Source organism: Sporanaerobium hydrogeniformans (genome assembly GCF_002735925.1).
GTDB lineage: Bacteria > Bacillota > Clostridia > Lachnospirales > Cellulosilyticaceae > Sporanaerobium > Sporanaerobium hydrogeniformans.
This window is the reverse complement of the sequence record NZ_PEDL01000001.1, coordinates 1-230,686: the sequence shown is the minus strand read 5'-3', so window position 1 is coordinate 230,686 and position 230,686 is coordinate 1. Positions and strand designations below refer to the sequence as shown.

Sequence of the window (230,686 nt, the reverse complement as noted above, 5' to 3'; positions counted from 1 at the left end):
TGCAAATTGTAAATCGAAAGCCCTGTTATATCACTCGGTAAAGTATCTGGTGTAAATTGAATGCGTGTAAAAGAACATGCAATGCTACTTGCTAAAGTATTTGCTAGTGTTGTTTTTCCCACCCCAGGCACGTCTTCTATCAATAAATGTCCTTCTGCTAAGAGTGCTATCAGTACTAGCTTAATAACCTCTCTCTTTCCTACTACTACCTGCTCTATATGATTAATAAGTTTATTAAGTTGTTCTTGACTATTCATAACTTTCCCCCTCTTTTTTTATAAGATTATTATAACAATTCAGAATAATTATGAATAGGCTTAATTTATTTTTTTACATTTTAAAAGCCTCCTTAAAAACTAGAAAATTTAATCTCTAAATTTAAGGAAGCTTAACTTACGAACTGCTTGTTATTCTTCAAAAAGAGCAATACATTTATTTTCATCTAAAAGTAACTCAGCAATATTAATAGCATGATCAGATATACGTTCAATATTACTAATTGTATCAAGAAATACAACACCTGAAAAAGTATCACATACATTCTCTGCCAAACGTTTCATATGTCTTGAACGTAATTTGCTTTCTAATCTATCTACTTCTTCCTCAAGTGGCAAAGCTTTTTTGGCTAATGCATAATCACCTGTAGCATAGGCATCTAATGCCAACTCAAGACATTGAATAGCTTGTTTAGAAATAGTTTGTAATTCTTTTTGGGCTGCATCTGAAAACTTTAAGTCTTTTTCAATCGCACTTTCAGCTAACTCACCAATATTATCTGCATGATCGCCAATTCGCTCAATATCACTTACTGCATGAAAAAGCCCTGTTACAACAAGCTGTTCTGTTTCTGAAAGAGGTGCATTGCTCAGTTTAATTAAATAAGCATTAATGCCATGTTGCAATTCATTAATGACTTTTTCGGTCTCAAAAACCTGATGTGCTTTTTCTTTATCTTTCTCAAATAAAGCAGCCATACTTCTTTTTACATTCGTTTCTGCTAATTTACCCATACGTACTACTTCTTTCGTTGCATTTTCAATAGCAAACGAAGGTGTTTCTAAAATACGTTCATCCAAATGTTGAAGTCCATTTTCCTTTTCCTCCCCACGTCTTCCCTTTACCAAATGCTCTGCCAAATACACTAAACCACCTGCAAAAGGAAAAAGAATAAGCGTATTAAGAATATTAAATACCGTATGAACTATACTGATTTCTGTTACACGAATAGTAGTTCTTCCTATGTTAGGAAGCCAAAAACGAAAAACAATAATGGCTATAATTGCAAAAATAGCAGATCCTATTAAATTAAATAAAAAGTGAATAGATGCAGCTCTTTTAGCATTTATATTTGCTCCAATACTTGATAAAATAGCTGTCACACAAGTTCCTATGTTTTGTCCCAGAATAATATAAATAGCTGAATTCCAAGGTACTAAACCCGCTAAAGCAAGTGCTTGCAAAATTCCTACCGAAGCAGAAGAGCTTTGAATAATGGCTGTTACCACAGTACCTGTTAAAATACCAAGGAAAGGATGAGAACCCAATGTGGTAAATAACGTTTTTACCTCTTCTAAAGTACTCAGTGGTTTAGCAGCCCCGCTCATCATATCAAGTCCTAAAAACAAAGTACCAAAGCCTAATAAAATTTGACCTATACTTTTTGCCCCATCCTTCTTGGCAAACATCAGCCTAACTACACCTATAGCAATGAAAATAGGAGCAAGTACAGAGGGCTTTAGGAATTCTGTCCATTCACCTAGTGAAACAATCCAAGCAGTGATAGTGGTACCAATATTGGCTCCCATAATCACACCTACAGCTTGCATAAGAGACATGAGACCTGCATTAACAAATCCAACCACCATAACGGTTGTAGCAGAAGAGCTTTGGATAAGAGCAGTCACCCCAGCACCTACTAATACACCTAAAAAGCGGTTTGCTGTTAAAATGCCCAATAGATTTTTCATCTTGCTTCCTGCCGCTTTTTGAAGCCCCTCTCCCATAAAATTCATCCCAAATAAGAAAAGGCCAAAGCCTCCTAAAAACTGAAGTCCTATGTCTAACCAATTTATCTCGCTCATGCTCTGCCTCCATAGCTTACTTTAATTACAAATGACTCATTATCTATTAATATCTCACCTTACAAAAGATTTTATAACCTGATTTACTTAAAATGTCTGAAAGGCATTTGGAAATATCCGGAAGTCTTAGCTTTTTATATTTCTTTTCTTTTTTGATTATGAAGTTAAAAAAGGAACCTATAAAAGGGATTAAGTAGCCTTTCTACTTAACCCCTTTTATAGGTTCCCTTATATTACATCATCGTTCCACCACCTAAGACCAGTTCATTATCATAAAAGACAATGGCTTGTCCTGGTGTTACTGCACGTTGTTTTTCATCAAACTCACAAATGACTATCTCGTCACTCTGCATTCTAATGGTACAAGGTGCAGCTTGATGGCTATATCTAATCTTAGCTGTACATCTAAGTTCTCCTTCTAACTTTTCAAAAGGCATAAAGTTTACCTTATTTGCATAGACCGTTGTCGTCATAATATCTTCATTTTGTCCGATAACAACCGTATTATCTTCTGGATTAAGCTGGGTGACAAAGACTGGCTTACCCATAGAAAGTCCTAACCCTTTACGTTGACCAATGGTATAGTGAATAAGACCTTTATGTTTTCCAATCACCGTTCCATCCTTCGTGATAAAGTTACCTTCTGGTGATTTCTTTCCAGTTTCTTCTTCAATAAAACGTGCATAATCGTCATCTGGTACAAAACAGATTTCTTGACTATCTGGCTTACTTGCTACTGCTAAACCAATCTCTTTTGCAATAGCACGTACTTCATCTTTTGTATATTCTCCAAGTGGCATCAACGTATGCTCTAGTTGATATTGCGTCAAATTATAGAGCGCATAAGTTTGATCTTTTGCTAAAGTCTTGGATTGTCTCAAGGTATAACGTCCTGTTTTTTCATTCTGTATCACTCTTGCATAATGACCTGTAGCAATGTAATCTGCACCGATTTGAAGTGCTTTGTGAAGCATAGACTCCCATTTTACATAACGATTACAGGCAATACAAGGATTAGGTGTACGTGCGTTTTGATATTCCTCTAAGAAATAATCAATAACATGCTTTTTAAAGTCATCTCTAAAATTAATTACATAATGAGGAATTTCAAGCTTTTGACAGACACGCCTTGCATCATCTACTGCTGAGAGTCCACAGCACCCACCATCTTTATCTTCAGGTGCATCCTTTTGCCAAATCTGCATAGTAATCCCAATAACCTCATAACCTTGCTGCTTTAAAAGATAGGCTGCTACTGAGCTGTCTACCCCACCAGACATACCCACAACAACTTTCTTCTTTACTGCATTAGGCATTGCAACACCCAGAACCTTCTTCATGGTCATGATCGTGCTCATGTACATCTGCTACTGGTTCTTCTAACCCTTCAATTGTAATATTGTTTTTCTTTGCATAATCCCAAAGTGCTGCATGCAGCGATTCTTCAGCAAGAAGTGAGCAGTGCATTTTAACAGGTGGAAGTCCATCTAAAGCTTCTGCTACTGAGCGATTAGTGATTTTAAGAGCTTCTTCAATAGTTTTTCCAATAACAAGTTCAGTTGCCATAGAGCTTGTAGCTACAGCTGCACCACAACCAAAGGTTTTAAATTTTGCATCTGTAATGATACCCTCATCTATTTTAAGATAGACTTTCATAATATCGCCACATTTGGCATTTCCAACAGTTCCTACACCGCTGGCATCTTCAATTTCACCTACATTTCTAGGATTCATAAAATGATCCATTACTTTTTCACTATACATAAAGTTCACCTCGTCTATTTTTTATCTCTTTTATCGTCTTGTTTTCATAGTTATTTGTTTTTGTTTAAGAAGTCTTCATAAAGTGGCGACATGCTTCGCATTCTCTCTACGATAGAAGGCATTTTTTCAAGCACAAAATCAATTTCTTCTTCTGTATTCATACCACCTAGTGTAAAGCGGATAGAACCATGGGCCTTTTCATGTGGAATACCTAAGGCTAAAAGAACATGAGATGGATCTAATGAACCTGACGTACAGGCCGAACCACTTGATGCTGCTACACCATTCATATCTAATAAAAGGAGTAAAGATTCACCTTCTACAAATTCCACACCTACGTTGACATTATTCGCCAAACGCTGTATGCGATGGCCATTTAAACGCGTATAAGGAATTTTCTCTAATAATCCATCAATTAGCTTATCTCGTAATACAGTAAGTTTTTCTATCTTTGCATCAAAATCCTCATAAGCAAGTTCTATAGCTTTACCTAATCCAACGATACCGGGCACATTTTCTGTTCCTGCACGGCGACCTCTTTCTTGACCTCCACCATGAATAAGGTTAGCTATTTTAAGTCCCCTTCTAATATAGAGAGCACCCACTCCTTTAGGTCCATTGATTTTATGAGCAGATAGAGAAAGTAAATCGATGTTTTGCTCTTTTACATCTATCCTTACTTGCCCCATTGCTTGCACTGCATCTGTATGAAAAATAATATGGTGTGCTTTAGCTATCTTACCAATTTCAGATATAGGATTAATCGTACCAATCTCATTGTTTGCATACATAATACTAATAAGAATTGTATTTTCTTTTATAGCTGCTTCAACTGCCTCTGGTGTAATCATGCCCTTCTCATCTACATCTAGATAGGTTACTTCATACCCTTTTTTTTCTAAATATTCACAGGTATGCAAAATGGCATGATGTTCAATTTTAGAGGTAATAATATGATTACCCTTATCCTTATAGGCTTCAGCAATTCCTTTAAGTGCCCAGTTATCTGCTTCTGAACCTCCGCTAGTAAAAAAGATTTCATTTGCATTTGCACCTAGTGTTTTAGCTACTTGTTCTCGTGCTTCATCTACTGCTTTTTTATTGATTTGAGCAATTTGATAGACACTTGAAGGATTTCCAAAACTCTCCATAAAATAAGGAAGCATTGCATCTAAAACTTCTTTTTTAACAGGCGTCGTTGCAGCATTATCTAAATAAATTTTATTCATATTGCTCACTCCTTAGTGTTTAAATGTAATAAATACTTGATGCATTTTCATTTATTTTTTCATAATCATCCATGAGCTGTTTTAACGTAATATTATCAACAACTTTGTTAATACTGTCTCTAATTTTTTCCCATACAGAACGGGTTACACACTTACCATTTAAAGCGCAGTGTACTGTATTGCTTTCACATGTACAATCTGTAGGTGCTAAAGAGCCTTCTAAAGCTCTTAATATCTCTCCGATGGTAATCTCTTCAGGTGGTTTTGCTAAAAAGTAACCCCCTTGAGCACCTCTTACACTGGAGACAAGTCCATTTTTCTTAAGTAATGCAATAAGCTGTTCTAAGTAATTTTCAGATAATGAAAGTCTCTCGGAAATACTTTTCAGAGAAACATGCTTTTCTTTTGAATAAACCGCTAAATCAACCATTGCTTGTAGGCCATAACGCCCTTTAGTTGATAATTTCATTTGTCCACCTCCAATCCCTAGTTATTTCCTAGGAATTATATTTGTAGCATATCATTCCCCTGTTTTTTTGTCAATATACCCATTTATTCTTTTGTCTTTTATTTTTTCTTAACAACTGCATAAGAGACTATGTCAAAACCTCTACCCTATCTATTTTAGCAAAATTCTTCTTAAAGCTCTTGCTAAAATAGGTAGGGTGACGTCTTTTCATAGTCTCTTATACATATTTTTTATTTGATTTGCATATTCTTTAATATATTTAGGAGTTATATAATTAAATGAGCTTTAGACTTAATAAATAATATATTTAAAAATATACTACCTACTAGTAACTTCTGCTCCTCATTTGGCCCCATTTGAGGAGTAGGACTATCTTTTGATATGAAAAGGATTTATAAATCTGAAGCTCATTATTTTAATCATTTAAATTTTTATTCAAAAAGGGGATACTCTACCATTTTACAACTCTATGCTATATCATATGCATTACCTTAAAAAGTGTGCTATTTATTTTATTAATAGTTTATGCAATAACTCTCCTAAAAGGTTCCTTTTTCTTCATTCTTTTCATTTTTTTTGTTTGTTTTTGACTCTTATTAAATTCTTTAAACGTATTTTTATATTTAGTAAAATATGCTATATTTATAGTAGTATACTTATGTATATCATTATACGTTAGGATGTGAATTAAAATGAGTAATACTTCTTTAAAAGACGTTCTTTATGATAAGTCTTATGTTTGTCCTGTATGTAATCGTAAGTTTACCTCAAAAACCATCAAGCTTGGTAAAAACCAAGTTGTATCTGTAGATTTAGATCTTTATCCTCACTATAGTTTGGTAAATCCTTTACTTTACGATATCTTATTTTGTGAATTTTGTGGGTATGCTGCAACTAGTAAAAACTTTGACACACTTCTTCCTAAGCAAAAGGAATGGATTCGTAACCAGATTTGTTCTAACTATAAATCCCATACCTTTAGTGAGTTCGTAACAACAGAAGAAGCCATTTACAAGCATAAAATGGCCTTGCTTGCCTGTCTTACCAAAAAAGGCAAAGTAGGTGAACAAGCTTATATCGCTCTTCATATTGCTTGGCTTTATAGGGATTTAGAGGATACAGAAAATGAAATAGCTTTTTTAGAAAGGGCCTATGATGGATTTTCCACTGCTCTTTCTACTGAACGTTTTCCTATTTTAGGCTTAGATGAAATTACTACCATGTATATGTTAGCAGCTCTTGCCTATAAATTAGGCAAGCCTATAGAAGCAAAAAAATATCTAGGTTCTGTATTAACAACAGCAGGTATCTCTGAACGCGTCAAAGACCGAGCTCTTGATTTGAAAACTATCTTAAATCAAGAATAACTTAATACTTTAAATAATACTACGCTTACATATGCATTCATTTTTATCTAAAAAGGCTAAGTTCTAAAGGAGTCTGTTCCCTTAGACATCTTAGCCTTTTACTTTTACCATGCTGGGTATTTCATCTCCCATTCTGATGTATCCTCATATCCCTTCCATAAATCCTCTGCTATTAATTGAATCTCTTTATTTAATTCTACTTTATCAATAAAATTAACATCGATGTTTTCTATACCTACATAAGTTCCTAAAATATTACCGGTAAGTGCTCCTATTGTCCCACTATTCCCATCATGATTAATAGCTAATCGTAGTGCTGCCATAAAATCATTTGGATAACTCAGTACACAATAAATTGCCATAGCTAAAGCTTCTTCTGCTAAAAAGCCTTGCCCTAAACTTTGAAGCTTCTCCCTTGTAGGCTGTCCACTTGCAGCTAATTCAAGTGCCTTATTGATAGCTCCTACACATTCTTCACTCTTTTCTTGCCCTTTTAAAATACAAAAAGCCTTATTGATAGCCTCTTCTATTTCTTGTCCTTCAACCAAATAATGAATAACTGTTGCAAGGGTACCACTCGCTAAATAACCTGTTGGATGACTATGGGTAATCGCCGCTATGTTCGCTCCCATGTCAAAAACCTTCTCTTCACCTTCAATAAGGCCAACAGGTGAAATACGCATAATTCCACCACACCCTTTACTATCATTAATTGGCTTCTTAATAGATCCCATAACCCCTCTTCCTAAAGTAGTAATACTTGTTAAACCAGGTTCTCTATAAGCATGTAAGCCTTTTACTTTAATAAGCCAACCATCATAATCTTTAGCATTCCAATGAGGTGTTGCTAACCCTTGAGTATATAACCACCTTAAATAAGCTCTAAATACACCTCTCAAAGTAGTATTTAAATCAAGCGGTTCTTGATTCTTATGTGCCTTTACCTTACTTCTTAAAAGACCTTCTGCTGTAAATAAAGTCATTTGTGTATGGTCAGAAATAAACGCTTGAGGTATACCCTGAGGAATAATTAAATATTCCAACCCTTTTTCACCGTATAAACCTTGTATCATGTCATATTTCATAAAAGCTATAGGTGCTCCTAATGCATCTCCAATAGCCCCTCCCATCAAACATCCGTAAAAATGCTGTACCGTTCTCTTCATCAAACATCCCTCCAGCTGCTACCTATTTTCTACTTATCCTAAGTTTAACAATTAAATCGTTATTTTTCAATAAGTATAAAATAATTATTTGTTTTAGTGCTTTTTTGTAGATATTAGCCAAAACAAAAAGGTACAGAAGCTTAATTCTTATCTTTAGCTTCTATACCTTTTATTTCAATTTACTTATTCCAAGATTAAATCATGAATGGCTGCACCAGGTGCTACCATAGGTAATACCATTTCATCAATACCAATCTGACAGTTTAATACAGCAGGCTTATTACTTTCTAATGCTTCTTTAAATGCCCTACTAAATTCTTCTTGTGATGTAATTGTATAACCAGTCACCCCATAAGCCTGTGCTAGAAGTGCAAAGTCTGGTCCTCTATCTAAGGTGCTTTCTGCATAACGTTTTTCATAAAATTTAGTCTGCCATTGACGTACCATACCTAAAGTCGCATTGTTCATAATAACAATAATAACAGGTATATTATAGTATGCGATAGTAGAAAGTTCATTACAATTCATGCGGAAAGAACCATCACCAGCAATATGTACAACCTGCATTTCCGGTTTGCCAATTTGTGCCCCGATGCTGGCTCCCGTTCCATAACCCATTGTTCCAAGCCCACCTGAACTAATAAAAGTTTTAGGTTTCGTATATTTAAAGAACTGTGCAGCCCACATTTGATGTTGGCCTACTTCTGTTGTAATAATGGCCTCTCCTTGTGTTTGGTCATAAATATTTTCAAGAATAAACTCTGGTCTTAGGGTTTCATCCTTTTGATAATCAAAATGGAATTCTTCCTTCCAAGCTCTTACTTGCTCAATCCATGCATCATGTTCCATCTGAGGAATAAGACTGATAAAAGTGGTTAGAATTTCTCTTACATCTCCTATAACTGAGCTATAAACCTTTACATTCTTTCCTACCTCTGCTGGATCAATATCTACATGTAAAATCTTAGCATGTGGTGCAAATTTAGAAACATCACTTATAACGCGGTCACTAAATCTTGCTCCAAGCGCAATGAGTAAGTCACATTCTGTCGTTGCTAAATTAGAAGCCTTGCTACCATGCATACCTATTAAACCAGTTGCTAAGGGATGGGTTTCTGCAAAACCACCAATCCCCATAAGAGAAGTAGCTACAGGTGCTTGAAGTTTCTCTGCAAACTGTAAAAGCTCCTCATGAGCATCACTACGAATGATGCCTCCTCCACTATAAATAAAAGGCTTTCTGGCATTTTTAAGTAAGCTTACAGCTACTTCTATATCTTGCTGCTTAATACGATGCACTGTACGTCCGATGGGTCTTGGTTTCTCTACTTCATACTCACAGAATTGGGCAGAAATATCCTTTGGGATATCAATAAGTACAGGACCCGGTCTACCTGACTGGGCAATATAAAAAGCTTCACGAATAGTATCCGCTAGTTTCGTTACATCCTTTACAATATAATTGTGTTTTGTAATAGGCATCGTTATCCCGGAAATATCTACTTCTTGAAAACTATCTTTTCCCAATAAAGGTGTAGGCACATTACCAGTAATAGCTACCATCGGCACTGAATCCATATACGCTGTAGCAATACCGGTCACTAAATTAGTTGCCCCAGGACCAGAGGTAGCAATACACACCCCTACTTTACCTGTTGCTCTTGCATAGCCATCTGCTGCATGAGAAGCACCTTGCTCATGGGCAGTTAAGATATGACGTATACGGTCTTTATTTTTATAGAGTGCATCATAAATATTGAGTACTTGGCCTCCAGGGTAACCAAAAACAGTATCTACCCCTTGTTCAACTAAGCATTCTATCAGTATTTGCGATCCATTTATGTTCATGCTTCTCCCCCTTATGATTTAAAGATTGCACCTGTATTAGCAGATGATACAAGTTTTGCATAACGTGCTAAATAACCTTTAGTTACTTTTGGCTCTGGTTTTACCCAGTTCATGCGTCTTTTTGCTAGTGTTTCTTCATCTACTTCCAATTCGATCGTACAGGCATTCATATCAATGCTAATAATATCCCCATCTTCTACAAGTGCAATAAGTCCTCCCTCTGCTGCTTCTGGTGAAACATGCCCAATACAGGCACCTCTTGTAGCCCCTGAAAAACGTCCATCTGTAATAAGTGCTACATCTTTATCAAGTCCCATGCCAGCAAGGCAAGCTGTAGGTTGAAGCATTTCTCGCATACCAGGACCACCTTTTGGCCCTTCATAGCGAATAACGACTACATCACCTTTTTCAATTTTACCACCATCAATAGCTACTATAGCTTCTTCTTCACTATTAAATACTTTTGCTTTTCCTTTGTTCACAAGCATCTCAGGTGCAACAGCTGAACGTTTAACAACACAAGTATCCTCTGCCAGATTTCCTTTAAGAACAGCAATACCTCCTGTTACACTATAGGGATTTTCAATAGGACGGATCACCTCTGGGTTTTTATTCATTACTTTCTCCAGATTTTCAGCAATCGTTTTACCTGTTACAGTCATTAAAGAAGTGTCTAAAAGTTTTTGCTTGGTCAGCTCTTTCATAACAGCTGCTACACCACCTGCAAAGTGAAGGTCTTCCATATGATGATGTCCTGCTGGTGCAAGATGACAGAGGTTAGGTGTCTTAGAGCTAATTTCATTAGCCATATCTAAATTGATATGTACGCCTGCTTCATGTGCAATAGCAGGTAAATGAAGCATCGTATTTGTACTACAGCCAAGTGCCATATCAACAGTTAAAGAGTTATTAAAGGCTTTATCATTTAAGATATCACAAATTTTAATATCTTTAGCAAGCATATCCATAACCGCTATACCTGTATATTTTGCTAAACGAATACGTTCTGCAAAAACAGCTGGTGTTGCACCGTTTCCTGGAAGTGCAATACCTAATACTTCACACATACAGTTCATACTATTTGCTGTATACATCCCTGAACAAGAGCCGCAGCCTGGACATGCATGGTTTTCATACTCCCTAAGCTCTTCTTCAGATATCTTTCCTGCATTATAAGCGCCTACAGCTTCAAAGGTTACTGAAAGATTTGTTTTTTTACCATTCACTGTCCCTGCAAGCATTGGACCGCCACTTACAAGTGTGGTTGGCAAATTCATACGTGCAGCCCCCATGAGCATACCTGGTACGATTTTATCACAGTTAGGTACCAGTACAAGACCATCAAAAGCATGAGCTGTTGCCATACATTCAATGGAATCTGCAATGAGTTCCCTTGTTACAAGTGAATATTTCATTCCCTCATGTCCCATAGCAATACCATCACATACACCAATTGCTGGAATTTCAATAGGTGTTCCTCCTGCCATACGTATGCCTGTTTTTACAGCTTCTGTTACTTTATCTAAGTGGGAATGCCCTGGTACAATCTCACTTTTTGCTGTAACTACTCCTATAAGTGGTTTATCTATTTCTTCATCAATATATCCCATTGCTTTAAACAATGAACGATGGGGTACCCTTGCTGCGCCTAACTTTACACGATCACTCTTCATCTTCTATTCTCCTTTACTCTTTTTTCTTTTTAAAACAAGGAAACTTCTAGTTATTCCAAAAGGCTTCCTACATTAGTAAACAAGGGGAAGTTAGCAAAATGCTATTCCCCTGTTTGATTTTCTATTAAAAAATATCCGTTCCATTGCTATTAGCATACTCTTTAAAAGCTGCAAGTAAAGCTTTGGTAATCGGTCCAGCTACACCCTCTCCAATCACCCTTCCATCTACTGTTGTCACTGGAATAGCCTCAGCTGCTGTACCTGTTAAGAAACACTCATCTGCATTATAGACATTAAAAAGTGTGAACTCTTTCTCTACTATTTCATAGCCTAGCTTCTTTGCAAGTTCTATTATAGTACGTCTTGTGATTCCATCTAAAATACCAATATAGATAGGAGGTGTATAAATGACATTGTCTTTTACGATAAAAATATTATCCCCTGTACATTCTGCTACAATACCATCATGGTTCAGCATAAGAGCTTCCGCTGCTCCTGCACGATTGGCTTCAATTTTAGCTAGGATATTATTTAGATAGTTAAGCGATTTGATTTGTGGATCTACAATGGTTGCTTTATTACGTCTTTGGGTTGCTGTAATAAGCGGCATCCCTTTTGTATACATTTCTTCTGGATAAAGTGTGATGCTTCCAGCTATACAGAAAATAGAAGGCTTAGGACATTTTGTAGGACTTAGACCTAAATCCCCTTTTCCCCTTGTAACAACTAAACGAATATAACCATCCTTACAATCATTTCTTCTACAAGTTTCTAAAAGGGCCTCTGTCATTTCTTTTTTAGAAAGTGGAATATCTAACATAATGGCTTTAGCAGCTTCATATAGTCTGTCAATATGGTCTTCACAGCGGAATATCCGTCCATTATAAGCACGAATCCCTTCAAATACACCATCTCCATAAAGCACACCATGGTCAAAGACAGAAATCTTTGCCTCGTCTTCATTTACATATTCACCGTCTAAATAAATAATACGTTTACCCATGTTCCTTCACCTAACCTGTCACTTTTTGTGTGGCACCTTTCTTGCATTATTTTTATTTTTACTACTTGATTAGCTCTTACTTATTGAATAGCATTTACAATTAGCTCGCCCATTTCTTTTGTTCCTACTTGCTTCATACCAGCACTCATAATGTCACCTGTACGGTAGCCTGCATCTAAAGCACTCATAACCGCTTTTTCAATGGCTACAGCTTCTTTTTCTAAATTCAGTGAATAACGAAGCATCATAGCTGCTGAAAGAATGGTTGCAATGGGATTGGCTTTATTTTGACCTGCAATATCTGGCGCACTACCATGGCTTGGTTCATATAGTCCAAGTGACCCTTCTCCTAGAGAAGCTGATGCAAGCATACCGATAGAACCTGTAATAATACTTGCTTCATCTGATAGAATATCCCCAAAAATATTAGAAGTAACAATCACATCAAACTGTTTAGGGTTAACAACAAGCTGCATCGCTGCGTTATCAACATACATAAAAGAGTATTCTACTTCTGGATAATCTTTAGCTACACGATTAACCACTACTCTCCAAAGCCTAGAAGATTCAAGCACATTGGCCTTATCTACTACACACACTTTTTTGCTACGTTTCATAGCTGCATCAAACCCAACACGTGTGATGCGTTCGATTTCTGCCACTGTGTATTTTTCAAGGTCAGAAGCAAATGTTTTACTATCATCTTCTTCACATACTACTTTTTGTTTTTCTCCAAAATAAATACCACTTGTAAGCTCTCTTACAATAAGAATATCCAAACTATCCCCAATGATTTCTTCCTTTAATGGACTAGCGTGTTTAAGCTGTGGATAAAGCACAGCTGGACGAAGGTTTGCAAACAATTTAAGTGCACCACGAATACCTAAAAGTCCTTTTTCTGGGCGATCTCCATTGGGTAAGTTATCCCATTTAGGACCACCTACTGCACCTAGAAGCACTGCATCTGATTGAAGACAAGCATCGATGGTTTCTTGTGGAAGAGAAGATCCTTTATGATCAATAGCTACTCCACCCATCATTTGCTCATCATATGTAAACGTATGACCGTAAACTTCTCCCACTTTATCTAATACTTTAACAGCTTCTGTAACAATATCAGGTCCAATTCCATCACCTGGAAGTGTGACAATTTTAAAATTCATCCCTTTTATCCTCCTTCATACTTTTGCAAGCCTCTTCATCATGTCTTTTCAAGGCTCTATAAATCCCCTCTTCAATGGCTTTTCTAAGAATAAAACACCCTAATTGTTTTCTTTAATATAATTAACAAGTCCATTAGACTTGATGATTTTTTGCATAAATTCTGGGAAAGGCTGCCCTTGGTAAGTTTCACCCTTTGTCACATTAGTAATAAGACCTGTATCAAAATTTACTTCTACTACATCACCTTTACGAATACCATCTGCTGCTGCTTCACACTCTACGATAGGAAGACCAATATTAATAGCATTACGGTAAAAAATACGTGCAAAGGTTCTTGCAATGACACAAGAGATACCTGCTGCTTTAATCGCAATAGGTGCATGCTCACGAGAAGAGCCACAACCAAAGTTTTTATCCGCTACAATGATATCGCCTTCTTTAACTTCTTTTACAAAGTCTGCATCAATATCTTCCATACAATATTTAGCTAATTCTTTAGGATCTGAAGTATTTAAATAACGTGCAGGTATAATAACGTCTGTATCTACATTATCGCCATAGCGAAATACGGTTCCTTTTGCATTCATAATTCTTATTCCTCCTTAAATTAAAGTGTTTCTGGATTAGTAATATAGCCTGTTAAAGCAGATGCTGCTGCTACAGCAGGACTTGCAAGATAAACTTCTGAATCAACATGTCCCATACGTCCTACGAAGTTACGATTTGTAGTAGAAACAGCTCGCTCTCCTGCTGCTAAAATACCCATATGGCCACCTAAGCAAGGCCCACAAGTTGGTGTGCTAAATACAGCACCTGCTTCTACGATATCTTTAATAATGCCTTCTTCAAGTGCTTGTAAATAAATCTTTTGAGTACCTGGGAAAACAATAACACGGATATCTTGACATACTTTTTTACCTTTAAGGATATCTCTGGCAATACGAAGGTCTTCCATGCGACCATTGGTACAAGAACCAATTACCACTTGATCGATTTTTACTTCTTGCACGCCAATCTCATCGATCGTTTTTGTATTTTCTGGAAGATGTGGGAATGCTACAGTTGGACGGATTTTTGCAAGGTCGATTTCATAAACTGCATCATATTCGGCATCTTCATCAGCTTCATAGACTGTGTAGGGTTTTGTGCTATGCTCTTTTACAAATTCTAAAGTTTTTTCATCTACAGGGAATATTCCGTTTTTAGCCCCTGCTTCAATCGCCATATTCGCCATACAAAGACGTGAGTCCATAGAGAGGTTCTTAATACCTTCACCTACAAATTCCATGGATTTATACAGTGCACCATCTACGCCAATCATGCCAATGATATGAAGAATCACATCTTTACCACTTACATGTTTACTTGGCGTACCCGTTAATACAAACTTAAGCGCTGAAGGCACCTTAAACCATGCTTTACCTGTTGCCATACCAGCTGCCATATCTGTACTACCAATACCTGTTGAAAAAGCACCTAATGCACCATACGTACAAGTATGAGAATCCGCACCAATAACTACATCTCCTGGTACAACTAACCCTTTTTCTGGAATAAGCGCATGTTCAATACCCATTTGACCTACTTCAAAGTAATTTTCAATTTCTTTTTCTTTAGCAAACTCTCTAATAAATTTACATTGTTCAGCTGCTTTAATATCTTTATTAGGTGTAAAGTGATCAGGTACAATAGCTACCTTACTTTTATCAAACACACAGTCACAGCCAATTTTATTAAATTCTTTTACAGCTACTGGTGATGTAATATCATTTCCTAATACTAAATCTAATTTTGCTTCAATTAATTGACCTGCTACTACGCTTTCAAGCCCTGCATGTGCTGCCAATATTTTTTGTGTCATTGTCATTCCCATTTCCCAATTCCTCCTTAAGTTTATATCTACTTGCTTTAAAACACTTGATGAACGTTTTATAAATAGGCTTTAAAACGCTTCTCAATATCCTTTATAAGTTTATACTCAATGGAATCAACCAGTGCAATCCAACTCGCTTCTATAATATCAGTTGAAACCCCTACAGTACTCCAATAATCCTCACCATCTGTGGACTCAATAAGCACACGTACCTTCGCAGCTGTTGCTGACTTGGTATCTAATACTCTTACTTTATAGTCAGTAAGGTGAACGGTCTTTAGCTCAGGATAAAAAACTTCTAGGGCTTTTCTAAGGGCCTTATCTAGGGCATTCACCGGTCCCTCTCCCTCTGCTGCTGTCATCTCTACCTTACCATCTACTCTTACTTTAATAATAGCTGAGGAACTGATTTCTTTTGAATGTGAAGGTTCTTCACCTATTGTTTTAAACTCTTCTAAATCAAAAAAAGGTCTATATTTACCTAATGCCTTGCGAACGAGCAATTCAAAGGTTCCATCTGCTCCTTCAAACTGATAACCTTTATGTTCTAATTCCTTAATACGTGCAATAATTTGACCTGTTACAGCATCATCCTTTGTGATATGAGGTGCAATGCGCTGTACCTTTTCTAAAATGGTACTCCGTCCAGCTACCTCTGACATTAAGAATCTTCTTTCATTTCCTACACTATCTGGTACTACGTGTTCAAAAGAAATAGGTGCCTTTGTTACCCCATCAATATGCATACCTGCTTTATGTGTAAAAGCACTTTTTCCTACATAGGGCATATGCTCTCCTAAGGAAATATTAGCTATTTCTGCAATTCGCCTTGCCGCAAGTGTTAACTTCACCATATTTTCTTCGGGTATACATTGATAGCCTCTTTTTAGTTGTAAATTAGGGATAATCGTTGAGAGATTAGCATTTCCACAACGTTCACCAAAGCCTATAAAGGTACCTTGCACATGAGTTGCACCAGCTAAAACAGCCATTATACTGTTGGCTACACCCATACCTGTATCATTATGAGTATGGATCCCTATTTCACACGATATCTTCTCTTTGACGTCACTCATAATCTCAATGACTTCATCAGGAAATGCCCCTCCATTTGTTTCACAAAGCACAATACAATCTGCACCAGCCTTTTGAGCAGTCTCAAGTGTCTTTAACGCATATGCTTGATTATTCTTGTAGCCATCAAAAAAGTGCTCTGCATCAAAAATCACTTCTTTGCCTTTTGCTTTTAAAAAACGAATTGTTTCATCAATCATACATAAATTTTCTTCAAGTGTTGTTTTTATAATGTCTGTCACATGAAAATCCCATGTTTTCCCAAATATAACAACAACAGGTGTATCTGCTACAAGTAAAGACTGCACATTGCTATCTTCTTCTACTTTTATATTTCGTCGTCTGGTGCTTCCAAAAGCTGCAAGTTTTGCATTTTTTAAAGTCACCTTTTTTACTTCTGTAAAAAATTCTAAGTCCTTAGGATTGGAGCCGGGGTTACCGGCTTCAATATAACCCACCCCAAGCTCATCCAAAGTACTTACAATCTTTAATTTATCTGCAACGGAAAAGGAGATACTTTCTGCTTGTGCGCCGTCCCTAAGAGTAGAATCAAATATAGCGATTTTCTTCACTCCTTATACCTCCCTTTTCTCCTCTTGGTCATAAAGCATATTATTAATTGCTGAAATGTAAGCTAAAATACTTGCTTCAACAATATCCATACTTACACCGTGTCCATTATATATACGACCATTATTGCTAATCTTAACATTTACTTCCCCTTGTGCATCTGTTCCACCTGTTACGGAATTGATGACAAAGTCTTCTAACATAAACTTCTTACCTACCAATTTATCAATGGCTTTATAAGAAGCATCAATTGGTCCATCATAAGAAGATACAACTTCTTCTAAAATATGACCTGTTTTACTAAGTAGGCGCATAGATGAAGTAGTAGTAATGGTATTTCCTGAATTAATAACAAAACGGTCTAATTTATAAGCTTCTGGAATTTGTACTGTTTTGCGGCATACTAATGCCTCAATGTCACGATCAGTAATATCCTTTTTCTTATCAGCTAATACTTTGAATTGTTCAAAAGCTGTAGCTAACGCTTCTGTGTCTAAGTGGTAGCCCATTGCATTTAACTTATCTTCAAAAGCATGCTTACCTGAGTGTTTCCCAAGTACCATTTTATTTTCTGTAAGACCAATTGATTCAGGTGTCATAATTTCATAGGTTTCTTTATTTGCCAACATACCATGTTGATGAATACCTGACTCATGCGCAAAGCATTTTCGCCTACAATAGCTTTATTAGGCTGTACACGTACACCGGTAATACTGCTTAAAAGTTTACTGGCTCTATAGATTTCTTTAGTATGAATCTTGCAATCTAAACCATAGAGATCATGACGTGTATTTAAGTTCATAACGACTTCTTCTAAAGCTGCATTACCTGCTCTTTCACCAATACCATTAATGGTACATTCGATTTGAGTAGCCCCAGCCTTAACTGCTGCTAAAGAGTTAGCAACAGCAAGACCAAGGTCATTATGACAATGTACAGAAATATCTGCCTTATGAATACTAGGTACGTTTTCTTTAATCCCATGAATAAGTTTTGTAAATTCTTCTGGTGAGGTATAGCCTACGGTATCAGGTACATTAATAACTGTTGCCCCAGCTTTAATAACAGCCTCGAAGATTTGATATAAGAAAGCAGGATTGCTTCTGGATGCATCCTCAGCTGAGAATTCTACATCTTCACAAAAGCGTTTTGCATATTTAACCATTTCAATGGCAGTTTCTAAAACTTCCTCCGGGCTTTTTCTAAGCTTATATTGCATATGAATATCAGAGGTTGCAATAAAGGTATGTATTCTAGGATACTTAGCAGCCTTAAGTGCCTCAGCTGCTGCATCAATATCTTTCGTCAGTGCTCTTGCAAGACTCGCTACCTTCACATTTTTAATGGTTTTTGCAATTGATTTTACAGAGGCAAAATCTCCAGGAGATGCGATTGCAAAGCCAGCTTCCATTACATCAACACCGAGTCGCTCTAATTGCAGTGCTACCTCTAGCTTTTCAGCAAGGTTCATGCTACAGCCTGGTGATTGCTCACCATCTCGAAGTGTTGTATCAAAAATCTTAACAAAGTTTGCCATTATTATCCCTCTCCATTTTTTATTATTTATTTTCGCTTGCCCATGACATCATGCTACGAAGCTCTTTACCAACTCTTTCAAGCTCATGGTCTGCTTCTATACGACGTGTGGCATTGAAGTAGGCACGATTAGATTGGTTTTCTAAAATCCAGTTTTTAGCAAATGTACCGTTTTGAATTTCTTTAAGTACTTTTCTCATTTCATTTTTTGTATCTTCTGTGATAATACGTGGTCCTACTGTATAGTCACCATACTCAGCTGTATCAGAGATTGAATATCTCATGTATTCAAATCCCCCTTTGTTAATAAGGTCAACGATAAGCTTCATTTCATGGATACATTCAAAATAAGCACTTTCTGGTTCATAACCAGCTTCAACTAATACTTCGAAACCAGCTTTCATAAGAGCTGTTACACCCCCACAAAGAACAGCTTGCTCTCCGAAAAGGTCTGTTTCTGTTTCATCTTTAAAGGTTGTTTCAAGAACGCCACCTCTAGCACCGCCAATACCTGCTGCATAAGCAAGACCGATATCATGTGCATTACCTGTAGCATCCTGATAAACTGCGATTAAGGATGGTACACCACGTCCTTCTAAGAATTGACTTCTTACTGTATGACCTGGTCCTTTTGGAGCGATCATAACAATGTTTGTATGTTCTGGTGGTACAATTTGTTTGAAGTGAATATTGAAACCATGTGCAAAAGAAAGTGTTTTACCTTCTGTAAGATAAGGTGCAATTTCATTTTTATATACTTCTGCTTGCTTTTCATCTGGTAATAAAATCATGATAAAGTCAGCAGCCTGTGTAGCTTCTGCTACTGTCATCACTTTAAGTCCAGCTTCTTCTGCAATTTTCCATGACTTGCTTCCATTATATAAACCTACAACTACATCAACACCTGAGTCATGTAAGTTAAGGGCATGTGCGTGTCCTTGACTACCGTAACCGATAATCGCTACCGTTTTTCCTTTTAATAAATCTAAGTTACAATCCTTTTGATAATATAATTTTGCCATTTTAAAATCCTCCTTAGAATCTCATCAATAATAGTTTTAATATATGATTAAAATAAAAGTAAATCACTTTTATTTTAATTACTTAAGTTCTGACTCTCCTCTTTGAAGAGCTGTAAGCCCTGTACGAATAATTTCTTTCACCCCATAAGGTTCTAGCATATTCGTTAAAGCTTTAATCTTACCTTGATCTCCAGTAGCCTCTACAATAAGAGATGTTTTAGAAACATCTACAATATGTGCCCTAAAAATATTAGCAATTTCTATAATTTCAGCCCGGCTACGTGTATCAGCCTCTACTTTAATAAGCGCTAGCTCCCTATAAATGGCTGTATGCTCTTTTAATTCTACAATTTTAATCACATCTACCAATTTATTGAGCTGTTTTTTAACCTGTTCTAAAGTGTATTCATCTGCTTCTGTTACAATTGTCATACGCGAAATATCAGAGTGTTCTGTTTCACTTACAGATAAACTATCAATATTATAACCTCTTCGACTAAATAGTCCTGAGACTCTACTTAGTACACCTGAATGGTTTTCTACTAATACAGATAAAACATGCTTTTGCATCCTATCCCTCCTCTTTATAATGTAGATTCTTTATCACTTACGATGAACTCCAAGAAATAAGGTTGATGGCTCTCAAGTGCTTCTTGAATAGCTCCCTCTATTTCTACTGGACTTGTAATTGTTTTTGCTGCAATACCATAAGCCCTCGCAATAGCTGCAAAATCCGGATTACACTTAAGACCTACACCATGTTCTTTTAACTCTGTTCTTCTTTGAAGTTCTCTTACCATACCTAGACCACTATTATTAAATAAAATAATAACAGGTGCTACTCCTTCTTGAATCAGTGTACCTAATTCAAAAAAACTCATTTGAAAGCTTCCATCCCCTAGTATACTCACTACTTGCTTTTCTTTATTGCCAATAGCGGCTCCTATTGCAGAAGGAAGAGAATAACCCATTGTACCAAAACCACCTGAACAAATAAGCTTACGATTACCTTTCATCTCCATATGGCGTACAGTCCAAAATTGATTTTGCCCCACGTCTGCTGCAATAATAGCTTCTTCACCTAACATCTCCGAAAGCTTTCTTACAACTAATTTAGGATTAATATAACCGTTTGCATGTACTTCTTCCTTCTGTTTAACCTTTGCTACTATCTCTTCTTGCCATGTAGCAGTTTCCATCGGTTTTATAAGCGGAAGCATCTCTCTTAATATAGAACCGATGTCTCCTACTAATGGAATAGTAGCCGATGTAATTTTACCGATTTCAGCAGGATCAATATCAATATGAATAATGTTGGCATTATCATTTAAAATACCTGCATTCGCCACTGCACGATCTGCAATACGTGCTCCCATAAAGAGAATAGTATCTGCATTTTTAAGTGCCCAATTAGCATGATTGAAACCATGACTACCTATCATCCCCATATTATAAGATGAACTAGTAGGCAACCCTCCTATACCCATTAATGTATGTACTGCTGGGATGTTGGATTTTGCTACAAATTCTCTAAGTTCTTCTTCTGCGTGGCTAAGCATAACACCTCCACCGACACAGATAAGAGGCTTCTTACTACGTTCTAACAACTTAACAACACGCTTAATCTGACCCATGTGCCCTTCTACCGTTGGCTTGTATCCTCTTATGTTAATTTCTTTGGGATAAATATAGTCAATTTGCTCATCTTGAATATCCATTGGAATATCTATAAGCACTGGCCCAGGTCTACCTGTTTGCGCAATGTAAAAAGCTTCTTTCACAATACGAGGAAAATCCTGTGCCTTTTTAATGAGATAGCTGTGTTTGATAAAAGGTTCTGTTGCACCTGTAATATCTACCTCTTGGAAAACATCTCTTCCTATAAGGCTAGATTTTACTTGTCCTGTAAAAATCACCATCGGAATGGAGTCCATATAAGCTGTTGCAATCCCTGTAATAAGGTTAGTTGCTCCTGGTCCAGAAGTTGCGATACATACGCCTACTTTACCGGTTGTACGTGCATAGCCACTAGCACTATGTACAGCCGCTTGTTCCTGCCTAACAAGCACATGATGAATACTTGAGGTCCTCAAGGATTCATAAATTGCTAAAACAGCTGCTCCAGGATAGCCAAATATAACATCTATATTCTCTTCCACCAAACAACGAACAAATACATCTGATAATTTCATACCTTTCCCTCCTTCTTATTATTTAATATTCATAAAATATAATTTACTCCAAAAAATTATATAAAAAATCCTCATCCCATTAACGGGACGAGGAATATTCCACGCGTTACCACCCATCTTGACCTATAACACTCCTATTATAAGTCCGCTCACTCAGTTCTATCAAACTGTTGCCTGTAACGGGGCCTCCGGAAACTTCTTACTTAGTCTTACCTTTCATAAGCTCTGCTCAAGAGTGATTTGCTTACTGCTTCACTGATAACTTGCACCAACCGTTAACTCTCTGATAGTGATTTTGCAAAAGCCATTCTCTTTCATTGCATTTGTTCAACTATTAATTTATAAGTATTTTAACAATATTAAAGGAAGGTGTCAATAATTTTATCTAATTTTATGTTTAATTTTGCATTATTTTAAAATCTAATTTTAAAAACTCTTAAATCCTTCATTTTAAACTTATGTTAACTTTTTCTTCTTTATTTTTGATGTAATTTAAGTAAATATCCCTCTTTTAAAGACTTCTCGCCTCTTTACTACTCTTTATTCTTACTCTACATAATCTATCACTTTTGTATTTTTTTCTGATAGGAGCTCTTGTATTTTTGAATATTTATTCTATTTATTGCATTTTATTTCTATTTGTTTTGCTACTTAAACAATGCTATTTCTTATTATCTAGAGTTTTTATCTTTAAATCATCTTTTATCTTATAGTATGTCTTACCTAAATTTTTGTATAATTAAGTTTTCATATAATGCTACTTTTATATAGTATATCTCTCTTTTTATTATAAATGAAATATTATTTTCTTATGCAAACTATAACTTTTTGTTATAGCATTTTAGAAACTTCATTTTTAGTTCTTTTATTTTTCTCAAATAAAAAAGCACAAAGTAAACATTATGTCTACTCTGCACTTCTCATTTATTTCTTATTTATTTTTTTCTAGCTGCACGTGTCCTTTCGCCTTCATCTAGAATTTTTTTACGAAGTCGAATGGCATCAGGGGTAATTTCTACTAATTCATCCTCTTCAATAAATTCTAGAGCTTCTTCAAGGCTAAAGATTTTTGGTGGGGATAAACGAATGGCATCATCCGCACCAGAAGAACGCGTATTGGTTTGTTTTTTATTTTTACATGGGTTAACAGTCATATCTTCTTTACGATTATTTTGACCAATAATCATTCCAGGATAAACTTCTACACCTGGTTTAACAAAAAGAGTCCCTCTATCCTCCAATGAGTTAAGAGCATAGCCCATAGTCGTTCCCATCTCTTGTGCAATAAGGGCACCATTCGCACGCCTTGGAAGTTCACCTACATATTCTGTATATCCCTCAATCCTTCTTACCATGGTTGCTTCACCACGAGAATCTGTAATAAGCTCACTTCTAAAGCCAAGAAGCGAACGGGTTGGACAAAGGTATTCAATACGAATATGCCCATTTTCTGGCTCCATGCTTTGTAGCATACCTTTTCTAAGACCAAGCTTGCTAATAACAGAACCTGAATACTCTTCTGGCACAGAAATAATAACACGCTCAACTGGTTCAACTAATTTTCCATTTTCATCTCGGTGCATAATAACCTCTGGTTTAGATACACTGAGTTCATAACCCTCTCTTCTCATGTTTTCTATTAAAACAGATAAGTGAAGTTCTCCACGCCCAGATACACGATATCCATCTGTCGTTTCCATAGGTTCTACTCTTAAACCAACGTTAATTTCTGTTTCTTTTTCAAGGCGCTCTTTAATATGCCTTGTTGTAACATATTTACCACTTTGCCCAGCAAAAGGTGAGCTATTTACAAGGAAGTTCATAGCTAGAGTAGGTTCTTCAATAGTAATAGGAGTCATTGCTTCTACTTTGCCAATTTCTCCTACTGTTTCACCAATTGAAATATCCGCTACACCCGCAATAACAACAATGTCTCCACTTGTTACTTCTGGTACAGCAACTTGTTTAAGACCCTCATATACCATAACCTTAGAAACTTTTGCACTACGTATTTTACCTTCATTATCAGCAATCTCTACTGTTTGACCTTCTTTAATTTTACCTTTGTAAATACGTCCAATTCCAAGACGACCTACAAAGTTATCATACGCAAGGGCACTGATTTGTAGTTGAAGAGGTTCATCATCTTGCTTAGGATACTCACCTACACGTTCAATAATAGTATCAAGAAGTGGCATAATATCTTGTCCTTCTTCTTCAAGATTATATTGCATAATACCCTGTTTACCAATTCCATAAAGAATAGGGAAATCTAATTGTTCATCATTGGCTTGTAGATCTACAAAGAGATCAAAAGTCATATCCACAACTTCTTCTGCTCGGTGATTAGGCTTATCAATCTTGTTAATAACGAGGATAGGCTTAAGTCCTAACTCTAAAGACTTTTGAAGTACAAAACGTGTTTGTGGCATAGGGCCCTCAATGGAGTCCACTAATAAAATAACAGTATCTACTGTACGAATAACACGTTCTACCTCTGAGGAAAAGTCACTATGTCCTGGTGTATCTACAATATTGATTTTGTAATCACCATGCTTAATAGAACAGTTTTTAGAATAAATCGTAATCCCACGTTCTCTCTCTAAATCATTACTATCCATAACGCAGTCAACATGTTCTTCATTTTCGCGAAAAACCCCACTTTGGTTTAAAAATGCATCTACTAATGTAGATTTTCCTGCATCTACGTGAGCAATTACCGCTATATTAATTATTTTCATATCACTCATAGGTTATAAAACCTTCTTTCTTCTGTTAATCACAAGTACTAATTTTATCACGTTTCATCATCTTTCACAACTATAATATTCATAGTATCTACATGGAGTAAATGTTTTAAACATTTAAGTCAAGTAATTAGAGGGCTATTTTTTGTAGGAATGTCTCTATATTTTAAGGGATTTTACTTTCTTATTTATGTTTTTTTACATATATTTTCTAAAAAGTACCTTTCTTTTTTCCAAAATATTTTTATATAAAAATATTTATGCTTGCTGTAGGTTTTTATATTATCTATAATAAAAATAGTTTCATTTTAAATTAGGAGGCCTAGTATGTCTAGCAAAGTACAACTCTCTCATCTACTTAATCCCGAGGTGCTTTATGTGTTTAGTAATGAATTTCCCCAATTACAAAACTCTCATGTCCAATCTAAACCTCATACCCATGAAATGATTGAGTTGTCTATCATTCTAGATGGTACTGCCCATTATCAATTTGATGACCAGGAAATGAACGTTCCCAAAGAAAGCCTTATTGTACTTAACCCTAATGTTTTACACGCAGTTACTTTGCCGGTCCAAGAACATTATAAGGATCTACATATTGGCCTTAATCATCTACTCCTCCCTACAGGTGAATTTAATTACTTTCCTCTTCTAAAAAAATTACCACTTTTTGATTTTAAAGAAAATAAATCTATTTTCTTTGAAACGTGTCATACACTTTTAAAAGAAAATACTTCTAGGAAGCCTGGTTATAAAACGATGCTCCGTCTTCTTGTTACACAGCTTGTTGTCCTTATTTATCGTGAACTTGAAAATACACCAATCATAGAGACTAAAAGTACGCTCTCCTTTGGTTATCCGCAAAAAAGAGAGTTAGCAGAAGCTATGATTCATTATATGAATACTCATTACATGCAAGATATATCTTTAGAAGTCTTTTCAAAAGATATGTATCTTAGTCAAGTTTATCTTTCCAAAATTTTTAAAGAAGAAGTAGGTACTTCCCCTATTAATTATCTCATTCATATTCGTCTTTCTCACGCTAAAGAGCTCCTTGAGAAAACAGACCTGCCTATTCGTATGATTGCAGCACAAGTAGGGTATACAGATATGTATCACTTTAGTAAGCTTTTTAAAAAATATTATGGTTTTCCACCTTCTAAGTGCAGATACTTTTCTAAACACTAAAAGAGGCACTCCCTTTATTTAGGAAGCACCTCTTTTAGTGTTTTTACGTTAACTCTTTATTATTCAGCTGGATTTGGAGCACCAACTGGACAAACACCTGCACATGCACCACATTCGATACATTCATCTGCATCGATTACATATTTGCCATCTCCTTCAGAAATGCAGCTTACTGGACATTCACTTTCACAAGCTCCACAACTGATACATTCATCATTAATAAAATATGCCATTGCTATTCCCTCCATTAAATAATAGATTTGTTTTTTTCATTAATTATGTTTGATTTTTAATACCTCAAACTCAAGTTAATAATACTATTATTGGTACTAGCCTGTCAAGAAGATTAACAGAAGTCTAGTTTTATTTTATAGTAGATTTACTACAATTTTTGCCTCTTTATTTTCTTGCTCTTTTACTAATTTAACTAACACATCTCTTTTTTCACCACTAGGTAGTTTTACATTTCTAAACGTTGCTTCTCCTTTTTTTAGAAGAGCTTTAGCGGCAGTCTTCGTAAGATTTTTCCCATAAGCCTGCAAATCGGGTATTTCTTTCCAAAGCACAAAATGACAGCCCGTCTTATACCCTAAGCAGCCAAAGCCTTTTTTCCCTTCTATAACATCCCCACCACAATAAGGGCACTTTCCTAATCGTTCACGTTCTTCCGATTTTACTTGTGCACTTGAAGTAGCTTTAGAAGCTCTATACGATGCAGGAGCTATTGTGCTTGATGAAGAAAGTTCTAAGCTACGTGCTCTTTGCCCTTTAATATCCTTAATAGCACTGGCTACAAACTGCTTAATGTGTACTAAGAAATCATTTTTTGTTACCTTTCCCTTTTCAATGTCTTGTAAGGTCTTCTCTAATCTTCCTGTATACTCTAAATCCATCAGTTCTTTAACTGGAAGCATTTCAATAATATATTTTCCTTTTGGTGTACATCGTATATTCTTCTTTTGCATCACCGTATAACCTGTAGTGTTTAATTTTTTAAGTGTCTCTGCTCGAGTAGCAGGTGTTCCAATACTAAAGCCACTAAGGATCGCATCCATAAATTCACTTTCTTCTTTTTCATCCTCTGACTTATCCTCTTCATCTCCTGAAGCTTTAAACTGTTTTCCACAGGTTTCCATAGCACGAAGTAGAGTTTTCTCCGTATAAGGTGCAGGCGGTTTAGTTTTCAGTTCTGCAAGCGCTAACTTCTCTATTTCAAACTGCATACCTTCTTCCAGAGATGGTAAAATAACCTCTTTACTTTGTTCTTGCTCGACCTTTTTAAAGCCTAATTCCTTTTGAATCTTTCCTTTAGTTATAAAAACAAAGGGAGTTCCCTCTATAGTCGTCTCAATAGTTGTTTCTTCTATTTTAGCTGGTGGCATAAACTGGGCTAAAAAGCGATTGCGAATTGCATAATAAACCTTTTCCTCTTGAGGAGATAAATTTTTTGGAACAACATAGGTTGGAATAATCGCACTATGACTCTCTACTTTCTTACTATTAAAAACCTTCTTACTCACGCTAAACTGGATTTCATCCTCAAAGGGAAGTCCCTTTTTCAGAGTAAAAAGTACACTTCTTACTTTATCTACTAAACTTTCATCTAATACACTACTAGCTGTCCTTGGATAGGTAATATACTTTTTTTCATAAAGTCCTTGAGCAATACTTAATACCTTATCTGAAGTAAAGCCTTGGTATTTACTGGTTACATACCCCTGCAATGCAGAAAGGTTAAATAAACTCTGAGGGTATTCCGTCTTTTCTATCTTTTCCTTTTTCGTAATACGACCTATTTTACCTTCTATTTTTTGCTTAATCTCTTCTAAGTAAGACTTTTCTTCAAACTTATCTTTTTTATCCTCTGTATAAATTCCTTCATAGTTTAATTCCCCTTTTTCAAAGGTAGCTGCAAGCTTATAATAAGGTTCTTCACGAAAGGCTTCTATTTCTTGATCACGGTCATAAATCAATTTCAAAGTAGGAAGTAGCACACGCCCTACATTTAAAAGCTCCCCTCTTCCACCATATTTCACAGTAGCCACAGAAGTAAGATTAATCCCTATCAGCCAATCTGCTTGTTGTCTACTGATTCCTGCATCTTGAAGTGGTTTCATCTCTCGATTAGGAACAATCTGCTCAATACCCTTTTGTACTTCTTTTTCCGTCCACTCATTGAGAAGTAAACGATAAATAGGTTTTTTTACCTTTAAATAAGCAAAAATAATATCTGCTATAATCTGACCTTCTCGATCATAGTCAGTTGCTGAAATAACAGCTTCCACATCTTGACGATTTATAAGATCTTTAATACATTTTAATTGCTTTTTAGCTCCTAAGTCTGTTGTCTTCTTCGTCTTGTCCTCTTTTACTTTGTATTTAAATTCTTGGGGCATAAAGGGGAAATTTTCCAAGCGCCAGCTTTTCATCTTATCATCATAATCTTTAGCATCATAAAGTTCTAAAAGATGTCCAAATGCCCACGTAATCAGATACTCTTCTCCTTCAAAATAACCATCACACCGTTTCTTTACCTTAAAGGCATCTGCTATATTTTTAGCTACAGAAGGTTTTTCCGCTATTATTACCCTCATTCCTTCATCTCCTATACTAAAGTTACCTATTCTTTCTCTTACGGAATAAAACAGACACAAGGAGTGTATCATTGTGTCTGTTTTATATAAAGTAACATTATTGTTCTACTTTTATTATTTATAACTATTTTTCTTCTGAATCTTGTTCTTCAGTTTGTTCTTTTATTTCTTCTTCTTTTCCTTCTTCAGCATAATTCATAAAATCTTTAATTTTTACATATTCTACTTGTTCTTCTTCTTCATCATAAAGATCATCATCAAAGTCTTCGTAATTATCGTAGTCCTCATCCTCTTCACCCATATCATCGAAGTACTCATAATGTTCTTCTATATCTTTGCAACTTTTTTTAGCTAACCAAATGATGACACCTATAAGTGCTACAATTACGCCAATGGCAATACCTACCCAAACAAACTTACTTGATTTTTCTTTTTTCATCATTTCTCTGACCTCCTCAACTGTTAGTGGGAACTCTTTAAATTTAGTGGTCATAGCTTCTTCTCCTTTAGTTCCATAATTTATTATATCAATATTTTAATTTTATAACAATCACAATAAGTTATTTTCACTTTCCTTTTAGTTTTGCTTCTTTTCCTATAAATTATACAAAAGTCATCCTATCTAAAGTTATAGTTTTCTTTATTATAACTCTATTTATATGAATACCTTATGAATACTTATATTATTTTTAAATTTTACTCGTTTTATATTCTTATATTATATACCAAATTAACTTTTATCTTCAATATACAAAATCCTACTTTTTATTTTATAGGAAGGATTCTCCTACACTTTCTCAAATCCTTCCTTCTTTTTTAATTCGACGCAACTATCAATCTTGTCTATTTCACACATAAATGCTTTAATATTTCATCTAAATCCACTCTATTTCTCCCCAAAAATTATATCTTACATTTTTACTAATCAATCGATTGTAAATTAGATAGCTCACATTGTATATGCACTCTCTCCTATTTATCAGCTTTAAGTCCTCTATTTTACCTCCTCTTTCCTCAATGTCAGCTGTAATTTTTTTTTTCCACCTTTTGAGGTAATAGCATACTTTCCCATATAAAGCCTATTAACATTACTACTAAAATAACAACCTTCATGTTTCATTCCCCCTCTTGCATCTGTAGAAGTGATACTCTCTTAATCCCTACAATTCCCTTATATCCTCTACTTCTTCCCTATTTATCCTCTTTTCTAAAATATTCCACCCCCATAATGATTAAACCGACCCATAAAATAATAGTAGAAAATGCCAACAAAGGCCATATCTCTAATTGCATAAGTGTTGAAAAAAAGCGTCCAGGTGGGGTTTGCCATGTGCCAACTAAGTTGTTAGAAACCATTATAAACACTCCTATATCTCCTAATGTACCAATCAATCCTAAAAAACCTCCAATTACTGCTCTTTTCATATCTTGAATTCCCCCTATTTATTTTTCAACCTTTAAATTATTTTTATTTTACCACCTCACCTATATACTTTCAAATAATTCAAACTTTTAAGTTTTAGTAGCTATTAAACTATCTTGAATACGTATTATATCTCCCCCCTACATTTATTCCTCACCTTCTCTAGTAATGGTATAAGGTAAGCGTCAAAATAGATATAGGATAGATAAATATTGGTGGGGTTGTAGATTGTTGTGTGGAGTAAATGTTGTTTTAAAGAAAAAATAAAACCAACCTAGATGGTTGGCTATTATATTCTAAAACAGTGAACATAAGACATTCTATTTTCTCCTATAATTCTTGAAGTAACTGATCTTTTTTCTTTTCATACTCTTCTACAGTGATTAAATTTTGTTGATATAAATTTTTTAACTTCTCTAGTCTTGATTCTATACTTTCTTCTTGCTTCACAACTTTATCTGTATCTTCAATTTCAATACTATGGGTAGCAATTCCTTTTTCTGAAAAAGCATTTATGCCATTGGTAACTGTTATAATAACTGCTATAATAGCCCAAAAAATACCGAAGGCACCAAATGTAGGAATTACTATAAAAAGTCCAATCCCACAAAAAACAATACCAACAAAAAATCCCATCATAGATTGAGCCTTGCCTGGCTTAACTTTTATTTTCTTTCCCATTCTCATCCCCTCCTTATCTGAGTATACCATACCTTAAAAACTATTTTGATACTTATTTACACCCTCTCATTACTCTGTAAATGGAAACTCTTCTGCATTTTTATCTATAAAATTAACTTTATATCCTTTTCCATTTTTATAAAAAAAACCGTATTCCAATTCAACTTTTACAAAGCACATATTTTCATCATTTTCATCATTATGTGCAAAATACCATGGTTTGAATACTTCAATTAACTTTTCTCTTATCTCTTGATTATCTTTATCTAATGGATGCCCTACATTGAATGCTTTTCCTTTAAAAGAATAAAGGTTATTGCATAACGCAACCTTTGGATTTGCTGTAACTTCCTTTACTTTATTGGTTGTCGCATAAGTAACAATCCAAAACATACTCTTGTGGTAATAAGCATCAACTACTCTAACAGCTGGCATGTCTCCTTTTACTGTAGCTAAAGAAAACGTACAATCTTTACTAAATAGTTCTGTTAATACCTCTATACTCTTCTCATATGCGTTCATTTTTTGTCCTCCCAAACTCTAATTTATCCATTCCTAAAATATAATACCTATTTTAGCTGAATTCACCTAGAACCTCCTATATTGTATTATATTCAGAATATTTTATTATAAGTTTTTATCTATTAAAACATTAAGGTTTAAGTCCCTTCTACATCTACTAAGATTTATTTTGCTTTTATTCCACAAGCTGATTTATCTATTGTCTCTTATTAATTTGCATACATATTCATAATCTTTAATATGAATGTATATATAGTACATATGACTAAAATCTGGATTTACTCCAAAACTAACTCTTCTTCTACCACTTCCACCAAAAGGGCATAGGATCTTATATGTATGTCTAATTTGATGTATTGAAAGTATGTTGCGTATTTCTATAAAATCTACCATCGAATACCCCATGTAAATTTCTTTCCTATTCCAAAATGCTATCATCTGTTTCTTCCCCTATATACTAATATGTATAAATAATACCACTTTTCAAATAACTATTCTATACTTTATCTCTCATATAAGCAAATAGGATTGCAAGTCTTACACTTAAGAAACATACAATATGACGGCCTGTTAAAAAGCCAATATGAGGGCTTTATGAATTATTTATTAAGGAAGAAAAATGGTAACAAAAAAAGACCTAAAGCTAAACTGCTTTAGATCCCTTCTGATAATATTAAAAAATGATATTTGAGTGTAATTTCTTACACCATTTCTACACCATTTATTTTGTAAACTTATATTTTATACACCATTTTACACCAATTTACCAAAATCTGTAACCATTTATCCAATACCCCTAACTGGCTTAACCCTTTCAGTATCAACGCCCCTACTTAATCTCTTCCAAATTATAGGGTGTGACTTGATAAACATAGTAGTTAAGCAGTTAGAAAAGAGTATATACGCATGAGAACGCCAACGTACAAGCGTTCCTTTCTCCATTTCATCATCTACATAATAATTACAAGGCATTTCTATAGGAAGATTTTTCTTAAGATCCCTCGTATATTCCTTGTCTAAGGTGCTAGGGTCATATTCTGCATGGCCTGTAGCAAAAATCTGTCTACCTTCATTGGCTATAACAAGGGCTACTCCTGCTTCCTCCGAATGGAGTAAGAGTTTTAACTGATCACAAGCTAAAATATCCTCCTTATGTACCTCACTATGTCTTGAATGAGGAATATAAACAATATCATCTAGCCCTTGAAGCAGTTTTTCATAATTTATTTTTTGATGCTCAAAAATGCCAAACTTTTTAGTTTCTAAAGAATATTTAGGAATACCATAGTGATAATAAAGTCCTGCTTGTGCTCCCCAGCAAATGTGGAAGGTAGAGGTTACATGGGTTTTAGTCCATTCCATAATCTCAGTTAGCTCTTCCCAATAGTTTACTTTCTCAAATTCCATCTGTTCAACAGGGGCTCCTGTAATAATCATTCCATCAAATTTATCCTCTTTGATTTCCGAAAAGGTTTGATAAAAGTTTTCTAAATACTCCTTTGAAGTGTTTTTGCTGGCATGTGAAATAGGCCTTAAAAGAGTAATATCAATCTGAAGTGGTGTATTACTAAGTAATCTTAAAAGCTGTACCTCTGTCTCCTCTTTAATAGGCATCAGATTAAGTACAGCTATTTTTAATGCCCTTATATCTTGCTTTATCGCTCGATTCTCATCCATTACAAATATATTTTCTTTCTGCAATACCTCAATGGCTGGCAATGCATTTGGCACACGAATTGGCACTTCTACTCCCCCTCTATTTTCTGTCTTCTAATGATCTTTTTGTAAGCTTTCACTAAAGGTTTTTAATTTGGCAACATCTCCTTGTTCCCATAAACTCCAAAACACTTCATAAATTTCGTTCATTTCACTAGGTGACTTTTTGGCACTTAATGCTTGAATATTACTAAAGATATCTGCTACCACATGAGATTCTTGTTGGAAGGACTCTTGACATTTAAGAACCTCCTCACGAATCTCTGCCATTTCTTCATCTAATTTGTAAGCTGCCTCTGCTGCTTTTGTTAAACGGGCTTGAATATGAGCTGGCATATTCTGCTTATATTTATAACGTAATGAATGTTCAATAGTTGCCCAAAAGTTCATAGCCAATGTGCGAATTTGAATTTCTGCAAAAATCATCTTTTCTCCATGCCCTGTTTGAACAGGGTATTTGATAATAATGTGATAACTACGATAACCACTACTTTTTGTGTTTGTGATATAATCTCTTTCCTCTACAATATAAAGATCTTTGCCATCCCGTCCACGAACAAAATCAATAACCTTATAAATATCTTCAACGAACTGACACATGATGCGAATACCCGCAATGTCTTCTATTTTTTCTTCTATATCTTCCAAAGCAATATTTTTCTTTTTTGCCTTTTCTAATATACTTGATATCTTTTTTACACGCCCTGTAACAAATTCGATAGGTGAATATTCATCCATACTAATGAGCCCTGTACGAATGCTTTTGAATTTTACTTTAAGTTCTTCTACTGCCTGAATATAGGGCAGTAATATTTCTTTCCAATTTTTTGTCTCCATTGCTACTCACCTCCATCTAACCTACCTTCAAACCTTATTATATCTAATTTAACCATTCTTCTCAACTTGAAACCTACAATCTCTACTTCTTAGAGAAATATTTTCATATTTTCGAGTGTTCTTACATAAATTGTACTAGTTGTATTGTCCACTTTTTATTGAAAGGAGCACTTATGAAGAAAAAATCACTTATTACAGGTACCCTCATCCTTACCTTCGCAAGTCTCATTACTCGCCTTCTTGGCTTTGTCTTTAGAGTCTATATGTCCAATGTTATGGGAGCTGAAGGTATGGGACTTTATCAATTGCTCTTCCCTATTTATATGCTCCTATGGGCAGCTTCTTCTGCTGGTATTTCTTTGGCTATTTCTAAAATGGTTGCTGAATATACTTCCAAAGGACAACATAGCGATGCCATACGTGTCCTCAAAGTTGCTTTAGCCATTGGCGTTCCTTTTAGTACCCTACTCTCCATACTACTTTATTTCTTTGCTCCTTTTGTCGCCACCTATTTTATTCATGAACCTATTACTGAACTCTCTATACGTATACTGGCAAGCTGTATTCCTTTTATGTGCACTGCTTGTTGCATTCGTGGCTACTTTCAAGGGAGACAAGAAATGTCTATCTCTGCTATTGCTCAGATTGGTGAACAAGCTATGCGTATGTTAGTGATCTATTTCTTTGCTAGCTTTTTCATTCCCAAAGGTCTAAAGTATGCTTGTGCATTAGGCGTCTTAGGTATGTGTGCTGGTGAAGTCTTCTCTTTTATAATGACCATTATCTTCTTTAAGCTGAAGAAATACCAATTAAAATTAAGACCTGCTACTGTTCCCTACCACAGTACCCTCAATAAACTTCTTCTCCTAACTATTCCTATTACAGCTAATCGCTTTCTTACCTCTATCTTACAATCCTTAGAGAATATTCTTATACCTATTCAGCTTCAAAAGTTTGGTTTAAGTTCTCATGCAGCACTTGGTCTTTATGGTGAGTTTAGTGGAATGGCCCTACCTCTACTATTTTTTCCTTCCATGGTAACCATGTCACTCTCTACTGTTCTTGTACCTACTATCTCTGAAGCAGCAGCTATGAAAAATCAATCACAACTGCAACGTACCATGTCTATGGCTATTCAGTTCTCATCCTTGATCGGTGTAGGGGCAACAGCTTTATTCTTTTCTCTATCAAGAGAAATCGCCCTTTCTTGCTACGGTATTGAAGAGGTGGGGCATCTCCTTAAGCTTTTAGCCATCATTTGCCCTTTCTTATACCTTCAAAATATTTTAATGGGTGCCATGAATGGTTTAGGCATGCAAAAACAAACCTTTAAAACCAATATTATTGGATCTCTTATTTGCATTTCTACTATCTTTTTAATCATCCCTAAAAAAGGCATTCTAGGCTTTGTAGTGGCTATGCTCCTACAGTCAGGTACTGTGACAACTCTGCTCTTATGGCATGTTTTAAAGAATATTTCACTTCCTGTAGATGTATACAACTGGATTATGAAGCCCATAGCCTCTGGAATCATTTGTAGCTTATTTACAATTTCTCTCTATAGAAGTTATCTCTCTACTCATTTTTCCTTGCCAATGGGGACAATGATTGCTACCCTGCTCTTAGGCTGCTCTTACCTTCTTTCACTTTTTGCCCTTAAATGTCTTACTCTAAAAGATATCAAAACTATAGTAGGCTCTTAAATAGAGCCTTTTCTTTTTTGAAGAGAACTCTTTAATTCTTTTTCGTAACCTTCGTTTGAAAGCTCGTAGTAGGTTGTTCCTACTAATCTATCAGGTAAATACTGCTGCTCTACATAGTGATGTGGGAAGTTATGAGCATACAAATACCCTTTACCATGTTCTAATTCCTTAGCTCCACTGTAATGTGCATCTCTCAGATGACTAGGCACAACTCCAATGGGTTTATTTCGTACATCACTTATAGCTTGATCAATAGCCATCAAGCTGGCATTACTCTTTGGTGCACAAGCTACATAAAGAGCTGCTTGAGACAAAATAATTCTGCCTTCTGGAAAACCAATACGTTCTACAGCTAACATGGCATTAGTAGCTACCACTAATGCCTGTGGATCAGCATTTCCTACATCCTCACTGGCACAGATTATAATACGTCTTGCAATAAATTTAGGATCCTCTCCCGACTCTATCATACGAGCTAAATAGTGAGCCGTTGCATCTGGATCACTTCCACGCATGCTTTTAATAAAAGCTGAAATGATATCATAATGATTATCCCCATTTTTATCATAGTTCAATACTTTCTTTTGCATACACTCCTGAAGTACTGAACGCGTAATATGGATTATCCCCTCTTCATTTCGGTCTGTTGTCATCATCGCTAGTTCAATAGCATTTAAAGCACTTCTGGCATCTCCAGCTGCATTCATGCTTAAATACTGAATGGCTTCTTCTGTAATCTCACCCTTATAAGCTCCCATTCCTCTTTCCTTATTATAAACAGCTTCCTTCACAATCCGACTAATATCTTGCTCCTTTAAAGGTTTTAATTCAAAGATAAGAGAACGAGAAATTAATGCACGATTTACTTCAAAATAAGGGTTTTCTGTCGTAGCCCCTATCAAAACCAAGGTTCCATCTTCAGTATATGGTAAAAGAGCATCTTGCTGTGCCTTATTAAAGCGATGAATCTCATCAATAAAAATAATGGTCTTCTTACTGGTCATAGAACGCTCTATCTTTGCCTTCTCCACAGCACTTATAATATCTGCTTTCCCTGCACTTGTAGCATTAAGTACAATAAAGTGGGCCTTGGTTGTATTAGCAATTACCTTGGCAATAGTTGTTTTACCCGTTCCTGGAGGGCCATAAAAAATAAGAGACTGCAACTTATCTGCTTTAATTGCACGATAAAGTAGCTTACCTGGTGCAAGAATATGCTCTTGTCCTACAATTTCTTCTAACCGAGTAGGTCGCATACGTGACGCTAAAGGTGATTCAACACTTCCTTTTTTCTCACTCATATAATCAAATAAATCCATCTTCCCACCCCTTCTTTCCTGTATGATCTGTTGTATTTAGTACACTAAAACTCTTATATACCTTCCTCATTGAATGGTGGAATAAAGCTTTCAAGGGCTGTTTCACCTTCCTGGATAAATCCCTTTTCGACACCTAATTCTAAGGCATATTCTATTATAAAGTCATAATGAACTGGATTTAATGGCCGATTAAGCTCCTTATACTTCTCTACATTTTTAAGAGGTGTATACTGGTTCATCAGACTCATATAAAGGCTTGACCCGTAGGTAGTATATAAATAAGTAACAATTTTCTTACTATCAAATAAAAGTCCTGGAAGCAGAAGGTGACGCACAATAACTCCTTTTAACATCAAACCTTCCGCATCAAAACACGGCTTTCCTACTTGATTGAGCATTTCTTCAATAGCTTCCTTAACAAAGCTTACATAATGGGGTGCATGAGAATATTTATTAGCATACTCTGCTTTAAAATATTTAAAGTCTGGTAGATAAATATCAATGAGTCCTCTGAGCATGGATAAGGTTTCTTTCGTCTCATAGCCACTGGTATTGTAGACAATCGGTAGCCTTAACCCCTTATCTTTTGCAAGATAAAGTGCTTCCTTTATTTGAGGTACGTAGTGAGTAGGTGTGACTAAATTAATATTATGTGCTCCCTGCTCCTGTAAATTCAAGAAAATAGTGGCTAATGCCTTATAGTCTACTTCCTTCCCCTTACCTTCTTTACTAATTTCATAATTCTGACAATATACACAGCCCAAGGTGCAATAAGAAAAGAAAACGGCTCCTGACCCACGTTCTCCTGAAAGACAAGGTTCTTCCCAATGATGTAAAGCAGCCCGTGCTAACTTTACTTTATCTCCAGCTCCACAAAATCCTCTCTGTCCTTCTAAGCGATTCACACCACACCCCCTGGGGCAAAGCTTACACGCCTTTAATTCTTCAAACATAGTCTTCTCCTCACTATTTTCCGGAAGAACCTAAGCGGCCAGTACCTCTTTGAGATTGAAACTGTACCAGCTCTTCATAAGGTATCTCATTAATTTGAAGTTTAGGCACTTCCACCATAATACATTGACTAAGGGCTTTTTCATAGGGATAAATAATGGCCTTTCTTAAATCCTCACTCAGGCTTTGTGGCAAAACACTTTCTTTTTTCATTATAATAAGAGGTACTTCATTATGATTCGTTATAGGCATCAGCCACTCCCCTCTATAGCCCGAATCAATCACACCTGAACGCTGTCCAATCCCCTTGGTTCCTGTGGAACCTCTCTCCTTTAAAATAGCTACATAATCTGACGAAAATGCAGAAGCAATTCCTGTAGGTACCATTACCGTAGTATGTGGCTCTAGAACGAGATATTCCTCCTCAAAGCATGCATATATGTCAAAGGCACCATCCTCATCTCGTTTGCTTGGGATAATGGCATTCTCCTTTAATTTCGAAAAATAAATCATTTGTTTGTCCATCTCTATTACTCCTTTATTTCCTTAATCTTCAGTAAACCATCTTGCTTGATCTCTTATTACTATCCTTTTTTATATTGAGAAACTAAAGCTCTTTATTATTAAATACCTTTTCTTCTATCATACTATATTCTTTTTCTATTCATCAAGCAACCATCTAAAAAAGACTCTTTGCACCTATTCTAAATAGTTACAAAGAGTCTTTTTATGTTCCAAGTCCTATTTTGCCTTCATAAAACTTATGGATACCTTGAGCAAAACGAGTATGTGTCCTGATAGAACGTATAAAAAATACAATAAAAAACGTGAGGCACATGGCCCCACGCTGGCAGTTATTACGGTTATAGCACTATTTACTTAGCTAATTAGATTTTTCTGTAAGCACAACTAGGTGAATAACTGAATCTTATTAGCTAGGCAACTTTCCTGGGAGAAAGAATTGCTTTTGGCTCTGCCAACCACCTACTAGTAGTATGTGCAGCATATAAGATTTAATACATTAATTCTTCTTATTGTATTTTAAAAAATGAGAAATTAACAAACATAGAATACCAGGTACTACAAATTCTAAAAATCGCACAATAATAAAGAGATAAAAAGGAGCTGAACCATATTTATATGCAGTATTATACATATAGCCATCATACATACTAAAACTTACAAAGCCTATTATTAATATCCAACCAATAACCTTTAATACTTTCTTGCAAATTATACACAATTTTACATCTCTCCTATACTGTATCCATTTCTATAACTTATTCGTGTTTATGTATCTATTCATAGTATAACACTTTTGGTATGTTATATTTTGTAACTTTGTGCAATTCAAACCTACATTCTATTCTAATAGGAGGTTTTATATACTAAAGTATTTTTATTTACTCCTAGTAAATTACGCTAAAGCATCCAATAATAAAACCACGTAAACTCAATGTTTACGTGGTTTTATTATTACTAACTACATTCTTTCATGGAAGGTTCTACTGATAACATCCAGTTGTTGTTCTCTTGTTAATTTAATAAAGTTTACAGCATAACCAGATACACGAATTGTTAGTTGAGGATATTTTTCTGGGTGATCCATTGCATCTAAAAGTACATCCTTATGGAGTACATTCACGTTGATATGTTGACCTGTTTGTCCAAAGTAGCCATCAAGGATACCTACCATATTACTTATTCTCTCTTCTGATGTGTGACCAAGAGTTGCTGGTACAAGAGAGAAAGTATAAGAAATGCCATCTTGTGCATGTTCAAATGGTAATTTAGCTACTGAAGCACACGCTGCAAGAACACCTTTTGTTTCTCTACCATTCATTGGGTTTGCACCTGGTGAAAAAGGTACACCTGCTTTACGTCCATCTGGAGTTGCTCCTGTCTTCTTACCATATACAACATTAGAGGTAATCGTAAGAACAGATTGTGTATAAAGAGCATTTCTATATGGTGTATGCTTTCTTACTTCGTTCATGAAATCTTCTACTAAATGACACGCAATAGTATCTACACGTTCATCATTATTACCGTACGCTGGATACTCTCCTTCAATTTCAAAGTCTATAGCAATACCTTGTTCATTTCTTACTGGTTTAACTTTAGCATATTTAATGGCTGATAAAGAATCTGTTGCTACTGCAAGTCCTGCAATGCCACATGCCATCGTTCTTAAAATTTCGGTATCATGAAGAGCCATTTCAATTCTTTCATAGGCATATTTATCATGCATAAAATGAATGATGTTAAGTGCATCTGTATACGTTTTGGCTACCCATTCTTTTGTGATTTGATAATTTTTCATCACTTTATCATAATCTAAATACTCATCTGTTAATGGTTCTATACCTGGTACAACTTTAAGCCCTGTTTTTTCATCTACCCCACCATTTATAGCATAAAGTACAGCTTTAGCAAGGTTTGCTCTTGCCCCAAAAAATTGCATTTGCTTACCAATACGCATTGGAGATACGCAACAAGCAATACCGTAATCATCACCAAATTGTGGTCGCATTAAGTCGTCACTTTCATATTGAATAGCAGATGTATCAATGGATACTTTGGCACAGAAATCTTTATAGCCTTGAGGTAATTTTTGACTCCAAAGAACAGTTAAGTTAGGCTCTGGAGCAGGTCCAATATTGTAAAGTGTGTGAAGGTAACGGAAGCTATTTTTCGTTACAAGTGAGGCACTTTCATCTTCAAGCATACCACCAAGTGATTCTGTTACCCATGTTGGATCTCCTGAGAATAGTTCGTTGTATTCTGGCGTTCTAAGGAATCTAATAATGCGCAGTTTCATAATAAAATGATCAACAATTTCTTGTACCTCTTGCTCTGTAATAAGGCCTTCTTGTAAATCCCTTTCTGCATAAATATCAAGGAAAGTACTTGTACGACCAATAGACATCGCTGCACCATCTTGTTCTTTTGTTGCTGCAAGATAAGCAAGGTACAACCATTGCACTGCTTCTTTAAAATTATTAGCTGGTCTTGATAAATCAAAGCCATACATTTCACCTAATTGTTTAAGCTCTTTAAGTGCTTTGATTTGTTCAGAGATTTCTTCAATATCTCTTATTGATTCTGCTGTAAAGTTTATAGAACGAGCTACCTTATCTTTTGTCTTCTCTTCAATTAAACGGTCAATACCATAAAGAGCAACCCTCCTATAGTCACCAATAATACGTCCACGGCCATAAGCATCTGGAAGACCTGTAATAACACCTACTTTTCGTGCTGTGCGAATATCTGCATTGTAAACATCAAATACACCTTCATTATGTGTTTTTCTATATTTTGTATAAATCTCTTTCATGTGTGGATCAATTTCATAATCATAAGATTTAAGCGCATTTTCTACCACACGAATACCACCATTTGGATGACAGCTTCTTACAAGTGGTGCATCAGTCTGAAGACCTACAATTTTTTCTTTATCTTTATTAATATATCCCGCATCATGAGAGGTAATCGTTGCAGGAGTTTTTGTATCTGCAAAGCATCCTCTTTCTCTCTCTTTTTTCATAAGCTCACCAAGTTGTTCCCATAGCGCTAATGTATCAGCTGTTGGACCTTGAAGGAAGCTATCATCACCTGTATATTCTGTATAATTTGTTATAATGAAATCCCTTACGTTAATCTCGTTTTCCCATTTTCCTGGTTTAAAATTTCTCCATTGTTCCATATGTTTGTGTAGATACCTAAAATCTAAACTTAGGCTCTACTCCACCTCCTTTATGTCCGTATAATATCGCATTAGATGTACTAAAAGTTGTATACAGTATACAACTTTGTTTGATGTATTTATTTTATACCTTCCACTTAATTTAGTCAATAGTAATTATTATTTAATAAAAATTAAGTATTAAAAATTATTATTGAATATTAAAATAATTTTTAATATGCATTGTTTTGGTATCATTCATTTAAAACATTTTCCACATAATATATTGACAACTTCTACACTCTCTTATATAGTGGTACTAAACAATACTACTATAAGGTGATTTTATGGATTTTACAACTTGTTTACAAAAGCTCGGCTTCTCTCCTATTGAAGCAACTGTCTTTATCATTCTCTGTAAACACGGGAGTCTTACAGGTTATGAAGTAGCTAAACTTAGCGGTATCTCTCGCTCTAATGTCTATGCCACTCTCTATAGTTTGCAAGAAAAAGGACGTTGTGCTTTATCTGAAGGAGAGCCTACTAAATATGTGGCTCTTTCGAAAGAGGAGTTTTTGCTTTCTATTAAAAGAGAAATGACTTATACATTGGAGCAACTGGAGGTCACTTTCCCTGAAAGTGCAAAGATTTCAGAGCCTTATATAACAGTTAAAGGCTATGAAAATGTCCTTAATAAAATTAAAAATTGTATTTTACTTTGTCAATCTCATCTCTACATTTTAAGTAATACAGATTATGTTAAATTGCTTGAAAAAGAACTTTCAGAAATTGCTTCTACTAAAAAAGTAACGCTTATTTGTGATCAACCTTTGGAGGCTGATTATAACCTGATAACCTATATAAGAAGCAAATCACCTCAAGGTTTTCATATGATTATAGATACGCAATCTGTTATTACCGGTGACTTAAACGCAAAAGATGCCCAGTGTCTCTTTTCTTCCCATCAATCTTTGGTTCGTCTTATGCGTGAATCTTTTGTAACAGAATTAGATATCATTACACTTACCCAACATTAAGGAGGATTTTATGTACACACTCAATGGTTCATTTACCCAGGAAACAAACTTTTATGGCAGTCATGATGTGTTTGAGCTACTAGAGCAGTATGGTAGCCCACTCTATATTTATAATGAAGCCATTTTAAGAAAACGCTGTCAAGAAATGAAACACCTTGTTACCTACCCTAATTTTGTACCTCACTACTCTATTAAGGCAAATACTAATATTCATCTTTTGAAAATCATACGTGAAGAAGGTTTACATGCAGATGTTATGAGTCCAGGGGAAATCTTCTTAGCAAAGCAAAGTGGCTATACAAGTGAAGAACTCTTTTTTATTCCAAACAATGTAACAGCTGAAGATATGCGTTATGCTATCACTGAAAACGTTATTACAAGTATTGACTCTCTAGATCAACTTAAACTTTTTGGTGAGCTTAACAAAGGAGGTAAGGTAGCTATTCGTTTTAATCCAGGAGTAGGTGCTGGGCATCATGAAAAAGTAGTTACAGGCGGTAAGAAAACTAAATTTGGAGTAAACCCAGAGGATATTTCAGAAGTCAAAAAAATCCTTGAAACCTATAACCTTAAATGTGTTGGGATTAATCAACATATTGGCTCGCTCTTTATGGATTATGCACCTTATATAAAGAGCTTAGATTCCATCTTAAATATTGCAAGACAGTTTGAAGACTTAGATTTTGTAGATCTTGGTGGTGGCTTTGGTATTCCTTATCATAAACAAGATGGTGAAGCACGTCTAGATATTAAAGCTCTTGGAGAGGCTCTAGACCCTGTACTTTTTGCTTTTGCAAAAGAGTATGGCAAAGAGATTCAATTCCAAATTGAACCAGGACGTTATATTCCTTGTGAATCTTGCGTTCTGGTCGGCGATGTTACTGCTACTAAAAGTAATGGTGGTGTTAATTATATCGGATGTAACATTGGTTTCAATGCTCTTCAACGTCCTATTATGTATGATTCACATCACGATATCGAAATTTATTCAAAAGAAAAACGTACTTTAGCCGCCGAGCCTTTTACTATTGTAGGTAATATTTGTGAAAGTGGTGATATCCTTGCAAAAGGACGAGTACTTCCTCCAGCTTACAGAGGTGATGCTCTTGCTCTTTTAGATGCAGGTGCTTATGGTTACAGCATGGCTTCTTGCTATAATCAACGTTTTAGACCAGCTGAAATACTCATTACAGAAGCAGATACTGTTCGCCTTATTCGTAAACGTGATACCTTTGAAGATTTAATTCGTAATATGTTGTAAAAAAAAGCTGTTGTAGTAAGAAGATTTTTCAAAAAATCTTCTTACTGCAACAGCTCTTTTTATTTATTCTTTTCCTTTAAATAGTACAAACAATCCTATTGACCAACTTATGAAACACATCAATAATAGGCCCTAAACCCAAGGTACAAATAAGTGTTCCTACTCCTATTTCCCCACCTAATAAAAAAGCAATGATTACACAAATTACATCTAATCCCATCTTAGCCATGCCAAGACTTATACCTTTTTCATTTAATGCTACCACCAAATCATCTGTTGGATTCGTTGGAAAAACAGATATAATATAACAAGCAACTGCAAAGGCAATAACTAGCATTCCTGCAAGCATTAGGAGAAAGGAACTTCTTATAGAAGTCCCTTCTAAATTTAAAAGCATACCTTTCCAAAAGTCTGTAAAAAAACCAAGAAAGAAAGAAGAAAGAAAGGTTTCTATTCTTGGATAACTACGTCTTATAAAAGCTGATAAAAGAAGTACCAATAGTGCCGTACTATAAATAGCTAGAGACGTATTAATATGTAGTTTATCTGCCAATGCAAAGTTAAGTGCATCATATCCACCTGCTCCTAGATGTGCATTAATTGTAAGCACTACACCAAGTGGCATAAATCCTACACCTATTGTATATAAAACTAAGTTTTTAATCCACTCCATAGGAGTCATCTTTTTAAATGTATTAAAATGCATTTTTATTCTCCAACCCATTAATCTATATTAATTACTCCTGTTCCCTCTATTCCAATTTTAATCGCTATCTACGTAGAGGTCAATGTACAATTTTAAATAAATACTGTCATCCGCAGCCTCCTATAATACGTACGGATCAATACCATCTGCTTTAGCACCTTTACAAAAAAAGAAGAAGCTATTGGGGATTAGCTTCTTCTCGTTCCGTTCATATTTTAAAACAGGAAAATAGATATATTATGGGGAGATTTTATAAGCAAAAGACTTGCATCTCTTGCTTAATATAACTATACACTCTATTTTTTAATAAAGTATGAATGACGAGTTAATATTTTATGTAAACTTTTTTATCCTTTCTTGTAGTTGTCTTTTTCTAAGCTGATTTCTAGTAAATAAAAAGCCCTCTAATTCCTTGTTAGATAGGACTTAAACCTTACCTTACAAGAAAATTACAGAGCTCTCATTTCAGATAAACTTTAAATTAAAGAGATTATCTTACAATTTCATTTCCATTTTCGTCAACTTCCACTTCTACTTCTACATATTCGTATTCTACATTTGGATCTTCTTCTTCAGCTTTTTTACCAATTGTCAAGTTAGGAGCTTGTACACCTGCTACAGCTACTTTCTTAACTGGAATACGTACACTTTTGTTAAGACCTAATTCAATGATAAATAAATCATTGATAATGTCTACAACTTTACCATAAATTCCATCTTGTAATAATACTTGATCCCCAATTTTAATAGACTGTTGCATTTGTGCTACTTCTTTTTCTCTTTTCTTTTGTGGGCGGATAACTAAAAACCACATAATCCCAAAGAATACTGCCATGTAGCCTATTGTAATCATTAACCCTGCCCCTCCTGGTGCTGCAAAACCTAATACTGTACTAGCCATTTTTCATTCCTCCATTTTTAATTATTTTTATATCCTTCTAAACGCATTTTTTTATAAGCCGTAAAGCTTCCTTCATCTAATGCATTGCGGATTTCTTTCATTAAATTATTGAAATAGTGAAGATTATGCATAACACATAGTCGCATACCAAGCATTTCCTTTGCTTTTAACAAGTGTCTAATATACGCTCTGCTATATCTTTGACAAGTTGGACAGTGACATTCCTCTGAAAGAGGCTGCATATCCGCTTCATACTTTTGATTAAAAAGGTTCATCTTACCATGATTTGTATACACATGGCCGTGACGTCCATTACGTGCAGGAAGAACACAGTCAAAGAAGTCAATCCCTCTTTCTACAGCTTCTAGTATGTTTTCTGGTGTTCCTACTCCCATCAAATACGTTGGCTTATTTTGAGGTAAATAAGGTACAACAGCTTCTAAAATACGATACATATCTTCATGGGATTCCCCTACTGCTAGTCCACCTACTGCATAACCAGGTAAATCAAATTCACGAATGACTTTTGCATGTTCAATACGAATGTCTTCAAAAATTCCTCCTTGGTTAATACCAAAGAGCATCTGCTGCTTATTAATGGTTTCGTCTAAATTATTTAAGCGATTCATCTCATTTTGACACCGCTTTAACCATCTAGTGGTACGTTCTACAGAGGGGATAATATAATCTCTTTCAGCTAAAGCAGGTGGGCATTCATCAAAAGCCATAGCAATGGTTGATGCAATATTGGACTGAATTTGCATACTTTCTTCTGGTCCCATAAAAATTTTCCTACCATCAATATGAGATGAAAAATAAACTCCCTCTTCTTTAATCTTACGCATAGCTGCCAGTGAAAATACTTGAAAGCCCCCTGAATCTGTAAGAATAGGTTTATTACAAGACATGAACTGGTGCAATCCACCTAATTCTTTAATGAGCCTGTCTCCTGGTCTTACATGAAGGTGATAGGTATTGGCTAACACCACTTGTGTATCTATTCTCTCTAAATCTTCTGTAGATAAGGCGCCTTTAATCGCTGCTACTGTGGCCACATTCATAAATACGGGTGTCTCAATAGTACCATGTGGGGTATGAAAGCGTCCTCTTTTTGCACGTCCTTCTACTTTAAGCAATTCATACATGTATTATCTCCAATCTTTTTCATACTCTCATACAGTTTACAAGAAAACCTACTGTTTTTCAATAATCCATACGATTATTTTAAGCAATTTTGTACATTATTAATCAAAGCATATTGAAGAGTGTAGGGTTGTCTGATAAAATTAAGTTTATTTGTCAATTCACACAAAAGGAGTGTCACTTATGTCTGGCTCATTGTTTGGTAAAAATTTTCGTTTGTCTACATTTGGAGAATCTCACGGTCCTGCATTAGGTGCTATTATAGACGGCTGTCCTTCTAATATATCCCTTTCATTAGAAGATATTATGAAGAATATAAATCGCAGAAAGCCTGGAAATCCACAGGTTGCTACAGCCCGTCTTGAAACGGATCAGGTTGAAATCCTATCTGGTATTTTTGAAGGAAAAACAACAGGAGCACCTATTGCCCTTCTTATTAGAAATATGGACCAAAAATCTCATGATTATTCCACGATTAAAGAGGTTTATCGCCCTTCCCATGCAGATTATACCTTTGATCAAAAATATGGCTTTCGTGATTATAGAGGTGGTGGTCGTTCTTCTGGCAGAGAGACAGCTGCTCGAGTAGCTGGTGGTGCTATAGCCATAGCCTTTCTAAAAGAACTGGGTATTCAAATAACTGCTTATACTCGTTCCATTGGTCCTGTGATGGTTCCTGCTGATGAAATAGATCTTTCTCAAATTCTATTAAATCCAGTAAATATGCCCCATATGCAAAAAGCAGAAGAAGCCCTAGCTTATATTGCTAAAGTAAAAAGCCAACAGGATTCTGTAGGTGGAACTGTTGAATGTATCGTGCACGGTTTGAAGCCAGGCCTTGGTGAACCTGTTTTTGATAAGCTTGATGCACTTTTAGCTTATGCTATTATGGGTATTGGTGGAGTAAAAGCTTTTGAAGTAGGTGTTGGCACTCAGGCTTCTACTTTATTAGGTTCTCAGTATAATGATGCTTTCTACGCTGAAGAAGGCACTGTCCATAAAAAAACCAATCATTCGGGTGGTATATTAGGTGGTATTTCTGATGGTAGTTCTATCTGTATCCGTGCACATTTTAAACCTACACCTTCTATTAGTCAAAAGCAAAAAACCATTACTGCTTCACTCCAAAATACAGTTTTAGAAATCAAAGGTCGTCATGATCCTGTTATCGTTCCACGGGCTGTTGTTGTGGTAGAATCTATGGTAGCCTTAACTCTAGCTGACTTACTTCTTAGTCATCTAGGTTCTAACCTAGAAACTGTAAAAAAACTTTATAAATAAATTTTTAACTCGTAGCAAATTTTCACCTTACTATTTTAAAAAGCTACCTCTTTTTTTATGAGGTAGCTCTTTTTTTATTTGTCTTTTTGATATGAAACATCTCGTGATCTTCTACAATCCGAAAACCAAAAGCTTTACGAAGCCCCTCCATACTTTTTAGTTGATTAATGAAACCGAGACTTTGTGTATCTACCATCCTCTCAATCATTGGAAAAATATCTTCTTTTTGTTCTTTTGTTAACTTACCCTTTAAGCAAAAGGTATTCACCCTTTTAAGTGTTTCTAATACCTGAGTATCACTTATGCGGTTCTTATCTGCTAAAACAAAAGTATACTCTCGTGTACGTTTATTCTGAGGATAGGTTTGACTAAAAAACTCTAAGAAATAATCCTCGGTTTTCTTTTTTTCCTTTTTAAATTTACCAAGCTTTGCTTCAAGCTCTTTTTTTAGAAAAACTAAGGTATTAGCTTTTACCTGCTTACTCATTTTTTGAATATGTTCCTCAATAAAAATATAACTTTCCTGTAACTGATTTTCATCTAGAGCCTGCTTAGAAAATTGTCTTAAGATTTCCATATACTCAAGAAGGTTTTTCTTGGTCGTTAATGGCTGACCATAAACCTCCTTCCAAATAGCTTCTGCGCCTAAATCGCGAAAGTCTTTATCATTTTCTTTAGTTAATTTATTTTCACTCATTCTTTTTCCTTTACTCTCTTCAAATTAGTTAACTCCCTATTACTCTTATTTTAACTGATTTCTTTCTTAACGTCTAGGTCTTCCCTTTCTCTTTGCATTCTCTCTGCTTTACCATAAGTCATTTTATTTGAAAAAAATAGAAAAAAATGTATAATTTATTATTTGTCAAGCATTTTCATGTTTTTTTATTTTTTTTTAGCAATGTACCCAAATATATTTATTTATTTTTTTAATTTTTCCCATTTTTATATAAATGATTACATGGTAAAATGAATTAAAATCATAAAGGGGGGCTTATGCATGCTTTCTATAAAAAAACCCAAAAAATTACTCAAATTTTCTCCTAGTCTTCCGTTTTTAAAAAAGAAAAAAGTCCAGTCTCAACAGCCAATTACTAAGACTAAGAAGAGATTTGTTCCTATTAAACGGCAACTTATTACCATTTGTATACTTTTTGCTATTGTCCCACTTCTCATCATTAATACACTTTCTTCCTCTATTGCAAAAAGTACCTTAAGAGAAACCAGTCAACATTTAACAGAACAAATGCTTCACCAAGCGTCTCTTAACATTACCTCCTTTACCTCACAAGTTGAAAAGAACCTTACGCAATTTATTGTAGTCGACCTTTTACAAAGTAACCTTCTAGCACAATATTTTTCTACGGATACTTTGACTATGGTCAAAGCAGTCTCTAACATTCAGAAACAAATGATTTATTTACAAAGTCTTGATAATACCATAAGCAATGTGGCAATTATTTGTAGTGATAACAAGATGCTGGGCAAAATACCTTCTCTAACCACAGAAGATCTAGCTCTTGCTAGAGAGCTCCAAGTTGGCAATCGTTGTACTTGGAAAAAGGGATTAGGTACAAATGAAAAGGCTTTATTCCTTATTCGAGATATTCAATATGCAGGTAGTACAACGGGTAATACTTGTACTTTTGTAGCTGAAATTAATCAGTCTATTATTACTTCTATATTAGATAGTATTGAACTTTTAGATAATGCCAACCTCACTTTGTTAGATACAGAAAAAAATCTAATTTATAATAGTAATCCTGAAACAACTGCATTTCCTGATGATCTTTGGTCAACTATTTCAACTACAGCTGAATTAACTTCTATTGAGCAAGATAATCTTTTAACTACCTTTACTACCTTAGATAACTCTTGGAAACTAGTTTCGGAAGTACCTGTTGTCTCCTTAACTCAAAGATTAAATTTAGCAAGTCGCCTTATTTGGTTTTTAGTTTTAGTATTGGGTCTTTTAGCTATTTTAGTAGGTTCTCAAGTAGCCAATAGCTTTTCCAAACCTATTATTAATCTTATGCAGCTTATGAAAAAAGCTGAGGAAGGCGATTTAACTGTACATATGTTACCTAAAGGTAATAATGAAGTGACTCAACTTTGTAATAGTTTTAATTATATGATAACCAATATCCGCACCTTATTAGAACAGACACAAGTAGTTATTGCACAAACACTAGAAAATAGTCAATTGCTTACTAATTCTACAAGGCATTCTGTAGATACCTTTAGTCAACTGGCTACTTCTGTGGAAGATATTGCTAAAGGTACAGCTGTTCAAGCAGAGGACGCTCATCTTGGTTCCCTCGCTATGTCTAATCTAGCCCTAAGCATTCAACGTCTCTTAGAAAAAAGTCATCAAATCTATGAAAAGAATCAAGGTGCCAAAGTTCTTATTCAAAAAGCTACACAAAGTATGTCCGCACTTAATACCTCTACAACCTCTTCTACTCAAATTGCCAGTTCCATTGGTACAAGCATTATGGAGCTTAGCCAACTCAATAAAGGGATTGAAAGTATGATGCAATTAGTAGATGGTATTAGTGAACAGACTAATTTGCTTGCTCTTAATGCTAGTATTGAGGCAGCACGTGCTGGAGATGCTGGACGTGGTTTTGCTGTAGTTGCTCAACAAGTCCGTAACCTCTCTGAACAGTCTAAGGAGTCTACTGTTAAAGTGCGTCAAACACTTAATGAAATCGGTCAAAAAAATACCAGTACAACAAAACTCATTGATCGTTCGAATACTATTTTCTCTGACCAAGTCGTAGCAGTAGAAGAAGTGTCTAGTAGTTTTACAAGTATTATTGATACCCTTAAAGTAATGGAAACAGAGCTAAATGAAATTAACAACCAACTTGAAGATATGGAACAACTCAAGGAAGCAACCTTACTTAAAATTGCTAACATCGCTTCTATCACTCAAGAATCTGCTGCTTCTACTGAAGAAGTAAGCGCCTTAAGTGAAGAACAAAAGCATGTGATTGAACAGCTTCTCGCCCTTTCTCATAATTTAACAACAAGCATGACTTCACTTAACGAATCTATTCAAACCTTCAAATTAAAATAATTTTATTAAAAAAGGTGTCACCGATGATGTGACACCCTTTTTATGTGCTCAAAAATTTATAAAACTGGTTTATATTTTTTAGAATAAGAGCATACTTTATAAAGCATTAGTTTCAAGCAACTCCTCAATCAATTGATAAAGATTTTGCTTAAAAGCCTCATTGTTTTCATGTTGCCTCTTTTTAGGTCCTTTTAAATGTCCGCCTTGACGTCTTGCCTCTTTAGCCAGATGTCTCGTCCACAAAAGCTGATCAATATTGTCCTCCGTATAAAGCATGCCATTTTGGTGAATAGGATGCCCTTTTTTTGAAAGAACCATGGCAGCTAAACCATAGTCTTGCGTAACTACAATATCACCTGCTTGCACCTTATTAATGAGTACAAAGTCCACAGCATCTGCCCCCTTAGAAACAACAATGGTTTCTACTCCTTGACGTTCAATGCGATGTGACGTATCACACAAAATACACACTTCTATATTAAATTGTCTTGCCATTTGTAGCGTTAATTCCACAACTGGGCAACCATCTGCATCAATGAGAATCTTCATGCTCTTCTCCCACCTCTCTCGTCATATTATTATAAAAATTATAGCAAAAGCCTATCTTAAAAGCACGTTTTCTTCTCTATTTCTTTAGCATCTTATTTGGCTTAATTTCCTTTAAAGCCCCCCTCAAATTACATACTCGCCCTTGAAAGGATGACTTAATGCTTCGTATTAAACAACCTTCCTTAAAATATAAGGTTTACTTTTATTTTTTATTTTTTTTATCTCTTTATATGCTTTGTATTTTTGGGGTACGTAAGAGTGGCTATACTGTTCCTCATGCAATGAGGCAAGATCTTTTAACTGTTTTATCAAATCAAACTTTTAATGAAGCTGATTACGCACTTATTTATGAACAAACAGGTCTAGCTGCTCCTATTGTTAATGAACTCAAAAAACACTCTGCTTTTGAACAAAAACTTCTCGAGTTTCAAGAAAATTTTTTTAAAAAAGTAAAACTAGCAGATCGCCCTCTTAACTTAGTTACTAAAGAGGATTATTTACTTAATGAAAAGGGCTTAGCCTATGCACACTTTGAAATAGCTCCTTACAAGAACGGGGATATTTTTTTGACTAAGTCTACACATACTTTAGGCTGGCGCCATGGCCATTGTGGATTAGTTGTTGATGAAAAGCGAGGTAAAACTTTAGAAGCTTTTAGCCCTGGAACTATTAGCTCTGAGAATGATGCCAATAGATGGCGTTATTATCCTACTTTCAAAATGCTTCGTGTTATAAATATAACATCTGAGCAAAAACAAGAGGTTGTTAACTATGCCCTCACTCATCTCAATGGTATACCTTATGGTATTTTAGCCAGTAAAGAGCAAGGACAAACACCTCAAAAAACGCACTGTTCCCTTTTGATATGGCAATCCTTCTATTACACATTAGGCATAGACCTAGATAGCAATAAAGGTTACTTTGTTTCCCCAGAAAACATTGCTAAAAGTTCTCTTTTAGAAACCCTACAATTTATTGGTTTTTCTGCCAAAAAGGAGTGGTAACATGAAAACTAAATCTTTTTGGATAGGCAGTCTTTGTTTTCTTATTCTTATAGGAATTTTTGTCTACCTACAGCTCACTAAGCTACCTACCTCTACTGTTTTAGTAAATAATCTCTCTTGTCATGTCCTCAATCAGCTCTCCCTCATTTATAGTGATATTTCGCTTAAGACTACTCGTGCTTTTCAATATAAAGCTAATAAACTCCAACCCATTACTACTCGCTACACAAGTTATGGAGAAGGCTTTTTACCTTGGCATACCCAAAAGTATTATTTAAACAAGGTAAATACTTATCGCCAAAATGAAGGATTAGTTCCTTTTCAGAATTTCTATAATTACTATGAAGACAAGGATATTGTTATTTTATGTTTTATAGGGGGGCTAGAAAATATTTATGTTTTAAACAAACAAACACAAGAACTTTCTCCACTTAATTATATAGCTGAAGATAACTTAGGTACTATGTATGTCTTTCATATTAAGCGCCTTAATGATAGTTATATTCTCTTAGGAGGTGAAGCCAATGCTTATGCTTCTATGATTTATGAAATGGATGCTACCTCTTTAACCATTCGTAATAAAATGTATTTTAAAACTTCTACTTTAGCTATCTCTAAGCAAAATTGTACTTTAACCGCTGAGGGAGATGCCTATTTTGTACAAGAAAAAGGACTTTTGCTATTTTGTCAAAAAAACAAGCAGTTAGATGAAATACCACTCTCTTTTAGCCCTCAATTCGTTTTTAGTCAAGAAAATTCTACTGTAGCTATTGCCTTTACCCGAGATACGTTAAACTATAGCCTCCTAGATAAAGCGCATGAAGTAATAAGAACTGATAAGCTTCCTCTACCTCATCCACACAGTGAGCTCTTACGTGGCTTTCTAAGAAATGATAAACTCTATATCTTATATTATAATAGTTACCACCCTTTTTATAGTAATTATATCTGTATTTATAATCTCCAGACAAATACCTTCGACTACTGTCTTGCTTTAGAAGCTTATAAAAATTTAGCTCTTTTGGATATTTATTAGTCCAAAAGAGCCTTTTTACTATTTAAAGATTACGAAGAGTAAGCTTTACAATAAAATATTGTATAGTATCCTCTCTATTTGTAGCCCAAATAACCACTTCTCCTTGTTCATCATAATGTAGACGCATCCATACTGAAGTCCCATACTCTATTCCTGTTGTATAATTGATTTGAAGCGTGGCAATTTCTTTGTGCTCAAAGATTTCAATAGGCAGCATATCTACAGCCCATCTCACATGTTGTGCATTATTCATGTGCTCATTGACATCAAGCTCTGAATAACGTACTTTACGAAAATCTTCCTTCTCAAAGGTAGTAGGTACTTGAATCTTTTCTAATGTTTCTCCTTTATAAGGAAAATCTAAAATATCTAGTGGCGCAGGTGCTCCTTTTATTTTAACAGGACGATTGGTTTTAGCATCCATCAGTATATAGTCTCCTATAATGTGCCCAATCTTTTCTCCCTTTACATTCGTTAAATCAAAGAGTCTTACTGCAAAAAGTTTATCATGACCACCAGGATAGGTTTCAATGGCTACTTGCTCCTGCCATTTAGGATACTTATCAATAATAAATTTAACACGTGCCACTATCCAAAAGTAAGAAGTCTTTTCTTCATTTTTATAATAACTAAAATTAAGCTTAAGGGCATGATTGGCTGCTACCTGCTGCATATAGTAAATAATACCATTAAGAGTCAGCCTTTCCTTAAAATCTACCTCACCAAACTCTACACGGTGTTCCTCTTTTAAATGTAATTCCATTTTTCCTCTCCCCGTCTTCATTCTTATCTCTTTTTATTAAGTCACTTGACTTAAAGAATCCTTTAGTGGTCTTCTATAGCTCCTCTAGTTTAGACCTCTCGTTTAAAGAAAATGTGGAGATGAGCCCTTAATAAACATAGCATCTCCAAAGCTAAAGAATCGATACTTTTCTCTTACTGCTTCTTCGTAGGCTGCTAGAACATATTCCTTGCTTGCTAAAGCGCTTACTAGCATAATAAGGGTAGATTCAGGTAAGTGGAAGTTAGTAATAAGCCCATCGATACATTTAAAGGTATAACCTGGGTAAATAAAAATATTCGTCCAGCCACTCCCTTCTTGAACATACCCCTTTTCATCTGCATTGGATTCAAGTGTACGCGTACTCGTTGTTCCCACCGCAATAACGCGCCCTCCCCTTTCTTTTGTCTTATTAATAAGCTTTGCATTCTCTTTGGAAATACTATAGTATTCTGAGTGCATTTCATGATTAAGCACATCTTCTGTTTTAACAGGTCTAAAGGTTCCTAGACCTACATGAAGTGTTACATAAGCAATCGTCACACCTTTACTTGTAATTTGATCTAAAAGTTCTTCTGTAAAGTGCAAACCTGCTGTAGGTGCTGCTGCACTCCCCTCATATTTTGCATAAACAGTCTGATAGCGATTTTTATCTTCTAGCTTTTCATGGATATAAGGAGGTAGTGGCATTTCACCTAGCTTATCCAAGACTTCTTCAAAAATTCCTTCATATTCAAATTCTACAATACGATTCCCATCTTCTATAATGTCCTTTACTGTAGCTATAAGTAAACCTTCTCCAAACTCAATTTGTTCTCCGATACGTGCTTTACGCCCTGGCTTAACAAGTACCTCCCAAGTTTTTTCTGTTTTTCTTGTTAAAAGTAAAAGCTCTACCTTCCCACCCGAACCTTTACGTGAACCAAAAAGACGAGCCGGTATAACTTTGGTATTGTTTAAAACTAAGCAATCGCCTTCCTCTAACTCCTCTACAATATCATAAAAATGTTTATGTGTTATATCTCCTGTATTTTTATCAAGTACCATCAGACGTGAGGTAGTACGATCCTTAAGTGGCACTTGAGCAATAAGCTCTTCAGGTAAATCAAAGTAAAAGTCAGATGTTTTCATTTGTATCTCCTATCTCTCTTTTTAAAATCTTTATTACTTTTTAAGTATAATTTTTTTCTTTAGGTTTTAAGTTTGGAAAACCAAAGACAATGGCAAGAATACCACAAAGTCCCATTAAGAGAGGGTAATGTAAGTATCTTAAAATTTCCATTGGCGAAATTCCTCCTAGTCCCGCTGCCACTAAAAGCTGAGCACCATAAGGAATAATGCCTTGAAAACAAGCTGAGAAAATATCTAAAATACTGGCTGATCTCCTAGGATCAATAGCATACTGCTCAGCAATATCTTTCGCTAATGGCCCTGCCATCACGATAGCAATCGTATTATTAGCTGTGCATACATCTACTGCACCTACAAGAGCTGCTATACCAAGTTCTGCCCCCTTTTTACTTTTAATTCGACTAGTAATAAAGTAAAGGACATAGTCGATTCCTCCATTTTCTTTAATAAGTGCCAAGGTTCCACCTATAATAATAGATAAAAGAGCAATCTCTGACATTCCCATTATCCCTGCTGCTACCGCCTCAATACCTTCAAAAACAGTAAAGCTTCCTGTAAAGACACCAATCAGCCCAGCAAAAAGGGTTCCTCCACCTAATAAAACAAACACATTGAGTCCAGCTAGTGCCCCTATTAGAATAGCTACATAAGGCACTACCTTAATAAGTTCATAACTATATTTTTCTGTTTCTATGCTTTCATATTGACCTGTCATGATAATAAGTAGTAATAGAGTTACAACTGCAGCTGGTAAGACAATAAAGAAATTCACTTTAAATTTATCTTTAAGCTCACATCCTTGAGTTCTTACTGCTGTAATGGTCGTATCTGAAATCATTGAAAGATTATCTCCAAACATTCCTCCCCCTACAATTGCTCCAAGTATAAGTGGTAGAGAAATACCTGTCATCTGAGCTATACCTGCCCCAATGGATGCTAATGCTGTAATGGTTCCTACAGAGGTTCCCATAGAAATAGAAATAAAACAAGCAATAAGAAATATTCCACCCACTAAAAGATTAGGAGGTATTAAGGATAAACTAAGGTTAACAGTGGCCTCTACCCCTCCCATAGCCTCTGCTATATTGGAAAAAGCACCTGCCAATAAAAAAATCATACACATTAAAATAATATTGCTATCTCCTGCGCCCTTACAGAATAAATTAATCTTCTCATTTAAACTTTGCTTTCTACCTAATATAAAAGCGCTAGCTGCTGCAATCATAAAAGCTACTAATACGGGCATCTTATAAAAATCACCTGTTACAATACCTGTCCCCACAAATAAAATCAAAAAAACACCTAGTGGCAAGAGTGCCAAAGGATTTCCCTTCTTTATTGCTTTTTGCATCTTCTTTCTCCTTCTTCATTTCTATACCTTTTTAGTTAAATATGTTTTATGTTATCCAACTAAACAGTGTTTGTCAATTTGGATTTAAAGTATTCTCTTTTCTTTTAAAGCAAGCCATCCTTCAAGATGACAAGCTATATCTTCATACACCTGCCCTCTATCCTTTTCATTAAGGATTTCATGGCGATCTTCTGGATATAACTTTAGCACAATTTCTTCTACGCCATGTGCTTTATAGTCTTCATAGACTGCCCTAGGCCCTTTTCCATAGTTACCAACTGGGTCTTTAGCTCCAGAAACAATATACATGGGTAAGTCCTTAGGAAGTTTAGAAATATTATGCTTATCATGTATAAAAAGAATGGTGTTTAATAGCGTTTCTACTCCATTTAATGTAAATAAGAAGCTACAAGAAGGTTCGTTTATATATTTAGCTACAAAGCTCTCCTCTCTTGTAAGCCACTCTTTTCCTCTTTTATCCTTTCCAAAATCTTTATTATATGTTCCAAACATAAGATCTGCAATAAACTGACTACGGTAATGTTCTCCCTTAATGGCTTTAATCATCGTAGTAATAGCTTTTCCTGCTATTAAATTAGCTTTAGACTGCTTACCTGTCCCCATAATGATTACTCCATCTATCTCTTTTCCATAAGTCATCATATAGCGTCTAATCATAAAAGAACCCATACTATGCCCTAATACATAATAAGGCAGACTACTAAACTTCTTTTTCAATAAAGTTGTTAATTTATAAATATCCTCTACTACCATACGACTTCCATCTTTTTGGGTAAAATAACCCCATTCTTCTGGACTATTTACGGATTGTCCATGTCCTAAATGGTCATGTCCTGCTACAATAAATCCTCTTTTTGCTAAATAAGTGGCAAATTCATCATAGCGCCCAATATATTCAATCATCCCATGTGAAATTTGTAAAATCCCCTTTGCCTTAACTTGCCTATCTTGCCATAAAAAAGCATGTAGTAGATGTTTTTCATCCTTAGAAGGAAAGAAAAATTCTTCTCTCGTTACCACGTTATACCTCCATCCCTATTGATTCATTTTAATGGTTTTTATTACTGGCATAGCAATTCCCACTAATAAGCTCCCTTTAAGGAATGTAGACAGGGTAATACTCCACCAGATTCCCTCTATACCTAGGTAACGTATACCTATATAAGCCATGGGTAGCCTTAAAGCAGTAAAAATGATACTTATAGTAGCTGGAATATTAGGTTTACCTAGTCCTGTGAAAAAGCCATTTGCTACCATTTCCATAGCATTAAATAATTGCGAATAGGCAATGACTTTTAAGTAACTTACTGCAATGGTAATGGTATTTCCTTCTTTTACAAATAGCCCAGCTAATTGTTCGGAGAAAAAAATAAATACTAAGCTGCTTACCGCCGCATAAACAATCCCTATGCCCATTGCCATCTGATAGCCCTTATAAAGCCGCTTTCCTTTTCCTGCTCCATAGTTTTGTCCAATAAAACTAGCTACTGCTCCATTCAAGCCCCCTGTCACCATATAGATTATAGACTCCACTTGAATACCTATACGTTGAGCTGCTACTGCATCTGTGCCAAAAGTAGCAATCATCTTAGCTAGTATAATGTTAATTAATGTAAACAAAATGCGCTGAAAGGCAATGGGACTTCCTAGTGTAATGATTTCTTTCATTTTATTGAAATTTACTGGTTTTTTCCAATTAAAGAGTAAAAAATCCTTTCCAATTACTAAGTATAGCCCAAACATAACTCCCTGTGCAATGAGTGTTGCTAATGCAGCACCTACTATTCCTCCCTTCAAACTATAAATAAAGAGAGGATCAAGTCCAATATTTAAAAGCACTCCTGCTGCACTTATTTTAAAAGCGCTCTTACTATTTCCTAAGCTCGTAAATACTCTTAAAAAAACATTGTTAAAGAAAGAGAAAAATAACATAGGTGCACTCCATGCCAAATACTTGTAGGCATCCTGTTCAACCTGCTGGTCATTTAACCCTAAAAAACCAATAAACACTTTCCCTAGTAATAGAAGAATAAAAGCATAACCAATACCTATTATAGCACTTAGTACTATCCCCGAGTGGATGTAGCCTTTAACACCTTTAACATCTGCTTTCCCCATATAATGAGACACCTTGATCCCTGTCCCTATCATAATAAGAGCATTAAGAGCATAGCCTAAATTAATAAAGAAACTAGATGAACCAATGCTTGCGACAGCATTACTTCCTAAATGTCCAATCCAAAGCATATCTACTAAACTATACGTAAACTGCAAAAATGAACTTCCCATAATAGGTAATGCCAGTGCTAATAAAATTTTTATTACTTTACCTTCAGTTAAATCTATTTGTTGCATTTGCTTTTACTTCTCCTCTGATTAAACTTCTAATTTTCCCATTGACCCTCTCTCATTATTTATCTATTTCTTTCTCTGTTATTCTTATCAATATGTGATTACACTATGCTTTATAGATCTATTTGTCAATATCTCCTTAAAGATTTTTAACTTATTCACTTTTTATAGAACATGACTATCTTATTCTTTTACTTCCTATTCTCGTTAAAAAGGTTCTAGAATACAGTAGATTCTAGAACCTTTTTAATAATTTATTTCTAAGCTTTTATTAAAAACTCAACTTATTAATTAGATAATCCTTTCAATTCCTATAATACCCTTTTTGCACCAATAAATGGCTTGCTATTAGAGAAAGCATCACTAATGATAATACCTGTTCTTTCATCACATGCATGTACCATTTGTCCCCCACCTATATAGATGCCTACATGTGAAACACGACCTTTATAACCAAAGAAAAGTAAATCGCCTTTTTGTAGTTCATTTTTACCTACTGCATAACCGTTATTAGCATACTGTGCACTTGAACTTCTACTGATACTTATTCCAAAATGCTTCATCACTTGTTGTGTAAAACCCGAACAGTCTACACCATTTGTCAAACTGTTTCCACCATATACATAAGGATTTCCTACAAACTGTTTGGCATAAGCAACAACCTCTGCACCACTTTTACCACTTGCAGGTGTAATAGTTTGCTTCTGCTGTGTAGTCGTTTTCTTACTTGCTACCTGTGCAGGTAGAGTAACTTGTTCTTGAGTCACTGTTACACGCTTTGCCTCAGCTAATGGCTTTTCTGGCAAATAGGCTAGCAAATCTTGTTTCACATAATCTTTATGTACATAGCCTTCAAAGCCTTCTTGGCGAATGCTATACCAATCTCCTATCTTGTACTGCACACCTGTTTCGTCTCCTGAATAAAACTTGCCAATAATATCTCCCTCATCTGTGGAAGGGTAATCTCTTACATTTAAACCACCTGCTACTTCAACATTAGCTACTACACGATCTATATCTATAAATTCTGATTTCACATAGGCAATAGAATCATCCTTTAAACGCAGTTTAAACCACCCATCTTTTACTTCAATAATTTCTACAGATGTCCCTTCCCCTACTTGTTGAAGAATACGTGAAGAAGTATTGGGTTTTTCTCTAACATTTAAAGTATCTGCTTTCACCTTCCCAAAAGCTTGCCCATAAACGATGTTAGGTAACATCAATGCACTAACCGCTAAAAAGGTGCTTAGAATCATCTTATGTAATCCCATACAATAAATCCTCCTCTTTTGCTCTCAATAGTTTATTTTTATTTTTCTCTCTATTTATTAACTAAATGTTACAAAATTATTATATACTTGATTAACTTTAGTGTCAATCTTTTAATTAAATTAGTGTTAATATGTCGTAAAACATTAAATATTAAATGTTAATACATACTTATAAAGTTACATAAAAATAACTGTCACAAAGTAATGGGATCCTCTTTATGAGAAACATAAAATCTTACTTTGTGCCAGCTATTTTATAGCTTTAAGATAAAATACCTAAAGCTTTATTTTGTTTTTTAATAAAATAAGCAAGTTCATGACGTGAATTGGGAGCTGTCTCATAAACACAAAATTCAGGCTGAATAAGCTCTATAATCTTTTTAGCAATTGGATGATCAAAAGGTTGATGGCCATCTAGTTGTCTAATATGATTTTTTAATATAGTATCCCTTGCATAACCTTGCTTTGCTTCCTGATATTTTTTAAGCATATAGCTATGATCACGCTGCATGTAATATTTGGGAAGTGTTTTATTCAAATGTACTCCCTTTATAGAATCTTTTGTTGTTCCTAATGCTTCTACTACTTTTTTAATGTAAATATAAGCTTGCTCTTCTGTTTTAATCTGTGGATTCGTCAAAATAAGATGAGATACATCTAGTAAAAATCCTTTATTGCGATAGGTTATTTTATCTAAAAAAGAAGCTGTAAGCTTAGGATCCATATAATTAAGTCCTGGCCACCATAAATTCTCAAAGAGAAGCGTAGGACCTTGTTCATCTTCAAAAACAGTATTGATGAGTTCTACTGCCGCCTCCATTACCTCTTCATCCGTATAATCATACTTGAAAGTAAAAGTGTCCTCAATAAGCACATGACTCACATGAAATACCATATACTTAGCTCCTAATGCCTTAGCCCTTTCATATTGAGCCTTATAAGAAGTAACCATCACCTCTTTTTTTTCTCCTCCATAATAAGCTAATAGTGCATCACGGCTTCCCAAAATAGAAGTCACTTTTTCAGTATCGCCTCGCCAAAAATCTAACCACATAGGATAAAAAGAAAGATGTACCCCCTCTACAAGTCCTTGTGGAATGCGGTCTATAGGATACGTAGACGTTAGTCCTAATTCAATACCATCTATCAATTGTTTTTCTATAAAATGCTGGATTTGCTCCCAGTCTTCCTCAAACCACTCTAACTGTTTAGGAGTAGTTGATAAGTGAAATAGTCTCTTCATGAATGCCTTCTTTCTCTCATTTGGGCTATTTAAATTTACAAGTACCAGTTGTTGATGCCTTTTGTGCCAATTCCTTAAAGGTTACTATTTGTTCCTTTGTCAAATTATGCTTAGGCACAAGTTGAGCGCGTATGTCATCTACAAATAAACGAAAATCATTTTTAGTTTCTACAATACTTACAAAGATTGTCCAAGGCATTTCATCTTTTGCCTCTCCTAAATCTAAGGTAATGGCATCCTCTGTAAAAATGTAGGTTACACCATAAGCAAAAGCTGGATTTTGCATTTGAGTTACTGTCACTTTCCACACTCGCCATGGAATAAGTACAAAAATCAAAATAGGTACCATTACATAAAGTATATTCTGAGCAATAAATACATCTAAAGTTACCGTACGATGAAACATTTTATAAAAATAATAAACTAAAATCCCTATCCCTAAAAGACAAATGATTTTATTGGTAAGACTTTTCCATGCTACTGACATATTATAACGTAAAACGTCTTTAACCTTAAATTTTACATCGATAGTTAAACTTTGTTTTTTACTGTTTTCCATACTTTTTCCTCCTCTTGCTGTATCTTTAGTATTATAGCACTGTTTATCTAGAATTACTATGCTGTTCTATTTTCCAAAAAAGAAGGTTTAACTGACTTTTAGTGTCATTTAAACCTTCTTTTTAATTCTCTTATAGTTGTTTTATATATTCTAAAATAAGCTGATCAAGTTTTTGACTTTGCTCAATCACATCATACTGCTTTCCCTTCGGACTTTGCAGCAATTCGTTTAACTCATCTCGTTGCTTTTCTATCTCTTGAAATAACTGATGACGCATAGATTCTCCTCTAGTTGTGTAATCTTTTAGTTTATAGGGTTGTCCCCAAGAGTGCTGCACCAATAATACCAGCATCATTGCCAAGTGTTGCTGCTTTAATTTGCGTCTTAAGTTGAAGTCCACCATACATCTCTTCTTTAACGTATTTGGTAACAGGATCCGTGAGATATTCCTTTTGTGCACTCATTCCTCCACCTAAAACAATCATATTAGGCTCTAGTATATTAATAAGGTTAGTGACACCACAAGCTATATTTCTATAATATGTATCTAATACCTCAAGAGCAAATACATCTCCTCTTTGTGCTGCATCAAATACATTCTTTGCATTAATATGATCCACTTCTTTATCCTTTGCCAAAGCAAGAATTTGTGTTTCTGGATGTACCTTTGCTATGGCTTTTGCTTCACGAATAAGTGCTGTTGCTGAAGCATATTGCTCCCAACATCCTTTTCTGCCACATCCACAAGGTTGACCCCCATCAAATTTAATAACTAAATGTCCAATTTCCCCTGCTCCACAAAAGCTACCTCTGTAGATTTTACCATCTAGTATAATCCCCCCACCTACTCCTGTTCCAAGAGTAACAACTACTACATTTTTCTGCCCTTTTGCTGCACCACTCATTACTTCTCCTAGGGCTGCACAGTTCGCATCATTTTCAACATAAACATCTAAATGAATATATTTTTGAATTTCTGAACGTACATTTACATGATTGAAGTTTAAGTTACTTGAACTCAAAATAATCCCTTCAGTAGGTGAGGCAATGCCGGGACTTCCAATACCGATAGAGTGAATATCCTTTTCACTTAAATTTCTTTTTGCCATAACTTCTTTGCAAAGCATAGCCATATCCTTTAATACTTCTTCTTGTGCTCTTTCCCTTTTAGTAGGTCCACTTATACTTTCAATTATTTGATAGTTTTCATCTACTAGGCCTACTTTTATAGTTGTTCCACCTAAATCCACACCAATATAGTACATCTTGGTCCCCCTTAATTAAAATTATTCTTTTGCAAATTACTCATCACTCTATTGTTCAATGCTTCTGCAGCATTGTAACCCATTTTTTTCTGTCTAAAGTTAATGGCTGCTGTCTCACAAATAATAGCAATATTTCTTCCTGGTCTTACTGGAATAGCATTGGTCACTACTTTTATCCCCAATATATCTGTATACTCATTCGTTAGTCCCAAACGGTCATATTGCTTATTTTGATCCCATAACTCTAGCTTAATAACTAAATCAATATTTTTCATTTCTTTAACAGAACCTACACCAAAAATTTGTTTGATATCTACAATCCCAATACCACGTACTTCGATAAAATGACGAATGACTTCCGGTGCAGAACCTAAAAGTGTGCTAGCTGATACACGTTTAATTTCTACTGCATCATCAGCCACTAAGCGATGACCACGTCTAACAAGCTCAAGGGCTGTCTCACTTTTACCAATACCACTTTCCCCTGTAATAAGGATTCCTTCCCCATAAATATCTACCAGCACTCCATGCATAGAGATGCGTGGTGCTAGCTCTACATGGAGCCAACGATTCGCTTCTGCTAAAAAGCTAGTAGTAGGGAGGTCTGTTTTAAAAATAGGAATTCCATTTTCTTTCGCACACTCTAACATTTCTGGAAAAGCTTCAATTTCTTCACGACAAATGACAATACAAGGTATTTCTTTATAGCTCATAAGACGTCTAATCTTTTGAGCACGTTCTTCTTGGCTTACCTTCTCCAAATAAGTATGCTCTACCTTACCAATGATTTGAAGCCTAGTAGGATCAAAATAATCAAAAAATCCTGCTAATTGCAGAGCTGGACGATTTACATCACATTCCGTAATTTTTCTATTTTTATAGTCAATATCAGGAGTAAGTACTTCTAGTTTAAAATGCTCCTTAATTTGACTGACAGTTACAAAATACACTTTTTTTCCTCCTCATCTCATTTAATCTCTTGTCCTATTATAACACCCCTAAACCTGTTTGAATATTTATTTATGAAAATACCTATAAATACTCTCTGCTACTTGATTAGGTATTCCAGCTTCTTTAATTTCCTCTACTGATGCCTTTTTCAAATTCTCTATACTCTTAAAATGCTTCATAAGAAGTTTTTTACGTTCTTTACCTACTCCCTTAATAGTATCTAAAACAGATTGAACTTGTGCTTTGCTTCGTAAAGTTTTATGGTATTCAATAGAAAATCGGTGAACTTCATCTTGAATGCGCGTAATTAATTTAAAACCTTCTGTTCCTATTGGTAAAAGAACTTCCTCCCCTTTATAAAGTAGTCCCCTTGTTCGGTGTTTCTCATCTTTCACCATGCCACAAACAGGAATGTCTAAACCATATTTGTCTAAAATCTTTTGAGCGCTACTTACTTGCCCCTTTCCTCCATCCATAAAAATAGTATTTGGCATTCTACTGAAACTATTCTCTTTTTCTTCACTTATAAGACGGGCAATACGCCTATCTAATACCTCTTCCATGCTCCCATAATCATTAGGACCAACTACACTTTTTATTTTAAACTTACGATAATCACTTTTCTTAGGCTTGCCCCCTTCAAATACGACCATACCACCTACTGATTCAATTCCTTGAGTATTAGAGATATCATAAGCTTCAATCCGATACGGTATTTCCTTAAGACCTAACGCCTTTTGAATTTCTAAAAGAGCTCCCTTTGTACGCTGTTCATCTTTTTTGATTTGTTCACCAAACTGTCCAAGGGTTAGTTCAGCATTTTTACTTGCTAATTCTAAAAGTCCATGTTTAACGCCCTTTTTTGGTGTCACTAACTGTACCTTAGAGCCCTTTTTGTTACTCAAATATTCTTCTAAAACCTCTAGTTCCTCGGGTATTCTTTCAATGATAACTTCTTTTGGAACAAAGGTAGCATTGGCATAAAATTGTACTACAAAATCTCTAAAAATAGTTTCAATCTTTTCATCTTGTGTGTCTTCTAAATAAAAATGCTCCCTCCCTACTAACTTACCTTGTCGTACAAAATAAACTTGAATAAGTGTGTCTTCTGGGCTTTTGGCAAAAGCTATCACATCTTGATCTAGCATGTTATTCATCGTGACATTCTGTTTCTGCTCAAGTTTTTGTATAGCACTTATTTGATTACGTAATGTAGCTGCACGCTCAAAATTTAATGCTTCAGAAGCAACTTCCATTTCTTTCTTTAAGCGTTTAATAACTTCACCATATTTTCCACTTAAAAAACTGATTATTTCTTGCACCATCTTGCCATAAGCCTCCTCATCTATCTGACTATTGCAAGGTGATAGACACTTGCCAATATGTCCATTTAAACAAGGCCTTTCCTTTCCTATATCTCTCGGCAAACTTCTAGAACAAGTACGTAAGGGCCACGTGCTTTTTATAATGTCTACAAGCTCCCACATAGCTTGAGCATCTGTATAAGGGCCAAAATATTTAGCTCCATCCTTCTTCCTATTTCTTACTACAAGCATCCGTGGGAAACCTTCTTGTACGTTGATTTTAATATAAGGATACTGTTTATCATCCTTTAAAAGAATATTGTATTTAGGCCTATATTTTTTAATTAAGTTACACTCTAATATTAATGCTTCCATTTCAGAACGTGTAACAATGTATTCAAAAGAAGCAATATGTGAAACCATTTTTACGACTTTAATAGAATGGTTTTTAGAATCTTGAAAATATTGGCGAACCCTATTTTTAAGATTAATAGCCTTACCTACATAAATAATGTGCTCCTTATCATTTTTCATTAAATAAACGCCTGGCTTGTCAGGAAGCTTCTTAAGTTCTTCAGCTATATCAAACATATTTTCTCCTTACTTCTTTATTTTATCTATTTATTATACCATAGCTTCTATATTACTATAGCATTTCATTTCTGTTAAAAAATACATCTTTTGGTACTTCTTCATTGAAATGTTATGTTTTTTCTTATATACTGGTATAAACAAATATAAAAATATCTTTTTATACTGAATCAAAATTTTAGGAGGTAGTATTCAATGAAAAAAGCTAAACATCTTAAGCTAGTCTGCTTGACATTAGCTGTTGGCACTTTATTACTGGGAACAACTCTTAATGCTTCAACTGGTACTAAAAATCTAAAAGCTTATTATAACAATATTAAAATTGTTTACAATGGAACAACTAAAACCTTAAGTTCTGATATGGAACCCTTTATTGTAAATGACCGTACCTATGTACCTTTAAGAGGTATTGCTGAAATCTTAGGTGCAGGTGTGGATTTCTCTAACAATACGGTTATTTTAACAAGTAGCAATGTCACTTCAACAGATCTTGCCGCACAAATTGCTGATAAAAACCTACAAATTGTTTCTTTACAGCAACAACTAGCAGCTGCACAAAAAGAACTGGAAAACTATAAAGGCTCTGGTACAAGTGGTACGAATATTGGTACATCTGCTGTTAGCGCAACACTTGACAAGCTTAGAAATACCTATGATGAAGATTATGATGTGGATTGGGAAATAGATTTACGCCTTGTTTCTGGTCGTTTAGAATTAACTGTAGGTTACAATGAACGTTATGACGAAAAAGCTTATAATAGAATTACCGAAGGTAAACTTAAACAATTCATCAAAGACATGTGCTATGATATTGCACAAGCTCACTCTGACATTGAAATCCGTGGAACCATTGAAGAAACTAATAAAGATATAGAAAGGGCAAGCTTTAGATATACTAAATCTGGTAGCTATACCTTTGAGCTTACATCTTATGTTGATTTGGATGATTTAGAGGATAAATTAGAAAGAGCCTATACTGCTATTAATTATATTGGTTTTAATATTCCTATTACGTCTATTGAGCTTTCTGAAAACAGTAGAGGAGATACTCTGACCTTTAAAATAACTACTAACCTTAAACCAAATGGTAATGATTTTGTTAATAGTTGGAATAATCTCTCTGGTGATAGTAAAACCTATTTAAAAGATCGTCTATTTAAAGAAATCGTTAAAGATATCGAATACGATTTTGATAAGTATGATGCTATTGAGGGATATATTTATGACTCTGCAACAAGTACTAAGATTTGCGATTATACATCTAATGGTACCATCTATTTAAATACAAATGTACGCTAAATAAAAAGTCGCCTACTGACCCTAACTCAGTAGGCGACTTTTTATTTGGTTTTGGAACAAATATAAACTTTACCTATGCTAAATAAAACACTATAGTAATTTCTCTAAAAACCGTCCTGTATAAGATTTTTTATTTTTAGCAACTTGTTCCGGCGTTCCTTTAGCTATAATAGTCCCACCTTTATGACCACCCTCTGGTCCTAAATCCACAATATAATCAGCTACTTTAATCACATCTAAGTTATGCTCAATAACAACCACACTATTGCCACCTTCTACTAAACGTTCTAAAATACCAATAAGTTTATGCACATCTGCAAAATGTAAACCGGTGGTTGGTTCATCTAGAATGTACATGGTTTTTCCTGTACTTCTCTTACTCAGCTCCGTTGCTAATTTAACACGCTGTGCTTCTCCACCTGATAAGGTTGTTGAAGGTTGTCCTAATCGAATATAAGATAGTCCTACATCATAAAGTGTCTGAAGCTTACGTGCGATAGAAGGAATATTTTCAAAGAAATGTAAAGCCTCTTCTACCGTCATGCTCAGTACATCTGCAATGGATTTATCTTTGTATTTCACCTCTAGTGTTTCTCGGTTATAACGCTTACCTTTGCATACTTCACAAGGTACATAGACATCTGGCAAAAAGTGCATCTCTATTTTAATAACGCCATCCCCTTGACAAGCTTCACATCTCCCACCTTTTACATTAAAGCTAAAACGGCCTTTTTGATACCCCTTCATCTTAGCTTCCTGTGTCTGGGAGAACAAATCACGAATAGGATCAAATAACCCCGTATAAGTGGCAGGATTAGAACGTGGTGTACGTCCTATAGGTGATTGATCGATATTAATAACCTTATCTAGGTTCTCAATTCCTAAAATCTCTTCATGGTCACCAGGCTTTAACTTGGCTCCGTTTAAATCTCGTGCCAAACGTTTGAGAAGAATCTCATTAATCAGCGTACTTTTCCCTGAACCTGATACACCTGTAATACAAGTTAACGTACCTAGAGGTAATTCCAATTTGACATTTTTTAAATTATTTTCCTTAGCTCCAATAACTTTTAAAAAATTGCCATTTCCTTTACGCCTTCTCTCAGGTATTTGGATTTTCTTACGCCCACTTAAATAAGCACCTGTCTCAGAAGCTTCACATGCCGTAATGGTTTCAATGGGACCTGATGCAATGATTTCTCCACCATGTTCTCCAGCCCCTGGCCCAATATCCACAATCCAATCAGCTGCATGCATGGTCTCTTCGTCATGCTCTACTACAATAAGGGTATTTCCTAAATCTCTTAACTTGATAAGCGTTTCAATCAAACGATCATTATCTCTTTGATGTAGGCCAATACTTGGTTCATCCAAAATGTAAAGTACACCTACTAAACCTGAACCAATTTGAGTGGCTAGACGAATACGTTGTGCCTCCCCTCCTGAAAGTGTTCCTGAGGAACGTGAAAGAGTCAGATAATCTAAACCAACATCTACTAAAAAACCCAATCGGGCATGAATTTCTTTTAATATTAATTCCCCGATTTGCTGTTGCCTTTCTGTGAGCTCTATATGATCAAAAAAATCTTTTAAGTCTCCAATAGCTAATCTGGTAATAGTGTCAATATTCTTATCTCCTACTGTAACCGCTAAGGCTTCTGGCTTTAAACGTGCCCCCTTACAGCTACTACAAGGGATGCTTGTCATATAGCTTTCATATTCTTCCTTCATGCTTTGTGAATTGGTTTCTTTGTAACGCCTTTGTGTATTGGCTAATACACCTTCAAAGGCATAATCATAATTTCTTGTTCCATATTCTCCTTCAAAAGTAAACTGAATGGTCTCATGGCCTGTTCCATAAAGAATAATATGTTGTATTTTGGGTGGTAAATCTTTAAAGGGAGTATCTAAATCAAAACAATATCTTTGCATTAATCCTTGAAATAAAGCATAGGCAAAACTATCTTGATTTCCTATAGACCCCCATCCAATAACAGCAATGGCCCCTTGTCTTAAAGTTAAATTGGGATTAGGGATAACTAGCTCAGGGTCTAGTTCTAATTTTTCTCCTAAGCCTGTGCAAGCCGGACAAGCTCCATGTGGGTTATTAAAAGAAAAAAGGCGAGGTTCTATTTCATCAATACTGATATTACAGTCTGAACAAGCAAAATTTTGGCTAAAGTGTAGCTCTTCCCCCCCAACAACATCGACGAGTAATAAACCACCTGTTAGCTTCATAACTGTCTCAATGGAATCCGTTAGACGTTTTTCAATTCCTTCTTTTATCACAATACGGTCCACTAAAATTTCAATAGTATGCTTTTTGTTTTTATCTAATACAATTTCTTCTTCAGTTAAATCATAGATTTCACCATCAATACGTGCTCTAATATACCCTTGTTTTTTAGCATGCTCAAGTACTTTTTCATGAAGTCCCTTTCTTCCTCTTACAATAGGTGCTAAAAGTTGTAACTTAGTACGGGGCTCTAGTGCCATCAGTATGTCTACTATTTGATCTATGGTCTGTTTTTTAATTTCCTTACCACACTTAGGACAATGTGGAATCCCTATCCTTGCATAAAGAAGTCTTAGATAATCATAAATTTCTGTCACTGTTCCTACAGTAGAACGTGGATTTTTACTAGTCGTCTTTTGATCAATAGAAATTGCAGGTGATAAGCCAGAAATGCTCTCCACATCTGGTTTATCCATCTGCCCTAAAAACTGTCTCGCATAAGAAGAAAGTGATTCTACATAACGACGCTGTCCTTCTGCATAAATTGTATCAAATGCCAAGGAGGATTTTCCTGAACCACTTAGGCCTGTAAAAACAATAAATTGGTCTCTTTCTAATTCTAAATCAATATTTTTAAGATTATGTTCCTTAGCTCCTTTTATCACAATTTTATTTTTCATATATTCCCCTTCTTAAAATCTACAAATTTTTTATTTATTATAACATGTTTTTTCACTATTTCAAACACATGTTCGATTTTTCCTCGTTTTTTTTATAAATTATTTGTTTAAGCTATTTGTTAAATTTCTAAACACTTTATTTCATTTATGTGTATTAATTCAAAAAAAGCAATAAGAAACTTACCTTAACACAGTAAGGCCGCATTCTCATTGCTCATTATAAAATTTCTAGTTCACTTGCTATTAATTCAGCTTCTGTATGAGCCTCCATAAACTGCAATACCTTATCTAATGTATGATTCAGTTCTCTAGGAGAATTGGACACAAGAGCGATACCTATAACAATCCATTGATGCCTGTCCATATTCTCTACTTCATGAATGGATACGTTAAAAGTATTTCTCGTTTTACTTATTAAGCTCTGCACAATCATTCTTTTCTCTTTAAGAGAATGTACCCAGCTGGCTCTAAAAGTTATTTTTAATGTTCCTATAAACATACGCTCTCCTCAAGGCGATTTGAAAATGTCTAAAAATCAACCTGTCTTTTGGAAAATAATCTAATTCTCGTATAGTTTTCCCCTTCATCAACCCATTTTATACCCTTGATCTCTTTTACTTCTCTTTCACTTGTTAGTTATTCGCAATAAAATTACGAATACGCTCTAAAATCATTGAAAGAGCTACTGAATTAAAACCACCTTCTGGGATAATAACATCTGCCCTCTTTTTACTCGGATCTACAAATTGTTCATGCATAGGTTTTACTGTTCCTAAATATTGCTTAATAACTGAATCCATATCACGTCCTCGATCTTTTACATCTCTTAATAAACGTCTGATAATACGCACATCTGCATCTGTATCTACAAACACTTTAATATCCATTAAATCACAAAGCTCTTGATTTTCAAAAATAAGAATCCCTTCTACTACAATCACCTTAGTAGGCTCTACTTTTATCTTTTCTGCTAAACGTGTATGTTCCACAAAGGAATAGATAGGATGCCAAATACTTTCCCCTTCTTTAAGCTTTCGAATATGATCAATCAGTAAATCTGTATCAAATGCATTGGGATGATCATAGTTAAGCTTCACCCTTTCTTCAAACATTAAATGGGCATTTGATTTATAATAATAATCATGAGAGAGTACTACAACTTGATCTTCAAAGGTTTCTTTAATTTTTTGCGTCAATGTTGTTTTACCGGAGCCTGTTCCTCCAGCTATACCAATTATAATTGTATTATCCATCTATTTACCACCTTATTCATTTTTATATTTCATTTAAACTAGGCATTTCATACCGCCCCTTTTATTTAAAATAACACCTATTTATCTTTAATAGAATAGCATAGCTTCATCACTTTATCTATACTTTTAATCCTAAAACTAACTGGAAGCTATCACCTATTCAATTTGTTTATAGATTTTACAAATTACCTTATCAAATCGAAAAATCTATTGTATAATACTTGCTAGTAAACAGCGTCCTTGGAGTTGGTGTTTTTTAAATGTCTTTAGATAAAAATGTAAAGAGGTGAAAGGAGAAAATTTAAATGATTAAAATAGTTACAGATAGTACCTGTTATCTGCCTCAGGAATATAGCGATACCTATGATATTCGGATTGTTTCCCTTAATGTGGTTTTAAATGGTAAATCTTATCGTGAACTTGACTTAAGTAATGACACTTTTTATGAAGAAATGGGAAAATCCACAGAGCTCCCTACTTCCTCCCAGCCTTCTCCAGAAGAAATGTTAACTACCTTTGAATCTATTGTTTCTCAAGGTGATAGCATTTTAGGTATTTTCCTTTCTTCTCAAATGAGTGGGACTTATACAAGTGCTCAACTTATTAAAAACATCATTCTTGAGAAATACCCTCAAGCTACAATCGAACTTTTTGATTCTACTTCTAATTGTATGCAAATGGGTTATATGGTTTTAGAGGCAGCTCGTTTTGCAAAGGCAGGCCATTCCCTTCAAGAAGTCATAGCACATACAACTGCTATACGTGAGCATAGCAGGTTTTTATTTACCCCGCATGTTCTTGATTATCTTAGAAAAGGTGGTCGTATTGGAGGGGCTTCTGCTCTTTTAGGTACTCTTCTCCAAATCAAGCCTATCCTAACTGTAGAAAAAGGTAAAACTACTGTTTTTACAAAAGTACGTACTAAAAAGAAAGCTATCGACACCATTATTCAGCAGTTTTTAATGGATATCCAATCTGCTCAATTAGGCGAAGTCATTGTCCATCATATTAATTGTCCTGAGGAAGGACAACTTTTAGCAGCAGAACTTGAGAAACATATTCACTTAAAGGTAAAAATCCAATCCATCGGACCTGTTATTGGACTCCATGTCGGACCTGGTAGTATTGGTCTAGCTTACTATACTTTATAAATTGCCATCTTTTTTCATAAAAGTCATAGGTGGGTCTATAATGACCCACCTATGACTTTTTACAAGTTTTTTTAAAAAATTATTTTAATCTTTTTGTAAAGTATTTCACCTATAACTTGTAACAATTTTTATATTATATTATAATATTATATAATGGTACAAATCATAACCATTTATCTTCATTCATTACACTTTCATGAGGTATATATATGTGGAAATTTGTTTCTTTATGTATATTGGTACTTGGACTCATTGGATTTAATTCTCTTTTGTTTTTTATTAATCGTATTCTTCATAAAAAGAATTATCGCTTAGCAACCAAAATTTATTATATTGTTCCTAGTATTGGTATGTTTTTATCTGGCTTATTAGCTGGCAAATGGATTATATCCTATTTATTATAGGCTTTGATAATTAAAATTTTATATGAGAGAGGTATGGTACAGTGAAACTCATGTCTGTATTAGAAAAGTACAATTTAGTTGAAAAAACGGATAACGAGGTGCTTCCAGAAGACATTACAACCGCACCTATATCAGTAGCCACAGAGGAACAACCGGCACCTACTATGCCCTCACCTCTTCCAGAACCAGAAGAGAAAGTTGTTGTTCAAGCTCCTAGGTATACTGCCAACCTAAGCTTAGAAGAAATTTATAGTCACTATCATTTATCTGCTGCATCTTCTACAGATACTATTTTTATGCTTGAAGGACTTCTTGCAGCCCTCCCTGAAAGTTTAACGGAAGAAGTACTTAAAGATACTGTTAAAAATATTATTACAGTCTCTCATTTAAATCTTGAAGGACTTTTAAAAGATGGAGAAGAAAGACTTCAAGCTCTTCATGCACTTATAAAAGATTATACCGCTTATACAAGAGAAGAGATCGCTACTTATCGTGAGCAAATTGCAGAACTCACAGCTTCTATTAACCAACTTCAAGAAAAAATCAAAGGAAAAGAGCTCCTTCTTAAAGGACAGGATACAATTATTCAAGAGGAAACTGCTCGTATTGAAAAAATTGTGAGTTTCTTTAAAAAATAATGAAAGTTTATGAGGTATTGCATGCTAAAATCTATTTCTATTAAACGTACCTTAACCCTTTTATTTTTACAAGCTTCCCTTTACTTCTTAGCATTATTCTTAACTGTTATACAGGAAGTAAGTCCCATTGTCAAAGAATGGGACTCTTTAATTTATAACCATGTTTTTGTAGAGGATTTAGACTTGTCTGGTAAAACCCTAGATGAAGCTAGGAGCTCTCTTCAAAAAAATTATATGGAACTTATACAAAATAAAGTAATTTTTGTTCATGCTGGTCCTAAAACTTATACCTTATCTCTTGATCAGGTTTTAAAAGGAAATAATCTTGAAGCTATTATTAAAGAAGCTCTCTACTTAGGAAAAGAGGATTCTCTTCTTTTGAAATATCAATATATTAAACATGGTTTCCCTAAAAAGTATACTTTAAGTCTTGAATATGATGAGAAAATTATCAAAAGATTTGTACATCAGATAGCTTCCTCTCTTAATAGTGAAGTTAAGAATGCACAAATCATTCAAAAAGGAAGAGGAAAACTTGAAGTTATTCCTAGTCAAGCTGCATACTCCCTAGATGAACCCAAGCTTATTTCTCTTATTCAAACAGCTTTATCACAGAAAATAACCGAAAACATTGCAATTACAGCTCCTATAACAGAGGTTCAGCCTCAGTACACAACAGAATATATGGCTGCCTCTACTACTAAAATTGCTTCTTTTTCTACTAGTTTTCCACATACACCCGATGGACGTACAGAAAATATTCGTTTGAGTGCGGAAGCTATTAATGGTACTCTACTTATGCCAGGAGATGTGTTTAGTTTTAACGAAACAGTAGGAGAAACCACTCTTGAGAAAGGTTATAAGATGGCTCCTGTTATCTCAAACGGCACTATAACTCAAGGTTTGGGTGGTGGTATTTGTCAAGTTTCTAGTACACTTTATAATGCTATTCTTCGAACAGGCCTTTGCTCATTAGAGCGTAGACCACATTCTAAAATATCTACTTATGTACCTATTGGTTTAGATGCCACAGTAAGTTATGGAACTATTGACTACAAGTTTAAAAATACTTTTAATTACCCTCTCTACATAGAAGCTTATACAGATGCCTCACAGATTTATATCACTGTCTACTCACATTCTTCCTTGTCAGGAAAAGATTACCGTATAGAAAATGATGTTTATCAACTTTTACCTTCCCCAGTTACCTATCGTTACGATTCCAGTCTTTCTCCTACTGACAGAATTTTAGTTCAAAAAGGTACAATAGGCTACAAGGCAAAATCTTATCGAAAGCTTTATACAAATAACCAATTAGTAAGCACCGAGGAAATCGCTGACGATATCTATCGTCCTTCTCCTACTATTTACCGAACAGGCTTCCCTAAATAATAAGCGCCTCTCTAAATATAACATAAAAATTCGTTATATTTAAAGGGGCGCTTTGCTTTATATCTTATATCATTTTAACGCATTACAAAAATTTTCTTCAACTCCATTAGCGTATCTCGAAGTTCAGCTGCTTTTTCAAACTGTAAATCCATAGCAGCCTTCTTCATTTCCTTTTCAAGCTTCTTGATGGTCTTTTCTAATTCTTCTTGTGACATAGACTCAGGATCTTTTTCTTTAAAGAGGTTATTTCCTTCCTCTACTTTCTTCGTTGCCACAATCACATCACGAATTTTCTTTTTAATGGTTTGAGGTACAATGCCATGTTCTTTATTATACTCACTTTGAATTTTACGTCTTCTAATTGTTTCTGAAATAGCTGCCTCCATTGAACGCGTTACAGTATCTGCATACATAATAACACGTCCCTTTACATTACGCGCAGCACGTCCTATTGTCTGAATAAGGGAAGTTTCTGAACGTAAGAATCCCTCCTTATCAGCATCTAGTATGGCAATAAGGGATACCTCTGGAATATCAAGTCCTTCTCTTAACAGATTTATCCCTATTAAAACATCAAACACACCTAATCGTAAGTCCCTTACAATTTCTATTCGTTCTAAAGTATCGATATCTGAATGAAGATATTTTACTTTAATGCCCATCTCCTTAAGATAATCTGTTAAATCTTCTGACATACGCTTTGTAAGGGTCGTTACAAGAACTTTATCTCCACTTGTTACCTGTTTATTAATCTCTCCTAATAAATCATCTATCTGTCCCTTTACAGGTCTTACCTCAATAGTAGGGTCTAAAAGTCCGGTTGGGCGAATAAGTTGTTCTGCAATCACCAAAGAATGCTCTAGTTCAAACTGAGCAGGGGTAGCTGATACAAACAGGAGCTGATGAATCTTACTCTCAAATTCTTCAAAACGTAAAGGTCTATTATCAAGAGCTGAAGGTAATCTAAATCCATAGTCAACTAGTACAGTCTTTCTCGCTCTATCTCCATTATACATAGCTTTTATTTGAGGAATGGTCATGTGAGACTCATCAATAATCATTAAAAAATCTTCTGGGAAATAATCTAGCAAAGTAAAAGGCGTACTGCCTTCCTCTCTTCCTGACAAATGCCTTGAATAGTTTTCTACACCTGAGCAATATCCCATTTCTCTTAGCATTTCTATATCAAAGTTGGTACGTTGTGTAATACGTTGCATTTCTAAAAGTTTATCTTCTTCTTTAAGTTCCTGCACACGGTCTTTTAACTCTTCTTCAATACGTGCAATGGCTTCTTGCATCTTTTCATTAGAAATAGCATAAAAAGAAGCTGGAAAGATAACAACATGCTCCCTGTAACCAAGAACCGCCCCTGTTAAAGCATCAATCTCAGCAATACGGTCAATTTCATCACCAAAGAATTCAATACGGATAGCCTTCTCCGACATATTAGCAGGAATAATCTCTACAGTATCTCCCCTTACCCGAAAAGTAGCTCTGGCAAAGTCCATGTCATTTCGTGTGTACTGGATATGAATGAGCCTTCTTAAAACATCATCACGATCCATTTCCATACCTGTACGAAGAGAAAGCACTTGATTTGCATAATCAATAGGATCCCCTAAACCATAGATACAGGAAACACTCGCTACGATAATAACATCTTTACGCTCACATAAGGAAGCTGTTGCTGAGTGACGTAGCTTATCAATCTCTTCATTGACACTAGAATCTTTTTCGATATACGTATCACTATGAGGTACATAAGCTTCTGGCTGATAATAATCATAATAAGATACAAAATACTCTACTGCATTATCTGGAAAAAATTCTTTAAATTCACTATAGAGCTGAGCTGCTAACGTTTTATTGTGGGCAATAATCAAAGTTGGTTTTTGCAGCTTTTGAATAATATTTGCCATGGTAAAAGTTTTTCCTGAACCTGTTACTCCTAGTAATGTCTGAAAACGATGTCCTTCTTTTAAACTGGCTGTTAACTCTTCAATAGCTTGAGGTTGGTCTCCCGTAGGTACGAATTCTGAAATCAGTTTAAATGTACTCATCTATCATTCCTCCTTTTTCTTAGTAGGATGTATCTTTATGCTTCATCTACTTTTAGATATTTGTTTTTATTGTTTTTCATCTAACTAGCTTACCTTTTTGTACATACCATAAAGAGGTAGTTCTATTTTAACATATACTACCTCTTGTGTTTAGATTTTTTAAATTCTTAATGCCATTTAATCAAAAGTAGTTATTAAAAAAGTGCTACAGCACACCTTTAGGTATGACATAGCACCTTTTTTGATTATGGGCAACTTTATTAAGTGAATATGTCTTATCGCATGTGAAAGCTTGAACAAGAGGTATACTCTGCAGAACTAGCTCCACAGCCACACACATTAATATCTCTCGCATTACAATAGAAGTTTTCATTATGTGTACAGTTTTGAGCGCTACATTTAATTTGTACCTCCGCTTGTGGATTTATATCTATACAAGCATTACTCATACTCCCTGTACACTCACAAAAGGTACTACAGCAGGTTTCACTTGCATTTTGAGCTGAACGTCCTTTCACAGCAATTTGTCCAAGTTCACAACAGTTTTGTCCATTGTGTACACAATTATCTACATCACATCTTAATAACGGCATATACTTTCTCCTTTATATTCTCTAGGATTTTACACTTATTATGACAAAAATAGAAAAAAATATACCTTTTATTTACCTAGTAGTACTAGGCCTAAAATAATACCCAAAATAGTTGCTACTGTTGTCATTCGCCCATTCCAGCTTTTACGTGATTCAGGCAAAAGCTCTTCACATACAATATAGAGAATGACTCCTGTTGCGATACCTAATGCCAATACTACAAAAGATTCACTTGAGTGACTTAATACATGTCCTAAAATAACACCTATTCCCATAATACTTCCTAAAATAAAGGGAATAAAAAAGATCTTCTTTAAGTTAACTTGAGCTGCCTTAAAAGGAATAGCAACAGCAATACCTTCTGGAATACTATGAAGTGCTAAAATAATAATAAACTGCTTAACTGCATCCGTTCCTGTTGCTGCTAATGCCCCTAAAGCAAATCCTTCCGGAATATTATGTATGGCAATACCTATAACAAGTACAAGAGCTGTGCTTAATTTCCCTCCCTTGTTTCCCACTCTTTCTTCTAAATAAGGCATCATTTCATCTAGTAGCAATCCTATTAGTATTCCTATTATTGTACCTAATAAAACTAAATCCATACGATTTTTAGAAAGTGCTTCTGGAAGTACATCAAAACAGATAATGGCAATCATAAGTCCTGATGTGCCTCCAAATAACATACCAATACTCCGCTTATGTGTTACCTTAAAAAGATAAAACACAATAATTCCTACAAGAAGACCTAGACCTTCTGCTATACACCCCATTAATCCAACTATTTGTATACTCATCCTAATGCCCCCTCTTTATATAGATAGTTATTCCTTTTTTTGAGAAGCTCCTATAAGTGATACATAAATCCCCATTATTACAACACCGAATAAAGTTTCTAACATAACAAATACTCTTACCACGCTATCATTAGGGGTAATATCACCTAATCCTAAAGTAGAAATAATAACTGCACTAAAGTACAAAAAATCTTCTAACGGATAGTAGACATAGCTTTCTAGCCCTTCTTTAATTTCCTCAGCTTCCCTATCAAGTAACGTATGAGAGTCTCTTAGCACACTCGTTAAATAGTGTGTAGGACGTAATCGTTCATTGTGATAGTTAATAATATATTCCTCAGGTGTATAAATAAGTATTAGGGTTTTATCTGGCTTAAGTGTTTTATAATAAGCATAGTATCTACTATCATCTAGCATGTAGGTGCAGCGTTCTTCATCAAAAAAGGCTAATTTATAAAGTGCTATCTTAACAACAACATATTCTTTCCCTAAATATTTCTTCCATTTAATTTCATAGTTAGTATCTTGAATAGCTTTACTGTTTAAAATATAATTTTTAATAACACCTTGTGGTAAAAAGTGGGTATAACCTTGCTCGACAAGGCGTTGTTCGTAAAATCGCCCCCAACTTTCCCCTATTTGTTCCTCTGTAAAATAAATAATATTCTCTTGTAGGGCTAGACTTAAAAAACTTTTTTCTTGTCCTCCTTCTTTTACTATATTATTCATATAAAATGCCAACTCTGACGAATACGCTTTCTCTTGCATCATCCCTCTAATAACTGCATCACGCTTACCCGTATCTGTAAATGTATAATATTCCCCTTGTGCCTGCTGTGCCAAATAAAAATACAAACACCCAAACCATAACCAAGCAAATAGATAAACACCTAAAATAAGCTTTTTCTTGTTTTTTTCTAGCCACCCTTTATATTCTCTAAGACGCATTATACAAAATCCCATATAAACAAGTGATGGTACTAATACCAATACAAATAAACTTTCATAAGGTCCTAATGTCTCTCCTTGCCGTATATTTTGTTGGAGGAAAGCATTTAACTTGGAAGCCCCCCATGTACCAGCTAAGCCCACTAATAGCAATAGACCTTCTATCATTCGCTCTCTCCAACCTAATTTTTTTCCACCTCTTATACAACCATTTATCTTTTGATAAAATCGTTCCTTACTATATTCACGACATAAGAGAAGTAACATGCTATATTTTATAATAACTAACAATCGACTATAAGGTCCTGGGCTAAAACTTAAAAAATATTCCACACCTATACACATACCTAAAACAAGACTACATAACGGCTCCATCTTTTCCTACTCCCTAATATCTTCTCTTTACTATTTTATGGACAGGAACCTTCTTTCAGAACTCTCTAAAGTATCAACTATTCTCAAGTACACATAAAAAGGTAGCTAAAACCTAGGTTTTAGCTACTTTTTTATGTGTACTTGAAGTTTTTAAATAAATTATTCATTTGTAACGAGCTTTAATTTTTCCGTTTGATCGACAGTAGTGAGTGTAGAAATAATTTCTTCTAGGTCACCGTCTAACACTTGATCAAGCTTATGAAGGGTAAGACCTACACGATGGTCTGTTACACGTCCTTGTGGGAAGTTATACGTACGAATACGTTCACTTCTATCACCAGTTCCTACTTGACTCTTTTTTTCAGCAGCAAGCTCTGCATGTTGCTTTGCTTGCTCCATATCATAAAGTCTAGTACGAAGAATTTTAAGTGCTTTATCTTTATTTTTAAGTTGAGACTTTTCATCTTGACAAGAAACAGTTAAACCAGTAGGGATATGTGTCGCACGTACGGCAGAATCTGTCGTATTAACACATTGTCCACCATTTCCAGATGCTCTAAATACATCAATACGTACATCATTTAAATTAAGCTCTACATCTAACTCTTCTGCCTCTGGCATAATAGCTACTGTTACAGTAGAAGTATGGATACGACCACCTGATTCTGTTGCTGGAATACGTTGCACACGGTGTACACCACTCTCATATTTTAGCTTGGAATAGGCACCTTGGCCTTTGATCATAAAGATAACTTCCTTAAAACCACCAATACCACTTTCATTGACAGACATTAATTCTGTTTTCCAGCCATTATTCTCTGCATAGTAACAGTACATACGATAAAGGTCTGCTGCAAAAAGAGCTGCTTCATCTCCACCTGCACCCCCACGAATTTCTACAATAACATTCTTTTCATCATTAGGGTCTTTAGGTAAAAGAAGAAGTTTTATTTCATTTTGAAGCGGATCAACCTTCTTTTTATTTTCAGCAAGTTCTTCTTTTACAAGTTCTCTAAAATCATCATCTAAATTTTCTTCTAACATCATTAGACCCTCGTCAATGGCTTCAAGTGTCTTCTTGTACTCAAGATATTTTTCTACAATATCTTTTAAGTCACTATGCTCTTTCATGAGTTTTTGCCATCTCTCTTGATCTGCTATAATATCTGGTTGGCTAATTTGCTCACCAATCATTTCATATTTGGTTACTAAATCTTCTAACTGCGCAAACATTTATTCACCTCATCTAAATTCTATTTAAAGGGGTTTTCTTGCTATAACAACACGGTCTTTACCCGTTAAATCTTTTATGACCTCTATATGACTATATTCTTCTTGTGTAAGAATATGTCTTACAGCTTCCCCTTGATTATAGCCAATTTCATAAGCTATAATGCCACCGGGCTTTAAAAACTTCTTTGCATCTTTAGAAAGTATTCGGTAAAAGGATAGGCCATCTCCTCTATCTGTTAAAGCAATAAGAGGCTCACAACACTTTACTTCTGCCATTAATGTCATACACTCTTCCTGTGAGATATAAGGTGGATTTGAAACCACTAAATCGATACTCTCCTCTTCCCCCTTATAATTTATGAAACCATCACTCTTTACATACTCAATTTGTGCATTTACGCCATGCAAGTTTCCATTTTTTTTAGCTACATCTAAAGCGTCTTCTGAAATATCAATAGCTGTGATTTTCATATCCCTTCTGTAATGTGCTAATGAAATGCTAATACAACCGGAGCCAACTCCTATTTCAATAACCTTTTTTATGCTTTCACTTTTAGCTAACTCTAAAAGATGTTCTACAAGAGTCTCCGTATCTTGTCTTGGAATAAGTACTCTTTCATCTACAAAAAACTCTAATCCCATAAATTCTTGATTTTTAGTAATATATTGAAGGGGAATACCTTGAGCTCTTTTAGCAATTAAATAAAGATATGATTCTTTAATATGTTCTGAAAGAATCATTGTTTGATTTAAAATTAGTTTTGCTTCATCCCAAGCCAGTAAATGACGCATAAGTAACCTTGCATCAATTCGGGCATCCTTCTTATCGTAAGCTTTAAGAACAGATTCACCATGGTGAACTGCCTCATAAACAGTTATTTCTTTTGTATTACTTGCTACTAATTGGCTCATGTTCAAGTACTCCTTTTACCGCTGCAATAGCTACTTCAATTTGTGAATCATCTGGTTCAATGGTTGTAAACTCTCTTTGAAGCCACATACCTGGCTTACTTAAAAAATCTGCAACTGGATTATCTGGTGATAATCTTGCCCACCTAATAAACTCATAAGAAATACCTGCTACAAAAGGTACCATAACAATACGCACAAGTGTTCTTTGCCATAAAATCTGAGTGGTAAACACACTAAATACCAAAATACTAACAATCATAACAATAAACAAGAAGCTGGTTCCACAACTTTTGTGAAGTCTTGTACACTGCCTTACGTTTTCTACTGTTAACTCCTTGTCTTGCTCTAAACAATTAATCGTTTTATGTTCGGCTCCATGATACTGGAAGGTTCTTTCAATATCCTTCATTTTTGTAATTAACTTCATATAACCTAAAAAGATGATGATACGGATAGCTCCTTCAATTAAATTCTGAAAAAAGGAACTTGTTACAAAGCCTTTAAAAAGCCTACTGATTAACATGGGTAGTATCATAAATAGACCAATGGCCAAAACAAAGGATAAGCACATAGTAAGCCCCATAATAATTTTCTCACCTTTATCCCCTAAAGCCTGTTGAAGCCATATTTCAAAACGACTAGGTTCTTCTTCTACCTCTTCATCGCCATAAAGCTCTGCTGAAAAACTTAAAGTTTTAACACCTAGCACTAAAGACTCTACAAAAACAGCCATACCTCTTAAGATAGGCAACTTTAATATTCTAAAACGATCCATAATGCTTTCAGACTTTTGAGCGTCCGTCACAATATTACCGTCTGCTTTTCTTACTGAAACAGCGTAATGAGTGCGTCCTTTCATCATAACGCCTTCAATTACGGCCTGGCCCCCAATATTTACTCTCGCCATGCGTCCGCCTCCTCTTTTTTATAAAAAAAGGGTTGAGACCATCCTCTCAACCCCTTTTTTAAACTGATTACATTTCATATTTTTTGTTGAATTTATCAATTCTACCTTTTGCAGATGCAGCTCTTTGTTTTCCTGTATAGAAAGGATGACACTTTGAACATACTTCAACATTAATTGCTTCTTTAGTTGAACGTGTTTCAATAGTATTTCCACACCCATTACAAGTTACACTAACAGCTTCATACTTTGGTTGGATTTCTTTATTCATTTCGCTTCACCTCTTTCATACACTTTTCTATATTAATTTTTTAACCCTAGCAATTTTCGTGACAACGTTAGTATTATAGCATGTGTTTTACCATTATGCAAGACTTCTCGTCCCATTTTAATGAAAATCACTCACTTTTTTTCCTACGTTCTACAAAAGTCTTATTGTCTTCTGAACGAATCAAGGCATTAAGTAGATTCTCTGTCACTTCTGATGTACTATTACGACTTAAATCCTTTCGAATGGAATAAGCTACTCCCATCTCTTCTTGTGTTAAAAGAAGATCATCTCTTCTGGTTCCTGACTTATAAATATCGATAGCAGGGAAAATACGCCTTTCAGATAAGGAACGGTCTAGTACAAGCTCCATATTACCTGTTCCTTTAAATTCCTCAAAAATCACTTCATCCATCTTACTCCCTGTGTCTACAAGAGCTGTCCCTAATATGGTTAAACTTCCTCCATGTTCAATTTTTCTAGCTGCACCAAAAAACTTCTTGGGCATATGAAGAGCAGCTGGATCTAGTCCCCCTGATAAAGTCCTTCCACTAGGAGGAATTGTCAAGTTATAAGCTCTTGCCATACGTGTAATGCTATCTAATAAAATAACTAAATCTTTTCCTTGCTCTACCATTCTTTTAGCTCTTTCAAGAACCATCTCAACTACCTGCTTATGGTGCTCTGGTGGTTCATCAAAGGTAGAAGCAATCACTTGAACATCCTTGCCTTGGATAGAACGACGAATATCTGTTACCTCTTCTGGCCTTTCATCTATAAGCAAGACAATAAGTGATACATCATGATGATTACGCGTAATTGCATTGGCAATATGCTTAAGAAGTACTGTCTTACCAGCTTTAGGTGGAGCTACAATAAGCCCTCTTTGCCCCTTTCCAATAGGAGCTATTATATCAATGATGCGAGTAGATAAAATATCACGTTCTGTTTCTAAACGTAAACGTTGCTTTGGAAACACAGGGGTAAGTGTCTCAAAGTTAGGACGATATTTAGCTTTTTCAGGTCTGTCTCCATTCACCTTATGCACATAAAGAAGCGCACCTGCTTTCTCTCCTTCTTTAGGTCGACGCATGTCCCCTTCGATCCAGTCTCCTGTCTTAAGGTTAAAGCGGCGAATTTGAGAAATAGAAAGATAAATATCATTTTCTCCTCGCATAAAGTTTTGAGAACGCAAAAAGCCATAACCATCTGCCATGATTTCTAAGATACCTGCTCCTGTCATACGGTCACTACGGCTATCCTCGCTCATTTCACTAGGTAGCTCCTCTAAAGGAAGTTCTTCTTCTTGCACTATTTCTTCCTCGAATAATACTTGCTCTAAAGGTACAGTAGTTTCTATTTCCTTTATAACATCTACTTGGCTAGGAGAGGAGTTATTGTATTGTTGCAAATGACTAATTACTTCACTTTTACGCATTTTATTTACATTTTTGATACCATATCCTTTAGCCATCTCCTTAAGCTGAACTAAAGTCATTTCTTCTAAACTGCTCATCCTTTAATAACTCCTTCAATCTTCCATTTTTATAACCTAGTTTAACACAATTCATCTATTTATTCCAATAAAACTTTTAATATAGCCTACTTACTTAAGCATTTCTCTTTAAATATTTTTCTTCTATCTGTGTTGAACTAATAGGCTTATCCCATAAGAAGCCTTGCCCAATTTCACAACCCATTTCGCTCATTACAGCTAGTTGTTCTTCGTCCTCAATACCCTCAGCAATAGTGGTTAAATGAAGACTTTTAGCAATGGAAATAATGGCTTCTACAATAGCCCTATCTTGGTTATTCTTTGTAATCTCTTTTATAAAGGAAATGTCTATCTTTAAATGATTAAACATAAACTTTTTAAGATACCCAATGGAAGCATAACCTGTTCCAAAATCATCAATAGAAATACAGAAGCCATAATCTTTTAATTCATTTAAAGTAAAGTGTGCAAGTCCTATATCTTCCATCACTGTGGATTCTGTAATTTCAAGTATGATATAACCAGGTTTTATATTATAATGTTCAAGGATTTCTATAATATTCTTGGCAAGATTTGGGTTTTTAAACTGTAATGCTGATAAATTTACCGAAATAGGTACCACTTTATAACCTTTATCTAACCACCTCCTAAGTTGTATGCAGACTTTTTCAATGACCATAATTCCTACTTTTTCAATGAGATTCATCTGTTCTAATACACCTATAAACTTATTAGGTAACACCATTTCACCATTATGCTTTATTTGACGCAAAAGGGCTTCCATACCCACTACCGTGTTCGTCTTAAGATCTATAAAGGGCTGATAGTAAACCACAAACTCTTCATTTTGAACAGCAATTTTAAGTTCTGCTTCAAATAGCATAGAACTCTCAATCTCTTCATGAATATCCTTTGTATAAAAGATATAAGGTATAGTAGGCTTTTCTCTTTTTACTTTAGCTAAAGCAATTTCTGCATTTTTGATTAACTCACTAGCTCCTTTGGCATCATTAGGGAATAGGGCTATCCCTTCCTTTGCTTCTATATAAAGGTAACTGTTATGTACGGAAATAGGTTCCTTAATCTTTTCATTCATCTGTCTAAGTAATATTTCTACATCTTCTTGACCTGTAATATATTGATGAATAATTATAAAACTTCCATCGCCGTACCTAAACATTTCTTGTTTATCATTTAAAATATTTCTAAGGCGTTTTGTCACAGCCTTTATAACGATATCTCCTACATTCATGCCATAGTTCTCATTAATTTCCCCTATTTTACGAATATCTACTATTATTACAGCTAGCTGAGTATGACTACTTTTAACTTTTTGTACTGCTTTATACAGACTCTGAAGAAAAAATCTTTGGTTTGGTAGATTTGTAAGTGGGTCAATATAGTTCGCACGATACACTTCTGCCTTAAGTTTTTCTGTATTTGTAATATCTTTAGATAAGCAAACGAAGTACTCCAGTTGATTATTATACCAAATAGTTGTCAAGGTATTGGTTAAATAAATACGTTTATTTCCCTTGATAAAGCGATTCGTCACAAACTCAAACTTCTCTCCATCTTTAAGAAATTTATTAATTTTATTTAACACAACTTGGTCAGATAAATCTACACCTACAAACATGCACATATCTTTTCCAAGAACCTCTTCTTTTGTGCAGTCACAAGATGTATAGACATTGCTATTGGCATACATAATTTTGCCATATTGATCTCCTATAATGAGCCAATCTTGCATTTCATCTACTACCTTCTCTAGTATATCCACTAGTTCTACTTTATGGATCTCTTGAACCTGTTGCATACTTTTTCTCCTTTACCTTACCTGTGCAGCGTCATATATGCTTATTCCCTCGCTGTAAGGCAATTACACCTGTACGAACACTTTCTATAATCTCATATTCCCTTACTGTATCAATAAATGCATCAAGCTTTTCTTTAGTGTTACATATTTCAAATACAACCACTTGAGTATCCATATCAATTACTTTTACATTAAATGCATCTGTTAAATCCTTAATGCGTGGAAGGAGTGTTTCTTGACTACGTACTTTAATAAGTGCTAACTCTCTAATAATATCTTTCTTTACATCAAGACGTTCTACTTTTTTAATATCGACTAGTTTTTCTACTTGTTTTTGTATCTGATCAATGGAGTCTTCGTTTTCTGTAATGGATATAGTAATTCTAGAAATATTTGAATCATGTGTTTCTTCTCCCGCAAAACTATTCATGTTAAAACCTCTTCGTGTAAAAAGCCCTGCAATGCGGGCTACAACTCCATAATTGTTTTCCACTAGAACAGATAATATACTGTTTTTCATTGTCTCACCTAATCCTCTATGCCCATTTTTATTCTTTTACTCCAAAATAGTCTATATCGAGTATATACTATTCTCTATTTAATAAATATTATATCTAAACCCTATGAATAGTGCAAATAAAAAAGGATTTCTTTAATATAATTTTAAGAAATCCTTTAAATATTTTAATTTCTACTCGTTAAATCATTGTATCTCTTAAGTTTTTGAAGTACTCTTTTTTTACATTCTTCATAAGGAGTATTGGTTAATAACTCTATACCTTCCTCAATGTTTGTAATGGCATAAATATGAAATTCATTGTTTTTTACAGACTCAATAATTTCATCCTTTAACAGAAGATCCTTCACATTTTGCTTAGGGATAATAACTCCTTCATTTCCCTGAAGACCTCTTTTTTTACAAATAGCGTAAAAACCTTCTATCTTTTCATTGACACCACCAATAGGTTGAATTTGACCAAACTGATTAACGGAACCTGTTACCCCCAAATGCTGTTTAATGGGGAGTTCAGAAAGACTGGATAAAATAGCATAAAGCTCTGCACTTGATGCACTATCCCCATCAATTCCTCCATAGCTTTGTTCAAAACAAAGACTACAATTCAAAGATAATGGCATATCTTGAGCAAAATGTTGTCCTAAAAAGCCTGTAATAATCTGAACACCTTTACTGTGAATTTCTCCACTTAAACCACTTTCCTTTTCAATATCAATAATCCCTTTTTTACCTCTATATGTCGTTGCAGTAATACGAGTAGGACGTCCTAACAAACAATTGTCTACTGTATAAATCGCAAGACCATTAATCGTTCCTATACGCTCTCCCTGTGTATCAATGAGTACATGACAGCCTAGTATCTGTTCATCTAACTTTTCCTCTAAAGATTTTATAAAAAGCTGGCGCTGCTCAAGAGCCATTGTTATACACTGTTCATCTATTACTTCTTTATCATATAAGCTCGCTTCTCTCACTACATCTAAAAGCATCTCTAGGTTGGCAGGTAACTTTTTAGGATCCTGCATGTGCCTATTTCCATACTCACAAAGTTTTACCAGTGCTCCTGATGTAAGAGGTGGTAATTTTTCTGTATCGCTTATTTCTTTGATCAAACAAGCTAACTGACTTACTATTTCCTTACTATTTTTAAGCTCTCTTTCAAAATCAATACGCTTTTTAAAAAGCTTTTTAAAATCTGGATCATATTCATAAAGTGTGCGATAAAAATAATAATTACCTAGAAGTATGACCTTGATATTGGCAGCTACAGGCTCTGGCCTAACACTAGAAACCATGCCAATTGCTGTATCTTCACTACTTTCCATCACAATTTTGCCTGACTTTAACACACGTTTAAGCGCTTCCCAGCTTCCCACATGATTAAGTAGGCTTTGTACCTCTAAAATCAAATAACCTCCATTGGCTTTATGAAGTAACCCTGGTCTTAGGGTCATAAAATCACTACGCAATACATTCATCTCCGTATCCATGAGTATCTTTCCATTTAAAGGTGTGCTATCTAATTCACGGGAAGTAATAATAGGTGCACCTTGCGTTTGACTATTATCTACGAGTACGTTAATGCGATAATGTTTTACTAAATGCTCCCTATCATTTTCACCTAACCAAGGAAATATTTCTTTAACTTCTTTGCCTTTATCCTCTTGTTTTGGTACAAACGCCTCCATGTGAGAGAGTATGTCTTCTCCTACTTCATCAAGATAATCTTTTATCTGTGCGTAATCTTTATACTTTTCTTTTAAATATTTTAAAAGACTTCCTATCTCATAAAGTACCACTTCTTTGTCAATATCTTCAAGTTCTTCTACACACTGTTCTTCTTTTTCATCAATAGCCATTAAAATTTCATCTGCAAGTGTATAGAGCTTTGCTAGTTTTTGATCAAGGTTCTTTCGCTCATCTACTGGAAGCTGATTATACTCCTCCTTTGTAATACCCTGACCTTTAGACCCTAAAGGAGCAAATCCTATTCCATCTTTTGTGAGCTTTACTAAAATACCTACTTTTTCCGAAGCGGTGCTTAAGTCCGCAATTAAAGCTTGCTTTTTTTCTTCGAATGCATCAAGTATACTTTGTCTTTTTTTATTTACTTCGAGAGTTTGTAATTTTAAAGGTAATTCATTCCTAATAAACTCAATCAGTTCATCCATGTCTTCTTTAAATTTTATACCATCACCAGCATGAAGGAGTAAGAGTTTTGGCATTTCTGGCATTTTGAAATTATAGGTATAGCATAAATCTGGAGGTGTAGTGGCTTCTTTAGCTTGAGAAGTAAGCTGATGCATGATGCAACTTAACTTTCCCACTCCACAGTCTCCACAAACATAAAGATTATAGCCTTTCGCCTTTATCCTAAGTCCCATTTCCAGTGCACGTTTAGCCTGTTCTTGACCAATTATTTCATGACTCCCCACTAACTCATTGGTAGTGGTAAAAGAAAAATCAGAAGGTTGATATGAAAGCTTAAGTTCATTCCATTTCAGCTCATTTATTTGGTTCATATGATCCCCCCCTTTATTACTATATTCAAAAGGGCTAGAACAATTTCCCAATTCTCTACAAATTATACCAAAGTTTTTAAACCAAAAACGACTAAAGTTGCAACTGCATCATTAGGGCATCTTCCTTTGGCGCATTATAATATCCTTTTCGCTTACCAATCACTTGAAAACCAAAGCTTGTATACATATATCGTGCCACCTCATTACTTTCTCTTACCTCCAAAGTCATTTGACAGGCACCCTTCTGCTGACCATAAGCTATTAACTCCTCCAATATACTTTTGCCAATACCTTGACCCCTATAAGCTTTTCTTACTCCTATATTGATAATTTCCCCTTCTCCTTCTACTACCCATAATCCACCATAACCCACTACTTGCCCTTCTTTTTCCACAACTACATAATAGGCTAATGAATTACACATTTCCTCTTTCAATGCTTCTAAAGACCAAGGCGTACTAAAACTCTCACATTCAATCGCATAAACGAGGGGTAAATCTTTAAAAAGCATGGGTCTAGGCTTCATTTTTCTCTTTCTCCTCACGTTCACGCTCTGCTTGAGATTTGCGTAAATACATCGGTACAAAAACTGATGCTTCTACTGCTTCACCACGTGCATAGCTTTCACATGCCACTTGTGCAAGGGTACTAGCACGTTGAAGATTGAGATAACTTGGTGCAAAGTGGGCTTTTTCACCTAAAACACTTTGAAGCTTTTCTTTATAATTCCAAACGCCATCTCCTAAGAAAATCACTGCCTTTTCATCTTGTAAATAAGTCTCTATAAATTCATCACAGTCAATAGCTAGATAATCTGTTAACCTTTTAAGTTGTTTTCCTTCCCATTTATAAAGAGCAGTATAAACTTGATTACGCCTTGCATCCATCATCGGACAAATCAAATGTTCTGTTTCTACCAAGTTATAGGCTAACGCATCTAGGGTAGGTATACCTACAACTGGAATATCAAGTGCAAGGGCTAATGCTTTAGCTGTGGTTACACCGATACGTAATCCTGTAAAAGAGCCAGGTCCACTCGTTACACCAATAGCATCTAAGGCTTCTAAATCTATACCGAGTATATTTTTCATATGTTCAAGCATAGGCATAATTGTTTCCGAATGGGTTAATTTATGACAAATATAATATTCTCCTACTAGACGATTCTCTTTAATATATGCTACGCTTCCAGCAATACCTGAGGCATCTATTGCTAATATGTTCATCTCCTGCACCTACTTTATTGTAATTTTTCTATAATCAAAGCCTTTTTCTAAATCTTTTTCAATTGTAATCCACTTGGCTTCCTTTGGAATTACTTCTTCTACATTATTAGCCCATTCCACTAAACAAACCCCTTGTCCTAAGAAATAATCTTCATAACCAATCATTTCAAGTTCATCTATGTCTTCGATACGATACATATCAAAGTGATAAAGAGGCATACTCCCCTCATATTCTTGTACAATCGTAAAGGTCGGACTGGTTATAGGCTCTGTAATTTGAAGGCCACTGGCAAAACCTTTAGAAAATACTGTTTTACCTACACCTAAATCACCAATGAGACAATAAACATCCCCTACCTTAGCTTTATTCCCTATTTCATATCCTATTTGATAAGTTTGCTCTTCTGATAGACTTTCATAAATGCGCATCTTTTGACCCTCTCTTATTTTTACCTATTAACCTATTTTAATACGAGGCTTTTAAACTTTCAACCTCTTTCCCTTCTCCCCTGCTCTCTCTCCCTATTTTATCTTATAAATATTGCCGAAATACTATTCTTTATACTGTATGCTTTTTCCTATTCACTTCTCAATTATAACTTGCTCCCTTTAATAGACAACTATTTTCCTATTAGTTTGTATTTAATACCCTAAAAAATAACTGTAAATCCTTAATCTTGGACTCACAGTTATTTTTGTATTCACTATTCTTTAATTGTAGATAATTCTTGATGGGGTGCAACAAGAAAGCTTTTTATACGTTTATAAAGAAGATAACTTACTGCTCCGTTAACACTCGCTTTTAATAAGTTAAAAGGAATAATAGCTGGTACTAATAAGGGCAAAACTGCCTCTAAAGGCATTCCTAAAAATAAAGGTGTAAAGACTAAATTCCACAGCACCATCGTAACAGTCATGGTAATACTGCCTGCTATTAATGCTATAATAGCACCTTTTTTAGTATGCTGTTTTTTATAAATTGTTCCAGCCACTAATACAAAGCTTCCCGTTGCAAAGACATGCATAAGTATACCAATCCAGCCACTTCCTGCACTTACAGTTGTACCCTGAATAATCGCTGCAATAATCGTAATCACTAGTCCTGCAACAGGACCATATACAAAGGTTCCAATTAAAATAGGAATATCTGCTGGATCGTATTCAAGGAAAGGTGCCATGGGAAAAATAGGAAAGTGAATGAGATACACCAGTACAATAGACAGGGCAATGAGCACCGCCATAGAAGTTAATTGTTTTGCATTTTTTTTCATTTTTACTCCTCCTAAATAATAGATTATGTGAATATCAAAAAAGCAATCCACTCTTCTTCGTGGATTGCTCTAATTTAGGCGTAAGTAAAAAGACCCTACTTCATAAATTACAACTCTTCTACCATCCAGACTCTACTGTCGGTTTTGGAATTTCACCAAATCAATGAAGCCATTTGGCCTCAGTCGCGGACTATCACCGCCGGTCGGGAATTTCACCCTGCCCCGAAGAATGCGATTAACTTTTTTATTCACTTATCCAAAGTATACACCCTGTAGTTAGAAAATTCAACCTTAAATAATGGCAATTTATTGCTTCATACTTAAAGCAATTTTATTCTTCTCCATGTCTACACTAAGGATAGAAACTTCTACAATATCTCCTACCTTTACCACTTCTAAAGGATGTTTAATAAACTTATGACTCATTTGAGAAAGATGTACAAGGCCATCTTGATGTACACCGATATCTACAAAAGCACCAAAATCTACAATATTTCTTACTGTTCCTTTCAGCTTCATGCCTACCTTTAAATCTTTCATTTCTAATACTTCACTGTGTAGGATTGGTTTCGGCATATCTTCACGAGGGTCACGTCCTGGTTTTTCTAGTTCTTTAATAATATCTTGTAGTGTAGGGACTCCTGTGTCTAATTCTTTAGCAAGCTTTTCTACATCATCTATTTTTTGACTAATTCCTGTAAATTGACGTTTCTTCAAATCTTCTTTCGTATAACCACATTTTTCAATTAAGCTTTTAGCTACCTCATAAGATTCAGGGTGAACACCCGTGGCATCTAAGAAATTTTTACCATCTGTAATACGCAAGAAGCCTGCACATTGTTCAAATACCTTAGGTCCTAAGCCTTTTACCTTTTTAATCTCCGCCCGACTACTAAACTTACCTACTTCTTCACGATAAGCCACAATATTTTGAGAGACAGTTTTCTTAATTCCCGCTACATATTGAAGAAGGGAAGCAGATGCTGTGTTAATATCTACTCCTACCTCATTTACAGCCCCTTCTACCACACCACCTAAGCTTTCTTCGAGACGTTTTTGGTTCATATCATGCTGATATTGCCCTACTCCAATGGCTTTAGGATCAATTTTAACTAATTCAGCAAGAGGGTCTTGAAGGCGCCTTGCAATAGACACCGCACTTCTCACACCTACATCATCATGAGGGAACTCCTCTGTTGCTAACTTCGAAGCGGAGTAAACAGAAGCTCCTGCTTCATTGACAATCACATAGTGAATCGGTCTTGGGATTTCTTTAAGCATCTCTGCTACAAACTTCTCAGTCTCTCTTGAAGCCGTTCCATTTCCAATAGATAAAAGATCTACGTTATATCCTTCAATAAGTTTTTTTAACGTCTCCTTGGCTTCCTCTGTTTTATTTTGAGGTGGTGTTGGGAAAACAACTGTTTTGGCAAGCTTTTTACCTGTACTATCCACTACTGCAATTTTACACCCTGTACGATAGGCAGGGTCTACTCCCATTACATTATGCCCTTTAATAGGTGCCTGCATAAGAAGTTGATAGAGGTTCTTTTTAAATACTTCTAAGGCACCTTCTTCTGCTTTTTCTGAAAGCTCACTACGGATATCCCTTTCCACTGCTGGTGCAATAAGTCTTTTATAGCTATCTTGAAGTACCTCTTCAAGTAAAGCTCTTGTGGTACTCTCTTTGTAAATCACCTTTTTATCCATATAGGTAAGGATTTCATCAATGGGCGCTTCAATTTTTACAGAAAGTGCCTTTTCCTTTTCACCACGATTAATGGCTAAAATACGATGCCCTGGTATGGTACTTAGCTTTTCACTGTAATCATAGTACATATCATAAACCGTTTTTTCTTTTTCGTCTTTGGCTTTAGAAACCAATAAGCCTTTTTGAAAGGTAAACTTACGAATAGCCCCCCTTAGACTGGCTTCATCTGAAATCTCCTCAGCCAAAATATCCTTTGCTCCTGCTAAAGCTTCTTCTACTGTAGAGACTCCCTTTTCCTCAGCAATAAAGCTTTCTGCTAAAGCTTCTATATGTTTTTCTTTTTGGTTCCTAATCGCTCTAGCTAGCTCCTCTAATCCTTTTTCCTTGGCAATCGTAGCACGTGTACGTTTTTTCGGACGATAAGGTAAATAAAGGTCTTCTACCTCCGTTGCAGTTGTTGCTTTCTCAATAGCTGCCTTTAACTCCTCTGTCATTTTTCCCTGTTCTTCAATACTCTTTGTCACTTGCTCTTTACGTGCCTCTAAGTTCTGTAAATAAGCAAAACGCTCCCCAAATTGACGAAGAACTTCATCATTTAATCCACCAGTTAACTCTTTACGATAACGTGCAATAAAAGGAATTGTATTTCCTTCCTGAATAAGTTTAATGGTATTTTCCACTTGTCCTTTTTTTATTTTCAGTTCCTCTTGCAAAACTTGTACAATATCCATTTGCTTTCTCCTTGCTTTTTAAACTCTTGATGCTTTTACTCCAATCTGAGCCCCATTCACCAAGTTAACATTATTTTAGTGTATCACAAATTCTTCCAAAAAAACAGACGCCTTTACAGCATCTGTTTTTTGATTATCTAATACCTAAGTTCCTCATTGATCCAAACCTTTGCGCCTTCATTATCCACTTGAAGCATCTGAACTTGCCAATTATTTTCAAGTCCTGCTAAGTATTCAACCATCTCACGTCTAAAGGCTACAACGTTTTTCACCACTGCTATAAGAGTTGGACCTGCCCCACTTAAATAGGCTCCTTTAGCTCCATGGATTTTAGCCGTCTTTAATATTTCATCCATATGTGGAATAAGCTTACTACGATAAGGTTCATGCAAACAATCTTCCATTGCTAAACTTAGATTTTCTACATCTCCTGTAATCATAGAAGCTGCTAATAGTCCTGCCCGTGATGCATTAAACACCGCATCCTTTAAGCTCACTTCTTTAGGTAGTACACTACGTGCCAATTCCGTGGAAAGAGTAAAGTCTGGAATCATTACAGCAAAATGAATATTTTCTGGCACCCTTACCTTAACATATTTCATATCTTCTTCATTCATTGCCCCAATAGTCATACCGCCTAATAAAGCAGGAGTCGTATTATCAGGATGTCCCTCTAGCTGAGCTGCCATCTGTACAAGTTCTTCTTTAGAAAAGAAGCTTTGACTCATGGCATTGGCAATATGAAGTCCTGCTACAATACAAGCGGCGCTACTCCCTAAGCCCCTTGTATGAGGAATACTATCTTGTTGTACAATACGCATCCCCGGTATCGGTTTATTAATAACCTTATAAAAATGTTCTATCGTTTTATAAATCAAATTACGTTCATCTTTTGGAATATGCGGATTACCATCTTGAATAATAATCTCAAGACCTCTTTCAATTTCTTCTGCATAAACAATATTATAAAGGCTAAGTGCCATACCTATACTATCAAAACCTGGTCCCATATTTGCCGTTGTTGCAGGTACTTTTACTTTTATCATTTTCCTTTTCCTTTCTCCCTATAGATATCTTACTTTTATATTAAAAATCAAAGAGGCTTTCTCTTCCTTTTCTTTAAGACATCAAAAGCTTTGTGCTTAAAAATGTGGCTATGAGAAAACCCCTTTATTAAACTTCTTTCATTAATTCCAAACTATTCCTTACCTTAATCAATAATGTTAAATTTATCGTGAATCGCATTCATTGCTTTATGCATTTCTTTTTTATCAATTAAAACAGAAATCTTAATTTCTGAAGTTGAAATCATATGAATGTTAATATGTGAATCATACATGGCTTCAAACATTTTAGAGGCAACTCCTGCATTTGCTACCATACCTGCACCCACTACCGAAACTTTTGCTAAGTTTTCATTATAATCTGCTTTTTTAAGATTCCAACGCTCTTTATTTTCTTCAATAACTGCTTTTACTTCTTCAAGAGCTGTATCTTGAACAGTAAAAGAAATATCTTTTGTATTGTCTCTACCAATAGATTGTAAAATAATATCTACATTAATATTTTTCTTTGCAAGTGTTGCAAAAATATCAAACGCTTTTCCTGGTGTGTCTTCAATTCCAATTAAAGATACACGTGCAATCTCATCATCACCTGCTACACCACTAATTAACATTCTTTCCACTTTACATACCTCCTTAACAACGGTTCCTTCTGCTTGAGTTAAGCTTGATCTAACAACCATCTCTACATTGTATTTTTTAGCTAGTTCTACAGAACGATTATGTAGTACTCTCGCTCCAAGAGAAGCTAGCTCTAACATTTCATTATAAGTAATCTCATTAAGCTTTCTTGCCTCTTTTACAATACGTGGGTCAGCTGTGTAAACACCCTCTACATCTGTATAGATCTCACATTGATCTGCATGAAGAGCTGCTGCAATAGCTACTGCTGTTGTATCTGAACCGCCTCTACCAAGCGTTGTAATATCATCAAAACGATTCATGCCTTGGAAACCTGTTACAAGGACGATGTTTTTTCTATCTAATTCACGACGAATACGATCGGGTTTAATTTTTTTAAGTCTTGCATTTCCATAGGCAGAAGTTGTCATCATTCCCACTTGATACGCATTAAGTGAAACACAAGGATAACCAAGTTCTGTAAGTGCCATAGCCATAAGGGCTACAGATTGTTGCTCTCCTGTAGAAAGTAACATGTCCATTTCACGCTTACTTGGATTTTTACTAATTTCTTTTGCTTTAGCGATTAAATCATCTGTTGTATCTCCTTGTGCAGAAAGCACAACAATTACATCATTTCCTTTTTTGTAAGTCTCAGCTACTCTTTTGGCTACATTGTAGACTCTTTCTGCATTGGCAACAGAGCTACCACCAAATTTTTGTACAATTAACACATTGTCTCCTCCTTCAATTTATTGTTACAAGTTATAATAAGAGTAATTGCATACTAAGTACCTACTTTAAGAATAAATCCATTAAAGTATAACCTTCTTCTAGCATCTTGCCTGTTGCTTTAGCAAAACGTTCGGTATAACAATTAGCTTTATTAATTAGAGAGGCACCACTTTCATAAATCATATAAGGCACAGGATCATCTGTGTGTGTCCTTAAACGAAGTGGTGTAGGGTGATCGGGTACCACTAACAATTTATATTCTAAATTTTTAGCATCTAAAGCTGCTTGAATAGGCTTAATTACTTTACTATCAATCAGCTCAATAGCTTTTATCTTATTTTCTAATTCATTACGATGACCACATTCATCTGGTCCTTCTAAATGGACATATACAAAGTCCTTATCCTCATCAATGAGCCATTTAATAGCTGCCTGAGCTTTTCCATCATAATTGGTATGAACATTACCAGTAGCTCCCTCTACATCAATAGAAGTCATCCCTGCTCCAATGCCAATCCCCTTAATGAGGTCAACAGCTGAAATAACAGCCCCTTCTACCTGATATTTTTCCTTAAAATCTGGAAGCTGCGGCTTACTTCCTTCTCCCCAGATCCAAATACTATTAGCAGGCTTTAGACCCTTTTCTCTTCTTTTCTCATTTATTGGATGATGATTGAGAATCTCATAGCTTTTTTTCATCATCTCCCAAATCTCTTCACTATAATCTCCTTGAGGTTTATACTCAGCTATGCACTTTTCTAAAATATCATGAGGTGGTGTTAAATTCACTGCTTTACTTCCCTTATCCCATACTAAAAGATGTCTATAGCTTACACCTGGATAAAAGGTTTTCTCTTTATCTCCAAAAGCCTCTTGTACTGCTTCTATGAGTTCCTTTGCTTCTTCCGTTGTAATTTCATCTGCACTATGGTCTAATATACGTTTTTGTTCATAATCTTCTTCTTCACTTAATGTTACTACATTGGTACGAAAAGTGATATCTGTATCCTTTAATGTGATGCCCATACTTAATGCTTCAAGTGGGCTTCTTCCAAAATAATATTTTTTAGGATGATAGCCAAGAACCGATAGATTAGCTGTGTCACTCCCTTTTGCACAGCCTTCTGGAATAGTATGTACCATTCCAATGTGACTATAAGGTGCTAATGCATCTATTGTTTCTGTGTTTGCATATTCTAAAGGTGTTATCCCACCTAATGCTTCTATTGGTTCGTCTGCCATACCATCCATCAGTATAACTACGTATTTCATGTCATCGCCCCTTATTTTATAAAATAAAGTTTACTCTTCACTTTAATATCCCCAAGTGCATTCATTTTTTCACTAAAGGTTGCTTCTGTTTGTACATCTGTGATAAAGGCATATTCATTTGCTAATGCTTTCACCTCTGTTACCTTGCCAAAGATGGCTTCAATGCATTTATTGATATCTTCTCTATCCTTCTGTACACGGATAAAATAACTTACCTTCACCTGTCCTTTATCCTTTAACTCTAACTTTTCTTTATTCCAAAAAGAAATAATATTTGTGCCCTTATGCTTTGCCGCATCTACAATATCCGCTACTACAGCACTAGCTGTTGGTAATTTACCTGCTCCCTTACCATAGAACATCACCTCACCAATGACATTCCCTTTTACAAAGATACCATTAAACACATCATTTACCATAGCTAATGGGTGCTCTAAAGAAATAAGAGAAGGTGCTACTCTTGCAAAAATCCCTCCTTCTTGCTTTTGGCAAGTTGCAAGAAGCTTAATGCTGCAACCCATTTGAGCAGCATATTCCATGTCTTCCTCTGTAATCTTCGTAATACCTGTTGTTGGAATATCTTCAAAGTTAACATGTTCTCCAAAAGCTAAAGAAGCTAAAATAGCAATTTTACGGCAAGCATCATACCCCTCCACATCTGCTTCTGGGTTTCTCTCTGCATAACCTAATTCTTGTGCCTCTTTAAGAACTTCCTCAAAAGTACGTCCTTCATTTTTCATCTTTGATAAAATAAAGTTTGTGGTCCCATTTAAAATCCCTGTAATTTCATAGATTTCATCTGCTGTAAGAGATTGATTAAGGGGTCTAATGATTGGAATGCCTCCCCCTACACTCGCCTCAAATAGGAAGTTAGTTTTATTTTGGCGTGCAAGCTCCAAAAGCTCTGCTCCATGCTTTGCAACTAACTCTTTATTAGAGGTTACAAAACTTTTTCCTCTTGCCAAAGCTGCTTTGGCAAAACTATAGGCCGGTTCAATGCCACCCATAGCCTCTGCTATTATTTCTACTTCTTCATCTTCTATGATACTATTAAAATCTTTAACAATTAATTTATTGATAGGTTGACCCTCAAAATCACGTTTGTCCAATATGTATTTAATTTCAATAGGGCTACCTGCACGTTTATTAATACTTTCCTGATTTTCTGCTATAACTTCTACTACGCCACTTCCTACTGTTCCAAACCCAAGTAGTGCTATTTTCATAAATCAATCCCTCCACTTATTTTGCTACTCTCTCGCAAGAATTTTAATCTCCTGTACACCTTCTAATTCTTCTAACTGACTAATAAGATCCTCTATTTCACTTTTCATGTTAAACGTTTGCAAACACAAATTAATAATAGCAATGCCATTCATTGGTACCATTTGATTAATGGTTAAGATGTTAGCCCCTGCATCAGCAATACAATTGAGCACATCCGATAAGCGTCCTCTTTCATCTTGTAGATGAATAAGCATTGTAAGTGCTTCCCCTTTACCTTTTTCATAAAAAGGTAAAATCGCGTCTTTATACTTGTAAAAAGAACTTCTACTAATCCCCATTCGTTCAGCTACTTCTTGTACTGTCAATGTCTTATCTTTTTCAAGTAGATTTTTTGCCTCCACTACCTTTAAAAAAACTTCCGGTAATACTTTTTTATCTACCACATAGAACTGACGTCTTTCTCTCATTATATTCTCCTTGTTCGTTCATGGTGAACATTTGTCTATCGATTACAAACTATATCATAATTTATTACTCATTTCAAGATAATATTACTATTTTTTTAATTACCAAAATAAATTTCCTCTTATTATCCTCTTGTTTTTATTCTTTTTTATAAAAAGTATTAAAAACAAAAAACTACTTTAAAGTTTTCTTTATTACTTACTTTAAAGTAGTTTCTTGATTTTTATTAAATTATTTTACTATTTATATCCCTCTGCATAGTAAGCTTTCACCGTCTCATAAAGGACAGTTGCTAAACGAGCTGAAAAGTCTGGTTGCATCATTTTATTCCTATCTTCTGAGTTGGTTAAAAAACCTACTTCTATGATGACTCCAGGCATATTCGTACGTTTTAACACCACATACCCTGTATCTGCCTTTGCTTTACGATCTACCATATTAAAAGTACTCACCAAATTTTGTTGTACCATCTCAGCAAATGCTTTTCCTCTTAAATCATTTGGATTATCGTAATAGTAAGTTTCTGTCCCTTTTACACTTTCTTGACGTTGGGCAGTTCCTGTAATAGCATTGGCATGAATGGAAATGAATAAATCTGGCATAATCTCATTGGCGAGTTGTGCCCTTTCCTCCAAGCTGACATCTATATCTTGACTACGTGTTGTATAAACTTTAATACTTGGGTCTTCCTCTAAAAGCCGAAAGAAATCCATACCATATAAAAGTGTCTGATTCTTTTCAACTATACCCCCACCACTAGTCCCTGGTGCACTCCCACCATGTCCTGGGTCAATAAGGATAAGCTTATCGTATTTTTCACGAGGCGTTACCAAATTAAAGTAAAGTTTCTCATTCATTTCATAAATCGTTAAAGCTTGTACGGTTTGCGTCTCTATGATCATACATGTAGTAACATCTGTTTTTATAGAAACTTTCTTGAGAGGACCTGTATTTAGCTCATAGACACCTTCCTTTAAAACAGCTGAATAATCAGCTTTAAAATCCACTATCCATTTTCTGTCAATGGGATCATCCATGCAAACTAAGTCTTCTGCACATAAATTACTTGGCTTATCTACCGTAATTGCCCCTATTAGCGCATCATAATAGATACCCGTTAATGCAGTAATTGCCCCTGGCAATAAGACAACTTCTTCTTGTTCTACAAAAGAAGGTTCTTCTGGAAAAGAAAGTTCTTCTGGCATTAAAATAAAAGCATTACGCGGTCCATTTTCCCAAATAACATCATATCCCATTGCTTCACTTATAAAACGAAGTGGAATCATCATTTTATCATTTACATTTTTAGCAGGCATATCTAGTGTATAGCGTATACCATTAACCCATGCTTCTTGACTGTTCATTTTAAGAACAATAAGCATCTCTCGCTTACAAATATACACACTCTTTTCACTTTCATTCCATTCTACACTAGCTCCCATCTTCTCAAACACTTCTTTAGCGGGTACTAGTACACGTTCTTCTAATTGAATAGCCGGCATAACTTGTGTCTGAAGCATTTCTCCATTTATATAAAGCGTAATAGGCGGTAGTGTATAATTATGTACTTTTCCATCATATATAAGTTGAAGTGGTTCTGCTTTAAGAATAGTCGAACTTAATATTACAAAACTCATTAAAATTAACCATTTTACCAATTCCTTTTTCATTTTATCCCCCATTTTCCCAATCATCTTATTTCAGTATATCAAAAAAAGCTGAACTTTACAAAAATAGAAGTTTTTATCATTGACTCGTATAATAAAAAAGGTTTATTGGTATAATATTTCCTATAAATTAACAACCTTGCACCTTTCTTTTTTAAGAAATTTTTCTTTTCAGTCACTGCTTTTTCAGTAAGCAAAAGAAAACAGGTAAAATATGTGATTTTTACATTGAAATTCTCTTTAAAATTTAATATGATAAAATGTAGTATGTACTTGTATTATTGTACAAAGATACATACAAATACTTAATGGTGGTGAAAAAAATGAAAAAAAATTATTTAGCTCTTGCACTTTGTGGTATTTTATCACTTAGTACCCTTACTGGTTGTGGTGGAAAAAAAGAGACCGCTACTAGTAAATTTGAACCAATTAAAGCTGACTTCACTGTAGGTATGGTAACTGATGCAGGTACCATCGACGACAAATCATTTAATCAAGGAACTTGGGAAGGTGTGCAAGGTTCAGCCCTTAAATCTAGCTACTTAAAACCAGCTGGAACAACTGAAGCAGACTACTTAAAAGAAATTGGTAATCTTTATGATGCAGGCTTTAAATTCATTGTTACACCAGGTTACAAATTTGAAACAAGTATCTTTAAAGCACAAGATAAATATCCAGACGCAAAATTTGTTATTTTAGATGGTGCTCCTCATGCTGGAGACTATAACAACGTAATCAAAGAAAATACTGTTTCTATTATGTTTGCAGAACATGAAGCAGGTTTTACAGCTGGTGTGGCTGCTGCTGTAGAACTTAAAGAAGGTGAATTTGGTTTCATCGGTGGTATGGAAATTCCTGCTGTTCAAAAATTTAATTGGGGCTTCCAACAAGGTGTAAACTATGCCAACGAAAATCTTGGTACTTCTGTAACAATGAAAGAAGAAAACATAGTATACCAAGGTTCTTTCGATAACGTAGCAGCAGGTCAACAACTTGCAGCTCAAATGTTTGATAAAGGTGTAAAAGCCATCTTTACAGCAGCTGGTGGCGTAGGTGTAGGTGCCATTACTGAAGTAAAAGAACGCGCTAAAAAAGGGGATGACGTTTGGGTAATTGGTGTAGACGTTGACCAATATGCTGATGGTATCTATGATGAAGCAAATGGTAAATCTGCCATCCTTACTTCTGCTGTAAAATATATTGATCAAGCGACCTATGATATGATCAAAGCCGAAGCAGAAGGAAACTTCCCTGGTGGTAAGCAACTTACTTTTGATGCTAAAAATAATGGTGTAGGTATTCCTGCTACAAATCCTAACTTAAGTGATGATACTGTTAAAAAAGTTAATGAAGTCTTTGAAAAAATTAAGTCAGGTGAGATTGTAGTTGCAGCAACTGGTGATGGACTTATTAAATAATTAAATACTTTCTATTCAAATAAGTATTTAATGTAAAAGAAAAGACGGAGCTTCCGTCTTTTTTTTATGATAAACCTTATAAATTCACCATAATGTTATATAATATAGTAAAGGAGGCGAAAATATGGATTATGTTGTTGAAATGCTTAATATAAGAAAAGAATTCCCTGGTATTGTAGCCAACGACGATGTGACTCTTCAGCTTAAGCGTGGTGAAGTACATGCCTTACTCGGTGAAAATGGGGCCGGTAAGTCTACTCTTATGGGCATGTTATTTGGGATGTATCAACCTGATAAAGGAACTATCAAAATGAATGGTAGCGAGGTTAAAATCACTAACCCTAATGTTGCTAATGATTTAGGAATTGGGATGGTTCATCAACACTTTAAACTTGTACACAACTTTACAACGACGGAAAATATTATTCTTGGTATAGAGCCTAAAAAAGGTCTCACTGTAGATATTAAATCGGCTGCACAAAAGGTGGATGAGCTCTCCAAACGTTATGGTCTTAACATCGACCCTTATGCAAAGATTGAGAACATCTCTGTAGGAATGCAACAACGTGTAGAAATTTTAAAAATGCTCTATCGTAATGCCGATATCCTTATCTTTGATGAACCAACAGCTGTACTTACTCCTCAAGAGATTAATGATCTTATTGAAATTATGAAAAATCTCATTAAAGAAGGAAAATCTATTATCCTTATTACCCATAAGCTTAAAGAAATTAAAGCTGTTGCTGACAGATGTACTGTTATTAGACGTGGTAAATGTATAGGGACAGTGGATGTTAAGTTAACAACTGAAGCTGATATGGCAAAAATGATGGTAGGGCGCCCTGTATCTTTTGCTGTAGCTAAAAAGGATACGATGCTTGGTGAAACAATCTTAAAAATTGAGAAACTCAGTGTGCAAAATAATAAAAAGGTTCTAGGTCTTAAAGACTTCTCTCTGGAGGTGCATGCTGGTGAAATAGTGGGGATAGCTGGTGTAGAAGGAAATGGACAAAGTGAACTTGTTGAAGCCATTACAGGTCTTCGTAAAATTGAAGGTGGTACCATTCGTTTAAAAGGTAAGGACATTAGTAACTATTCTATTCGTGAACGAATCAATGCAGGAATTGCTCATATTCCAGAAGATCGTCATAAACGTGGCCTTGTCCTCGATTATACAATGGAGGATAATATGGTCTTAGAGGTCTATAATAAAAAACCATTTTCTAACTATGGCCTCTTAAATCGCCAAGCTATTACTGACTATGCTAATAAAATTATTAAAGATTTTGACGTTCGTTCAGGTGAAGGTGGTGCTTCTATTGCACGTTCCCTTTCTGGTGGTAATCAACAAAAAGCTATCATTGGTCGTGAAATTGAACTTGATCCAGAGCTTCTCATTGCTGTCCAACCTACACGTGGCCTCGATGTAGGCTCTATTGAGTATATTCACAAAAGACTGGTTGAACAACGTGATAATGGCAAAGCTGTTCTGCTTGTTTCTTTGGAGCTAGATGAAGTAATGAATGTCTCTGACCGTATTGCCATTGTCAATAATGGTGAACTTATTGGTATTGTAGATGCTAAGACAACTAATGAAAATGAAGTTGGACTTATGATGGCCGGTGTAAAAGGAGGAAGTAAAAATGAATAAAAAAGGTCTTGTATCCCTTATTTCTGTCCTCTTAGGTCTTATAGCTGGTGCTATCTTTATGCTTATTACAGGTCATAACCCCCTTGAAGGATTCAAGTCTCTTATCCAAGGAGGTACTCTTAACCTAGAACGCATTGGTAACACCATTGCAACAGCAACACCACTGATTCTAACAGGTCTTTCTGTTGCCTTTGCTTTCCGCACAGGTCTCTTTAATATTGGAACTCCTGGTCAAATGTTATTTGGTGGTTTTTGTGCAACTGCTGTTGGTCTTACTTATAACCTTCCAAGTGGACTTCTTGTTCCTCTCATGGTGTTTGTAGCTTTTTTAGGAGGTGCTCTTTGGGCCTTTATCCCTGGTATTTTAAAAGCACTTTTCAATGTACATGAAGTGGTTTCTTCTATTATGATGAACTGGATAGCCTATTGGGTTGTTTATTATACTATTCAAGGTTATTTTAAAGGAAATATGGAAACAGAGTCACGTCTTCTTGCAGACACTGCTACCTTACGTGCTCCTTGGCTTTCTAACTTATTTGGTGGTTCTTACCTTAACTTAGGTATTTTTGTTGCTATTCTTGCTGTTATTATTATTGCTTTTATCCTTAACAAAACTGCTTTTGGTTATGAACTTAAATCTGTAGGCTTTAATCGTCATGCAGCTGAATACGCAGGTATCTCTGTTAATAAAAATATCATTTTATCTATGATGATTGCTGGTGGCCTTGCTGGTCTTGCTGGTGTCGTTCAATATGCTGGTAATGCTAATAATATTCAAATTGGTGTGATGCCTTCTCAAGGGTTTGATGGCATTGCTGTTGCTCTTTTAGGTGCAAATACACCTATTGGCGCCTTACTCTCTGCTCTTTTCTTTGGACTTTTATACTCTGGCCGTGGTTTTATGAGTGCTATGACAGGTGTCCCCCCAGAAATCGCAGATACCATTATTGCAACCATTATCTATTTTGCAGCTACAAGTATTCTTGTTGAACGTCTCCTTGATAAATTTGTTAAAAGTCGCAAAGAGAAAAAAACACAAAGTGCTGCCCTTACAGGTGGGGCTGTATCCAGTACAGATAATAAAGATGAAAACTATGGTTTTATGCCGCCTAATTCAAGTGATTCAAGCAAAAATAATGCTAAGAAGGGAGATGAATAATCATGTGGCAAATCATTGAACAAATTTTCCCTTATGCCATTGCCTATACAATACCACTTCTTATTACTGCCCTAGGTGCGCTTTATTGTGAGCGAAGTGGCGTTGTTAATATTGGTTTAGATGGCTTAATGATTATTGGCTCTTTTTCAAGTGCCTTAACAATCTTTTTGCTTCAAAAGGCTTTTCCAGGTAGCTCATGGACTATTTTAGTTGGACTATTCGCAGCTCTAGTAGTAGGTGCTCTTTTTTCTCTTCTCCACGCCTTTGCAAGTATTAACTTAAAAGCAAATCAAGTAATTAGTGGTACTGCCATTAATATGATAGCAAGTGCACTTACTGTTTTCCTTGCTAGAAATATAACAGGTAGCGGAAATATCCGCTTAACAAATAGTTTAGGTAAATACAACTGGCCTCTTCTTTCTGATATTCCACTTATCGGACCTCTTTTCTTTAAAAATAGTTATGCAACTACTTGGCTAGTACTTATCATTTTAATTATCTTTACCTTTATCCTTTATAAAACCACCTTCGGTCTTCGTTTAAGGGCTTGTGGTGAACATCCTCATGCTGCGGATGCTGCCGGTATTAATGTAGCACGTATGCGCTATATGGGTGTTATCCTTTCCGGTGCTTTTGCAGGCCTTGGTGGTGGTATATATCTTGTTACCTTTGCTGGTGAATTTAATGGTGGTGTAGCTGGTTTTGGTTTCCTTGCATTAGCAGCGCTTATCTTTGGTCAGTGGAAACCCTTTGGTATTCTTGCTGCTACTTTATTCTTTGGCTTTGCAAGTACGATTTCTAACGTTTCACAAGTTTTACCACAACTTGCAACTATTCCACCTGTAATACTAAAAATCTTCCCTTATGTAGTAACTTTAGTCGCACTTGTTATCTTTTCAAAATCTTCTCAAGCTCCAAAGGCTTCAGGAGAACCTTTTGATCATGGCAAACGCTAAAAATTTCTTCTAAACTACATGGCATTTTGTTTATAAAAGAATCCTTATACATCATTGTATGAGGGTTCTTTTTGCATACAAAAACAATCCCTGTCATTACGTACAAACAGGGATTGCATCCTATTCTAAAAATTGAGTTACTCTCTTTTAATAAATGCGGGGTATATCTTCAAGCTTCTTAAGAATATAAAGTTCTTCATGCTCTTGCAAATTTATTTTATAATTTAATTTCATCTTAGAATTATAATTATAAATAACCTTTACTAAAGGCCTCTTAACATCTTGGCGATAGTTTTTCTCTACTAATGCTATATCTCCATTGCTTAAAATAACAGCACTACCTACTGGATAAAACGCTAGTGTTTCTTCTATGATGGCTCGTATTTCAGGGTTGAGCTTTTCACGACGAGCTACTGTTATGGCTTGACTAATATCCATTCCTATGCGATAAGGCCTATCTGAAAAAAGTGCATGAAATACATCACACGCTGCCACAATTTTAACACCTACGTGAATTTCCTCTCCCTTTCCTAAAGGATAGCCTGTCCCATCCTCTCTCTCATGATGGCAAAGTACAATCAATTTAGTAATAGGGCTAATCTTATCATTTTCCTTTATCATACTATAGCCAATCTCTACATGTGCTTTGATCATATCGTATTCCTCAGTAGTAAGGGCTCCTGGTTTATTTAGGCAGTTTTTAGGCATAATTATTTTTCCAATATCATGAAGAAGTGCCCCAAGCACTATCCTATGTACAATGTCTTGTCTTAGATTCATTTTTCTACATACAACTGCAGTAAGTAAGGCAACTGAAATACAGTGTTCATAAGTATACGTATCATTTACCTTAAGATCCATTATCTCTAATGCAACATCTCGACTAGACAAGCCACTTATAATTTCATCAGCTACTTGTTCAAGAAGTTCACAATTAATCTCTGTGACTTTTTCTAACTTAGCAAATTCTTTCTTTACATCCTCTGTTATTTTCCGCATGGTTTCCATATCCATAATGGGATTTATTTCAATATCTTTGGAAATTTCATCGTCAATATAAATAGTTGTTATATTTCTTTCTAAAAGCTTTTCTCTAAAAGCTTCTTTAAATTTACTATTTTTTTTAAGTAGTACACCACCATCATAACCTACAATATCCCTTCCAATGATGTCTCCTTCTTTAATTCCTTCTAGTCCAACTAATCTCAAATGTTCTCACCTACCTTACATTATGTGAACCTTTACGCCTCTACAGACTTAAAGATTATACCACAGTGAAAACATAAATGCCTACTAAATATTTAAAAATTAAGGCAGATTTTTTTACTTTTTAGAGTTTTTTGTAAAAAAATAATCTCTATTACTAGAGACTATTGATTTTTAAAAATTACTTCCAACGTTTTGCTTGCTTTTTTGCATTTACTTTTTGTTTAGAAGCTTTTGTGTTCATTGTATGATTTGTTCTATTCATTATTTTGGGAGAATCCTTTTTAGCTTGCACGGATTTTTTTTGTCTACCTTTTCGTTCTTCCTTTGGTTTTATGAGGCACTTAGGTCCATAACCAATCAAATCTTCTCTTCCAGCCTGTATCAGTGCGTCATAAACAATCTCATATTTCTTTGGATTACGGTATTGAAGAAGAGCGCGTTGCATAGCCTTTTCACTTTTTGTTTTAGGGACATAAACAGGTTTCATTGTACGAGGATCTACACCTGTATAAAACATTGTTGTAGATAAGGTACCAGGGGTAGGATAGAAATCTTGTACTTGTTCTGGTTGATAATGGATATCTCTTAAATACTCTGCTAACTGTACTGCATCCTTTAAGGTACTTCCTGGATGACTAGACATAAGATAAGGAATGATGTATTGTTTCTTTCCAAGCTTTTCATTAATCTTATAAAACTTATTACAAAAATCATCAAAAATTTTACCTGAAGGTTTCCCCATATAAGCAAGTACATTTTTAGAAACGTGCTCAGGCGCTACCTTAAGCTGCCCACTTACGTGATGTTCCACTAACTCTTTAAAAAATGCATCATTTTCTTTATCCGCCATTACATAATCATAACGAATGCCTGAACGTACAAATGCTTTTTTTACTCCTGGCAAACTACGTACCTTACGAAGGAGCTCTAAATATTCATGATGATCAATATGCATTGCTTTACAAGGGCTTGGAGTAAGACATTGTTTTTCTTTACATGCACCTTTTTTAATCTGCTTACTACAAGCTGGTCCTCTAAAATTAGCAGTAGGACCTCCTACGTCATGGATATACCCCTTAAAATCAGGAAGACAGGTCATCTCCTCTGCTTCCTTCACAATAGACTCTTGACTCCTACTTGTAACGACTCTTCCTTGATGCAATGCAATGGCACAAAAGGAACAGTTTCCAAAGCAACCTCTTGAACTTACTAAACTAAACTTTACCTCTTCAATAGCTGGAATTCCACCAGCTTTCTCATAAATGGGATGATAATTTTTCATATAGGGTAAACCATAGACTTCATCCAATTCTTCTCTTGTCAAAGGCCCTTCGGGTTTGTTTTGTACGACATACTTACCATTATGCTCTTGTACAAGCGTTTGACCTCTTACATGATCCTGCTCTTCTTCCTGCATCTTATATGCCCTAGCATAGGCTAGCTTATCCTCACACACTTCCTTATAAGAAGGCATTAAACGGTATTCAAATACTTCCTCTAAACTGCTAGCAACATAAGAAGTACCCTCTAAATAGCGAATATATTGCGCTCTTAGACCGTCATTAAGAGCGTTTGCTACCTGTACTATTTGGCGTTCACTCATTCCATAGAGAAGTAAATCTGCCCCACTATCTATAAGAATGGATTTACGTACTTTGTCTGTCCAATAATCATAATGGGCAAAGCGTCTTAGACTTGCTTCAATACCACCAATGACAATGTCTACATCCTTATATGCCTCACGTATTTTATTACAATAAACAATAGTTGCCCTATCTGGTCGAAGGCCCATCTTGCCTCCTGGGGAATACATATCCCTTTCTCTTAAACGTTTACTTACCGTATAATGGTTAACCATAGGATCCATATTTCCACCATTTACAAGAAACGCTAGCCGTGGTCTACCCAGTTTCATAAAATCTGTAGTATCCTTCCAATTAGGTTGAGGAATAATCCCTACCTTATAACCAGCATGTTCTAAAACTCTTGAAATAATAGCTGTTCCAAAGCTATGATGATCTATATAGGCATCAGCGGTAACAAGAACAAAATCAAGTTGCTCCCATCCACGCTTTTCCATGTCTGCTTTACTAATGGGTAAAAAATCTTTTTGCATTTTCTCACCTTCTTTAAAGAATAATCCAATCACTGAATCTCTGATTTTTTCAGTTTACCCTTGATTATACCATTATAGTCGGTACAAAACTATATTATCTTGTATTTTACTTTTATTTCTTATTTTAGTTGATAAATTTTACCATTTTTTACATATTTCAAAAAGACTAAATTAAAAAATCACATGCCATACTATATAAAAAATGGGATGTGATAGATTTGCTATTTTTTTTTAAGAATGTACTTTTTTTATTTTATCATTTATAGTTTCTTAGGTTGGATAATCGAAGGACTTTTTAATTGGGCAACTCAAGGCTCTTTTAAAAAACCCAACTTTCTTTTAATTCCCCTTAAACCCATGTATGGTTTTGCAGCTACTTTTTTACTCTTATTCTATCCTCTAGTTAGTTTTCCTTTCTTTCTACTTTTAGCCTTTATAATCCCCTTAGGTGTAGAATATCTCTCCGGCTGGCTTCTTGATCACTATTATGGCTTGCGTTTTTGGGATTATCGCAAGCAACGGTTTAATATAGGTGGTTATATCTGCTTGCAGTTTGCTATTTATTGGGTTATTCTTTCTCTTCTTCTCCTATATACCTTGCAACCTCTCATTGCTTATTTATATTTTCTTATCTCTCCTTGGTGGACCTTTTTTAGTTGGTTTATCTTTGCCTATTTATTGTGGGATTTTCTCACTTCATCACACTATTATCGTCATAAGATCTCTTCATCTCTTTAATTATCTGCTTCGTCCAATAAACCATTTCATTTATCTGACATACTGAAGAAGATTGTTCTTTTTGTGAATCTCCTTCAGTTTCTCTCTCTAACTGAGTTTGCTCTTCCTTTATTACTTTCTCTTCGTATAAAAAGGAAGGTGCAAAGTTAAGACTCACCGCTTGTTTTCCTAAATCATTATAACGCTTCTCTACTAAACTGCGTTTATAGCGTTGCTCTTTACCCGTATAAGGGTCATTTAAATACAAATAGTACTTATCATAACCCACTAGTAAAAGGGCATGCTCATTACCAGGCCATCTAAAAATAGTTCCTTTACTATCTATAATCCAACTATTTTTATAACTTACCTGACTCATACCGATGGTTGCCCAAATCATAACTGGGCGACCTTCTTCAATATTTTTTAAAAGTTCGTCTAAGCTTTTCCCCTTTAAATCCTCTACCTGCTTAGGACAATAATACTCTAACATTTTTACGATCACTTCTGAAAACACACCATAACTATGTACACTATAAGGACTACCTATAAAAGCTTGACTTGGATGGTAGCCATAACGTTTTCCATTTTTATAATAAGGCACATCGCACTTCGGCATGCTACTAGCTACTTCTTCTTTACTTACTTTTACTCCATGATAATTAAGAAGCATCGTCAAAGTTGTCGCTTCACAACCAGTAGGTAGTTCCGGAAACTGCTTTATACATTTTACATTTTTGATTTTAACCAATCCTTCTTGCCTAAAAACCCCTTCATTGGCTTCTTTATTGGCATAGACAGGGTTGCTTCCTAAGGAAACTACTAGTACTTGTAGTACTAGTAGTTTTATTTTAATCCACTTCATTCCTTTTCTCCCTTTTTTTGTAAATTGTAATCAAAAAAAATAGAATAGCATCTCTTTTGCTATTCTATCATTATAACAGTAATTGTAAAATTTTTCCATATGGTTTGTTTAGATTTTATTTTTTAGCCTTGTTTTTAGTATATACATCAAAGGCAACTGCCATTAGTAATACAAAGCCCTTTATTGCTTGTTGCCAGTCAATACTTACTCCCAATATAGACATACCATTATTAAGTACACCCATGATAAGCCCACCAATAATACATCCATACACTGTTCCTATACCACCAGATGCAGAAGCACCTCCTATGTAACATGCAGCAATTGCATCAAGTTCAAAGTTAACACCTGCTTTAGGAGTGGCTGCATTAAGTCTTCCTGCAAAAACAATTCCTGCTAGTGCAGATAAAACACTCATATTGACATAGACCCAAAACAGTACACGATTTGTTTTTACACCTGAAAGCTTAGCAGCCTTTTCATTTCCACCAAAGGCATAAACATGACGTCCTGCTACAGTCTTATTAGTAACAAATCCATAGATAAGTATGAGGGCTGCTAAAAGAATGAGGACTGTTGGAATCCCCTTATAGCTTGCTAGCCAATAAGTAAATAAATTAACCATTCCTACAGTTACTCCGAGCTTTGCTATAAAAAGTGGCCTAGATAAAACTTCAAAATCATACTTTAAGGTATTTTTACGCTTTTGCATTTCAAGACCTATATAAATAATGGATAAAATAACCCCGATAACTAAAGTAGTAATATGAAGCTCACCTGAACTTAATATATCTGGAATAAAGCCTGAGCTTATAATTTGATAGGATTCTGGAAAAGGTGCAATAGTTTGCCCCTTTAGAATAACCATAGTTAGCCCCCTAAACACTAGCATACCCGCTAATGTAACAATAAAAGGAGGGATTCTTACATAAGCAATCCAATAACCTTGCCATGCCCCAATAATAGCTCCAACTAACAAAGAAAGGAAAATGGTTGGAATAACTGGCACTTTGAGCTGAATACTTAGTATGGCAGAGATTGCTCCTACAAAAGCAGCTACTGACCCTACTGAAAGATCAATATTCCCTGTTAGAATACATAGGAACATCCCCACTGCTAGAACTAAAATATAGCTGTTTTGAAGAATAAGGTTCGTTACGTTAAGTGGTTTCATTAAAATGCCACCTGTTATAAGCTGAAAGAAAATAATAATGGAAATGAGTGCAATTCCCATGCCATATTGTCTTATGTTGTTTTTGAAAAGTACTTTTATTTTATCCATTATTTGGCCTCCTTACTACTTTGCATAATGCATTTCATTACGCTCTCTTGAGAAGCTTCTGCTTGTTCCAGCTCCCCTACAATTTTACCTTCATTCATCACATAAACCCGGTCACTCATTCCTAACACTTCTGGAAGTTCTGATGAAATGAGGATAATAGCTTTCCCCTGTTTTGCCAGTTCATTAATAATTGTATAAATCTCATATTTTGCCCCTACATCTATTCCCCGTGTTGGCTCATCTAATATCAAGATATCAGGTTCAGAATAAATCCATTTACTAAGTACAACCTTCTGCTGATTACCTCCTGATAAATCTCCTACCTTTTGTAAAATGCCTGCACATTTAATATTCAACTTTTCTTTATAAGAAGTAGCTACATGTATTTCCTTATTGTCATCAATGACTCCCTTATGGCTAAGATTTTTTAGATTCGCTAAAGAAATATTATGTCTAATATCATCAATTAAAATAAGTCCTGCTGTTTTTCTATCCTCTGTTACATAGGCAAGACCTCTCTCAATTGCATCGCTTACATTTTTAATATGAATTTCTTTACCTTCTTTAAATAATTGTCCACTGATGTTCTTACCATATATTTTTCCAAATATACTTGTTGCTAACTCTGTTCTTCCTGCCCCCATAAGCCCAGCTATACCTACTACTTCTCCCTTACGAACATAAAGATTAATATCCTCTAAAACTAATCTTTCTTCATTAAGTGGGTCATATGCCCTCCAATTTTTCACTTCAAACATAACTTCACCAATAGTCCCTATGCGTTTCGGAAACCTATCTACTAATTCTCTTCCTACCATCCCTTTTATAATACGATCTTCTGTAATGGCATCCTTCCCTTTAACTAGTGTTTCAATCGTACTTCCATCTCTAATAACTGTAATTTTATCTGCTACCTTCGTTACTTCCTTTAACTTGTGTGAAATAATAATAGAAGTCATTCCTTCTTCTTTTAATTCTAATAATAAATTAAGAAGATGCTCTGAATCCGTATCATTAAGGGCAGCTGTCGGTTCATCTAAAATAAGAAGCTTAACCTCCTTTGCTAATGCCTTTGCTATTTCTACTAATTGCTGCTTACCCACACCTATGTTCTTTATTAACTCATGACTGTTTTCATGCAACCCTACCTTTTCTAGCAGTTTTTCTGTATAGGTATGCGTTTTATTCCAGTTAATAATGCCTTTTTCTTCTTGCTCATTTCCTAAAAATAAGTTTTCAGCAATAGATAAATAAGGAACCAGTGCAAGCTCTTGATGAATAATAACAATTCCTTTCTCTCCACTATCTTTTATATTTTTAAACTTACATTTTTTTCCTTCTAATAAAACGTCTCCTTCATAACTTCCATATTCATAAATACCGCTTAGTATATTCATAAGAGTAGATTTACCTGCGCCATTTTCCCCTACCAATGCATGAATTTCACCTTTATCTACTTTTAAATTAACGCCCTTAAGCACTTTTACACCTGAGAAAGACTTGCTTATATCCTTCATTTCCAACAATTTATCAGCCATCTCTTCAAAGCCCTCCCTCCTTTATTAAAGAGGCTGTTACAAATAGCTTAAGCTTTGCAACAGCCTCTCTCTTAAATACTTACTTTAATTGATCCTCTGTGTAATAACCTGTATCAATAAGCGCTGCTTTGTAATTACTAATGTCTACACTCACTGGTTCACATAAATAAGAAGGTACAACAATAACACCATTATCATAAGTTGTTGTATCATTTACTTCTGCTTCTTTGCCTTGTAATACAGCATCTACCATTTGAACAGTCTTTTCTGCAAGTGTACGTGTATCCTTGAAGACTGTTTGTGATTGCTCTCCAGCAATAATCGATTTAACAGAAGGTATTTCTGCATCTTGACCTGTTACAATAGGTAAGGGTTGATTAGCAGAACCATAGCCTACTGCCTTTAAAGAAGAAAGAATACCAATTGAAATACCATCATAAGGTGAAAGCACTGCATCTACTTTTGAACCATCTGCATAATTAGCTGTTAAAAGATTATCCATACGGGCTTGAGCTGTTGCTCCATCCCATCTTAAGGTAGATACCTTTTCCATACCTGTTTGACCTGATTTAACAATTAATTGTCCTTTTTCTATATAGGGATTTAAAACACTCATTGCTCCATCATAGAAAAAGTAAGCATTATTATCGTCAGGTGATCCACCAAACAATTCAATATTGAAAGGTCCCTTACCTTCTTTTAATCCTAACTTTTCTTCAATATAGCTTCCTTGTTGTACTCCTACTTTAAAATTATCAAAGGTTGCATAATAAGTAATAAATTCAGAGCCACGAATCAATCTATCATAGGCAATAATTTTAATCTTTGCATCAGCTGCTTTCTTTATAGCACCTGTTAACGCTTCACCATCAATAGAAGCAATAACAAGAACATCTACACCCTTTGTAATCATATTCTCTAGTTGAGAAACTTGTGTTTCAACTACATCCTCTGCATATTGCAAGTCTACCTTGTAACCTTTAGCTTCTAATTGCTTTTTCATATTATCACCATCTTGAATCCAACGCTGTGAAGATTGTGTAGGCATAAGTACTCCCACAAACTTCCCATTATTTCCACCCTTACCTCCACATGCTACCATAGTTAACGACATTGCTCCTGCTAAAAGTGCGGCTAAAACTTTCTTTACTTTCATAACTTATACCCCCATTTTCATTTTATTACTTTCGTTTTGTTTCGTTTTGTGTTTTTTACTTTCATTTATATTTAAATACTAATATTTTTTGTGCTAATTGTCAATATATTTTTTATTATATAATTTTTTTTATTCAAATTAACCTTTGATTTTTATTTTTACATTATTTAACTTTCAATTGAAACCTTTTTTAAAGTTATACTATTTCTTTTTCATTAAAAAACAAGACTAACTTTGTTTTTTTCTCATTTTGGTTTATACTTATACTAATTTTAGCTTTACTTGAAAGGAGGCTCATTGTGTTTGCTATTGAAAGAGTAAAAATCATTAAAAATTATTTAACACAAAATAAAAAAGTTGAAGTATCCAAACTAAGTGATATGTTAAATGTTTCTGAGGTAACGATACGTAAAGATTTAGAGAAATTAGAATCTGAAGGATTTTTAAAAAGATTTCATGGTGGAGCTGTCCTAACTCCCCCTCTATCTACTTTAGCATCTACTTCTACTATCGAAAATTTCCATGAAGAAGAAAGGATTCGTGAAATAGCAGCTGTTGCTATTGAAATGATTGCGGACAATGATTTTATCTTACTAACAAATGGTCCCATTAGCTTAGAAATTGCTCAAAATCTAAAAAGTAAATCAAATCTTACTGTCTTGACAAATGACCTGCTTATTTCATTGGCTCTTAGTCAATATCCTTATATAAAAACCATTCTACTAGGTGGTGATATCGATAGCCATTCGAAATGTAGCTATGGTCGTCTAACCCTCTCTCAGCTTTCTCAATTCTATGTTAATAAGTTCTTTATTGAAATAGAGGGTTTTAGTGAGACTGTTGGCTTTTCTGTTTCAAATGTTGATAAAGCAACGCTTATTCAGGAAGCTCTTTCTAACGTTACTTCAAAAATCGTTCTTTTTACCGATGAAGCCTTTAATAAAAACGCTTTTTTTAAAGTAGGTGCCCTAACTATAGCAGATACGATTATTACAAATAGTACCGTAGACCCCTCTTTTAAAAAACTTGCTTATCATCACAATATCCAGTTGTTCACTTCTATTAATCTGATGGAAGGAAGTGACTAGTGAATGGATTATTTATTAGAACTTAAAGCTATTTCCTCACAATTAAGTGATACATTTGCCTTAAAGGAAATTAACCTTAATTTACTTCCTCAAGAGGTTCATGTCATTATTGGTCAAAATGGCTCCGGTAAATCTGCTTTAATGAAAATAATCGCAGGACTTATCTCTGATTACACAGGTCAAGTTTTTATTCAGGGAGAACCTGTTATTATTCCTTCTTTATTAGCGGCTAAAGCTCTTGGTATCTTTTATGCTCCTCAAGAAGTCGAACTCTTTGAAGATATGACCGTTGCTGAAAACCTTTTCTTTGAATCCATTAATAAAAATAAGTTGTTTATTCCCATTAATTATCCTCAGCTTTATGCTCAAGCTCAAAACTTACTTGATCAGTTTGAAATCAATCTTTCCTCTCAAACTCTTGTGGAAGATTTAAGCTTAGCCCATAAGCATCTGTTGCAAATTTTAAAAGCCTATGTATGTGAAGCTCGTATTGTCATTTTAGATGAACCTTCTGCAGCCTTTACCGATTATGAAAGTGCTATTTTACATACTATTATTCGCCATCTCCAAGCTAAAAAGGTTGGGATTTTTTTCATCTCTCATCGTTTAAGTGATATTGACCTCTTGGGAAATCGTGTATCCATTATCAAGGATGGTCACCTCTTAGCCACACTACATGTAGATGAGTCCGTCAATGAAGAAATCATTTATCTTCTTGCAGGTACCTCCTTGTCTAATCGCTATCCTAAACTGCATTTTAATAAAGGAGATGTTCTCTTAAAAGTACAAAACCTGCAATCTTCTGATATTCTTACTCGTATTTCCTTTTCCCTACATCAACATGAGATTCTAGGCATTACTGGCTTAGCTGGTTCAGGTCGTACACTACTTGCGAATTGTTTATTTGGCAACGCGCCTTACACCTGTGAACATTTAGAAGTCAATGGGCAACTTTTGCAAATTAAACATCCTACAGAAGCTATTTCACATCTTATGGCTTTGCTTCCTGAAGACCGAAATTTACATAGCATCCTTCCCTCACTTGATGTAGCTGATAATATTGCTTTTACCGCCCTTTCTCGTTTCTCTCATCTCTATCATATTAACTATGAAATGCTTCATGCCACTGTACAGGATTATTTAAAACGCTTTAATATTGAAGCTTGTATGTATGAGTCTATTCATCATTTCAATCCAAGCATTCAGCAAAAAATGTTGCTTTCTAAATGGATTATGAATCAAGCTAAAATATTTATTTTAGATGAACCTACTCGTGGAGTAGATATTCCTAATAAAATTGATATGTATAACTGTATGAATGACATGATCAAAAAAGGGGCTGGCATCATCCTTATCTCCTCTGATTTCGATGAAATTCTTGGTATGTGTGACCGTATCCTTATCCTTTCTCAAGGTCAGCTTATTCATGAAATGTCTCATAAAGAAGCAACTAAAGAACTCATTTTAAAATATGCCATTTCTCCTCAACCTTCTAAGGAGGCTTAATATACAAAATTAAATCTTTCTTGAACACAAAAGGAGCTAGGCAATAAGTTTTTTATAACTTATTACCTAGCTCCTTTCACGCTAAAACCAATTAGCCTAAATAAGCTTTTTTAACTGCATCATCATTAAGTAATTTTTTAGCCTCTCCTGCTAAAACTACCTTCCCTGTTTCTAATACATAAGCATGGTCTGCAATACTTAAAGCCTTATGAGCATTTTGTTCAACTAGTAAAATGGTCGTACCATCTTTGTTAATATCCTTGATAATATTAAATACTTCATCAACTAAAATAGGTGCAAGCCCCATAGATGGCTCATCCAAAAGCAGAAGTTTTGGTTTAGACATCAAAGCTCTAGCAATAGCAAGCATCTGTTGTTCTCCACCACTCATGGTTCCTGCTAATTGTTTTCTTCTTTCTTTTAATCTAGGGAAACGTTCATAAACCATATCATAATCTGCTTCTAAGCTTCCCTTATCTTTTCGTGAATACGCACCCATCTCTAAATTTTCTTTTACACTCATTTTAGCAAAAACACGTCTACCTTCTGGCACTTGTGCCATTCCCATTTCAACAATAGTATGAGCTCTTGTATAGGTAATGTCCTTGCCATCAAAGGTAATAGTACCCGTCTGTGGTTTAATAATGCCTGAGGTGGTATGCATAATAGTGGTCTTCCCTGCGCCATTGGCTCCAATAAGAGTTACAACCTCGCCTGCCTTTACTTCAAAGCTTACGCCTTTTATGGCATGAATTGCTCCATAATAGACTTCTATATTTTCTACCTTTAACATCCTTCCACCTCCTAATTTCCTAAATAAGCACCAATTACTTTTTTATTGGCTCTAATTTCTTCTGGAAGACCTTGAGCAATAATCATGCCATAATCAATAACAATTAGACGTTCGCAAATCCCCATAACAAGTTTCATATCATGTTCAATAAGCAGAATAGATACATCAAAGTTATTACGAATAAAGTGAATGTTCTCCATGAGTTCATGGGTTTCTTGAGGGTTCATTCCTGCCGCTGGTTCATCTAAAAGAAGAAGTTTGGGTTCTGCAGCTAATGCTCTTGCAATCTCTAATTTTCTTTGTTCACCATAAGGCAAATTTTGAGCTAACTGATAAGCTTGATGCTCCATATTAAAAAGGGCTAAAAGCTCCAAAGCCTTCTCTTCAATTTGCTTTTCTTCTTTCCAGTATTTTGTACCAGGAAAACGTAAAATACTATTAGAAACGCCATAAGTCATCTTATGATGAAAAGCAATCTTTACATTATCTAGAACAGTAAGCGTTTTAAACAAACGAATGTTTTGGAAGGTTCTTGTTAAACCTTTCTTTACAATTTGATTAGGCGTAAGACCTATAATGCTTTCTCCACCTAGTAAAACATCACCTTGAGTCGGTTGATACACGCCTGTTAATAAGTTGAAGATCGTTGTTTTACCTGCTCCGTTAGGTCCAATAAGGCCTACTAATTCGTGATTATCAATACTAATTTCAAACTCATCAACAGCTTTTAAACCACCAAAGCTAATCCCTAGGTTTTTTGTCTCTAATAGAGCCATCATTTCACCTCCTGTGCATCAGAAGATTTTGAGCTACTCTTCTTACCCATTACCTTCTTAATCAAACCAACTAAAGAAAATTCTTTACTTCCTAATAGGCCTTCTGGTCTAAAAATCATCATAATAATAAGAAGTGCTGAATAAATAACAAGACGCCACTGATCAATAACATGTAAGAACTCATTGAGAATTCCTAAAATAATTGCCGCTACAATCGTTCCTGTTAAACTCCCCATTCCTCCTAATACAACGATAATGAAAATTTCAACAGAATACATAAATGTAAATTTCTTAGGGTCAATCATTTTTTGATAGAAAGCTAAACAGCCTCCTGCAATTCCTGCAAAAAAAGCAGAGGTTGCAAAACCAAAAATTTTATAAAAAGTAGTTGGCACGCCTACTGCCTCTGCTGCAATCTCATCCTCTCGTATAGAAAGAATAGCCCGACCATGGCGTGAACGAATAATAAGGTATAAAATCGCTAATACAATGATTACAAGCCAAAATATCATTTCAAAGCTCATATAACCTAAGTAGCCTCTAAAGCCTCTTGCACCACCTGTAAATTGGAAGCCCATTACTTTAAAATCCAAATTAAAAATGGCAATACGAATGATTTCACCAAACCCTAATGTAACGATTCCTAAATAATCTCCACGAAGTCTAAGAGCTGGAATCCCAATAAGTATACCAAAAATGGCTGCCATAACACCTGCAAAAATAAGAGCAACAATCATTAAGCCAACAACAATACCATCTGAATTTTGAAAACCATTTATCTTCGCTACCTTCATCACAAAGGCTGCCGAATAGGCACCAATAGCCATAAATCCTGCATGCCCTAGTGCCAGTTGCCCTAAATACCCTGTTGCAAGATTCAAGCTAGCTGCAGCAATAATATTGATGCCAATAAGAACAAGCACACCCGATACGTAGTTATTAATAATACCCTGTGCCATTAACACCTCAAACAAAATAAAAAGCAAAACAATTCCACCAAAGGTTACACTATATTCTTGCCATTTCTTCATGCCACTCACCTACACTTTCTCTCTGACATTTTTACCAAATAGTCCAGCTGGTTTAAAGAGTAGAATCAAAATTAAAATACCAAAAGCGATGGCATTGGACCAGCTTGAAGAAACATATGCTTTCGCAAGATTTTCAATAAGTCCTAAAGCATATCCCCCAAACATGGCGCCTGGTATAATTCCAATACCTCCTAATACGGCAGCTACGAAAGCTTTAAGTCCTGGCATCATCCCCATATAGGGTTCTACTTGATAATAGGTTACACTATAAAGTACCCCTCCTAAAGCAGCAAGTGCTGAACCAAGGGCAAAGGTCATAGAAATAGTTAAGTTAACATTAACCCCCATAAGCCTTGCTGCTTGTTGGTCTTCTGAAACAGCTCGCATTGCCTTTCCTACCTTAGTCTTCTTAACTACTAGTTGTAGGGCAACCATACAAATAATAGTTAAAAAGACAGTTAATAAGGTCACATATGATATTTTTATATTTCCTATGGCTATAGTTTGAGTAAGACTCGTAGGAATAACCATCTTGCGTGTTTCTGCACCAAACATTACGCGATATATATTTTCTAAAAATAAGCTAACACCAATGGCTGTAATAAGTGCTGAAATACGTGGTGCATTACGAAGTGGCTTATAAGCAATGATGTCAATAAGCATACCAATCACTGCACATACTGCCATGGAAAGAACAATTGCCAGTCCAAAAGGTATATCTAAAAGTGTTACACTTAATAGACCAAAATAGGCACCCATCATTAAAATATCACCATGTGCAAAGTTAATTAATTTAACAATTCCATAAACCATCGTATAACCAAGGGCAATTAAGGCATAAATACTTCCTAATTGAATACCATAAATAATTTGTTCAATAAATTGATTCATCTTCCTCCCCCTTCTCTTTGTGTTTGACTTACAAAAGGGGAGAACACTATTTATTCTCCCCTATCTTATACTCTATGTAATTGCTACGTCTATACTATAGAGTTTTAACACCTTATTGAACTTTTGTTTCAAGAACAGATACGCCATCTTTCATTTTTAAGATAGTAACAGATTTTTGTGGATCACCATTTTCATCAAAAGTAACATGTCCTGTTACACAATCCATATCTGTTGCGGCAATGGCATCTTTAATCGCTGCTTTATCTTCTGTTCCTGCTTTTTCAATAGCTGCTGCTAAAATCTTAGTTGCATCGTAGCCAAGAGCTGCAAATGCATTAGGTCTTGTACCTTCAAACATTTCGGTATAGTTATCTACAAAGTTTTTAACAATTTCTGCTGTATCATCTGCAGCATAATGGTTTACAAAGTAACTACCTTCTACTAACTCACCATAATTTTCTTGTACACCATCCCATCCATCACCACCAAGCATAATCGTATCTAAGCCAACTTCTTTTACTTGGCCAGCAATAAGACCTACTGTATTGTAGTAATCAGGAATAAATAATACTTCTGGTGAACCTGCCTTAATGTTTGTAAGCACTGCTTTAAATTCTTTATCATCTGCTGTATAACCTTCATAGTTTGTAATTGTTCCGCCTGCTGCTTCAAAAGTTTCTTTGAAAGCTTCTGCAAGACCTACAGAATAATCACTTCCTGTATTGTATAGAATAGAAGCTGTTTTTACTTTAAGATTTTCATTTGCAAACTTTGCCATAATACTTCCTTGATAAGGGTCTGTGTAGCATGCTCTATACACATAATCATAACCTGGTGTAATATCAAGACTTGTTCCTGTAGGCGTAATCATTGGAATACCTTTTTCATCAGCTAATGGTCCAATAGCCAAAGCATTACTTGAAATAACTGGTCCTAATAAGGCAACTATTTCATCATTATCTACTAAACGATTAAAAAGATTAATACTTTCTGTTGCGTCACCTTTATTATCATAAGAAATAAGTTCGATTTCTCTACCGTTAATACCACCTGCTTCATTAATTTCCTTTACTGCTAAAGCGGTTGCATTATCTACAGCGATTCCATATTGAGCAACTGAACCTGTTTTAGGTGTAATTAAACCAATCTTGATAGTACCTTCGCCATTAGTTGCTACTGATGCGCCTTCACCTTCATTACTCGGTGCTTTTGCACCACAACCTGCCATGCTTACTGCCATAAGCATACTTATTGCAATAGCACTTACTCTTTTTAAAATCATATTATTTTCCTCCTCATTGATTCTCCATTTAACTTTTTACTGATTGAGAGTTTGCTTATACTAAACACCAAAAGAACGTTTCTAAGCAGATAACTTGAGAAACGTTTCTTTGGTTTAAGCCATTATTCACAAGCTTTCAATTTATTGTATTGTAATATAATATTTGTCATTTTTCAATAAAAAAGTTTTTGTTTCTTATTAAGATTCAATAGTCAGAAAATAAACAAGTCAAATGAATTCATTATTTGGAAATTTTTGTTTCAAGTTTCAACTTACCCTTTTCAATTTTTAAGATAGAAACAGCCTTTTGAGGATCACCTACCTCATCAAATGTAACATGACCTGCCACGCAATCAAGATCTGTTGCTTTAAGGGCTTCGAGGATGGCTGGACCTTCTTCACTATTAGCCGTCTCAAGAGCTTTTATCATAATTTTTGTTGCATCATAGCCAAGAGCTGCTAAAGCATTTGGTGTATCGCCATACATTTCTTTATAAGAATGAACAAAATTTTGTACAATAGGATCTGTATCATCAGAAGCATAGTGGTTAGCAAAGTAATATCCCTCTGTTACCTCACCATATTCTTTTTGTACATCATCCCAACCATCACCACCAAGCATAATGGTTTTAAGTCCGGCTTCTTTTACCTGACCGGCAATAAGACCTACTGTGTTGTAATAGTCTGGATTAAAAAGTACATCTGGTGCATTAGCTTTGATGTTACTTAAAATAGCTTTGAAATCTTTATCATCTGCTGTATAACCCTCATAATTAGTGATAGTACCACCTGCTGCTTCAAAGGTTTCCTTGAAAGCTACTGCAAGACCTGTTGAATAATCATCACCTGTATTATATAAAATAGCAGCCTTTTTAGCTTTTAAATTCTCAGAAGCAAATTTGGCCATTATACCGCCTTGATAAGGATCTGTATAACATGCTCTAAATACATAGTCATAATCAGGGGTAATATCTAAGTTCGTTCCTGTAGGTGTAATCATTGGAATACCCTTTTCTTCAGCAAGTGGCGCAACTGCTAAGGAAGTAGAAGAAATAACTGGTCCTATAAGAGCTACAATGTTATCATTATCTACAAGACGATTAAATAAATTAATACTTTCTGTAGCATCTGCTTTATTATCATAAGAAATAAGCTCAATTTGTTTCCCATGAATACCTCCTGCTTCATTTACTTCTTTCACTGCAAGCATGCTGGCATTTTCTACAGCAATACCATATTGAGCAACCTGACCTGTTTTGGGTGTGATTAGCCCAACCTTAATTGTTTCACCTGATGTTGAGGTATTTTTTTCCCCTTCACTCTTTTGAGCACTTTCTACTGAAGTGGAAGGTGTTACTTTTTTACTACCACAACCAGCTCCACTTAGCACCATTACCGTACTTATCACAACTACTAATACTTTTCTTAGCTTCATCAATAATTCCCCCTTCACATATAAACAAATGATTGAATGTTAATAAATGGTTACTACATAAAATAAGATAGTGTCCTTCCTATTAAGAGACAAAAAGAGCCTTCTTCCAAGTATGTAGCATACTCTTCAGAAAGCTCCTTTGCTCTCGCTACCCATTTATTATTTGTTTGTATTTTAATATAATTTTAAAAATATTTCAATAATAATTTTAAAATTATATTAAAATATTTTTCTACATGTCTCTCAGCAGATTTTAGCTTTTTAATCTAAAGGTGCATTGTACTTTTCTTTATCTAATTCACCACAAGATGTTGCTACTACCGTAGCAGCTACCATTGTACCATTAACATTTAACATGGTGCGTCCCATGTCTAAAATAGGATCTATAGCTAGTATTCCTCCAGCCAAAGGAAAATGTGGCCCTAAACCTACTCCTGATATCACAACAGATACAGCAATGGTTGCTGTGCCCGGAAGACCTGCAATCCCTAAAGAGCCAACCGCAATAACTACTAACAACATAATGTAAAAGCTTAAATCCATTGTTATACCACTCATATTGCCCAAAGTAATTGCCATTAAAGCTGGATAGATTCCGGCACACCCATTCATCCCCATATTTGAGCCAAGGCTTCCTACAAAGCTAGCAACACCTTCTTGTATCCCTGCATTGGTTGTAAGTTTTTCAATGGTAACAGGTAGCGTTCCTAAGCTCGAACGGGAAGTAAATGCCATAATAAGTGGTTCCATTAAATTTTTTATATAAGTAAATGGATTAAGTCCACACAGTGCTATAATAATAAGATGAATAATAAACATAATACCGATACTTATATACAGTGCAATAATAAAACGAATGACACTCAGTAAAGACGCAACGCCTCTTGCTACTAATGTATTGGCCAAAAGAGCTATTACTGCATATGGCATATATTTAATAATGGTCATAGCTACACTTACAATAATTTTATAAAATGCTTCTACTAAAGCTACAAAGGGTGCTATAACCTCTGTATATTTTTTAGTTAAACGTCTTATTGCAATGCCTAAAAAAGCTGCAAAAATAACAATTGCTACTACATTGGCATCTGCCATAGCTTTAACAGGATTAGCAGGCAATAGTCCTCTTAGAGTATCTACAATGGGTGTAATAGTACGCATTTCAACTGTTTCAGCTGTAACTACTTCTCCTACCCCTAAACGCATTAACTGACCTACTAAAATAGCTACCATAGCAGCTAATGTTGTTGTCCCTAGAAGTGTACCAACAGTGATAGATGTCATTTTGCCTAGGTTGCTTCCTTGCATATTCATAATAACTCTTATAATAGATACGAAAATCATAGGAACAACTAACATCTTGAGTAAATCTAAAAATCCATAGCCTACTAAACCATACCATTTAGAGATTTCAACGAGCCAAGGTACTTGCGCTGGATCTTTAGGAAAACCTGCTACCCACTGAATAACAAGCCCTAAAATAAGACCTATTAGGGTGCAAATAACCATGCGTAAAGAAAACTTTACCTTTTTTTGTTGCATTCTTAAAACAATTAAGCATAAAACTATAAAAATACCTATAAATAATAAGGTTTTCCAGTTAGTAATGAGTAAAAACTCTGATAAAAATGTACTTTCTTTCATCCCTTTTTCTCCTTTTTATTTGCATACATTTCCTGCCACATTTAATACATCCCAAGTTCTTGCGAAAGGTGGTGCATAACATAGGTCTAATAAGCCTAGCTGCTTTGTTGTGACTCCTGCAAAAATACAGGCAGCTAATACATTGGTACGTTGTACAGCATCTTTGTATCCTACCACCTGACCACCTAAAAGCTTGTAAGTTTCTCTTTCATAGATAAGTTTGACAGCTATTTTATTTCCACCAGGATAATAACTTGTTTGATTTGTATCTTCTATAAAAGTCGTTTTATATTCAAAGCCCTCTAATCTTGCCTCTTCTTCTGTTAAGCCTGTACGTCCTGCTTCCATGTCTAATACTTTAATACAACTTGAAGCTAAAGAACCTTCAAAGGCATTTGGTCGCCCACTTAAATTTTCACCTACAATACGCCCTAATTTATTAGCACCTGTCGCTAGAGGTACATAAACTGGTTTTTTCATAAGGGCATGCCAAATAGTAGCACAATCCCCTGCTGCATAAACATCTTCTATAGATGTCCTTCCCTGGGCATCTACTACAATAGCTCCATTAGATAGACGTTCAAGAGGTGTATGCTTTAAGAAATCTGTATTGGGCTTAAAGCCCATAGCTAAAATAACTGCATCTGCTTCTAAAGTACGTTGATTCGTTACAACATACTTTACTTTTTCCTCCCCTTCAAAGCTACATACTTCCTCATTTAAATAAAGTGGCACTTGTTGCCTTTTTAATTCATTTTCTAACAAATCAGTAACTTCTGGATCCATTACTTTCTTTAAAATACGGTCTTCTCTTTCTATAATACAGACTTCTTTACCTCTATATTTAAGAGCTTCTACCACTTCAAGACCAATGAAGCCTGCTCCAATAACCACTATTTTTTTACAACTTTCCTCTTGTAATAAAGTACGTAGAATAGTACCATCTTCCATACTTTTTAGTGTTCTGATATTTTGAAGTTCGCTGCCTGGAATAGCTGGAATAATACTACTTGCTCCTGTTGCAATCATAAGCTTATCATAGTAATCCTCTCTATTTTCTCCAGTTAAATGATTTTTTATTTTAAGTTTTTTATTTGGAAAATCAACTTCTATTACTTCATGCCTTGTTAATAAGTCAATACCTTTTTTACGAAAAGCTTCTATGGGCCGCGCCAGCATCTCTTCTTTGTCTTCAAAAAAACCTCCTACATAATAAGGAAGACCACAAGCACCAAAAGACACAATCTCCGTCTTTTCATAAACAACCACTTCATCTTGTGGGTTTAATCTTTTTAGCTTGGCTGCCGCACTCATTCCTGCTGCAACACCACCGATAATAACTATACGCATCTTTTCACCTCACCTTTTCTTGCATTTAGACTATACTTAGTGTTAAATTAACCCTTTTCAACTTGTCTTATACATGAATGGTATTCACCCTTTTTTAGATAAAAAAACTCTTCCTTTGCAGTAAACAGTTTTTATTATCTAAACTATCTACCCTAAGAAAGAGCTCTTATTTTTATAATTACCTTATACTTCAGTTTTCCATAACCCATGCAAATTACAATATGCAAATGCTGCAAGAACACGATCATCTTCTGTTAAAGCAAAGGTTACACAAGGTTCATCGTTGGGTGAAAGACATTTTCTTTGTCCCCCTTTTTCCGTTAAAAGATAAACCCAGTTAATAAGATGTGCTTCTGTCATAGGATGTGCTACACTTCCTATAACTACTTTCACTTCATTACCCGTGATACTTACAACAGGTAAATGTTTCTCGGTAGCTGCCTCTGTTGTATTCGGTTTTATTTCTGTCATGGCTTCATTACAACAAACCAGCTTACCGCCACCTGCTTCAATTATCCCTACTATATTGCCACATACCTTACACCTATAAAACTTTTGTTCTCCGCTCATAATAAACCTCCCTTTCATCACTTAAATTTTTAAACAGCTTATGTATAGTGCTAGCTTAATTCTATTATATAATATCCTTCTCTATTTTCAATCATTATTATAAACTAAATCATTAGAAAGTCTCTTGGAACATCTGTTTTCCTAAATGAACAAAGCTTCTTAAAATAATAATAAGCTTTATGTCCATTTTTACTTTCTCTTCTAAGAGTTTTTTGGCTTCTTCTTGAGATATGAGTAAGGCTTCAATCTCTTCATCCTCTTCTAGATAGGACCTACTTAACTCTCCTCTACAAGTACAATACATAAATGCAACAGATTCATCCGTAAGTCCTGGTGAAAGATAAGTTTTCTCTACACTCAGCCCCTCAATAAGATGTACCAAGTCTAAACCTGTCTCTTCTTTAAGTTCCCGCCTTAAAGTTACCTCCCTCTCTTCCATAGGGTCAATAAGCCCTGCTGGAAGCTCATAAATATAATCATTAATAGGTACCCTAAACTGTCTAATAATAACAAGCTTCTGCTCTTCTTCATGATAAGCTACAACGACTACTGCATCCACCCTATCAGGTTCCCCTTCTAAATAGAGCGCTCTTAACACCTCTTCTTTTTTACGAGAAGCCACCATCCAGTGTTTTTCTTGTCCCAATTTATTTTTATACGTTACATCAAATAATCCTAAAAAGGGAGTTTTGACTAATGCCGTTAATTGCGTAATTAAACTCTTTCCCATCCTATTGCCCTCCAAATTCTTTTTTATTCATTATAGCACCCTTCTTTCCTAGCTCCTAGCCTCTCCTTCATCTAGATTGTGCCTTAGTACATTTTGTAATTATTATATAGACCCAAATGCCCTTGCTATCTTATTTTTATATATAAATAAGAACAAGCTTTAAAGCGAAATACTTTTTAAGTTTTTCACTTTAAAGCTTGTTCTTATTCTTTAGCTTTAACTAAAAGTTTTAGAGTCTACTTCCATTATCTACCCAATCCTTGGCATTTTCAACAGCTTCTTCACCTGGCAAGCCTACTTTAGATTCTGGCATTTCAACTTGTACATTGAGGATAGCGGATGTTGATTCACTATGAGTAGGCACTTTATTATTAAGCTTTTTATTATACTCTCCACTAAGAGGTCTTGCTATAGATGCTTTCATCTTCTCTATTCCTTTCTATTTATTAGTTTAGCTTTTTCTCTTAGTATGTCACCCATCTTTTAAAACATGCACTTTAAAAAGCCCATTCTCCATCTTTTATTAAAAAAATACTTTCATTATCTACGGTAAAACCTTCTACACTGAGTTTAGGTCCACCTACCATAAAGTCTTCATGAATCATAGATATGTTAGCTCCATGCTTTTCTAATTCTTCATCTGTCATAGTTGTACCACCCTTTAAAGTGGTAGGATAGCTGTTACCAAAGGCAAAATGACAAGAAGCATTTTCATCAAATAAGGTATTAAAGAAAATCATCCCTGTTTCTGAAACAGGTGAGCTATGAGGCACCAGAGCTACTTCACCTAAATAAGAAGCACCTTCATCTGTTTGTAAAAGCTTTTTAAGCAACTCTTCTCCTTCTTTTGCCATGCAATCTACTACTTTACCTTTTTCAAATAGCAGTACAAAATCATCGATTAAGTTGCCACCATAACTAAATGGCTTCGTAGAAGACAGTTTGCCATTTACACCATATTTAGATGGTAAAGTAAAAATCTCTTCTGTTGGCATATTTGCTACGAAATAAATCCCTTTGGTACTTGTTTCACCTCCACCTTCCCAAAGATGATCTTGAGGAAGCTCTACCCAAAGGTCTGTCCCAGGACCTGTATAATGAAGTTTTTTTAGCCGTTTTTCATTCAAAAATGTACATTTTCTTTCTAAGTTATCCACATGGTCTTTCCATGCCCTTACAGGGTCCTTTTCATCAATACGTGTTGCTTCAAAAATTTTATCCCATAAAAGCTTTTCACTTTCCTCTTTTGATACGTTGGGAAAAAGCTTCTGACTCCATGTAGGTGTGGGAATTGACACAACACACCACGGTACGTGCGAATGACTCATATATTTACGAAAGGTAGCTAAAGCTTCGCCTGCTGCCTTTTGAGCCGTAGCTATTTTGCTAGTAGCCACTCCTTTTAACAGATCTGGATCTCCTGCACTTATGCTAATGAAGGCTGCATTTTTTTCTGCTAATTCCGTAAGCCCCTGTGCTAGCCAGCTTGGATATTCACTAAGAGCATCCTCTGAGGCATAGGTATAGGTGATTTTAGACATTTGTTCGTCACTATACTCCGTATAAACACGTTTTGCACCTACTTCATAAGCACATTTAGCAAGCTCTCTTGCAAAGTATACACCTTCTAAAGGTGTACGAATCATGAGGTATTGATCTTTTTGGATATTTACACCTACTTCCACTACAAGTCTTGCATATTGTTTTAACTTTTCTTCAAACATTCATCTCTTCCTTTTCTTTTTATTCTGCTACAAATTGATTAAGGGTACTATTATACTTATAACCTACCTTACTTAAACGTTCTTCTACTTCCTCTTGCTTTTGATTATATGTTTTACAAAGGTCTTCTAAAGAACTAGCCTCATCTCTTAATTTCATATTTACAATGCTTAGTAGTAAATAGGGATCTTTTGTATTGAACATCGTTTCGTCCTCTCTTTCTATTCTTTCTTAGTATCTATCACTTTTTTATATTTTATTATAATAAGGTGAATATTTATTGTAAACTTTTATTTTTCATTCATATTGTGTTTTAAAAAAATTTTGCTATAATGGGACTATCACTATAGACCGTTGGCAGAGTAGATATAAGTGCGTTAAGTGCTAGTTGGACGGGAAGTTGCCACTAGACGAAAAATCCTCAAAGGATTTGCGGTACTTATATCGCATTCCGCTGCCAGATGCAGCGCTTCTTTATCTTAAACCTAAAATCTTATTGGGTTTAAGCTTTTACTTGAAAAGGAGTTGCTAATATGAAAAACAATTTACAAACAAAAGATACTGTATTACTTGGACTTTTTATCAGCCTTAAAATTATTCTAGCGCGTGTGGCTCAAATTACACTCTTTAATAATTTTTTGCGTATTTCTTTTGGCTTTATCGTATCCGGACTTACAGCTTATTTATATGGACCTTGGATTACGTGTGCTATGGGTGCAGCAGCAGATATTTTAGGCTTTTTCTTATTTCCACAAACATCTCCCTTTTTCCCCGGTTATACCCTAACTGCGGCTTTAGGTGGCTTCACTTATGGTTATTTTATGCATTATAAAAAAATGAAGGGAAAGATAAGTTTACCTCATATCGTTATGGCAAATGCTTTTGTAAATCTTATCCTTCACGGATTACTAAATACTTATTGGTTAAGCCTTACCAATGGTAAAGCCTTTATGGCCTTATTACCTTTAAGGCTTGCTAAAAATTTTGCCATTATCCCCATCGAGTGTGCAATACTGTATTTCACTCTTAAATACCTTACGATCCATTTAAATGCTTTTCGTACAAAAGAGGTTTAATTCTCCCTAACAGGAATCATGCAATCATTTTATAATGTAAAACCAACAGTCCATAGTGAAAAGGGCATCCTGTATGCCTAAAAAAAGAGCTCTTCAAGATCCTAAAGCTGTCCTGAAGAACTCTTTTTTATTAATTTTTAATTCCTAAACGCATATAGGATTTTACTTTATTGGTACGATGTTGATGTATAAAATCACCTTCTAGTGGAAGTTGCACAGACACCTTACTTCCACATCCTTGTTCACTCTCAATGCTAATCTTGCCATTGTGGGTCTTTACAATCTTTTTTACAATGGTAAGGCCTAGTCCACTACCTTCATATTTTTCCCTACTCTTATCCCCTCGATACATGCGGTCAAAAACATAAGGTAAGTCTTCTTTAGCAATACCAATACCTGTATCTTCTATAGTAATAACACATTGTTTATCTTTTACACTGGTTGTAACTTTAATTTCTCCCTTAGCCCCCGTAAACTTAAAGGCATTAGAAAGTAAATTCATCCAGAGCTGTTTAATACCATCCTTATCCCCTAATATATTCATATTCTCTGTCTCTTCTATGTTTAAGCTATACTTAATGCGTTTTTCTTTTGCTACAATTTTAAAGTTGTTAAAAACTTCTTTGATACTTTGGTTAATTGGAATGGGGTGAAGTTCTGCTTCTCCCCCCTCTTCCTCCTCTACATTTTTAAGCATATCTAAATTACTAAGAAGCTTTCCAAAACGTACCACTTCTTTATAAAGCATTTGCATCTGCTCATCATCAATCGGATAAATCCCGTCAATCATGGCCTCTAAATTACTCTGTAAAATATGAAGAGGTGTTCGAATCTCATGTGAAACATCTGAAATAAGTTTTTTACGAATAGCATCTTGTTTTTCCAAACGTTCTGCTAAGTAGTTCATACTATAACGTAAGGTCTCAATCTCTTGAATACGACTAGGCCTAGTATAACGTGCTGCTAACTTACCATCTGCAAGATCCATAGATGTCTTTGCAATTCCATAAATATGATAAGTAAACATCTTAGAAATACCTAAACCAGCTGCTACAAAGCATCCTAAAATCAGAATACAACACCATATAACTGCTTGATTCATAGCTGCTTGAAACTGAAGTCCACTTTCAGAAAGAAGTAAAGAAGGATAATAGCCAATACGCGCATAACCTATCAATTCCCCCTGTCTGTCATACAATGGTCGATCCTCAAAACGATAATTTTTATCATTTAGCCTCATCCACTTTCCTTCTAAGTTTGCAATGCTATAATGAAGCTGTTCCTGAGTCGTTCCCCATATGAGTTTCTTATTACAATCCAAAATAGAAATAGCAAAATTTCCCATATAGGTTTCAACAACTAATTTTTCATCAATATTATATTTCCATCCATCTGTTTCATACAAGTCCTCTAAAATCTTAACAATAACATCCCCTGCTTGTTCAATGTTTTTTTCCATATAATGCTCAAAATTCTTTTTAATTGAAATATTAACCATCAGGGAATTTGTTAATATAACAAGAATTCCTAGAGAAACAAGAGTCCCAAAAAGTTGTTTTCTAATAGAAATCATACTGTATCGCCTTCAAACTTATACCCAATTCCTGTTACTGTTTTAATGTATTTAGGGTTTTTTGTATCTTCTTCTATTTTCTTTCTTAAATTTTTAATGTGTACGTCAATCGTTCGGTCAAATCCATCAAAATCAATCCCCATTACTGCTTCTATGAGTTGATCTCTTGTAAAAACACGACCTGGTGAAGAGGCCAATTCATAAAACAAATCAAACTCATTAGGCGTAAGGGCTACCTCTTCATTGTTCACCTTAATGATACGTTCTTCTAAATAAATCTTTAGTCGTCCTTTATCAAAAATAAGGGTATTTTTATTTTCCTCTCTTTGCTTTCTCATATCAAGTGCCTTCACCCTAGCAACCACTTCACGTGGGCTAACAGGTTTCACTAAATACTCATCTGCCCCAAGATTAAATCCTTCAATCTTACTATCTAATGTGCCTTTTGCTGTAACCATAAAAATATACACATTAGATACCTGTCGCATCTGTGCACAAATTTCTTCACCTTGAATATCCGGAAGCATTAAATCTAAAAGTACAATATCTATCTTTTGGCTATAAAAAGTATCAAGTCCTGTTTGTCCTGTATAGCAAGTAAAAACGGTGAATCCTTCTTTTTCTAGATATTTGGTCATAATATCTGCTACACGTTCTTCATCTTCAATGACTAATATATTCATAAGCTTTCTCCTCTTCTTAGCTTTATTGAGTGTTTATACAGTTCTTTTCTTTTTATTATAAACGAAGCATATGAAGAAAATTAAAAGTTTATACAAAATACAACTATCAGTTCAAATAATTAATTATAGGAATCTACTATTAATTGTTGATAAATTACTTAAAATACTTTACAATAGTAAATATATTGGCAAAGGGGGACTTTGAAATGAAATATACCTTTGATGACAAAGAACACTTGATAGATTTTATATGCAACGAAATCATTACTACTGCTGAAGCGACATGCCTACTAAACTGTTCTAGGCAATATCTCGATGAACTTGTAAGTAAAGGAAGAATTACCCCCATCAAGACCATTAACCGTGTAAGGCTTTATTGGCGCAACGATATTATAAATTTACAAAACAAGAAAAATACACCAAATAGCTAACTTCTTATGTAAAGAAGTTAGCTATTTCTTGTTCATCCAAGGTTTCTTTTTCAAGGAGTGCTTCTGCTAGTAACTCTAGCACTTCTTTATGATTTATTAAAATTTGCTTACATTCCTCATATAGCTTATTCAAATGTGTAGAAGCCTTTTCTAAAAGCCATCTTCCTTCCGTCTTATCTTCTCCTAATAAGACTTTCCAATTAACTAGCCCAAACTCCTCATCCATCCCATAACGCATCAAGTAATCTTTAATAAGCCCACTGGCCCTTTCAAGGTCATTACTTGCTCCTGTTGTAATAAAGTCTTTCCCAAAAATCAGTTCTTCAGCAGCTCTCCCCCCCAAACTAACCTTAATTTGATTTAAAATATCTTGTTTGGTATGATACATTTTATCCTTAGGAATATTCATACTAAAGCCTCCTGCTCCTTTAGTACTCGGAATAATGGTAACTTTCGTTATACTATTTTCTGGAGCAACTAACTTCGTAATTAAAGTATGTCCTGCTTCATGGAAGGCTGTTACCTTACGCTCACGTCTATCTATCCCACTTCGATCCTTTTTTTCTTTTCCCGCAATCACTGTATAAAAGGCTGAATCTATCCCTTCTTTAGTAATCACTTTCTGATCTTCCTTGGCTGCTGAAATAGCTGCTTCATTAACTAAATTTTCTAGCATAGCTCCTGAAAAATAAACAGTTTGTTTAGCAAGCTCTTTAAGATTAATATCTTCACTTAAAGGCTTATTTTTTATATGAAGCTTTAAAATAGCCTCTCTTGCTGCAAGATCAGGATAACCTACTTCAATATGTCTATCAAAACGCCCTGGTCTTAAAAGTGCATCATCTAACATGTCTAAACGGTTAGTTGCTGCAATAATAACAATCCCCTCATCTTCTCTAAATCCTGACATTTCTGTTAAAAGTGCATTTAAGGTTTGGTCTTTCTCATCATTACTATTCTGTGCACTTTGACTTCTTTTCTTTCCAATTGCATCAATTTCATCAATAAAAATAACGGCTTTTTTATGTTTACGTGCCTCCCCAAAAATTTCACGTACACGACTTGCCCCTACTCCCACATAAAGCTGTACAAAATCAGAACCACTTACGGAAAAGAATGCTACTCCTGCTTCTTTGGCAATCGCTTTAGCCATTAGTGTCTTTCCTGTTCCTGGTGGCCCATAGAGAATAATCCCCTTAGGCATTCTTGCTCCTAGTTTCGCATACTTTTCTGGGTTTTTCATAAAGTCAATAATATCTTGAACTTGTTCTTTAGCTTCTTCATTTCCTGCAATATTATTAAAATCTTGCTTAAGTTCATTTGCTTCAATAGGCTTAGAATTTAAACTCATAGCCCCTTTGCTCATTCCCTGCTTACTTACCATTTTAAAGATTAAAGTAAACATAGCTACCATAAAAGCTAAACTTATTACACTTTGTACCATATCAAATTGTGTTGTCGTTTTTTCTATTACCTTAACATTATTTAAAAGAAGTTTTTCTTTAAAGCTTTGAGTACGTGGATTATCTGTTTCATAAGAGATATCTTCCCCATATTGTTTAAAGTGAAGCTTGGCTTCAGAGCTTAATATAACTTCCTCTATTTGTTTATTTTCAACCTTGCTTATAAACTCATTATAAGACATTTGCACAGGCTTAGAATGCTTATTCCATGTTATGCCACCCATAAGGAGTAATACACCTAAAATTATTCCACTCATTAGAAAAACTCTTTTTCTTCTCATTTACTCTCCTCCTTACGCCTCTCCCCTTTTCTAAGGGAGTATGCCTTACACCTATTATAACCTCATCACAAGACTTATCGCATTAGTAGGTCGTTGGAAAAGTAGACAAAAAAAGAAGGAGAAAGACGACGGGTCTTTTCTCCTTGAGAGAAGGTATTTTATTCTAGGGGTAGCAAATAATTAAATATTTGCTGTAACATCTGGGGGAAGTTACAAGTACATTATAACAAGTGTTTCCCAATAAGTATGCCCTAAGTTTTCTTTATTTTTCATTTCCTTTTATACATTTTGCACTTTTCCATTTTATGACTAGTTATAATCCCAAAAAGAAGGTGCTCCTCAAGTTTGTCTCTTTGTCTATTTTGTTTAAGCTTTTAAATAATCTAATTATTATATCCTATTTTTCTACATTCTGTCTATTTTTACACTTCTATGTCATGTGACTTTATCTATTTTAAAGGTTTTACTGTGCTTATAAACTTTGCTAATCATTTTAAATACCTTATGAAATTTTTAATTTTTTTCAAAAAAACTATAGAACATTTGTTCGATATGTGATACAATCTACTTATTAAATACCTAAGGAGGCTATAAAGATGAGTGTTGCAGGAACTATTGATGATGTTTTAAAACAAATTCAATTACTTATTCGTATATATGGTGATGTCACTCTAAGAGATATTGAACGTTCTGTCTTAGCCATTCGTAATAAATAGGTTCTATGTTGTATTTTGAGCGGCTAGAGATACAATTTTTAACAATCAAAAAAGCAAGAGTAGTGTTGGCTACTCTTGCTTTTTTTGCCTTCATAAAGCTCAGTTTCCCTAGAACCCAGTTCCCTTTGGAAATCTAAATTTAAAAAGGCAAATCATTAGGTCGTGATAACTTCTTCAAATAAGTTTGCTAACGCTTGCTATTTTCCAAGGGTACCATCTCCTAACTTGTATACAGGAAACACTATTTCATTTGCATGAAGTAGCATTTTCTGTATGGGATTAGTATATGCATTCTTAATCCCTTTATACCTATTTTATATTTTTATTTTTAAGTTTTTTATAATCCTTTTATGAGCGTTTTTCATTGCTCATCGGTAAGCTCTTCTTCTATTCTTTCACATTTTTGTTTAAATACTTTAGGGTGAGTATTAAAATACCCAATACCAAATTGATACATCCCTTCTAATAAAGGAAGCATCTTTTTACCACTTTCAGATAAGCTATATTCAACTCGTGGTGGTATGACAGGATAGACCTTACGGATAACTAAATCATCCTCTTCTAAGCTTCTTAATTGATTGGTTAACATTTTTTGAGTAATATCAGGAATTTTCCTTTTTAAATCACTAAAACGTAAGGTCTGATGACTTAAATACCATAAAATTAAAATTTTCCATTTTCCTGAAAATAAACGGTGCACAAGGGTCATAGGGCATGTACAATAATGTGCACAACGTTCCTTCATGACACATTCTTCATGTTTTGGTTCTTCCATTATCTGTCCTCCTTTGCTGTCATTGATTAGTATAGCATAGTATCCTTTTTGATACTATCTATAAAAAAAGTGTCTACTTGTTAAAAATCTTGCTCTTTCTTATGATAAAAGCATAACTGCTCCCTCAAGGAGCGTAAAATTAGAAAATATTACTATTTTAAAATAGAGAATGTACTTTATAAATACACATTCTAAAATCAAAGATAGAGAGGGAAACATTATGGCAAAAAAATTAATGACATTAGATGGCAATACTGCTGCCAGTTATGTAGCTTATGCTTATACCGATATAGCTGCTATTTATCCTATTACACCTTCTTCTACTATGGCTGAAGTAGTGGATGATTGGGCTTCAACAGGTAAGAAAAATATTTTTGGACAAAAAGTAAAAGTTATAGAAATGCAATCTGAAGCAGGAGCAGCAGGTACCTTTCATGGTAGTCTTCAAGCAGGTGCTTTAACTACAACCTTTACTGCTTCTCAAGGACTTCTTCTTATGATTCCTAATATGTATAAAGTTGCAGGTGAACTTCTTCCTGGTGTTTTCCATGTAAGTGCACGTGCTTTGGCAGCTCAAGCTTTATCCATCTTCGGAGACCATCAAGATGTAATGGCAGCTCGTCAAACAGGCTGTGTTATGCTTAGTTCAGGCTCTGTTCAAGAAGTTGCTGACCTTGCTCCTGTAGCGCACTTAGCAGCACTTAAAGGGCGTCTTCCTTTTATTCATTTCTTTGATGGGTTTAGAACCTCTCATGAAATTCAAAAGGTAGAAGTATTAGATTATGAAGATTATGCTGCTTTAGTAGATCAAGAAGCACTTGCTGCCTTCCGCTCACGTGCGCTTTCTCCTAACCACCCCGTGACGAGAGGAACAGCACAAAATGCGGATATCTACTTCCAAACACGTGAAGCTTCTAATAAGTTTTATCAAAATATTATTCCTATCGTAGAACAAACAATGGCGGAAGTAGGTGGCTTAACAGGCCGCCAGTATAGTCTTTTTAACTACTATGGTGCAGCAGATGCAACACATGTACTCATCGCAATGGGTTCTGTAACAGAAACCATTGAAGAAACGATTGATTATCTTAATAGCAAAGGCGAAAAATATGGTTTAGTAAAAGTACATCTTTATCGTCCCTTCTCTAGTGAACACTTATTAAATGCTATTCCTCATACAGCAGAAAGAATTTGTGTTCTTGATCGTACAAAAGAACCAGGTGCTTTAGGTGAACCACTTTATTTAGATGTGCGTTCTGCTTTCTATGGTTCTAAACGTACACCACTTATTATTGGGGGACGTTATGGACTTGGTTCAAAAGATGTTACACCTAGTCATATTTTAGCTATTTTTGATAACCTTAAGACCACTGAACCTAAGGATCAATTTACTGTAGGTATTGAAGATGATGTTACTTTTACTTCTCTCCCTATTGATAAAGACCTAAAAATCTCAACACCTGGTACTGTACGTTGTAAATTCTGGGGATTAGGCTCAGATGGTACAGTCGGTGCCAACAAACAAGCTATTAAAATCATTGGTGAACACACAGATAAATATGTACAAGCTTACTTTGCTTATGACTCTAAAAAATCTGGCGGCATTACCATGTCTCACTTGCGTTTTGGCAATGATCCTATCAAATCCACCTATTTAATTGATGAAGCAGACTACATTGCCTGTCATCAACAAGCTTATGTGCATGAATACGACCTTTTAAAGGGTCTAAAAAAAGGTGGAACCTTCGTTTTAAACACTCTTTGGACAGCTGAAGAATTAGATAGTCATTTGCCCGCTGCCATGAAGCGTTTTATTGCTGAAAATGAAATCTCCTTTTATACCATTAATGCCTTTGGTATCGCTGGTGAAATTGGTCTGGGTAAACGCATTAACATGATTATGCAAGCTGCTTTCTTTAAGCTTGCTGGTATTTTACCAGAAGAGGATGCAACAGCTTATCTCAAAGCTTCTATCGAAAAAGCTTATGGCAAAAAAGGTCAAAACATAGTGGATATGAACTGTCAAGCTGTAGAAGCTGGTCAAAAATCCCTTGTACGTATTGATGTTCCTGTAAACTGGAAATTTGCAAACGAGGAAGTAAAAGTAGAGAAAACTACCAAACCTGACTTTATCACGCGTATTGTCGAACCTATGAATCGTATGGAAGGGGATAACTTACCTGTTAGTGCTTTTAGTGGTATGGAAGACGGTACTTTCCCTCAAGGAACTGCTGCTTATGAAAAACGTGGAGTAGGTATTTTCGTTCCTGAATGGAAAACAGATACTTGTATCCAATGTAACCAATGCAGCTTCGTTTGCCCACACGCTTGTATTCGCCCCGTACTTGTTACAGAAGAAGAAAAAGCCCTAGCACCAGATAGCTTTGCAACTAAAAAAGCTATAGGTAAAGGTCTTGAAAATCTTCAATTTAGGATTCAAGTAAGTCCAATGGACTGTACAGGTTGTGGTAACTGTGTAGATATTTGTCCAACTAAAACAAAATCTCTTGAGATGAAACCTCTTGCAAGTCAAGTAAAAACAGAAGTAGATAACTGGACTTATTCTATTTCGGAAAAAGTAGCTTATAAAGGTGATTTAGTAAAAGGTACAACGGTAAAAGATAGCCAATTTAAAACACCTCTTATGGAATTCTCAGGTGCTTGTGCGGGTTGTGGCGAAACTCCTTATATGAAACTCCTTACACAACTCTTTGGTGATCGTATGATGATTGCTAATGCAACAGGATGTTCTTCTATTTGGGGAGGTTCTGCACCTTCTACTCCTTATACTACTAATCACCTCGGCAAAGGACCTGCTTGGGCAAACTCTCTCTTTGAAGATAATGCAGAGTACGGTTTAGGCATGTTCTTAGCAGCTGAACAAATGCGTGATGCTCTTCAAGAAGCAATGGAAGCGCTTATTAACTTACCACTTCCAGAAGATCAAAAAGCAGTTTTTAGTAATTGGTTAGAAAACAAAAACAATGGTGAACTCTCAAAAGCTGCTAGTTTTGAAGTAGAAGCTCTTTTAGATAATGCTAGCATCACTCTTGCTGAAGCTCTTCCTTATCTTACACAGATTCGTGATAGACGCGATTACTTAGTGAAACGTTCTCAATGGATTATTGGTGGAGATGGCTGGGCTTATGACATCGGCTATGGTGGCTTAGACCATGTCCTCGCTTCTGGTCAAAATGTCAATGTCCTTGTCTTCGATACTGAGATTTACTCTAATACAGGTGGCCAAGCCTCTAAATCCACTCCCGTTTCAGCCATTGCTAAATTTGCCGCTAGTGGTAAACGTTCTAAGAAAAAAGACCTCGGTCGTATGATGATGTCTTATGGTAATATCTACGTTGCACAAGTAGCCATGGGAGCAGATAAAAATCAATTAGTTAAAGCAATGCTTGAAGCAGAAGCTTATGAGGGTCCATCCATTATCATTGCCTATGCAACTTGTATTAGCCATGGTCTAAAATGTGGTATGGACAAATCCATTAGCTCTATGGGTGATGCAGTTAAGTCTGGCTACTGGCACTTATACCGTTACAACCCTACACTTACAGAACAAGGTAAAAACCCTTTCCTTTTAGATTCAAAAGAACCTACAGCAAGTTTTAGAGACTTTATTATGGGACAAGTACGCTATGCAGCTCTTGCTAAACAGTATCCTGAAGAAAGTGAAGCACTCTTTATCCAAGCTGAAAAGGATGCCAAAGAACGCTATGAGGCTTATAAAAAATTAGCAGAATAACAACTCCAAAACACTTACTCAAACGTTGCATACTCTTCAATGGGTGGTTCAGCCTTTTCAATAGCTATAGCTTCTATGACAGGTATTTCCTCTCCTAAAATCTCCTGCCAGTAAAGAGTGCCTGTCACCCATACCCATTCATCCTCTTTTAAGCTAGAAGCCTGGGGGCTTCGGCATACAAAACCATATGAGCCGGCATCTGCCGCACAACAAGTTATCACACGCCGAGAAGGTACAAATTCATCAGAACCTAATTCAGGATCATGAAGGACTTGCCCTTTAAGGCGTATTTTTTTGCCCTCATATAGTTTAGCTTCTTCATAGATTTTAATATACCATTTTCCAAAATCCTCATCTGCTATTTCTATCCTATCTGTTTGACTAAACGTTTCTGCTTTTCTCTGCTCCTTACTTTGTTGGCTCATCGTTTCTATCGCTTTATCTTTTCCAATCACTTTTTCGCCTACTACAAGTACCATTAGTATGACTAAAAGTAAAAGAGCTGGCATCATCTTTAAATGATGACTTGGCTTCCATACCTGCGGTATTTCAAAGAACGTCATTCCACTTAATAGCATCAGTGCAATAGCAATGTAGGGCACCATTCTAGGATGCATATACGTTGCCCAATTGCCATTTAAAAGAAGTTTACCAAAAACTCCACCTATTCCTATTACTACAAGAAGCTTAAGTAATACCCCAACATTTAAATACCGTTTCATCTTTGCCCCCTATTCCTTATTTAAAGCCATACATTTACTAGTGAAAAAATAATAAATGAAAGACTAATAACAATCCCACAATAAAGAAATATAAACTTCTTTGAAAAGTGTCCTAGCATTAAAAATAAATTTTTAATATCTAGTATAGGGCCCATTACCATATACCCTACAATCCCACTTAGCGGTATAACCCCTAAAAATCCCCTAGCGATAAAGGCATTAGAGCTCGCACAAACCGATAGAAACAAGGAGGCTAAAAACATTAGACCAAAAGAAGCTGTAAAATTCATACCCTCCTTTTGAAAAAATTCGAGCCCACATACTTGTACAATAGAAGAAATCAATGTCCCCATTACCACATAACCCATAATTCGCAAAAATTCTAACATACTATGTCTAAAGACTGCTTCTACCTTCCCCAAGCCTTCTTTAAAATAAAGTTCTCCTAAATACCCACTTTGGCAACTCCCTCCAATACCTTGCTTAGTAACAGTTAGCTTCTTGCCTACGATTCGTTCTAGTATAAGACTACTGCAAAACGCCATTAAAAGTCCTGTTCCAATACGATAACCTATAAGCCACTGACGTGTAGGAAAAGCATAAGAGGTAGAAAGCCATACAATAGGATTCATAATGGGTACTGCCAGCATAAAGAGCATTGCTTTTGAGAGAGGTACTCCCTTTTTTAAAAGACCCGAGGTAATAGGTACTATTGCACAGTCACAAACGGGAAAGAGCACACCTAATCCTAATGCCATTAAATGGCCCAGTCCCATGGGTGCATTAAATAGACGCAGAAGCAATCGCTCCGAAAGACACAACTCTAATACTGAAGCAACGACTACTCCAATGATTACAAAAGGTGTGGCTTCTACTAGTGTGTTGGTCATTAGCCGCAATACTTCTACACTTTCACTATAGTAAGGATTAAAATCTTTTTTCAAAAGAAGTAAGATGCTTAGGATACTCACTAAGAGACTCATCCCTATCATCCCTAATTTTTGCCTATTGATTTGTTTGAGCTCAGGTGATACTCTGAACCACCCTTTTATTTTTTCCCAATACCCCGCTTCACCTTCATAATAGATGGGGCAGCTTTTAGAAAGGTTATGAACTGTTAGCTCTAACCGGCTTTGTTCTTCTTTTGTCAGCTGCTTTTGTCTATTTACTAAAATAACATCCCCTTCTATTAATTGACGACTTATTAATGTACTCATATTTGCCATATAAATTTCAAAGGTAGAAGCATCTACTAGATAAAAATTCGTGCCTATAAAATAACTTGTGGGCAATTTCACCTTTAAAAGTGTACTTAGCTCCCACATCCCATTGTACTCTATTAAAATACGAGTAGGATGATACTTCTTTTCTAATTTTTTAAAAAAACTTTTTGTAAGTTCTGTTTCTTCCTCAACTATTTCTATGTTATAAATCCCTTCTATGCCATTTAAACCACTGCTCTCTTTTCCTTGATGAGAGAATGTTTTGAGTGAATGCGTATCTATTAACTTGGTGCTTCCTTCTTCACATAAAATAATTACAAGACGCTCACCTCGTGCCAACCCCTGTTGAAGACACGCTTGAATAAAGGTTGTTTTGCCTGCTTCTAGAAAGCCACTTACTATATCAATAGGTACTTGCATCACTTTTCCTCCTTAGCTAAATAGTTTTTCTAATGCTTTTTGCTGAAGTTCTGTTCCAATCACACAAAGTTTTCCTTCACATTGAGGTAAAATAGGCTGAACCCTTCCCTCCCCTGGCACAAAATCAAACTGAAGCCATTGCCCATTTTCCCCTTCTACAATGCCTTTTGCCCGAAGAATACACCCATATTCCTTCTCGTCAAGTCGTCCTAATATATGATAAAGCGTTTCTTTATTATAATGCCTTGTTGTTTCCTTGCCCCAAGTCTGAAAAAAATTATCCTTTTTTTCCTTTCTTACTTCTACCTCTTTATGTAAAATATATCTTTCCTTCTGAAATAAACCCATCTTTTTATCCAGCTTTAAGCTTGTCCCTTCCTTAAAGTCTTGTTGCTTTAAACTGCCTAATAACTCCTCTTCTAGGCTAATAGGCTTTTCTGACATGACACTTATTATGGTTTCTCCTGTTAAACGTTCCCAGGGTGTAGTAATAAGGGTAGCCTTGGAATTAAGTTTTCTCATTTCTCCCTTTGCCTGATCTACTTCCTTTGGCGTCATATATTGGGTACGACTGAGCATAATATTGTCTGCATAGATAATTTGATCCTTAAAGAATGTGGCAAAATTTCGAGAATGGAGACGATATTTAAGCCCATCCACCACAACTAAAGTTTGTCCAAGCTCAACCTCACCTGGCTTAATGACTTTATTACAAGCTTTTAAAATATCCGAAAGCTTCCCTACACCTGACGGCTCAATAATAACTTTTTCTGGCTTGTATGTCTTTAAAATTTCTTTAAGTGCTACTGTAAAATCACCCACTAAATTGCAGCAAATACACCCTGAATTCATTTCTTTAATTTCTAAACCATTTTGTTTCAGGAGTCCTCCATCTATCCCTACTTCACCAAATTCATTCTCTATAAGTGCCACCTTACCTCCTAACACTTTTTCATCTAATAACTTCTGAATAAGTGTTGTCTTTCCTGCCCCTAAAAATCCTGAAATAATATAAATTCGTGTCATCCCCTGCTCTCCTTTCTCTTTTATACACTTATTTACTGGTTTATCTTGAACTTTAACTTTCTATAAAAAATATATAATAAGCTCTAACCAGCTTGTCTTTTTAAACATATTCTTTTTCGCAATAGAATATGACTTTTGAGGTTTTATTTTAAAGAAAGCTGAAGTACCTTTTACTCAAAATAGAGTATGCACTTCAGCTTTTCTTTTCTTAAAAAAATATTATAATACTGTACGCTCACACGTTTAGTATCTCCAATAGGTTATAAACTTAAATAAATGAGGGTAAACTAAATTTAGCTTTATTAAAAACAATAATTTATAAAAGGATTGATGACAATGTATGAAGATGACACTATTCATTTAACAAAAGAATGTACTGCTGGTATTAAAATGGCTATTGAATCTATTAATGAAGTGTTAGATGCTGTAAAAGATGAAACATTTAAACAGATTTTAATAAAAAGCAAAGAAGAACATGAACAACTTCAAGAAAAAGCACATAGTATTTTGGTTTTCTTAGCTGAAGATGAAAAAGAGCCTAGCGCTGTAGCAAAGGGAATGTCTTGGTTAAAAACGAATGTGAAGCTTAGTATGCATAAAAGTGATGCTACTGTCGCAGATTTAGTAACAGAGGGTTGTAATATGGGTATTAAATCACTCCATAAATATCTAAACGAGTATCCTGCAGCTGATGACAAAGCTAAAGAACTTGCAAATGAACTTATAAAAAAAGAACAGCAACTAACTGAAGCTATAAGTATTTATTTATAACCTATTGCTTCTCTTCCTCTCTTTATATTAACTCCCTGTATTACATGCTTATCGTTACCTAATAAGAGCTGCCTATCCTCTAGTAACTTTATTTGTAGCTTTTAAGATTAAATTTTTATAAAATTTATTTTAAAAGGATTTTTTCTAAGCTTTTAGTATAGATAGCATGCAGAAGACCTCTTCTACCTACATAGATAGAAGAGGTCTTCACTTTTGCCCTATACGTACTAGGTAAGTGCTGGTTTAACTGCACAATTTTCTATTCGAATTGCTTCAGTGAAAGATGTGCCTCATATATCGGCTTTGCATTTACTGAAATAAGCCTTCCCTTTATTTCCTCAACTTCCTCCATACGTGCTGCCATAGCTGATTCTACATTAACCTTTACACCTTTTTTAAGCGGAGTAATATAAATGGTTAAAGGATAATATTTTAAGGCTTCTGCATAAGTTTTCAAACCTATTTCCCACATACCACCATTATAGAAATGATCATGAATCATCTCTCCATTTATAAAAGCCTGCCCAATATCTCCTTCATATTCGATTTGTAAAATAACATCCTTTGAACCTGCCATTATGTCTTCTGGAATAGTAATAGTATATCTTGTAGGTCCCACCTGAGCTATTTTTAGTTCCACTTCTTTTTCTAATGCAGTTATTTTATAAAGCCCCCACATCGTATCTTGACTTTCTAAACGTGTAATTTCCTGACTTTTTTGCAATACATTTGCTGGAAAAATAGAAATAGTTGTCTCAGCTTCCTCTGTTTCCAATCGAATGTCATTTTTATCATTTAATAGTGCTCCGTTTGTAATAAGCAATATCTTTATGTCATCTTGTTCAATCTGATATAAGTTATTCATAATCTCTCTAGAAACAGTATAAATCTTACATTTCTTTTCTTCCTTTGTTATCGAGTAACAATTGCCATAAAGATGAGAACTACATTCTATATTTACTCCCTCTTCAAATACAAGCTTCTCTTCCATCCCCTCTGGAATCATAAATAAGTAGGTAGCCTCACCTTTTTCCTTCCATGTTGTAATTGGTTGAGCTAATGCATATTTTAGACAAATTCCATCTAAATCCATATTAAAAGGAAGTATACAATTTTCCTCTGGTGCCAGTGAAATAGGTTCTATTCTTATTACTTCTTCTTGAAGTTTAAGAACTACCGTTTCATCTTTTTTCTCTTTTGTCCTTACATGATCCTGGAAGTTATTTAAGAATAAAAAGCCTCTATTATCTTTTATACGCACTGCATAGCGTAACTGTTCTACATCTTCTGGTAAAATATCCATTGCACCTTCTGGCAAAATGGTAGTTGTTTGACAAAATTCTTCACCAAAACTCTCTATAAAATAATGCAAAGCCTTTAAACGCTTATAAGATTCTCTTAATTGCCCAAATTCCCCAATAGCTGCTTGATAGTCATAATTTAATTTAGGAACTTGACTCTCATTTAAAAACTCTGTCTTTTCCCCTTTTGGGTTCGTTCCACCTTTAAATACATAGTACCCAAGGAAATTGCAACCAGATGCCATTTTAATATTAGCCATTGCATCTACACTTTTATAAGGAAGCTGAAAACGGTAATAATAGGAGCACATCATCCCTCCTCCCATTTCACAACAGGCATAAGGCTTCTCCTCTGGTTTATAATAGGGACTAAAATCCTCCCATGCAGGAATATCATTATTATGAAAATCAGAATAATGATATTCCTGTGTTGCAGGATGCTCCCCACTATAAGAATAAAATAACCAAGGCCTATAAGCATAGCCTCCCCATAAAGGAAGCATTTCTTTAGGAGTGGCAGCTCCTCCCCATGCTGTACAGGTATAAAAAGGCACAACAATTCCTGCTTCTATAGCTAGCTTTTGTATGGCATACATATAGTTATTTCCTTCATGTCCTAAAGACACCCATTCATTAGCAACACCTGTTGTCACTTCCCAGGGTGCTGCAGAATGCTCATATTCATTATCTATTTGAGCAGCAATAATGGGTCCTCCATCTTTGAAATAGAGTCCTTTCATTTGTAAAGCTAACTGCTCAAATAGACGCTTAACATAATATAAGAATCCCTCATTTGTTTCTCGTACTTCAAAAGGCTTACCATAAAGCCAATCAGGTAAACCACCATTCCTTACTTCTCCATGGTCAAAAGGACCAATCCTTACAATGACATACAGACCTATTTCTTGGCATAATTTTATAAATCTCCTTAAATCACGTCTCCCGCTAAAACAAAAGTCTCCTTCTTTTTCTTCATGATGATTCCAAAAAATATAGGTGGATACAATATTGATTTTAGCCTCCTTCATCTTTAGTAGTTCATCTCGCCAATAGCTTACATCACACCTTGTGAAGTGAAATTCTCCACACACACCATAATAAGGCTTTCCATTTTTTTGCATATAATAATTTGTAAATCCTAATTCTCCTCCTACTGGTGACTTCCCATAAAAATTTTCACCTAAAGAATAAATGTTTTTCTTCTTGGTTTTACTTAAATCTATTGTATAAATCATTTGTCTCTCACCCTTTAACAGCCCCTGCTGCTAATCCCTTAATAAAATATTTTGAACCTAGTGCAAAAATAATGAGAATGGGAAGTACTGAAATCGCTAAAGCTGCACCTCTCGCTCCCCAATCTTGTGTATAAGCCGTAGCCAATGTTTGAATCCCTAATGGAATGGTAAATTTAGTACTTTTAGTTAAAACAGTACTTGGCATTAAGAAGTTATTCCATGACCACAAGAAGACTAGCATAAATAATGTTCCTATTGCAGGCTTTGTCATAGGAAGAACAATACTTATAAAGGTCCTGAATTCTCCTGACCCATCAATCCTAGCACTTTCAAGTAATTCCATTGGAAATGAATTTTTTAAATACTGCATAAGAAAAAACACACCATAAGCACTTGCTCCCCATGTCAAAATAAGTGGAGCATGTGTATTAATAAGGTTTAAATTTTTCATTTCAATTGTATATCCGATTAAACTAATTTGTGCTGGAATCATCATACTTGCAATAATGAAGGTCGATAAAAAATTTCTTGCTCTAAAACGATAAACAGTAAGTGCATAAGCTGCCATTGCACTAATCATCACACATAGCATTCCAGATAAAGCTGCTGTATAAAAACTATTCCAGTAATATTTAAGAAAACCACCTGAAATAATTGTCTCTAGATTTTCTAATAATCGACTTCCCCATACAAATATATCTCCTCTATAGATTTCACTGGTACTGTGTGTTGCCATAGAGATAATAAAATAAAAGGGGATCATAGAAATAATACTGACTATAACAATAGGAATTAAAAATAATACTTTTTTCAAGCTATTTATTTGTTTTGTCATGACTCTTCCTCCTTGCGATTAATAATTCTTGAAACAATTAAGCTCACCACAAGAACAACTAAGAATAAGCCATAAGATATAGCTGCACCATAACCTAGTTTAGTAGAGCTACGGAATGTCTGATCAAAAAAGTAAATCATACTGGTCATACAAGAGCGTTCTGGACCACCTACGCTACTATTGATATTACTAAATAGCAAATAAGGCTCATCAAAAAGCTGAAACCCACTAATAATACTGGTTAAAATAAGAAAAACAATAATCGGTTTTAAGTATGGAATAGTAATCTTAAAAAAAACTTGAACTTTATTAGCTCCATCTACCATAGCTGCCTCTGAAATCTCTTCAGGTATAGTGGATAAGCCTGCCAAATAAATCAGTAGGTAATATCCCATATTTTTCCATACTATAAGAATAATAACAACTAATCGAGCAGTTGCTCCACTTCCTAACCAGTTTATTCCTTCTTCTAAAATACCTGCTTGAGTTAAGATAGTGTTTAAAATTCCTGTTGACCAATCAAATAGAAAAGAAAAAATAATACCAATAGCTACTGGAGTTGTAATATAAGGTAAAACATTAATCGTTTGAAACAAACGACTTGTTTTATTTAAACGATAAAGTAGGACGGCTAGTAAAAGTCCTCCAAAAATCAAAATAGGAATATAGATAAACATAAATAAAAAAGTATTCCCTAATGATTTATAAAAAAGCTTATCACTCATGAATAACTTTATATAGTTAATAAGCCCTATAAATTTCCGGTTAGCTACGCCTGAAAGACTGTCCCAATCTGTAAGGCTAATAATACAGGAATAAATAGTGGGATAAATAAAAAATGAAAAATAGAATAGAAAATAAGGTGCTAAAAATAGATAAGGCCATTTCCTAAGTGAATCTTTTTTTAAACTGTTCATAATTTCCTCCTTTCAATAAAAGGACGCTGTCATCACAACGTCCTTTACTTATTATTATTCCACTTTATAGCCTGAAAGCTTAAGTTCTAATTCCTCTTTCAGTTTCTCTAATGCCTGATCAGCCGTCATATTACGGTCATTATTTAAAGCAGTGGTAATTAAGTTTAAAGTCTCATGAATGATATTATCATCTAAATTCATCTCTCTTGATTTAATGTTTGGAATGATTTCATCTAAGAAATATGCACCTAAATCTTGGTCGCCAAACCATGCACTTTTATAAACACGTAACTCTGGTTTTTCTTCATAAGGCTTAATAGCTGACGTTAAAAAGCCAACCTTATTCAAGGCTTCTGCACCTTCTGTCGATAACGTTGCAAATCTTATAAATTCCCATGCAAGACGTTTATCTTTACAGGTCTTAGAAATACCTAGTGTGGTTCCTCCCCAGCTGATATTGCCTTCTGGTGCATTCATAAGTCCCCAATGATTAGCATCTTTACCTGTTGGGTCATTAGGTTCGATAGTAAATGGTACAGACCAGGTTGCACATCCTGCAAAAATATGTTTTCCTTCTCCATAAGACGCATACCATGCAGGCGTCCATGCCTCTAACTTATCGACAATATTACTGTCACGGAACTCACATGCTAACTCTAAAGAACGTTTCAAGCTATCTGTTGCTTTAATTACATTCCCTTCAATCCATGATTTCCCTTCTTGTTCTCTAATGAACTGCTGTGCATCTCCAACTCCTGGCCACATGTAAATTTGTCCACCACTTTTTTCATAAACCTCTTTTCCCTTTTCAATAAAGGTTTGCCAATTGGGAAACATTTTTTCTAATTCCTTTGGATCATCTGTTCCAAAATATTCTTTTGTTAAATCTTTACGGTATGCTAATCCGGCAGGTGATAAACATTGTTCAATTCCACATACATCACCTTTTGAATTTACCATTTTCGGATGGAGATACTCATATACCTCCGAAATATTAAAGTTATAAGGTGCTTGATCTAAAGCCTCCCACATATCCAATTCAAAGACCTTTGCACGTGAATCAATAATGGCCCATGCAATATCTGGCAGTTCTGTTCCTGTTGCTAATGCTGTTTGGTATTTTTGTAGTAAGTCTCCATTTGCAACGGGTGTATATTCAAACTTAACATTTGGATATTTCTTTTGGAATGCTTCCGTTACAGCTTTATAGTAAATATCATCCCATCCCCACATGGTTAACGTTCCTTCATAATCAGATGGTAAAGCTTGACTATAGTCCTCTCCTACAATCTCAGTATTCCCCTCTACCTTTGCTTCCTTTTTCTCTGTCTGCGAGTTTTTCTCTGTTCCACATCCTGTCATTAGTCCTCCAAGCATACCTACTCCCATTATCAATGCAACCATTTTTTTTATGTGCTTGTTCATATTTCGTATCCTCCTTCACTAAGTATGCCCTAAGCCTATCACTTTTTTAAAACCCTTCCTATATCACAATCTTTATATTATGTTTATATTCTATATTTTTAATCTTTTTTATGAATAGGTAAACGAAGTAGGACAATGGTACCACCTAATTCCTTTCTTCTTATTTCCATGCCATAAGGTTCCCCATATAAATAGCAAATTCTATCCCTTACATTAGCAACCCCTATGTGCTTACGACCATTCTTTATATAACTATTTTTTGCATCGGTATTAAACCTTCTTAATTGTTCTTCCTCAATACCTATCCCATTATCCTCTACTGTAATCCAAAGACTTCCATCTTTCTTTTCTATCTTAAGCTCAATCGTTCCTGTTTGCTCCGTAGGAAGTATTCCATGTAAAATGGCATTTTCTATCAAGGGCTGAATAATTGTCTTAGGTACTATAAGTTCCTTTAACTCCTCTTCACACTGTATAATCATTTCAAACCTATGCGGATAGCGATATTTCTGAATAGTTAAATAACATTCTGTAAGTTCTAATTCCTTACGAATAATTGTATTAATATGTTGTTCCCCTATATTTAAAGTTTCTTGTAAACTATAAATTAAGGCCTTTACTATCTCTACAATTTTTTGATTTTTTTCTGCCACTGCAAGATAAACAACTGTATTGAGTACATTATAAAGATAATGAGGATTAATTTGTGAAAGCATAATATCAAATTCCATTTCTTTCTTTTGCTTTTCATATTTCATCTTATCTTCAATCCCCTTGCAAATTTCTTTCAGCATTTTATCAAAACATTCATATAACGTTTGGATTTCATCATGTGTATAAACCATTTCACACATTTCCAACTTATTATAATCAATATGTTCCATCTGCTCTGACAACCGAGTAATAGGCCTAATAATATTTTCCATAAGCCTAGAAGTAGATAGTAGCATTAGTCCTAATGAACCTAAAAAAATCAATACAAAAAATTCTAATACGAATTTACATCTCTCCCATAAATAGTCATTACTAATCAAAGTACATAAGATCCAGCCTGTAGATTCTACTTTTTCATAAATGAGATATCCACCTGTTACTCTCTTTACTTCTTGTTTTTTTAGTCTACCTTCCTCTGCCATAAATACTTTTATTTGTTCTGTCTCTCCCTTACTATAAAGACATTTTTGTCTATCATCTATTAAATAGACATTTTCATATTCCTGTCCATAAATTCGTATCTGCTTTAAGAAATATTCCAAGTAGATTTCAAGATAAAGATTTCCTTGTTTTTCGCCGAAATGGTATTTATCCCACATTTCACTTTTGTAGCAAATAACAGGTTGAATAGTGCCCGTGTCCAGTCCAAAATAAGGATCGGAAAAACGTTTGCCAGATTCCTTAAATGTTTTAAAGTCCTCATTTTCAAACTTACGATTAAGGTAATCTGCTTCTAATGAACTTCCACTACTGCTATAACGTCTCCCATTTTTTAATTCTAAAAAAGAACATCCGATATATGTACGTAAGCTATTATAAAAAATTAATCTTTTAGATATCGTATCCATATTCTTTATGCGTTCATATTCATTTTCAAAGTATTCTTTTCCTAATTGTTCTTGCATCACTTCATCTACAATCATGCTTTTAACCGCAGACTCTATATCTTCAACCATAAAATTAATTTGATTCAGTACTTGATGCATCTTTGATCTTTCATCTGATATCTTTTGGTTCTTAACAATATTTTCAAAATATAAATAGGTAATAGCTGTACTTGCTATCATAGCAAAACTAAGTACTAGAAAAATATTAAGCAGGATCCTTTTTTTCAAGCGCTTCTTTTTCATTTTTTCGGCTCCCTTTTATAATCTTGTGGCTTCATGCCCACATTCTTTATGAAAATCTGACTAAAATATTGGCTTGTCTTATATCCTACTTGCTTAGATACTTCAGTTATATTCATTTTTCCTTCTAAAAGTAGTTTTTTTGCTTCCCCTATTCTATAATTGGTCAAATACTTCAAAAAAGTAATTCCTACTTCTTTCTTAAATAGTTGTCCCAAATAAACACCATTCATTTGGAATTCTTCTCCTATACTTTCTAAGCTTATTTCTTGATTATAATTTTTGTAGATATAACGCATCATATCTATTACCAATTTACAATATTTTTCTCCATTTCTTTCATAAATTTCATCCCTTATATCTGTTATACACTCTATATAATAATGTTGTATTTCTCCTACTTTGCATAACTCTTCTCGTGAGCTTTTTCTTTTTATGCCTTCTTTTTCTTCTATTTCTCTTACTAAATTTTCTACTGCATGCAATAACTCCTTAAATGCTCCTAAACTATAACCATAATACTCTGTCATGCCAAATAGATGACCTATAAAGTCCTTAATAGATTCACTTCTTTCATAAATCATTGTTCGTAATTCTTCTACTTGCACATTCCAAGCAATACGCTCTTCTTTTCCAGCTGGCTGTAGCTTATATAAATTATAAGCACATTGCGGCTTCCAAAAGGCTGCATATCTTATTTGAAAGGAAATCTTTTGAAAGATACTACTTATCTCTAACCGATTAATCTCTTCACTATAAACAACGTTAAATTGACAATTAGAAAGGCTTATTAAACATTCACAAATTTTTTCGCATTTTCTAAATATAAGGCTACTTACTATATATTTACTTGTGGTATTTTGTATTTTATACAAAACAATAAGGTTATTAGGTGTGATTTGAACATCTGAAACATAGTACACTTTTTCTTCCATCTCTTCCTCTATTACCTTTTTCACCTCTTGCAACTCATATGTTTCCCATTTCGTCTCATTAAACATTCCTCTTGAAAATAAAAGATTTTTATGTACCATTACCAGAAAGAAACGATTACCTATTTCTAATTCCGTTATTCCTTCCTCTACTTGGTTATAGATTAATCGATTAGTGAAATACTCCCTATAAATCTTCTTTCTTTTTTCTCCTGCTTCTAGTTTCTCACGTACCAATTTTAATTCCCTAATTAGAATCTCTTCATTTAATTCATGCTTTAGCAAATAGTTAGCCACTCCATATTGTATTCCTTTTTGTGCATACTCAAAGTCTTTATAGGCAGAAATTAAGATAATCACTACATCAGAATTTTTAGCTTTTAACTGCCTTGCTAGTTCAAGTCCATCCATCCCCATCATACATATATCCGAAATGACAATATCAGGTTTATGCTTTTCATATATGTCTAATGCCTTTTTACCATTAATAGCACTTCCAACAATCTTGTAACCTTGTGATTCCCAGTCAATTAAGTGAGTAAGATAGTCTATAGCCAGTACTTCATCATCTACTAACATCACCTTCTGCACTATTATCACTCCTTTTCTATCTATAAAATATCATAGATATTACTTATTATTTAGTGAATTTCTATATTTTTTGTTTAAATTCTATATATTTAATCTTAAGTGAAGATTTTCCAACTCTTTCTCATCTTTTCTACTAGATAAGTTGCATTAAATATATTTTAATTTTTTATTGAATTTAAAATTTATTAAAAGTGAATAATTTTACACTAACTTCGCAAGTATTTCCCTTTATAAATCTATTCATTCTGCTATACTAAGCACAAATAAATAAAGGGGGATTTATAAATGGGAAATTATGATGTCTATTTATATGGAATGATCTTAAAAACACATAGCTTCTTATTAAAAGATAACTTTCCAGAAGCAGATACCTATGGGGAGTTTACTGAGCACTATGTCTTACCTGGTGGAGAAACTGGAACCTGTGCTACTGTTTTAGCAAGCTTAGGCTGTTCTATCAAGATGGATGGCAATTACATGGGGACCGATGTTTATCCACTGATTCAGAGTTTTTATAAAGACAAAAAAGTAGACCTAAGTGCCCTCTTTTTTGAAGAAGGTTACGAAGGTCTACAGGATTATTGCTTTATTGATCATACTACGCGTACACCCTTTGGACAATTTGTGGGTTACTTTTCAGATGTGATTAAACGCTGGAACATGCCTAAAGAAGAGGATATTAAAAGAGCCCAAATTGTTGGACTTGATCCTTTTTTCCAAGAAGCTTCCGAAAGAGTCGCTATTCTTTGTCACAGTTTAGGGAAAAGTTATGTAACTATTGACTGCCCTTATGATAGTACTCTTCATCGCTATGCCAGCATTAATGTTCTTTCCAATGAATTTATTCATAATACCTATCCTCAAGCAGATAGGTTATCCCTTTTTGAACACTATCTTGAAAAGAGTCCTGCTCTTACTATTTTCACACAAGGTGCTAAGGAAATTCTCTATGGACGCAAAGGTGAAACACCTAAAACCTTTCAGCCTTATCAGGTACCAGTAATAAGTACTTTAGGTGCTGGTGATACCTTTAAAGCAGGCTGTATTTATGGCCTTTTAAAGGGTATGAAGGATGAAGAATTAGTTAGCTTTGCCAGCGCTACTGCTGCTATAGCGTGTACAACCTTTCCTCTTCCACTCCATCCGCCTACATTAAAAGCTATTGAAGACTTACAGAAAACCCGATTATCCATTTATTAAGTCCTTTTAATAGTTTGCTCTCTAATTAATATTTTTCTTTATTTCTTTAAACTGACTCATTATATTTGCTACAGTGTTTTCTCCTAATACCTCCATAGATTGCCCTATATAGCCCTTAACCTGTGCTAAAAATTTATCAATGAGGGTACGATTTCCCGTATGAATATACTTTTTAGTTAATAGCAATATAAGTGCTAAAGCAAAGCCTTCTCTCTGAATATAATGTGATTCCACAATTCCCCCTAATGCAAAGGGATGACAGTCAAAGGTATCTTCTAGCTCTTTTGTTAACTGTTGCGCATATACCTGTAAAGTTTTTTCTTTATTTTCTACTTGTTCCATGCCCCATTCCTCCTTACTTTTTTATACTCTACTATGAATTTTCTTGTGCTTATCTTTTATTACTTTTAGTATACCATAAATGTTAAATCATAGAACAAATCATTTGAATATTTTTACAAAAAACTGGCATAGATGATACCTATACCAGTTTTTATTTACTCCTATTTTTTATTTAAGCCTTAGCTTTGGCATCTACATAACTTGCTGCTGATAGTGCAGCGATATTACCTTCCCCTGCTGCTTTAATATACTGATAGGGCTTCCCTACAATATCTCCAGCTGCAAAGCATCCTGGAAGACTAGTTTGCATGAGTCGGTCTACCTTCACATGGTTTTCATTTGTTTCAAGACCTGGTAAAAGTGTACTTGGACTAATCGTATCTCTTAAAATAAAAATACCATCCGTATCAAGCTCTCTATTTTGCATAATAAGCTTTGTCACCTGTTGCACACCTATGATTTCCACTGGTCGATCCCTTATAACTTCTATTTTTTTATCTACTTCCACTTCTTCCCTATACATAGGAATATAGTAAACCTTATTTGCTATATCTGCTAAGAAATTAGCTTCTTCCTCTTCTTTTTTATCATAAGCAATCACTGTTACCACTTTACCTCTATAGAAATTACCATCACAAGTTGCACAGTAGCTTACACCACGCCCAAGGAATGTATCCTCTCCTTCAAATCGTTTGCCCACTTGTACTCCTGTTGCTAAAATAATCGTCTTACTTTCGAAGATCTCATTATTGGCTAAAATAGAAAAGTAATCTCCCATATGATAAATATTGGTTACTTTTTTCTCAGTTATTTCAATTTCCATTTCTTTAAGATGTTCTTGAAATAAAGTTTGCATTTGCTGACCTGTTATGCCTGGAAAACCTAAATAATTGTTAATTTGATGGGCTTTCTCTAGCTTCATGCTTAAATGATCGTTTCCAAAAAGTATAAACTTTTTATTGCGTACTTTGGCATTAATGGCTGCTGATAGCCCTGCTGGTCCTGTTCCTATAATAGCTATATCATAGTGTGTATTCATCTGTGCCCTCTCCTTTACTTCTAAAAAGCTCTCTATTTTATTTTAGTAAAATATTTGCTAATTATTCCTGTCTTATTTTTTATTTTTAATTAAGATAAGGTTATCTTTTATTTTAGCATCTTCTCCGTTTTTTGTCCTTATTTTGACAGGTACTTTCTCCATTTGCTTTTCATGGAGAACGGCACTTAAGCTATTCATCTTTCCTTATCTCATTATACTATATTAAAAAAAAGGAACTTTTGTGCTTTTTTGCCTTTTTAGGGCTCTCACTCTATTAAAAGGCCCCATATACTATGATTCATCACTCTTGTACCTATTCATATCTTGCTTTCTCTCTTGTGCTGTTTGTTTTAATGCCCTTATATAAGCAAAGGTTTTTTCTTCTCCTTCCTCTGCTAACATACGAAGTAATTCTTCTAGCTGCTGAGAAGTATGAGGATGAATCATACCATCCCTTCTTACTCTTCCCTCTAAAAAATACTCTAGTGCACTTCTATCTGTGTATTGATCCTTTAAATAAATCTTACTCGCTGCCACACGATCACAAAACATTTCAATTACATAATTTTGTGGCATCTTTACAGGAAGAATACGTTTAGCTTTTGGGTGATAGTCTGTCCAATATTCAAAGTGGTGCTTATTTCTTCCTTTATGATGAAGCCAAGCTGCTGAATACCCTAACTCTTCCCGCTCTTTTTCATTGGGGCTACGGGTACCACTGTAATATTGGGCTCCTACCCAAAACTCAGTAGGACTATATTTAGACAAGTCATGCAAACACCCCTGCCAGAAAATACCTGCCTTTAAGCAATGCTTCATAACTTGATGACGGTGCTTTGTAACTGTTTTAAAATGTTCCCATATTTTCATAACCTCTTTACTCCTTATAAACATCCCATCTTTTCATTGTTTTTAATGAGTCCAGTCTTTACTATTCTACTCCTTTTATATTAGTCTTTATTCCTACTGTTTTCAAATACTTTCTCCCTTTTCATTAAACAAGCATTTTTTATACTTCACTTACTAAGAAGGATGAATTTTAGCTAAAAAGCTCATAATAGCTTTAAGAATTTGAAATGAGGTGTTTATATGGAAATTTTAGAAGCTATCTTAACAGCATTGGTTTCGATTGTAACCTTATTTATTTTAAGTAAATTAATGGGTAATCGAGAAATGTCTCAGCTTAGTATGTTTGACTATATTAATGGTATTACTATTGGCTCTATAGCAGCTGAACTAGCAACTTCCATGTTTACCGATGTCTTAAAGCCCCTTACAGCTATGATTATCTATGGTCTTATTACCACCTTGCTTTCTATTTGTACTAACAAATCCATTAAGCTCCGCCGCTTTATAACAGGTCGGCCCATTCTTCTCTATGACAAAGGAGAACTCTATTACAAAAATATGGCTAAGGCTAAGATGGATCTCAATGAGTTTCTGACACAGTGCCGCGTCAATGGCCAATTTGACCTCCATACACTTCAAACTGTTATCCTAGAGCCTAATGGCAAGCTAAGTTTTCTTCCTCGCTCTGATCAGCGCCCTCTTACTCCTCACGATTTAAAATTTAAGCCTTCTCAAGACTATTTGGTTGCCAACCTTATCATTGATGGACATATTATGCTTGAAAATCTCCATTATATGGGCCTTGATGAAGTCTGGCTCCAAAAGCAGCTTCAATCACAAGATGCCCCTCCCCTTTCTGACATTTTTCTTGCTACCTGTGACCGTGACCATAACGTTCACATCTATAAGAAAATTGAAACAGAAATGAAGAAGGACATCTTTATCTAAGGTCATAATATGGTAATTATCTTTTATTGAAAAATATTTTTATCTTTAATGAACAACCTGCACTTTTAATCATTTATACCTATCTTTGCAAGTTAATAATAGTGGCTTTTGGACGAGACATCGATTCAATAGAATAGCGAATGCCTTGTGTCCCTATCCCAGAAGCTTTAACACCTAAAAAAGGAAAATGATCAGGTCCCCTTTCAGTTTTATTATTCACCTGAACTGTTCCTACTTCTAGCTGATTTGCAATATAAAAAGCATCATTGATATTCTCTGTAAATACTGAGCTTTGTAAGCCATACTCCGATGCATTAGCGATTGCAATAGCTTCTTCTTTACTTTTCACACGAATAACTGGTACAACAGGACCAAAAGGTTCTTCCCAAGCTAAACGCATGTCTACTGTTACTTTATCAAATAAAGTAGGTTCTATTAAATTACCTTTGCGGGCTCCCCCAATAACTAAATTGGCACCTTTTAATTTAGCATCTTCTATAAGTTCAGTCACAAAATCTGCTGCTCTCTCATCAATAAGTGGTACAACATCTAAACTTTCATGCTCCAGTGGATTTCCTACCTTAAGCTGGCTTATTTTTTCCTTTAATTTACTAACAAGGATATCTGCCACAGGTTCCATGACAATAATTCTTTTAACAGCTGTACATCTCTGCCCCGAATAAGCATAGGCACCTGCCACAATCTGATCTGCTGTCTTTTCTAAATCAGCATCTTCTAACACAATAGCAGCATCTTTTCCTCCTAGTTCCATAAGAAGTGGCACCATTTCTGTTAACTTAGAGATATGTCTGCCAATGTCTGTACTTCCCGTAAAATTAATGAAGTCAATTCCTTTATGTGTAGTAATGTAGTCACCTATCTCACTCCCCTTGCCAGTTACCGTATTCAGTACTCCTGCTGGCACACCTGCCATTTGAAAAATCCTTGCTAAATATAAACCACTTAGACTTCCTTGTGTGGCAGGCTTAAGTACAACCGAATTACCTATCACAAGAGCAGGTGCAATTTTAGAAGCAGCTAAGTTGATGGGATAGTTAAAAGGAGAAATAGCTAGTACCACACCTAAAGGCTCTCTTGTCACAACAGATACCTTATTGCTTTTAAACCCTGGGAAACGATCTCCTGAAATACTTTCTCCTGAAATATTTTTACCACTATCTGCTGTAAACCGAATAAAATCTGCTGTACGTGTGATTTCAGCACTTGCACTCTTTCTATCTTTTCCAATTTCTAACATCATTAAATAGGCTATTTCCTCCACTTTCTCTAACAAGAGATCTGCCACTTTATTTAAAATCGTTGCCCTCTCACTTACCGGAGTAAGTTTCCACTGCTTTTGCGCCTCTTTCGCAGCCTTAATGACTCCATCTACTTCAGTAGTAGTCATAGCAGGTATGCGTCCTAATAATCGTTGATCGAGAGGTGAAAAAATATCAATAAATTGATGATTCATACTTGTTATCCACTCACCATTTACTAAATTTCTAAATTGCTTCTCACTATTTTTGACTGCTTCAAACATCTTCTAATCCCCCTTATTTAGTCATTTTTGTCTCAAGTTATTTTAGCTTAATATTAGTATGACAAACTTTGTAAAAACTATCCTACACCATTTTCTTCCTCTAAAGGCATTCCACAAGGTTGACACTCATTTTTTCCATAAATAACTTCCTCCTTAAAAAGCATCTATTTGACTTATTATACTTATTTTAACACATAAAATATGCCAACTGTCTATGAAACTAGTTTTACTTTTCAAAATAATTATTTAATTTTTTATATTTAATGATGGACAAGATAAAAATAATAGATTATTATATTCTTAATATTTAAAATAAATTAAAGAGCCATCTCATATCTCACCATACACTCAAAAAGAGGTTAACCTATTTTAGGCTAACCTCTTTTACACTCTTTATTTCTTCTCCTTGCTAATTTATTGCCATGCAATGTGCTCATCTCCCCCATTTACTTGCCTTTTTATTTCAACTCTCGTATAATTATATTAATTAATAAAACAGGTCTAACCTATCCCATTGAAAGAGAGCTATTATGAACGAAACCAATACCCCTTTACAACCTGTCCAAAAAAAATCACTTTATTTACATATATCCGATTCTATTTATAGTTATATCAAGTTGAATAATCTCCAACCTGGTGATAAATTACCCTCCGAAAGAGAGATGGCAACTATGCTACAAATCAGCCGAAACTCCTTAAGAGAAGGACTACGTATTTTAGAAAATAGAGGTCTTATTTATGTCAAGACAGGTCGTGGTGTTTTTGTAAGTAGTCCCTATGGAAAAAGCAGAGCTTTATCGATCCAACTGGATACATGTTCTTTAGAAGATATTACTGAACTCCAAAATACTTTAGACCGTCAATCTGTTTTAAATGCTATTCAACGTGGCTCTATGGAAGAAAAAAATGAACTTGTTCAAATTGCCCAAGAGCTCTCCATATTAGCCCAGGAAAATACCTATAGTCATGTATTAGATAACAGCTTTCACTGTAAGCTCTATGAAATGGGCAAAAATGCAGCTATCTATCAACTGATTATAAAGATTCGAGAAGATCGTTTTATACGTAGGAAAGATAATTCTAATGAAAGCTCTAAAGTTTGGCTTTATACCATCCCTACACACTTACTTTTAGCTCAAGCTATTTTAGAAAACAACATAGAGGCTGCCCTAGCTGCAATGGATTCTATTAACTCCTATGTGGGTTCTCAGATAAATACTTCAACTCAATAAAAATAAGTCAGGCTCCAAGTTGGAAGTCTGACTTATTTTTTATTGAGTTGAAGTATTTATTAAGCTTCTACTTCATTAGGCACTTATCTTGCTTGAGCTATTTAATGCCATATATTCTTCATAATTATCACTACCCTCTTTAATCTTAGCTATACCAAAGCCTGTGAATCCCCAAAGAATGGCAAAGATAACACCCGTATAACATAAGCAAGCCCATGGTGCATACTCTAGTGTAGATACACCCAATGTAGATGACATGAATACTCCTGCTAAAGACCAAGGTACTAAAGGCTCTACTACTGTAACACTATCTTCTAATGTACGAGAAAGGTTTTTACTTTCTAAACCACGTTGTACATATTGTTCACGGAAAAGACCACCTAGCATCAAGAAGGTTACAGAAGCTTCTCCAATAACTGTGATAATTAATACTCCAAGAGCAGTTGTTACTGTAATAAGTTGTCCTGTACCATGAACATATTTCATAATTTTCTCAAGAATAATATCCAAACAACCTGATACAGTTAGTGCACCAATAAATCCAAAAGCACAGAATGCCATAAGGGCTGTATTCATCATAGATGACATGCCACCACGTTCTAACAAACGAAATACTTCACTTGCTATATTGGTTGTATCTACATTCATACTTGCAAACATATCCATTTTGAAACCATTTACCATACTTGTTGCGCAGTCTTGGAATGAAAAACCTTGTACAAATATAGCGATAGCTATAGCAACTGCTGAAGAAATCATCATAACAGGGATAGTAGGTTTTCTTTTAAGTGAACCCATTACAACGACAACTGGAGGTACTAAAAGAATTAAACCTACTGGCATTGTTAAATTAAATAGTTCCCCTAATGAAGCAATAATAGCATCTACTTGACTAACCGTTCCACTACTTGCAAATGAAAAACCTGCTACTAAATAAACAATACAGCTAATAATAAAGCCTGGAACTGTTGTGTAAAACATATGCCCAATATGTTGATATAAATTTGTATTTGTTGCAATAGCGGACATATTCGTACTATCTGAAAGAGGTGACATTTTGTCTCCAAAATAAGCCCCTGATACAATAGCACCTGCTACAGCTGGCAGTGGAGCCCCCATACCTGCTGCAACACTAATCAGTGCAGCTCCTATAGTACCTGCAGCTCCCCATGAAGTACCCGTACTAACAGATAATATAACTGTTACAAGAAATGAAGTTAAAATAATATATTGAGGGCTAATAATTTTTAAACCTATGTATACCAAATAAGGAATGGTTCCACTTACAATCCAAGCCCCAATCATTAAGCCTACACAAATAAGAATCATAATAGCTGGAAAGGCTTTAGCAAGTTTGGCAACAATTTCTTCCTCAATTTCTCTCCAGGAATGACCTAATGCTAAACAAAGAATCGTTGTAAGTGCTGCTAAAATTAATAAAAGAATTTTGATATCAATTTTAAAAATACCTAATCCTAAAAATAATACAACAAACATGACTATAAGTGGCATTACTGCAATAGCAAAACTTGGTTTTTTAGCTGTTTTATGTTCCATACTACACCTCTCTATTTTTTATTATATTGCAAATGACATACTTTACTTCATTTTTAATTTATTTTATCTAATGCTTGCTTTAAATCATCTATTAAATTTTGTGTCCCCTCAAGGCCACAATGTAGTCTTACAATATTTCTATTCCATCCATGGGTAGCAAGATCTTCATCACTCCAGTTATAAGTATAAGCAATGGCAAGACTCTCAAAACCACCCCAAGAAGCACCTTTTCCAAAGAGCTTAAGGCTATCTACGAAAGTAGCCACATCTTTTAAATCTCCCTCTACTTCTACACTTAGTAAACCACTTTCACCCTTTTGTTGTTTACGTGCTAATTCATACTGTGGATGTGAAGGAAGACCCGTATAATGAACACATCTTATTTTAGGCTGCTTTTCTAAATATTTTGCCACTTCCATAGCTGTTTCATGGTGTCTTTGCATACGCACATCTAAAGTTCTTAATCCACGAATAGCAAGCCATGCCTCCATTGGTCCTATTACACCACCAAACCAATCACGTTGTACCATGATGTTACGCATAAACTCTTCGTCTTTAGAAATAAGTACGCCACCAATTAAATCACTATGTCCACCTATATACTTTGTCATCGTATGCATGACAATATCAATACCCATATCAAGTGGTTTTTGAAAAATAGGTGAACAATAAGTATTATCAATATAAGTTTTTATTCCATGCTTTTTAGCTAATTGAGCTACACCTTCTAAATCTATTACTGAAAATACAAGTGTAGTTGGGCTCTCTAATATAATCATATCTGTTTCTGGTCTAATAGCTTCTTCAAAATCTTTTAAGCTCTTACCTTCTACATAAGTTACTTCAATATTATACTTTCTGCATAAAAACTCATCGAGTAAATGTTGGACGGGTCCATAACTTTCACGGATGCAAATGACATGACTTCCAGCTTTACAAACAGCTAAAATAGCTGCAGCACAAGCTGCCATCCCTGCCGAAAAAACTACTGCTCTGGAACCATGCTCTAATGCAGCTAGCTTTTTTTCTAAAATAGTCACTGTTGGATTAGATGCTCTGCCATAATAATATTCATCTTTAAAAATATCCACAGCAAAATACTCATCTACTGTGTCAAATACATGAAGTGAATTCATAAAAATAGGTGGTGTAACCGCATTCATATACTTTTTAGGATCTTCTCCAATATGTGTTATTGCCAAAAGGTCTTTATTGTCTGTCATTATTTTTCCTTCTTTCACGTCTTTTAATCGTATTAATACTTTAGCTTCCAATCATCGGCCGTTTGGTTTTGTGGTACACTGGTTGAACCAGTTATATTTTGAATTATATGCATTGTGTAATATTTTGTCAATATAATAGTTATAAATATTATTTTTTTGTATATATTAAATAATTATTTATATTTTTTTATATAGTTTTAACTAAACTAAAGCTAGCAATAAAAAACACACTTTACTACTTTAATAAATAGCAAAGTGTGTTTTTAATCTGGTTTTAAGTAAGCATTAAAAATATGGATCTATAATCATTTATATACATACACATATTGTTATTGATTTAATAAGCTATTTAGCGAGCCCCTTGGTAAAGATTAGTATCAGTATCCAATTGCCATAACCACGACAAATGATAATAATCAAAAGTTCCTTTATTATTATCACTAAAAGTTATTTGAAATATCCCTTTATATTCACTATTTAGCTTATATTTTGGATGAGCTTTTTTAGAATATCCACTTCCTCCAAAGCTACTGAAAACTTGTCCCTTTGGAATTTCACCACTTACTATTTTTACTGAAACGTAAGATGGCAATACCGCCTCCCCCATACAATTTTTCCAAAACATTTCTGGAAATACTTCATATGTACCACTAGTAATAATCTTATATTTTTTAATATATTCTGCATAGCTCTTAACCTTATCTCTAATAAACTTCTCCCTAATTACATCAAATTTCTCAGCAGATTTAAGAGTGTATTCCGAACATCCATAATCAGCTCCTGAAAAGTCAATATATTTCACCATAAAATCTGCAAATTCTTTTTCATTAAAAGTTCGATAATCCACATTAATGATATGACCTAATAATTGTTCGTATGTTTCCTTCAATTGAGGAATAGATAACTCATTTCTTGCCAGGTTACTTGTAGCTGCTGACTGAACATAAGGCCTTGCAAAACTTATCTTACCTGGCATAACATAAGTGAGTTCAAAATCCTTAGGCATCTTAATAGCCCCCCATGTGGCAAAAGCTCCAGTACCTGCTAATTCACTTCCTTCTTCCCTATACAACTCTTCATAAATCCAATTAGGCACCCCTTCTACTATATAGGGAAATATTTCATAATTTTTAGGCAGATTTACATTCCTTACTTTACGTCCCCATTGGTCTGCATCTTCCACCTTCCTTCTGCTAAAATCCTCATATGGATTTATCTTTTCAAATAAAGCCACCAGCTCATCTACACTAGGTTGTGCATATGCTATCGTCACCGTATTAAGCATCACCCCAAGTACAATGCTAATCTTTTTTATAGTTTTCACATTCATTGTTACTTCTCCTACTAAATTTTTATTTTATAAACGTAAATTTTTAAATAATAATTTTTATATACACAATATTAACATAAAACTATTATATTCTCAACTTTTTACATATATCTTTTTACATATTTAGACTCATCAGAAAAATAAATCAGTAGCATAAATTACAAGGGAACTAACCACTTCTAATCAAAACACATTTGTAGTAGCTCTAAAATCATAAAAAAAACATCTGTTTTGAAGGGTTCAAAAACAGATGTCCTATTTTATAATTTTATTGTTATAATTATATACCTACATTTCCTTTATTTCTATTTGTGGATAAAAATGTTTGAGGATCTCCCTATAGGTATATCCCTTCTTTGCCATGCCTTTTACACCATCTTGACTCATTCCTACACCATGACCATAGCCCCCACCGTACAAGGTAAGTTTACTGAGGTTATTGTTATTGTCATAGGCAATATCTAAGCTAAAAAAAGCACTGGGTAATAAGGCCATTCCCTTTACCTCTGTAGTATCAGCACGTGTTACATCAAGGCTCTGCTTTTCATTGGTTGAAAATAAACTACGAATAAGGTACTCTGTGGAAACTTTAACAATAGCTTTTTCACCTACAATCACTAGTTCCATCATGTTGCCGCCTTGCCCTCTTTTTTTAACTTGCAAATCAGTAATGGTTCCTATTGTATCAAGCTCCCCACTTACCCATTCTTTATTTTCATTAAGTATCTTTACAAGAGAGGGATAATTTTTAGTTAGTTTATTGATGGCAGGATTAATAAGTGCTTCTAGTTCCTCTTTTTGTAACTTCACTTGCCATCTAAACCAAGGGGAATCCTTATCAAAAGCATTCACTTCAGAAGGCTTAAGGGTATAAAATTTATAGGCTTCCTTTTCACTACTCATATCACTAATAAGTTTATCCCCTACATATTGCTGGCGCGATACCAGATAAACAGGTGTGTTCGTAGGGAAGGTTTCACCATTAGCCCATACTTCTCCGAAGTTAGCAGTATAGCCACAGGAGGTTGCAAAAAATTTACTACTAATAATTTTATCATTAAAGTAAAGTGCTTGCCCCTTCGTAGCCTTAGCTGCCTCATAAGCTGATGCATCTGGCATAACTTGCATATATACTTGAGAAGAGACTGTGTCATCAATTTGTGCCCCATAAGCTACATATTTGCTACCCATTTGAGCAGACAATGCATAGGTCCTAGCTGCTATAGCCTGTACCTTAGCTGCTTCTTCTCCATAACTAGCTGGCATTTCACTTGGGATAACACCTGCTACATAATCTTCCATATCTAACTCATTAATGAGATAAAAGCCATCGCCTTCTTTAATAATTTCTAAAGCTCCTTTATAGTGAGGATTTATCTCTTTCCTAGTCATTGAAAGAACTTGTAAATGAGAATCCGTAGTAGGTATAAATTGTACTCTTGTTTCATTCCCTTGCCAGTTAAAATTTTTAGCATTCCATTTATTGTTTTTAGGAAAGGTGAGTGTCTTCCCATTGTAATGTAGCTCGTAATCCTGGGTACTGGTAAGCTGAATATCTTCATGGAGGTAATTTCCCTCTTGACCACTATTTAATAGTACCCTTATTTGGCTACTATTTGGCTTCTTTATAACTTGCATGCTAGTAATAGCTTGATCCTTCATCGTATATTCTACCTCAACACCACAAGGCAAAGCACCTAAAGATGAAAACCCTCCCTCAACTGTTCGATCATAGACCATAACATAGTTATAAGGAAAACGACCTCCTTTTTCTAGCTCAATATAATCTGTTGTTACACGAATCAATGTATCGGTAGCTTTTTGATTTTGGATTTCAAAGCCTGTAATAGTGTTCTTTTTTAAGGTAATCGTGCCGATTGTTCCCTCATCCTTATTCATCAATACTTCATTAGGATATGTTAACTTCACATCTCCAATTTGTATATCAGCTGTTTTTTGATTAACCTTTAAAATATAACATTCCTTGATAATGCTTTCTTCACTTAAGATACGTGTAACAGCTAATATTTCATTATCCTTTACCAAAACCCTTACCGTTTGCCCACAAAGTGAATCTAAAATAAGCCCTTCAAAACCATACTCTCCTTGATCTGTCATCACTTGCCATGCCTTAAGCTTTTCATAAGTAGCAGGTGTTGCAATAAGTACCAAATCTTTTTCTTGAAGTAATATACCTTTCCCCGTGTGTTCTAAAGCTTTGGTATAGCTGGTAATAAATTCATTAAGGTTAATCATTCGATTTAAATTCTTATCACTAGCACTTACACCTACATCATAGCCTTCTCCTAATATTTCATTAAAAAGCTCTGCTATTTGTAAATAGGTCATCCCTTCTGAAGCATTTTCTTTTTTTAAATAGGTAAAACCCCATTCCTTTTCAAGGGCTTCATAATACTTATTGTACCAAATACCTTGGTCTTCACTATTTAAATAAATACTTTGATTTTTTGAAAGGGTATGTACTAATATTTTTGCCACATTAGCCTGTGTACAAAGTACGTTATAAGCTTTTCCTTCTGTTTGCTGTTGTACTTTTTCCTTTTCCTCTCTATTTGATCCTACAGCCACTTCTGTTAGGGGTACGAGTATTTCCTTACCAAATAACATATACCATGTCCCAAATAAAAGAACAATGAGCCACAGCGTACTCCATGACCGTTTTTTCTTGTACGGTTTATGCGGCCTATAGCCATTATAACGTTTCTTCCTGTAACTATTACTCATCTTATTCCCCCTTTTTAGGAAGGTTCTCCTTTATATATTTATGCTACTATCGCCATTAGAAGAACAAGCACTTTTAGTTAACTACTAAAAGGGAACAAGATTTACTTACGCTTTATCATCCCATTCTTGCAAAAGGCTGAAACACTTGCTTCCTCCCTTTGCAAGATGATGATCCCTTATATTTTCTAAAAAGGAAGGTGCATACCCCCCTTTCTTCTTAAGAAGCTCATAGCCATATTGAGGATGATTATAATAACCTCTTATCATCTTAAAGCTTTGAAGCTTTTTTATATTTCCTCTTGTTAAATGATGAAGTAATACCATTATACTTTTTTCTATAATAGATAGAGGCTCTTGTATTTTACCAATATCATGCAAGAGTCCTAATCGTATCATTTCTTCTTTATCACATTCAAAAGAAGTAGCCATTCCTTGTGCTACTCTTATAGCATGCTTCTGCTCATATACTTTCAGAAGAGCAAAAAGCTTTTGTTCCTCTCGGTCTAAGTATTGGTTAATAAAAGCTTGGTCTTCTTTATTGATCTTAGCTGTTAATGCAAGAGTAAATTGCTTAATACGATAGAACATGAGCTTTCTCCTTTTTAAAAAATGCATAAAAAAAAGCATTAACTCCTGTGAGCTAATGCTTTTGTATGTTACAATGATATCCCAAAATGCCGGTCCCACAATTTTGACGCCCTAGCCATTGCTAGGTGGGTGACCTTCCAGATAACTTTGTCTTCCACTGCCCAAAGGGAATTAAGTTGTGGCCTGACATCATTAGCTGCGAAATCAGTCTCCCGATCTTATGTTGTAGGTTCAAAATAGTAGGTTGTCGTACACCCCAGGTTGAATTTGTAATCTTATTATATCATCTTTAGGTATTTTTGCAAGGGTATTTTATGTTGATAGATTGTAAAAAGATGTCAAAATATGAAATCTCCTACTGTTAATGTATTAATTTGAACGTCCTTTAATACGCTTTAAGCGGAAGAAATCTTCTCTCTCTTTTTCCTCAAGTACTTCTTGGATATATTTTACTTGTGCCTTGTATTTTGGAATTTGAATATGCTGAAGCGCATTGGTACGTTTTTGTGTTTTTTGAATTTCTTTTGCTAGCTTAAAAATGGAGTTGTCAATTTCGGCTAAGTCATACATCATATATCTCACATCACGAAACTTTTTGGCTGCTTCATCTACAGCAGGACTTGTATTATGAAATCCATAAGTCGGAATAACCTCAGATTTACTATACCTAATGGTAGGAATATCTACTCCCATAACGCTTTTAAGAAGAATAGAAAATTCTTCATTAAGTGGAATACTATGCGTAATACTCTCTACTTCCTTAATCCCCATAGTGACGTTTACGTTTTGAAGTGCTGCATAAGCCTCTGCTATGACAGTATAAATGTTGGATTGAACATTTTTTGCCTTTTCGACCAATTCCATCATTTCTTTGATTAAAACATTTCGCTTTTTATCCAGTAGTTCAAACCCCTTTTTAGAAAGTTCTAAAGAGGCTTTGGCTTTTATGAGATTGGATTTGGTTGGTGCAACAAGTTCAGCCATAACAATTACTCCTTTTTGCCTTTATAGTACTTTTCAATAAGCTCTGGTTTTAAGCGGTCTAGTTCAGATTTCGGTAAGACGGAGAGAAGCCTCCATCCTAAATCTAAAGTCTCTGTTATACTACGATTTTCAGAGTAACCTTGTGCTACAAACTTTTCTTCAAACATACGACCAAATTTGAGGTAGAGCTTATCCACTTCACCTAAATCATCTTCACCAATAATTTGAGCCAATGAACGTACATCTTGTACCTTAGAATAAGAAGAGAAAATCTGATTAGAAAGCTCTGCATGGTCTTCTCTTGTATATTCTGCACCTATACCATCCTTCATTAATCGTGAAAGCGAAGGTAAGATAGAAATAGGTGGATAAATACCTTTTTGATTTAATTCCCGATTCAAAACGATTTGTCCTTCTGTAATAAACCCTGTTAAATCTGGAATAGGGTGAGTAATATCATCATTAGGCATTGTTAAGATAGGAATAAGTGTAATAGAACCTTCCTTGCCTTCAATCATTCCTGCACGCTCATAAATAGTGGAAAGGTCACTATAAAGATAACCTGGGTAACCTTTACGAGAAGGTACTTCTCCACGTGTTGAAGACATCTCACGTAAAGCCTCACTGTAGCTGGTCATATCGGTTAAGATAACTAATACATGCATATCATGTTCAAAAGCTAAATATTCAGCTGCTGTTAAGGCACAACGAGGCGTAGAAATTCTTTCTGTAATAGGGTCATCTGCTAAGTTAAGATACATAACCACATGGTCTAGTACTCCAGCCGCCTCAAAGCTTTGCATAAAGTAACTCGCATCATCATGACGCACCCCCATAGCCCCAAATACAACCGCAAAGTTATCACTATTAGCCCCTTCAATCTTAGCTTGCTTAACGATTTGTACAGCTAACTCATTATGAGCAATACCATTTCCAGAGAAAATAGGTAACTTTTGACCACGAATTAAAGTCATGAGCGCATCAATACTTGAAATACCTGTTTGAATAAAATTACGTGGGTATTTACGCGCTACTGGATTAATAGGGCGTCCATTTACATTGTATTTGTTTTGAGAAATAATTTGGTAAGCACCATCTATAGGCTCACCAATTCCATTAAAGGTTCTGCCAAGTACATCTTTTGTAAGTGGTAATTTAAGAGGTTCTCCTGTAAATTTAACAGAAGCATTATGAGTAGAAATCCCTGCTGTTCCTTCAAATACTTGTACAACTACATTTTTACCATCAATTTTAATGACTTTACCTCGTCTTAATTCCCCATTGTCGAGCTTTATATGAACCATTTCGTCATAGGCTACATTTTCGATATTGGAAAGGACAATGAGGGGTCCTTCTACTTTTTCTAGTTTTAAGTATTCTTTTCTCATATTATTTCCTTTCCCTAGCTTTATTGATATTTTTGCCTTAATTCTTCATAGGTGTGAACAATTTTCTCTATTAAATCATCTAAGAGCTCAATGTGGTCATTAGGTACATCATATTTCATCTTAATGACTTCTTCAAAAACATTTTCCTTTCGGATAGTAGAAAGTGGAATACCGATTTTTACACAAGTAAGTGCATTCTCATAAAGTGCATCAATTACCTGAAGCATCTTATGTTGTTTTTCTAAACTGACGTAAGTATCTTCCTTATGAAGTGCATTTTGTTGTAAAAAAGCTTTTTTAATAATACGTGCTGTTTCTAGAACAAGAGCTTGATCATTTGGCAGTACGTCCTCTCCTACTAATTGTACAATCTCATTTAGCTTTTCTTCTTCTTGTAAAAGCCTTACCATCTTACCTCTTAAATCCATCATATCCAGTGCCACATTTTGTTTGTACCAATCACTTAACATTGTAACGTAAGCACTATAGCTTGTAAGATAGTTGATGGCTGGATAATGTCTTGCATAAGCAAGTTTTTTGTCAAGTGCTAAAAAAGCACTTACAAACCGCTTTGTATTTTCTGTAACAGGCTCTGAGAAGTCACCACCTGGAGGAGAAACAGCCCCAATAATAGTTACTGAAGCTTCTTCCTCATTAAGCGTCTTTACGCAGCCGGCTCTCTCATAGAACTGAGCAAGCCTAGATGGAAGATAAGCTGGATAGCCTTCTTCAGCTGGCATTTCTTCTAAGCGACCTGAAATCTCACGCAAAGCCTCTGCCCATCTAGATGTTGAATCTGCCATAATAGCTACATCATATCCCATATCTCTAAAATACTCTGCCATCGTAATACCTGTATAGATACTTGCTTCTCTAGCTGCTACTGGCATATTAGAAGTATTTGCAATAAGGATTGTTCGCTCCATAAGTGGCCTATTGGTGCGTGGGTCAATAAGAGCTGGGAACTCCTCTAGTACGTTAGTCATTTCATTACCACGCTCTCCACAACCAATATAAACAATAATATCTGCATCACTCCACTTAGCTAACTGATGCTGTGTGACTGTTTTTCCTGTTCCGAAGCCTCCAGGAAGTCCTACCGTTCCTCCTTTTGCTACTGGAAAAAAGGTATCAATAACACGTTGTCCTGTAATAAGTGGTTTGTAAATAGGTATACGTTTGGCAATAGGCCTTGGTCGACGTACAGGCCATTTTTGCATCAGTGTTAAAGTTACTTCTTGACCTGCTGGTGTCTTTAATACCACAATAGTATCTTTAACCTTATAGCTACCATTTGGTACCACACGAATAACTTCTCCCTCTATGCCTGGAGGTACCATTACCTTGTGAAGAATACTTTGAGTTTCTTGAACCGTTGCATAAATCTCACCTTGAGTTAATACATCTCCTACCTGAACACCAATAGTCGTTTCCCACTCTTTATCTTCATCAATAGAAAGAAGCCCTATTCCTTCTGGAATAAAAATCTTAGAAATTTCTTCAATTTTTTTCAGAGGTCTTTGAATTCCATCAAACATATTTCCTAACATACCCGGTCCTAAGTTAAGAGAAAGGGGACTACCAGTAGAGTAAATCTTTTCTCCTGCTCTAAGCCCTTCTGTCTCTTCGTAAACTTGAACAGTAGCCACATCTCCTTCAAGTGAAACCACTTCACCAATAAGTTGCATTTCACCTACTGTTACCATCTCATTTACCTTAAAGGAAGCCATATTGCTTCCTTTAACAACGGGACCATTTATAAGTTCAACAATACCTAGCTCTTTATTCAATTGTCCCACCAACCTCTCCTATCTCTTTGAAGATGACTTCCATAATGTGATTTTTAGCCTCTTCTAGTGTACCTCTTATGCTTAAATCCATGCGCATATTGAGCTTAGGATCGTCAATAACAAAACCTCCCAAAATAGCAGTTTCTGATTGTTTAAATTTTAACATTCCCTTGTTCAAACCAATCTCTTCTAGCTTCTTAGCAATATAGTTTTGATACTTCTCTAAGTCTTCTAAAGTCATATAAATGATTAAAGCATTTTCATAATTTTTTAAGCTCTCACACTGCATAAGACATTGGTCTATATACATACAATAAGCTTCTGTTTGCGTAAAGTTAATAATTTTTTCTGTTAAATGTTCCATAAAGGTATGGATATATTTCTCCTTGGCAAGCATACTTTCTCTTTTAGTTGCCATCTTACCTTTACTAATTAACTCTATCTTTTTAGCCTCTGCTCTTTTAATGGCTTGAGCAACAATTTCTTCTGCTTGTCTATCAGCCTTTATTTTATTATTTTCAATTTTCTTCTTATACTCATTTTCAAGTTGTAATACTTTACTATCCAACTCTTCTTTTATATCCTGTTGTAAAAGCTTAGAAAAAAGTGTTAATTTTTGTTCAATTGTTACCATATGCTTTCACCTCATATACGAATACCTATAGATTCACGAATGTAATTGGTAATAACATCTGTTCCTCTATGGGTACCGTGTCTATCTGGTATTTCAATAATAAGCGGTTTTCTATTTTTCAGTTTGTATTCCATTATTTCTTCTGGGGCAAGATCTACTATTTTTTCGGTAAGAATAATAATACCAATCTCAGGATCAATCATAGCTACCTTCATCATATCTAAAACTTCTTCTTTATGATGTACAATCACACCTTGTATGCCAGCTAGCCTCATGCCAACTAATGTATCTCGGTTATCACTTATTAAAAATGATTTCATATTCTTTCTCTTTTCTATAAATAATAAATTAAACGAATAAGATTAAGATAGAAATAATCATCCCATAAATGGCAATACCTTCAGCCATACCTACAAAAATAAGGGTTTTACCAAGAATTGTTGGGTCTTCTGAAACTGCACCAATAGCTGATGAACCTACTGAACCTACTGCCATACCTGTTCCGATTGTAGCAAGACCTGTACTAAGGGCTGCGGCTACATATTTAAAACCTTCTCCTAAAGAAATACTAGTTGCAGCTGCTGCTGTTGTTACTTCTGTTGCTGCCATAAGGGGATTTACAATCCCTAAGCCCATAAAAGAAAGTACCGCTAAACTAAATAATGATAATGAAGTCATCATTGCAACCTTTAAATTACCTTTTTTACTAGATTTCATCATTTTAATACCATATAAAATGGTTGTACTTGCAATTATTAAAGCTAAAAAAATTATAGATTTCATATTAAATTTTCCACCCTTCTTCATTTAAACGTCTTTTAATCTTCTAATTTAATTGGTGAGTAGGCAATACCATCCCCACTGAAATACTTACTAAACATTTCATAATATTGTAACCTTAAGCCTTGAATAAATACAACTAAACCCTCTAGTGTAAGGATTAGCACATTACCAAGTACTAAAATCAATACCTTTAATACTATATTATTCATCATGCCTGCCATTACTGAAAAGGCTAAAAAAAGCCCTGCATGGTTCAGTGCAAATGCACCTACACGAATGAATGAAATAGCATTACTTAATGCAGATAAAATGGTTTCAATACCTTCAAAGCTACTTTCTACATAATATGAAGATCGATCTCCATGTATAAGAGGTCTCTTACCTTCTATCAAATTACTTAGAGGTTCTTTGAAAATCATCATAATAAGAGACACAATCATGACACTAATTGGTACTAAAACAGAAATAGGTACAACTCGAATAAGCGTTAAACCTGTAAAAATAAGCCCTATAAAAAAGAAGTAACCAACCATTCCGTTTTTTCCAAATATACCATCTTCTAAATCTCTCTTCCTTAAGCAGTTTACAATACCAAAGCCATAAGCTACTGTAAGAACAACTACACCAAAGGCAACACCTACAGCTAATATAGGCATAATATTAGTTGTGTTAAGAGGTCCTCCATGCACAAGTGCAATATCTTTGATAAACGGCACTTCTTCTAGCCCAAAAATACTACCATAAACAAATCCAAACAAGATAGAACTTCCACCAAGTCTTGTAAGTACACCACCTGCAGTTTCATTCTTTTTATAAAGTATGACTCCTGCTAAGAAATAAACCAAACCTTGCCCGATATCACCAAACATGATACCAAACATTAAACAAAAAGTAATTGCTAAAAATGGTGTAGGATCAATTTCTATATAGGAAGGTAATCCATAGAGCTTAACAATCATTTCAAATGGCTTAAAGAACCAGTTGTTATTTAGTAATGTGGGCGGTTCACTCTTTTTGCCAACCTCTTCTGCTGTTTTACACAATATGACATATTTATCTGTTACATTTGCAATCTTTTCCTCGACTTTCTTTTTATCCTTTTTTTTGATCCAAGCATTAAGCACAAAAACATTGTTTCCGTGGATGATTTGTTCCTTTAATTGAAGGATTTTCTCTTCTAACTTAATGCGAGAATATATTCTATTTAAACGAAGAATAATCTCTTCTTTGTTTTTAAAGATAGTTCCTTCTAAATCACTCATTTCTTTTTGCAGACACTGAATGCGTTCTGTCGCTGCTATTATGAGTTGACTTGTATTACCTTTTATCCCATCTGGGAGGTTAATTTTATTCCAGTTTAAAGATTTAAGAAGTTTTGTAGTTTCTTCTTTAAATTGACTTAAGTATAATACAATATAAATATCTTCGCTTGATGCCTCTACATCTCCTATTTGAAAAAGGAGTGCACTAATATTCTCATAATTTTTTTTGATATGATTTCTATTATCCCTAGAAAGCATCCCTATTTCATACTCGAAGTAGGTCATATCCTCTAGTTGTCCAAAATCGATTCCTTTTTCATGAATATGGCTTATTCTTTCTTTAAAAAGCTCTAACTCTTTCATTTGCTTTCTTTTTTCATTCATCGTTTGGATGTTTGGTTTTATAGCCTCTAATAATTCTTTTAAATCTTCTTCAGCATTTTTTAAAGAATAAGCCCCTATATCTTCTTTTATGATCTTTAGTGCAATATCAAGCCCCTTACTCATTTCTACTACACTGTTCTCAAGTTCACTATAATGACTAGCAAGCTGTGCATAATCCTCTGTCTTATATATTTTGCCACTCGGCACCATTGCTTCATACTCATGAACAAGATAACTATTTTCTGATAAATCGCCGTGCTCTAAATTGAGATGTATATTTTCACAAAGTACTAATTGTTGTAATATCGCATGCTCTTCATCTAAAGCTCCGACTAGATTAAGCAAAATCATTTTCTCAATAGCCATCTATAACTTCCTCCGCTCGTTAAATTGTATGAACTAAATACTCCTTTAGTTCATTTTCTGGCAAGGTATACCTTATGCCTTCTGTAAGAGCAATTAAGTCCTCCTTCTCTATATTAAGAATATAGAGATATGTTAAAGATGTAGATATATTTTCTCTGTTATCTTCCATCTTTAAAGCATATTCATAAATATATTTGTCCATTCTTTTTGTCAAAAAAGCATCTTTTTCTTCTTCAAATACAGGATATGCTAAATACTTGGTAGCTAAACCTCTTAACTCTTGTAAGCTTTTCGTATACGTAAGTGCTTTGAGTTTTTTATAAGTAGTTCTATTCCCTACAGGTAAAGAGTAGATGAGTATTTCTTCTGGTGAAATATCATAATACTTAATAGCCCGATAGATCCACTGAATATTAATCAAATCTGCTTTAGTTCCTACCAATTTACTTACTATCTTTTGATCAGTTGGCGTTAGTTTAGCTGCTTTTTCCATTATTTGTTTATAAAAGAGAATATACAATTTCATTTCCATATGAAATTTTTGTTTTAATGTGTCTTCTTGGTTAAGAGTTTTTAAAACCTCGTAGTAAGGTGTCCCCCTTAAAGCTTCAATGAACTGTGTCAAATTCTTACATCCTACCAGATGATTAAAATTTGCTAGTGCATAGTGCTCTGAATGAATAAAGAAGCGATTTATATCTTGTATCTCCTCATACCCTGAAATACTTCTTGAAAGGAGCAATAAATCACTTATCTCATACTCCATTAAAAGTGTTTTAAAAAACTCTTTATAACTTCCTGAAAAATAATGAAGCATCCTTTCTATTTCTTTTACGACATAACGATCCAGAATGACTTCTAAATCTGTACGATGTAACTCTTCCGCCTTATAACTATTTACAACTTCTTTATATCCTGGTCTTTTCTTTAGAAATTCAATTATTTGAGTGACTGAACGTGATTCAGCTAACTTCTCCCATTCTTTTTGTGAAAGGAGAGTCTTCCTTCGTGCATAAATCTTCGTGTTAATCGCTCGATAAGGTGCAAAAGGATTCATACTATCCCTCCACTTTAAAAAGTTCATTAAAAACTTGATCTAGTAGTCTAGCTTCTACTTTTAAATACTTGTTTGCAACAAGTAGTGAGGCCTCTTTGGCTTTTTCTTCTTCAAGATCATATTCCTTTTTACCAATCTCGACAATTTGATTATACTGCTCCTCTGCCTTTTTTTCTGCTGCATCCATTACACTTTCTTTATACGTCTTCATTTCATTTTCATACTGAAGCTGTTTTTCCCTTAAACTCATTTCACTTTTCTTTTTAGTATCTACTGCAACAGTATCAATCTTAATAATTTCTTTAATGATATCCTCCATAACTATTCCCTTTCTTATTTCTAGACTAGTTTATGAATTATCGTAAACTAAATTTCTCCTTCTATTCTATCACTTTAATATAAAAAATAAAGTGCTATCTCTTGTATTTACTATTTTAATATATTTATGGTGCACATAAGTTCTATATATAGTTAGGGCATATTTATCAATATCCTCCTACATAATTAGTATACTGTCACAAATAGTCTTATTGAAATTTGTTAATATTTTGTATATTTTGTCATAATCATGAAAATACCTCCTTATATATTCATTTTTTTGTAGAATTTATACAATAATTAAAAACCCCAGACAATTAATTGCCTAGAGTCTTTACTTATTTATTATCTTTATTATTTAATATTTTTTATTTTTTTACATCCCACAAAAATTCAATTTTATTTTTATTTTGTCCAAATGAAATAAATTTAATATAATTATAACTATCAATTTCTTTAGTAAAATTCATTTCATAAAAATTCATATTCTTTTTCACTTTTACTTTATGACTTTCAATCTCTTCTGGACATAATTCATAACCTATTAAAAAAGCCTTATGAGCTTCCTCGTCAATAAAAAGAGTTGATACGCTATTAAAATACGTAAAGCCTAGTACCAAAAACGTAATCAAAAGACTGGATGTATTAAATGGCTTATTTCCCCATAAGGCTGCTCCATTAATAAATAATGTTCCTACGGTGCAGCAAAGGCTTACGGTTGTAAAAAAATCTCTTTTTAAAATTAAAATCTTAATAGCTTTAGGGTACTGCTCTTTAAATGTTTTGGACTTACTATTATTAATCATTTTTAAAACGATTACTAATATGTAAATAAGTCCTATTAAATAGTATGACCATTTAATATCCACCTTTTATGCACTTCCTTTCTTTTATTTAAAAAATAACTGCTCATAACGAGCAGCTATTTTCCACAACATTGTTTGTATTTTTTTCCGCTACCACATGGGCAAGGCTCATTACGTCCTACTTTTTTCTCTTTTACTACTGTTTTTGTTTTGTTATAGTCTCTTTTAATAGTTGCTCTTTCTTCATCGGTTAAAAGAGTTTGCCACTGTGGAAGTCCATAAAGCCACTCTGCCTTAGCATCTAACATGTTCCAATATAACTTAGCTAAATCATATTCTAATTTAACAACTGATTCACCATTAAAGTCTTCTAAATTGTATTCTCCAGCTACAAGACTTGAATTAATACCATCCACAAAACCTAGGAATTCTACATCGTTCATATTAAAACGTTTACCCAGTTCTGAAATAGTACCTTCTACCACTTCATCCCTATGTGAAAGAAGATAGTCGTAAACATCTCTTTCTCTAGCAAGATAGTCTTCTACTACTTTCTTGTATTCTTCCACTGATTTTTCTTTAGAATCTTCTCCGTAGTTGTTCCATTCTTCATATAATGTCATTGGTATTTTCTCCTTTTTTACTTGAAGTATGTACTTACTATTTGACTCTAGTACAGCACATGATGCTCACTATTTACTCTGCCATTACTTCTATCTTTAGATAGAGTATAATCAGTGAGTTTATCTCTCTACATTTTATATCAGGTAGCAAGGTTTAATCCCCTACTAAGGTCATACTTGCCCCTTTAGCATAACTATTATACCTTACTTCCTGCATTTTGACCACTCCTTATTTTTTACACATTTTACCACAGTTTTATATACCTTAAGGAGTTGCTTATATTATACCAAAAATTGGCTAACAATATGCTTCATCTCACTTACTTCACAGATTGTATCATGCTTAATAGGTCTTGTCGCAATTTGATCCATTGCTTTTGGCATATCCCCTTTAATAAGATGATGCATTTCCTCTAATAAAGTAAAGTCATCTTTCCCTTCGTATTGAGCATCAATGGCTGTCATAACACTTCCTGTAAATTTATAAGGACTAGCTGTAGAAACAATCACATTAGGTGTTTGATCTCCCGTTTCCTTTACATATTTGTCATAAGTAGCATAAGCTACAGCTGTATGTGTATCCATTAAATAGCCTTCTTCATCATATACTTTTTTAATAGTTGCCTTAGTTATTTCATCATCTGCATAGCCACCATAGAAATCACTTAACTTTTCCTTCATTCCATCAGTAATGGTATATAGACCTTTTTCTTTAAGATCTGCCATCATTTCTTTAATTAACTCTGTGTTTTCACCACTAATATGATAAAGGAGTCTTTCAAGGTTACTAGAAATAAGAATATCCATAGAAGGTGAGGCTGTTAAGAAAAATTCTCTATTTCTATCATATGTTCCTGTCTGAAGGAAATCAAAAAGGACTTTATTGGTATTAGATGCGCAAAGAAATTTATTTATTGGAAGTCCCATATTTTTTGCATAATAAGCCGCTAAAATGTTACCAAAGTTTCCTGTTGGAACAGTGACATTCATAGGCTTACCACATTCTAATTTGCCTGCTTTAACAAGCTGCGCATAAGCCGAGAAATAATAAGCTACTTGTGGTACAAGGCGTCCGATGTTAATCGAGTTTGCAGAAGAAAAAGCATAATTTTTTTTATTTAATTCTGTTGCAAAATCATTATCTCCAAAGATTTCTTTTACACCTGTTTGACAATCATCAAAATTACCTTTTACACCTACAACAAGGGTATTATCTCCTTCTTGTGTTAGCATTTGTCTTTTTTGCACATCGCTTACACCATCTTGTGGAAAGAAAACAATAATTTTGGTACCAGCTACATTTGCAAAGCCCTCAAGAGCAGCTTTACCAGTATCACCTGAGGTAGCTGTTAAAATAACAATATCCTTTTCTTCTTTATTGTACTTTTTGCTAGTAAGCATAAAGTAAGGCAAGATAGAAAGTGCCATATCCTTAAATGCAATGGTTGGTCCATGAAAAAGCTCTAAGAAATTCGCACTTTTAGCACATGCAAGTGGTGCAATTTTGTCTGTATCAAATTTGCTGTCATAAGCATTTTCAATACAGTATTTAAGATCTTCTTCTTTCATATCATCAAAAAATAAACGAATGACACGATAGGCAAGCTCTTTATAATCCCAGTTCAATAATTCTTCTAAGGAAAAATCTATTTGAGGTAGTCTAGTAGGTACAAATAAACCACCTTCCTCAGAAATACCTTGTAAAATAGCTTTTGTTGCTGTCATATTATCTATAAAACTTCTTGTGCTTGTATAAAACATCGTCTAAAATCTCCCCTTTGTATAGTCTTAGCTAGCATAATCTCAATTATTCTGATTTTTTATATATGTGATTATACCCTATCTGTCTCCTAAATGCAAAATGTTCTTTGGAAAATAAGTAAGACTCTATTTTTTCGACTTATTTGTAACATAAATTCCAAAAGTTTCATACTTTATAGTGAGAGAAAAATAATGCGGTAAAAATTCCGCTTCTCTATATGTTTTTAAGCGTATTAATAATCTAGGAGGTATTTTTATGGCATATCAAAATGATTTAGGTTGTCTTGTTAATCAAAAAGCTGTTGTTCATACAGGTCGTTGTTGCTACTGTGTTATCATTACCCAAGTTTGCCCATGCTACATCCGAGCAATTGAAATGGGAAGTGGTAATATCAGATACTTTAACTTTGATCGTATCGATTATATTGAAGAAGTATTACCTTGCTAATCATAGCCTGTCAATAAACAGTAACCAACATTTTTTAAGGAGGATTTAATATGAGTTGTTGTGGAAAAAGCTGTGGAAATTTTTATACTCGTCCTAATAATTGTCTTTGCAATACAGAAGAAAGAAAATGCAATCCTAGCTGTGGTCCTGTAGGTGAAGGCGGGATTTCTAGCCCTTGCTACAATTGTAATGATCTTTACTGTCAAGATAGCTTAAAAGAAGCTGCTAGACAATTAACTAATCAACGCGCTATCATTCATTCTGGTGGTTGTAAAATGTGTGTTGTTATAGTTGGTATCGGCGATTGTTTTATTAAAGCTATCAACTACTGTACAAACCGCGTTGTTTACTTCAACTTAAGTCGTATCGATAACATCGAAGATGTACTTCCACGTTGCTATTAATAACAAGTTAAGTACAAAAACCGGTGGCCTTTAAAGGCTCTACCGGTTTTTTTAATGTGGATAACAAATAATATCTAATTTTTTCTTAATACGTTGTAGGGCATTATCAATTGATTTAACAGACTTATCTAACTCCTTGGCAATCTCATGATAATTTTTCCCCTGTGTATGAAGCTCTAATACTTGCCATTCTAAACTACTTAGTTTCTTTTTAATATTTTCATTTAAGATTTCTACATTCTCTTGGTCAATGAGTTCATCCTCTGGTGTAAAAGCACCGTTCATTTTAATGACATCCATTAAGGTGATATTTTCTTCATCTTCATCACTATTTCTATTACTTATAGGAATATTAAGTGAAATGCTGGAATTAAGAGGAATATGTTTTTGTCTCGATACTGATTTAAAAGCTGTACTAATTTGGCGACTAATACAGATACTTGCAAAAGATTTAAAACTAGCTTCTTTGTGCATATTGTAGTCACAAATTGCTTTATAAAGCCCTATCATTCCCTCTTGAATTAAATCTTCCTTGTCTGCCCCTATGAAAAAATTAGCCTTTATTTTATGACGTACAAAGCGCTTATAACGCTTAACTAGTACTTCGATAGCTTCTTTATTTCCTAGGCGATGGGCTGTAATGAGTTCCTCATCGGTCATTTGTTCTAGCATATCATAACTATCTGTCATCTTTAAAACCTCCCAACCTACTTTCTCACGCCATAAGCTTTTTAATCTCTCAAATATGTTCTGTTTTTTCTTCTGTAATATAGCCTTGGCGATTTGCAAGTAGCTCTATCAGTTGATTTCTAACCTCTTGCCATTTCTCCTTAACTCAACTAACTAAGTGTTCCCATCTAAATATCCTATTATAGCCACCAACTCATAATTTTTTATGTGTAAAATGCTTATCACCACTGGCATAATCTTCTACAATATGCCCTTTACCTACTAATTTGTACTTATAAATTAAAAGTCCTTCTAACCCTACCGGCCCTCTGGCATGAATTTTAGAAGTACTTACACCTACTTCTGCTCCAAAACCATAACGAAAACCATCACTAAAACGTGTCGATACATTATGAAATACATTACCAGAATCTACAAGCATCATAAAAGTTTGTGCAGTATCCTCATTGGTTGTTATAATACAATCTGTATGACCTGAACCATAAGTATTAATATGGTCAATAGCTTCCTTTATACTTTCCACCACTTTAATAGAAAGCATGTAATCCAGATATTCTGTCTGCCAATCTTCTTCTGTTGCCTCTTCCACTTCGATTATTTCACGTGTTCGTGCACAGCCTTTAAGCTTTACCTTTTTTTCATCCATTGCTTGTTTTAATTGAGGTAAGAAAAAAGGAGCAATTTCTTTGTGAACAAGTAAAGTTTCTAGAGCATTGCATACCACTACATATTGTGTTTTAGAATCCACAACTACCTTTACTGCCATATCTAAATCCGCCTCTTTATCCACATAGGTGTGGCAAATCCCATCTGCATGACCGATTACAGGGATATTGGTATTTTTCATAATATAACTTACAAAGTCATTAGAGCCTCTAGGCACTAAAAGATCTATATACTTATCTAATTTTAAGATAGCACTTACATCTTCTCTACTTTCCATTAAAGCAATCCACCCCTCTGGCATACCTGCTTTAAGAGAAGCTTCTTTAATAATTTCAAAAAGAATACGATTCGTTTCCTTAGCCTCACTCCCTCCTTTTAATAAAACTCCATTTCCACTTTTTAGACAAAGAGTTGAAATCTGGACTAGGGCATCTGGACGTGACTCAAAAATAATCCCTACTACACCAATAGGACAAGCTACACGCGTTAAAATAAGCTCTGTATCTAGCTCTGTTCGAAGTTGTACCTTGCCTACAGGATCTTCTAAATTACAAAGACTTTCTATCCCTGCGATTACATCCTTTCTCTTTGCATCATCAAATTTAAGACGTTTTAGAAGAGGTAAGGCTACTTGTTCTTTCTCACTGTTCACTCTATCTATGGCATTTGCTTTTTCTATAGCTTCTTTATTTTCTTCTAGTGCCTTTGCAATAGCCATAAGAGCCTTGTTTTTTTCATCACTCCCTACAGCAGCTAAACAAATAGCTGCTTCTCTTGCTTTTTTTGCAGCTTCTATAATAGTCATCCCTATTTCCTCCTTATAATTTACTATGTTTTCACTTATTTTAGAGTACCATTTCTTAAATAGCAAGTCTGTTTTAAAATTATACCATATATTGTTCACTATTCATTGCATGTCTTTATATTTTTAAATTTTTCTTACCATTTAGCTATTTTCCTTTTTTATAGCTCAGCTTATAGTTGTATTTTAGTAAGATTTATAGTATACTTCTTTAATAATACTTCATGAGGGAGTAGTTTGCGGATACTTTTGTAGACGTGGCAAGTCAACATAATGGCCGTTGGCCTGGTTTGCCTTAATGAACAAGACTCATGTATAGCCTATTAAAAGCTATGCATGAGTCTTGTTTTATTTTTGCCAAACTGGAAATAGTATAAGTAACTTTTTCTCATAAGACTTTTCCTAAAGTTGTTAAAATATTTACCATTAAAGGAGATTAAAAAATGAATAGTTTAGAAATTATTTTAATAGGCATAGGCTTAAGTATGGATGCAGTAGGTGTTTGTCTATCCAATAGTATGGTTTTTAAAAACCTAACTCTTAAAAAGCGTCTTGCAATGCCACTATTCTTTGGCTTTTTTCAAGGATTAATGCCACTTATTGGTTATTTTACAGGTGAATTTTTTGCCCAATACATCACACGCTATTCACGCTTTATTGTTTTTCTCATCCTAGGAGCAATTGGTATAAAAATGTTGAAGGATGCTTTTTGCACTGAAGAAAAGTGCAAAGAAAATAATACCCCACTTACTTATCAGTTACTTTTTACTCAGGCTATTGCAACAAGCATCGACGCTTTAGCTGTAGGTGTGGGTTTTAGTACACTAAGTGTTAATATCTTTGCAGCTATTACACTTATTAGTTTAACCACTTTTGTCTGTAGCTATTTAGCTGTTTATATTGGAAAAAAGTTTGGCTCACTTTTAGAAAACAAAGCACAACTTTTGGGTGGATGTATCCTTGTACTTATTGCCATAAAAGCACTTTTTTAGCCTATAAAGCTGAGTACTTTTTATGGTAGTTTAAAACTTACCACCACCCCCACCATGAGTAGCTCCACTACTACTCCTATGAGTTCCTCCTCCTGAAGAGCCGTTATTCTTGTCTTGCTTTTCAAGCTTTATTCGTGTGGTATGTTCTCTTAAATAGTTATCTTTACGATGGGTTAGCTTAAGTCCTTTGTCTTCCTCATAAGTTAAATGATTAACGGTTACACAACCTTTGCTACCTAGTGTCTTAACTAGTGTAACTATGAAAGCTACAATAAAAGCTATTATATACGTAAAAGGGGACTTTAAAAGAACTAAAACTTTACCTCCATAACTTAAGGTATTCCTTCTACAAATGCTTTTTACATTTTCTATAAAATTTTTACACCCATTATAACGCGCATTCTCGTCTTCACTATCACCTAAATAAGAGACAAGCTTCTCTACCTGTGTATCTATTTCATTTTGTGGGAAAAAGTCCAATCCTTTTCCTCTCGTAGAAAGCCAAACTTCTCGCTCCTTCCCGTTAATAAGGAGTAAGATACCTGAACGTTCTTCTCCTATACCATAACCCCCATAGTCAAAGTAGTCATCTGCAAAATCCCTTGAAGACTTCCCTTGTGTATCATCTATGGTTACAATCACTGTATCAAAGTTATAATCTGACCTAACCTCTTCAATCATTGCTTCTAGATTTTGTAATTCCTTTGCTGTAAAGAACCCTAGTTGATCCTTTACATGGGTCGTTTCCATTGCTAGCAAACAAGATGAAAAGCCTAGAAACACAGTAAAACAAAGTAAAATAAGTAGTAATTGTTTCTTATACAAAGAAAGCACCCCCTAACACTAAAATAAGAACTGAAAAAAAGAATATACTCGCTCCATATAAAAGCTGGTTCTTAAAGCTAATAGGGGTATTTCCTGCTACTTTACCGGTTTGACCATTAATGACAAACTCATGCATCTTTCCCTTATACTCATTCACTAAAATATAAAGTGGCATCATGGCATAGCTACTTTCTCTCTTTTTCACTTCATAATTTGTACTATGTGGGATAAAAGTATTGTACTCTGTTATCGTTGCCTCAAGCCTACTAGACATGTACTGTTTAACACGATTTTCCATAGAGCTTTGTGCCTTTTGGGAATCCACATCATACCTTTCTGCCATAAAACCACTGATATAAGCAGAATTAAAGTCTTTTAAATCTTTGTACTCATAGGGCTCTATTTTTTCCATTAAAGCATCCTCTAACTTTTGTGAGCCATCTATAGGGACTTTCTCATATTCAGAGTAACCTTCCCGCTCTACCTCATAATATTTTGTCTGAGTGTACTGATAATCCCCTTGATACCAAGTCCTTATCTTTGTTCCTTCCCCTACAATATTCCCCTTCACCTGACTATTAAAAAGCCAAAAGGGTACATAAATGCCTGTGATTTTATCTACTTCTTCCTTTCTCTTAAAGTGGGTTGGTGCAAGTACATGTTTTTTCATCCAACTTTGATAAATTTCTTTTGCTTGTTCATATGTTAATTTAAAAGGAATAACATAACGAGGTTTAAATTCACCCTCAAAACGTCTTTTAATAATAGATGGGCTCTTGCAATATACGCAAAATGTAGCTGCTGTTGTCTCGTCAGCTATAAGCTCTGCCCCACAGTTACTACAGAAATAGCTATCTAAAACCTTACTTTCCTTTAACGTCTCTTCTTGCTTCTCTTCCTCTTTTCCATAGACTGCATCAAGTTCTGCCTTTTCAAAGCTACTAAAACAATAATGGCACTTCCACTTCTGACTAGCAGGATCAAATTCTAACCCCGCTTTACAACTTAAACACTTATAAGCCTTTACTTCTGCCATAGCTTTCTCCCTCTCTATTTATTAAATTTGATCTTTTTCATCAAATGGGTCTCCACATTTAGGACAGAATTTCGGTGGATTTGTCTTGTTTTCTGGTTCATAACCGCATTTATCACATTTATAACTTTGTGGCTTTTTCTTACCACATTGTGAGCAAAACAAATCACTTGTCTCATGGCCACAACTGCATTTCCATAAAGTTTTTTCTATTTTCTTGCTTCCACAGTTTGGGCAAAATTTCCCTTCTGTTACCTTTTTACCACACTCGCACATCCAGCCTTCTTCCTTGTCTTCTTGCTTTCTAGGTATTCCACAATTTGAGCAGAACTTTGCACTTTCTTCCATCTGAGCACCACATGTACAACTCCAACGGCCACTAGTAGCTGTTGGTACAGATGTAGGTGTAGGTATTACTTGCCCATAAGCCATTTGCTGTCCTGGCATTACACCCATTTGTCCTGCTGTATTCATCCCCATATTCATACCGGCAAAACCTAGCATTGTTCCACCTTCATTACTTCCAGCACTTTCAAGACCAGCTGCCATACCAGCCGTCATACGTGCTATCCTAGCATTGGGATCAAATAAAATAGAGTCATTTGCATATTTATCAAGAAGTTCCTGTGTCTTTTCATCATAGTTAAGACCAGCAATACCTACACTCTCTATGTAAAAACCTCGTTTGCTTAGCCATTCTTGATCAAGTATCTGTGCCATATAAGTTCCAAGTTCCATTGTTTTAATAGCAATATCCGATACAGCTACATTTAACGTTGAAAGACTTGCTAAGGCAGTTTGATAAGCCATTAGAAATTCATTGATATATTGTTCTGCCATGTCTTGCGTTTGAAGTATTTTTTTGCCTGTTTTACTACATACCTCACTATAAAAAAGGAGTGGATCACCGATACGAATAGAATAGCTCCCAAAAGAGGTAATTTTACAAGGCACACCTCGTCCTGGCACTAAAGTACGGTCTGTATAAGGTACAGGATTTTTCGTACCAAAGCGAATATTAGGAATTTCCTGTTTGTTGATATAAATAACTTGTTGCTTAAATGGTGTGCTCCCACCAAATTTAAAACGCTCCCAAGAGTCTTTAAGAGTATTCACAAAGCCACCTGGCCTTTGAATACTATGATTGCCAGTATTATTAAAACCACTTATTTGTATGCCTTCTGCCGCTTTAAAAAAAAGAGAAGGTGCTGTGGATTGGTCAACCTGGTAATAACCTGCTTCATCAGTCGCGGCTATAATTTTACCTCCATCTACTAAAAGCATAAATACATTTTCAGGAACATGAATCAGCGAACCATTGGTCACAAGATCTTCTGTTCCTTTATGGTTTGTGTTACGCCTATCTTTTCCTCTTACAAATACACCATAGGTTGCTAAGGTTTCATTATCCATTTGCATGGGTTCAATAGCTTCTAACCATTGATCACCTAATAAACCTCCTACAGCACCTGCTGCTGCCTTAATAATACCCATCTTTTCATCTCCTCTTAAATGATTTTATTTAGATTAAATCTTTAAACCTAATCGATAGCTTCTCATCTTATAATAACTGCTTTTTATACATTATTACAAATATTTTAATAAATAGAAATAGTTAAAAATAAATTAACTTATGCTCAACTATTTTTATTAAAATATAACTATAGATTCAAGCTATAAATTTTACTTTAAAAAATCTATAGCTGATTGATGATTAATTATTTATTAACTGTAAAAATTCTTCTTCTGTAATAATGGGAACACCTAACTCCTTAGCTTTCTTATTCTTACTAGAGCCCGATGTGTTATCATTATTAATAAGATAATGTGTACTTTTACTTACAGATCCTGTCACTTTTCCTCCCAATGCTTCGATTTGTGCTTGTAACTCTTTTCGATTTTTAAAATGCATCACCTCTCCTGTTACTACAAAGGTTTTCCCTATAATAGGGGAATCTATTACCTGCTCTACTTCTTCTCTTATGAAGTGAATTTCTTTAAGAAGGCGCTCTAGCATTTTTTGATTTTCTTCAAGTGTGAAGTATTCATTTAATTCCTTAGCTGTTACAGGCCCTATACCACCTATAGTAACTAACTCTTCAGCAGAAGCTACTTGAATTTTACTTAAATCGTTCTCAAAGTATTTGCAAATAAGCTTAGCTGTTCCTAAACCAATCTGTGCAATGCCTAGTGCAAATAAAAATTGAGGCATTTTAACTTCTCGGGATTTTTCAATAGAGGCAACAAGTTTTGCATAAGACTTTTCTCCAAAGCCTTCCATCTTCTTGATTTCCTCTTTATAGTCTTGTAAATGATAAAGTGAACTAAAATCTTCTAAGTAGCCTCTTTTTAAAAATTTATCAAGGGTTGCTTCTGATAAACCTTCTATATTCATCGCATCTCTTTTTGTAAAATGAATGAACGCATTAAGACGTTGTGCCCTACAATTAGCATTTGTACAAATTAAAGTTTTAGTAGCTTTATCTTGTTTAATAAGGGTATGTGCACCACATACTGGACAATTTTCCGGAAAAGCAACTGAGCCGCTTTGTGTTAAATTCTCTGCAATTTGTGGAATAATCATATTTGCCTTATACACCATAACCTTATCCCCTATGCCTAATTTAAACTCCTCCAATATACTTAAATTGTGTACACTTGCTCTTTCTACTGTAGTTCCTTCAATCTCTACTGGTTCAAATACTGCTACTGGATTAATCAGACCTGTACGTGAAGTGTTCCATTCTATCCCTTTAATAGTGGTTTCTACCCTTTCATCCTGCCATTTAAAGGCAATCGAATCTTTAGGGAATTTAGCTGTTTCTCCTAGAGATTTAGAATAAGAAATATCCTCATAGGTAAGCACTAGCCCATCTGACGCAAAATCTCTATTGTGTATTTCCTGGGAAAAGTAAGCTACTGTTTGCTCTAGTGTATTTGCTGTTACTTGTTTATATTCCACCACTTCAAAGCCACGCTCTTTCAGCCACCTAAGCTGTTGACTTTTCTTTTCAAAAACGGGCCCCCCTTCTACTAGACCAAAGGCATATAAGCGTACATTTCTTTGAGCAGTCACTTGAGAGTTCAGCTGCCTTACGCTCCCACTACAAAGGTTACGTGGATTTTTATACTTTTCTTCCTTTTCACCTAATGCTTCATTGATTTTATAAAAGTCCGTATACGTAATAATTGCCTCTCCACGTATAACAAAGGAATCTTTATAGTCCACATACAAAGGAAGATTCTTAAAAGTTTTGGCATTGTTTGTGATTTCCTCACCAATCTCACCATTTCCTCTTGTAACTGCTCGTACCAATTGTCCCTTTTCATAGGTACATACAATAGTAAGCCCATCTAGTTTCCAGGAAAGAAGTCCTTCCTTATTTCCTAAAAAAGTCCTTAGCTTTGCCACTTCCTTTGTCTTATCTAAAGAAAGCATGCGTTTATTATGCGTCACTTTAGGTAAACTACTTGCTACTTCGTAACCTACCTTTTGAGTAACACTACCCGCTAAAACAATACCTGTCTCTTCTTCTAATTGCTTAAGCTCATCATAAAGTTGGTCATACTCCAAGTTACTCATTATTTCCCTATTTTCTTGTTCGTAAGCATATGCTGCCTTACTTAATTGGTCTACTAACTCTTGCATACGCCCTAGCTTACTTTTTTCCATTTTCTTTACCTCTCTTACCCTTTATTTTCTATATTTACCCTTTAACAAGGTCCTTTTCACTTTAATATCCTTTTTAATACTTATCTCTTTCTTTATTATAAACAATTATTTGATTACGTATAGGGTTTTCTCACTCTATTACCTATCACTTTTATGTATATATAAAAAGCTCCATTAAGTAACTAGGCTGTTACTTAAGTGGAGCTTTTTTTATTCTTCTACTTCTTCTTTTTTAACGATTGAAGTGCCTTTCTCACACTTATTTCCAAAATAGTGTTTGATTATGAAAAGAATCGCAATAGCTATAATACCTAGAAGTAAATCTAAAGCACTTCCATGGCTAATAACTAATTTCCTAGCAATTGCAAAGAGAAGTACATCAATGGCACTACCTACAGTATGTTTTGCAATCATCTTGATAAATTCCACACCAATGATTAGCTGCAAGCCTGTTGCTAAATACTCTTCTATTGGCAAGGTTACATCTGGGCTAGCAAGTGCTACCTTACTCATTCCTATCAGTTCAGTTGCTAAATTAATTGTTGCAATTGAAATACCTACTAATAATAAAACACTGATAAAAATTTCCATATAGGAAGATGCCTTAGCTACTATAGTTCTTAAAGTCTTCTTCATGTATCCTCCAAATTAATATGTCACTCTGTTTTGCATGTCTATTATAAACTAAAATGTTATTTTTTGCAAAAACAAATTGACGATTGGAAAATTTAGTAAGAAAGACGTTGCAATTTAGCAAAACGTGTACTTAATTGTCTACTCTCTCCATTTTCAAAAGTAATTGTCACAAATACATCTTTGTCAGTCTGCATGACTTCTTTAATTGTTCCTTGTCCAAACTTTATATGTTTTACTACCTCTCCTACTGTAAAATTTTGTATAGGTTCTGGTAAATTTTCTACTGGTTTATGATTCATAAAAGGTGGAATAGCTGTTTTCCTGTGGATAGGAATAGTGGGTTTTTCTATCGTTCGTCCTTGAAAAGACATCTTTTGAGACTTATCTTGCGCCTCACTACTAAAACTGCGTTTTTGATTAAGCTGCGTAAATTCGCTGACACTAAAACTCCTGCGTTCTCCCACTTCTTGGCCTATCGTTGCCTTACCTGTTTGCTTATCTCTTAAAATGTGCTTATCTAAATGGGCTAAATTGGTTACTTCTCTTGGAAGTTCCTTAATAAAACGGGAAGGCATACTAGACTGAGGACGTCCAAAAACAGTACGTCCATTAGCATAAAGAATAAAAAGTTTTTCTCTTGCTCTGGTAATTCCTACATAGCAAAGTCGCCTTTCTTCCTCTAATTTATCTTCTCCTTCTGTCATACTCATATAGCTTGGAAAAAGCCCTTCTTCTACCCCTGGCATGAAAACCACTGGGAATTCTAATCCTTTGGCACTATGAAGTGTCATAAGCACAACGGAGTTGCTTGCTTCATCATAGTTATCAATATCGGCTACAAGGGCTACTTCTTCTAAGAACTCACCCAAATGAGGTTCCTGTGCACTCGCCATATAGTGTACCGTCTTAGAGAATAATTCATCAATATTACTTAAACGATCTTCTGCTGTGTCACCTTCTGTAAAACGAATATGATTACGGTACTCTGTCTTTTCAATAAGTGTCTCTAAAAGCATTTTTATATCATTAGTATTTGCTATTTCTTGTAGCTCTTCTATTAAGTTTGTAAAAGCTAATACTTTTTGACTAGGACCTACACCTAAAATGCCTAACTCTTTACATAACCTAGCAGCTTCAAAAAAGTCCATATTTTGCACTAAAGCATATTCTGCAATAGCATTGATACTTGCTGCACCTATTCCTCTCTTAGGTACATTTATAATACGTTTAAGCGCTACATCATCTTTAGGGTTACTAATTACTTTTAAATAGCTAATAAGATCCTTGATTTCTTTTCTTTCATAGAATCGCGTTCCACCTAAAAGACGATAAGGAATAGAACTGGTAATAAATTTTTCCTCCACGACACGAGACTGTGCATTGGTACGGTAAAGCACCGCAAAATCTTTATATTCTCTTTCCCCTTCCTCAATAGCTCTTACAATTTGGGCAGCAATCATCTCAGCTTCTCTATATTCATTGTCCGTTTCCACAATAGAAATCGTTTCACCTGCTTCACTCTCTGTCCAAAGACGCTTAGGTTTTCTACCTTTATTGTGAGCTACTACACTATTAGCAGCATCCAAAATATTTTTTGTTGAACGGTAATTTTGTTCCAGTTTAATGACAGTTGCTTCTTTAAAATCTTTTTCAAAATCAAGTATGTTGCGAATATCTGCACCTCTCCAACCATAGATAGATTGATCATCATCACCTACTACGCAAAGATTTTGATGTTTTCTAGCTAACATTTGAACAAGCTGATATTGTACACCATTGGTATCTTGATATTCGTCTACAAGGATGTATCTAAACTTATGCTGATAATCTTGTAGCACATCTTCATTCAACTTAAAGAGCTCATAGGTATTCATCAATAAATCATCAAAATCCATCGCGTTATTTTCTTTTAGTTTCTTTTGATAAGCACCATAAATTTCAGCTAGGATCTTATCTCTATATTCTCCACCTGCCTGCTCTTTGGCTAAGGCTGGAGTAATCAGTTCATTTTTTTTGCTACTAATGGCACCTAATACAGCTCCTACTGGGAAATTTTTTTCATTTATATTTTGGTTTTTGATAATGTCTTTAAGGAGTGCCTTCTGATCAGCAGTATCATAAATAGTAAAGTATCTATCATAGCCTAAGCGTTCACTATATCTTCTTAAAATACGCACACACATTGAGTGAAAGGTGCTGACCCACATTTGACTTGCTATTTCATCACCAATGAGACTACCTACTCGCTCACGCATCTCACCTGCTGCCTTATTAGTAAAAGTAATGGCTAAAATCGACCAAGGGCTTATCCTTTTATTTTCTACAAGATGAGCAATACGGTGTGTAAGTACTCTCGTCTTGCCAGACCCTGCTCCTGCTAAAATAAGTAGTGGACCTTCTGTGTGCAAAACAGCTTGTTTTTGCATCTCATTTAATCCTGTCGTGAAATCCATACTTTATTCCTCCCTTATCTTTATACTTCATCTAAATTTTATCCCATGAGCAAAATAAAACAGCTTAATAAGCTGTTTTATGGTTGTTCTATACGTTCTAATATAATCTTATAACCATCCGAACCATAGCTTAAACTACGATTTACACGGCTAATGGTTGCTGTAGAAGCCCCTGTGAGTTGTTGAATTTCTGTATATGTTCTTTTACCTTCTAACATTTTAGCTACTTCTAATCGTTGAGCAAGAGATTTTAGCTCATGCACTGTACATAAGTCTTCAAAAAAGGCATAGCACTCCTCTACTGTTCGAAGTGTTAAAATGGCTTCAAATAATTTATCTGTTACATCATCTTTTAACTTTGAATTCATAGCCCTTCCTTTCATCTCCTCGCCTTTTCTTCTTTACTTTACCATTGTACAGTATAGAATTGTTTATTTCAATCTCTTTTGGGAAATAAATGCAAGAAGATGGTCTGTGTGAGTGTTAATGACTAATTCTTCTGGGAAATCTATTTGTTCTAAAAATGTGAGGCTTTCTTGCCATTGACCTACCTCTGTATAAAAGTGAGAATCTGTTGCTACAACTACATGAGTACCATAGGCTTTACATGCTTCTAAAAGCAAAATAAGATTTTCCCTTACACCTGGTCTAAAGCTAGTTGGTTTTAAAGAGGCATTATTAATCTCTAAAAGTGTCCCTGTTTCTTTGGCTTTACGTGCTAAACGATTTGCATCAAAAGGATAGCGTCCATCTCCAGGATGACCAATAATTTGAATAAGTGGATTTTCCATAATTCTTTCTAAACCTGTAGTAACGGTCTCTTTATCTGCAAAAGGAATGCAAGGTGGGTGTAAGCTAGCAATAACTAATTCTACTGTCTCCATAACTTCTTTGGATGCATCTACATGTCCTTCATAATCAACAATATTTACCTCTGCCCCTTTTAGTATTCTCACCCCATGTAAATATTTAGGAATGACTTTTAAATTCATGAAGTGAAAATCGTGAGCTCCTCCTGGCATACCACTGGTATGATCTGTAATCGCTAAAGCTTCTAAACCTATTTCACTTGCCTGTCTTACAATCTCATCAACAGTACTGTAAGCATGTCCACTCGCTAAAGTATGAACATGCGTATCTGCTACTAGTTTCATTCTATGTCCTCTTTTCTTTCATCTATTTTAAGGTTTTCCCTTTCGTGCTACTTTCTTTTATAGTATAATCTAATTCAGTATTAAATGCATAGTTTAGGAGTAGAAAAATGAATTTTCAATGGCTTGATATGAAACGCATCTTTAGTATGTTTATTGGTACTCTTTTGTTAGCTGTAGCTACGAATGGAGTTTTAGTTCCCAGCAAACTTTTAAGTGGAGGGATTAGTGGTATTTCCTTGCTCATCCACTTTTTACTGGACTTTAAAGTCAGTTTGCTCGTTCTGCTACTAAATATTCCTATTTTTTTACTAGGACTCCTTTTCCTTCGCAAAACCTATTTGTTTTACAGCTTATTAGGTATGCTTATGCTATCCTTTTGGTTAGAAGTTACCACCACTCTTGTTATTCCAACAGGTAATATTTTAACTATTGTTTTAGTAGGTGGTGTGATACATGGTTTAGGAAGTGGTATTATTTTTAGAGCAGATGGTTCCACTGGAGGAACAGATATTTTAGCTAAGATTGTTAATAAATACTTCTCCATTAATATGGCAACTATTTTATTTTCTTTAAATTTGTTAATTATCATACTTTCTATTTATTTCTTTGGTTTAGATATCGCTGTACTTACTTTGACAACTATGTTTATTAGTAGCCAAGTAACTAACTTCGTAGTAGATGGTATTAATCATAAACGTACCTTATTTATCATTACTAATGCTCAAAATTATCAAAGCATCTCGGATGCTATAATAAGAGAAATCCATCGTGGGGTAACCGTTATACCTGCTATGGGTGCCTATACACAAGAAGCAAAATACATTTTATATACAACTATTAGTATTCGTGAGGTAGCTAAGGTCAAACAAATTACCTTAAAGTATGACCCTAAAGCTTTTATGACAGTCTCAGAAACTTCACAGGTAGTCGGTAATGGCCGTGGTTTCATTCATTCTCCTAAATAAACTACTATAAGTTGACATGTAAAGGGTGAGATGTCTAGTTTTTAAGACTAGTCCTCCCACCCTTTTTATTTTACCTTCAACTTTACTCTATAAAGTTAACGAATAACAGGTACAAAACCTACTTTCTTTTGCACCTTACGTAAAGTCTTAGTTGCTAAGTAGTTGGCTGTGTCTGCATTTTGTTTAATAAGTCCATCAATATAAACTTTATCCTTTTCAAGCTCTTTAAATCTTGCTTGAAGGGGTCTTAACTCTTCTACCACAGCCTCACCTACACGCATTTTAAAATCCCCATAACCTTTACCTTCAAATTCTTCTTGAATTTGTTCCATACTTTGACCTGTTATAACACTATAAATAGTCATTAAATTACTTACGCCTGGTTTATTTTCTTGGTCAAAACGTACTACCGTATCAGAATCGGTTACCGCACGTTTGAACTTGCGAATAATCGTATCTGGATCATCCATAATAGCAATGGATGCATTGGCATCTGTATCTGATTTAGACATTTTACTCGTTGGCTCTTGAAGACTCATGATTTTAGCCCCAACCTTTGGATAATAGCCTTCTGGTACTTTAAAGGTTTCTCCATAAATATTGTTAAAGCGAATAGCAATATCTCTTGCTAATTCTAAGTGTTGCCTCTGATCTACTCCCACAGGCACAAGGTCTGTTTGGAATAATAAAATATCTGCTGCCATTAATACAGGATAGGTAAATAAACCTGCATTAATATTATCTCCATGCTTTTGAGATTTCTCTTTAAATTGAGTCATACGCCCAAGCTCACCCATATAAGTAAAGCAATTTAAAATCCAACTCAGTTCTGCATGTCCTGAAACATGAGATTGCATATAAATAGTATTTTTTTGGGCATCCAGTCCTGCTGCGATGTACTGCATCAAAAGATTCCTTGCATTTTTTCTAAGAGTAGCAGGTTCTTGTCTTACGGTAATAGCATGCATATCAACAATACAATATAAACAGTTATATTCTTCTTGTAAAGTGGTCCAGTTCTTTAGGGCACCTAAATAATTTCCTAATGTAATTACACCTGATGGCTGCATACCACTAAAAATAACCTTCTTTTGTTCGCTCATTTCGGCACCTTCTTCTACTTTTTTATCTTCTCTCATGTTATCAGACTAATTCTATGAAATCAAGGAAAAACTCATTATAACTGTACGTTCCTCTTTTTCTAGTATATAATAACAGCAGAATCATTCCATTTTTATAAAGGAGCGTATGTATCATGAAAAAAATTGCAAGCTTTACTGTAAATCATTTGGATTTATTATGCGGTATTTATACGTCTAGAATAGATGTTATAGGTGAAAGCCCTCTAACAACTTATGATTTACGTATGAAAAGACCTAATCTAGAACCTGTTTTAAATACGGCTGAAATGCATGCTATCGAACATATCGGAGCTACTTTTCTTCGTAATCACCCTACTTTTGCTGAGGAAGTTATTTACTTCGGACCCATGGGTTGCCGCACAGGCTTTTACCTTATCTTAAAAGGGAACCGTTCTTCTAAAGACATTGCACCACTTGTTACAGAAATGTTTGACTTTATAGCTAAATTTGAGGGAGCTATTCCTGGCGCTTCTGCTAAAGACTGTGGGAACTACTTAGATCTCAACTTGCCTATGGCAAAATACGAAGCAAAAAAATACCTAGAAGAAACCCTACTTAAGCTTACTGATAAGAATTTAAATTATCCAGAATAAATTTATTCTCTACCACAAAGAGCGACTCGGCTGAAACTTCAGCTGAGTCGCTCTTTGTCATTTTTAAACTCTCTCACTATTAAGATACCAATTAAAAGAGTGGTAATAACATCACTCGTCGGCTGTGCTGCCCAAATTCCAGTTAATCCCCCTATTTTTGACAGAATAATGATAATGGGAATAAGTACTAACACTTGCCTTAGAAGACTCAGAAGCATAGCAATCTTTGCCTTTCCTATTGCTTGAAAATAGTTGGCTCCCATAATAGGAATAGCAACAATAGGTAAGCTCAGTGAATAAATACGTATCCCTGGTACAGCTAAAGCCTCAATGGCTCCTTCACTATCAAACATCCGGACAAGCACAGTAGGCATCGCCTGAATCCCTATGAAACCTACTATTAAAATAATGGTTGCAGAACCCATAGCTAATAGCAATGTTTTCTGTGAACGTTCAAAATGTTTAGCACCATAGTTATAACCAATGATCGGTTGTGCTCCTTGGTTGATTCCAAAGATGGGCATTAGTACTAACATAATGATTGAAGTAATAGTCGTCATGGCTCCAATAGCAATTTCTTCACCTGTCGCCTTTAGTGCATTATTCGTAATTACTTGTACCAAGCTAATACAAATTTGCATGGCAAAAGGTGCTGCACCAATAGCAAAAATCCCTTGCACACGCTTTAAATTTAATTTTAAATAGCCACTTTTAATTTTTAAATGAGAAGGTCCTTTTGTAAAATAATAAAACCCAATAATAGCTGAAACTGCCTGTGAAATAATGGTGGCAAGTGCTGCTCCACCAATCCCTTTGTCTAAAATAAAAATAAAAACTGCATCTAATATAATATTTAGTACACAACCTATAATCATCGTTAAAGCAGATATTTTAGGATTTCCATCTGCTCGCATAATACTTGTAAAGACGAAGGCCATGATGTTAAAAATGGTTCCTACTAAGAAAAGGAGGATATATTCTCTACCATATTGCAAGGTGTTTTCACTGCCTCCAAATAAAAGCAGTAAATCACTCGCAAAAAGTAGACCCAGTACCATTAAGATGATTCCTACAATAATGGAAAGCGTTGTTGCATTACCTAAAATACGTTCTGCTTCTTCTTTATTCCCCTGCCCTAACTTAATAGATATACTAGCTGTTGCACCTAGTCCTATAAGCATAGCAAAAGCTAATAAAATAGTTACAATAGGCATTGTAATGCCTACACCTGTAATAGCCAATGCACCTATATCTGGAATGTTACCAATAAACATACGATCCACCACATTATATAGAGCATTTACAATCATTCCTATAATGGCTGGGATGGAGTATTTAAGTAATAGCTTGCTAATAGGCTCACTACCTAGTTCTTGTTGTCTATTCATTTTATATCCTCATATTCTTTCTAATGTCTTGTTATATACTTACTCGCATATACACTTTTAAAATTTATTATATACTAGGATTTCCTGCAAATTGTTCTCCTAACTCCTTCTTTAAATATCCCATTATTTCTTTACTTGCTCCATAGTATAAAACAATAAGCCTTCCTTTTTTATATAAATGAGTATTTCGCGTACTACTTATAAGTTTATCCCCCAATCGTGTACCTAATGGATTAATAGCTTGACTTATTTTTTCCATTTCCTTTGTACTCGCATACTCATAAACGAGTATGCTTTCTTTACCTATTTCTAATTCTTCTCGCATAGTAGTAAACACAGATGAAAAATAATGTGCTTTTTGAACCACATGTACCCCTTGTTTTTCTAGCCCTTTTACAAAAGCAATATAATCATAATTTGCATCCCATTCTACCTTATAACCTTCCTTTAATTCCTTGGTTTCTGGTAAATAAGTATAGTGTTGCTCCTTATAGGCAAGTTCAAGTGTTCCTTCCTCTGTCCATTTCCCTTCTAAAATACCTTGTTGTGGGTCTTCAAAACTTATTTTAGAACTTATATTTCTCCATTTTTCATTTAAAGCTGAAAGTTCTACATCTTGTTCACCATCATTTGAAAAAAGCGTTTGGGAAGTCGCATAGTAAGGATACTTTGTTTCTTGCAAGGAAATAATATAACTATAAAACTTCTCCTTTCCTTGTAATCCAATCCATGCATATTTGCTATCTTGTGATAAAACAATATGCTTCACACCTACTAGATGCTCTTCATCCTTCCATACAAATAGCTCACTTAGCTTATTATCCTTTACTAAATAAACCTTTTGTCCACCCCCTAGCTGGGTTTCAAAAAAACGTGTAAATACTAACAGGCCCTCCTTTGTGCGTATTAATCTGCTTTCTTCCTCTGGTTGATTGCTTAGAACATTAATAGCAAATCGACTGGCTGCACGCACCTCTTCATAGGGAGTCTCCTGCTGAAGTTCAGCTAAATGAATCATAATCTCTTCTCTAAAACCACTATTATAAAACTCAATCAAACGATAGGCACTATACCACTGTACATAAGGATTGTCTTGTTTTAAGCCTTGAATAAAAAGCTTATATCCATATTCCTTCACCAGTTCCTTACCTAATCCTTCATTAGGCACAAAGCCTGAACTAAAAGGTTCTGTATTCCAATCCTCTGCTAAAGGAAATTGTAGTACAAATAAATCTGTTACTGCACTATCCGATTCTTCCTCTTCTACATCTAAGGGAGCATAAAAAGCTTCTATTGTCTGCTCTTTCCCTGCATTTTGTTCCACTAACTCTGTCTTGACTTCTTTTTCTGTTTCCATTTGAGTTTGTAGAAAGGATAACACTACTAATAACACTCCACCTACTAAAAGAAGAACGACTAGCTCTAATGTATGTCGTGTATTTTTTAAGCGTACCATTTTTTTCATTTTTACGTTCCCCCCTTTATATACACTCTTTACCTAAAAAATATATATCTATTTCCCTCTTAGCTTCCCATTTTACTCTTTTTTTAGTTCTTTTTCTTCCTTTTTTATTACCTTTTTACTAGACACTAGCCTTTTGCAATGTTTACAAAAATAGTTACTTGCACCGCAAGCAGCTATCATCTCTACTTCTTTATTACAAGTAGGACAATAATATTTTTTACTCATTTGTTTACCTCCTTTTATTAAATCTCTTTCTCTTTAAGAAGACCTAAACGATAATGTTCAGTTAGTAGCAATAGTGCTTCTATTTGAGCCATGATATCCTTACCTATATCTGTGTCTGCTACGCGTTTACGTTTATAGACATATTCAATGATATTAATCGAAGTAACAATATCTTTTTCTGAAGAAATAGCCTTTTCAATTCCTTCAAAAGGCTCATGTGAAGCAAGTTGCAGTCCCCAAGAATTATAAATTAATGTATAACCTGCTATACCTGTTACCTTTTGATAAGCCTTTGTAAATCCTCCATCAATGACTATAATCTTTCCACCTGCTTTAATAGGTGTTTCACCGTGTTTAACCTGTACAGGTACATGACCGTTAATAATATGAGCTTCTGATGCTCTTATACCAAACTCCTCTAAAATCCTGTTAGCTAAATCAATTTCATTTAAATAACGATAATATGCATTTTTATTTTCTACTGCACATTCCTGGTCTTCTTGTATAAAATATCTTTCGAAGGTACTCATTTTATCTTTCCCAAATAAAGGGGAATTTTTACCACACCATAAATACCACATCATATCTTGACCTTTACGTCTTAACTCGTTATCTTGTTCATTAAAATACCCTTCACGTACAATTTCTTCTAGTTTATCTAAATAACCTCTTCCCCAATAAGTTTTCCCTTCTAATTCCACCTTTTTAAAGCTACCATCTTCTTCTAATAAGATACATCCATGATACATTAAATTATCATTGTATATTTTATACATACTCCCTTTAGAAAAGATAAAACGCACATGTTCTTGAAGTTTGGAGCTTTGAACAAAAGAAGTAATAAGTCGTTCCACAACCTGTTCTTCTTCCGCTGTTAATACATAAGGCTCTCTTGGATTAATTGTCGGAAAATCAATGTTTTTAAGTTGATAGTTTTTACCTTCTATTTCGATAGTATTATTACCATAATTAATTTTATGTAATAAATCACGCTCCTTCATAGAAGGGTCAAAGCATCTCTCAATTAATCGATGTTCAAGCTTAAATTGGATAATCGTAATAGCTTTATGCATAAGGGCAATCATCTTACTACTATCTTTTTGAACCGTATCCATTCCTTCCATATGTGGTAAAAAGCCACTATAATCTGTTTCTTTATAGTACTCTAGAGCAAAGCTTGCAAGTGGTAACAAATTAATCCCATATCCATCTTCTAACGTCTCTAAATTCGCATACTTACAAGCATTGCGAATAACATTAGCAATACAGGCACCATTTCCAGCTGCAGCTCCCATCCATAAAATATCATGATTTCCCCATTGTATATCAATGGAGTGATAATTTTGCATCGCATCCATTACCCAGTCTGCTCGTGGTCCTCTATCGAAGATATCACCTATAACATGAAGGCGATCCACTGCTAAACGTTGTGTCAAATAGCAAAAAGCACATAAAAATTCTTTTCCTTTATTAAGATCAACAATGCGCTCAATAATTTCATTATAATACTTGTCTTTATTAAATGTATCAATTTGCTCATTAAGAAGCTCTTCCATAATATAGGCAAATTCTTTAGGTAAAGCTTTTCTTACCTTGGAACGCGTATATTTAGAGGAAATCACTTTGCATAATTTTATAATACGAAATAAGTTTAAACGGTACCAATCGTGCATATCCTGTTCTTTTTTGATAACTTGTTCTAACTTTTTCTCAGGATAATAGATGAGCATAGCTAAACTACGACGCTCTTTCTCTGAAAGTTCACTCATGAATAATTCATCAATCTTAGGTTTTAAAACACCTGAAGCATTTCTTAAAACGTGAGAAAATGCCTCATATTCCCCATGAATATCTGATATGAAATGCTCTGTTGCCTTAGGCAAGTTAAGTATAGCTTGTAAATTAATAACCTCTGTAATGGCCGCATCAGCTGTAGGATATTGCCTTCCTAAAAACTTAAGCAGCTGTAAATTAAGCTTTTCCGACATCTTTTCTCTCCCTGTATATGTTTATTGCTCTACTAATACAATGGCTTGACTTGCTATGCCTTCTTCACGCCCTGTAAACCCTAACCCTTCCTCTGTAGTTGCTTTAATATTTACTTGTTCCTTCGTGATTTTAAGCGCTTTAGCAATGTTTTCTCTCATTGTATCTATATATGGAGCCATTTTAGGACACTGTGCAATAATAGTAGCATCAATATTATTAATAACTACTTTTTTTTCTTCTAATAAGTATCCAACGTGCTCAAGTAATAAAACACTTGAAATGCCCTTGTATTTTTCATCTGTATCTGGAAAGTGTTTTCCGATATCACCAGCTGCAATAGCACCTAATAAAGCATCCATAATAGCATGTACTACTACATCTGCATCTGAATGTCCTAACAATCCTTTTTCATGTGGGATTTCTACACCTCCCATAATAAGTTTTCTATCCTCCGCTAAACGGTGTACATCATATCCCATACCTATTCTTAACATGTATTCATTCCTCTTTTCTTGTGTATTCTTCCTTTATAGTATTCCTCTCTGATTTTATTCTATTACCTCTTCTAAAACTTATAGTGCAAAAAAAAGGACCTTTTATTGGGCCCTTTATACTTTTTGCTTATACTCTCTCATCAAAATTCTGACCTAAGTAAGGCTGAACAGATGCTTCCATACTTTTCATCATATTAATAAGGCCTGCACCCTTTTCCTCGGCTCCATCTAGTGATTTCTTAAGTAGTGAAAGGCCTATTCCTTCGTTTAAATTCATTGAAGGCATATTTACATTTGTTCCTGCAATATTCATCCTAATCCCTCCATTTTATCACTTTTCTTTCCTATTTAAGCCTAACTAACCTCTTATTTCATTCTAAATTATTTCTTAACCCCTGTCTAGTCTTATTAGACTTTCTATATAAAAAAACTGCCTAGCTACTGAAGTAACTAAACAGTTTTAAGATGGTCGCTATAGGGCTCGAACCTATGACCCCCTGCTTGTAAGGCAGTGCTCTCCCAGCTGAGCTAAGCGACCTTGTTTATACATTTTTAAGTTAATTGCTTAACTTAAGCGACCCAGAAGGGACTCGAACCCTCGACCTCCGCCGTGACAGGGCGGCGTGCTAACCAACTGTACCACTGGGCCAAACTTCTAAGCAGGGGCAGCAGGACTTGAACCCACGACATTCGGTTTTGGAGACCGACGTTCTACCAACTGAACTATGCCCCTATACTCTCAAAAAAACTCCCCGAGTAGGGTTCGAACCTACGACCCTCCGGTTAACAGCCGGATGCTCTGCCGCTGAGCTATCGAGGAATGTAAATGTATTATAACAAAGCCACTGACTCATGTCAACATTTATTTTTTTCTTACTTGTCCCTTTTTTCGCATATAATTTTCTCCTTTTAATATACATATATAAAAAGCCAAGGAGGTTTGTTATGCTACATACAGTAATCTGTTTAAAATCTTATGCTTCTGAAAGTATTGTCTTAAAAAAAATATATAAGACAGCATTACCTCTTGCTATCGTACGTGAACTTGCTCTTATTGAAAAAAGAGATTGGGTTCTTTTTCGCGATTCTTCCTACTCTACTTTTGGTCATTTTATTTACCACTATTTACCTCATTATCCTATTTTAAAAAATTACATCAATAAAAGTAATTCAAACTTTGAATTTATTTATGAATTCATTACTGACCAATCTTATCTTGATGCTACTCTTTGCTACGCACACGGTCAACGTATTTCTTTTAAAAGCTATAAAAAAAGCGTTCACAAAAAAGCTTTTCATGAACGCTGGCTGATGATTGATGGGGTTACACAACATACACTCATCTTCTTTGATTATGATTTTAATCCTATCCATTATAGTACTTCATTTTAAACTTTACTTAAATTTTGCGTAGGCTCCTTTTAATTCATTAATACTTTTTATAAGTTCTAGGGTCATTTCTTTAATTCTTTCAGAATGACTTGTTTGCTCTTCACTTTCTGAAGTAACCTCTTCTGAAATACTAGCTGCTTGTTCTACAATCTGTGAAACCTCTCTCATTTGCTCTTCTACTTGCTGCTTCTGTTCATTCACTTGTTTTAGTAAAAGTGTTGCCACTTCAATTTTTCTATCCACATTTTGCATTTTCTCATCAATAGCCGTAAAAATATCTCGAGTAGCTCTTGCTATAGGCTCTTGCTCGTTAAACACCTGCTCTGCCCTAGCTAATTGTTTTAAGGTTTCATCTTTTTGCAAATGAATATCTTTTACAATACGTGCAATATCTTGTGTTGCTAGTTGAATTTGACTAGATAGATTTCTAACCTCGCCAGCTACTACCCCAAATCCCTTACCTGCTTCCCCAGCTCTTGCTGCTTCTATATTTGCATTTAAGGCCAAGAGGTTAGTCTGCTCATTAATCTGAATAATAGTACTTATAACCTTGTCAATATTATTTGCCTTTTCCCCTAAAATCGTAACTTGTGTGCTAATTAAATGACTCATCTCTAGTGTTTCTTTAGTTTGGTTACAAAGCTTACTTACCTTTTCCTTTGTTTCACTACTCATCTGCATTGTTTGCTTAGATGCTTCATGTATATCCCTTACTGTTATGTCTGTATCTGCAATATGTTTGGAAAGCTCCTCTATAATATGTAAAGATTGACTAATTTGATCACGCTGTTCCCCTGCACCAATTGCTAAACTCTCAATAGCTTGTTCTACTCCTTTAGCAGATTCTGCCGTATTGGAAGCTACTTGCTCAAGAACATTAGAATTTTGTTCTACTATATTTGTCACATGAGTGGCATCTAAAATAAGCTGCTTAAGAGTACTTATCATATTTATAAACCCTATTACTAAAGCATACGTTTCTTGATTAGAGATTTTAATTGTCTTCTTGATCTTTTCTTCTATATTTAGATTACCTTGTTCAATATCTTTCATAAATTCAGATAACTTATGAAGAGGTGATGTCACCTTATTACTAAAGTAAAGGCTTATCGTCATACAAACAATAGCACATATTAATATAATCATTCCCATAATCAAAAACGCACTTTGTATATCCTTCATCAATACTTCTAAAGGAGCATATATAATAGCCTGCCAACCATTGTCCAAAATCGAGAAACTAATAAGTGCCTCATTTGAGGTCCATGTATCTGTAGTGATACCTTTTTCTTGCATTCTTGCATAGGCTACTTTCTCTTCTTCCCCAAAAGTATATTTATTTTCTTCATTATTACTTGCTACACTATGCCCTTCTTGGTCAACTAATCGTACTAAAATTTCTGGTTCTATGCTAGCTAAGCCAACAGCATCAGAAAAATTTGTATTTTTTAGTAATCCTACTACTATCTTGGAATCATCATTGGGTACAAGCTTTGTTCCTACATATACTCTAGAAGAATCATCTACATCTTGTAGCCAAAAAAACTCATCATAAGGCGTTTGTTTAACCATTGTGTAAAAATAACTATTGGTAAAATCATTACTTACCTTTGAATCTCCATTATGTGTTTTATAACTTAACTCATCATTTGTAAACAAATAAATTTCTTCAATGATCTTTTGACTCGATAAGAGATTTCCAAATTTCTTATCGATAGAAACCATTAAATTAAACTTCTCATCAGGTGTTAATTTTGTATACAACGTATTAAACCTAACAAATTCTGTATCCTTAACTGCTGTACCTAAAATCTTTTCAGTCGCTTTAAAATCCTCTTCTAATTTACTTTCTAATTGTTCCATTATCTTTTGAGAGTACTTTGCTAATGTTACTTTCGTTGAGTTATTAACAGCTACTATACTTACACCACTAATAACAAGACAAGGGATTAAACTCATTATAAGTAATATAAAAATCATTTGTATTCTCAATTTAACGCGTTTAGATGAAACTGAGAGTTTTTTTTCCTTATATAATTTGTTTTTTTGCCTTTTCACCTTCATGGTTTTCCTCCTTTGGGCAATATATCCATATCATTCTTTCTATTATCATACCATATCAGCAAAATGTTATAAATAGTTTATTAATTTATTTTTTATTTTCATAAATTTTATTATGTTTATAGAAAAAATAAAAAGACCTATTAAAAAATATCTTATTAAATATTTTTCAATAGGTCTTTTCAAGCTTATAAATTTTCTATTACACCATCTTTTATGAGAAGCAAAAACACCTTATAAATATGGTCTGCTATTCTCTCCATATGATTGAGAATATCTACAAAAACTACACCTGTTTCCACATCACATAATCCATTTTCTAAACGAATAATATGGTTATTTACACCTAAGTCATATAAATAATCTGCTCGTTCCTCTAATGCTGTTATCTGAGTAATTTGTGTTAAATCTTTATTTTGAATACTATTAATAGTTAAATCAATCATTTGAATAAGAACCTGGTGAAGAGCTTTAATATCTACCATAGATTCTTCGCTAAATGTCAGCCGCTTATTGATCTTAGTTTCTATATAAACTGTATAATCGATAGTATGATCTCCTGCCCGCTCAATATTATTGATACAATTAATAAAGGTGGGAATCATAAAGGAATATTTTTCAATAAGTTTTTCTTTGGAAATCTCTACAATATAAGAAGTTAATTCTTTTTGTAATGTATTCAGCTTTTCTTCATCTCTTCGTACCTCTCCTAATAGATCTATCTGATTATTATAAAAAGCCTCCATAGTACAATTAATCATATTTCTTACTCTTTTTAGAGCAGAAACATTCTCTTTCAATACTCCCCTAAAAGCTGCTACAGGTGTTTGAATTAAAAGCTTATCCAATGGCTTGTAGAAATTATCTGAAGTATCACGTATTATCATTTCTAGAAATTTTACATAATACTTATTTATAGGTAAAAAAACAACTGCACTAAGTACATTAAATACTGTATGAGAATTAGCAATTTGAAGAGCAATATTATCTGAATTATTAAATGTCAATGTGGTCCACTTGATAATTTCGATAAAAGGTCCAATAAATAAACCACATATAATCACCCCAATAATGTTATATAGTGTATGTGCCCATGCTGTTCGTCTAGCATTAATATTTCCTGTAAGACTAGCCAATTGAGCTGTTATACAAGTCCCAATATTATCTCCTAGCATAATAGCTATAGCTCCTGGTAAAGTAATAACACCTGCTTGCCCTAGCATAAGCACTAGCCCCACTGTTGCACTACTACTATGTACTAAAGCAGTAGCTATAGCTCCAAGTAAAATACCAATTAGAGTGATTGAGGCATAGTTCTGGAAGAAATAACGAATATTTTCATTAGTTCTTATAAAAGGTACTCCATCATTTAATAGCTTAAGGCCTAGAAACATCATTCCAAACCCCATAATGGCACTCCCTATATTTTTTAGAGTATCCTTTTTTGCAAAATAAGAAATCAAAAATCCTAACCCTATAACAGGAAGAGCTATCTCTGTTAGCTTAAATTTAAAACTAAAAGCCATTAATTGAGCTGTTATTGTCGTCCCTATATTCGCTCCATAAATAATTCCTACAGCTTGACTTAGTTTCATAAGCCCTGCGTTTACAAATCCTACTGTCAAGACAGTAATAGCTGTACTACTTTGAACCAACACAGTGGTTGCTATCCCTACCAAAAAAGCACTCCATACATTACCCGTTAAAATGGATAAAATACGTTGCATAAGTTTACCTGATGCCTTTTCCAAACCATCTCCCATCTTGTCTACACCATACATAAGTAGTGCTGTGCCGCCAATTAAACCAAAGATAAACTCTCTCACATTCTGAGCCTCCTACTATTTAATTACTTTTACTAAAAAGTAGTCCTCCTCATTATAGCTCATGTTTAAAAGTTAATATATTGATTATTTCAAATAATTCATTCAACTTTTTTATAGTTATTATTTATTGTATATATAATAGTTCACTAATTAATATACTAAAAGAGGTTTAATATATAGACATCACAAAAAACCACCATGCTAAAGCATGATGGTTTTTTAATAGCGGAAGTCCGCAACAATTAATATGTACAACCTTTATATATACCGCTGCATAGACATACGTAATCTCTTTATAATAAAAAACAAACCATACCCTTTAATGGCTATGGTTTGTTTTTTATGCACTTAAATAATTATTATGCTCTATGGCTTGCATTTATCGCAAGGTGTTAATCCTTTTGCTTTAGCATCTTTAACTGTACTTTTTATTTTGCTAGAACTCAAACTACTACATCCGTCTTTGTGATACTTTTTACCTGTTTTTGTTATATAAACTGTGCTATCTGTAGTTGTTGTATTATTTTGAGTTATAGTAGTAACTTGTTGCATTGCATTTTTATTAGTATCTACCGCTGTAGTTGTGTTAATTTTTATTTCTTTTCCGTCTGTTTTTAGTATTATGCCCCCATTAATGTCTGTTCTATAAACTTTAGCTTTATATTTGCTTAAAGTATCTAACGTTTCCTTGTTTGGGTGCCCATATTTATTATCTTTACCGCAGCATATTATAGCTACCTTAGGTTCTATAGATTTTATAAAAGTGTCACTACTTGATGTTTTAGAACCGTGGTGCCCTACCTTTAATACATCAACTTTTCCAATTTCCTTCAATGGTAGAACTTTTTCAACTTCCACACCAGCATCACCATTAAATAAAAACTTTTTTTCTCCAAATGTATAGAGCATCACAAGCGATCTATCGTTTACGTCTTTAGATTGTGATTTTTGATTATAAAACTTAAACTTACCTTCTCCCAATGTAAATTCAGCATCTAATGGAACGCTTGGCTTAATATTTTTATTAATAGCAGCATTTACAAAATCTTTGTATGTTTTAGTATCTGCACTACCATTTCCTATTAATACTGTTCCTATTTCAAAATTTTTGATAACTGAATCTAATGCCCCACAGTGGTCTGCATCAGGATGTGTCAATACTACATAATCTAGCTTTTTAACATTTTGTTCTTTTAGATATGCTACTAAGTCTTTTTCATCATCATTCTCAGCACCATCTACAAGCATCATTTTTCCATTATCTTTAATTAATATGGCATCACTATTTCCAGTACTAATAAAATGAATATCTACATTCTTTTTTTCTTGTGATACAAGATTAGATTGTGTTGTAGCTCCTAAACACGAGCCTACTAATAACACAATAGTCATTAAAAATGTTATTAACTTATTCCTCATGTTTTATCCCCCTTTACTATTCAGTCTTATTATACTTAAATTTTAAAATATTTAACAGTTTTACTTTGATTTTTGTCAATAAAACTAACCTATCTATCTGTTTCTGATCTAGATTATACATAAAAAGACCACGCTCCTTTTTAGGAGTATGGCCTTAAATATCCTCTTATAAACAAAAGATATCTTTCTTTAGCCTTGTTCTTTCTTATACTGTTCTGCTAATGAAAGTATTACAGCATTAATTACATCTTTATTGGATAAATGATATTTAGATAAATACTCTTTATAAAGACTATATGTCTCCCTATCTACTTTAACACTAGAGGTACATGTATCATCTGAACTCATGATACTAAATATTTGTTGAGGATAGATGTTTATGTTATTAATCATTGCAGAAGCATTATTAGCTTTTATTCTTTTTAATTTCTCTTTATTCTTTAATTTATATCCTAAATTATAAACTAATAGATCATAGGAATTAGTAGATGGAATACCTATAGCTTTATGGGTTTCTATCAAATATGTTAATCCTTTTGTTGTATCTGTTATTATTGAGGGCTTTGGACAAAATACTGGTTTATTTTGCTCTATGCTAAAATTAACTGTGTGTATAGTACCACTTTTCTCTTTACACTCAAAAACTAATAAGCCTTTAGCCAATCCACTTATTATTCTATTTCTATGTACAAATCTAAATTTATCAGCTCTTGTTCCAGGTGGATATTCACTCACTAATGTTCCACCGCTATTTATAATTTTCTCGGCTAAAAGCCTATTACTTTGAGGATAAATATAATCAAGACCATGTGCTAATACTGCTATGGTAATACCCTTGCTCTCTAAACATACTTTATGAGAGTATGCATCTACTCCCTCTGCCAATCCACTTATTATTGTAAATCCTTCAGATACCAAACTTGGTACTAATTTAGTAACAGCGTTAACTCCAAACTCTGTAATATCTCTTGTTCCAACACACCCTATACTTTTATTATGCGCCTTAGAAATTTCACTCCCTTTATAGTAAAGTACCACTGGTGGATTATCTATTTCCTTTAGTACTTGAGGATATCTCTTGGAGTTAATCGAAATACTTTTTATACCTAACTCCTTACATTTGTTTAAAATATTTCTAGCTTTTATTATAGAAGCAACTAGTTTGTCCTTATCTTGAAATAGTTTTAAATACTTATTCAAGTCCAAATTATATCTAAACTGAATGTCTAAGTACATTCCTCTGAAGATATCTTTTATATCTGTTTCTGACACTATAGCAACTAACTTTGCAATATCATTATTGGATAACCCAAGCTCTACCAATGCTATTATATATACTTTCATATCCTCCCTCTTCTCCCTTAACTTACTTATTTACAGTATACATCATCATTTACTAATGTTAAATATATTATACAGGTTTTCTATTTCTGACTTTGATTTATAATCTATAATAAACTCTTTGCTCAATTCTTTTCTATTAAGCAATTTATAATGATATTGCTTACTATAGACATCTCCAGTAATACTATACTCTTGATACTGATAAGGCTTTGTGAAACGCCCCAAACTAACAAAAATAATTCTATTAACGTCTTCTACTCTTAATAAATTTCTTGCTGCTTCAAAGGAATTCCCATGTGTTAAGTAATCATCAAATATACAAATATTTTTATCTTTAATTTTACCTTTGTATGCTGGATGTAAACACATGCTATCAAAGTGTTTTTTTGCTCCTTCGCTTATTCTATTATTTGAATTTTTTTCTTCATGACTTTTTGTTGTTGGAGTATGTCTTACTAATATATTAGGGTGTTTTTTATATGACTCACTCCTTAACGGCTGTCCTCCCATAAGTTTTCGAACATTTTCTTTAAAATAAAACATCTCATTATTATCTAAATCTCCACTAGACGATGGAAAGCATCCCCATATATTTATATCATAAAACATTTCATATGAATTGGAAATTGAGGATAAGAAGTGATATAAAAACATTTCATAATAATTTCTAGATCCATGCTTTAATATATCTTTAAACTTATTTAGTACCTCTTTTTCTTTTGTCGAATTTATAAATTTATCAAAAGTCCTTGTATCTGCTAAAGAAATTATACTTGTCTTATCATCTATTTCTAATTGTGAATACCAAGTGTTTTGATTATTAATGGTCTTAATAAATTGATATAATTGCTCTGGTGAATCCACCTTAACACCATATTTTTCAGGCTTATCTTCTTTACTCATCCAGTTTGGTACTATATATAGTAACTTATTATGTATTGCCAATTCAAAATCTTTATCCTTTCTACCTACAACAATACATTTTCCTTTTTTAGCCAATTCTAGTTGCTTAAGTTGTTGGTTCAAATCTTTTCTATTAATAAATCTAATTTTAGGATTTAAATCTTTTTGTTTTATATTTTCAAATCTACTACTATCTCTAGAATATAATCTTATAGCATTACCCTCTTTAATCATATTATTTAAAATAGTTATAACACGTTCAGTATAATTACTTTCTTTTACTAAATCTACTGAAATGAGTATCATCTTTTCCATATCATATATCCTCCATTATTTCTTAATTATTTTAATATTTTATATTATTTTACATTTTTTACTTATAATTTTCAATTTAATATTTTTTATAATTTTATATTTGAATATCAAATATTAGTTTCCAAAAAGCATTGTTTCAATTTTTATTTAAAAATAAAAATTGATTTTTCGCACAAAAAATAAGGTGAGGAATAATCCCCACCTAGGCACGTGCTTCTATAATCGGCAGCTTCTTAACGCTGTCATACTCTACTTTTATAAAATGATCTTTAATATCCTGAAGCTTTGCGTAGTTAAAGCCATCTTTCTCTATTACTTCTACTTGCTTTATTACACCGTTAATTTGCATCTTAATTTTCTTAGTCACTTCTGGCTCCTCCTTTTTGGGTTCTTGCCACTTACTTGTTACTTCAAAGTGTGGGGCATCCGGTGTGCTCCATAATCCTCCCCATGTGATACCCAGCTGTTTAGCAATAGTACCTGCTTTAGATAATACTTTGCTATCATATAAAGCTTGTGGTGGCGAACACGCTATATCCCAAGCCATACGTCCTGTGTGGTTGCTTTTCTTAGTCCATGTTACTACTTGTCCAGGTCGTGACCTGCCTTGCTCGTACAACCAATTTTGGCGCTTTTGTGAGCGATATGTTTCGGTGATGAATATTTGTACCCCTTGCTTTTTACACTCCTCTAGAAATAGATTGCAAGCTTTTTGGGCTATAGGATTAAGTTGCTTAATATCTCTACATTGGTCTGTGGTTCCCATTGCTAACCCCTCCTTGACTGCTCCCACAGCTTTATAAATTTCTCCCAGCCAAACATGGATACATATGCTACTAAAAATCCAAGTGTGATGGCTCCTACTATGTAGTACCAGATAATAGCTGCCTTGTTATAGCTTACATATACTAAGTAGCTTAATACACTAAGCAGCACGCTTACACCTAAAACATAATAGTCCGTTTTGATAGGCACAAGCTTTTTTGTAACCTCTACTACTGCTGTAACTAAAAATACTAATACTCCCATTAGTAATAAAATTTGTTCGATACTAAACATCTAAATCATTCCCTTCTATTTTCTTATTCTTATTGATATTTTCTTTCTTGCTCTTGTCCAGGTAAAAACTTATTACAATACCTGTCTCTGCAAATACTGCTGGTATAAGATATGCAAGAGCACTTGTATCTCCTGTCCTCCACATAAGGGCCATACTAAAAATAGTGACTACAATGCAAAAACTAAGCACTATAGCTACAATAATTTTACTGTACTCCTTTTTTCTTTTTGGCTTACTAATCCATTTAAGCCCCATAACTTTATAGTCTCCCTTCTATACCATCTATTCGCTTGTGAGCCTGCTTTGCGCTCTCTTCTACCCTTACAAGTCGCTCCTGGTAGTTGTCCATCTTAGTGTCCATCTTTTCTAACTGGACAAGGATAGTAGCATTTCCTTGCTTTATAGTAGATATATCTACCTCTGTGACAGCATCCTTGGCACCTATCGCCTTAACCCTTTCCTTAGCATTAAAAAGTCTATCTGCTATATTAATAATAGTTAAAATCAGTCCCAGTATAGTAACTAGTACAGCTGTTTCCAACTACATCACCCCATCTCTTTAAAAAGGGCACTAATTATGCCCCTCTATATATTATTCTTGCACTGCTAACTCACCCATTCCAGCATCTTCTAAAAGTTCTTTAACTTGATCTTTTAAAAGACGTGGTACTTGTGCAAACGTAGCCTTGCCTAAAATGATTTTAGTTGCAAATAACATAGCCATCATTACCCCTCCCTCCTTTCCAAAAATAAGCTTATATAGCAAATGCCTAAGCATATACCATCTGTGCCATTTCCATTAGACACCCCTCTAAAAACTCTTGGTTCTGTGATGATGCCTCTAGCTGTGCTTCTAATATTTCTATTCTTTCTTTGTCTGATAAAATCTTCGTTTGTTCTTGTTTTTCTTCTTCTGTTAATGCTATATACTCTCCGTCTACTAATTTAAAATTATCAGCCAACCATTTTTGATACACTTCTTCTGCTGTTTGACATGTAACTGTATTGTTTGTAAATTTACCATATTCTGTTTCTATAATTTGTAATTCTTGTCCTTCCACATTATCACCCCTTATAGCTCTATTTCAAATGTATTTAATGAAAACCAATTTGCAAGAGTTACAGTAAAAGGAATTTGAACATTGCCATTTGTCTGAACGTCTAATGCAACTAGAGTCCCTGTGGTGCTTACCATGAATGTAATTTGTCTGGTACTCGGTATAAAACCAGTTGGTAGCTTAAATAAATATGTTCCAGCAGTCAAGGTTCCAGATTTAATTATTCCACTACAAGTAATCTTGTTTCCGTTTTTTTCAACCATTGCTCCCATATACCCATTGCCATAATTCGACCATCCATTTAGAAATGCGTTTGAAATGTCTGTTTTTTCAGTTGTGGCGATTGGTTTCCAAGTCCATGTTGTACCATTATATTGTCTAGAGTATACTTCATTAACAACGTTTCTTATCCAAATTTGAGAAGCGTATGAGTTTTTGTTGTAGGCTGAAACAATTACTTCATATCCATATGATTGAGTGGTGCCTAGCACTGTTGTAGCTACAGTATTAGACACAGAGTAAAATCCTTGCTTCAAGGCTATGTTATTAAGATTCTCTGCAGTAACAAGCCCTCCGTCAGCAGAACAATTATTGATTTTATTTGCTAAAGAACCCTCTATACCAACGTCATTCATATCACTTACGTCATCTTGCAAGAGGATTATTTTATCATCTAATACCTTGCCTTGTCTTGCACTTAATGGCTTATCTATATCCATAGATGTTAGATTATCAATTACTTCTACGGACACATTTTCTACTTGATTTTTTAGTGCTCGTTGGTTCCTGTCTAGCTTTTTAATAGCGTCTGCTCCGCTGTCCGTATTATAGTTTAAAGTTTCTAACGTCATTTACTCACCCTCTCTATTTTGGATAATCTATTATTTATTTCATGCATTCGCTTAATTAATATCTTGTTTATTCCAATAGATAGCACTCCTAACCCTTGATAAAATACCCTATAATATCCATTTTCATCTTTTTCAATTAGCATTGCTGTTAGTTTATTTTTAAGCAATTCCTGTGCGATTACTCCAAAACATTCATCTTTATCATTTATAAAATTATATCTGTAGACATTTAATATATCTAATGCATCTAACAACTCTTCGTCCGTGCAAGCTTCTATATTTTCTTTTAGTCTAATATCCGAGAAGGTTGATACAGTATGGCTGTGGTTTGGAACGCTTGAGTAAGTATGGCTATGTCCATCTGCAACACTTGTAACACAATAATATGAGCCACTATCATTTGCTTTTGCACTATTTACAAATGATTGAGCCTCTCCTCTTGTACACAATTGAGTAGCATCTCCATTTCCATCTAATTGAGGTCTTTTTGATGAGCTAAATTTTAAAATTCCATCAACCTCTGTTACTGCGTTTGTATCGCTAGGCACATATCCACCAACATTCTCGTCATAAATAACATTGCTTCCTCCATTAAAAAAAAGTTTGTTATTACCTTCACCCGTGACACTAAACTCCATGTTTTTAGTTCCACCTTCAGAATATAAAGCAAGCCTACCTCCACCTGTACCATCACCATTTGTATAACCCAGTTCTCCTACAAGTTTTTTGTTTTTCCATATTTTGATAGGATTATTAGGACTCACCTCTATATAGTTTCCTGTTGTTCTATCTCCACTATAGATAACTCCGCCCTCAATTGTTAGACCTTGGATTGTCTGTGCTGTAAGTTTAGTACAAAGCACCTCTATGGCATTGACTGATAACGCATTTATTGCACTAGCCGTTACTTGGTTAGCTATAATACCCTCACTATCTAAAGCACTCTCCCATATCCATTCACCTTGAGCATCTTTGTTGTTAGCAAATACTATACCTTTTGCTGACCACAAAGTAGCAAACGTACTATCCTCTTTGGTTGGTTGGTCTTGCCAATAGAGAGCATTGTCCCTATGCTCAAAAGTACCTGTGCTATTTACTATTTTAGATGCAATGCCCGTCAAAGCATTTAATTTTCCAAGTATAATATCCCCGTTCGCATTAGTAATTTCTTTAATTTTGTCCCAATCAGCCATATTTATATCAATAACTTCTTTTACTTCATCTACTTGTTTTTTTACACTACTAAAGCTGCTTCTCATGTCTTTTATTGCATCACCTAGCACAACACGACTATTCATTCCTGTTAAAATATCTTTTTCTATCTCAACGATTTTACATTCATAGTCAATGTTTAATCTTTCATCCATAACTCTAATAGTGTCACCTAAATCGTATTGACCTAGTTCATCTATTTCGCTACCTTCTACTATTTCTACCTCATACGATAAAGTATCCTCTGCGAAATTGCGAATACGCTTTACTGATTTTAAATTTTTACCAAAGATAAAGCCTGTGCCTCTATTAACTCCTCTGTTCTGCAATACGTCTATATAATATCTGTAATACTTTAATTCGCCTTGCCAGTTATTAGCTATAGCGATAGAGATTTGTTTACTATTACATGATTCCTTGTACTGTATATCTGTCTTTTTTGTAATATCGCAATTTCTTAGATTAAATCCAGTCCCTAGCAAGCAATGAGTCATAACTTCCGCACAGTTTTTATTTATGTAGTTAAAGCTATTTAGGACGTTATTAATCAAATCATAACTTATGTGTTCTGCTGTAACTGCCACAGTAATCATATTATCTTCATCATGCAATTCTTCTAATTTAATAACTCTAAACAAGTCATTTTCATAATTAATAAGGTTTTCATTATCATAAAGATAATCTGTCTTTAAGTGGTCTATTGTAGCCACAAAAGAGAGCATATACTCTCCATTAAGCACTTCATAGGCTTTTGCTTCTGTTAAATTATTCAAAAAGGCTAATACTGTTCCTTCTACATTTTCTATCTTAAGCATATCTAGCCTCCTTTATACTATGTAAGTATTTTTAAAGTCTACTGTAATAGCTACATTTAAACCTACTCCACCAATATAAACAGTACTTTCTCCTGTTGGGACTATAGGGAAGTCACCTTGCCACTGTGATAATACAGATAATTTTTTGTTGTTTACGATCTTATATACATTCATCTCTTCACAATCTATGTAAACTGTTCCGTTTATGTTTGCTATAGAAAACTCTACATTATTTAACTCGAAAGTTAATAATGTAGCTGTTCCAGTTACCTCAATGAGTGGCTTAGATTCAAAATTGCCTGTATTAGTTATGATTTTAGCTGTGTATGATGTTATGCCTTGCCATGTAGCACGATTTATTAAAGCACCTATATCATCTGCAAGCATATCCATATCCTTAACTAAAATATCTCTTAAATCACCATAAAACTCATACATACAAAAGCTAGCTATAAATGTTATTGTAAGCTGCGTAAATGTGCCACTGTCTTTACCTGTAACACTCTTATAAAATCTAGCTTTATAGAAAAGATTTGGCCTATCTGCAAAGACCAATTTATCCTTTTTACCTATCCATTGTTGAAGTAAATTGGTAATCTTTGCTTGCCTCTCTGTAGCTGTACCATTAAAACCTATTACTACCCTTATTTCTATGTCATCATACCTGTTCTCATAGTATTTACTACCATGTCTATATGGAGCTATAAACTCCTGGTATTGCATTGTAGGACTACATGGTCTATCTACACTTACTAACTTAGGAGTAGCAAGGTTAAAGTCTAAATTGCTAACTGTTACACCTGCAAAACTACACCATCCTATTCTACTTAATCCCATGCTTTATCTTCCTTTCAATCCTAGTGCTCTGTCTCCACTTAATATCTGCTCTCTAAGTTGTCTACTAGTGGTTTTAATGTTATCTTTACTATTTACTTGTGGGTAGTACATATTGATAATTATAGGTTGTACATTTGGCTCTCTTGCTTGATCTTCATCATTTAAAGCATTGTTCTCACTCGCTGTTAATACACGTTCACCTTTGTGTAACTCTGCCAAATAGCCATCATAAGGTACGCTATTTATGCCTCCTGCATGACTTCCGTCTGCCTTGCTTTTATCCATACTAGATTCGCTTTTTTGCCAAAACATCACTTTATCTTTAATCCAATTTACCTTGTCAGATACCCATGATTGAATCCCACTCCAAACATTTTTTATACCCTCCCATAACTTACTAAAGATTTCTTTTCCTGCATTAAACATGGCTGATCCAATTCCTGTTATAGTTTTAATTGGATCTTGCTTTGCTGCTTCTAACCAAGTTTTAATTGATTGCCATACATTTTTTATACCTTCCCATAACTTATTAAAAATTTCTTTTCCTGCTTCTAGCATAGCTTGTCCAATATTAACAATTGAAACAACAAGTAAATCTAGCCAAGCTTTTAATAACTCTGTGATATTGTTCCATAGATTAGATACTAATTCTTTTACTGCTTCCCACATTCCAGACCAATCACCTTGAAAAGCTGCTGAAAAAACCTTGAATATGTCTGTAATCAGGTCTATAGCTGTCTTAAAAACTTGCCCTATATAGTCCCATACTTTCTGTATTATTTCTTGTATATCTGTTCCATATTTACTCCAAATTGTCTTAAACACTTCCACGAATGTATTAATTACACCTTTTATAACTTCTACAGCACTACTAAATAACTGTTTAATAGCTTCCCAGCACTCATTCAAAGCATTTCTTACATCTTCATTGTTGTTATACAGATAAACAAGTGCTGCCACTAAAGCCCCTATTGCTGCTACTGCTATGGTAATTGGACTTGCTATTGCCGCTACTGCTGCACCTAATGCCGCTGTAACTCCTCCTGCTGCTGTTATAGTTGCTGTTACTGTTGCTACTATTCCACTAAGCGTTGTAAATAAAGAAGATACTGTCGTAATGATTTGGAAGGCTGCAAATCCTGCTACTACTCCTGCAATGATAGGTGACAATTGTTGCAAAACTGGTAGCAGATATTTTATAGCGTCTACTAATGTATTAAAGATATCGCTAGCCACTTCAACTGCTATTCTTACTCCCTCCATTGCAACCTCTATTACGGATTGAATTTCTGGCATATGAGAGTTAATCCAATTCGCAAAATCATTTAGAAGTGGCATTAGACTATCTCCTAAAGGCACCAAAATGCCTACTTCAACTTGCCTTCCTATTCCTGCCATAGCTTCCCCAAATGAGTCATACTTAATACTGTCTATTTGTTGCATAGTATTAATAGTTGAATCAAATTCCCCATTGATATTAGATAAGGCTAATGTAGCTTCTACCCCTAAATCTTCCCACATGGTTCCATACATACTAGTTGCATATTGGTTTCTTAAAGTTACATCTTCACATTCAACTAATGCCTTATTAACTTGTTGAAAAGCTTGTTTTGCACTTTCTCCACCTTCATTGAACTTTCTCTTAAGTTCATCAGCATTTAGGCCTAATGACGTTAAAGATTCATCTGCATCACCTGCTTTTAAGCGAATACCAAACTCCTTGAGTGCATCCCCCAACTTGTCCATTGAAAAGGCACCAGTTTCTGCCCCATTTTTAAGAATATTAAACATATCTTCTGAATCAAGTCCTAGTTGTGCAAAATGCACACTATACTCCTTTACAATGTCCATTAAATCCCCTTGTGCATTAAGACCGTTTTGTGCACCTTGTGCAATTAAGTTAAATGCCTCATCAGAAGATATCCCAAAGTTTTTTACAAGTTGGTTAACTGCATTAAGTTGTTCATCTACTTCCCAATCAAATGTGTCTCTTAATACAATTGCATTCTTAGCTGTATTCTCTAGTTCTTGACCAGTTAGGTTTGTTTGTTGTTTTACACTTGCTAGTGCACTTGCTACATCTTCAAATGACTCACCATAATTGGCTCCATAGATACTTAAAAGTGAACCTTTAAGTCCTTCCATTTCCTCGTTTGTAGCTCCAGTTTGAGTTTGCAAGTTATTAAGGGCCTTTTTACAATCATCACTAGCACTCACAGCCTTAATAGCCATTCCTGATGCTGCCACTCCTATTGCCAAGATAGCCGCCCCCGCTATCTTAGCTGCATTAGCTAATCCACTTCCTAGTTTATTAGCCAATCCTTCGCTTTCTTTTCCTGTTTTGGATATAGATTCATTAGCCTTTGAGTTATCCACAAGTATCGTACCCATCAAAGTAAATATATTCATGATTTACCTCCTTTCTATCCAAATTTCTTAAGTAAATCATCAAGTACAGTCTCTACATCTTTATTTTCTATGTAAATTTCACTAAGCTTTTTGAAGTTTACTTTTTGCTTAAATTCATCTAAACTCATTTCGTTCTGATATCCATTTATCCAGCGAGTAAATACCTGTTCTTCTCTTTTTTCTTCAATTGCAACATTAATTTGTCTTAGGAAATCCTCGTACTCAAGGAGGAGCACTTCACTAACTGCTCCTCCATAACGTGTATATAGCAAGTCTCTTATTTCTGCATCTTTAAAAGACCTGCTGACTTGAAAAAACTCATAAGATTATTTTCTTGTGCAAGTTGTTTGAAGTTTTGAGCAATAGCCTCTAGAGACATATCTGCTGTCTTAGCTTCAAATACATCGTCTAAAAGATCATATACACGTTGCTCTACTTTATCATCGCCACAAGCATTAATTACTGTCATAAGTCCTTCAATTCCAACTTTTTCTACACTCATTTTTTCTTCTTGCGACTTTGCAATAATTTCACCAAGTTCTTCTTTAATGTTTGCGGCTTTGATAATTTTAGCCATTGCAAATACATGTTTACCTGTTAATTTTCTCATCTACTATCTCCCCCTTAGACTGCTGCAATTTCTTCTTTAGCTACTGTGTGCATATTGAATTGAACTACTTTATTTGTATCATCTAATTCAAACATGTAAATCACATCACCTTCTGAGACTTCAATATCTGAATTAGTGGTATATGTAGTTCCACCTGTTAATATTTCGCCAACCTCTATAATTTCTGTTTCTTCTGTGCCTATAATATACTTAAATGTATTGCTAGTACCAGTAATAGCTGTTACTGTTGCTTTAGTTGTACCAGTTGTTTCACCTATTGCATATTCAGCTACAAGAGTAGCTCCTTTTACTGGTATAAAAATTGCAAATGGTGGCACTGCATAATCTATAGGACTTACATGGCCTTTAAATGTTGTAGAAATTGTACTAGACTTCTTATCTTGTGGGTTCATAGAAAGTCCATCTGTGCTTAATGCATTATAAACTTGAATGATTACTGGATCATCATATCCTACCATGTCTCCAAGAAATGTAATATTATTCTCATAATCATCCAAATCAATCTTCATTTTTCCTTGAATCTTCTTATATTTTCCATTTACTGCATTAACTTGTGTAGCTGCTCCTAATACCTTTGTGATTAACTCAGGCTTAACTTCAATAAAAGTAGCCTGCATAGTTACTTCCCAACTTTCAACTTCTTCAAGCCCCATTGCCGCACTTGGAACACCATCAATTTCAATTGGTGTTATTGTAGGTTTTGCTGTGAATGTCCCTCCACCCTGTGTAGCACCTAATAGCTTTCCAGCTTCAACTGCACTAGAAAAAGTATCTGTTTCAATATTATAATTTTTAAAATAAGCACCTGCGCCAGTTTGACGATTAATCATTGTACTCTTTGTATATCCAGTCATTCTTTTCTTAAAAATTCCCATTCTTACATCATCCTTTCACATCAAAATAAATCAAATTGAATAATACAACTATGTGTGTTAGTTCTTTATCTTCATCTTCTACGCTTCCTCTATCTTGAAGTTTTATGTCAAAGTTGTGATACTCATTGCTAAATATACAATCATCTAACTCCTCAATACTATCCGCTATTTCCTCTGCTTCTTTTACATTTTTTGACCATACATGTACTTCTAGCTTGTACTCATATTGGTGGTCTGCTTTTGTATGCTTCAAGTAAAACGTCATATATGGATAAGCGCATTTAGGAGGCGCTTTCCTGTGATATACCTTCTCACAAGATGGCTTCAAAATACTTTTTACAGATATTTTTAACTGCTCTGTTCTTGAGAATTTGCCTAGTATACTCATCCATCTGCGCCTCCTTCATATTCTTCATCATTTACAACAGGATTCTCTTGATTAATAGCGCTTAAGTATTGCGCTTGTATCTCCTGCATGGTATCTATATTGTTTTGTACTGTACTTGTTAGTAATCCTAACCTAGCCGTCTTACTACTGCCAAACTCTTGCATTCCACCATAAAAAGCGTTTGGTTTGATTCCTACCAATAAATCTGGTTTTTCTTGTTTACTCCTAACCCAATACTGTGTGAACCTTCCTACATTTCCTTTCTTGCGCTTGAATGCTCTATAGTATGCTTGTCTAAACCTGTTACAAAACAATTTACCACAATCCCTTAATGCTGCTCTTATAAGTTCATTTATGGTGTATTGTACAGCTTCTACATTATTCGTATACTCTACACTATCCTTACGAATTTTCACTGCTCTAGGTAGTGCCATGTGTCTCACTCCCTACTGTTATTTCAATGAGCTCATTATTTTTAAATGTTCTAATCACATTATATGTAATTCCCTCATACTTAACTTTCATTTCATTCTCATACTCAAAGGCATTCATTTCAAACTTTAAAGCAATCTTAAACCCCTCTGAATGTGCTTTATAAAACTCGTTTTGTGAAATCTCTTTTTTTATAATGAAAACCTTCCTTGATTGTCCTTCTGTCTGTATGCAATCTCCTGCATCATCACCTTCTTGGTTAGTTTTAATTAATTCAATTTGTTCATCCCACATACTTTTCCCCCCTTGCCTTTACTATTCTGTCTTGTATTCTTTGCCTTAAGTTCTTTGCAAGCGGTACATCTTCATTACGTTTTCTATACTTCCATGCGCTGTAGTCTGCTAACAACATTTGATCTTCTACATCTGTTAGATTTAAGGTAAATCCCTTTTTCTCAATCTCTTTTCGATTAGCTTCTATAAGTGCTTTCAAATAGGTATCTCTAGCTTCACTAGAGATACCTAAGTCATACTTTAAAAGCTGCAATACTGTTTCCATCCTATCCCTCCAATATTGCATTAATAATATCTGCCTTTAGGTTCGCACTTTATACACCCTCTAAACTGTAGTTGGGTGTAGGTTACTACTCCCCTTCTTTGTTAGCAACATCCTCTGCAAAAGTTAATGATGTTGTTGGTACTACATTATTAAAGTTAACCATTACGAAACCTTCTCCAATAACTGGCATCCCATCATAACGTGCTGTTCCTTTGAATACTGTTTGGTCTTCGATAAACTTAACTTGATCTGATACCGCAAGACTTGCTCCTGCTCTCTCTGCTAATGTATACAGTGAACCATAACCACCACAAATATCATTATCTCTCATAAATTCAAGTTCAATAATTTCTCCGCCAATAATCGGCATAGTGTTATTTTGCGCTGATACAATGGCTCCTGCTGCATTAAATGCAATTGCTTTTGCCATAAGTGCTGCTTTAGTTGTTGAATTCATCGCCCAAAACTTAGTTCCATCACTATAGTTTGCTTTTGCTTTTCCTAAATTTAATATTAATTCTGAAAAGAATTCTGCGCCTACTAATGTAGTTCCGTCAATTTTCAAGACATTTGACACACTTAAGTTAACCCATGTTGGTGCATGTGTCCCCCAATTTGAAGGCGCTAATGTTTGTGCAAGTCTTGTTGCAATGCCAAGAGGCATTTTTGTTCCTGTTCCATAGATAATTGCTTTATCTATCGCATAACCAATTGCTTGTCCTAATGCATCCATAATCTCATTGGCTAAATTAATATCACTATCTTCCAATGTAGAGTTTGGTACTGGAATAAACCCACCTACTTTATAACCATCCATTTCAACCTGTGTGAACTTCATGGTCAATTCATTAAGTGTACCCACTGCTTCCATCCATACACCCTCTGGGATTGTTCCTGCGATGTTTTGCCTTGCCTTACCTGCTACTGGTTTAAGTCTTACTTTGCCAATTAGCTTGCTGTATCTATGTAGATTATCTCTTAATAATTCAAGTGCAACATCTGGAATGTTTAACTCTGCCCCTGTTACTGCTCTAGTTTGTGATTTAAACTCTCTTGCACGTTGTAAGAACTCTTTTACTGCCTCATTCTTTAAGAATGCATTTCTTGCTTCTGTTGAAATACCTTTGAAAAATCCTGTGTTTCTCATTCTCACTTCCACTCCTTTTTCGTATTCTGATTTTCTTTGTTGCCCTTGTACTTGTTCTGATTCTTCACTGCCTTTTTTGTTAAGTTCTTCAAGTTCTGCTTCTAGTCCTCTAATTTCTTCTTCAAGTCCTGCCTTTTTCCCTTCAAGCTCTTCTTTAGCTTTATCAACTGCCTCAACCTCTTCTTCTACTATCTTCATTTCCTCTTCTGTTGAAGCCTCTTCAATTGCTGCTGTTGCCTCTGCTTCACGTTTTTCAAGCACTGTAAATTCTGTTTGAAGTTCATTTAATACTGCTCTTTTAGCTTCAATTTTCTTACTTAACATTAATTGTTTGAGTGCCATTTCTTAGCAACCTCCCTTAATTTCATTTTTTTAGCTTCCAGTTCCCTTTTCTTAAGAGATTCATAATCCTTTTCTCTTGCTTGTACTGCTGTGTCCTCATATGCCGGGAATGTGCATACTGTTACTTCATGTACATCTACTTCTGTAATTGTCCACTTAACACTTCCATCATCCCGCCACTCTGTTTGTTCTGATACAATGTTAAACCCAAATGAACATGCTGTTACGTCTCCACGTTTAACACGTTCATATAAATTAACTGCATCTGTATCTTTAGGATTGATTTTTATACTTCCCCAAAGTCCATGACTATCGGCTTTAAGTTCAAGTGTATTGGCTTTATTTCTTCCTAATACCAACGTAGTATCATGGTTTACTAATGCTCTAATATCATTGCCTAGCGTGTTATCAAATGCCCCTTGTGCAATTTCTTCATAAGCGCCTTGCCATAATTCAGTTTCTTTACCACATACCGCAAAGTAACCCTCTATTATCATTTCATCATTAGTCGGTTCTGCTCTTGTCTTAAGTTCGCTTTTTAGGCTCCTTGTTTGGATCTGTACTCTACTCATTTTTTTCTCCCTCCTTTATAAGTTTCTTTTGCTTACCTACATCTGAAACTGGTATGTAGTTTTCTAACACATTAAAATCATTCATACCTTCATTATCCACTGGAGAATAATCAAACTCGTTTCTACCTTCATTGCGATTCATCATTCCTCCACCAACCATTTCCTTAACAAATGCTGTCTTTTCACTAAGGTTGTACTGCATTAATGACTTAGGATTGAACTTAAAGTACTTATCATTGCTATAGAGTAGTTTTCTAGTTAACTCTTGCTGTAAAATCATTGCAATAGACATAATCTTAGTACTTACAAAGTTGTTGTACTCATCTTTATTGAAACTTCCTACCCCCACCATAAATGGAGGTATCTGAAAGGCTGCTGCTATTGTTCTTTTATCCAATGTGATACTTTCTTGTATAGCTAAATCATTCAGTGTAAGAGGTTGGATTGTTTTCACATCAATCTCCCCAGTTGGTATCAACCAAGGTTCTCCCGCTTCTGTTGTATCTGTATAACTACCTACGATCTTTCTTCTCTTATCTTTATCCTGTAAATCCTCTATATCACTATTAATGCTAATAATCATGCTAGGCTTCCACTTACTTTGTAAGAAACCTGTCTTAGTTGCATTAGCTTGTAATAAATTCTTTACCGTTTCAAAAATAGCATTTTTATATCCTTCTCCCCTAAACGGTTCTTCTTCATTAGGTACTAATACAAAATGTAATACTTCATCTGGTGCAAAGCTTGTAGCATTGTATATGATTCTGTACTCTTCTCCTTGTTGTTGAAAAGATATACTGCTTGCCTTTAATAAAGTAATATTATCCAAGTACCCATCCTTGTAAGATGGCCTTGCAACACTGTTTCCATTTAAAAGCATGTCCTTTACAATCTTATAAATAAAGTTCTTTCTTACCATAAAATTATTAGGGTTAACATCCATTTTTCTAGCTAGTTCATTTTTCAAACGAATGTCTCCATTCTCTCCATTTTGCATAAGCATTATGGTCATGCTAGAAACTAGATCTGCTATAATATTGGCGCATTGTATGACTTCTTCATTTTTTGACAATGGTTTATACCCTGTTGGGCATAATATATCATCATGTTGTAGCCAATACGCTAGTGTACTTGTCTGTCCCTGTGGTTCACTTCTTACCTTTGTCTTATTTTTATTCTTCTTAGAAATAGTACTCACCCCTTAAAACCAAGTATCAAGTTTCTTCTCACTATCTAATGCTTCCAATTTCCTTACACAAGCAAATACAGAAGCATCAAATATATCAATACGCTGTGTCGGCATTACTTTTTCGTACTGGATCATATCATCCGTCTTTTCTACAGCACTTACATTCTCTACACAATACTCATAAGCTTGTGAATGCAGATAATAATATTCCTTATTTTTTGCCTTCTGCTCTATATGCCTAAATCCCTCACTCTTTTTATAGAAATACTGTGGTTGATCTATAATGTTAAATCCTTTTTTCTTCATCAAGATAAAGTACTCTCTACAAAACTTTCTATCATGTCCTACTTGTTTTATCTTAAATCCCATTTTCTTCATTTTTATAAACCAATTAACTATGTCTGCATAGTTAACAGTTGCTGTATTACACATATCAAGCCAACCATCATCCTTCCATCCAAACAAAGGTATTGCATCTTCATCTGCTTTCTTATGTGCTTGTGTAACCGGAAACCATGCATGAGATATACAAATATCAACCTCTTTCCCGTTTACTGTATAAGTGCCATACAATGCTGCTGCTGTTAAATCATGAAGCTTAGAAAGGTCTGCACCTCCATACCATGTGATAGGCAATTTTGCAAGTTCTTCAATTGTCCAATTGTATTGCTTATCACTCTCTCTAAATTCATTTATATCGAAATATGCTTTTAGTGCTGATGTATAGATATTAAGTGACTTTGCTAAGAAGTCCTTTCTTTGTTGAGGATCATTCATTGCTTGCAAAGCATCATCCATCATGTCAGATGGTCTTATAGTTATCCCATAGTTAGGGTTAGCCTTTTCATGTTGAATAGGATTCGTATAATCTACATCTCCATTTTCTGCTTGTTCTGCTCTACAGATAAAAACAAAATAGGATTCATCTGTAATAGTCTTGCTTAAAATCTTTAGGCAATATTGCAACTTGTTATAACAAAAGCTTGCCACGTTATCCCCTGCTGTAGTTATCCCTATCATCAGTTTGTTTGTATAAGCCTTCATTGCTTCTTTAATGATGTTGTATTGCTTTGCTTTCTTATAAGCATGTATCTCATCTGCTATCCCAACATTGCAATTTAAAGAATCTTGCCTATCTGGATTGGCTGCTAATGCCTTTATAAATAAGCTACCATCTTCAAATTCTCCAGATATTGAGTGTTCTTGGTTATTATCTAGTATTCTAAAACTGTCTTCTTCTTCCATCTCTTTAATGTTGTAGTGGATGAACTTCCAACTCTGTAAAGATTGATCTAATGCTGCACTTGTGATGTAAATACTTGAACCTGCTCTTCTTTGCAATAAGGCAAGTGACCATGCTAATGCTGCAATAAAACTTGTTTTTCCATTCTTTCTAGGGATAAAGATAAAGGCTTCTTTAAATCTTCTTATTCTTGTACCTTTTAGAAAGAATCCCACTAGGTTATAAATAATAAATTTCTCCCAAGGCTCTAATAAAAATGGTGTACCTTGCAATGGTGTCCCATCTAGTCTTTCACCCTTGTTATGCACAAAAGTGCACTCTATAATCTGTATGCAGAACTCTGCATCCTTTGGGTTAAAATCATATTCTCTATTCTCTAAATCATCAAAAAATCTTTTACATGCTTGTACTAATTCCTTGCAGGCTATTTTCTTCTTAGTAACAACATTCTTAGCGTATGTCATTACCTCTTCATAGTTTTTATGTAGTATTTTGCTCAATGCTCTTCAAAGCCTCTATTAACTTACTTTTTTTCTTTTTACCTTTCATTTCTGACTCATTAATTTTTCTTAAACCTACAGGAGTTAGCCCTAATATATTTTCATGATTTATAATGTCCCTTCTTAATGTTTCAAGTGCTAGATATATTGCAGTCTTTCTTATGTTTGTAAATCCTGCTTTGTTTGTATATTCTTCTGTTACTTTACATCCTGACTCATAAAACTGTCGCATTAGTAGATCATACTGATACTTTGTTTCTGCATAAAGGCTTATCGTGCTGTCAAATTGAGGTTTATAAGTGGAGATTTCTTTCATGTTAGCTATTGTCTTTTTCATTATTTTTTTTATCTTTTTCTCATCTTCTGTCATTGTCATCTCCATTCCCCCCTTTTTGAAAATTCACGTTCTATTGGAAATATCTCCCCCCCTCGGTCCCTAAGTATTTAAAAAAATTAATATTAACCTGGGGGGATTGTTCTTCTTATTAATTCTTCTCCTGCTTCTGTTAGCTTTCTAGTTACTCTATCATGCATCTTGTTATGCCATTTTTCACTTAAGCTTATCAAATTCCAATCACAATATTGATACTCTGGATGTTCTTCTACTGGATAGATATGATGTACTGTTGTTGCATCCACTCGTTTTCCATACCTCTTACTCATTTGGCACATATATTTATCTCTTTTTAGAATAGATTCTCTTTTCTTTTTCCATCTCTTATTTTTATATCTTTTACTTCCTGCTTCCATGATTTCCTCCCCAAATAACAAATGGGCATAAGCTACACACATAGCCTATACCCATTTGTCCTCTAGGTAATTCCTCCCTCACCAGTCAAGAGGATTCCCGATTCACCATTTAGTTTTTACAATCTTATCATATCATTATTTATAAATGCCCTACAAGCGCCCACTTTTCGCCCTACTCTAGTTTTATTCCATCTATCCCAAACAGTAAAGGACTAACCTCTTGCACTGCTCTATCAATATCCTTATCTACCGTTCTTGGATGTATTGTCAATTTGTCTGCTATTTCATTATTAGTCATACCCTTAATGTATTTATAGTTAAGTGCTTTAGCTCTTCTTTTAAATGCATCATCATTACTCTCTGACGCCGTATATTCATAAAAATCTAATACTCTTTTTATGTGATTAAGCATTATTGCTGTTCTTTCTTTCGTTCTCATTATGCTTTCTATGTATACCCTATTATCATCTGCATTGTCTGCATCTCTTATCATTTCTAACAGTTCTTTATCTATAAGTGACTTCGCTGTAAACTGTGATTCAATACAGTGTGCCTTGAATTTTTTGTAATTTCTAAGTAATAACTTTGTATTATGCACTTTCCCTTCATATCTTTTTTCTTCTCTCTTCTCCCTTGTCTCTTGCCCTAGTTCATTCCTTATTGCTAATATTACCCTTTTCTCTACTTGCTTTATTAATACTTCTATTTCCTCACTCATCTTACCCCTCCTCACATAGCATCTTTAACCCATACTTGTTGCCCCTTCTTCTGTGAATACTTAATAGGCTCTTTAAATATAACTGGGTTTATTAGTTCCCACCCCCATAGTTCTTTATATCTTATATTTTTTCTCTCGGTTCCTACGCAATGTCTTGCTCTTAATTTCTCATACTGGTTTCTCGTTTCAATCTTCATGGTTCTTATTATATCTACTGTCCCATATATCTTACCTGTTCCACTCTTAATCAGTGCTATTGTTCCTCTTTTTGATGTATTAAACCCTCTAAGTTCTAGATCCTTTTCACCATTTAGTATCCAATCTATGTATGGTTCTTTTATAATTAATCCATCCATAACCTCATCCTCTACAAAATCAGATTTTATTATTCTAGTAATTTTTGTTGGTATGCTTGGAAGAAAGTCTGTCCTTGCTTGTTAAGCATGTATGGTAAGAATATTTCATCCATG

The 230,686-nt window shown here is 34.7% G+C and carries 209 protein-coding genes, 4 tRNA genes, 1 other RNA gene, 1 pseudogene, 2 riboswitches and 1 other annotated feature (1 of these 218 cut by a window edge); of the genes and pseudogenes, 34 read left to right on the top strand and 181 right to left on the bottom strand.

The window, feature by feature from the left end:
* The 6 genes from CS063_RS01075 to CS063_RS01050 form a co-directional block, all read right to left on the bottom strand.
* Positions 1-257, bottom strand: the 5' portion of a protein-coding gene (locus tag CS063_RS01075) for an AAA family ATPase (protein ID WP_099447870.1). The gene continues 676 nt to the left of window position 1, outside the view; the window shows 257 of its 933 coding nt (coding positions 1-257); it begins with the start codon at positions 255-257; its stop codon lies off the left edge, out of view.
* 150 nt (positions 258-407) lie between these two features.
* A complete protein-coding gene (locus CS063_RS01070) occupies positions 408-2,081 on the bottom strand; it encodes a Na/Pi cotransporter family protein (RefSeq protein WP_099447869.1) in 1,674 nt (557 codons plus the stop codon).
* Positions 2,082-2,314: 233 nt separating this feature from the next.
* Positions 2,315-3,427 carry a tRNA 2-thiouridine(34) synthase MnmA gene (gene mnmA, locus CS063_RS01065; protein WP_308415396.1) on the bottom strand — a complete coding sequence of 371 codons (1,113 nt, stop codon included), beginning with the start codon at positions 3,425-3,427 and terminating at the stop codon, positions 2,315-2,317.
* Positions 3,390-3,845: a Fe-S cluster assembly scaffold protein NifU gene (gene nifU / locus CS063_RS01060; protein ID WP_099447868.1), complete on the bottom strand. Its 456-nt coding sequence runs from the start codon at positions 3,843-3,845 to the stop codon at positions 3,390-3,392. The genes mnmA and nifU overlap by 38 nt, the downstream gene beginning before the upstream one ends.
* A gap of 50 nt (positions 3,846-3,895) precedes the next feature.
* Positions 3,896-5,074 (bottom strand): cysteine desulfurase NifS, encoded by a 1,179-nt coding sequence (gene nifS, locus CS063_RS01055; RefSeq protein ID WP_099447867.1) that lies wholly within the window; start codon positions 5,072-5,074, stop codon positions 3,896-3,898.
* A gap of 19 nt (positions 5,075-5,093) precedes the next feature.
* Positions 5,094-5,543, bottom strand: coding sequence for an RrF2 family transcriptional regulator (locus CS063_RS01050; RefSeq protein ID WP_099447866.1), 450 nt, complete (start codon positions 5,541-5,543; stop codon positions 5,094-5,096).
* A gap of 692 nt (positions 5,544-6,235) precedes the next feature.
* Between CS063_RS01050 and CS063_RS01045 the strand changes: the two genes are divergently transcribed.
* Entirely contained in the window at positions 6,236-6,910 is a 675-nt protein-coding gene (locus CS063_RS01045; protein ID WP_099447865.1) for a DUF2225 domain-containing protein, read from the top strand.
* A gap of 104 nt (positions 6,911-7,014) precedes the next feature.
* On the opposite strand, the gene CS063_RS01040 is transcribed toward CS063_RS01045, so the two are convergent.
* From CS063_RS01040 to typA, 14 genes are all read right to left on the bottom strand, one after another.
* Positions 7,015-8,076, bottom strand: coding sequence for an ADP-ribosylglycohydrolase family protein (locus CS063_RS01040; protein WP_099447864.1), 1,062 nt, complete (start codon positions 8,074-8,076; stop codon positions 7,015-7,017).
* A gap of 183 nt (positions 8,077-8,259) precedes the next feature.
* Complete coding sequence (gene ilvB, locus CS063_RS01035; protein WP_099447863.1) at positions 8,260-9,924, bottom strand: biosynthetic-type acetolactate synthase large subunit; 1,665 nt, start codon at positions 9,922-9,924, stop codon at positions 8,260-8,262.
* 11 nt (positions 9,925-9,935) lie between these two features.
* Positions 9,936-11,597, bottom strand: coding sequence for a dihydroxy-acid dehydratase (gene ilvD, locus CS063_RS01030; RefSeq protein ID WP_099447862.1), 1,662 nt, complete (start codon positions 11,595-11,597; stop codon positions 9,936-9,938).
* Positions 11,598-11,721: 124 nt separating this feature from the next.
* Positions 11,722-12,600: a branched-chain-amino-acid transaminase gene (gene ilvE / locus CS063_RS01025; RefSeq protein WP_099447861.1), complete on the bottom strand. Its 879-nt coding sequence runs from the start codon at positions 12,598-12,600 to the stop codon at positions 11,722-11,724.
* Between the two features lie 80 nt (positions 12,601-12,680).
* The gene (gene leuB / locus CS063_RS01020; RefSeq protein ID WP_099447860.1) at positions 12,681-13,763 is read right to left on the bottom strand and encodes a 3-isopropylmalate dehydrogenase; all 1,083 of its coding nucleotides are present in this window, start codon (positions 13,761-13,763) and stop codon (positions 12,681-12,683) included.
* 99 nt (positions 13,764-13,862) lie between these two features.
* Positions 13,863-14,351, bottom strand: coding sequence for a 3-isopropylmalate dehydratase small subunit (gene leuD, locus CS063_RS01015; protein ID WP_099447859.1), 489 nt, complete (start codon positions 14,349-14,351; stop codon positions 13,863-13,865).
* 20 nt (positions 14,352-14,371) lie between these two features.
* Positions 14,372-15,637, bottom strand: a complete 1,266-nt coding sequence (leuC, locus tag CS063_RS01010; protein WP_099447858.1) for a 3-isopropylmalate dehydratase large subunit — start codon at positions 15,635-15,637, stop codon at positions 14,372-14,374.
* A gap of 56 nt (positions 15,638-15,693) precedes the next feature.
* Positions 15,694-17,283: a citramalate synthase gene (cimA, locus tag CS063_RS01005; protein ID WP_099447857.1), complete on the bottom strand. Its 1,590-nt coding sequence runs from the start codon at positions 17,281-17,283 to the stop codon at positions 15,694-15,696.
* 3 nt (positions 17,284-17,286) lie between these two features.
* Positions 17,287-17,910, bottom strand: a complete 624-nt coding sequence (locus CS063_RS17980; RefSeq protein ID WP_330400948.1) for an alpha-isopropylmalate synthase regulatory domain-containing protein — start codon at positions 17,908-17,910, stop codon at positions 17,287-17,289.
* Complete coding sequence (locus tag CS063_RS17975) at positions 17,877-18,818, bottom strand: 2-isopropylmalate synthase (protein WP_330400947.1); 942 nt, start codon at positions 18,816-18,818, stop codon at positions 17,877-17,879. Before CS063_RS17975 ends, CS063_RS17980 begins: the two co-directional genes overlap by 34 nt.
* Positions 18,819-18,840: 22 nt before the next feature.
* Positions 18,841-19,839 (bottom strand): ketol-acid reductoisomerase, encoded by a 999-nt coding sequence (gene ilvC / locus CS063_RS00995; RefSeq protein WP_099447856.1) that lies wholly within the window; start codon positions 19,837-19,839, stop codon positions 18,841-18,843.
* A 78-nt stretch (positions 19,840-19,917) separates the two neighbouring features.
* On the bottom strand, positions 19,918-20,409 hold the full coding sequence (gene ilvN, locus CS063_RS00990) for an acetolactate synthase small subunit (protein ID WP_099447855.1): 492 nt from the start codon (positions 20,407-20,409) through the stop codon (positions 19,918-19,920).
* A 14-nt stretch (positions 20,410-20,423) separates the two neighbouring features.
* Entirely contained in the window at positions 20,424-22,031 is a 1,608-nt protein-coding gene (gene ilvB / locus CS063_RS00985; protein WP_099447854.1) for a biosynthetic-type acetolactate synthase large subunit, read from the bottom strand.
* Between the two features lie 80 nt (positions 22,032-22,111).
* Positions 22,112-22,358: a binding site (T-box leader), on the bottom strand.
* A gap of 608 nt (positions 22,359-22,966) precedes the next feature.
* On the bottom strand, positions 22,967-24,781 hold the full coding sequence (gene typA, locus CS063_RS00980; RefSeq protein ID WP_099447853.1) for a translational GTPase TypA: 1,815 nt from the start codon (positions 24,779-24,781) through the stop codon (positions 22,967-22,969).
* Positions 24,782-25,105: 324 nt separating this feature from the next.
* Between typA and CS063_RS00975 the strand changes: the two genes are divergently transcribed.
* On the top strand, positions 25,106-25,966 hold the full coding sequence (locus tag CS063_RS00975; protein ID WP_099447852.1) for an AraC family transcriptional regulator: 861 nt from the start codon (positions 25,106-25,108) through the stop codon (positions 25,964-25,966).
* Positions 25,967-26,025: 59 nt separating this feature from the next.
* Here CS063_RS00975 and CS063_RS00970 read toward each other — a convergent pair whose 3' ends face one another.
* From CS063_RS00970 to CS063_RS00930, 8 genes and pseudogenes are all read right to left on the bottom strand, one after another.
* Positions 26,026-26,199: a DUF362 domain-containing protein gene (locus tag CS063_RS00970; protein ID WP_099447851.1), complete on the bottom strand. Its 174-nt coding sequence runs from the start codon at positions 26,197-26,199 to the stop codon at positions 26,026-26,028.
* A 135-nt stretch (positions 26,200-26,334) separates the two neighbouring features.
* On the bottom strand, positions 26,335-28,560 hold the full coding sequence (locus CS063_RS00965; RefSeq protein WP_099447850.1) for a DNA topoisomerase: 2,226 nt from the start codon (positions 28,558-28,560) through the stop codon (positions 26,335-26,337).
* A gap of 124 nt (positions 28,561-28,684) precedes the next feature.
* Positions 28,685-29,002 (bottom strand): hypothetical protein, encoded by a 318-nt coding sequence (locus tag CS063_RS00960; RefSeq protein ID WP_143452423.1) that lies wholly within the window; start codon positions 29,000-29,002, stop codon positions 28,685-28,687.
* A gap of 749 nt (positions 29,003-29,751) precedes the next feature.
* A complete protein-coding gene (locus CS063_RS00955) occupies positions 29,752-29,985 on the bottom strand; it encodes a peptidase M50 (protein WP_099447848.1) in 234 nt (77 codons plus the stop codon).
* A gap of 328 nt (positions 29,986-30,313) precedes the next feature.
* Positions 30,314-30,664: an SHOCT domain-containing protein gene (locus CS063_RS00950; protein ID WP_308415395.1), complete on the bottom strand. Its 351-nt coding sequence runs from the start codon at positions 30,662-30,664 to the stop codon at positions 30,314-30,316.
* A 69-nt stretch (positions 30,665-30,733) separates the two neighbouring features.
* On the bottom strand, positions 30,734-31,186 hold the full coding sequence (locus CS063_RS00945; RefSeq protein ID WP_099447846.1) for a pyridoxamine 5'-phosphate oxidase family protein: 453 nt from the start codon (positions 31,184-31,186) through the stop codon (positions 30,734-30,736).
* A gap of 829 nt (positions 31,187-32,015) precedes the next feature.
* Positions 32,016-32,929: pseudogene (metA, locus tag CS063_RS00935) on the bottom strand (homoserine O-acetyltransferase MetA).
* 27 nt (positions 32,930-32,956) lie between these two features.
* Complete coding sequence (locus tag CS063_RS00930; protein ID WP_099447845.1) at positions 32,957-33,739, bottom strand: GTP pyrophosphokinase; 783 nt, start codon at positions 33,737-33,739, stop codon at positions 32,957-32,959.
* Between the two features lie 173 nt (positions 33,740-33,912).
* On the opposite strand from CS063_RS00930, the gene CS063_RS00925 reads away from it, so the two are divergent.
* Positions 33,913-35,442 carry a putative polysaccharide biosynthesis protein gene (locus CS063_RS00925; protein ID WP_099447844.1) on the top strand — a complete coding sequence of 510 codons (1,530 nt, stop codon included), beginning with the start codon at positions 33,913-33,915 and terminating at the stop codon, positions 35,440-35,442.
* On the opposite strand, the gene CS063_RS00920 is transcribed toward CS063_RS00925, so the two are convergent.
* The 4 genes from CS063_RS00920 to pflB all read right to left on the bottom strand — a co-directional run bounded on the left by CS063_RS00920 (position 35,439) and on the right by pflB (position 41,418).
* The gene (locus CS063_RS00920) at positions 35,439-36,761 is read right to left on the bottom strand and encodes a replication-associated recombination protein A (RefSeq protein WP_099447843.1); all 1,323 of its coding nucleotides are present in this window, start codon (positions 36,759-36,761) and stop codon (positions 35,439-35,441) included. The two genes, CS063_RS00925 and CS063_RS00920, sit on opposite strands and share 4 nt — an antisense overlap.
* 53 nt (positions 36,762-36,814) lie before the next feature.
* The gene (locus CS063_RS00915) at positions 36,815-37,714 is read right to left on the bottom strand and encodes a radical SAM protein (RefSeq protein ID WP_099447842.1); all 900 of its coding nucleotides are present in this window, start codon (positions 37,712-37,714) and stop codon (positions 36,815-36,817) included.
* A 13-nt stretch (positions 37,715-37,727) separates the two neighbouring features.
* Complete coding sequence (locus tag CS063_RS00910; protein WP_099447841.1) at positions 37,728-38,237, bottom strand: dCTP deaminase domain-containing protein; 510 nt, start codon at positions 38,235-38,237, stop codon at positions 37,728-37,730.
* Positions 38,238-39,195: 958 nt separating this feature from the next.
* Complete coding sequence (pflB, locus tag CS063_RS00900; RefSeq protein WP_099447839.1) at positions 39,196-41,418, bottom strand: formate C-acetyltransferase; 2,223 nt, start codon at positions 41,416-41,418, stop codon at positions 39,196-39,198.
* Positions 41,419-41,744: 326 nt separating this feature from the next.
* Between pflB and CS063_RS00895 the strand changes: the two genes are divergently transcribed.
* Together CS063_RS00895 and lysA are read left to right on the top strand one after the other, a co-directional pair.
* A complete protein-coding gene (locus CS063_RS00895; RefSeq protein WP_099447838.1) occupies positions 41,745-42,434 on the top strand; it encodes a TrmB family transcriptional regulator in 690 nt (229 codons plus the stop codon).
* A gap of 10 nt (positions 42,435-42,444) precedes the next feature.
* Positions 42,445-43,695: a diaminopimelate decarboxylase gene (lysA, locus tag CS063_RS00890; RefSeq protein ID WP_099447837.1), complete on the top strand. Its 1,251-nt coding sequence runs from the start codon at positions 42,445-42,447 to the stop codon at positions 43,693-43,695.
* Between the two features lie 76 nt (positions 43,696-43,771).
* Here the strand turns inward: lysA and CS063_RS00885 are convergent, their stop codons facing one another.
* From CS063_RS00885 to tgt, 3 genes are all read right to left on the bottom strand, one after another.
* The gene (locus tag CS063_RS00885; protein WP_099447836.1) at positions 43,772-44,401 is read right to left on the bottom strand and encodes a YczE/YyaS/YitT family protein; all 630 of its coding nucleotides are present in this window, start codon (positions 44,399-44,401) and stop codon (positions 43,772-43,774) included.
* A 490-nt stretch (positions 44,402-44,891) separates the two neighbouring features.
* Positions 44,892-45,302 carry a preprotein translocase subunit YajC gene (gene yajC / locus CS063_RS00880; protein WP_099447835.1) on the bottom strand — a complete coding sequence of 137 codons (411 nt, stop codon included), beginning with the start codon at positions 45,300-45,302 and terminating at the stop codon, positions 44,892-44,894.
* A 17-nt stretch (positions 45,303-45,319) separates the two neighbouring features.
* Entirely contained in the window at positions 45,320-46,447 is a 1,128-nt protein-coding gene (gene tgt / locus CS063_RS00875; RefSeq protein ID WP_099447834.1) for a tRNA guanosine(34) transglycosylase Tgt, read from the bottom strand.
* Positions 46,448-46,628: 181 nt separating this feature from the next.
* Between tgt and aroC the strand changes: the two genes are divergently transcribed.
* Entirely contained in the window at positions 46,629-47,726 is a 1,098-nt protein-coding gene (gene aroC / locus CS063_RS00870) for a chorismate synthase (protein ID WP_099447833.1), read from the top strand.
* Between the two features lie 55 nt (positions 47,727-47,781).
* Here the strand turns inward: aroC and CS063_RS00865 are convergent, their stop codons facing one another.
* Positions 47,782-48,423 (bottom strand): hypothetical protein, encoded by a 642-nt coding sequence (locus CS063_RS00865; RefSeq protein ID WP_099447832.1) that lies wholly within the window; start codon positions 48,421-48,423, stop codon positions 47,782-47,784.
* Positions 48,424-48,723: 300 nt separating this feature from the next.
* Between CS063_RS00865 and CS063_RS17525 the strand changes: the two genes are divergently transcribed.
* Positions 48,724-50,805: a methyl-accepting chemotaxis protein gene (locus CS063_RS17525; RefSeq protein WP_099447831.1), complete on the top strand. Its 2,082-nt coding sequence runs from the start codon at positions 48,724-48,726 to the stop codon at positions 50,803-50,805.
* A 96-nt stretch (positions 50,806-50,901) separates the two neighbouring features.
* Here the strand turns inward: CS063_RS17525 and CS063_RS00855 are convergent, their stop codons facing one another.
* Positions 50,902-51,354 (bottom strand): YaiI/YqxD family protein, encoded by a 453-nt coding sequence (locus tag CS063_RS00855; RefSeq protein ID WP_099447830.1) that lies wholly within the window; start codon positions 51,352-51,354, stop codon positions 50,902-50,904.
* Between the two features lie 158 nt (positions 51,355-51,512).
* Here CS063_RS00855 and CS063_RS00850 point away from each other — a divergent pair, with 158 nt between their 5' ends.
* Together CS063_RS00850 and CS063_RS00845 are read left to right on the top strand one after the other, a co-directional pair.
* Positions 51,513-52,358 (top strand): hypothetical protein, encoded by an 846-nt coding sequence (locus CS063_RS00850; RefSeq protein WP_099447829.1) that lies wholly within the window; start codon positions 51,513-51,515, stop codon positions 52,356-52,358.
* A gap of 1 nt (position 52,359) precedes the next feature.
* Positions 52,360-53,394 (top strand): hypothetical protein, encoded by a 1,035-nt coding sequence (locus tag CS063_RS00845; protein ID WP_099447828.1) that lies wholly within the window; start codon positions 52,360-52,362, stop codon positions 53,392-53,394.
* A 22-nt stretch (positions 53,395-53,416) separates the two neighbouring features.
* Here the strand turns inward: CS063_RS00845 and CS063_RS00840 are convergent, their stop codons facing one another.
* The 12 genes from CS063_RS00840 to uvrC form a co-directional block, all read right to left on the bottom strand.
* On the bottom strand, positions 53,417-54,157 hold the full coding sequence (locus CS063_RS00840; RefSeq protein ID WP_180270628.1) for an acyl-[acyl-carrier-protein] thioesterase: 741 nt from the start codon (positions 54,155-54,157) through the stop codon (positions 53,417-53,419).
* A 102-nt stretch (positions 54,158-54,259) separates the two neighbouring features.
* Complete coding sequence (gene queA, locus CS063_RS00835; protein WP_099447826.1) at positions 54,260-55,306, bottom strand: tRNA preQ1(34) S-adenosylmethionine ribosyltransferase-isomerase QueA; 1,047 nt, start codon at positions 55,304-55,306, stop codon at positions 54,260-54,262.
* Positions 55,307-55,346: 40 nt separating this feature from the next.
* Positions 55,347-56,657: a Na+/H+ antiporter NhaC family protein gene (locus tag CS063_RS00830; RefSeq protein ID WP_099447825.1), complete on the bottom strand. Its 1,311-nt coding sequence runs from the start codon at positions 56,655-56,657 to the stop codon at positions 55,347-55,349.
* An 84-nt stretch (positions 56,658-56,741) separates the two neighbouring features.
* Positions 56,742-57,698, bottom strand: coding sequence for an alpha/beta fold hydrolase (locus CS063_RS00825; RefSeq protein WP_099447824.1), 957 nt, complete (start codon positions 57,696-57,698; stop codon positions 56,742-56,744).
* A 15-nt stretch (positions 57,699-57,713) separates the two neighbouring features.
* A complete protein-coding gene (locus CS063_RS00820) occupies positions 57,714-59,033 on the bottom strand; it encodes an MATE family efflux transporter (RefSeq protein ID WP_099447823.1) in 1,320 nt (439 codons plus the stop codon).
* A 308-nt stretch (positions 59,034-59,341) separates the two neighbouring features.
* Positions 59,342-60,304, bottom strand: a complete 963-nt coding sequence (locus CS063_RS00815) for a C40 family peptidase (RefSeq protein ID WP_099447822.1) — start codon at positions 60,302-60,304, stop codon at positions 59,342-59,344.
* A 262-nt stretch (positions 60,305-60,566) separates the two neighbouring features.
* Positions 60,567-61,547 carry a TIM barrel protein gene (locus tag CS063_RS00810; protein WP_099447821.1) on the bottom strand — a complete coding sequence of 327 codons (981 nt, stop codon included), beginning with the start codon at positions 61,545-61,547 and terminating at the stop codon, positions 60,567-60,569.
* 25 nt (positions 61,548-61,572) lie between these two features.
* On the bottom strand, positions 61,573-62,106 hold the full coding sequence (locus CS063_RS00805; protein ID WP_099447820.1) for a YcxB family protein: 534 nt from the start codon (positions 62,104-62,106) through the stop codon (positions 61,573-61,575).
* 130 nt (positions 62,107-62,236) lie between these two features.
* The gene (locus CS063_RS17520) at positions 62,237-62,383 is read right to left on the bottom strand and encodes an aspartyl-phosphate phosphatase Spo0E family protein (RefSeq protein WP_180270627.1); all 147 of its coding nucleotides are present in this window, start codon (positions 62,381-62,383) and stop codon (positions 62,237-62,239) included.
* A gap of 31 nt (positions 62,384-62,414) precedes the next feature.
* Positions 62,415-63,371, bottom strand: a complete 957-nt coding sequence (locus CS063_RS00795) for an ROK family protein (RefSeq protein ID WP_099447818.1) — start codon at positions 63,369-63,371, stop codon at positions 62,415-62,417.
* Positions 63,372-63,382: 11 nt separating this feature from the next.
* Positions 63,383-64,321: an HPr(Ser) kinase/phosphatase gene (gene hprK, locus CS063_RS00790; protein ID WP_099447817.1), complete on the bottom strand. Its 939-nt coding sequence runs from the start codon at positions 64,319-64,321 to the stop codon at positions 63,383-63,385.
* Positions 64,322-64,387: 66 nt separating this feature from the next.
* Entirely contained in the window at positions 64,388-66,217 is a 1,830-nt protein-coding gene (gene uvrC / locus CS063_RS00785; RefSeq protein ID WP_099447816.1) for an excinuclease ABC subunit UvrC, read from the bottom strand.
* A gap of 195 nt (positions 66,218-66,412) precedes the next feature.
* On the opposite strand from uvrC, the gene CS063_RS00780 reads away from it, so the two are divergent.
* A complete protein-coding gene (locus CS063_RS00780) occupies positions 66,413-67,516 on the top strand; it encodes a copper amine oxidase N-terminal domain-containing protein (RefSeq protein ID WP_099447815.1) in 1,104 nt (367 codons plus the stop codon).
* A gap of 90 nt (positions 67,517-67,606) precedes the next feature.
* Here CS063_RS00780 and uvrA read toward each other — a convergent pair whose 3' ends face one another.
* The 3 genes from uvrA to udk all read right to left on the bottom strand — a co-directional run bounded on the left by uvrA (position 67,607) and on the right by udk (position 71,685).
* Complete coding sequence (gene uvrA, locus CS063_RS00775) at positions 67,607-70,432, bottom strand: excinuclease ABC subunit UvrA (RefSeq protein ID WP_099447814.1); 2,826 nt, start codon at positions 70,430-70,432, stop codon at positions 67,607-67,609.
* Between the two features lie 217 nt (positions 70,433-70,649).
* The gene (locus CS063_RS00770; RefSeq protein ID WP_099447813.1) at positions 70,650-70,931 is read right to left on the bottom strand and encodes a DUF503 domain-containing protein; all 282 of its coding nucleotides are present in this window, start codon (positions 70,929-70,931) and stop codon (positions 70,650-70,652) included.
* Between the two features lie 133 nt (positions 70,932-71,064).
* Positions 71,065-71,685: a uridine kinase gene (gene udk, locus CS063_RS00765; protein ID WP_099447812.1), complete on the bottom strand. Its 621-nt coding sequence runs from the start codon at positions 71,683-71,685 to the stop codon at positions 71,065-71,067.
* A gap of 305 nt (positions 71,686-71,990) precedes the next feature.
* Here udk and CS063_RS00760 point away from each other — a divergent pair, with 305 nt between their 5' ends.
* The 4 genes from CS063_RS00760 (at position 71,991) to CS063_RS00745 (ending at position 75,270) form a co-directional block, all read left to right on the top strand.
* Positions 71,991-72,836 (top strand): DegV family protein, encoded by an 846-nt coding sequence (locus CS063_RS00760; RefSeq protein WP_099447811.1) that lies wholly within the window; start codon positions 71,991-71,993, stop codon positions 72,834-72,836.
* 209 nt (positions 72,837-73,045) lie between these two features.
* Entirely contained in the window at positions 73,046-73,240 is a 195-nt protein-coding gene (locus CS063_RS00755; protein WP_099447810.1) for a hypothetical protein, read from the top strand.
* A gap of 41 nt (positions 73,241-73,281) precedes the next feature.
* Positions 73,282-73,878, top strand: coding sequence for a hypothetical protein (locus CS063_RS00750; protein WP_099447809.1), 597 nt, complete (start codon positions 73,282-73,284; stop codon positions 73,876-73,878).
* A 21-nt stretch (positions 73,879-73,899) separates the two neighbouring features.
* Complete coding sequence (locus CS063_RS00745) at positions 73,900-75,270, top strand: VanW family protein (protein WP_180270626.1); 1,371 nt, start codon at positions 73,900-73,902, stop codon at positions 75,268-75,270.
* Between the two features lie 74 nt (positions 75,271-75,344).
* Here CS063_RS00745 and uvrB read toward each other — a convergent pair whose 3' ends face one another.
* The 23 genes from uvrB to CS063_RS00630 form a co-directional block, all read right to left on the bottom strand.
* Positions 75,345-77,330, bottom strand: coding sequence for an excinuclease ABC subunit UvrB (gene uvrB, locus CS063_RS00740; protein WP_099447807.1), 1,986 nt, complete (start codon positions 77,328-77,330; stop codon positions 75,345-75,347).
* A 275-nt stretch (positions 77,331-77,605) separates the two neighbouring features.
* Positions 77,606-77,923, bottom strand: coding sequence for a DUF1540 domain-containing protein (locus tag CS063_RS00735; RefSeq protein ID WP_099447806.1), 318 nt, complete (start codon positions 77,921-77,923; stop codon positions 77,606-77,608).
* Between the two features lie 68 nt (positions 77,924-77,991).
* The gene (locus tag CS063_RS00730) at positions 77,992-78,720 is read right to left on the bottom strand and encodes a ZIP family metal transporter (RefSeq protein ID WP_099447805.1); all 729 of its coding nucleotides are present in this window, start codon (positions 78,718-78,720) and stop codon (positions 77,992-77,994) included.
* 27 nt (positions 78,721-78,747) lie between these two features.
* Positions 78,748-80,043, bottom strand: coding sequence for a potassium channel family protein (locus CS063_RS00725; protein ID WP_099447804.1), 1,296 nt, complete (start codon positions 80,041-80,043; stop codon positions 78,748-78,750).
* A 159-nt stretch (positions 80,044-80,202) separates the two neighbouring features.
* The gene (prfA, locus tag CS063_RS00720) at positions 80,203-81,276 is read right to left on the bottom strand and encodes a peptide chain release factor 1 (protein WP_099447803.1); all 1,074 of its coding nucleotides are present in this window, start codon (positions 81,274-81,276) and stop codon (positions 80,203-80,205) included.
* 24 nt (positions 81,277-81,300) lie between these two features.
* On the bottom strand, positions 81,301-82,188 hold the full coding sequence (gene prmC / locus CS063_RS00715; protein WP_099447802.1) for a peptide chain release factor N(5)-glutamine methyltransferase: 888 nt from the start codon (positions 82,186-82,188) through the stop codon (positions 81,301-81,303).
* Positions 82,166-83,095, bottom strand: a complete 930-nt coding sequence (locus CS063_RS00710; protein WP_099447801.1) for a DUF1385 domain-containing protein — start codon at positions 83,093-83,095, stop codon at positions 82,166-82,168. Before CS063_RS00710 ends, prmC begins: the two co-directional genes overlap by 23 nt.
* A 67-nt stretch (positions 83,096-83,162) precedes the next feature.
* The gene (gene rpmE / locus CS063_RS00705) at positions 83,163-83,363 is read right to left on the bottom strand and encodes a 50S ribosomal protein L31 (protein ID WP_099447800.1); all 201 of its coding nucleotides are present in this window, start codon (positions 83,361-83,363) and stop codon (positions 83,163-83,165) included.
* Positions 83,364-83,490: 127 nt separating this feature from the next.
* A complete protein-coding gene (gene rho, locus CS063_RS00700; protein ID WP_099447799.1) occupies positions 83,491-84,876 on the bottom strand; it encodes a transcription termination factor Rho in 1,386 nt (461 codons plus the stop codon).
* A 94-nt stretch (positions 84,877-84,970) separates the two neighbouring features.
* Entirely contained in the window at positions 84,971-86,674 is a 1,704-nt protein-coding gene (locus CS063_RS00695) for a GGDEF domain-containing phosphodiesterase (RefSeq protein ID WP_099447798.1), read from the bottom strand.
* Between the two features lie 31 nt (positions 86,675-86,705).
* Positions 86,706-87,194, bottom strand: a complete 489-nt coding sequence (ilvN, locus tag CS063_RS00690) for an acetolactate synthase small subunit (protein WP_099447797.1) — start codon at positions 87,192-87,194, stop codon at positions 86,706-86,708.
* A gap of 164 nt (positions 87,195-87,358) precedes the next feature.
* Complete coding sequence (locus CS063_RS00685) at positions 87,359-89,713, bottom strand: Lon protease family protein (protein WP_099447796.1); 2,355 nt, start codon at positions 89,711-89,713, stop codon at positions 87,359-87,361.
* A gap of 91 nt (positions 89,714-89,804) precedes the next feature.
* Complete coding sequence (gene rimI, locus CS063_RS00680) at positions 89,805-90,239, bottom strand: ribosomal protein S18-alanine N-acetyltransferase (protein WP_099447795.1); 435 nt, start codon at positions 90,237-90,239, stop codon at positions 89,805-89,807.
* Positions 90,229-90,939: a tRNA (adenosine(37)-N6)-threonylcarbamoyltransferase complex dimerization subunit type 1 TsaB gene (gene tsaB / locus CS063_RS00675; protein WP_099447794.1), complete on the bottom strand. Its 711-nt coding sequence runs from the start codon at positions 90,937-90,939 to the stop codon at positions 90,229-90,231. Before tsaB ends, rimI begins: the two co-directional genes overlap by 11 nt.
* 9 nt (positions 90,940-90,948) lie before the next feature.
* Positions 90,949-91,368, bottom strand: coding sequence for a tRNA (adenosine(37)-N6)-threonylcarbamoyltransferase complex ATPase subunit type 1 TsaE (gene tsaE, locus CS063_RS00670; protein ID WP_099447793.1), 420 nt, complete (start codon positions 91,366-91,368; stop codon positions 90,949-90,951).
* Between the two features lie 275 nt (positions 91,369-91,643).
* On the bottom strand, positions 91,644-92,210 hold the full coding sequence (locus CS063_RS00665; RefSeq protein ID WP_099447792.1) for an ECF transporter S component: 567 nt from the start codon (positions 92,208-92,210) through the stop codon (positions 91,644-91,646).
* Between the two features lie 109 nt (positions 92,211-92,319).
* A riboswitch (FMN riboswitch) is annotated at positions 92,320-92,444 on the bottom strand.
* A 72-nt stretch (positions 92,445-92,516) separates the two neighbouring features.
* Complete coding sequence (locus CS063_RS00660; protein ID WP_099447791.1) at positions 92,517-94,652, bottom strand: Tex family protein; 2,136 nt, start codon at positions 94,650-94,652, stop codon at positions 92,517-92,519.
* 137 nt (positions 94,653-94,789) lie between these two features.
* A complete protein-coding gene (gene thrB / locus CS063_RS00655) occupies positions 94,790-95,698 on the bottom strand; it encodes a homoserine kinase (protein WP_099447790.1) in 909 nt (302 codons plus the stop codon).
* Positions 95,699-95,862: 164 nt separating this feature from the next.
* A complete protein-coding gene (locus tag CS063_RS00650; RefSeq protein ID WP_099447789.1) occupies positions 95,863-97,071 on the bottom strand; it encodes an aspartate kinase in 1,209 nt (402 codons plus the stop codon).
* Between the two features lie 61 nt (positions 97,072-97,132).
* The gene (locus CS063_RS00645) at positions 97,133-98,344 is read right to left on the bottom strand and encodes a cofactor-independent phosphoglycerate mutase (protein WP_099447788.1); all 1,212 of its coding nucleotides are present in this window, start codon (positions 98,342-98,344) and stop codon (positions 97,133-97,135) included.
* Positions 98,345-98,355: 11 nt separating this feature from the next.
* On the bottom strand, positions 98,356-99,570 hold the full coding sequence (locus tag CS063_RS00640) for a homoserine dehydrogenase (protein WP_099447787.1): 1,215 nt from the start codon (positions 99,568-99,570) through the stop codon (positions 98,356-98,358).
* A gap of 24 nt (positions 99,571-99,594) precedes the next feature.
* Complete coding sequence (locus tag CS063_RS00635) at positions 99,595-100,038, bottom strand: ACT domain-containing protein (protein WP_099447786.1); 444 nt, start codon at positions 100,036-100,038, stop codon at positions 99,595-99,597.
* 237 nt (positions 100,039-100,275) lie between these two features.
* Entirely contained in the window at positions 100,276-101,706 is a 1,431-nt protein-coding gene (locus CS063_RS00630; RefSeq protein WP_180270625.1) for an N-acetylmuramoyl-L-alanine amidase, read from the bottom strand.
* 320 nt (positions 101,707-102,026) lie between these two features.
* Between CS063_RS00630 and CS063_RS00625 the strand changes: the two genes are divergently transcribed.
* The 4 genes from CS063_RS00625 (at position 102,027) to CS063_RS00610 (ending at position 106,887) form a co-directional block, all read left to right on the top strand.
* Positions 102,027-103,121: a BMP family lipoprotein gene (locus CS063_RS00625; RefSeq protein WP_099447784.1), complete on the top strand. Its 1,095-nt coding sequence runs from the start codon at positions 102,027-102,029 to the stop codon at positions 103,119-103,121.
* 124 nt (positions 103,122-103,245) lie between these two features.
* On the top strand, positions 103,246-104,772 hold the full coding sequence (locus tag CS063_RS00620; protein ID WP_099447783.1) for an ABC transporter ATP-binding protein: 1,527 nt from the start codon (positions 103,246-103,248) through the stop codon (positions 104,770-104,772).
* The gene (locus tag CS063_RS00615) at positions 104,765-105,931 is read left to right on the top strand and encodes an ABC transporter permease (RefSeq protein WP_099447782.1); all 1,167 of its coding nucleotides are present in this window, start codon (positions 104,765-104,767) and stop codon (positions 105,929-105,931) included. The genes CS063_RS00620 and CS063_RS00615 overlap by 8 nt, the downstream gene beginning before the upstream one ends.
* 2 nt (positions 105,932-105,933) lie before the next feature.
* Entirely contained in the window at positions 105,934-106,887 is a 954-nt protein-coding gene (locus CS063_RS00610; RefSeq protein WP_099447781.1) for an ABC transporter permease, read from the top strand.
* 147 nt (positions 106,888-107,034) lie between these two features.
* Here the strand turns inward: CS063_RS00610 and CS063_RS00605 are convergent, their stop codons facing one another.
* Positions 107,035-108,096: an HD-GYP domain-containing protein gene (locus CS063_RS00605; RefSeq protein WP_099447780.1), complete on the bottom strand. Its 1,062-nt coding sequence runs from the start codon at positions 108,094-108,096 to the stop codon at positions 107,035-107,037.
* A gap of 178 nt (positions 108,097-108,274) precedes the next feature.
* Positions 108,275-110,212 (bottom strand): YgiQ family radical SAM protein, encoded by a 1,938-nt coding sequence (locus tag CS063_RS00600; protein ID WP_099447779.1) that lies wholly within the window; start codon positions 110,210-110,212, stop codon positions 108,275-108,277.
* A 237-nt stretch (positions 110,213-110,449) separates the two neighbouring features.
* Between CS063_RS00600 and CS063_RS18185 the strand changes: the two genes are divergently transcribed.
* Positions 110,450-110,950 carry a putative ABC transporter permease gene (locus CS063_RS18185; RefSeq protein WP_099447778.1) on the top strand — a complete coding sequence of 167 codons (501 nt, stop codon included), beginning with the start codon at positions 110,450-110,452 and terminating at the stop codon, positions 110,948-110,950.
* On the opposite strand, the gene CS063_RS00590 is transcribed toward CS063_RS18185, so the two are convergent.
* From CS063_RS00590 to chvE, 4 genes are all read right to left on the bottom strand, one after another.
* Positions 110,904-111,794: a C39 family peptidase gene (locus tag CS063_RS00590; RefSeq protein ID WP_099447777.1), complete on the bottom strand. Its 891-nt coding sequence runs from the start codon at positions 111,792-111,794 to the stop codon at positions 110,904-110,906. The two genes, CS063_RS18185 and CS063_RS00590, sit on opposite strands and share 47 nt — an antisense overlap.
* Before the next feature lie 115 nt (positions 111,795-111,909).
* The gene (gene mmsB, locus CS063_RS00585) at positions 111,910-113,076 is read right to left on the bottom strand and encodes a multiple monosaccharide ABC transporter permease (protein WP_099447776.1); all 1,167 of its coding nucleotides are present in this window, start codon (positions 113,074-113,076) and stop codon (positions 111,910-111,912) included.
* Positions 113,076-114,614, bottom strand: a complete 1,539-nt coding sequence (gene mmsA / locus CS063_RS00580) for a multiple monosaccharide ABC transporter ATP-binding protein (protein WP_099447775.1) — start codon at positions 114,612-114,614, stop codon at positions 113,076-113,078. The genes mmsB and mmsA overlap by 1 nt, the downstream gene beginning before the upstream one ends.
* Before the next feature lie 79 nt (positions 114,615-114,693).
* A complete protein-coding gene (gene chvE / locus CS063_RS00575; protein ID WP_099447774.1) occupies positions 114,694-115,770 on the bottom strand; it encodes a multiple monosaccharide ABC transporter substrate-binding protein in 1,077 nt (358 codons plus the stop codon).
* 299 nt (positions 115,771-116,069) lie between these two features.
* Here chvE and CS063_RS00570 point away from each other — a divergent pair, with 299 nt between their 5' ends.
* Complete coding sequence (locus CS063_RS00570; protein ID WP_099447773.1) at positions 116,070-116,858, top strand: DeoR/GlpR family DNA-binding transcription regulator; 789 nt, start codon at positions 116,070-116,072, stop codon at positions 116,856-116,858.
* A gap of 3 nt (positions 116,859-116,861) precedes the next feature.
* Positions 116,862-118,364 carry a sugar ABC transporter ATP-binding protein gene (locus tag CS063_RS00565; protein ID WP_099447772.1) on the top strand — a complete coding sequence of 501 codons (1,503 nt, stop codon included), beginning with the start codon at positions 116,862-116,864 and terminating at the stop codon, positions 118,362-118,364.
* Between the two features lie 91 nt (positions 118,365-118,455).
* On the opposite strand, the gene CS063_RS00560 is transcribed toward CS063_RS00565, so the two are convergent.
* The 13 genes from CS063_RS00560 to CS063_RS00500 form a co-directional block, all read right to left on the bottom strand.
* Entirely contained in the window at positions 118,456-119,157 is a 702-nt protein-coding gene (locus tag CS063_RS00560; RefSeq protein ID WP_099447771.1) for an ABC transporter ATP-binding protein, read from the bottom strand.
* Positions 119,158-119,168: 11 nt separating this feature from the next.
* Positions 119,169-119,933 (bottom strand): ABC transporter ATP-binding protein, encoded by a 765-nt coding sequence (locus CS063_RS00555; protein ID WP_099447770.1) that lies wholly within the window; start codon positions 119,931-119,933, stop codon positions 119,169-119,171.
* The gene (locus tag CS063_RS00550) at positions 119,933-120,964 is read right to left on the bottom strand and encodes a branched-chain amino acid ABC transporter permease (protein WP_099447769.1); all 1,032 of its coding nucleotides are present in this window, start codon (positions 120,962-120,964) and stop codon (positions 119,933-119,935) included. Before CS063_RS00550 ends, CS063_RS00555 begins: the two co-directional genes overlap by 1 nt.
* Before the next feature lie 9 nt (positions 120,965-120,973).
* Positions 120,974-121,855: a branched-chain amino acid ABC transporter permease gene (locus CS063_RS00545; protein WP_099447768.1), complete on the bottom strand. Its 882-nt coding sequence runs from the start codon at positions 121,853-121,855 to the stop codon at positions 120,974-120,976.
* Between the two features lie 112 nt (positions 121,856-121,967).
* Entirely contained in the window at positions 121,968-123,137 is a 1,170-nt protein-coding gene (locus tag CS063_RS00540) for an ABC transporter substrate-binding protein (protein ID WP_099447767.1), read from the bottom strand.
* A gap of 241 nt (positions 123,138-123,378) precedes the next feature.
* Positions 123,379-124,572 carry an ABC transporter substrate-binding protein gene (locus CS063_RS00535; RefSeq protein ID WP_099447766.1) on the bottom strand — a complete coding sequence of 398 codons (1,194 nt, stop codon included), beginning with the start codon at positions 124,570-124,572 and terminating at the stop codon, positions 123,379-123,381.
* A gap of 261 nt (positions 124,573-124,833) precedes the next feature.
* On the bottom strand, positions 124,834-126,216 hold the full coding sequence (locus CS063_RS00530) for a cation:dicarboxylate symporter family transporter (protein WP_099447765.1): 1,383 nt from the start codon (positions 126,214-126,216) through the stop codon (positions 124,834-124,836).
* Between the two features lie 15 nt (positions 126,217-126,231).
* Positions 126,232-127,566 (bottom strand): CoA-disulfide reductase, encoded by a 1,335-nt coding sequence (locus CS063_RS00525; RefSeq protein ID WP_099447764.1) that lies wholly within the window; start codon positions 127,564-127,566, stop codon positions 126,232-126,234.
* Between the two features lie 183 nt (positions 127,567-127,749).
* Positions 127,750-128,136: a desulfoferrodoxin family protein gene (locus tag CS063_RS00520; RefSeq protein ID WP_099447763.1), complete on the bottom strand. Its 387-nt coding sequence runs from the start codon at positions 128,134-128,136 to the stop codon at positions 127,750-127,752.
* A gap of 112 nt (positions 128,137-128,248) precedes the next feature.
* The gene (locus tag CS063_RS00515) at positions 128,249-128,866 is read right to left on the bottom strand and encodes an NUDIX hydrolase (protein WP_099447762.1); all 618 of its coding nucleotides are present in this window, start codon (positions 128,864-128,866) and stop codon (positions 128,249-128,251) included.
* Between the two features lie 229 nt (positions 128,867-129,095).
* On the bottom strand, positions 129,096-129,290 hold the full coding sequence (locus CS063_RS00510; protein WP_099447761.1) for a CDIF630_02480 family spore surface protein: 195 nt from the start codon (positions 129,288-129,290) through the stop codon (positions 129,096-129,098).
* A gap of 73 nt (positions 129,291-129,363) precedes the next feature.
* Positions 129,364-130,590, bottom strand: coding sequence for an aminopeptidase (locus tag CS063_RS00505; protein ID WP_099447760.1), 1,227 nt, complete (start codon positions 130,588-130,590; stop codon positions 129,364-129,366).
* Positions 130,591-130,609: 19 nt separating this feature from the next.
* Entirely contained in the window at positions 130,610-130,792 is a 183-nt protein-coding gene (locus tag CS063_RS00500) for a DUF4250 domain-containing protein (RefSeq protein ID WP_099447759.1), read from the bottom strand.
* 152 nt (positions 130,793-130,944) lie between these two features.
* Positions 130,945-131,047: riboswitch (THF riboswitch) on the top strand.
* A 74-nt stretch (positions 131,048-131,121) separates the two neighbouring features.
* On the opposite strand from CS063_RS00500, the gene CS063_RS00495 reads away from it, so the two are divergent.
* A complete protein-coding gene (locus tag CS063_RS00495; RefSeq protein ID WP_099447758.1) occupies positions 131,122-131,664 on the top strand; it encodes a folate family ECF transporter S component in 543 nt (180 codons plus the stop codon).
* Positions 131,665-131,794: 130 nt separating this feature from the next.
* Here the strand turns inward: CS063_RS00495 and CS063_RS00490 are convergent, their stop codons facing one another.
* Together CS063_RS00490 and CS063_RS00485 are read right to left on the bottom strand one after the other, a co-directional pair.
* A complete protein-coding gene (locus CS063_RS00490; protein ID WP_099447757.1) occupies positions 131,795-133,237 on the bottom strand; it encodes a sensor histidine kinase in 1,443 nt (480 codons plus the stop codon).
* Positions 133,234-133,920 (bottom strand): response regulator transcription factor, encoded by a 687-nt coding sequence (locus CS063_RS00485; protein ID WP_099447756.1) that lies wholly within the window; start codon positions 133,918-133,920, stop codon positions 133,234-133,236. The genes CS063_RS00490 and CS063_RS00485 overlap by 4 nt, the downstream gene beginning before the upstream one ends.
* A 206-nt stretch (positions 133,921-134,126) precedes the next feature.
* Between CS063_RS00485 and CS063_RS00480 the strand changes: the two genes are divergently transcribed.
* Complete coding sequence (locus CS063_RS00480; protein WP_099447755.1) at positions 134,127-134,351, top strand: MerR family transcriptional regulator; 225 nt, start codon at positions 134,127-134,129, stop codon at positions 134,349-134,351.
* A gap of 4 nt (positions 134,352-134,355) precedes the next feature.
* Here the strand turns inward: CS063_RS00480 and CS063_RS00475 are convergent, their stop codons facing one another.
* A complete protein-coding gene (locus CS063_RS00475) occupies positions 134,356-136,095 on the bottom strand; it encodes an ATP-dependent metallopeptidase FtsH/Yme1/Tma family protein (protein WP_099447754.1) in 1,740 nt (579 codons plus the stop codon).
* A 1,077-nt stretch (positions 136,096-137,172) separates the two neighbouring features.
* Positions 137,173-137,586, bottom strand: coding sequence for a winged helix-turn-helix transcriptional regulator (locus CS063_RS00470; RefSeq protein WP_308415394.1), 414 nt, complete (start codon positions 137,584-137,586; stop codon positions 137,173-137,175).
* A gap of 220 nt (positions 137,587-137,806) precedes the next feature.
* Here CS063_RS00470 and nifJ point away from each other — a divergent pair, with 220 nt between their 5' ends.
* On the top strand, positions 137,807-141,340 hold the full coding sequence (gene nifJ / locus CS063_RS00465) for a pyruvate:ferredoxin (flavodoxin) oxidoreductase (protein WP_099447753.1): 3,534 nt from the start codon (positions 137,807-137,809) through the stop codon (positions 141,338-141,340).
* Between the two features lie 14 nt (positions 141,341-141,354).
* Here the strand turns inward: nifJ and CS063_RS00460 are convergent, their stop codons facing one another.
* From CS063_RS00460 to CS063_RS00450, 3 genes are read right to left on the bottom strand one after another with little or no spacing between them, the layout of a single operon-like run.
* Complete coding sequence (locus CS063_RS00460) at positions 141,355-142,062, bottom strand: TIGR03943 family putative permease subunit (RefSeq protein ID WP_099447752.1); 708 nt, start codon at positions 142,060-142,062, stop codon at positions 141,355-141,357.
* 20 nt (positions 142,063-142,082) lie between these two features.
* Positions 142,083-143,705 carry a permease gene (locus CS063_RS00455; protein WP_099447751.1) on the bottom strand — a complete coding sequence of 541 codons (1,623 nt, stop codon included), beginning with the start codon at positions 143,703-143,705 and terminating at the stop codon, positions 142,083-142,085.
* A gap of 12 nt (positions 143,706-143,717) precedes the next feature.
* Positions 143,718-144,731 (bottom strand): CobW family GTP-binding protein, encoded by a 1,014-nt coding sequence (locus CS063_RS00450; protein WP_099447750.1) that lies wholly within the window; start codon positions 144,729-144,731, stop codon positions 143,718-143,720.
* Positions 144,732-145,067: 336 nt separating this feature from the next.
* On the opposite strand from CS063_RS00450, the gene CS063_RS00445 reads away from it, so the two are divergent.
* The gene (locus CS063_RS00445) at positions 145,068-145,502 is read left to right on the top strand and encodes a hypothetical protein (protein ID WP_099447749.1); all 435 of its coding nucleotides are present in this window, start codon (positions 145,068-145,070) and stop codon (positions 145,500-145,502) included.
* Positions 145,503-145,761: 259 nt separating this feature from the next.
* Here CS063_RS00445 and CS063_RS00440 read toward each other — a convergent pair whose 3' ends face one another.
* The 6 genes from CS063_RS00440 to CS063_RS00415 form a co-directional block, all read right to left on the bottom strand.
* Positions 145,762-148,038, bottom strand: coding sequence for a beta-galactosidase (locus CS063_RS00440; RefSeq protein ID WP_099447748.1), 2,277 nt, complete (start codon positions 148,036-148,038; stop codon positions 145,762-145,764).
* A 7-nt stretch (positions 148,039-148,045) separates the two neighbouring features.
* The gene (locus CS063_RS00435; RefSeq protein WP_099447747.1) at positions 148,046-148,873 is read right to left on the bottom strand and encodes a carbohydrate ABC transporter permease; all 828 of its coding nucleotides are present in this window, start codon (positions 148,871-148,873) and stop codon (positions 148,046-148,048) included.
* A complete protein-coding gene (locus CS063_RS00430; RefSeq protein WP_099447746.1) occupies positions 148,870-149,790 on the bottom strand; it encodes a carbohydrate ABC transporter permease in 921 nt (306 codons plus the stop codon). Before CS063_RS00430 ends, CS063_RS00435 begins: the two co-directional genes overlap by 4 nt.
* Positions 149,791-149,844: 54 nt before the next feature.
* The gene (locus CS063_RS00425) at positions 149,845-151,215 is read right to left on the bottom strand and encodes an ABC transporter substrate-binding protein (protein WP_099447745.1); all 1,371 of its coding nucleotides are present in this window, start codon (positions 151,213-151,215) and stop codon (positions 149,845-149,847) included.
* A gap of 98 nt (positions 151,216-151,313) precedes the next feature.
* A complete protein-coding gene (locus CS063_RS00420) occupies positions 151,314-153,059 on the bottom strand; it encodes a cache domain-containing sensor histidine kinase (protein WP_099447744.1) in 1,746 nt (581 codons plus the stop codon).
* The gene (locus CS063_RS00415; RefSeq protein WP_099447743.1) at positions 153,056-154,579 is read right to left on the bottom strand and encodes a response regulator transcription factor; all 1,524 of its coding nucleotides are present in this window, start codon (positions 154,577-154,579) and stop codon (positions 153,056-153,058) included. Before CS063_RS00415 ends, CS063_RS00420 begins: the two co-directional genes overlap by 4 nt.
* Positions 154,580-154,864: 285 nt before the next feature.
* Here CS063_RS00415 and CS063_RS00410 point away from each other — a divergent pair, with 285 nt between their 5' ends.
* Positions 154,865-155,779 (top strand): carbohydrate kinase family protein, encoded by a 915-nt coding sequence (locus CS063_RS00410; RefSeq protein WP_099447742.1) that lies wholly within the window; start codon positions 154,865-154,867, stop codon positions 155,777-155,779.
* A gap of 21 nt (positions 155,780-155,800) precedes the next feature.
* Here CS063_RS00410 and CS063_RS00405 read toward each other — a convergent pair whose 3' ends face one another.
* The 4 genes from CS063_RS00405 to CS063_RS00395 all read right to left on the bottom strand — a co-directional run bounded on the left by CS063_RS00405 (position 155,801) and on the right by CS063_RS00395 (position 158,030).
* The gene (locus tag CS063_RS00405; RefSeq protein ID WP_099447741.1) at positions 155,801-156,121 is read right to left on the bottom strand and encodes a hypothetical protein; all 321 of its coding nucleotides are present in this window, start codon (positions 156,119-156,121) and stop codon (positions 155,801-155,803) included.
* Between the two features lie 172 nt (positions 156,122-156,293).
* Positions 156,294-157,160 carry an NAD(P)/FAD-dependent oxidoreductase gene (locus CS063_RS00400; protein ID WP_099447740.1) on the bottom strand — a complete coding sequence of 289 codons (867 nt, stop codon included), beginning with the start codon at positions 157,158-157,160 and terminating at the stop codon, positions 156,294-156,296.
* Between the two features lie 72 nt (positions 157,161-157,232).
* A complete protein-coding gene (locus CS063_RS17780; protein ID WP_308415393.1) occupies positions 157,233-157,358 on the bottom strand; it encodes a hypothetical protein in 126 nt (41 codons plus the stop codon).
* 93 nt (positions 157,359-157,451) lie between these two features.
* Positions 157,452-158,030, bottom strand: a complete 579-nt coding sequence (locus CS063_RS00395; protein WP_099447739.1) for a DUF5662 family protein — start codon at positions 158,028-158,030, stop codon at positions 157,452-157,454.
* A gap of 219 nt (positions 158,031-158,249) precedes the next feature.
* Here CS063_RS00395 and CS063_RS00390 point away from each other — a divergent pair, with 219 nt between their 5' ends.
* Positions 158,250-158,957 carry a DUF421 domain-containing protein gene (locus CS063_RS00390; RefSeq protein ID WP_099447738.1) on the top strand — a complete coding sequence of 236 codons (708 nt, stop codon included), beginning with the start codon at positions 158,250-158,252 and terminating at the stop codon, positions 158,955-158,957.
* A gap of 79 nt (positions 158,958-159,036) precedes the next feature.
* On the opposite strand, the gene CS063_RS00385 is transcribed toward CS063_RS00390, so the two are convergent.
* Positions 159,037-160,500, bottom strand: a complete 1,464-nt coding sequence (locus CS063_RS00385; protein WP_099447737.1) for an NADP-dependent glyceraldehyde-3-phosphate dehydrogenase — start codon at positions 160,498-160,500, stop codon at positions 159,037-159,039.
* A 530-nt stretch (positions 160,501-161,030) separates the two neighbouring features.
* Between CS063_RS00385 and CS063_RS00380 the strand changes: the two genes are divergently transcribed.
* Positions 161,031-161,732, top strand: coding sequence for a FadR/GntR family transcriptional regulator (locus tag CS063_RS00380; RefSeq protein ID WP_099447736.1), 702 nt, complete (start codon positions 161,031-161,033; stop codon positions 161,730-161,732).
* A gap of 75 nt (positions 161,733-161,807) precedes the next feature.
* Here CS063_RS00380 and nhaC read toward each other — a convergent pair whose 3' ends face one another.
* From nhaC to thrC, 18 genes are all read right to left on the bottom strand, one after another.
* Positions 161,808-163,289 carry a Na+/H+ antiporter NhaC gene (gene nhaC, locus CS063_RS00375; protein ID WP_180270624.1) on the bottom strand — a complete coding sequence of 494 codons (1,482 nt, stop codon included), beginning with the start codon at positions 163,287-163,289 and terminating at the stop codon, positions 161,808-161,810.
* A gap of 53 nt (positions 163,290-163,342) precedes the next feature.
* Positions 163,343-164,512 (bottom strand): trans-sulfuration enzyme family protein, encoded by a 1,170-nt coding sequence (locus CS063_RS00370; protein WP_099447734.1) that lies wholly within the window; start codon positions 164,510-164,512, stop codon positions 163,343-163,345.
* Positions 164,513-164,861: 349 nt separating this feature from the next.
* Positions 164,862-165,842 (bottom strand): hypothetical protein, encoded by a 981-nt coding sequence (locus tag CS063_RS00365; RefSeq protein ID WP_099447733.1) that lies wholly within the window; start codon positions 165,840-165,842, stop codon positions 164,862-164,864.
* 288 nt (positions 165,843-166,130) lie between these two features.
* Positions 166,131-168,587: a SpoIID/LytB domain-containing protein gene (locus CS063_RS00360; protein ID WP_099447732.1), complete on the bottom strand. Its 2,457-nt coding sequence runs from the start codon at positions 168,585-168,587 to the stop codon at positions 166,131-166,133.
* Between the two features lie 105 nt (positions 168,588-168,692).
* Positions 168,693-169,175 carry an HD domain-containing protein gene (locus tag CS063_RS00355; protein WP_180270623.1) on the bottom strand — a complete coding sequence of 161 codons (483 nt, stop codon included), beginning with the start codon at positions 169,173-169,175 and terminating at the stop codon, positions 168,693-168,695.
* 74 nt (positions 169,176-169,249) lie between these two features.
* Positions 169,250-169,441, bottom strand: a non-coding RNA gene (gene ssrS / locus CS063_RS00350) — 6S RNA.
* A gap of 103 nt (positions 169,442-169,544) precedes the next feature.
* Positions 169,545-170,159 (bottom strand): V-type ATP synthase subunit D, encoded by a 615-nt coding sequence (locus CS063_RS00345; RefSeq protein WP_099447730.1) that lies wholly within the window; start codon positions 170,157-170,159, stop codon positions 169,545-169,547.
* A gap of 5 nt (positions 170,160-170,164) precedes the next feature.
* Positions 170,165-171,547, bottom strand: a complete 1,383-nt coding sequence (locus tag CS063_RS00340) for a V-type ATP synthase subunit B (protein WP_099447729.1) — start codon at positions 171,545-171,547, stop codon at positions 170,165-170,167.
* A 20-nt stretch (positions 171,548-171,567) separates the two neighbouring features.
* Positions 171,568-173,337, bottom strand: a complete 1,770-nt coding sequence (locus CS063_RS00335) for a V-type ATP synthase subunit A (RefSeq protein ID WP_099448184.1) — start codon at positions 173,335-173,337, stop codon at positions 171,568-171,570.
* Positions 173,330-173,971 carry a V-type ATP synthase subunit E family protein gene (locus CS063_RS00330; protein WP_099447728.1) on the bottom strand — a complete coding sequence of 214 codons (642 nt, stop codon included), beginning with the start codon at positions 173,969-173,971 and terminating at the stop codon, positions 173,330-173,332. Before CS063_RS00330 ends, CS063_RS00335 begins: the two co-directional genes overlap by 8 nt.
* Before the next feature lie 11 nt (positions 173,972-173,982).
* Positions 173,983-174,291 carry a V-type ATP synthase subunit F gene (locus CS063_RS00325; protein WP_099447727.1) on the bottom strand — a complete coding sequence of 103 codons (309 nt, stop codon included), beginning with the start codon at positions 174,289-174,291 and terminating at the stop codon, positions 173,983-173,985.
* Positions 174,292-174,319: 28 nt separating this feature from the next.
* Positions 174,320-174,754, bottom strand: coding sequence for an ATP synthase subunit C (locus tag CS063_RS00320; RefSeq protein ID WP_099448183.1), 435 nt, complete (start codon positions 174,752-174,754; stop codon positions 174,320-174,322).
* Positions 174,755-174,789: 35 nt separating this feature from the next.
* Positions 174,790-176,766 (bottom strand): V-type ATP synthase subunit I, encoded by a 1,977-nt coding sequence (locus tag CS063_RS00315; protein ID WP_099447726.1) that lies wholly within the window; start codon positions 176,764-176,766, stop codon positions 174,790-174,792.
* A 19-nt stretch (positions 176,767-176,785) separates the two neighbouring features.
* On the bottom strand, positions 176,786-177,823 hold the full coding sequence (locus CS063_RS00310; protein ID WP_180270622.1) for a V-type ATPase subunit: 1,038 nt from the start codon (positions 177,821-177,823) through the stop codon (positions 176,786-176,788).
* 1 nt (position 177,824) lies between these two features.
* The gene (locus CS063_RS00305) at positions 177,825-178,142 is read right to left on the bottom strand and encodes a hypothetical protein (RefSeq protein WP_099447724.1); all 318 of its coding nucleotides are present in this window, start codon (positions 178,140-178,142) and stop codon (positions 177,825-177,827) included.
* Positions 178,143-178,509: 367 nt separating this feature from the next.
* Complete coding sequence (locus CS063_RS00300; protein WP_099447723.1) at positions 178,510-179,010, bottom strand: hypothetical protein; 501 nt, start codon at positions 179,008-179,010, stop codon at positions 178,510-178,512.
* Positions 179,011-179,063: 53 nt separating this feature from the next.
* Positions 179,064-179,570, bottom strand: a complete 507-nt coding sequence (locus CS063_RS00295) for an SEC-C metal-binding domain-containing protein (protein WP_099447722.1) — start codon at positions 179,568-179,570, stop codon at positions 179,064-179,066.
* A 282-nt stretch (positions 179,571-179,852) separates the two neighbouring features.
* Positions 179,853-181,331, bottom strand: a complete 1,479-nt coding sequence (thrC, locus tag CS063_RS00290; RefSeq protein WP_099447721.1) for a threonine synthase — start codon at positions 181,329-181,331, stop codon at positions 179,853-179,855.
* Between the two features lie 256 nt (positions 181,332-181,587).
* On the opposite strand from thrC, the gene CS063_RS00285 reads away from it, so the two are divergent.
* Both CS063_RS00285 and CS063_RS00280 read left to right on the top strand, forming a co-directional pair.
* Complete coding sequence (locus tag CS063_RS00285; protein WP_099447720.1) at positions 181,588-181,779, top strand: hypothetical protein; 192 nt, start codon at positions 181,588-181,590, stop codon at positions 181,777-181,779.
* Between the two features lie 50 nt (positions 181,780-181,829).
* Positions 181,830-182,183 carry a hypothetical protein gene (locus tag CS063_RS00280; protein WP_099447719.1) on the top strand — a complete coding sequence of 118 codons (354 nt, stop codon included), beginning with the start codon at positions 181,830-181,832 and terminating at the stop codon, positions 182,181-182,183.
* A 51-nt stretch (positions 182,184-182,234) separates the two neighbouring features.
* On the opposite strand, the gene sigH is transcribed toward CS063_RS00280, so the two are convergent.
* Positions 182,235-182,873: an RNA polymerase sporulation sigma factor SigH gene (gene sigH, locus CS063_RS00275; protein WP_099447718.1), complete on the bottom strand. Its 639-nt coding sequence runs from the start codon at positions 182,871-182,873 to the stop codon at positions 182,235-182,237.
* A gap of 193 nt (positions 182,874-183,066) precedes the next feature.
* Positions 183,067-184,371 carry a glutamate-5-semialdehyde dehydrogenase gene (locus CS063_RS00270; protein ID WP_456300485.1) on the bottom strand — a complete coding sequence of 435 codons (1,305 nt, stop codon included), beginning with the start codon at positions 184,369-184,371 and terminating at the stop codon, positions 183,067-183,069.
* A 413-nt stretch (positions 184,372-184,784) separates the two neighbouring features.
* On the opposite strand from CS063_RS00270, the gene CS063_RS00265 reads away from it, so the two are divergent.
* On the top strand, positions 184,785-185,333 hold the full coding sequence (locus tag CS063_RS00265) for a manganese efflux pump MntP (RefSeq protein WP_099447716.1): 549 nt from the start codon (positions 184,785-184,787) through the stop codon (positions 185,331-185,333).
* Between the two features lie 30 nt (positions 185,334-185,363).
* On the opposite strand, the gene CS063_RS00260 is transcribed toward CS063_RS00265, so the two are convergent.
* The 8 genes from CS063_RS00260 to CS063_RS00225 form a co-directional block, all read right to left on the bottom strand.
* Positions 185,364-186,158, bottom strand: a complete 795-nt coding sequence (locus CS063_RS00260; protein WP_099447715.1) for a TPM domain-containing protein — start codon at positions 186,156-186,158, stop codon at positions 185,364-185,366.
* Positions 186,151-187,194: a zinc ribbon domain-containing protein gene (locus tag CS063_RS00255; RefSeq protein ID WP_099447714.1), complete on the bottom strand. Its 1,044-nt coding sequence runs from the start codon at positions 187,192-187,194 to the stop codon at positions 186,151-186,153. The genes CS063_RS00260 and CS063_RS00255 overlap by 8 nt, the downstream gene beginning before the upstream one ends.
* Positions 187,195-187,215: 21 nt before the next feature.
* Entirely contained in the window at positions 187,216-188,685 is a 1,470-nt protein-coding gene (locus tag CS063_RS00250; protein ID WP_099447713.1) for an SPFH domain-containing protein, read from the bottom strand.
* Between the two features lie 220 nt (positions 188,686-188,905).
* Positions 188,906-190,864, bottom strand: coding sequence for an NAD-dependent DNA ligase LigA (ligA, locus tag CS063_RS00245; protein WP_099447712.1), 1,959 nt, complete (start codon positions 190,862-190,864; stop codon positions 188,906-188,908).
* A gap of 210 nt (positions 190,865-191,074) precedes the next feature.
* Positions 191,075-191,500, bottom strand: coding sequence for a hypothetical protein (locus tag CS063_RS00240; RefSeq protein ID WP_099447711.1), 426 nt, complete (start codon positions 191,498-191,500; stop codon positions 191,075-191,077).
* Between the two features lie 92 nt (positions 191,501-191,592).
* A complete protein-coding gene (gene pcrA / locus CS063_RS00235) occupies positions 191,593-193,953 on the bottom strand; it encodes a DNA helicase PcrA (RefSeq protein ID WP_099447710.1) in 2,361 nt (786 codons plus the stop codon).
* A gap of 77 nt (positions 193,954-194,030) precedes the next feature.
* The gene (locus CS063_RS00230; RefSeq protein ID WP_099448182.1) at positions 194,031-194,321 is read right to left on the bottom strand and encodes a YerC/YecD family TrpR-related protein; all 291 of its coding nucleotides are present in this window, start codon (positions 194,319-194,321) and stop codon (positions 194,031-194,033) included.
* A gap of 63 nt (positions 194,322-194,384) precedes the next feature.
* The gene (locus CS063_RS00225; RefSeq protein WP_099447709.1) at positions 194,385-195,107 is read right to left on the bottom strand and encodes a phosphatase; all 723 of its coding nucleotides are present in this window, start codon (positions 195,105-195,107) and stop codon (positions 194,385-194,387) included.
* A gap of 107 nt (positions 195,108-195,214) precedes the next feature.
* Here CS063_RS00225 and CS063_RS00220 point away from each other — a divergent pair, with 107 nt between their 5' ends.
* Positions 195,215-196,072 (top strand): YitT family protein, encoded by an 858-nt coding sequence (locus tag CS063_RS00220; protein WP_099447708.1) that lies wholly within the window; start codon positions 195,215-195,217, stop codon positions 196,070-196,072.
* Between the two features lie 95 nt (positions 196,073-196,167).
* Here CS063_RS00220 and trpS read toward each other — a convergent pair whose 3' ends face one another.
* Positions 196,168-197,175 (bottom strand): tryptophan--tRNA ligase, encoded by a 1,008-nt coding sequence (gene trpS, locus CS063_RS00215; protein ID WP_099448181.1) that lies wholly within the window; start codon positions 197,173-197,175, stop codon positions 196,168-196,170.
* Positions 197,176-197,327: 152 nt separating this feature from the next.
* Between trpS and CS063_RS00210 the strand changes: the two genes are divergently transcribed.
* A complete protein-coding gene (locus CS063_RS00210; protein ID WP_099447707.1) occupies positions 197,328-197,807 on the top strand; it encodes an S-ribosylhomocysteine lyase in 480 nt (159 codons plus the stop codon).
* Between the two features lie 38 nt (positions 197,808-197,845).
* On the opposite strand, the gene CS063_RS00205 is transcribed toward CS063_RS00210, so the two are convergent.
* The 10 genes from CS063_RS00205 to CS063_RS00160 all read right to left on the bottom strand — a co-directional run bounded on the left by CS063_RS00205 (position 197,846) and on the right by CS063_RS00160 (position 204,188).
* Positions 197,846-199,195, bottom strand: coding sequence for an MATE family efflux transporter (locus CS063_RS00205; protein WP_099447706.1), 1,350 nt, complete (start codon positions 199,193-199,195; stop codon positions 197,846-197,848).
* Between the two features lie 67 nt (positions 199,196-199,262).
* Positions 199,263-200,660 carry a hypothetical protein gene (locus CS063_RS00200; protein WP_099447705.1) on the bottom strand — a complete coding sequence of 466 codons (1,398 nt, stop codon included), beginning with the start codon at positions 200,658-200,660 and terminating at the stop codon, positions 199,263-199,265.
* A 72-nt stretch (positions 200,661-200,732) separates the two neighbouring features.
* Entirely contained in the window at positions 200,733-200,885 is a 153-nt protein-coding gene (locus CS063_RS00195) for a YfgJ family double zinc ribbon protein (RefSeq protein ID WP_099447704.1), read from the bottom strand.
* 17 nt (positions 200,886-200,902) lie between these two features.
* Positions 200,903-202,873 (bottom strand): fructose-1,6-bisphosphatase, encoded by a 1,971-nt coding sequence (locus CS063_RS00190; RefSeq protein ID WP_099447703.1) that lies wholly within the window; start codon positions 202,871-202,873, stop codon positions 200,903-200,905.
* 21 nt (positions 202,874-202,894) lie between these two features.
* Positions 202,895-203,368, bottom strand: a complete 474-nt coding sequence (gene ispF, locus CS063_RS00185) for a 2-C-methyl-D-erythritol 2,4-cyclodiphosphate synthase (protein ID WP_099447702.1) — start codon at positions 203,366-203,368, stop codon at positions 202,895-202,897.
* A gap of 127 nt (positions 203,369-203,495) precedes the next feature.
* On the bottom strand, positions 203,496-203,681 hold the full coding sequence (locus CS063_RS00180; RefSeq protein WP_099447701.1) for a YjfB family protein: 186 nt from the start codon (positions 203,679-203,681) through the stop codon (positions 203,496-203,498).
* Positions 203,682-203,834: 153 nt separating this feature from the next.
* Positions 203,835-203,906: transfer RNA gene (locus CS063_RS00175), tRNA-Val, on the bottom strand.
* 37 nt (positions 203,907-203,943) lie between these two features.
* Positions 203,944-204,017 (bottom strand) — tRNA-Asp (locus tag CS063_RS00170).
* Positions 204,018-204,028: 11 nt separating this feature from the next.
* Positions 204,029-204,101: transfer RNA gene (locus CS063_RS00165), tRNA-Trp, on the bottom strand.
* Positions 204,102-204,116: 15 nt separating this feature from the next.
* Positions 204,117-204,188 (bottom strand) — tRNA-Asn (locus CS063_RS00160).
* Between the two features lie 125 nt (positions 204,189-204,313).
* Between CS063_RS00160 and CS063_RS00155 the strand changes: the two genes are divergently transcribed.
* On the top strand, positions 204,314-204,760 hold the full coding sequence (locus tag CS063_RS00155) for a hypothetical protein (RefSeq protein ID WP_099447700.1): 447 nt from the start codon (positions 204,314-204,316) through the stop codon (positions 204,758-204,760).
* Positions 204,761-204,763: 3 nt separating this feature from the next.
* Here CS063_RS00155 and CS063_RS00150 read toward each other — a convergent pair whose 3' ends face one another.
* The 30 genes from CS063_RS00150 to CS063_RS00005 form a co-directional block, all read right to left on the bottom strand.
* Positions 204,764-206,824 (bottom strand): methyl-accepting chemotaxis protein, encoded by a 2,061-nt coding sequence (locus CS063_RS00150; protein ID WP_099447699.1) that lies wholly within the window; start codon positions 206,822-206,824, stop codon positions 204,764-204,766.
* Positions 206,825-207,009: 185 nt separating this feature from the next.
* Positions 207,010-208,647 carry a Na/Pi cotransporter family protein gene (locus CS063_RS00145; RefSeq protein WP_099447698.1) on the bottom strand — a complete coding sequence of 546 codons (1,638 nt, stop codon included), beginning with the start codon at positions 208,645-208,647 and terminating at the stop codon, positions 207,010-207,012.
* A gap of 366 nt (positions 208,648-209,013) precedes the next feature.
* Positions 209,014-210,066: a ComEC/Rec2 family competence protein gene (locus tag CS063_RS00140; protein ID WP_099447697.1), complete on the bottom strand. Its 1,053-nt coding sequence runs from the start codon at positions 210,064-210,066 to the stop codon at positions 209,014-209,016.
* Positions 210,067-210,255: 189 nt separating this feature from the next.
* A complete protein-coding gene (gene dprA, locus CS063_RS00135; protein ID WP_099447696.1) occupies positions 210,256-211,410 on the bottom strand; it encodes a DNA-processing protein DprA in 1,155 nt (384 codons plus the stop codon).
* A gap of 45 nt (positions 211,411-211,455) precedes the next feature.
* Entirely contained in the window at positions 211,456-212,628 is a 1,173-nt protein-coding gene (locus tag CS063_RS00130) for a phosphoribosyltransferase (RefSeq protein WP_099447695.1), read from the bottom strand.
* 202 nt (positions 212,629-212,830) lie between these two features.
* The gene (locus CS063_RS00125) at positions 212,831-213,394 is read right to left on the bottom strand and encodes a M15 family metallopeptidase (protein WP_099447694.1); all 564 of its coding nucleotides are present in this window, start codon (positions 213,392-213,394) and stop codon (positions 212,831-212,833) included.
* Positions 213,395-213,396: 2 nt separating this feature from the next.
* Positions 213,397-213,687 carry a hypothetical protein gene (locus tag CS063_RS00120; RefSeq protein ID WP_099447693.1) on the bottom strand — a complete coding sequence of 97 codons (291 nt, stop codon included), beginning with the start codon at positions 213,685-213,687 and terminating at the stop codon, positions 213,397-213,399.
* Positions 213,680-213,943: a hypothetical protein gene (locus CS063_RS00115; RefSeq protein ID WP_099447692.1), complete on the bottom strand. Its 264-nt coding sequence runs from the start codon at positions 213,941-213,943 to the stop codon at positions 213,680-213,682. Before CS063_RS00115 ends, CS063_RS00120 begins: the two co-directional genes overlap by 8 nt.
* A 4-nt stretch (positions 213,944-213,947) precedes the next feature.
* On the bottom strand, positions 213,948-214,229 hold the full coding sequence (locus tag CS063_RS00110) for a hypothetical protein (protein ID WP_099447691.1): 282 nt from the start codon (positions 214,227-214,229) through the stop codon (positions 213,948-213,950).
* A gap of 51 nt (positions 214,230-214,280) precedes the next feature.
* Positions 214,281-214,415 (bottom strand): CD1375 family protein, encoded by a 135-nt coding sequence (locus CS063_RS00105; RefSeq protein ID WP_308415392.1) that lies wholly within the window; start codon positions 214,413-214,415, stop codon positions 214,281-214,283.
* A gap of 43 nt (positions 214,416-214,458) precedes the next feature.
* Positions 214,459-214,749: a hypothetical protein gene (locus tag CS063_RS17515; protein WP_099447689.1), complete on the bottom strand. Its 291-nt coding sequence runs from the start codon at positions 214,747-214,749 to the stop codon at positions 214,459-214,461.
* 11 nt (positions 214,750-214,760) lie between these two features.
* Positions 214,761-215,597 carry a pyocin knob domain-containing protein gene (locus CS063_RS00095; RefSeq protein ID WP_099447688.1) on the bottom strand — a complete coding sequence of 279 codons (837 nt, stop codon included), beginning with the start codon at positions 215,595-215,597 and terminating at the stop codon, positions 214,761-214,763.
* Positions 215,594-217,624 carry a phage tail spike protein gene (locus CS063_RS00090; protein ID WP_099447687.1) on the bottom strand — a complete coding sequence of 677 codons (2,031 nt, stop codon included), beginning with the start codon at positions 217,622-217,624 and terminating at the stop codon, positions 215,594-215,596. The genes CS063_RS00095 and CS063_RS00090 overlap by 4 nt, the downstream gene beginning before the upstream one ends.
* Before the next feature lie 12 nt (positions 217,625-217,636).
* Entirely contained in the window at positions 217,637-218,461 is an 825-nt protein-coding gene (locus CS063_RS00085) for a distal tail protein Dit (protein ID WP_099447686.1), read from the bottom strand.
* 3 nt (positions 218,462-218,464) lie between these two features.
* On the bottom strand, positions 218,465-220,870 hold the full coding sequence (locus tag CS063_RS00080; RefSeq protein WP_099447685.1) for a phage tail tape measure protein: 2,406 nt from the start codon (positions 220,868-220,870) through the stop codon (positions 218,465-218,467).
* A gap of 14 nt (positions 220,871-220,884) precedes the next feature.
* Positions 220,885-221,106 carry a hypothetical protein gene (locus CS063_RS00075; RefSeq protein WP_099447684.1) on the bottom strand — a complete coding sequence of 74 codons (222 nt, stop codon included), beginning with the start codon at positions 221,104-221,106 and terminating at the stop codon, positions 220,885-220,887.
* Between the two features lie 41 nt (positions 221,107-221,147).
* Positions 221,148-221,480, bottom strand: a complete 333-nt coding sequence (locus CS063_RS00070) for a hypothetical protein (RefSeq protein ID WP_099447683.1) — start codon at positions 221,478-221,480, stop codon at positions 221,148-221,150.
* 14 nt (positions 221,481-221,494) lie between these two features.
* Positions 221,495-222,376: a hypothetical protein gene (locus CS063_RS00065; protein ID WP_180270621.1), complete on the bottom strand. Its 882-nt coding sequence runs from the start codon at positions 222,374-222,376 to the stop codon at positions 221,495-221,497.
* Positions 222,377-222,383: 7 nt separating this feature from the next.
* Positions 222,384-222,764, bottom strand: a complete 381-nt coding sequence (locus CS063_RS00060) for a hypothetical protein (RefSeq protein WP_099447682.1) — start codon at positions 222,762-222,764, stop codon at positions 222,384-222,386.
* On the bottom strand, positions 222,761-223,198 hold the full coding sequence (locus tag CS063_RS00055) for a hypothetical protein (protein WP_099447681.1): 438 nt from the start codon (positions 223,196-223,198) through the stop codon (positions 222,761-222,763). Before CS063_RS00055 ends, CS063_RS00060 begins: the two co-directional genes overlap by 4 nt.
* The gene (locus tag CS063_RS00050; RefSeq protein ID WP_099447680.1) at positions 223,185-223,490 is read right to left on the bottom strand and encodes a phage head closure protein; all 306 of its coding nucleotides are present in this window, start codon (positions 223,488-223,490) and stop codon (positions 223,185-223,187) included. The genes CS063_RS00055 and CS063_RS00050 overlap by 14 nt, the downstream gene beginning before the upstream one ends.
* Positions 223,480-223,755: a hypothetical protein gene (locus CS063_RS00045; RefSeq protein WP_099447679.1), complete on the bottom strand. Its 276-nt coding sequence runs from the start codon at positions 223,753-223,755 to the stop codon at positions 223,480-223,482. The genes CS063_RS00050 and CS063_RS00045 overlap by 11 nt, the downstream gene beginning before the upstream one ends.
* Positions 223,756-223,840: 85 nt before the next feature.
* Positions 223,841-225,244 (bottom strand): phage major capsid protein, encoded by a 1,404-nt coding sequence (locus CS063_RS00040; RefSeq protein WP_099447678.1) that lies wholly within the window; start codon positions 225,242-225,244, stop codon positions 223,841-223,843.
* Positions 225,226-225,816 (bottom strand): HK97 family phage prohead protease, encoded by a 591-nt coding sequence (locus CS063_RS00035; protein ID WP_099447677.1) that lies wholly within the window; start codon positions 225,814-225,816, stop codon positions 225,226-225,228. The genes CS063_RS00040 and CS063_RS00035 overlap by 19 nt, the downstream gene beginning before the upstream one ends.
* Positions 225,809-227,014, bottom strand: coding sequence for a phage portal protein (locus CS063_RS00030; RefSeq protein WP_099447676.1), 1,206 nt, complete (start codon positions 227,012-227,014; stop codon positions 225,809-225,811). The genes CS063_RS00035 and CS063_RS00030 overlap by 8 nt, the downstream gene beginning before the upstream one ends.
* A gap of 3 nt (positions 227,015-227,017) precedes the next feature.
* Positions 227,018-228,712, bottom strand: a complete 1,695-nt coding sequence (locus CS063_RS00025; protein ID WP_099447675.1) for a terminase large subunit — start codon at positions 228,710-228,712, stop codon at positions 227,018-227,020.
* A 16-nt stretch (positions 228,713-228,728) separates the two neighbouring features.
* On the bottom strand, positions 228,729-229,124 hold the full coding sequence (locus CS063_RS00020) for a P27 family phage terminase small subunit (protein WP_099447674.1): 396 nt from the start codon (positions 229,122-229,124) through the stop codon (positions 228,729-228,731).
* Between the two features lie 83 nt (positions 229,125-229,207).
* Positions 229,208-229,498 carry an HNH endonuclease gene (locus CS063_RS00015; protein WP_099447673.1) on the bottom strand — a complete coding sequence of 97 codons (291 nt, stop codon included), beginning with the start codon at positions 229,496-229,498 and terminating at the stop codon, positions 229,208-229,210.
* A 172-nt stretch (positions 229,499-229,670) separates the two neighbouring features.
* The gene (locus CS063_RS00010) at positions 229,671-230,216 is read right to left on the bottom strand and encodes a hypothetical protein (RefSeq protein WP_099447672.1); all 546 of its coding nucleotides are present in this window, start codon (positions 230,214-230,216) and stop codon (positions 229,671-229,673) included.
* 11 nt (positions 230,217-230,227) lie between these two features.
* Positions 230,228-230,572 carry an ASCH domain-containing protein gene (locus CS063_RS00005; protein ID WP_099447671.1) on the bottom strand — a complete coding sequence of 115 codons (345 nt, stop codon included), beginning with the start codon at positions 230,570-230,572 and terminating at the stop codon, positions 230,228-230,230.
* Positions 230,573-230,686: the final 114 nt, after the last annotated feature.

Coding starts and splice junctions, on each gene's coding strand:
- CS063_RS01070 (WP_099447869.1), bottom strand. CDS start 2,081: ATGAGCGAGATAAATTGGTTAGACATAGGACTTCAGTTTTTAGGAGGC.
- mnmA (WP_308415396.1), bottom strand. CDS start 3,427: ATGACCATGAAGAAGGTTCTGGGTGTTGCAATGCCTAATGCAGTAAAG.
- nifU (WP_099447868.1), bottom strand. CDS start 3,845: ATGTATAGTGAAAAAGTAATGGATCATTTTATGAATCCTAGAAATGTA.
- nifS (WP_099447867.1), bottom strand. CDS start 5,074: ATGAATAAAATTTATTTAGATAATGCTGCAACGACGCCTGTTAAAAAA.
- CS063_RS01050 (WP_099447866.1), bottom strand. CDS start 5,543: ATGAAATTATCAACTAAAGGGCGTTATGGCCTACAAGCAATGGTTGAT.
- CS063_RS01045 (WP_099447865.1), top strand. CDS start 6,236: ATGAGTAATACTTCTTTAAAAGACGTTCTTTATGATAAGTCTTATGTT.
- CS063_RS01040 (WP_099447864.1), bottom strand. CDS start 8,076: ATGAAGAGAACGGTACAGCATTTTTACGGATGTTTGATGGGAGGGGCT.
- ilvB (WP_099447863.1), bottom strand. CDS start 9,924: ATGAACATAAATGGATCGCAAATACTGATAGAATGCTTAGTTGAACAA.
- ilvD (WP_099447862.1), bottom strand. CDS start 11,597: ATGAAGAGTGATCGTGTAAAGTTAGGCGCAGCAAGGGTACCCCATCGT.
- ilvE (WP_099447861.1), bottom strand. CDS start 12,600: ATGGGTAAACGTATTATTTATTTAGACGGTGAATATGTAAATGAAGAC.
- leuB (WP_099447860.1), bottom strand. CDS start 13,763: ATGAATTTTAAAATTGTCACACTTCCAGGTGATGGAATTGGACCTGAT.
- leuD (WP_099447859.1), bottom strand. CDS start 14,351: ATGAATGCAAAAGGAACCGTATTTCGCTATGGCGATAATGTAGATACA.
- leuC (WP_099447858.1), bottom strand. CDS start 15,637: ATGGGAATGACAATGACACAAAAAATATTGGCAGCACATGCAGGGCTT.
- CS063_RS17980 (WP_330400948.1), bottom strand. CDS start 17,910: ATGTTGGCAAATAAAGAAACCTATGAAATTATGACACCTGAATCAATT.
- CS063_RS17975 (WP_330400947.1), bottom strand. CDS start 18,818: ATGGCAAACTTTGTTAAGATTTTTGATACAACACTTCGAGATGGTGAG.
- ilvC (WP_099447856.1), bottom strand. CDS start 19,839: ATGGCAAAATTATATTATCAAAAGGATTGTAACTTAGATTTATTAAAA.
- ilvN (WP_099447855.1), bottom strand. CDS start 20,409: ATGCAAAAGCATGTTTTATCTGTATTAGTAGAAAACCATTCAGGTGTA.
- ilvB (WP_099447854.1), bottom strand. CDS start 22,031: ATGAAATTATCAGATGTATTTGTTCGTTGTTTGGTGGAAGAGAATATA.
- typA (WP_099447853.1), bottom strand. CDS start 24,781: ATGAGTGATATGAAAATAATTAATATAGCGGTAATTGCTCACGTAGAT.
- CS063_RS00975 (WP_099447852.1), top strand. CDS start 25,106: ATGTCTAGCAAAGTACAACTCTCTCATCTACTTAATCCCGAGGTGCTT.
- CS063_RS00970 (WP_099447851.1), bottom strand. CDS start 26,199: ATGGCATATTTTATTAATGATGAATGTATCAGTTGTGGAGCTTGTGAA.
- CS063_RS00965 (WP_099447850.1), bottom strand. CDS start 28,560: ATGAGGGTAATAATAGCGGAAAAACCTTCTGTAGCTAAAAATATAGCA.
- CS063_RS00960 (WP_143452423.1), bottom strand. CDS start 29,002: ATGATGAAAAAAGAAAAATCAAGTAAGTTTGTTTGGGTAGGTATTGCC.
- CS063_RS00955 (WP_099447848.1), bottom strand. CDS start 29,985: ATGAAAAGAGCAGTAATTGGAGGTTTTTTAGGATTGATTGGTACATTA.
- CS063_RS00950 (WP_308415395.1), bottom strand. CDS start 30,664: ATGGGAAAGAAAATAAAAGTTAAGCCAGGCAAGGCTCAATCTATGATG.
- CS063_RS00945 (WP_099447846.1), bottom strand. CDS start 31,186: ATGAACGCATATGAGAAGAGTATAGAGGTATTAACAGAACTATTTAGT.
- CS063_RS00930 (WP_099447845.1), bottom strand. CDS start 33,739: ATGGAGACAAAAAATTGGAAAGAAATATTACTGCCCTATATTCAGGCA.
- CS063_RS00925 (WP_099447844.1), top strand. CDS start 33,913: ATGAAGAAAAAATCACTTATTACAGGTACCCTCATCCTTACCTTCGCA.
- CS063_RS00920 (WP_099447843.1), bottom strand. CDS start 36,761: ATGGATTTATTTGATTATATGAGTGAGAAAAAAGGAAGTGTTGAATCA.
- CS063_RS00915 (WP_099447842.1), bottom strand. CDS start 37,714: ATGTTTGAAGAATTAAAGGCGTGTAAGCTTTGCCCCAGGGGGTGTGGT.
- CS063_RS00910 (WP_099447841.1), bottom strand. CDS start 38,237: ATGGACAAACAAATGATTTATTTTTCGAAATTAAAGGAGAATGCCATT.
- pflB (WP_099447839.1), bottom strand. CDS start 41,418: ATGGAACAATGGAGAAATTTTAAACCAGGAAAATGGGAAAACGAGATT.
- CS063_RS00895 (WP_099447838.1), top strand. CDS start 41,745: ATGGATTTTACAACTTGTTTACAAAAGCTCGGCTTCTCTCCTATTGAA.
- lysA (WP_099447837.1), top strand. CDS start 42,445: ATGTACACACTCAATGGTTCATTTACCCAGGAAACAAACTTTTATGGC.
- CS063_RS00885 (WP_099447836.1), bottom strand. CDS start 44,401: ATGCATTTTAATACATTTAAAAAGATGACTCCTATGGAGTGGATTAAA.
- yajC (WP_099447835.1), bottom strand. CDS start 45,302: ATGGCTAGTACAGTATTAGGTTTTGCAGCACCAGGAGGGGCAGGGTTA.
- tgt (WP_099447834.1), bottom strand. CDS start 46,447: ATGTATGAATTGCTTAAAGTAGAAGGACGTGCAAAAAGAGGACGCTTT.
- aroC (WP_099447833.1), top strand. CDS start 46,629: ATGTCTGGCTCATTGTTTGGTAAAAATTTTCGTTTGTCTACATTTGGA.
- CS063_RS00865 (WP_099447832.1), bottom strand. CDS start 48,423: ATGAGTGAAAATAAATTAACTAAAGAAAATGATAAAGACTTTCGCGAT.
- CS063_RS17525 (WP_099447831.1), top strand. CDS start 48,724: ATGCTTTCTATAAAAAAACCCAAAAAATTACTCAAATTTTCTCCTAGT.
- CS063_RS00855 (WP_099447830.1), bottom strand. CDS start 51,354: ATGAAGATTCTCATTGATGCAGATGGTTGCCCAGTTGTGGAATTAACG.
- CS063_RS00850 (WP_099447829.1), top strand. CDS start 51,513: ATGCTTCGTATTAAACAACCTTCCTTAAAATATAAGGTTTACTTTTAT.
- CS063_RS00845 (WP_099447828.1), top strand. CDS start 52,360: ATGAAAACTAAATCTTTTTGGATAGGCAGTCTTTGTTTTCTTATTCTT.
- CS063_RS00840 (WP_180270628.1), bottom strand. CDS start 54,157: ATGGAATTACATTTAAAAGAGGAACACCGTGTAGAGTTTGGTGAGGTA.
- queA (WP_099447826.1), bottom strand. CDS start 55,306: ATGAAAACATCTGACTTTTACTTTGATTTACCTGAAGAGCTTATTGCT.
- CS063_RS00830 (WP_099447825.1), bottom strand. CDS start 56,657: ATGCAAAAAGCAATAAAGAAGGGAAATCCTTTGGCACTCTTGCCACTA.
- CS063_RS00820 (WP_099447823.1), bottom strand. CDS start 59,033: ATGCAACAAATAGATTTAACTGAAGGTAAAGTAATAAAAATTTTATTA.
- CS063_RS00815 (WP_099447822.1), bottom strand. CDS start 60,304: ATGGGATTACATAAGATGATTCTAAGCACCTTTTTAGCGGTTAGTGCA.
- CS063_RS00810 (WP_099447821.1), bottom strand. CDS start 61,547: ATGAAGAGACTATTTCACTTATCAACTACTCCTAAACAGTTAGAGTGG.
- CS063_RS00805 (WP_099447820.1), bottom strand. CDS start 62,106: ATGGAAAACAGTAAAAAACAAAGTTTAACTATCGATGTAAAATTTAAG.
- CS063_RS17520 (WP_180270627.1), bottom strand. CDS start 62,383: ATGCGTCATCAGTTATTTCAAGAGATAGAAAAGCAACGAGATGAGTTA.
- CS063_RS00795 (WP_099447818.1), bottom strand. CDS start 63,371: ATGTACTATATTGGTGTGGATTTAGGTGGAACAACTATAAAAGTAGGC.
- uvrC (WP_099447816.1), bottom strand. CDS start 66,217: ATGTTTGATATAGCTGAAGAACTTAAGAAGCTTCCTGACAAGCCAGGC.
- CS063_RS00780 (WP_099447815.1), top strand. CDS start 66,413: ATGAAAAAAGCTAAACATCTTAAGCTAGTCTGCTTGACATTAGCTGTT.
- uvrA (WP_099447814.1), bottom strand. CDS start 70,432: ATGAAAAATAAAATTGTGATAAAAGGAGCTAAGGAACATAATCTTAAA.
- CS063_RS00770 (WP_099447813.1), bottom strand. CDS start 70,931: ATGTTTATAGGAACATTAAAAATAACTTTTAGAGCCAGCTGGGTACAT.
- udk (WP_099447812.1), bottom strand. CDS start 71,685: ATGGATAATACAATTATAATTGGTATAGCTGGAGGAACAGGCTCCGGT.
- CS063_RS00760 (WP_099447811.1), top strand. CDS start 71,991: ATGATTAAAATAGTTACAGATAGTACCTGTTATCTGCCTCAGGAATAT.
- CS063_RS00755 (WP_099447810.1), top strand. CDS start 73,046: ATGTGGAAATTTGTTTCTTTATGTATATTGGTACTTGGACTCATTGGA.
- CS063_RS00745 (WP_180270626.1), top strand. CDS start 73,900: ATGCTAAAATCTATTTCTATTAAACGTACCTTAACCCTTTTATTTTTA.
- uvrB (WP_099447807.1), bottom strand. CDS start 77,330: ATGAGTACATTTAAACTGATTTCAGAATTCGTACCTACGGGAGACCAA.
- CS063_RS00735 (WP_099447806.1), bottom strand. CDS start 77,923: ATGCCGTTATTAAGATGTGATGTAGATAATTGTGTACACAATGGACAA.
- CS063_RS00730 (WP_099447805.1), bottom strand. CDS start 78,720: ATGAGTATACAAATAGTTGGATTAATGGGGTGTATAGCAGAAGGTCTA.
- CS063_RS00725 (WP_099447804.1), bottom strand. CDS start 80,043: ATGGAGCCGTTATGTAGTCTTGTTTTAGGTATGTGTATAGGTGTGGAA.
- prfA (WP_099447803.1), bottom strand. CDS start 81,276: ATGTTTGCGCAGTTAGAAGATTTAGTAACCAAATATGAAATGATTGGT.
- prmC (WP_099447802.1), bottom strand. CDS start 82,188: ATGAGCCAATTAGTAGCAAGTAATACAAAAGAAATAACTGTTTATGAG.
- CS063_RS00710 (WP_099447801.1), bottom strand. CDS start 83,095: ATGGCGAGAGTAAATATTGGGGGCCAGGCCGTAATTGAAGGCGTTATG.
- rpmE (WP_099447800.1), bottom strand. CDS start 83,363: ATGAATAAAGAAATCCAACCAAAGTATGAAGCTGTTAGTGTAACTTGT.
- rho (WP_099447799.1), bottom strand. CDS start 84,876: ATGAGCAGTTTAGAAGAAATGACTTTAGTTCAGCTTAAGGAGATGGCT.
- CS063_RS00695 (WP_099447798.1), bottom strand. CDS start 86,674: ATGCAACAGGTTCAAGAGATCCATAAAGTAGAACTAGTGGATATACTA.
- ilvN (WP_099447797.1), bottom strand. CDS start 87,194: ATGAAAAACAGTATATTATCTGTTCTAGTGGAAAACAATTATGGAGTT.
- CS063_RS00685 (WP_099447796.1), bottom strand. CDS start 89,713: ATGAACCAAATAAATGAGCTGAAATGGAATGAACTTAAGCTTTCATAT.
- rimI (WP_099447795.1), bottom strand. CDS start 90,239: ATGAAGCCTAGACCCATGCTTTTTAAAGATTTACCCCTCGTTTATGCG.
- tsaB (WP_099447794.1), bottom strand. CDS start 90,939: ATGAACATATTAGCAATAGATGCCTCAGGTATTGCTGGAAGCGTAGCA.
- tsaE (WP_099447793.1), bottom strand. CDS start 91,368: ATGCGCATTTATGAAAGTCTATCAGAAGAGCAAACTTATCAAATAGGA.
- CS063_RS00665 (WP_099447792.1), bottom strand. CDS start 92,210: ATGAAAAAAAATGCAAAACAATTAACTTCTATGGCGGTGCTCATTGCC.
- CS063_RS00660 (WP_099447791.1), bottom strand. CDS start 94,652: ATGGATATTGTACAAGTTTTGCAAGAGGAACTGAAAATAAAAAAAGGA.
- thrB (WP_099447790.1), bottom strand. CDS start 95,698: ATGATAAAAGTAAAAGTACCTGCAACAACGGCAAATATGGGACCAGGT.
- CS063_RS00645 (WP_099447788.1), bottom strand. CDS start 98,344: ATGAAATACGTAGTTATACTGATGGATGGTATGGCAGACGAACCAATA.
- CS063_RS00640 (WP_099447787.1), bottom strand. CDS start 99,570: ATGAAAATAGCACTACTTGGGTTTGGAACAGTAGGAAGTGGCGTAGTA.
- CS063_RS00635 (WP_099447786.1), bottom strand. CDS start 100,038: ATGAGAGAAAGACGTCAGTTCTATGTGGTAGATAAAAAAGTATTACCG.
- CS063_RS00630 (WP_180270625.1), bottom strand. CDS start 101,706: ATGAAAAAGGAATTGGTAAAATGGTTAATTTTAATGAGTTTTGTAATA.
- CS063_RS00625 (WP_099447784.1), top strand. CDS start 102,027: ATGAAAAAAAATTATTTAGCTCTTGCACTTTGTGGTATTTTATCACTT.
- CS063_RS00620 (WP_099447783.1), top strand. CDS start 103,246: ATGGATTATGTTGTTGAAATGCTTAATATAAGAAAAGAATTCCCTGGT.
- CS063_RS00615 (WP_099447782.1), top strand. CDS start 104,765: ATGAATAAAAAAGGTCTTGTATCCCTTATTTCTGTCCTCTTAGGTCTT.
- CS063_RS00610 (WP_099447781.1), top strand. CDS start 105,934: ATGTGGCAAATCATTGAACAAATTTTCCCTTATGCCATTGCCTATACA.
- CS063_RS00600 (WP_099447779.1), bottom strand. CDS start 110,212: ATGCAAAAAGATTTTTTACCCATTAGTAAAGCAGACATGGAAAAGCGT.
- CS063_RS18185 (WP_099447778.1), top strand. CDS start 110,450: ATGTACTTTTTTTATTTTATCATTTATAGTTTCTTAGGTTGGATAATC.
- CS063_RS00590 (WP_099447777.1), bottom strand. CDS start 111,794: ATGAAGTGGATTAAAATAAAACTACTAGTACTACAAGTACTAGTAGTT.
- mmsB (WP_099447776.1), bottom strand. CDS start 113,076: ATGGATAAAATAAAAGTACTTTTCAAAAACAACATAAGACAATATGGC.
- mmsA (WP_099447775.1), bottom strand. CDS start 114,614: ATGGCTGATAAATTGTTGGAAATGAAGGATATAAGCAAGTCTTTCTCA.
- chvE (WP_099447774.1), bottom strand. CDS start 115,770: ATGAAAGTAAAGAAAGTTTTAGCCGCACTTTTAGCAGGAGCAATGTCG.
- CS063_RS00565 (WP_099447772.1), top strand. CDS start 116,862: ATGGATTATTTATTAGAACTTAAAGCTATTTCCTCACAATTAAGTGAT.
- CS063_RS00560 (WP_099447771.1), bottom strand. CDS start 119,157: ATGTTAAAGGTAGAAAATATAGAAGTCTATTATGGAGCAATTCATGCC.
- CS063_RS00555 (WP_099447770.1), bottom strand. CDS start 119,933: ATGGCTCTATTAGAGACAAAAAACCTAGGGATTAGCTTTGGTGGTTTA.
- CS063_RS00550 (WP_099447769.1), bottom strand. CDS start 120,964: ATGAAGAAATGGCAAGAATATAGTGTAACCTTTGGTGGAATTGTTTTG.
- CS063_RS00545 (WP_099447768.1), bottom strand. CDS start 121,855: ATGAATCAATTTATTGAACAAATTATTTATGGTATTCAATTAGGAAGT.
- CS063_RS00540 (WP_099447767.1), bottom strand. CDS start 123,137: ATGATTTTAAAAAGAGTAAGTGCTATTGCAATAAGTATGCTTATGGCA.
- CS063_RS00535 (WP_099447766.1), bottom strand. CDS start 124,572: ATGAAGCTAAGAAAAGTATTAGTAGTTGTGATAAGTACGGTAATGGTG.
- CS063_RS00530 (WP_099447765.1), bottom strand. CDS start 126,216: ATGAAAGAAAGTACATTTTTATCAGAGTTTTTACTCATTACTAACTGG.
- CS063_RS00525 (WP_099447764.1), bottom strand. CDS start 127,566: ATGCGTATAGTTATTATCGGTGGTGTTGCAGCAGGAATGAGTGCGGCA.
- CS063_RS00520 (WP_099447763.1), bottom strand. CDS start 128,136: ATGAGCGGAGAACAAAAGTTTTATAGGTGTAAGGTATGTGGCAATATA.
- CS063_RS00515 (WP_099447762.1), bottom strand. CDS start 128,866: ATGGGAAAGAGTTTAATTACGCAATTAACGGCATTAGTCAAAACTCCC.
- CS063_RS00510 (WP_099447761.1), bottom strand. CDS start 129,290: ATGAAAGCATCTATAGCAAGACCTCTTAGTGGAGAGTATAATAAAAAG.
- CS063_RS00505 (WP_099447760.1), bottom strand. CDS start 130,590: ATGTTTGAAGAAAAGTTAAAACAATATGCAAGACTTGTAGTGGAAGTA.
- CS063_RS00500 (WP_099447759.1), bottom strand. CDS start 130,792: ATGTTCAATACAAAAGATCCCTATTTACTACTAAGCATTGTAAATATG.
- CS063_RS00495 (WP_099447758.1), top strand. CDS start 131,122: ATGAAAAACAATTTACAAACAAAAGATACTGTATTACTTGGACTTTTT.
- CS063_RS00490 (WP_099447757.1), bottom strand. CDS start 133,237: ATGATTTCTATTAGAAAACAACTTTTTGGGACTCTTGTTTCTCTAGGA.
- CS063_RS00485 (WP_099447756.1), bottom strand. CDS start 133,920: ATGAATATATTAGTCATTGAAGATGAAGAACGTGTAGCAGATATTATG.
- CS063_RS00480 (WP_099447755.1), top strand. CDS start 134,127: ATGAAATATACCTTTGATGACAAAGAACACTTGATAGATTTTATATGC.
- CS063_RS00475 (WP_099447754.1), bottom strand. CDS start 136,095: ATGAGAAGAAAAAGAGTTTTTCTAATGAGTGGAATAATTTTAGGTGTA.
- CS063_RS00470 (WP_308415394.1), bottom strand. CDS start 137,586: ATGGAAGAACCAAAACATGAAGAATGTGTCATGAAGGAACGTTGTGCA.
- nifJ (WP_099447753.1), top strand. CDS start 137,807: ATGGCAAAAAAATTAATGACATTAGATGGCAATACTGCTGCCAGTTAT.
- CS063_RS00460 (WP_099447752.1), bottom strand. CDS start 142,062: ATGAAACGGTATTTAAATGTTGGGGTATTACTTAAGCTTCTTGTAGTA.
- CS063_RS00455 (WP_099447751.1), bottom strand. CDS start 143,705: ATGCAAGTACCTATTGATATAGTAAGTGGCTTTCTAGAAGCAGGCAAA.
- CS063_RS00450 (WP_099447750.1), bottom strand. CDS start 144,731: ATGACACGAATTTATATTATTTCAGGATTTTTAGGGGCAGGAAAGACA.
- CS063_RS00445 (WP_099447749.1), top strand. CDS start 145,068: ATGTATGAAGATGACACTATTCATTTAACAAAAGAATGTACTGCTGGT.
- CS063_RS00440 (WP_099447748.1), bottom strand. CDS start 148,038: ATGATTTATACAATAGATTTAAGTAAAACCAAGAAGAAAAACATTTAT.
- CS063_RS00435 (WP_099447747.1), bottom strand. CDS start 148,873: ATGACAAAACAAATAAATAGCTTGAAAAAAGTATTATTTTTAATTCCT.
- CS063_RS00430 (WP_099447746.1), bottom strand. CDS start 149,790: ATGAACAGTTTAAAAAAAGATTCACTTAGGAAATGGCCTTATCTATTT.
- CS063_RS00425 (WP_099447745.1), bottom strand. CDS start 151,215: ATGAACAAGCACATAAAAAAAATGGTTGCATTGATAATGGGAGTAGGT.
- CS063_RS00420 (WP_099447744.1), bottom strand. CDS start 153,059: ATGAAAAAGAAGCGCTTGAAAAAAAGGATCCTGCTTAATATTTTTCTA.
- CS063_RS00410 (WP_099447742.1), top strand. CDS start 154,865: ATGGGAAATTATGATGTCTATTTATATGGAATGATCTTAAAAACACAT.
- CS063_RS00405 (WP_099447741.1), bottom strand. CDS start 156,121: ATGGAACAAGTAGAAAATAAAGAAAAAACTTTACAGGTATATGCGCAA.
- CS063_RS00400 (WP_099447740.1), bottom strand. CDS start 157,160: ATGAATACACACTATGATATAGCTATTATAGGAACAGGACCAGCAGGG.
- CS063_RS17780 (WP_308415393.1), bottom strand. CDS start 157,358: ATGAATAGCTTAAGTGCCGTTCTCCATGAAAAGCAAATGGAGAAAGTA.
- CS063_RS00395 (WP_099447739.1), bottom strand. CDS start 158,030: ATGAAAATATGGGAACATTTTAAAACAGTTACAAAGCACCGTCATCAA.
- CS063_RS00390 (WP_099447738.1), top strand. CDS start 158,250: ATGGAAATTTTAGAAGCTATCTTAACAGCATTGGTTTCGATTGTAACC.
- CS063_RS00385 (WP_099447737.1), bottom strand. CDS start 160,500: ATGTTTGAAGCAGTCAAAAATAGTGAGAAGCAATTTAGAAATTTAGTA.
- CS063_RS00380 (WP_099447736.1), top strand. CDS start 161,031: ATGAACGAAACCAATACCCCTTTACAACCTGTCCAAAAAAAATCACTT.
- nhaC (WP_180270624.1), bottom strand. CDS start 163,289: ATGGAACATAAAACAGCTAAAAAACCAAGTTTTGCTATTGCAGTAATG.
- CS063_RS00370 (WP_099447734.1), bottom strand. CDS start 164,512: ATGACAGACAATAAAGACCTTTTGGCAATAACACATATTGGAGAAGAT.
- CS063_RS00365 (WP_099447733.1), bottom strand. CDS start 165,842: ATGAATGTGAAAACTATAAAAAAGATTAGCATTGTACTTGGGGTGATG.
- CS063_RS00360 (WP_099447732.1), bottom strand. CDS start 168,587: ATGAGTAATAGTTACAGGAAGAAACGTTATAATGGCTATAGGCCGCAT.
- CS063_RS00355 (WP_180270623.1), bottom strand. CDS start 169,175: ATGTTCTATCGTATTAAGCAATTTACTCTTGCATTAACAGCTAAGATC.
- CS063_RS00345 (WP_099447730.1), bottom strand. CDS start 170,159: ATGGCTGAACTTGTTGCACCAACCAAATCCAATCTCATAAAAGCCAAA.
- CS063_RS00340 (WP_099447729.1), bottom strand. CDS start 171,547: ATGAGAAAAGAATACTTAAAACTAGAAAAAGTAGAAGGACCCCTCATT.
- CS063_RS00330 (WP_099447728.1), bottom strand. CDS start 173,971: ATGGTAACAATTGAACAAAAATTAACACTTTTTTCTAAGCTTTTACAA.
- CS063_RS00325 (WP_099447727.1), bottom strand. CDS start 174,291: ATGAAATCATTTTTAATAAGTGATAACCGAGATACATTAGTTGGCATG.
- CS063_RS00320 (WP_099448183.1), bottom strand. CDS start 174,754: ATGAAATCTATAATTTTTTTAGCTTTAATAATTGCAAGTACAACCATT.
- CS063_RS00315 (WP_099447726.1), bottom strand. CDS start 176,766: ATGGCTATTGAGAAAATGATTTTGCTTAATCTAGTCGGAGCTTTAGAT.
- CS063_RS00310 (WP_180270622.1), bottom strand. CDS start 177,823: ATGAATCCTTTTGCACCTTATCGAGCGATTAACACGAAGATTTATGCA.
- CS063_RS00305 (WP_099447724.1), bottom strand. CDS start 178,142: ATGGAGGATATCATTAAAGAAATTATTAAGATTGATACTGTTGCAGTA.
- CS063_RS00295 (WP_099447722.1), bottom strand. CDS start 179,570: ATGACATTATATGAAGAATGGAACAACTACGGAGAAGATTCTAAAGAA.
- thrC (WP_099447721.1), bottom strand. CDS start 181,331: ATGTTTTATACAAGCACAAGAAGTTTTATAGATAATATGACAGCAACA.
- CS063_RS00285 (WP_099447720.1), top strand. CDS start 181,588: ATGGCATATCAAAATGATTTAGGTTGTCTTGTTAATCAAAAAGCTGTT.
- CS063_RS00280 (WP_099447719.1), top strand. CDS start 181,830: ATGAGTTGTTGTGGAAAAAGCTGTGGAAATTTTTATACTCGTCCTAAT.
- sigH (WP_099447718.1), bottom strand. CDS start 182,873: ATGACAGATAGTTATGATATGCTAGAACAAATGACCGATGAGGAACTC.
- CS063_RS00265 (WP_099447716.1), top strand. CDS start 184,785: ATGAATAGTTTAGAAATTATTTTAATAGGCATAGGCTTAAGTATGGAT.
- CS063_RS00255 (WP_099447714.1), bottom strand. CDS start 187,194: ATGGCAGAAGTAAAGGCTTATAAGTGTTTAAGTTGTAAAGCGGGGTTA.
- CS063_RS00250 (WP_099447713.1), bottom strand. CDS start 188,685: ATGGGTATTATTAAGGCAGCAGCAGGTGCTGTAGGAGGTTTATTAGGT.
- ligA (WP_099447712.1), bottom strand. CDS start 190,864: ATGGAAAAAAGTAAGCTAGGGCGTATGCAAGAGTTAGTAGACCAATTA.
- CS063_RS00240 (WP_099447711.1), bottom strand. CDS start 191,500: ATGAAGAAGACTTTAAGAACTATAGTAGCTAAGGCATCTTCCTATATG.
- pcrA (WP_099447710.1), bottom strand. CDS start 193,953: ATGGATTTCACGACAGGATTAAATGAGATGCAAAAACAAGCTGTTTTG.
- CS063_RS00230 (WP_099448182.1), bottom strand. CDS start 194,321: ATGAATTCAAAGTTAAAAGATGATGTAACAGATAAATTATTTGAAGCC.
- CS063_RS00225 (WP_099447709.1), bottom strand. CDS start 195,107: ATGAAACTAGTAGCAGATACGCATGTTCATACTTTAGCGAGTGGACAT.
- CS063_RS00220 (WP_099447708.1), top strand. CDS start 195,215: ATGAATTTTCAATGGCTTGATATGAAACGCATCTTTAGTATGTTTATT.
- trpS (WP_099448181.1), bottom strand. CDS start 197,175: ATGAGCGAACAAAAGAAGGTTATTTTTAGTGGTATGCAGCCATCAGGT.
- CS063_RS00210 (WP_099447707.1), top strand. CDS start 197,328: ATGAAAAAAATTGCAAGCTTTACTGTAAATCATTTGGATTTATTATGC.
- CS063_RS00205 (WP_099447706.1), bottom strand. CDS start 199,195: ATGAATAGACAACAAGAACTAGGTAGTGAGCCTATTAGCAAGCTATTA.
- CS063_RS00200 (WP_099447705.1), bottom strand. CDS start 200,660: ATGAAAAAAATGGTACGCTTAAAAAATACACGACATACATTAGAGCTA.
- CS063_RS00195 (WP_099447704.1), bottom strand. CDS start 200,885: ATGAGTAAAAAATATTATTGTCCTACTTGTAATAAAGAAGTAGAGATG.
- CS063_RS00190 (WP_099447703.1), bottom strand. CDS start 202,873: ATGTCGGAAAAGCTTAATTTACAGCTGCTTAAGTTTTTAGGAAGGCAA.
- ispF (WP_099447702.1), bottom strand. CDS start 203,368: ATGTTAAGAATAGGTATGGGATATGATGTACACCGTTTAGCGGAGGAT.
- CS063_RS00180 (WP_099447701.1), bottom strand. CDS start 203,681: ATGAATATTGCAGGAACAAATGTAAATATGCCTTCAATGAATTTAAAC.
- CS063_RS00155 (WP_099447700.1), top strand. CDS start 204,314: ATGCTACATACAGTAATCTGTTTAAAATCTTATGCTTCTGAAAGTATT.
- CS063_RS00150 (WP_099447699.1), bottom strand. CDS start 206,824: ATGAAGGTGAAAAGGCAAAAAAACAAATTATATAAGGAAAAAAAACTC.
- CS063_RS00140 (WP_099447697.1), bottom strand. CDS start 210,066: ATGAGGAATAAGTTAATAACATTTTTAATGACTATTGTGTTATTAGTA.
- dprA (WP_099447696.1), bottom strand. CDS start 211,410: ATGAAAGTATATATAATAGCATTGGTAGAGCTTGGGTTATCCAATAAT.
- CS063_RS00130 (WP_099447695.1), bottom strand. CDS start 212,628: ATGGAAAAGATGATACTCATTTCAGTAGATTTAGTAAAAGAAAGTAAT.
- CS063_RS00125 (WP_099447694.1), bottom strand. CDS start 213,394: ATGGGAACCACAGACCAATGTAGAGATATTAAGCAACTTAATCCTATA.
- CS063_RS00120 (WP_099447693.1), bottom strand. CDS start 213,687: ATGTTTAGTATCGAACAAATTTTATTACTAATGGGAGTATTAGTATTT.
- CS063_RS00115 (WP_099447692.1), bottom strand. CDS start 213,943: ATGGGGCTTAAATGGATTAGTAAGCCAAAAAGAAAAAAGGAGTACAGT.
- CS063_RS00105 (WP_308415392.1), bottom strand. CDS start 214,415: ATGATGGCTATGTTATTTGCAACTAAAATCATTTTAGGCAAGGCTACG.
- CS063_RS00095 (WP_099447688.1), bottom strand. CDS start 215,597: ATGACGTTAGAAACTTTAAACTATAATACGGACAGCGGAGCAGACGCT.
- CS063_RS00090 (WP_099447687.1), bottom strand. CDS start 217,624: ATGCTTAAGATAGAAAATGTAGAAGGAACAGTATTAGCCTTTTTGAAT.
- CS063_RS00085 (WP_099447686.1), bottom strand. CDS start 218,461: ATGGGATTAAGTAGAATAGGATGGTGTAGTTTTGCAGGTGTAACAGTT.
- CS063_RS00080 (WP_099447685.1), bottom strand. CDS start 220,870: ATGAATATATTTACTTTGATGGGTACGATACTTGTGGATAACTCAAAG.
- CS063_RS00070 (WP_099447683.1), bottom strand. CDS start 221,480: ATGAGAAAATTAACAGGTAAACATGTATTTGCAATGGCTAAAATTATC.
- CS063_RS00065 (WP_180270621.1), bottom strand. CDS start 222,376: ATGGGAATTTTTAAGAAAAGAATGACTGGATATACAAAGAGTACAATG.
- CS063_RS00060 (WP_099447682.1), bottom strand. CDS start 222,764: ATGAGTATACTAGGCAAATTCTCAAGAACAGAGCAGTTAAAAATATCT.
- CS063_RS00055 (WP_099447681.1), bottom strand. CDS start 223,198: ATGGCACTACCTAGAGCAGTGAAAATTCGTAAGGATAGTGTAGAGTAT.
- CS063_RS00050 (WP_099447680.1), bottom strand. CDS start 223,490: ATGTGGGATGAACAAATTGAATTAATTAAAACTAACCAAGAAGGTGAT.
- CS063_RS00045 (WP_099447679.1), bottom strand. CDS start 223,755: ATGGAAACAGTATTGCAGCTTTTAAAGTATGACTTAGGTATCTCTAGT.
- CS063_RS00040 (WP_099447678.1), bottom strand. CDS start 225,244: ATGGCACTCAAACAATTAATGTTAAGTAAGAAAATTGAAGCTAAAAGA.
- CS063_RS00035 (WP_099447677.1), bottom strand. CDS start 225,816: ATGAGTAGAGTACAGATCCAAACAAGGAGCCTAAAAAGCGAACTTAAG.
- CS063_RS00025 (WP_099447675.1), bottom strand. CDS start 228,712: ATGACATACGCTAAGAATGTTGTTACTAAGAAGAAAATAGCCTGCAAG.
- CS063_RS00020 (WP_099447674.1), bottom strand. CDS start 229,124: ATGACAATGACAGAAGATGAGAAAAAGATAAAAAAAATAATGAAAAAG.
- CS063_RS00015 (WP_099447673.1), bottom strand. CDS start 229,498: ATGGAAGCAGGAAGTAAAAGATATAAAAATAAGAGATGGAAAAAGAAA.
- CS063_RS00010 (WP_099447672.1), bottom strand. CDS start 230,216: ATGAGTGAGGAAATAGAAGTATTAATAAAGCAAGTAGAGAAAAGGGTA.
- CS063_RS00005 (WP_099447671.1), bottom strand. CDS start 230,572: ATGGATGGATTAATTATAAAAGAACCATACATAGATTGGATACTAAAT.